This window comes from Actinoallomurus soli (assembly GCF_024055715.1).
Classification (GTDB): Bacteria; Actinomycetota; Actinomycetes; order Streptosporangiales; family Streptosporangiaceae; genus Actinoallomurus; species Actinoallomurus soli.
In genome coordinates this window covers 1,084,693-1,297,375 of sequence record NZ_JAMXMV010000001.1, presented here as the reverse complement: position 1 = coordinate 1,297,375, position 212,683 = coordinate 1,084,693, and the positions used below count along the sequence as shown (strand labels likewise).

183 protein-coding genes and 2 pseudogenes (1 of these 185 cut by a window edge) are annotated in these 212,683 nt (G+C 71.6%); 72 read left to right on the top strand and 113 right to left on the bottom strand.

From position 1 onward, the window contains the following. Window positions 1-356: 356 nt before the first annotated feature. A complete protein-coding gene (locus tag NDW01_RS05845; protein ID WP_252817300.1) occupies window positions 357-1,739 on the top strand; it encodes a non-reducing end alpha-L-arabinofuranosidase family hydrolase in 1,383 nt (460 codons plus the stop codon). 146 nt (window positions 1,740-1,885) lie between these two features. Here the strand turns inward: NDW01_RS05845 and NDW01_RS05840 are convergent, their stop codons facing one another. The 4 genes from NDW01_RS05840 to NDW01_RS05825 are packed head-to-tail and all read right to left on the bottom strand — an operon-like array spanning window position 1,886 to window position 4,740. Then, window positions 1,886-2,047 (bottom strand): RidA family protein, encoded by a 162-nt coding sequence (locus NDW01_RS05840; protein WP_252817398.1) that lies wholly within the window; start codon window positions 2,045-2,047, stop codon window positions 1,886-1,888. After that, window positions 2,047-2,271, bottom strand: coding sequence for a Rid family hydrolase (locus NDW01_RS05835; protein WP_252817298.1), 225 nt, complete (start codon window positions 2,269-2,271; stop codon window positions 2,047-2,049). Before NDW01_RS05835 ends, NDW01_RS05840 begins: the two co-directional genes overlap by 1 nt. Before the next feature lie 40 nt (window positions 2,272-2,311). Continuing rightward, window positions 2,312-3,805 (bottom strand): carboxylesterase/lipase family protein, encoded by a 1,494-nt coding sequence (locus tag NDW01_RS05830; RefSeq protein ID WP_252817296.1) that lies wholly within the window; start codon window positions 3,803-3,805, stop codon window positions 2,312-2,314. A 20-nt stretch (window positions 3,806-3,825) separates the two neighbouring features. Then, window positions 3,826-4,740, bottom strand: a complete 915-nt coding sequence (locus tag NDW01_RS05825; protein WP_252817294.1) for an MBL fold metallo-hydrolase — start codon at window positions 4,738-4,740, stop codon at window positions 3,826-3,828. Window positions 4,741-4,910: 170 nt separating this feature from the next. On the opposite strand from NDW01_RS05825, the gene NDW01_RS05820 reads away from it, so the two are divergent. Together NDW01_RS05820 and NDW01_RS44230 are read left to right on the top strand one after the other, a co-directional pair. After that, entirely contained in the window at window positions 4,911-7,706 is a 2,796-nt protein-coding gene (locus NDW01_RS05820; RefSeq protein ID WP_252817293.1) for a helix-turn-helix transcriptional regulator, read from the top strand. A gap of 271 nt (window positions 7,707-7,977) precedes the next feature. Beyond that, window positions 7,978-8,451: pseudogene (locus NDW01_RS44230) on the top strand (FUSC family protein); the annotation flags it as partial. Between the two features lie 327 nt (window positions 8,452-8,778). Here the strand turns inward: NDW01_RS44230 and NDW01_RS05815 are convergent. The 3 genes from NDW01_RS05815 to NDW01_RS05805 are packed head-to-tail and all read right to left on the bottom strand — an operon-like array spanning window position 8,779 to window position 11,594. Next, window positions 8,779-9,516 carry a cation diffusion facilitator family transporter gene (locus NDW01_RS05815; RefSeq protein ID WP_252817291.1) on the bottom strand — a complete coding sequence of 246 codons (738 nt, stop codon included), beginning with the start codon at window positions 9,514-9,516 and terminating at the stop codon, window positions 8,779-8,781. 52 nt (window positions 9,517-9,568) lie between these two features. Continuing rightward, the gene (locus NDW01_RS05810; protein WP_252817289.1) at window positions 9,569-10,975 is read right to left on the bottom strand and encodes a pyridoxal phosphate-dependent decarboxylase family protein; all 1,407 of its coding nucleotides are present in this window, start codon (window positions 10,973-10,975) and stop codon (window positions 9,569-9,571) included. After that, complete coding sequence (locus tag NDW01_RS05805) at window positions 10,968-11,594, bottom strand: helix-turn-helix domain-containing protein (protein WP_252817287.1); 627 nt, start codon at window positions 11,592-11,594, stop codon at window positions 10,968-10,970. Before NDW01_RS05805 ends, NDW01_RS05810 begins: the two co-directional genes overlap by 8 nt. A 604-nt stretch (window positions 11,595-12,198) precedes the next feature. Between NDW01_RS05805 and NDW01_RS05800 the strand changes: the two genes are divergently transcribed. The 4 genes from NDW01_RS05800 to NDW01_RS05785 all read left to right on the top strand — a co-directional run bounded on the left by NDW01_RS05800 (window position 12,199) and on the right by NDW01_RS05785 (window position 15,943). Continuing rightward, entirely contained in the window at window positions 12,199-13,647 is a 1,449-nt protein-coding gene (locus NDW01_RS05800) for a non-reducing end alpha-L-arabinofuranosidase family hydrolase (protein WP_252817285.1), read from the top strand. A 281-nt stretch (window positions 13,648-13,928) separates the two neighbouring features. Continuing rightward, window positions 13,929-14,435 carry an EF-hand domain-containing protein gene (locus NDW01_RS05795; RefSeq protein WP_252817284.1) on the top strand — a complete coding sequence of 169 codons (507 nt, stop codon included), beginning with the start codon at window positions 13,929-13,931 and terminating at the stop codon, window positions 14,433-14,435. 429 nt (window positions 14,436-14,864) lie between these two features. Beyond that, window positions 14,865-15,596, top strand: a complete 732-nt coding sequence (locus tag NDW01_RS05790) for an SDR family NAD(P)-dependent oxidoreductase (protein WP_252817283.1) — start codon at window positions 14,865-14,867, stop codon at window positions 15,594-15,596. Window positions 15,597-15,724: 128 nt separating this feature from the next. After that, window positions 15,725-15,943, top strand: a complete 219-nt coding sequence (locus NDW01_RS05785; RefSeq protein ID WP_252817281.1) for a hypothetical protein — start codon at window positions 15,725-15,727, stop codon at window positions 15,941-15,943. Between the two features lie 72 nt (window positions 15,944-16,015). Here the strand turns inward: NDW01_RS05785 and NDW01_RS05780 are convergent, their stop codons facing one another. Together NDW01_RS05780 and NDW01_RS44225 are read right to left on the bottom strand one after the other, a co-directional pair. Beyond that, a complete protein-coding gene (locus NDW01_RS05780; RefSeq protein ID WP_252817275.1) occupies window positions 16,016-16,384 on the bottom strand; it encodes an MBL fold metallo-hydrolase in 369 nt (122 codons plus the stop codon). A 424-nt stretch (window positions 16,385-16,808) separates the two neighbouring features. Next, a pseudogene (locus tag NDW01_RS44225) lies at window positions 16,809-16,940 on the bottom strand (MBL fold metallo-hydrolase); the annotation flags it as partial. Window positions 16,941-17,492: 552 nt separating this feature from the next. On the opposite strand from NDW01_RS44225, the gene NDW01_RS05775 reads away from it, so the two are divergent. The 4 genes from NDW01_RS05775 to NDW01_RS05760 all read left to right on the top strand — a co-directional run bounded on the left by NDW01_RS05775 (window position 17,493) and on the right by NDW01_RS05760 (window position 21,684). Beyond that, a complete protein-coding gene (locus NDW01_RS05775) occupies window positions 17,493-19,016 on the top strand; it encodes an MFS transporter (protein WP_252817273.1) in 1,524 nt (507 codons plus the stop codon). Between the two features lie 172 nt (window positions 19,017-19,188). Then, window positions 19,189-20,097, top strand: coding sequence for an RNA polymerase sigma-70 factor (locus tag NDW01_RS05770; RefSeq protein WP_252817271.1), 909 nt, complete (start codon window positions 19,189-19,191; stop codon window positions 20,095-20,097). 177 nt (window positions 20,098-20,274) lie between these two features. Then, window positions 20,275-21,012 carry a nuclear transport factor 2 family protein gene (locus tag NDW01_RS05765; RefSeq protein ID WP_252817269.1) on the top strand — a complete coding sequence of 246 codons (738 nt, stop codon included), beginning with the start codon at window positions 20,275-20,277 and terminating at the stop codon, window positions 21,010-21,012. 219 nt (window positions 21,013-21,231) lie between these two features. Continuing rightward, a complete protein-coding gene (locus NDW01_RS05760; RefSeq protein WP_252817267.1) occupies window positions 21,232-21,684 on the top strand; it encodes a VOC family protein in 453 nt (150 codons plus the stop codon). A gap of 94 nt (window positions 21,685-21,778) precedes the next feature. On the opposite strand, the gene NDW01_RS05755 is transcribed toward NDW01_RS05760, so the two are convergent. Then, on the bottom strand, window positions 21,779-22,381 hold the full coding sequence (locus NDW01_RS05755) for a TetR/AcrR family transcriptional regulator (protein WP_252817265.1): 603 nt from the start codon (window positions 22,379-22,381) through the stop codon (window positions 21,779-21,781). A 103-nt stretch (window positions 22,382-22,484) separates the two neighbouring features. Between NDW01_RS05755 and NDW01_RS05750 the strand changes: the two genes are divergently transcribed. Continuing rightward, window positions 22,485-23,921, top strand: coding sequence for a carboxypeptidase regulatory-like domain-containing protein (locus NDW01_RS05750; protein ID WP_252817263.1), 1,437 nt, complete (start codon window positions 22,485-22,487; stop codon window positions 23,919-23,921). Between the two features lie 126 nt (window positions 23,922-24,047). On the opposite strand, the gene NDW01_RS05745 is transcribed toward NDW01_RS05750, so the two are convergent. The 4 genes from NDW01_RS05745 to NDW01_RS05730 all read right to left on the bottom strand — a co-directional run bounded on the left by NDW01_RS05745 (window position 24,048) and on the right by NDW01_RS05730 (window position 27,757). Beyond that, window positions 24,048-25,877 (bottom strand): ferritin-like domain-containing protein, encoded by a 1,830-nt coding sequence (locus NDW01_RS05745; RefSeq protein WP_252817261.1) that lies wholly within the window; start codon window positions 25,875-25,877, stop codon window positions 24,048-24,050. 75 nt (window positions 25,878-25,952) lie between these two features. Then, window positions 25,953-26,195, bottom strand: coding sequence for a hypothetical protein (locus tag NDW01_RS05740; RefSeq protein ID WP_252817259.1), 243 nt, complete (start codon window positions 26,193-26,195; stop codon window positions 25,953-25,955). Between the two features lie 329 nt (window positions 26,196-26,524). After that, complete coding sequence (locus tag NDW01_RS05735) at window positions 26,525-26,959, bottom strand: cupin domain-containing protein (RefSeq protein WP_252817257.1); 435 nt, start codon at window positions 26,957-26,959, stop codon at window positions 26,525-26,527. Window positions 26,960-27,004: 45 nt separating this feature from the next. Continuing rightward, window positions 27,005-27,757, bottom strand: a complete 753-nt coding sequence (locus NDW01_RS05730; protein WP_252817255.1) for an SDR family oxidoreductase — start codon at window positions 27,755-27,757, stop codon at window positions 27,005-27,007. 193 nt (window positions 27,758-27,950) lie between these two features. Here NDW01_RS05730 and NDW01_RS05725 point away from each other — a divergent pair, with 193 nt between their 5' ends. Beyond that, window positions 27,951-29,156, top strand: a complete 1,206-nt coding sequence (locus NDW01_RS05725; RefSeq protein ID WP_252817253.1) for a low temperature requirement protein A — start codon at window positions 27,951-27,953, stop codon at window positions 29,154-29,156. A 104-nt stretch (window positions 29,157-29,260) separates the two neighbouring features. Next, window positions 29,261-30,205, top strand: a complete 945-nt coding sequence (locus NDW01_RS05720) for a DUF6924 domain-containing protein (protein ID WP_252817251.1) — start codon at window positions 29,261-29,263, stop codon at window positions 30,203-30,205. Window positions 30,206-30,226: 21 nt separating this feature from the next. On the opposite strand, the gene NDW01_RS05715 is transcribed toward NDW01_RS05720, so the two are convergent. From NDW01_RS05715 to NDW01_RS05680, 8 genes are all read right to left on the bottom strand, one after another. Beyond that, the gene (locus tag NDW01_RS05715) at window positions 30,227-31,003 is read right to left on the bottom strand and encodes an SDR family oxidoreductase (RefSeq protein ID WP_252817250.1); all 777 of its coding nucleotides are present in this window, start codon (window positions 31,001-31,003) and stop codon (window positions 30,227-30,229) included. Beyond that, entirely contained in the window at window positions 31,000-32,046 is a 1,047-nt protein-coding gene (locus tag NDW01_RS05710; protein ID WP_252817248.1) for a zinc-dependent alcohol dehydrogenase, read from the bottom strand. Before NDW01_RS05710 ends, NDW01_RS05715 begins: the two co-directional genes overlap by 4 nt. 91 nt (window positions 32,047-32,137) lie before the next feature. Beyond that, complete coding sequence (locus tag NDW01_RS05705) at window positions 32,138-33,037, bottom strand: amidohydrolase family protein (protein WP_252817246.1); 900 nt, start codon at window positions 33,035-33,037, stop codon at window positions 32,138-32,140. Then, on the bottom strand, window positions 33,034-33,198 hold the full coding sequence (locus NDW01_RS05700; protein ID WP_252817244.1) for a hypothetical protein: 165 nt from the start codon (window positions 33,196-33,198) through the stop codon (window positions 33,034-33,036). The genes NDW01_RS05705 and NDW01_RS05700 overlap by 4 nt, the downstream gene beginning before the upstream one ends. Continuing rightward, entirely contained in the window at window positions 33,195-35,120 is a 1,926-nt protein-coding gene (locus tag NDW01_RS05695) for a hypothetical protein (RefSeq protein ID WP_252817242.1), read from the bottom strand. Before NDW01_RS05695 ends, NDW01_RS05700 begins: the two co-directional genes overlap by 4 nt. 110 nt (window positions 35,121-35,230) lie before the next feature. Continuing rightward, a complete protein-coding gene (locus NDW01_RS05690; protein WP_252817240.1) occupies window positions 35,231-36,187 on the bottom strand; it encodes a carbohydrate ABC transporter permease in 957 nt (318 codons plus the stop codon). Continuing rightward, a complete protein-coding gene (locus NDW01_RS05685) occupies window positions 36,177-37,082 on the bottom strand; it encodes a carbohydrate ABC transporter permease (protein ID WP_252817238.1) in 906 nt (301 codons plus the stop codon). The genes NDW01_RS05690 and NDW01_RS05685 overlap by 11 nt, the downstream gene beginning before the upstream one ends. Continuing rightward, a complete protein-coding gene (locus NDW01_RS05680; RefSeq protein ID WP_252817236.1) occupies window positions 37,079-38,455 on the bottom strand; it encodes an ABC transporter substrate-binding protein in 1,377 nt (458 codons plus the stop codon). Before NDW01_RS05680 ends, NDW01_RS05685 begins: the two co-directional genes overlap by 4 nt. A gap of 394 nt (window positions 38,456-38,849) precedes the next feature. Between NDW01_RS05680 and NDW01_RS05675 the strand changes: the two genes are divergently transcribed. Beyond that, window positions 38,850-39,632 (top strand): FadR/GntR family transcriptional regulator, encoded by a 783-nt coding sequence (locus NDW01_RS05675; RefSeq protein WP_252817234.1) that lies wholly within the window; start codon window positions 38,850-38,852, stop codon window positions 39,630-39,632. A gap of 177 nt (window positions 39,633-39,809) precedes the next feature. On the opposite strand, the gene NDW01_RS05670 is transcribed toward NDW01_RS05675, so the two are convergent. From NDW01_RS05670 to NDW01_RS05650, 5 genes are all read right to left on the bottom strand, one after another. After that, window positions 39,810-41,324 carry an arabinofuranosidase catalytic domain-containing protein gene (locus NDW01_RS05670; RefSeq protein ID WP_252817233.1) on the bottom strand — a complete coding sequence of 505 codons (1,515 nt, stop codon included), beginning with the start codon at window positions 41,322-41,324 and terminating at the stop codon, window positions 39,810-39,812. A gap of 99 nt (window positions 41,325-41,423) precedes the next feature. Further along, a complete protein-coding gene (locus NDW01_RS05665; protein ID WP_252817231.1) occupies window positions 41,424-43,403 on the bottom strand; it encodes an alpha-L-fucosidase in 1,980 nt (659 codons plus the stop codon). A gap of 121 nt (window positions 43,404-43,524) precedes the next feature. Continuing rightward, complete coding sequence (locus tag NDW01_RS05660) at window positions 43,525-44,928, bottom strand: endo-1,4-beta-xylanase (RefSeq protein ID WP_252817229.1); 1,404 nt, start codon at window positions 44,926-44,928, stop codon at window positions 43,525-43,527. Window positions 44,929-45,308: 380 nt separating this feature from the next. Beyond that, the gene (locus tag NDW01_RS05655; protein ID WP_252817227.1) at window positions 45,309-46,868 is read right to left on the bottom strand and encodes an arabinofuranosidase catalytic domain-containing protein; all 1,560 of its coding nucleotides are present in this window, start codon (window positions 46,866-46,868) and stop codon (window positions 45,309-45,311) included. A 126-nt stretch (window positions 46,869-46,994) separates the two neighbouring features. Further along, complete coding sequence (locus NDW01_RS05650; RefSeq protein ID WP_252817225.1) at window positions 46,995-48,524, bottom strand: arabinofuranosidase catalytic domain-containing protein; 1,530 nt, start codon at window positions 48,522-48,524, stop codon at window positions 46,995-46,997. A gap of 601 nt (window positions 48,525-49,125) precedes the next feature. Between NDW01_RS05650 and NDW01_RS05645 the strand changes: the two genes are divergently transcribed. From NDW01_RS05645 to NDW01_RS05635, 3 genes are all read left to right on the top strand, one after another. Beyond that, the gene (locus NDW01_RS05645) at window positions 49,126-50,142 is read left to right on the top strand and encodes a LacI family DNA-binding transcriptional regulator (protein ID WP_252817223.1); all 1,017 of its coding nucleotides are present in this window, start codon (window positions 49,126-49,128) and stop codon (window positions 50,140-50,142) included. A gap of 230 nt (window positions 50,143-50,372) precedes the next feature. After that, a complete protein-coding gene (locus tag NDW01_RS05640; protein WP_252817221.1) occupies window positions 50,373-52,769 on the top strand; it encodes a ricin-type beta-trefoil lectin domain protein in 2,397 nt (798 codons plus the stop codon). A 44-nt stretch (window positions 52,770-52,813) separates the two neighbouring features. After that, on the top strand, window positions 52,814-55,234 hold the full coding sequence (locus NDW01_RS05635; protein WP_252817219.1) for a ricin-type beta-trefoil lectin domain protein: 2,421 nt from the start codon (window positions 52,814-52,816) through the stop codon (window positions 55,232-55,234). Between the two features lie 110 nt (window positions 55,235-55,344). Here the strand turns inward: NDW01_RS05635 and NDW01_RS05630 are convergent, their stop codons facing one another. Then, on the bottom strand, window positions 55,345-56,832 hold the full coding sequence (locus tag NDW01_RS05630; RefSeq protein WP_252817217.1) for an endo-1,4-beta-xylanase: 1,488 nt from the start codon (window positions 56,830-56,832) through the stop codon (window positions 55,345-55,347). Window positions 56,833-56,846: 14 nt separating this feature from the next. Next, on the bottom strand, window positions 56,847-58,673 hold the full coding sequence (locus NDW01_RS05625; RefSeq protein WP_252817214.1) for an RICIN domain-containing protein: 1,827 nt from the start codon (window positions 58,671-58,673) through the stop codon (window positions 56,847-56,849). Window positions 58,674-59,079: 406 nt separating this feature from the next. Here NDW01_RS05625 and NDW01_RS05620 point away from each other — a divergent pair, with 406 nt between their 5' ends. After that, window positions 59,080-60,480: an MFS transporter gene (locus tag NDW01_RS05620; protein ID WP_252817212.1), complete on the top strand. Its 1,401-nt coding sequence runs from the start codon at window positions 59,080-59,082 to the stop codon at window positions 60,478-60,480. Between the two features lie 17 nt (window positions 60,481-60,497). On the opposite strand, the gene rfbH is transcribed toward NDW01_RS05620, so the two are convergent. Further along, complete coding sequence (gene rfbH, locus NDW01_RS05615; protein ID WP_308211638.1) at window positions 60,498-61,841, bottom strand: lipopolysaccharide biosynthesis protein RfbH; 1,344 nt, start codon at window positions 61,839-61,841, stop codon at window positions 60,498-60,500. Between the two features lie 113 nt (window positions 61,842-61,954). Next, window positions 61,955-62,800, bottom strand: coding sequence for an NAD-dependent epimerase/dehydratase family protein (locus NDW01_RS05610; RefSeq protein WP_252817210.1), 846 nt, complete (start codon window positions 62,798-62,800; stop codon window positions 61,955-61,957). Window positions 62,801-63,209: 409 nt separating this feature from the next. Between NDW01_RS05610 and NDW01_RS05605 the strand changes: the two genes are divergently transcribed. The 5 genes from NDW01_RS05605 (at window position 63,210) to NDW01_RS05585 (ending at window position 67,701) form a co-directional block, all read left to right on the top strand. Continuing rightward, window positions 63,210-64,430, top strand: a complete 1,221-nt coding sequence (locus tag NDW01_RS05605) for a nucleotide disphospho-sugar-binding domain-containing protein (protein WP_252817208.1) — start codon at window positions 63,210-63,212, stop codon at window positions 64,428-64,430. A 61-nt stretch (window positions 64,431-64,491) separates the two neighbouring features. Continuing rightward, the gene (locus NDW01_RS05600) at window positions 64,492-65,280 is read left to right on the top strand and encodes a class I SAM-dependent methyltransferase (RefSeq protein ID WP_252817207.1); all 789 of its coding nucleotides are present in this window, start codon (window positions 64,492-64,494) and stop codon (window positions 65,278-65,280) included. A 16-nt stretch (window positions 65,281-65,296) separates the two neighbouring features. Then, on the top strand, window positions 65,297-65,920 hold the full coding sequence (locus NDW01_RS05595) for a dTDP-4-dehydrorhamnose 3,5-epimerase family protein (protein WP_252817205.1): 624 nt from the start codon (window positions 65,297-65,299) through the stop codon (window positions 65,918-65,920). A gap of 50 nt (window positions 65,921-65,970) precedes the next feature. Next, window positions 65,971-66,588, top strand: a complete 618-nt coding sequence (locus NDW01_RS05590) for a mycothiol-dependent nitroreductase Rv2466c family protein (RefSeq protein WP_252817203.1) — start codon at window positions 65,971-65,973, stop codon at window positions 66,586-66,588. 48 nt (window positions 66,589-66,636) lie between these two features. Beyond that, a complete protein-coding gene (locus NDW01_RS05585) occupies window positions 66,637-67,701 on the top strand; it encodes a glycosyltransferase (RefSeq protein ID WP_252817201.1) in 1,065 nt (354 codons plus the stop codon). Window positions 67,702-67,814: 113 nt separating this feature from the next. Here NDW01_RS05585 and NDW01_RS05580 read toward each other — a convergent pair whose 3' ends face one another. Continuing rightward, window positions 67,815-68,849, bottom strand: a complete 1,035-nt coding sequence (locus NDW01_RS05580) for a zinc-binding alcohol dehydrogenase family protein (protein WP_252817199.1) — start codon at window positions 68,847-68,849, stop codon at window positions 67,815-67,817. A 194-nt stretch (window positions 68,850-69,043) separates the two neighbouring features. Between NDW01_RS05580 and NDW01_RS05575 the strand changes: the two genes are divergently transcribed. Beyond that, on the top strand, window positions 69,044-69,442 hold the full coding sequence (locus tag NDW01_RS05575) for a winged helix-turn-helix transcriptional regulator (protein ID WP_252817197.1): 399 nt from the start codon (window positions 69,044-69,046) through the stop codon (window positions 69,440-69,442). A gap of 75 nt (window positions 69,443-69,517) precedes the next feature. Here NDW01_RS05575 and NDW01_RS05570 read toward each other — a convergent pair whose 3' ends face one another. Next, the gene (locus NDW01_RS05570) at window positions 69,518-70,339 is read right to left on the bottom strand and encodes an oxygenase MpaB family protein (protein ID WP_252817195.1); all 822 of its coding nucleotides are present in this window, start codon (window positions 70,337-70,339) and stop codon (window positions 69,518-69,520) included. Between the two features lie 89 nt (window positions 70,340-70,428). Between NDW01_RS05570 and NDW01_RS05565 the strand changes: the two genes are divergently transcribed. Continuing rightward, entirely contained in the window at window positions 70,429-71,061 is a 633-nt protein-coding gene (locus tag NDW01_RS05565) for a TetR/AcrR family transcriptional regulator (RefSeq protein WP_252817194.1), read from the top strand. 207 nt (window positions 71,062-71,268) lie between these two features. On the opposite strand, the gene NDW01_RS05560 is transcribed toward NDW01_RS05565, so the two are convergent. Continuing rightward, the gene (locus tag NDW01_RS05560; protein ID WP_252817192.1) at window positions 71,269-71,466 is read right to left on the bottom strand and encodes a hypothetical protein; all 198 of its coding nucleotides are present in this window, start codon (window positions 71,464-71,466) and stop codon (window positions 71,269-71,271) included. A 407-nt stretch (window positions 71,467-71,873) separates the two neighbouring features. Between NDW01_RS05560 and NDW01_RS05555 the strand changes: the two genes are divergently transcribed. The 3 genes from NDW01_RS05555 to NDW01_RS05545 all read left to right on the top strand — a co-directional run bounded on the left by NDW01_RS05555 (window position 71,874) and on the right by NDW01_RS05545 (window position 74,991). Next, on the top strand, window positions 71,874-73,466 hold the full coding sequence (locus NDW01_RS05555; protein WP_252817190.1) for a purple acid phosphatase family protein: 1,593 nt from the start codon (window positions 71,874-71,876) through the stop codon (window positions 73,464-73,466). Between the two features lie 177 nt (window positions 73,467-73,643). Next, the gene (locus NDW01_RS05550) at window positions 73,644-74,120 is read left to right on the top strand and encodes a cupin domain-containing protein (RefSeq protein ID WP_252817189.1); all 477 of its coding nucleotides are present in this window, start codon (window positions 73,644-73,646) and stop codon (window positions 74,118-74,120) included. A 154-nt stretch (window positions 74,121-74,274) separates the two neighbouring features. Then, complete coding sequence (locus NDW01_RS05545; RefSeq protein WP_252817187.1) at window positions 74,275-74,991, top strand: chitinase; 717 nt, start codon at window positions 74,275-74,277, stop codon at window positions 74,989-74,991. 100 nt (window positions 74,992-75,091) lie between these two features. On the opposite strand, the gene NDW01_RS05540 is transcribed toward NDW01_RS05545, so the two are convergent. After that, a complete protein-coding gene (locus tag NDW01_RS05540) occupies window positions 75,092-75,325 on the bottom strand; it encodes an EF-hand domain-containing protein (protein ID WP_252817185.1) in 234 nt (77 codons plus the stop codon). Window positions 75,326-75,646: 321 nt separating this feature from the next. On the opposite strand from NDW01_RS05540, the gene NDW01_RS05535 reads away from it, so the two are divergent. Then, window positions 75,647-76,897 (top strand): GDSL-type esterase/lipase family protein, encoded by a 1,251-nt coding sequence (locus tag NDW01_RS05535; RefSeq protein WP_252817182.1) that lies wholly within the window; start codon window positions 75,647-75,649, stop codon window positions 76,895-76,897. A 25-nt stretch (window positions 76,898-76,922) separates the two neighbouring features. On the opposite strand, the gene NDW01_RS05530 is transcribed toward NDW01_RS05535, so the two are convergent. Next, the gene (locus NDW01_RS05530; RefSeq protein ID WP_252817180.1) at window positions 76,923-77,396 is read right to left on the bottom strand and encodes a MarR family winged helix-turn-helix transcriptional regulator; all 474 of its coding nucleotides are present in this window, start codon (window positions 77,394-77,396) and stop codon (window positions 76,923-76,925) included. A 123-nt stretch (window positions 77,397-77,519) separates the two neighbouring features. Here NDW01_RS05530 and NDW01_RS05525 point away from each other — a divergent pair, with 123 nt between their 5' ends. The 4 genes from NDW01_RS05525 to NDW01_RS05510 all read left to right on the top strand — a co-directional run bounded on the left by NDW01_RS05525 (window position 77,520) and on the right by NDW01_RS05510 (window position 85,512). Then, complete coding sequence (locus NDW01_RS05525; protein ID WP_252817178.1) at window positions 77,520-78,287, top strand: pirin family protein; 768 nt, start codon at window positions 77,520-77,522, stop codon at window positions 78,285-78,287. A gap of 84 nt (window positions 78,288-78,371) precedes the next feature. Beyond that, entirely contained in the window at window positions 78,372-78,875 is a 504-nt protein-coding gene (locus NDW01_RS05520; protein WP_252817176.1) for a VOC family protein, read from the top strand. Window positions 78,876-78,993: 118 nt separating this feature from the next. Continuing rightward, a complete protein-coding gene (locus NDW01_RS05515; RefSeq protein ID WP_252817174.1) occupies window positions 78,994-82,674 on the top strand; it encodes a hydantoinase B/oxoprolinase family protein in 3,681 nt (1,226 codons plus the stop codon). A 60-nt stretch (window positions 82,675-82,734) separates the two neighbouring features. Beyond that, complete coding sequence (locus tag NDW01_RS05510) at window positions 82,735-85,512, top strand: cation-translocating P-type ATPase (RefSeq protein ID WP_252817172.1); 2,778 nt, start codon at window positions 82,735-82,737, stop codon at window positions 85,510-85,512. A gap of 11 nt (window positions 85,513-85,523) precedes the next feature. Here NDW01_RS05510 and NDW01_RS05505 read toward each other — a convergent pair whose 3' ends face one another. From NDW01_RS05505 to ftsH, 4 genes are all read right to left on the bottom strand, one after another. Continuing rightward, window positions 85,524-85,949, bottom strand: a complete 426-nt coding sequence (locus NDW01_RS05505; protein WP_252817170.1) for a CBS domain-containing protein — start codon at window positions 85,947-85,949, stop codon at window positions 85,524-85,526. Between the two features lie 70 nt (window positions 85,950-86,019). Continuing rightward, a complete protein-coding gene (locus tag NDW01_RS05500; RefSeq protein ID WP_252817168.1) occupies window positions 86,020-86,502 on the bottom strand; it encodes a universal stress protein in 483 nt (160 codons plus the stop codon). A 74-nt stretch (window positions 86,503-86,576) separates the two neighbouring features. Next, the gene (locus tag NDW01_RS05495; protein ID WP_252817166.1) at window positions 86,577-86,825 is read right to left on the bottom strand and encodes a hypothetical protein; all 249 of its coding nucleotides are present in this window, start codon (window positions 86,823-86,825) and stop codon (window positions 86,577-86,579) included. A 162-nt stretch (window positions 86,826-86,987) separates the two neighbouring features. Beyond that, window positions 86,988-88,934, bottom strand: a complete 1,947-nt coding sequence (gene ftsH / locus NDW01_RS05490; protein WP_252817164.1) for an ATP-dependent zinc metalloprotease FtsH — start codon at window positions 88,932-88,934, stop codon at window positions 86,988-86,990. A gap of 291 nt (window positions 88,935-89,225) precedes the next feature. Between ftsH and NDW01_RS05485 the strand changes: the two genes are divergently transcribed. Further along, window positions 89,226-90,110 carry a universal stress protein gene (locus NDW01_RS05485; RefSeq protein ID WP_252817163.1) on the top strand — a complete coding sequence of 295 codons (885 nt, stop codon included), beginning with the start codon at window positions 89,226-89,228 and terminating at the stop codon, window positions 90,108-90,110. A gap of 35 nt (window positions 90,111-90,145) precedes the next feature. Here the strand turns inward: NDW01_RS05485 and NDW01_RS05480 are convergent, their stop codons facing one another. The 6 genes from NDW01_RS05480 to NDW01_RS05455 are packed head-to-tail and all read right to left on the bottom strand — an operon-like array spanning window position 90,146 to window position 96,141. After that, the gene (locus NDW01_RS05480) at window positions 90,146-90,388 is read right to left on the bottom strand and encodes an acyl carrier protein (RefSeq protein WP_252817160.1); all 243 of its coding nucleotides are present in this window, start codon (window positions 90,386-90,388) and stop codon (window positions 90,146-90,148) included. After that, window positions 90,385-91,776: a dihydrolipoamide acetyltransferase family protein gene (locus NDW01_RS05475; protein ID WP_252817158.1), complete on the bottom strand. Its 1,392-nt coding sequence runs from the start codon at window positions 91,774-91,776 to the stop codon at window positions 90,385-90,387. Before NDW01_RS05475 ends, NDW01_RS05480 begins: the two co-directional genes overlap by 4 nt. After that, entirely contained in the window at window positions 91,769-92,761 is a 993-nt protein-coding gene (locus NDW01_RS05470) for an alpha-ketoacid dehydrogenase subunit beta (protein ID WP_252817156.1), read from the bottom strand. Before NDW01_RS05470 ends, NDW01_RS05475 begins: the two co-directional genes overlap by 8 nt. Beyond that, complete coding sequence (gene pdhA / locus NDW01_RS05465) at window positions 92,758-93,735, bottom strand: pyruvate dehydrogenase (acetyl-transferring) E1 component subunit alpha (protein WP_252817154.1); 978 nt, start codon at window positions 93,733-93,735, stop codon at window positions 92,758-92,760. The genes NDW01_RS05470 and pdhA overlap by 4 nt, the downstream gene beginning before the upstream one ends. Next, window positions 93,732-95,495 (bottom strand): acetate--CoA ligase, encoded by a 1,764-nt coding sequence (gene acsA / locus NDW01_RS05460; protein WP_252817152.1) that lies wholly within the window; start codon window positions 95,493-95,495, stop codon window positions 93,732-93,734. Before acsA ends, pdhA begins: the two co-directional genes overlap by 4 nt. 49 nt (window positions 95,496-95,544) lie before the next feature. Then, entirely contained in the window at window positions 95,545-96,141 is a 597-nt protein-coding gene (locus NDW01_RS05455) for a CBS domain-containing protein (RefSeq protein ID WP_252781908.1), read from the bottom strand. Window positions 96,142-96,387: 246 nt separating this feature from the next. On the opposite strand from NDW01_RS05455, the gene ppsA reads away from it, so the two are divergent. Next, complete coding sequence (gene ppsA, locus NDW01_RS05450; RefSeq protein ID WP_252817150.1) at window positions 96,388-98,778, top strand: phosphoenolpyruvate synthase; 2,391 nt, start codon at window positions 96,388-96,390, stop codon at window positions 98,776-98,778. 31 nt (window positions 98,779-98,809) lie between these two features. Here the strand turns inward: ppsA and NDW01_RS05445 are convergent, their stop codons facing one another. Genes NDW01_RS05445 through NDW01_RS05435 form a run of 3 tightly spaced genes read right to left on the bottom strand, consistent with a single transcriptional unit; the run spans window position 98,810 to window position 101,633 of the window. After that, window positions 98,810-99,931 (bottom strand): N-acetylglucosamine-6-phosphate deacetylase, encoded by a 1,122-nt coding sequence (locus NDW01_RS05445; RefSeq protein ID WP_252817148.1) that lies wholly within the window; start codon window positions 99,929-99,931, stop codon window positions 98,810-98,812. Then, window positions 99,928-100,680, bottom strand: a complete 753-nt coding sequence (locus NDW01_RS05440; protein ID WP_252817146.1) for a 6-phosphogluconolactonase — start codon at window positions 100,678-100,680, stop codon at window positions 99,928-99,930. Before NDW01_RS05440 ends, NDW01_RS05445 begins: the two co-directional genes overlap by 4 nt. 35 nt (window positions 100,681-100,715) lie before the next feature. Continuing rightward, window positions 100,716-101,633 carry a LysR family transcriptional regulator gene (locus NDW01_RS05435; RefSeq protein WP_252817144.1) on the bottom strand — a complete coding sequence of 306 codons (918 nt, stop codon included), beginning with the start codon at window positions 101,631-101,633 and terminating at the stop codon, window positions 100,716-100,718. 124 nt (window positions 101,634-101,757) lie between these two features. Between NDW01_RS05435 and NDW01_RS05430 the strand changes: the two genes are divergently transcribed. From NDW01_RS05430 to NDW01_RS05400, 7 genes are all read left to right on the top strand, one after another. Beyond that, window positions 101,758-102,750: a fumarylacetoacetate hydrolase family protein gene (locus NDW01_RS05430; protein WP_252817143.1), complete on the top strand. Its 993-nt coding sequence runs from the start codon at window positions 101,758-101,760 to the stop codon at window positions 102,748-102,750. Then, a complete protein-coding gene (locus tag NDW01_RS05425; RefSeq protein ID WP_252817141.1) occupies window positions 102,740-103,702 on the top strand; it encodes a cyclase family protein in 963 nt (320 codons plus the stop codon). The genes NDW01_RS05430 and NDW01_RS05425 overlap by 11 nt, the downstream gene beginning before the upstream one ends. Before the next feature lie 17 nt (window positions 103,703-103,719). Continuing rightward, on the top strand, window positions 103,720-104,844 hold the full coding sequence (locus NDW01_RS05420) for an FAD-dependent oxidoreductase (protein WP_252817139.1): 1,125 nt from the start codon (window positions 103,720-103,722) through the stop codon (window positions 104,842-104,844). After that, complete coding sequence (locus NDW01_RS05415; protein ID WP_252817138.1) at window positions 104,841-105,872, top strand: amidohydrolase family protein; 1,032 nt, start codon at window positions 104,841-104,843, stop codon at window positions 105,870-105,872. Before NDW01_RS05420 ends, NDW01_RS05415 begins: the two co-directional genes overlap by 4 nt. Before the next feature lie 65 nt (window positions 105,873-105,937). After that, entirely contained in the window at window positions 105,938-106,876 is a 939-nt protein-coding gene (locus NDW01_RS05410) for a VOC family protein (RefSeq protein ID WP_252817136.1), read from the top strand. Between the two features lie 24 nt (window positions 106,877-106,900). Beyond that, the gene (locus tag NDW01_RS05405) at window positions 106,901-107,845 is read left to right on the top strand and encodes a fumarylacetoacetate hydrolase family protein (protein WP_252817134.1); all 945 of its coding nucleotides are present in this window, start codon (window positions 106,901-106,903) and stop codon (window positions 107,843-107,845) included. Further along, window positions 107,842-108,594 carry an SDR family NAD(P)-dependent oxidoreductase gene (locus NDW01_RS05400; protein WP_252817132.1) on the top strand — a complete coding sequence of 251 codons (753 nt, stop codon included), beginning with the start codon at window positions 107,842-107,844 and terminating at the stop codon, window positions 108,592-108,594. The genes NDW01_RS05405 and NDW01_RS05400 overlap by 4 nt, the downstream gene beginning before the upstream one ends. On the opposite strand, the gene NDW01_RS05395 is transcribed toward NDW01_RS05400, so the two are convergent. Both NDW01_RS05395 and NDW01_RS05390 read right to left on the bottom strand, forming a co-directional pair. After that, entirely contained in the window at window positions 108,581-109,273 is a 693-nt protein-coding gene (locus NDW01_RS05395) for a hypothetical protein (RefSeq protein WP_252817130.1), read from the bottom strand. The two genes, NDW01_RS05400 and NDW01_RS05395, sit on opposite strands and share 14 nt — an antisense overlap. Further along, window positions 109,270-109,854, bottom strand: coding sequence for an RNA polymerase sigma factor (locus tag NDW01_RS05390; protein WP_252817129.1), 585 nt, complete (start codon window positions 109,852-109,854; stop codon window positions 109,270-109,272). Before NDW01_RS05390 ends, NDW01_RS05395 begins: the two co-directional genes overlap by 4 nt. A 328-nt stretch (window positions 109,855-110,182) precedes the next feature. Between NDW01_RS05390 and NDW01_RS05385 the strand changes: the two genes are divergently transcribed. After that, a complete protein-coding gene (locus NDW01_RS05385; RefSeq protein WP_252817126.1) occupies window positions 110,183-111,031 on the top strand; it encodes an FHA domain-containing protein in 849 nt (282 codons plus the stop codon). A 5-nt stretch (window positions 111,032-111,036) separates the two neighbouring features. Here the strand turns inward: NDW01_RS05385 and NDW01_RS05380 are convergent, their stop codons facing one another. Next, on the bottom strand, window positions 111,037-112,623 hold the full coding sequence (locus NDW01_RS05380) for a serine/threonine-protein kinase (RefSeq protein ID WP_252817124.1): 1,587 nt from the start codon (window positions 112,621-112,623) through the stop codon (window positions 111,037-111,039). A 159-nt stretch (window positions 112,624-112,782) separates the two neighbouring features. Next, window positions 112,783-113,514, bottom strand: a complete 732-nt coding sequence (locus tag NDW01_RS05375) for a TetR/AcrR family transcriptional regulator (RefSeq protein WP_252817122.1) — start codon at window positions 113,512-113,514, stop codon at window positions 112,783-112,785. Between the two features lie 114 nt (window positions 113,515-113,628). Here NDW01_RS05375 and NDW01_RS05370 point away from each other — a divergent pair, with 114 nt between their 5' ends. Further along, window positions 113,629-114,858, top strand: coding sequence for a saccharopine dehydrogenase family protein (locus tag NDW01_RS05370; protein ID WP_252817120.1), 1,230 nt, complete (start codon window positions 113,629-113,631; stop codon window positions 114,856-114,858). 8 nt (window positions 114,859-114,866) lie between these two features. Here the strand turns inward: NDW01_RS05370 and NDW01_RS05365 are convergent, their stop codons facing one another. From NDW01_RS05365 to NDW01_RS05345, 5 genes are all read right to left on the bottom strand, one after another. Beyond that, window positions 114,867-115,070, bottom strand: a complete 204-nt coding sequence (locus NDW01_RS05365) for a hypothetical protein (RefSeq protein ID WP_252781892.1) — start codon at window positions 115,068-115,070, stop codon at window positions 114,867-114,869. 137 nt (window positions 115,071-115,207) lie between these two features. Further along, window positions 115,208-115,558 (bottom strand): SLAC1 family transporter, encoded by a 351-nt coding sequence (locus NDW01_RS05360; protein ID WP_252817117.1) that lies wholly within the window; start codon window positions 115,556-115,558, stop codon window positions 115,208-115,210. Continuing rightward, on the bottom strand, window positions 115,555-116,223 hold the full coding sequence (locus NDW01_RS05355; RefSeq protein WP_252817115.1) for a tellurite resistance/C4-dicarboxylate transporter family protein: 669 nt from the start codon (window positions 116,221-116,223) through the stop codon (window positions 115,555-115,557). Before NDW01_RS05355 ends, NDW01_RS05360 begins: the two co-directional genes overlap by 4 nt. Before the next feature lie 117 nt (window positions 116,224-116,340). After that, window positions 116,341-117,819 carry an FGGY-family carbohydrate kinase gene (locus NDW01_RS05350; protein WP_252817113.1) on the bottom strand — a complete coding sequence of 493 codons (1,479 nt, stop codon included), beginning with the start codon at window positions 117,817-117,819 and terminating at the stop codon, window positions 116,341-116,343. A gap of 45 nt (window positions 117,820-117,864) precedes the next feature. Further along, window positions 117,865-118,482, bottom strand: a complete 618-nt coding sequence (locus NDW01_RS05345; RefSeq protein ID WP_252817111.1) for a TetR/AcrR family transcriptional regulator — start codon at window positions 118,480-118,482, stop codon at window positions 117,865-117,867. Window positions 118,483-118,598: 116 nt separating this feature from the next. On the opposite strand from NDW01_RS05345, the gene NDW01_RS05340 reads away from it, so the two are divergent. After that, on the top strand, window positions 118,599-119,564 hold the full coding sequence (locus tag NDW01_RS05340; protein ID WP_252817108.1) for an amidohydrolase family protein: 966 nt from the start codon (window positions 118,599-118,601) through the stop codon (window positions 119,562-119,564). A 76-nt stretch (window positions 119,565-119,640) separates the two neighbouring features. Continuing rightward, entirely contained in the window at window positions 119,641-119,937 is a 297-nt protein-coding gene (locus tag NDW01_RS05335) for a hypothetical protein (RefSeq protein ID WP_252817106.1), read from the top strand. Between the two features lie 16 nt (window positions 119,938-119,953). On the opposite strand, the gene NDW01_RS05330 is transcribed toward NDW01_RS05335, so the two are convergent. The 3 genes from NDW01_RS05330 to NDW01_RS05320 all read right to left on the bottom strand — a co-directional run bounded on the left by NDW01_RS05330 (window position 119,954) and on the right by NDW01_RS05320 (window position 124,763). After that, entirely contained in the window at window positions 119,954-121,831 is a 1,878-nt protein-coding gene (locus NDW01_RS05330; RefSeq protein ID WP_252817104.1) for a bifunctional metallophosphatase/5'-nucleotidase, read from the bottom strand. Between the two features lie 222 nt (window positions 121,832-122,053). After that, the gene (locus NDW01_RS05325; protein WP_252817103.1) at window positions 122,054-123,664 is read right to left on the bottom strand and encodes a glycoside hydrolase family 27 protein; all 1,611 of its coding nucleotides are present in this window, start codon (window positions 123,662-123,664) and stop codon (window positions 122,054-122,056) included. A gap of 13 nt (window positions 123,665-123,677) precedes the next feature. Further along, a complete protein-coding gene (locus NDW01_RS05320; RefSeq protein WP_252817101.1) occupies window positions 123,678-124,763 on the bottom strand; it encodes a cellulose binding domain-containing protein in 1,086 nt (361 codons plus the stop codon). Between the two features lie 182 nt (window positions 124,764-124,945). Between NDW01_RS05320 and NDW01_RS05315 the strand changes: the two genes are divergently transcribed. Next, window positions 124,946-126,691, top strand: coding sequence for a glycoside hydrolase family 15 protein (locus tag NDW01_RS05315; protein ID WP_252817099.1), 1,746 nt, complete (start codon window positions 124,946-124,948; stop codon window positions 126,689-126,691). Window positions 126,692-126,753: 62 nt separating this feature from the next. On the opposite strand, the gene NDW01_RS05310 is transcribed toward NDW01_RS05315, so the two are convergent. From NDW01_RS05310 to NDW01_RS05265, 10 genes are all read right to left on the bottom strand, one after another. After that, the gene (locus NDW01_RS05310) at window positions 126,754-127,257 is read right to left on the bottom strand and encodes a MarR family winged helix-turn-helix transcriptional regulator (RefSeq protein ID WP_252817097.1); all 504 of its coding nucleotides are present in this window, start codon (window positions 127,255-127,257) and stop codon (window positions 126,754-126,756) included. Beyond that, window positions 127,230-128,006: a polysaccharide deacetylase family protein gene (locus NDW01_RS05305; RefSeq protein ID WP_252817095.1), complete on the bottom strand. Its 777-nt coding sequence runs from the start codon at window positions 128,004-128,006 to the stop codon at window positions 127,230-127,232. The genes NDW01_RS05310 and NDW01_RS05305 overlap by 28 nt, the downstream gene beginning before the upstream one ends. A 126-nt stretch (window positions 128,007-128,132) precedes the next feature. Further along, window positions 128,133-129,164 (bottom strand): class I mannose-6-phosphate isomerase, encoded by a 1,032-nt coding sequence (locus tag NDW01_RS05300; RefSeq protein ID WP_252817092.1) that lies wholly within the window; start codon window positions 129,162-129,164, stop codon window positions 128,133-128,135. Window positions 129,165-129,365: 201 nt separating this feature from the next. Next, window positions 129,366-130,310 carry an alpha/beta hydrolase gene (locus tag NDW01_RS05295; protein WP_252817089.1) on the bottom strand — a complete coding sequence of 315 codons (945 nt, stop codon included), beginning with the start codon at window positions 130,308-130,310 and terminating at the stop codon, window positions 129,366-129,368. A gap of 162 nt (window positions 130,311-130,472) precedes the next feature. Beyond that, complete coding sequence (locus NDW01_RS05290) at window positions 130,473-131,669, bottom strand: M20 family metallopeptidase (RefSeq protein ID WP_252817087.1); 1,197 nt, start codon at window positions 131,667-131,669, stop codon at window positions 130,473-130,475. Further along, window positions 131,666-132,694, bottom strand: coding sequence for a ketopantoate reductase family protein (locus NDW01_RS05285; protein ID WP_252817085.1), 1,029 nt, complete (start codon window positions 132,692-132,694; stop codon window positions 131,666-131,668). The genes NDW01_RS05290 and NDW01_RS05285 overlap by 4 nt, the downstream gene beginning before the upstream one ends. Next, window positions 132,691-133,500, bottom strand: a complete 810-nt coding sequence (locus tag NDW01_RS05280; RefSeq protein ID WP_252817083.1) for an SDR family NAD(P)-dependent oxidoreductase — start codon at window positions 133,498-133,500, stop codon at window positions 132,691-132,693. Before NDW01_RS05280 ends, NDW01_RS05285 begins: the two co-directional genes overlap by 4 nt. Then, on the bottom strand, window positions 133,497-134,825 hold the full coding sequence (locus NDW01_RS05275) for an MFS transporter (protein WP_252817081.1): 1,329 nt from the start codon (window positions 134,823-134,825) through the stop codon (window positions 133,497-133,499). The genes NDW01_RS05280 and NDW01_RS05275 overlap by 4 nt, the downstream gene beginning before the upstream one ends. After that, window positions 134,822-135,745 carry a polysaccharide deacetylase family protein gene (locus NDW01_RS05270; protein ID WP_252817079.1) on the bottom strand — a complete coding sequence of 308 codons (924 nt, stop codon included), beginning with the start codon at window positions 135,743-135,745 and terminating at the stop codon, window positions 134,822-134,824. The genes NDW01_RS05275 and NDW01_RS05270 overlap by 4 nt, the downstream gene beginning before the upstream one ends. Then, window positions 135,742-136,770 carry an Lrp/AsnC family transcriptional regulator gene (locus NDW01_RS05265; protein ID WP_252817077.1) on the bottom strand — a complete coding sequence of 343 codons (1,029 nt, stop codon included), beginning with the start codon at window positions 136,768-136,770 and terminating at the stop codon, window positions 135,742-135,744. The genes NDW01_RS05270 and NDW01_RS05265 overlap by 4 nt, the downstream gene beginning before the upstream one ends. 495 nt (window positions 136,771-137,265) lie before the next feature. Between NDW01_RS05265 and NDW01_RS05260 the strand changes: the two genes are divergently transcribed. Further along, a complete protein-coding gene (locus NDW01_RS05260) occupies window positions 137,266-138,069 on the top strand; it encodes a rubrerythrin family protein (RefSeq protein WP_252817076.1) in 804 nt (267 codons plus the stop codon). Window positions 138,070-138,076: 7 nt separating this feature from the next. On the opposite strand, the gene NDW01_RS05255 is transcribed toward NDW01_RS05260, so the two are convergent. From NDW01_RS05255 to NDW01_RS05215, 9 genes are all read right to left on the bottom strand, one after another. Then, window positions 138,077-140,794 carry a cation-translocating P-type ATPase gene (locus NDW01_RS05255; RefSeq protein ID WP_252817074.1) on the bottom strand — a complete coding sequence of 906 codons (2,718 nt, stop codon included), beginning with the start codon at window positions 140,792-140,794 and terminating at the stop codon, window positions 138,077-138,079. Between the two features lie 669 nt (window positions 140,795-141,463). Beyond that, entirely contained in the window at window positions 141,464-142,075 is a 612-nt protein-coding gene (locus NDW01_RS05250) for a V-type ATP synthase subunit D (RefSeq protein WP_252817072.1), read from the bottom strand. After that, window positions 142,072-143,424, bottom strand: coding sequence for a V-type ATP synthase subunit B (locus NDW01_RS05245; protein WP_252817070.1), 1,353 nt, complete (start codon window positions 143,422-143,424; stop codon window positions 142,072-142,074). The genes NDW01_RS05250 and NDW01_RS05245 overlap by 4 nt, the downstream gene beginning before the upstream one ends. Next, window positions 143,414-145,096 carry a V-type ATP synthase subunit A gene (locus tag NDW01_RS05240; RefSeq protein ID WP_252817069.1) on the bottom strand — a complete coding sequence of 561 codons (1,683 nt, stop codon included), beginning with the start codon at window positions 145,094-145,096 and terminating at the stop codon, window positions 143,414-143,416. The genes NDW01_RS05245 and NDW01_RS05240 overlap by 11 nt, the downstream gene beginning before the upstream one ends. Continuing rightward, entirely contained in the window at window positions 145,084-145,662 is a 579-nt protein-coding gene (locus NDW01_RS05235) for a hypothetical protein (protein ID WP_252817068.1), read from the bottom strand. Before NDW01_RS05235 ends, NDW01_RS05240 begins: the two co-directional genes overlap by 13 nt. Before the next feature lies 1 nt (window position 145,663). Next, on the bottom strand, window positions 145,664-146,074 hold the full coding sequence (locus NDW01_RS05230) for an ATP synthase subunit C (RefSeq protein WP_252817067.1): 411 nt from the start codon (window positions 146,072-146,074) through the stop codon (window positions 145,664-145,666). Beyond that, window positions 146,044-147,390, bottom strand: a complete 1,347-nt coding sequence (locus NDW01_RS05225) for a V-type ATPase 116kDa subunit family protein (RefSeq protein WP_252817066.1) — start codon at window positions 147,388-147,390, stop codon at window positions 146,044-146,046. The genes NDW01_RS05230 and NDW01_RS05225 overlap by 31 nt, the downstream gene beginning before the upstream one ends. Next, window positions 147,374-148,339, bottom strand: coding sequence for a hypothetical protein (locus NDW01_RS05220; protein ID WP_252817065.1), 966 nt, complete (start codon window positions 148,337-148,339; stop codon window positions 147,374-147,376). The genes NDW01_RS05225 and NDW01_RS05220 overlap by 17 nt, the downstream gene beginning before the upstream one ends. After that, window positions 148,336-148,764, bottom strand: coding sequence for a hypothetical protein (locus tag NDW01_RS05215; protein ID WP_252817064.1), 429 nt, complete (start codon window positions 148,762-148,764; stop codon window positions 148,336-148,338). Before NDW01_RS05215 ends, NDW01_RS05220 begins: the two co-directional genes overlap by 4 nt. A 191-nt stretch (window positions 148,765-148,955) precedes the next feature. Between NDW01_RS05215 and NDW01_RS05210 the strand changes: the two genes are divergently transcribed. Next, on the top strand, window positions 148,956-149,708 hold the full coding sequence (locus NDW01_RS05210; protein WP_252817062.1) for an HAD family hydrolase: 753 nt from the start codon (window positions 148,956-148,958) through the stop codon (window positions 149,706-149,708). A gap of 19 nt (window positions 149,709-149,727) precedes the next feature. Here NDW01_RS05210 and NDW01_RS05205 read toward each other — a convergent pair whose 3' ends face one another. Next, a complete protein-coding gene (locus NDW01_RS05205) occupies window positions 149,728-150,594 on the bottom strand; it encodes a universal stress protein (protein WP_252817061.1) in 867 nt (288 codons plus the stop codon). 167 nt (window positions 150,595-150,761) lie between these two features. On the opposite strand from NDW01_RS05205, the gene NDW01_RS05200 reads away from it, so the two are divergent. Beyond that, window positions 150,762-153,194 carry a glycoside hydrolase family 65 protein gene (locus NDW01_RS05200; RefSeq protein WP_252817059.1) on the top strand — a complete coding sequence of 811 codons (2,433 nt, stop codon included), beginning with the start codon at window positions 150,762-150,764 and terminating at the stop codon, window positions 153,192-153,194. Window positions 153,195-153,271: 77 nt separating this feature from the next. Further along, the gene (locus NDW01_RS05195; RefSeq protein ID WP_252817057.1) at window positions 153,272-154,126 is read left to right on the top strand and encodes an NAD(P)-dependent oxidoreductase; all 855 of its coding nucleotides are present in this window, start codon (window positions 153,272-153,274) and stop codon (window positions 154,124-154,126) included. Window positions 154,127-154,224: 98 nt separating this feature from the next. On the opposite strand, the gene NDW01_RS05190 is transcribed toward NDW01_RS05195, so the two are convergent. From NDW01_RS05190 to NDW01_RS05160, 7 genes are all read right to left on the bottom strand, one after another. Next, complete coding sequence (locus NDW01_RS05190; RefSeq protein WP_252817055.1) at window positions 154,225-154,710, bottom strand: hydrogenase maturation protease; 486 nt, start codon at window positions 154,708-154,710, stop codon at window positions 154,225-154,227. Continuing rightward, complete coding sequence (locus NDW01_RS05185; RefSeq protein ID WP_252817053.1) at window positions 154,707-155,999, bottom strand: Ni/Fe hydrogenase subunit alpha; 1,293 nt, start codon at window positions 155,997-155,999, stop codon at window positions 154,707-154,709. The genes NDW01_RS05190 and NDW01_RS05185 overlap by 4 nt, the downstream gene beginning before the upstream one ends. Further along, entirely contained in the window at window positions 155,983-156,744 is a 762-nt protein-coding gene (locus NDW01_RS05180; RefSeq protein ID WP_252817051.1) for an NADH-quinone oxidoreductase subunit B family protein, read from the bottom strand. Before NDW01_RS05180 ends, NDW01_RS05185 begins: the two co-directional genes overlap by 17 nt. After that, on the bottom strand, window positions 156,745-157,548 hold the full coding sequence (locus tag NDW01_RS05175) for an FAD/NAD(P)-binding protein (RefSeq protein WP_252817049.1): 804 nt from the start codon (window positions 157,546-157,548) through the stop codon (window positions 156,745-156,747). Between the two features lie 9 nt (window positions 157,549-157,557). Beyond that, window positions 157,558-158,031: a Crp/Fnr family transcriptional regulator gene (locus NDW01_RS05170; RefSeq protein WP_252817047.1), complete on the bottom strand. Its 474-nt coding sequence runs from the start codon at window positions 158,029-158,031 to the stop codon at window positions 157,558-157,560. Continuing rightward, the gene (locus tag NDW01_RS05165) at window positions 158,024-159,130 is read right to left on the bottom strand and encodes a 4Fe-4S dicluster domain-containing protein (RefSeq protein WP_252817045.1); all 1,107 of its coding nucleotides are present in this window, start codon (window positions 159,128-159,130) and stop codon (window positions 158,024-158,026) included. Before NDW01_RS05165 ends, NDW01_RS05170 begins: the two co-directional genes overlap by 8 nt. A gap of 227 nt (window positions 159,131-159,357) precedes the next feature. Beyond that, complete coding sequence (locus NDW01_RS05160; RefSeq protein WP_252817044.1) at window positions 159,358-161,103, bottom strand: carbohydrate binding domain-containing protein; 1,746 nt, start codon at window positions 161,101-161,103, stop codon at window positions 159,358-159,360. Between the two features lie 374 nt (window positions 161,104-161,477). Between NDW01_RS05160 and NDW01_RS05155 the strand changes: the two genes are divergently transcribed. Beyond that, a complete protein-coding gene (locus NDW01_RS05155; RefSeq protein WP_252817042.1) occupies window positions 161,478-162,965 on the top strand; it encodes a bifunctional aminoglycoside phosphotransferase/ATP-binding protein in 1,488 nt (495 codons plus the stop codon). A 37-nt stretch (window positions 162,966-163,002) separates the two neighbouring features. Here NDW01_RS05155 and NDW01_RS05150 read toward each other — a convergent pair whose 3' ends face one another. The 3 genes from NDW01_RS05150 to NDW01_RS05140 form a co-directional block, all read right to left on the bottom strand. Further along, window positions 163,003-163,524 carry a PH domain-containing protein gene (locus tag NDW01_RS05150; protein ID WP_308211637.1) on the bottom strand — a complete coding sequence of 174 codons (522 nt, stop codon included), beginning with the start codon at window positions 163,522-163,524 and terminating at the stop codon, window positions 163,003-163,005. 77 nt (window positions 163,525-163,601) lie between these two features. Then, window positions 163,602-164,855 (bottom strand): DUF5685 family protein, encoded by a 1,254-nt coding sequence (locus NDW01_RS05145; protein WP_252817040.1) that lies wholly within the window; start codon window positions 164,853-164,855, stop codon window positions 163,602-163,604. A 113-nt stretch (window positions 164,856-164,968) separates the two neighbouring features. Then, window positions 164,969-166,414 carry a carotenoid oxygenase family protein gene (locus tag NDW01_RS05140; protein ID WP_252817038.1) on the bottom strand — a complete coding sequence of 482 codons (1,446 nt, stop codon included), beginning with the start codon at window positions 166,412-166,414 and terminating at the stop codon, window positions 164,969-164,971. Window positions 166,415-166,489: 75 nt separating this feature from the next. Between NDW01_RS05140 and NDW01_RS05135 the strand changes: the two genes are divergently transcribed. Then, entirely contained in the window at window positions 166,490-167,182 is a 693-nt protein-coding gene (locus NDW01_RS05135; RefSeq protein ID WP_252817036.1) for a TetR-like C-terminal domain-containing protein, read from the top strand. Between the two features lie 148 nt (window positions 167,183-167,330). After that, window positions 167,331-168,191 carry a formate/nitrite transporter family protein gene (locus NDW01_RS05130; protein WP_252817034.1) on the top strand — a complete coding sequence of 287 codons (861 nt, stop codon included), beginning with the start codon at window positions 167,331-167,333 and terminating at the stop codon, window positions 168,189-168,191. 33 nt (window positions 168,192-168,224) lie between these two features. On the opposite strand, the gene map is transcribed toward NDW01_RS05130, so the two are convergent. Then, a complete protein-coding gene (gene map, locus NDW01_RS05125) occupies window positions 168,225-169,016 on the bottom strand; it encodes a type I methionyl aminopeptidase (RefSeq protein ID WP_252817032.1) in 792 nt (263 codons plus the stop codon). A 90-nt stretch (window positions 169,017-169,106) separates the two neighbouring features. On the opposite strand from map, the gene NDW01_RS05120 reads away from it, so the two are divergent. Beyond that, the gene (locus tag NDW01_RS05120) at window positions 169,107-169,376 is read left to right on the top strand and encodes a helix-turn-helix domain-containing protein (protein ID WP_252817030.1); all 270 of its coding nucleotides are present in this window, start codon (window positions 169,107-169,109) and stop codon (window positions 169,374-169,376) included. Window positions 169,377-169,405: 29 nt separating this feature from the next. Here the strand turns inward: NDW01_RS05120 and NDW01_RS05115 are convergent, their stop codons facing one another. The 3 genes from NDW01_RS05115 to NDW01_RS05105 all read right to left on the bottom strand — a co-directional run bounded on the left by NDW01_RS05115 (window position 169,406) and on the right by NDW01_RS05105 (window position 171,860). Then, complete coding sequence (locus NDW01_RS05115) at window positions 169,406-169,654, bottom strand: Smr/MutS family protein (protein WP_252817028.1); 249 nt, start codon at window positions 169,652-169,654, stop codon at window positions 169,406-169,408. An 81-nt stretch (window positions 169,655-169,735) separates the two neighbouring features. After that, window positions 169,736-170,260 (bottom strand): hypothetical protein, encoded by a 525-nt coding sequence (locus NDW01_RS05110; protein ID WP_252817026.1) that lies wholly within the window; start codon window positions 170,258-170,260, stop codon window positions 169,736-169,738. Between the two features lie 85 nt (window positions 170,261-170,345). After that, on the bottom strand, window positions 170,346-171,860 hold the full coding sequence (locus NDW01_RS05105; protein ID WP_252817024.1) for a purine-cytosine permease family protein: 1,515 nt from the start codon (window positions 171,858-171,860) through the stop codon (window positions 170,346-170,348). A gap of 146 nt (window positions 171,861-172,006) precedes the next feature. Between NDW01_RS05105 and NDW01_RS05100 the strand changes: the two genes are divergently transcribed. The 7 genes from NDW01_RS05100 to NDW01_RS05070 all read left to right on the top strand — a co-directional run bounded on the left by NDW01_RS05100 (window position 172,007) and on the right by NDW01_RS05070 (window position 182,088). After that, window positions 172,007-173,170: an NAD(P)/FAD-dependent oxidoreductase gene (locus NDW01_RS05100; RefSeq protein ID WP_252817022.1), complete on the top strand. Its 1,164-nt coding sequence runs from the start codon at window positions 172,007-172,009 to the stop codon at window positions 173,168-173,170. Window positions 173,171-173,764: 594 nt separating this feature from the next. Further along, on the top strand, window positions 173,765-176,860 hold the full coding sequence (locus tag NDW01_RS05095; RefSeq protein WP_252817019.1) for a non-ribosomal peptide synthetase: 3,096 nt from the start codon (window positions 173,765-173,767) through the stop codon (window positions 176,858-176,860). A 22-nt stretch (window positions 176,861-176,882) separates the two neighbouring features. Continuing rightward, window positions 176,883-177,866, top strand: coding sequence for an aldo/keto reductase (locus tag NDW01_RS05090; RefSeq protein ID WP_252817014.1), 984 nt, complete (start codon window positions 176,883-176,885; stop codon window positions 177,864-177,866). Continuing rightward, window positions 177,863-178,579: a sulfotransferase-like domain-containing protein gene (locus NDW01_RS05085; protein ID WP_252817010.1), complete on the top strand. Its 717-nt coding sequence runs from the start codon at window positions 177,863-177,865 to the stop codon at window positions 178,577-178,579. Before NDW01_RS05090 ends, NDW01_RS05085 begins: the two co-directional genes overlap by 4 nt. Before the next feature lie 12 nt (window positions 178,580-178,591). Next, window positions 178,592-179,467, top strand: a complete 876-nt coding sequence (locus NDW01_RS05080; protein ID WP_252817009.1) for a family 3 encapsulin nanocompartment shell protein — start codon at window positions 178,592-178,594, stop codon at window positions 179,465-179,467. Then, entirely contained in the window at window positions 179,464-180,618 is a 1,155-nt protein-coding gene (locus NDW01_RS05075; RefSeq protein ID WP_252817007.1) for an MFS transporter, read from the top strand. Before NDW01_RS05080 ends, NDW01_RS05075 begins: the two co-directional genes overlap by 4 nt. A gap of 177 nt (window positions 180,619-180,795) precedes the next feature. Continuing rightward, a complete protein-coding gene (locus NDW01_RS05070; protein WP_252817005.1) occupies window positions 180,796-182,088 on the top strand; it encodes a patatin-like phospholipase family protein in 1,293 nt (430 codons plus the stop codon). 15 nt (window positions 182,089-182,103) lie between these two features. On the opposite strand, the gene NDW01_RS05065 is transcribed toward NDW01_RS05070, so the two are convergent. Continuing rightward, window positions 182,104-182,598, bottom strand: coding sequence for a MarR family winged helix-turn-helix transcriptional regulator (locus tag NDW01_RS05065; protein WP_252817003.1), 495 nt, complete (start codon window positions 182,596-182,598; stop codon window positions 182,104-182,106). A gap of 94 nt (window positions 182,599-182,692) precedes the next feature. On the opposite strand from NDW01_RS05065, the gene NDW01_RS05060 reads away from it, so the two are divergent. Continuing rightward, window positions 182,693-184,516 (top strand): ABC transporter ATP-binding protein, encoded by a 1,824-nt coding sequence (locus tag NDW01_RS05060; protein WP_305883747.1) that lies wholly within the window; start codon window positions 182,693-182,695, stop codon window positions 184,514-184,516. 34 nt (window positions 184,517-184,550) lie between these two features. Here the strand turns inward: NDW01_RS05060 and NDW01_RS05055 are convergent, their stop codons facing one another. Further along, window positions 184,551-185,765, bottom strand: coding sequence for an epoxide hydrolase family protein (locus NDW01_RS05055; protein WP_252817001.1), 1,215 nt, complete (start codon window positions 185,763-185,765; stop codon window positions 184,551-184,553). 143 nt (window positions 185,766-185,908) lie between these two features. Between NDW01_RS05055 and NDW01_RS05050 the strand changes: the two genes are divergently transcribed. Beyond that, window positions 185,909-186,478 (top strand): TetR/AcrR family transcriptional regulator, encoded by a 570-nt coding sequence (locus NDW01_RS05050; protein ID WP_252816999.1) that lies wholly within the window; start codon window positions 185,909-185,911, stop codon window positions 186,476-186,478. 170 nt (window positions 186,479-186,648) lie between these two features. On the opposite strand, the gene NDW01_RS05045 is transcribed toward NDW01_RS05050, so the two are convergent. The 6 genes from NDW01_RS05045 to NDW01_RS05020 all read right to left on the bottom strand — a co-directional run bounded on the left by NDW01_RS05045 (window position 186,649) and on the right by NDW01_RS05020 (window position 191,091). Further along, entirely contained in the window at window positions 186,649-187,146 is a 498-nt protein-coding gene (locus tag NDW01_RS05045; protein WP_252816997.1) for a PNPOx family protein, read from the bottom strand. A gap of 91 nt (window positions 187,147-187,237) precedes the next feature. Then, the gene (locus tag NDW01_RS05040) at window positions 187,238-187,486 is read right to left on the bottom strand and encodes a non-oxidative hydroxyarylic acid decarboxylases subunit D (protein ID WP_252816995.1); all 249 of its coding nucleotides are present in this window, start codon (window positions 187,484-187,486) and stop codon (window positions 187,238-187,240) included. Next, entirely contained in the window at window positions 187,483-188,904 is a 1,422-nt protein-coding gene (locus NDW01_RS05035) for a non-oxidative hydroxyarylic acid decarboxylases subunit C (RefSeq protein WP_252816994.1), read from the bottom strand. The genes NDW01_RS05040 and NDW01_RS05035 overlap by 4 nt, the downstream gene beginning before the upstream one ends. Before the next feature lie 89 nt (window positions 188,905-188,993). Then, window positions 188,994-189,632 carry a UbiX family flavin prenyltransferase gene (locus tag NDW01_RS05030; protein WP_252816993.1) on the bottom strand — a complete coding sequence of 213 codons (639 nt, stop codon included), beginning with the start codon at window positions 189,630-189,632 and terminating at the stop codon, window positions 188,994-188,996. Between the two features lie 116 nt (window positions 189,633-189,748). Next, window positions 189,749-190,384 (bottom strand): UbiX family flavin prenyltransferase, encoded by a 636-nt coding sequence (locus NDW01_RS05025; RefSeq protein ID WP_252816991.1) that lies wholly within the window; start codon window positions 190,382-190,384, stop codon window positions 189,749-189,751. Window positions 190,385-190,578: 194 nt separating this feature from the next. After that, window positions 190,579-191,091 carry a MarR family winged helix-turn-helix transcriptional regulator gene (locus NDW01_RS05020; protein WP_252816989.1) on the bottom strand — a complete coding sequence of 171 codons (513 nt, stop codon included), beginning with the start codon at window positions 191,089-191,091 and terminating at the stop codon, window positions 190,579-190,581. A gap of 180 nt (window positions 191,092-191,271) precedes the next feature. Here NDW01_RS05020 and NDW01_RS05015 point away from each other — a divergent pair, with 180 nt between their 5' ends. From NDW01_RS05015 to NDW01_RS05005, 3 genes are all read left to right on the top strand, one after another. After that, window positions 191,272-194,031 carry a lectin gene (locus NDW01_RS05015; protein ID WP_252816987.1) on the top strand — a complete coding sequence of 920 codons (2,760 nt, stop codon included), beginning with the start codon at window positions 191,272-191,274 and terminating at the stop codon, window positions 194,029-194,031. A gap of 68 nt (window positions 194,032-194,099) precedes the next feature. Beyond that, complete coding sequence (locus NDW01_RS05010) at window positions 194,100-195,209, top strand: zinc-dependent alcohol dehydrogenase (protein WP_252816984.1); 1,110 nt, start codon at window positions 194,100-194,102, stop codon at window positions 195,207-195,209. A gap of 49 nt (window positions 195,210-195,258) precedes the next feature. Continuing rightward, on the top strand, window positions 195,259-196,863 hold the full coding sequence (locus NDW01_RS05005; RefSeq protein WP_252816983.1) for an L-lactate permease: 1,605 nt from the start codon (window positions 195,259-195,261) through the stop codon (window positions 196,861-196,863). A gap of 36 nt (window positions 196,864-196,899) precedes the next feature. Here the strand turns inward: NDW01_RS05005 and NDW01_RS05000 are convergent, their stop codons facing one another. Continuing rightward, window positions 196,900-197,538 carry a TetR/AcrR family transcriptional regulator gene (locus NDW01_RS05000; RefSeq protein ID WP_252816981.1) on the bottom strand — a complete coding sequence of 213 codons (639 nt, stop codon included), beginning with the start codon at window positions 197,536-197,538 and terminating at the stop codon, window positions 196,900-196,902. Between the two features lie 137 nt (window positions 197,539-197,675). Between NDW01_RS05000 and NDW01_RS04995 the strand changes: the two genes are divergently transcribed. Continuing rightward, complete coding sequence (locus tag NDW01_RS04995; protein WP_252816980.1) at window positions 197,676-198,767, top strand: acyl-CoA synthetase family protein; 1,092 nt, start codon at window positions 197,676-197,678, stop codon at window positions 198,765-198,767. Beyond that, entirely contained in the window at window positions 198,767-200,140 is a 1,374-nt protein-coding gene (locus NDW01_RS04990) for an aldehyde dehydrogenase family protein (RefSeq protein WP_252816979.1), read from the top strand. Before NDW01_RS04995 ends, NDW01_RS04990 begins: the two co-directional genes overlap by 1 nt. 126 nt (window positions 200,141-200,266) lie before the next feature. Here the strand turns inward: NDW01_RS04990 and NDW01_RS04985 are convergent, their stop codons facing one another. Continuing rightward, window positions 200,267-200,719, bottom strand: a complete 453-nt coding sequence (locus tag NDW01_RS04985; RefSeq protein ID WP_252816977.1) for a hypothetical protein — start codon at window positions 200,717-200,719, stop codon at window positions 200,267-200,269. A gap of 502 nt (window positions 200,720-201,221) precedes the next feature. After that, window positions 201,222-201,569 carry a hypothetical protein gene (locus tag NDW01_RS04980; RefSeq protein ID WP_252816975.1) on the bottom strand — a complete coding sequence of 116 codons (348 nt, stop codon included), beginning with the start codon at window positions 201,567-201,569 and terminating at the stop codon, window positions 201,222-201,224. Window positions 201,570-201,719: 150 nt separating this feature from the next. On the opposite strand from NDW01_RS04980, the gene NDW01_RS04975 reads away from it, so the two are divergent. Then, window positions 201,720-202,934, top strand: coding sequence for an XRE family transcriptional regulator (locus NDW01_RS04975; protein ID WP_252816973.1), 1,215 nt, complete (start codon window positions 201,720-201,722; stop codon window positions 202,932-202,934). Window positions 202,935-202,985: 51 nt separating this feature from the next. Beyond that, on the top strand, window positions 202,986-203,549 hold the full coding sequence (locus NDW01_RS04970; RefSeq protein WP_252816972.1) for a flavoprotein: 564 nt from the start codon (window positions 202,986-202,988) through the stop codon (window positions 203,547-203,549). A gap of 152 nt (window positions 203,550-203,701) precedes the next feature. On the opposite strand, the gene NDW01_RS04965 is transcribed toward NDW01_RS04970, so the two are convergent. The 7 genes from NDW01_RS04965 to NDW01_RS04935 form a co-directional block, all read right to left on the bottom strand. Next, on the bottom strand, window positions 203,702-205,114 hold the full coding sequence (locus tag NDW01_RS04965) for a multicopper oxidase family protein (RefSeq protein WP_252816971.1): 1,413 nt from the start codon (window positions 205,112-205,114) through the stop codon (window positions 203,702-203,704). A gap of 353 nt (window positions 205,115-205,467) precedes the next feature. Continuing rightward, the gene (locus tag NDW01_RS04960; protein ID WP_252816970.1) at window positions 205,468-206,043 is read right to left on the bottom strand and encodes a YkgJ family cysteine cluster protein; all 576 of its coding nucleotides are present in this window, start codon (window positions 206,041-206,043) and stop codon (window positions 205,468-205,470) included. After that, window positions 206,040-206,642: a hypothetical protein gene (locus NDW01_RS04955; RefSeq protein WP_252816969.1), complete on the bottom strand. Its 603-nt coding sequence runs from the start codon at window positions 206,640-206,642 to the stop codon at window positions 206,040-206,042. Before NDW01_RS04955 ends, NDW01_RS04960 begins: the two co-directional genes overlap by 4 nt. 187 nt (window positions 206,643-206,829) lie before the next feature. After that, a complete protein-coding gene (gene nrfD, locus NDW01_RS04950; protein ID WP_252816968.1) occupies window positions 206,830-207,927 on the bottom strand; it encodes an NrfD/PsrC family molybdoenzyme membrane anchor subunit in 1,098 nt (365 codons plus the stop codon). Then, a complete protein-coding gene (locus NDW01_RS04945) occupies window positions 207,924-208,787 on the bottom strand; it encodes a 4Fe-4S dicluster domain-containing protein (protein ID WP_252816966.1) in 864 nt (287 codons plus the stop codon). Before NDW01_RS04945 ends, nrfD begins: the two co-directional genes overlap by 4 nt. A gap of 1 nt (window position 208,788) precedes the next feature. Continuing rightward, the gene (gene fdh / locus NDW01_RS04940; protein ID WP_252816964.1) at window positions 208,789-212,016 is read right to left on the bottom strand and encodes a formate dehydrogenase; all 3,228 of its coding nucleotides are present in this window, start codon (window positions 212,014-212,016) and stop codon (window positions 208,789-208,791) included. Between the two features lie 106 nt (window positions 212,017-212,122). Next, window positions 212,123-212,683, bottom strand: the 3' portion of a protein-coding gene (locus NDW01_RS04935; protein WP_252816961.1) for a TetR/AcrR family transcriptional regulator. 51 nt of this gene lie beyond the right edge of the window; only the last 561 of its 612 coding nucleotides appear in the window; the start codon falls outside the window, past its right edge; the stop codon is at window positions 212,123-212,125.

Below are 212,683 nucleotides of genomic sequence, written 5' to 3'. Positions count from 1 at the left end.
CGCCCCCCGGGGGGGGCCCCCGACGCCGTGTGGGCGGATCCTCGCTCGCCTGAGCACCCCGGGCGGACCCGCGCTCGGCCTCACGTCTCGACCCGGGCGAGACACGAGAACGGCCGGGCCCTCGCGATGACACGATGGCGATTCATTGCCGCCACGTTTCACTTGTTTTCATCGATATTCATCGAGTCGCCGGTCGTTGCGTTCCCCCGCCAGGACCGTTGTGCATGTTCCCGGCGCCGCGGCGTCGAGCGCCTTGACGTGACCGCTCCGCCGCTCATACTTCCCCCCTGAATCACCATTCCGTATTTCGCGTCGCGTTCGATATATCGAACGCGACCCCCTTCGCGAGGAGATCCATGAATCGTCTGCTGGGACTCCGCCGGTGGGGCCCCGTCGCTTCGGCCTCATCGGCCGCCGCGCTGGCCGCGGCGGTCATCGTCCTCCCCGGATCCGCGCACGCGGCCGCCGGCTGTCAGGTCAACTACACGATCAGTTCACAGTGGCAGGGAGGCTTCGGCGCGAACGTGTCCGTGACCAACCTGGGCGACCCGGTGTCGAACTGGACGCTGACATGGTCGTTCGGTGCCGGGCAGCAGGTCACCCAGGCCTGGAACGCCACCGTCACGCAGAGCGGGTCGAACGTGACCGCCAACAATGCGAGCTACAACGGCTCACTGGCCACCGGCGCGAACACCAGCTTCGGCTTCAACGGTTCCTGGAACGGCAGCAACCCGGTACCGACCGACTTCGCGCTGAACGGAGTCGCCTGCACGGGCGGCGTCTCGGGCGGCGGCACCCCGACACCCACTCCGACTCCGACTCCGACCGGTGGGAACTGCTCCCTCCCCTCCACGTACCACTGGACGTCGACAGGCGCACTGGCGACACCGAAGAACGGGTGGGTCTCACTCAAGGACTTCACCAACGTCGTCTACAACGGCAAACACCTGGTCTACGCCTCCAACGTCTCGGGATCCTCCTACGGCTCGATGGCCTTCACCCCATTCACCAACTGGTCCGACATGGCCTCAGCCGGCCAAACCGGAATGAGCCAAGCCGCCGTCGCACCCACCCTGTTCTACTTCGCCCCCAAGAACATCTGGATCCTGGCCTACCAATGGGGCGCCTGGCCCTTCATCTACCGCACCTCCACCGACCCCACCAACCCCAACGGCTGGTCCACCCCCCAACCCCTGTTCACCGGCAGCATCACCGGCTCCAGCACCGGCCCCATCGACCAAACCCTCATCGGCGACGGCACCAACATGTACCTGTTCTTCGCCGGCGACAACGGCCACATCTACCGCGCCACCATGCCCATCGGAAACTTCCCCGGAAACTTCGGCACCTCATACACCACCGTCATGAGCGACTCCACGGCCAACCTGTTCGAAGCCGTCCAGGTCTACAAAGTCCAAGGCCAAAACCAATACCTCATGATCGTCGAAGCCATGGGCGCCAACGGACGCTACTTCCGCTCCTTCACCGCCACCAGCCTGAACGGCACCTGGACCCCCCAAGCCACCAGCGAAACCAACCCCTTCGCCGGCAAAGCCAACAGCGGAGCCACCTGGACCAACGACATCAGCCACGGCGACCTCGTCCGCACCAACCCCGACCAGACCATGACCATCGACCCCTGCAACCTCCAACTCCTCTACCAAGGCAAATCCCCCACCGCCACCGGCCCCTACGACCAACTCCCCTGGCGCCCCGGCCTCCTCACACTCCAACACTGACCACCCACCAGGCATGATCGGGGGGCAGACCGCCTCGGCCACCCCCCGATCCCTGCTCGGCGGGTACTCCCTGGAGGCCGGCGAGAGGGGATGCCGCTCGCCCGGTTCCGGGTGCCGCCGGACGACTTCTCCTTCGGCGTGCCCTGTCAGTCGTCCAGCACTGCCAAGGCGTCGATCTCCACGAGCACCCCCGGCGGAAGGCTCATGCAGACGGTCGTGCGGGCGGGGAAGGGCTCCCCGACGACCGCCGCGTACGCCTCGTTCATCCCGGCCAGGTATGCGGGATCGGTGAGGTAGACGCGCAGCATCACGCGACGTCCTGCAGGCTCGCGCCGCCCGCCGTGAGCACGGCGACCACGTTGCGCAGGGCCTGTGCGGTCTGTTCGGTGACCGTGATGCCGACGACCTGGCCGGTGTCCGGATCAAGCGGGAGCTGCCCGGAGACCTGCAGGACGGGGCCCTTGCGGATGCCCTGGGACAGCGGGGCCGCCAAGGTGGGGGCGTTCTCGGTGGTGATGACGGTTCTGGTCATGGTGTGTCCTCGACGATGTGCGTACGGAGGCGGACGAGGGTCAGCCCCAGGCCTGCCGTTCCTGGCCGCGGGGATCGTCGACCTGGATCCACTCGGCGGCGATGCGCATGGTGGCCCTGCGCTCGGTGTCGTACGGGTCCCAGCCGGGGTCGCCGGTCCTGGCGAACCGAACCCAGGTCTCGTGCATGCGGGCGGCGAGATGCGCGGGGGGCCCGTCGGGGCCGAGCAGGGCGGCGGGGCCGCGCAGCCGGGGGAGGTGCGCGCGATCGAACACGAAGGGCAGTTCCACCGCGTGGGTGGCGCCGAGCTCTCCGTCCAGGGCGTGGGAGCGCCAGGCGAACTCATAGGCGTAGGTGGCGGACCGAGCATGAGCGGCGTGTGCGCCGGCCAGGGCCCAGCTGCCCGCTCCGAACAGCGCGTCGCCCATGATGGCGGAGCGCAGTTCACCGAAGGACGCCTCGGGCCGTGCCTTCCGGTACGTCGCGACGAGTCGCGCCGGATCCGGATGCGACCGGGTCGCCGCGTCCTCGACGTCGCCGGCGGTCGAGGTGGAGTACCTGTCCACGGGGACCAGGTAGAGGTTCCCCTCCTCGGTATTGGTCCCGATGAGCAGGTCGACGTCGGCGCCGAGGCCGGCGGCGACGGATTCGGCGGGCTGCGTGTCGAGGACCAGGCTGAAGGGGCTGAGTCCGATCAGGGGGTCGCGGTGCGTCTCGGATCGCAGGTCGATGCCCGCGAGCCGGGAGGCGGCCTCGACGAGTCGGTCGTCGGAGACGTCCGTGAAGGCGTCGGCATGGGGCTCGACGCCCAGGGCCTCGGCTGCCGCCCTGGTGACGCGGGCGGCCTGCTCGGTGGTGAACGCGCCCAGGCCGCTGCCGCTCTGGACGATCGCACGGCGGAAGAGTCCCGTGGCTTCGGGAGCCGCCAGGACGCCCCCGACGATGGTCGCCCCGGCCGACTGGCCGAAGAGGGTGACGTTTCGCGGATCACCGCCGAAGGCGGCGATGTTCTCCTGGACCCACCGCAGCGCGGCGACGACGTCGAGCAGACCGCGGTTGGCGGGAGCGCCGGGGAGGTCGAGGAATCCGGCGATGCCGAGCCGGTAGTTGAGGGTGACGAGGACGACGCCGTCGCGGGCGAAGGCGGAGCCGTCGTACAGGGCGGACCGCGTCGATCCGGCGACGAATCCGCCGCCGTGGACGAAGACCATGACGGGCAGGTCGCCGCCGCCGGCGGCGGCGGGCGCCCAGACGTTGACGGTGAGGTAGTCCTCACCACGACTCCAGCCGGGGCCGAAGTACGGGGCCATGTCCACGCTGCCGAGCCTGCGCTCGGACTGCGGCGCGTTCGGCCCCGGCGTGGTCGCGTCCCGTACACCGTCCCACGGCTCGTGCGGCCGGGGCGGCGCGAACCGGCCGGCGCCGCGGGGCGGGGCGGCGTAGGGGATGTTCAGGAAAGCGGCGGTGTCACCCTGGCTCAGGCCGCGGACGACCCCCTGCACCGTGGTCACGACGGGGTCGGGATGGTGGTTCACGTGGTTCCTCTCCGCGCGTCTCAGGCCTGCTCGGTGTACGGGGCGAAGGGTGCCCAGCCCTTGATGGCGAACCGGTCCCCCTCGCGTGCCACTTCCGCGGCGCCGTGGCCGCCCAGATGCGCGGGGATCACGAGAGCGTTGTTGTCGGCCGCCCAGCCCAGCACCTTGCGGCGGGTGGCGCGGGCGCCCGCGGGGTCCTCGCAGAAGCAGCTGTTGGAATCGGGTTCGAGGATCTGGACCGGGCTGTGCAGCATGTCGCCGACGAACACCGCGCGGTCCGTCCCGGAGGTGAGGGTCAGCACGGAGGATCCGGGGGTGTGCCCGGGAGCGACCTCCAGGCGGAGGTCGGCGTCGATCTGGTGGCCGTCCTCCCACAGCACCGTCTGGCCGGCCTCGTGCACCGGGGCCACGCTGTCTTCGAAGACGTTCTGGTTACCGCGGCCGAGCACCGACTCGTGGTCGTTCTCGGGATTCCAGAAGTCGAAGTCGACCTTCGGCATCAGGTAGACGGCGTTGGGGAAAGTGGGCACCCAGCGCCGACCGTCCAAATACGTGTTCCAGCCGACGTGATCGACGTGGAGATGTGTATTGATCACAATGTCCACGTCCTCGGGCTGGACACCGGCGCGTGCGAGATTGGCCAGGAAGCCCGTTTCGAGGTGGCTCCATACCGGTGAGTACGGGCGTTCCTTGTGGTTGCCCACTCCGGTGTCGACGAGGATGGCCTTGCCCTCGCTGCGCAGCAGCCAGGTCTGGATCGCGGAGTTCACGATATTGGTCTCGCGATCCAAGAAGTGCGGGGTCAGCCAGGAGGGTCCGTCGTCCCATACTTCCTTCGGGCTTTTCGGGAAGAAGGTGTCGGGCGTCATTTCGACGGAACCGTAGTATTCCCATACTCGGGTGATGGTGACGTTCCCGAGTGTGATCTGCTCCATGAGACATCCCTGGAATCGGCGAGCATTTTCTCGGACCCTACGAGCGATCTCTGTTCGCGCGGTATCCGTCACGTGACTGCACCTGCGCGTGGGCCGGGTCCGGGGCGGCTTGTAGCCTGAGACATCGGCAAGGCGGCTCCGATCGAGAAGCCATATTCATTGGAGTTTCCGTGGACGAGCACACAGGCGACCTCCGGACGGTCACGAGACCGGAGCCGGATCCGGAGGAGCCGATCGTCGGCCGGGACGCGGAGCTGGCACGCCTCCTCCGTGCGGTGGACTCGGCGTCGGCCGACCCGGTTCTGCTACTGCTCGGTGACGCGGGCGCCGGGAAGAGCGCGCTGCTGAGGCGTGCGGTGCGCCGAGCCGAGGCCGGCGGTGTCCGCGTCCTGCGGGCCGAGGGCAGCGAGTCGGAGTCGAGCCTGGCGTTCTCCGCCCTGCACCAGTTGCTGCGGCCGGTGCTGGCCGAGGCGGACGGACTGCCGGACGGGCAGCGCGCCGCGCTCCAGGACGCCTTCGGGTCTGCCACGCCGCGGCATCCGAGCGCACCCGGTCTCATGTCGCTCGGGGTCGCCGTCCTGAGTCTGCTGTCGGCCGTGGGCGACCGGCGTTCCCTGCTCGTGGTGCTGGACGACGCACAGTGGTTCGACCGTGCTTCCCTGGACGTGCTGTCGTTCGCCGTCAGACGGCTGGACGGTGAACCGGTCACGACGCTGATCGCAGCCCGGGGCGGCGACCAGATCCCGGGATTCGACCGTCACGTGCCGACGCTTACCCTCGGGCCGCTCGACGACGCCGCGGCCGATCGGCTGCTCGACCTGCAGCCGAAGAGCCCCACCGGCCACATCAGGACGCTGATCCTCGATCAAGCGGGCGGCAACCCACTGGCACTGGTGGAGCTGACGAGGGCGGCCACCGCACACGACACGGCCACGGGGCTGCCGTCCGCAGGTCCGCTCCCGCTCACCGATCATCTGGAGCGGATCTTCGCCGCCCGGTTGGAGGACCTCCCCGCCGCCACGAGGCGCGCCCTGCTGCTCTTGGCCGCCATGGACAGCGTCGACTCAACGATCGTCGCCTCGGCCGGGCTTCCGAGCCCCGAGGACGATGCCTGGTCGCCTGCCGAACGGGCCGTCCTGGTCCGGCGGACCGGCCGTGACGTCCGCTTCCGTCACCCACTGGTCCGGTCCGCCGTGTATCACGCGGCGTCCCTGGGCGCCCAGCGCGAGGCTCATCTCGCGCTCGCCGAGATGCTGCGGGACGAACCGGATCGGCGTGCCTGGCATCTGGCCGCCGCGTGCCCGCGCCCGGACGCGGCCGTATCGGCGGCGCTGGAGCGGACCGCCGACCGGGCCCGCCGGCGCGGGGGTCACGCGGCGGCGGCCAAGGCACTGCAGCGCGCCGCGGAGCTCACGCCGCAGCGAGAGGACAGCGCCCGGCTGCTGGTCGAAGCCGCGTCAGCGGCCGTGTTCACCGGAGACCTCGCCTGGGTCGAGGAACTGACCGCCGCGGCGCGGGTGCGCACGGACGATCGGGCGCTGCTGGCCTCCGCCGCGGTGCAGGCCGGACGGCTGGCGGTCCTGACCGGACGCCACACCACGGTCTTCTCCCGCCTGACCGACACCGCGGAGGACCTGGCGGTCGCCCAGCCCGCCGCAGCACTGGATCTCCTGGCCGACGCCGCCGTGGTCCGCTTCTACTCAGGAGAGGACACCCAGCGCCACCGCGTCCGGGACATCCTGGAGCGCCTCCCCGAGGACGCCGCACACGCAGGCCCGCGCACCTGGGTGCGGGCCGTGTCGGACCCCTTCGACGACCGGGCCGGGCTCGTCCGCCTGCTCCCGCGGGCGGCCGCCGACGCGGAGGCCCGGCCGGAGCACCTCACCACCGTCGGGATCATGGCGTGGCTCCTCGACGAGACCCCGCAGGCCGTCCGTGCCTTCGACGAGGCGTTCGACCGCTGGAAGCTGGAGGGAGCGCTGCCCAACGGGCTGGGCGGCGCGGTCGCCTGGGCGTATGTGGAACGAGGACGATGGGACCAGGCCCGTGAGGCCTGCGCCCGCACCACCGCGATCGGCCGGGGGGCCGGCCTCGACCACGCCGTGGCCTGTGCGGCCACCGTGGACGCCACCGTACTGGCCTACCAGGGTGACGCGGCGGAGGCCCGAGCCCGGGCCGAGGACGCGCTCACCCTGATCGATCCGCTGGAGAGCCGCTCGGTCTTCGTCTATGCCCGTCGTGCGCTCGGCGCCGCGGCGGCCGCGGAAGGCGCGTACGAGACCGCGTACGACCACCTCCGCATGGTCTTCACGGCGGACGGCGCGCCCGTGCACTATCACGCCTCCTACCCGGCGCTCGCGGATCTGGCCGCCGCCGCGGTGCGCTGCGGCCGCCGCGAGGAGGTCGGCCCGATCGTCGAGCGTTCCGCACGAGCGCTCGCACAGAACGCCTCTCCCCGCCTGCGCGCGCTGATCAGCCGAGCCCGCGGCCTGCTGGCGGACCCCGAGGACGCCGAGCCGCACTTCCGGGCGGCCCTGGCTGATCCGGTACTCGAGCACTGGCCCTTCGAGCGCGCGCAGAGCCTGCTCGACCTCGCCGAGTGGCTACGGCGCCGGCGGCGCATCGCGGAGGCGCGGGCGCCGCTCACCGAGGCCCTGGAGACGTTCCGCCGCCTGGGCGCACGCCCGTGGATCGAGCGCGCACGGGCCGAATCGCGGGCCGCCGGGCTCGCCGTCACGAACTCCGCCCCCGACGCGCTCGCCGAACTCTCCCCCCAGCAGCAGCAGATCATCAGGCTCGCCGCCCGCGGACTGACCAACCGCGAGATCGGCGAGAAGCTCTTCCTCTCCCCTCGCACGGTGAGCTCGCACCTCTACCGCAGCTTCCCCAAGCTGGGCATCACCGCCCGATCCCAGCTGCGCGACCTCATCGAGGGCACCCTCACGACGTCCGGCCGCCAGGACTGAGCAGGCGCCCGGCCGTGGAAGCAGTCACCTGACGCATACCGCGTGCCTTCCCCTCGGACCAGACTGACCACGGGGGCGAGGAGGCGGTGACGTGGCTTCACCGCGGTGGTCACCTCCCTGGCGATCGGCGACCCGCACCCCCGCGACCAGCTCCGTACTCTGCTCGCCGGGATGCCCGTGGTCCTTGCCGGCGTGACGCTCCGGGGCCTGTTGGCGGCTTTCCCTGTCGCGTCCCGTCTGGCCTTCCTGCTGCTGATCTTCGCCGCGGTCTATGCGCGCCGCTTCGGACAACGGGGTCTCGATCTCGGGACCTTCGCCTTCCTGGCCTACTTCCTCTCCCGCACGGCAGGCCCTTCAGGTGACCGCCGCGGCCACGCTCGCGACACTCGGCGGGCATCTGATCGACCCGCGTCTGTGGTACTGGGCCGTGGCCACGGCATGGGTCGTCTTCATCAACGCCGAGCACACCGGGGACATCCTGCTGCAGAGCGGTCGGCGGCTGGTCGGCACCGTGGCCGGGGTGCCGTTCGGATACGGCCTCGCCGCCCTGGCCGCCGGGCACACGAACGTGGCCCTGGCCTTTCTCCTCGTCTGCGTCTTCGGGATGTTCTCCACCCCTTCCGACAGCTACTGGGCGGTGACCTTCCTCATCACCGGCTCGCTCAGCATGGTGCTCGCAGTCCTGCAGACCCTGTCCTCGGAGCTGCTCCTCCTGCGCGTCCAGGAGACCGTTCTGGGAGCCGGGTGCGGGATTCTGGCAGCCGCGATGGTCGTCCCCACGAGCGTTCACGCGGTCGCCGAAACGCGTCTGAGGGAGCTGCTCTCCGTCCTCGACCGGATCGTGTGTCCCGCGCCGCGGGCCGATGTCCCGGAACGCGCGCCTGATCACCGTGACCTCGGCCGGGCGCTGGATGCCTTCCGCAAGGCCTGCCGCCCCTTGGTGCATCCGCTCAATCCCCGCCGCGCCGAACGCGTCCGGGTCCGACGTCTTCTCGAACGAGTGGAGGCCGCATCCTTCCACGCGCAGAGCCTCGCCCGGAAGGGGCCGCCTGCCGACGGCTCGCACCGGACATCATGCATCGGGTGCACCGGTCGGAGGATCGAAAACCCGCCGGTCCGGCGGTCTCGGCCGGCCGGCGGTGAGGTCGGCGCGGATGGCGAGGGTCTCCCGGACGGCGTAGTAGACCAGAACGTACCCGGCGGCGGGGTCGGCCTGCCACCAGCCGAGGGCGGCGTTGAGGACCAGTGCGACCAGTACGGCGGTGGCCAGCAACGCGTCGATGAGCGTGACCCTGCCTTCGGTGCGGAGAACCGGGTTGCCCAGTGCAATGCCGGTTCGGTGCTTGCCGTAGGCCAGCGAGAACATCACCGCAGCGGTGGTCGCGGTCCAGCAGATCCCCGCGATGCTGTGGCCCGGGCGGTGGCCGACCAGCAGCACCCAGGTCGACTGCACGCTCAAGTAGACGGCGAGCAGCACGAACGCGGCGGCGATCAACGCGAGCGCACGACGTCGGCGGTGCTCTCCCGATCCGGACAGTTCCCACACCACCACAGCCGAGGCACCGATCTCGATGAGGGAGTCCAGACCGAATCCCGCCAGCGCGACGGAGCGTGCCCGCCATGCCGCCAGAGCCAACAGCGCCACTCCGGCGACGTTCCAGCCGAGCGTGACGTATTCCAGCCGCAGTCCCCGGCGCACCAGCCGGGCCTCACTCTGCATGATCAATCGCTGCCTCACCGGAAAACGCTCGTCATCGTGGAGTCTGTCGGAAATCCCGGTGAACGACGATGCGGCCCGGCTGCTGATCACCGGGATGGCGAGTTCGCCGGCCGCCGGGTCGGTGCACATCCCAGTAGTAGTCCTATATGTCCCTTACCGCGGCCCGGATCTCCTGGAGGAGGAGAGCAAGGTCGGCTTCGGTGGTGCCGGGATGGAGAATGCAGGCGCGCAGGGCCGCCGCCCCGGACAGACGGGTGCCGGTGATGAAGGCCTGTCCGCGCCGCTGCACGGCGGCCGGGATCGCCTCGTTCAGCGCCTCCGCTGTTCCCGTGTCACGGCCTGCGGGCCGATACCGGAAGGCGACGATCGAGGTGATGGCCGGAGCGAGCAGCTCGAAGTCGTCAGCGGCCTCGACCATGGCGGCCAGCGAGCGGGCCAGCCCGGTGCCATGCCGCACCCGGTGGGCGATCCCGTCCCGTCCCAGATGGGCGATCGTGGCCCATACCCGCAGGGCGCGGAAGGGGCGGGTCTGCTCGGGGCCGTACTCGGAGAACCAGCCCAGCTCGTCCGCGCCGCTCTCGCGCAGGTAGGGGGGCACCAGGCTGAAGGCGTCCCGCGGACCGGCCGGGTCGCGGAACAGGACGCAGCCGGCGTCGACCGGGACGCCGAGCCACTTGTGCGGGTCGAGGGCGAGGGAATCGGCCAGCTCCATCCCGGCGAAAGCGCGGCGGGCGTCCGGGGAGTCGGCGAGGACGCCGAGCGCGCCGTAGGCACCGTCGACGTGGAACCACAGCCCATGCTCGCGCGCGACCTCGACGACGTCGCCCAAGGGGTCGATCGCCCCGGTGTTCACCGTGCCCGCGCTCGCCGCGACGGCCAGGGGCCGTATCCCCGCATCCTGATCCGCCCGGATGAGGCGGCGTAGTGCATCGATGTCCATGCGGAACGCTCGGTCCACCGGGACCGCGCGAACGTACCGGCCGCCGAGACCGAGGAGCTCGGCCGCCTTGTGCACGCAACTGTGTCCCTCGGCCGACACGTAGACCGCCAGCGGAGGGTGCCCGTACAGGCCGGTCTCGCGCACGTCACCGACCACCCGCTGCCGAGCCGTGGCGAGCGCGATGATCGTGGCCATGGACGCCCCGCTGGTGAGCAGTCCGGCCCCTGGCGGGTGTGGAAAGCCCACGAGCTCCGCCAGCCACCGCACGGCGGTGCGCTCCAGCAGGGCACCGCCGTGCTCTCCTCCCGCGCAGCTCGGATTCATCGCCGCGGCCAGCGGGGCGACCAGCACTCCGGCCGGTGACGGCGGAGAGTTGACCCAGCCGAAGAACCGGGGATGCCCGTTTCCCATGGGGTAGGCCAGCACGTGGTCGCGCACATCGGCCAGCAGGTCGGTCACGGGCCGGCCGGCGGCGGGCAGTGGCTGCCCGGTCAGCCAGCGGCGGTCCGCCTCCGCGACCGGCTGCCACACCGGCCCGCCGGGCACGGCGGCCAGGTGGTCCATCGCCGTGTCCGCAGCGAGCCGCGCCGCCCGGCGCAGGTCATCCATCGCGGCCTCCGCTACGGGCGCGGTGGTGCCCGTCACCCGGCCGGTCCAGCGTCATGGCCAGGTAGTACACACACGGGTCGTCCGAGTCATTGGCGAAGGCGTGCCGGCGGTCGCCGGGAAAGTAGGCGGCGTCCCCGGCCTCCAACCGGTACGGCACGCCGTCCACCGTCAGCCGCAACCGCCCGGTCTCCACCGCGGTGTACTCGTGCGACCCCGGGGCATGGGGGGAGAACTCACCCGCGTCCACCCCCGGCCCCAGCGTGGTCCGCATGAATTCGAACTCGACGCCCGGCAGGACGGGGGAAAGGATCCGGCGCTCCCAGCCGGACGGATCGCGAACGACCCATTGCCCCTCTCCGGACAGGATCACGGCATCGGGGCGGACCGGCTCGTCCAGGAGCCGGGCGATCGAGGTACCCAGCGCGGTCGCCAGCCGGTCCAGAACCAGCACGGTCGGTGTCTTGGCGCCCCGCTCCACCTCCGACACCATGCTCCGACTGACCCCGCTCAGCTCAGCGAGCCGTTCCAGGGTCATGCCCCGAGCCCGCCGCTCGGCCCGGAGCCGCGCCCCCAGCTCGGCCATGGACAGGCCGCTGGACAGAGCATCACGCTCACTCACCCTTCCACTATAGCGATCGAATTCCGCTGCAGAAGAGATGCTCTCTCCGAATCGCGGTCACCCCTGAGGCCCGGACGGCCGGAATGCCGAGACTGGTGAAACTTTCAACTCGGGACCGCACCCCGAGGTGCCATGACAGCCCCTGCGCACCCCGGTATCGGCAATCCCCGCCCGGGTCCCGACTTTTGATGACCAGAGGCGCTACCAGCAATCCCCGCCATTTCCACCTGACGCTCCGACATCCGGTCGACAGAAGGTGGATCCACCGCGCCGGGTGGCGCGCACCGCATTCCCGGTCAGCCGGTCAGCAGGCGATTGACAACAGTCGGCACAGACGTAGGGTGGCGGCCAGTGTTACCGGTAACACAGCTGAGGCGAGTCCCGGCACTTCACCCCACACCCGTATCCCAACGGCGTCCTCCGATTGGCGGTCCCGTCGCCCGCCTCATTCGTCCCCACCATCTCGCGCAAGGAATGGCATGAGACACCCACCCCGCACCGTCCGGCGAAAAGGTACGGCCAACGACACCGCCGTGGAGCTCTGGGCCTGCAATGGCGGCGGCAACCAGAAGTGGTCCCGCAGTTGACCCGGGAGGAGGTTCCCATGTACAGCGCACGCACCAAGAAGGAGCACCGCACCTTGACGGCGATGCTGGTCATGGTGGTCGCGGGCGCGGTCGCCCTCGCGGTCACCCTGGTCGCCAACCCGGCTCGGGCCGACGTCACCGGCGCCCTGCGCGGCGTCGGTTCCGGCCGGTGCCTGGATGTGCTGGGCCAAAGTCAGACCGACGGTACCAACCTGCAGATCTATGACTGCTGGGGCGGCGCGAACCAGCAGTGGACGTCGACCTCCAGCGGCCAGTTGACCGTGTACGGCAGCAAGTGCCTCGATGTGCCGAACCACGCGACCGCCGCCGGTACCCGGGTGCAGATCTGGACCTGCAACGGTGGCACCAATCAACAATGGCGGGTGAATTCCGACGGCACGGTGGTCGGCGTGGAGTCCGGACTGTGCCTGGACGTCACGGGCGCCGGTACGGCCAACGGCACCGCGGTGGATCTATGGACGTGCAACGGCGGTTCCAACCAGCAGTGGACCGGCCTTTCGGGCACGACTCCGACCCCGACTCCGACTCCGACCGGTGGGAACTGCTCCCTCCCCTCCACGTACCACTGGACGTCGACAGGCGCACTGGCGACACCGAAGAACGGGTGGGTCTCACTCAAGGACTTCACCAACGTCGTCTACAACGGCAAACACCTGGTCTACGCCTCCAACGTCTCGGGATCCTCCTACGGCTCGATGGCCTTCACCCCATTCACCAACTGGTCCGACATGGCCTCAGCCGGCCAAACCGGAATGAGCCAAGCCGCCGTCGCACCCACCCTGTTCTACTTCGCCCCCAAGAACATCTGGATCCTGGCCTACCAATGGGGCGCCTGGCCCTTCATCTACCGCACCTCCACCGACCCCACCAACCCCAACGGCTGGTCCACCCCCCAACCCCTGTTCACCGGCAGCATCACCGGCTCCAGCACCGGCCCCATCGACCAAACCCTCATCGGCGACGGCACCAACATGTACCTGTTCTTCGCCGGCGACAACGGCCACATCTACCGCGCCACCATGCCCATCGGAAACTTCCCCGGAAACTTCGGCACCTCATACACCACCGTCATGAGCGACTCCACGGCCAACCTGTTCGAAGCCGTCCAGGTCTACAAAGTCCAAGGCCAAAACCAATACCTCATGATCGTCGAAGCCATGGGCGCCAACGGACGCTACTTCCGCTCCTTCACCGCCACCAGCCTGAACGGCACCTGGACCCCCCAAGCCACCAGCGAAACCAACCCCTTCGCCGGCAAAGCCAACAGCGGAGCCACCTGGACCAACGACATCAGCCACGGCGACCTCGTCCGCACCAACCCCGACCAGACCATGACCATCGACCCCTGCAACCTCCAACTCCTCTACCAAGGCAAATCCCCCACCGCCACCGGCCCCTACGACCAACTCCCCTGGCGCCCCGGCCTCCTCACACTCCAACACTGACTCACAAGACCCACGACGCCCACGAACCGGCGACCGCCGACGCATAGGTGAGCCCGGCACCGTCCGGTGGACCGCGGAATCATCCCCGCGAGCGCTCGCGGGGATGATTCCGCGGTCAAGGGCGAGCCGTGGACGAACCGGTGTCTCCCGGGTCGCCACGCCAACCGGGGCTTCTCGCGGATGCTTACTTAATGTACGCTATTGATCACGATAAGCGATCCGGGGGTTCCATGAACCACGAGTCCGCACAGGTTGATTCCGGCGCCCACGAACGACTGCTATTGCGATTCCGCATACTCGACTCCGACGGTAACGGCTATCTGGACAAGACCGACTTCGACCGGCTCGCCACCAAGGTGCTCAGTGCCCTGGGCGAGCCGCGCCAGTCGGCGAAGGGCCAAGCGGTTCTCAACGGGCATCACCGCTTCTGGGCGGGCCTGTGCGCGTCCCTCGACGCCGATGGCGACGGCCGGGTCAGCCTGGCCGAGTACCTCGCCGGATTAGGCGACCCCGGCGATGCGGCACGGGCCGTGACCGAGTACGCGACCTCGGTGGCCGCACTGGTCGACCGGGACGACGACGGATACGTCGAACGGCACGACTTCCTCACCTGCATGACCGCGAGCGGGTTCGCGGAGGCCAACAGCGCCGCCGTGTTCGAGGAGCTGGACGAATCAGGCGACGGCCGGATCCCGGTCGACCATTGGGCCGCGGCGATCGTGGACTGGTACAGCTCCGAGCGCACCGACATCCCCGGCCATGTCCTCGTCACACCGCCTGATGCTTGATCAGGACAGGTATCACGCCGGCGGCTACATCCGGGATCACGCCGGGTACCGCAGCCCGCTGGTCAGATCTGGTCGGCCGCGCCCGCAGCGGCTACGTCGCCCGACGGCCCCACGGCGGTCGCGACAAGCTCGGACCTCTGTGTGAGATCGCCTGTACCGGGCTCGGGGTCACCTTCGACACCGGTCTGCGCGCCCGGGCCTTGACCAGCGCGCAGGTGCTCCCGCTGCTGACCGAGGTCCCCATCGGCCCCGAGTCCCGCCCGGGCGCGGGGGACGCCGTCACTCGGCGTCCTCCCCCGCTCTCCGGGACGGCTGCGGGCCTGGCACGACGACACGCGAACCGCTCCCAAGCCCGGCCGGGGCCGCTGGAGAGCCGCCGGCGGGCAGACTGAGCACCATGAGAGTGATGCAGTGGCGCAAGGACGCGCGATGAGTCGGGTGTTGATCACCGGCTCGGCCGACGGGCTGGGGCTGGCCGCCGCGCAGACCCTCATGCGGGACGGCCATGAGGTGGTCGTGCACGTGCGCAGCCAGGCCCGGCTCTCCGCTGTCCGCGACCTGCTGGAGTCGGGCGCCCGGGCCGTCGTCGGCGACCTCGCGGACCTTCGGCAGGTCCGGGAGGTCGCCGAGCAGGCCAACGACGTCGGACCGATGAACGCGGTGATCCACAATGCCGGTGTCTACTCCGGTTCCCAGGTCATGCCGGTCAACGTCGTGGCGCCCTACGCGCTCACGGCCTTGGTGGACCGACCCGCGCGGTTGGTGTACCTGAGCAGCGGCATGCACCGGTCGGGTCGCGCGGTGGTCGAGGGGATGGACTGGAGCGGTCGCCGTCAGACGGGGAGCTACTCCGACAGCAAGCTGTTCGTGACCGCACTGGCCCTCGCCGTCGCGAGGCTGTGGCCCGAGGTGCTCAGCAACGCCGTCGACCCGGGCTGGGTGCCGACCCGCATGGGTGGCCCCGGCGCCCCGGACGACCTGCGGCTCGGACACCTCACCCAGGAGTGGCTCGCCACCAGCGAGGATCCGCTGGCGCTGACCAGCGGCGGCTACTGGCACCATCAGGAGCGCATCAGGCCTCATCCCGCTGCGGGCGACGAGCGTTTCCAGGACGCCCTGCTCGGGCAGTTGACGCAGTTCACCGGGATCTCCCTGAAGTGATTCACGCATCGACGATGAGCGACTCGGTCGTGTCGCACCTTCTCGACGGGCTCCTGGCACCGGGGCCGTGTGCTCTTCATCGGTGACGCGGCTCACGCCTGTCCCCCACGCTCGCGCAGGGCGCCGCCATGGCTCTGGAAGACGCCCAGGTCCTCACCGAGATGCTGGTCGCGGCCGACCACCTGGACGACACGCTTCTCCAGTCCTTCACGGACCGCCGAGTGCCCAGGGCCGAAGCCGTCGTCGAGGCCTCACGGCAGATCGTCCAGTGGACGCTGGCGCGGAACCCGGGCGATGTGCCAGCCCTGCAGGCCCGGATCGCCGCGATGGTGACGAATCCCGCCTGACACGACGCGCAGCCGACCGCGCGGGCGTGGTCCGGCGGCTCCGGGCACTCGCGGTGGTGCCGCCGGACGGTGTTACCTCCCTGTCCTGGGCCTGGCGACCGGGAAACGATCGAGGTCGTTGCCCAGGGTGATGCGGCCGCGGTAGCGGGCCTTTTGCGCGCTGCGGTCGGCGGCCCTCTGCCAGGCGGCCTCGGAGAGGACCGACGGGTCGGCCGGTGAGATGTGGCTGATCACGATCTGCCGGGCTCCCGATTCGACGCCGATCGCGCCCAGATCGCCCACCTCGGTGTGGACGGTGCCGATGTGCTCGACGACCGCGGGGGGATAGCCGATCGCGGCGACGGCGTCGCAGTGGAAGGCCTCGTGGACGAGGATGTCGGCGCCGGCGGCCAGGCGCGGGATGTTGGGCGTGCGGGCGGTGTCGCCGGAGAAGACGATCACGCCGTCTCCGGTCTCGATCCGGTAGGCGAGCGCGGGGGAACACCGGTCCGTGCGGGACGAGGATCGCGGTGACTTTCAGGTCGTCGTTCTCCATCACCGGGAACGGGACCATCTCCGGCGCGGTGTTCGACGCGCTGGCCCCCGCCGATGCGGGCGGCTGGATCTCGTGGACCCGGAGGTAGTCGGCCATGTCGCTGCCCATGTGCTCGGCGATGAAGCCGTTGGTGGAGTACGCGAACGCCGCGTTCGACAGGCGCAGCAACTCGGCGACGCCGGGAACGGGATCGTCCGCCTCGACCCAGTGTGAGCCGGGCGGCGGACCGGCGGGCAGGCGGCCTGCCGAGCCGGGCCCGTACACCTCGATCGGCTTCTGGAAGCCCTGCGCGCCGACGACTCCGGCGCTGAGCAGCGGGAAGGAGAACAGATCCACGGTGTGGTCGGCGTGCAGGTGCGTCACGAAGATCGCCGTGAGGGACGGCATGGACAGCCCGGCCCGCATGAACTGGGTGACGGCCGCTCGTCCGGCGTCGATCACGTACGTGCGGCCGTTGACCACCAGCGCGGACGCGATACCGGTACGGGCCGCGAGGGGCGGCGGTCCAGCGGCCGTCCCCAGGAGGAACAGTTCGGTGCCGCGGCGGCCGGGGCGCCGGCCGCCCGGCGCGGCCTGTGCGGCCGGCGAGCGCGGCCGCGCCGCCTCCGAGAACGGCGGTCCTGAGCACCGCGCGACGGCCGGCCCAGGAGGCGGAGACCGGGGTCTCGGGCGCAGCGTGTCCGGTGGGGCGTTCAGCGAGATGGGATGCGCAGGTGCACACGGGATCAACTCTCGGCCGACTGATGGTGCCCGGCGTTCACTCGGGCCAGGGGTGCCACCAAAGGAAGCAGGGGCACCGTGGCAGCACCAGACCGCAGGTGATCGTGATTCCGGATCCAGACCATCCACGGAATGAATACTCACTCCCGCTACAGCCCTTCAGACCGGTCGTACCGCCGGCTCCGGGAAGCGCGGCATGGCGATCTGCGGAGCCGGCCGCCATCCAGGCCGTGGATGGTGACCATACGGCAGATCGATTCCACAAGTCGTGATGGCGGCCACATGATGGCGGCCATGGTCAAACCGCCCCGGTCGGCCGGAGGCACTCTCGCCGCCGCCTGCTTCGCGATCATGCTGGCGCAGATCGCCAACGTGATCCCCGCCCCCATCAACGGCGAGATTCAAACGTCACTGCACGCGACCGGTGTCGGCCTGGCGTGGGTGACGTCGGCGTTCCTGCTGCCGACCGCGATCCTGGAACTCAGCTTCGGGGTCCTGGGCGACCTGCTCGGCCGCCGCCGGGTCATGCTGGCCGGCACGGCACTGCTGGCCGCAGGCTCCCTGGTGGCAGGCTCGGCGCACACCGTGCAACTGCTGTGGGCCGGGCAGGCGATCTCCGGGATCGGCGCGGGTGCGCTCATCCCGACGTCGCTGGCCATCGCCGTCGCCAGCGCCCGCGACGACCACGAACGCTCCCGCGGCGTCGCACTGTGGACCCTGTCGATGTCGATCGGCACCGTGCTCGGCGTCATCATCAGCGGCGCGGTCAGCGAGAACGCCTCCTGGCACCTGTCCTTCTACGCGATCGCCCCGCTCGCGGTGCTCAGCCTTCTCGCGACCGCGCTGCTGGCCGCCGAGTCTCGCCAGCCGGAGGGCCGGTCACTGGACTGGGCGGGGCAGAGCACCATCGCCATCGGGATGTTCTGCCTGCTGTACGGAATCGTGCAGGGCGCGGGAAGCTCCTGGTCCACCTCGGTGATCATCCTGCTGGCCATCGGAGTGGCCGGGCTGGTGGCGTTCGTGGTGGTCGAGAGCCGGGCACCGGCGCCGATGCTGAACCTCGCCGTGTTCCGCATCCCCGCCTTCAGCGCCGCGGCGCTCGCCGCCGTCATCGGCATGTTCTCCTTTCTCGGCAGCGTCTACGTGCTGAGCATCCGGATCGGCGCGCTGCAGCACAAGACGGGGATCGCCGCCGCCGCGTTCTTCATCGTCCTGCAGGGCGTACCGTGTGTCCTCGGCCCCGCGCTGCCCAAGGCCATGCGTCGCTTCGGCGCCCGCCGGCTGGTCACCGGTGGCCTGGTGCTGCTGGCCATGGGCGAGTTCTGGCTGGCCGCCACCCCGGTCACCACCTCTTCGCTCGGCGCGCACGTCGGACCGCTCCTGCTGGAGGGCGTCGGCTTCCTGTTCGTGGTCTCGGCCATGACCTCGGCCGCGATCTCGGCGGTCCCCCTCTCGGCCACCGGCATGGCCAGCGCCGCGATCAGCACCGCCCGGGACTTCGGTATGTGCATCGGCCCCACGATCGTCAGCGCCGTGGCGCTCGGTGCCGCCGGCTCCGACCTCCCGCACCGCTTGGCGGGTCTCGCGCCGGACACGACGGCGGCCGCCGGCCACGCCGCGGCCGCCGGCGGGCCTTTCGCGGTCCTGTCCATCCCCGCAGCCGCCCCCGCCGCCCTGCGCGCGCTCTCGCACGGATACTCGCTGGGCCTGATCATCTGCGCCTGCGCCGCGTTGGCGGCCGCTCTCACCACCGCACTGTGGCTGCGTGAATCCACCGACCGGCAGGCGGCCCCCGCCCCCGTCACCGCCCCGGCCTGACAGGCCGGCCCCAGAGCCGCTCGAAGGCGAGACAGGACGTCGCCGTCGAGGTCGCGGGTGCTTCGCACGTGATCACCGTGGTGTCACAGATCGCCGGGCTGTCTTGTCTTAGCTGACCAGGGGGAAGAATGGGCCAGAGCCAGTCCGGCGACCCGAAAGGGAGGCGATCACTGTGGGCGGCACCGGGTCGGCGGACCATCCGGGTGGGCCGGCGGACCTCGACGAGGCCATGGCGGTCTTCGCCCGCGTACGGCCGCGCCTGTTCGGCATCGCGTACCGGATGCTCGGCAGCGCGACCGAGGCCGAGGACCTGGTGCAGGACGTATGGCTGCGCTGGCAGTCCTACGACCGCGGCACCGTGGCCGACCCGACCGCGTTCCTGGCGACGACGACCACCCGGTTGGCGATCAACGTCCTGCAGTCGGCACGGGTCCGGCGCGAGACCTACGTCGGTCCCTGGCTTCCCGAACCCGTCGACACCAGCGCAGACCCGTACCTCGGTGCCGAACGCGGCGAGGCCCTCAGCCTCGCCGTGCTGTTCCTCCTGGAGAGGCTCTCGCCCACCGAACGCGCGGCGTACGTCCTGCGCGAAGCGTTCGACTACCCCTATCCCCAGATCGCGGACATCGTCCAGGTCGGTGAGGCGGCGGCCCGGCAACTCGTCAGCAGGGCCCGTAAGCACCTGCGGTCCGAGCGCCGGGCACCGGTGACCGGCGCCGAACAGCGCAGGCTGCTGACCGCTTTCGTCGCCGCGGCCCGCACCGGCGACCTCGCCGCTCTGGAGAAGATCCTCGCCGCGGACGTGGTCAGCTACTCCGATGGCGGCGGCGCCGCCCGGGCGTCTCGTTTCCCCGTGGTGGGCGCGGTCCGCGTCGCCAAGTACGTCAGAGCGTTCGCGGACCGGTTCTGGACCGGTGTCGACGTGCGATGGGCCGGCGTGAACGGGCAGACGGCCGCCCTGCTCCACCGCGACGGCGAGCTGTTCACGGTCCTCACCGTCGACGCCTCCGACGATGGCATCGAGCAGGTCCTGTGGATGATGAACCCCGGCAAGATCACCGCAGCGTCCGGCGCCGCCTGACATCGTCCTTCCGGACGCGAGAGGGCGGTCACAACAGGAAGGACTGTCCTGTCTTAACTGGCGACCCGACCGGAGTGAGGACAGCGTGCGGACGATCCCGACCGTCGGTGGCCACGCCACGGCGAACAGCGCCACCCGCCCCCGGACGCCTTCGTCCCGCCGCGAGGACGGCCGGCCATGACCCGCGCGGACGCCGCCGCTTCGCTGGCGGAGATGCTCGACGAACGGCGGCACCTGCTGAGGATCGCCGAGTGGATGTTCGGCGCGGTCACCGCCGACCAGGTCGTCCACGAGACCTATCGCCGCTGGTACGAACTCGACGACGACGAACGCGCGAGCATCGCGGTGCCCCGGGCCTGGCTCACGCGAGTCGCGGGAGGCATCTGCCTGGACCTGCTCGCCGACTGCGAACACGGCGACCCGGCCATTCGCTGGGACACGGTTCGCCGGGCGGAGCCTCACCGCACGCCCGACCCCATCGCCGCCTGGCTGCAACGCCGTCCCCGGCAGGACCGCTCCGAGGAGGCTCTGCTCGCGAGACACGATCAGGTGGTGCGCCGGTTCGCGGCGGCATGCGACACCGCGGACACCACCGCGCTCGAAGAACTCCTCGCCGCCGACGCGATGGTGGTCAGCGATGGCGGCGGCAAGGTACGTGCCGCGGTCCATCCCACCCACGGCGCGGACGCGGTCGCTCGTTTCATCACGACCCTGCTGGCCGGGCGCCCCCGCACCGCCGTGACCGTCGAATCCGTCAACGGCCGCACCGGTCTGGTCCTGCACCGCACGGGCCAGGTCGTCGCGGTGGCCGGCGTGAGCACCGCCGGCGCGGAGGTCACCGCGGTATGGATCACGCTGAATCCCGACAAACTGCGGAGCTGGCGTGGGGGCCCCCCCCCCTCCCCGCGGGCCTGAGCGGCGTTGGCCGACGCGCGGGATGAAACGCCGTCTCAGATGAGTTCCAGCTCCCCGTCGATGGTGAGGACATGGCCGGTGGGTGCTGTCACACACGCGGTCGCCGTCTGGTCCTAGCAGATGCCGGTTCTTCCGGCGGCTCACGCGAACGGCCCGGCCCTCTCAGGCGAGGCGGCCGGACCAGGCGCAGCCTGCTCTTCCAAGAAGGGACGACGAACGATGACATCTCACGGTGACCTGCCCGTACCGGAGCACGGCCTCCTCCTCACGCACTTCCTGACCGTCCGCGACGTCGCGATCTCAAGGCGCTTCTACGCCGACGTCTTCGGCGGCGAGGTCGTGATGGAGGAGAACCCGGCGATCGTGAAGATCGCCAACAGCTGGATCATCATGAACCCCGGCGGCGGACCCACCCCCGACAAGCCGGACGTCACCTTGGACGTACCCCAGAGCGGCGAGCGAGTGTCCGGCTTCCTGAACGTGCGCGTGGCCGACATGGACGTCTTCTACGCGCATGCCGTCGCGAAGGGCGCCCGCTTCCTCACCGAGCCCCTCGACCGCGTCTCGGAACTGCGCTGCTACCTGCGCGACCCCGACGGCTACCTCATCGAGGTGGGCCAGTCCACCGGCCTGCTCAAGGGAATTCTGGCCGATGTGCCCGCGGAGTCCTGACCGGGGCGTTCCCGCACGTTGGAGGCGTGCCCCGGCGCCCCTCCGGCTCGGCGCTTCGCAGCGGCTCCGCGGCCGAGTCCGGGGAGCGCAGCGCTCAGGAGGCGGGGACGGGGAGGCCGGCGGCGAGGTGGTCGAATGCTTGGTCGATGAGCGCTTGCAGACCCTCGATCCCCGTCTCCGGTGTCCAGCCGGTGAAGGCCACGCGGAAGGCCGACCCCGTCGCCGCCGCGAGCAGCCGCGGATAGAGACTGTCCACCGGGCATCCGATGCGATCGGTGAGGGTGTCGACGAGCCTGGTCTCAAGGCGAAAGACCGCGTGCAGGATCTTCGTCCGCAGTTCGGGACACGCGCTGAACAGCATCTTGCGGGCATCCCAGCCGGTCTGTGCGGCGAAGCTGGGCAGGGTGTCGTCCATCGCTCGGCGCAGCGCCGTGAGCGGCGCTTCGTGCGATGGCCGCGCGGCGAGTCTGGCGGCGAACTCGTCGGTGAGGCGCTGGTCCCAGGCGAAGAGTGCCGCCTCCTTGCTCTCGAAGTAGTTGAAGAAGGTCCGGCGGGAGACGCCGGCGGCGTCGCAGATGTCGTTCACGGTGACGGCCGGGGGGCCGTGCTCCAGGAAGAGCCGGATCGCGGCAGCGCGCAGGGCCTCACGAGTCTCGGCCTTCTTACGCTCGCGATGTCCTGTGGCTGCGTCCTGCATGTCGACCAAGTCCCCTCCAACGGCCGAGGATCAGCGTACCCACGACGGGTCGAATGCACTGGTGCAAATTTGCACCAGTGCAGAATTCGCTAGGCTGAGCCCCATGGCATCTGCGGACGCAACGACGACACGTGCCGGCGACCTAGTGCGGACACTCGTGATGGGCCTCTGGCTCCCCGCGCTCTTCCTGGCCGGGTTGCTCTTCTCCTTCCTGCCGGCCTTCCATCACCCGGCACCGCATCACGTCAAGGTCGCGGTCGCCGCTTCACCGGCCACGACGGCGCAGTTGCAGCACCGGCTCGACACCGCGATCCCGGGCGGCTTCACCTTGCAGCCGGTCGACTCGGAGGCCGAGGCGCGCTCCGCCGTCCTCAACGGCGACGTGGTGGCGGCATTCGCGCCGGCTCCACACCATCCGCAGTTGTTCGGCGCCAAGGCGGACGGCGCCGCCATGGAGTCGGTCATTCGCCAGGTCTTCACCTCCGGCGCCCAGACGGCCGGCACCACCCTCGACTTCCAGGAACTGGTCCCGACCAGGCCGGGAGACACCCTGGGCACCAGCCCGTTCTACCTGCTGATGGCCTGCACTCTCCCCGCCTACTTCCTCGTGGTCTCCATGCAGCGGGCGGTGGGCTTCAGCCGTCGAGCACATGTGGCCACGATGGTCGGCGGCGGCGCCGTCGCCGCCGTCGCCTGTTACCTGACGGGCGCTTACGGGATGGACGCGATCCCGCAGCATCCGCTCGCCCTGCTGTATTTGTTCCTGCTGACGCAGACCGTGTCACTGACCTCCTACGGGCTCGTGTCCTTTCTCGGCCCGTTCTTCCCCGGCGCCGCCGTCACGCTGTTCATCATGCTCAGCGTGCCCTCCAGCGGCCTTACCGTCCCCGTCGACCTGCTCCGGGGCTTCTTCCGCCTCCTTCACCCCGTCCTGCCGATGGGCAATGCCGCGGACGCCCTGCGCAATGTCGACTACTTCGACGACCGGCACCTGGGCCGGCCCACCGCGGTGCTCTGCGCCTGGATCGCGGCGGGCACCGCTCTCATCGTGCTCGGATACGTCAGGCACCTCCGCCAACTCGTGCGCGAAGCGCAGGCCGGCATGACGGACCATGTCCCTGCGCCCCCCGCAGAGGACCCCACCGTGGAACTCCCCGAGCCGGTCGCACTCCCCCCACGCCAACACCATTTCGGCACGCAACCACCGATACTGACCGGGCAGGTCAGCGGTCCTGCCGGAGAACCGCTGCCGGACGCCACCGTCACGGTCACCGACCCGCGCGGACACCAGCTCCTCCATACCCGGACGGACAAGAACGGCGAGTACGCGGCCACCGGCTTCCACGACGGTTTCGCCATCGTCGTCGCCGGCGCCCCCGGCCGGCAGCCGGTCGCCACGCGGCTGCACCTCAGCAACGCCACACCGGTGAACCAGGACTTCACCCTGACGCCCGGCCGGCAGGCCGTTCCGGGATCCAGGAGCAGCCGCCGAGCGACCACGATCGCCCACGACCAGGGCAACGCCGGTCGCACACTCTGACGTCCGGCGTCCGAATCAGCGGCGCCTCCCGCCGCGCCCCGAGCCGGTCTTCACGCACGCCGACGCCGCGCCGTGGTACGTCCGGCGCGGCGAAGGTCGCGTCTGTGCGGGGCCGGTGGTACTCGCCTACCGGACCTGGCCGGTCGGGCGGATGCGGTTCTCCGTGGTGGCCCGGTCTTCGGCCGTGCCGGTTCCCGCGTCCGGCGACTCCTCGCGGAAGCCGATCTTCCGGTGGGTCCCGTCGCACAGCGGTTTGCCGGCGGAGTGGCCGCACCGGCACAGCGTCATCCGGTTCCGGATCTCCAGCGGCCGTCCGTCCGCGCGCTGAACGGGCACGCCGCCGGTGACCCACAGCGCGCCGGCCAGGCCGTTCTCCTCTTCGAGGACGGAGATGGCCTGCGGGAGGTCGGGCTCGATGGTCTCGCCGCCGCGTTCCAGGGCGTAGCTGTAGGAACCCGACGGGCAGTGGTCGATGCGGCCCATGATGTCGGACCGGACGTCGCTGTCCTCGGTGTCGGCGAGCATGTCGGCGATGGGCCGGGTGCGCCCGATGCAGAACGCGGCGTGGACGCACAGTTCGCCGACGCGCCGGGCCGAGATGCCCACACCGTCGTGCACGTGCTGCAGTTCCTCGTACGGCCGGACGTCGGCGGTCTCGGTGCCGTCGAATCCGATCCGGGCGTGCGTCCCGTCGCAGAACGGCTTGGCGGACGAGTGACCGCAGCGGCACAGCGCATAGGTGGCCTCGGTGGCCAGCGTCTCGCCGGTCCTCCAGGTCAGCGCCGCGTCGTTCCCGGGAGCGACGATCTTGCGTTTGCGCTTGAGCGGGACCCCGCCGTACACGAGGTAGGGGCCGTCGGGCAGCACGACGATCCGCTGGGAGCCGTCGGCGCTCCAGCGGCGGTGCTCGGGTGGGACGTACTCGAAGGTCGGGCCGGCCGTCGTGCCCTCCCCGTCGGGCATCCGCATCAGGACCTGGGCCTGGGCCTTGAGCCGGTACATGGTGGCGGTGGCGACCGCGAGCAACCTCGGGCTGCCGTTGAACGCCTGTTCCAGCAGGTGCAGCAGCAGACAGTACGTGTCGTTGAACTCCTCCTGGGCCGTACGGATCGCGCTGCCCGGGGCGTGGTCGGCGATTCGCGGGTTGGGCCTCATCGGGAGAACGCCGGCGAGGTCCACGGTGATCGGCTCGCCGGTGGGCCCGGAGCGCGGGGTGTCGCCGCGCCGGTAGCGCCGGCCGGCTCTGAGCTCCTGGAAGCGGTAGTAGTGGGCGACCTCGTCCCGGTCGGGGTGGTGGACGTCCGGGTCGCCGTCCCAGACGGCGCCGCGGGAGGTGCCCTCGCCCTCTTCGACGATCTCCTCCAGCGCGGCCAGCGCCGAGGCCAGGTCGGTGACGGCGATCATGCGTCCGGCGGTGTTCCGGAAGTGCCCGGCGTGCAGCTGGCGGGCCGGATCGCCGCTGAAGACCGCGCGCTCGCCGAGCCGGTCGCACAGGCGGCGCAGCCCGTCCTCGATCGCGTCGTAGAACTGCCCGATCGTCTCGTAGGCGTCGCCCTCCGGTGGGGCGCCGGGCGGCGCCGGCCGTTCGAGCCGGAGGAACATGTCGAGTGCCTCGGCGCCGAACGGAAGCAGGGACAGTTCCAGGGAGGGGTCCGCGTGCGGCAGCCGCCGGGGATGCGACGGCAGCGTTCGCGGCGTGTCCAGCCGCGGACGCCCGCCGACGGCGTTGAGCAGGTTCGCGGCCAGTGCCAGGTGGAGCATCTCCTCGATGAGGACTCCGGCCACCGCCTCGACGGCTTCGGGATTGCGTTGCGGGTCCAGGGAGTAGAGCGCGCACAGGTACGGCGGCAGGGTCGCGTGTTCCAGCTCGATCGCCCACTGCAGGTGCTCGCGGAGATCGTCGATCGTGGCGATCCGCCCGACCGTGGCGGAGGCGACGGCATGCTGTTCCCGCACTGGATGATTCACGGTGTCTCGCTTCGGCTGTCGGAAGGGGATCTCACCGGCGTCGTCTTCGCCGGTGTCCACGGATCAGGCGCCCTCATCGGCGCCGCGCCGGCGAGGCCTGCGGTCGGCTTCCAGCTCCTCGACCGCGCCGAGGAGGTTACGAAGTCCGATGTCTTCGCGCTCGGCGTCGGCCGGGTCGAACAGCCACTCCGAGAGCGGCCGGCCGGCCGCCTCCTCCGGGCGGCTGGACCTGGACATCCTGAGTTCCGCCTCGACCTCGACCTCGAGTTCGATCTCGAAGTCGTCGTCGCCGGTCGGCTCGTTCATCTCTCCTCCACAGGTGGCTCAGACGGTCGCCCGGCGGGCCGGACGCTCGACGGCATGGATCAGTTGCATCGCGACCTGTCCGGAGCGAACAGGCGGGTGAGGCTCTCGCTCTGGCAGGCCGCCGACGCGAAGCCGCGGTCGTTCCGGTGCTCGGTGGCGACGACCGCGGCGACCCGCTCGGCGCGCCGCGACCACGACAGCGGCGCGGCACGCGGCCGGCATCGGCTCCACAGGACCGGCCGGTCCCCGAAGCGCCGGGCCGCCCAGACCGCCGGACCGCCGGCACCGGCGGCGACGTCCAGCAGCCTGGTGTCGTGGTGCGGCGTGGGTCAGGAATCGCGGGCGACCCGGAGGTGCTGCCGACGGGCGAGTTCCGCCTCGTCCACCAGGGTGACCATGGGCTTGCCGGGTGCGCAGAGCATCGTGACCACGAACCGGAGCGGCACGTCGTCACGGTTGTTGCCGTCGTGGTAGTGGATGACGTCGCCGCCGGGCTCCCAGAACGCCTCCCCCGCGGGGACGGGTCGCGGCGCCTGCCCTTCGACCTCCAGCAGCATCTCGCCTTCCAGCACGTACCCGAACGCCGGACCCGGGTGCCGGTGCGGCGGCGCGCCGGGGTCGCCGGGCGGATACTCGACGACCACGGTCATCGCGTGCGCTCCCGCCGGGATGAAGGGCGGCTCGACCTCCTGGATCGTGGTGAAGGCCGTCTGCCACGCAGACGATCTGGCCTTCGGCTCGCTGACCGGATCAGTGCCGGGCATGGAACCAACCTTTCTGGCTCGTGGGGGGTGGGACGGGGCCGGGCGCTACCTGCCGGCGTCGCTCGCCAGCCAGTCGGCGTACTTGATCTCGCCGAGGATCGCGCCGTCGCCCGGTACGAGATCGCTCTCCCGCATCTCGGCGCCGAAGTAGTGCGCGTGCGGGTCGGTGACCACCTCACGCTCGTCGTCCCAGGCCGTCAGGGCGCTGCGGAAGAACTCGTCCATCCGGGACCGCTCGGGACCGGCGACGTCGATCCGCCCGTTCAGCGGCGACCCCACCGCGGTCCGGCCGACCGTCTGCGCGACCTCCTCACCCGCGATGGGCTGGAACAGCACCGACGGCATCCGGACCGTGTCGCCGGCCGTGGCCTCGTCGGCGATCCGCCGGGCGAACTCGAAGAACTGCGTCGCGTGCACGAGTGAGAACGGGATCCCCGAGTCCTTGATCAGCTGCTCCTGGGCGACCTTCGCCCGGAAGTAGCCGATGTCGGGCCGCCGTTCGGTGCCCACGACCGACAGCGCGACGTGGTGGCCGACCCCGGCCTTCTCCTCCGCCGCCAGCAGATTGCCGGTGGAGGTCCGGAAGAACTCCAGCACCGCCGTGTCCTCGAAGGACGGGGAGTTGGACACGTCGATCACCACGGACGCGCCGTCCAGGACCTCGGCCAGCCCTTCGCCGGTGAGGGTGTTGACGCCGGTGTTCGGCGAGGCGGGAACCGCCTCGTGACCGTGCTCGCCGAGCTTCGTCACGAGCTTCGACCCGATCAGGCCGGTGCCGCCGATTACCACGATCTTCATGGGGAGCCTTCCTGTCCGCCGGGGCGCTCTGATGGCCACCCGGTCGCCAGCTAAGACAGGCCACCCGTCCGGGCTGTGACAGCTCGGGCGATAATTTCCCGAAGTCGCGGTCATTCAGCGCGAACTGTCACAGGAGGTGCCGCTGCCCGGTCTTCGTCAGCGGAACGGACGTATGGAGCGACGGGAGTAGGGCGTGCCGCCGACAGAAACCAGGTACCGGATCCGGGTCCGCATGACCCCGCGCGCGATCGACGAGCCGCACCGCACCTCGAGCCCGCTCGAGCTGCTGTTCGACCTCACCTTCGTGGTGGCCGTCGCCGCCGTCACCGACCAGTTCGCACACGCCATCGTCGACGGGCACCCCCTGGCCGGGATCGCCCCTTTCCTGCAGGTCTTCTTCGCGGTGTGGTGGGCGTGGATGAACTTCACCTGGTTCGCGTCGTCGTACGACACCGACGACGTCGCCTACCGGCTGCTGACCATGGTGCAGATGGCCGGCGTGCTGGTGCTGGCCGCGGGAGTGCCCGCCGCGGCGCGCCGTTCCGACTACGCCGCCGTCACGCTCGGCTATCTCATCATGAGGTTCGCTCTCGTCGCCCAGTGGCTGCGGGCCGGGGCCGAGGACGCCGCGGGCCGCCGCACCGCGCTGCGCTACGCCGGCGGTATCTCCGTGCTCCAGGCGGGCTGGGTGCTGCGTCTCGTTCTCGCCGAGACGGGCGCCCTAGCGTCACCGGCCCAGCTGCCGTCCTTCATCGTCCTGGCCGTTCTGGAGCTGGCGGTGCCGCGGTGGGCGGAACGGACCGCACCCACGGCCTGGCACCCGCACCACATCGCCGAACGCTACGGCCTGTTCACGCTCATCCTTTTCGGCGAGAGCGTCCTGGCCGCGTCCAACGGGGTCGGCCGGGCGCTCGAAACGGCCGAGCTCAGCGGTCCCCTGATCGTCATCGCCGTGTCCGGCATCGTCCTGCTGTTCGCGCTCTGGTGGCTCTACTTCCTCGTCCCGGCCGGTGAAGGTCTCAACGACCGGCGTCACCGGTCCTACCAGTGGGGATACGGCCACTACGGCATCTTCGCCGCCCTCGCGGCCCTCGGCGCGGGCCTCGAGGTCGCGGTCGAACAGTCCGGGCGTGACCTCGAGGCCGGCCCCCTCGCCATCTGTTACGCCGTGGCGATCCCCGCCGCGGCATTCGTTCTCCTGTACTGGCTCGTCCATACGCCGCTCATCGCCGAACCCGTCATCCGCCCGGCCGTGGTGCTGTCCGCCGCCACCGCCGTCCTGCTCCTTCCGCTCGCGGAGCCGCGGGCCGGGGTCGCCGCCGTCATCGCGGCGATCGCGGGCGTCTGCGTCCTGATGACCGCCGTCACCATCCTCCAGAGAGCCGACCGCAGGGCATGAACGCACCGGTCCGGTCCGGACCAGGACGAGGATTACAGAAAGGACGTCCACCGGCCGGGATCGATCATTACGATGCGACCGCAGCAGCCAGTCGGAGGAGAGTCATGTCCTTTCCCGAGCTTCCCCAGCCGGAGCCCGGTGCGGTGTTGCTGGTCTGCACCTGTTACGAGGACGGCACAGCGCTGTGGGGCGGGCTGTTCGACGAGATCGGCGGCCGCCGAGAAGGCGACGTGCTCGTCCTCGGGGACGGCGGGGTGCGGATTCAGCCGGTCGAGGGCAGCGGATGGGATTTCCTGCACGGCGGGAACGTCCCGGCGCTCGTCCCGGACGGCGGCCCCGTCACGCCGGTCGCCGTCTTGGCGGACAGTTCGGTGGTGTACGGCGGGGACGGGCCGTTGCTCGTCGACCTGGCGGCGGTACCCGGGCGCGGCGTCCGGGTCCCGTCGGCCCGGCTCGGCGAGATCCTGGCCGCCCTGCTGGGCGGCGCACTCGCGTTCGAGGACCTGGTACGGGACATGGACGTGTACGGCATGTATCAGGGCGACGGCGGCCGGCCGGCGTTCCCCGCGCCGACGGCGCCACCGCCCCGGGCCTTCCCCGCACTGCCTCCCACCGCCGCGGCTCTGCTCGTCCGCACCTGTTTCGACGACGAGGAGGGCTGGCGCGCCCTGCTCGACGAGTTGGGCGGTGCGGACGAGGACGGCTGGGTCGGCGCGGACCTGGACTGGGACCAGGTCGACGTGGAGAACTATCCGCTGACGGCACTGGTCGTCGACGACCGGGCCTTCGAGGGACTCCCGCCGGGCCAGGTCCCCGCGCTGGTCCCGCCCGAGGAGCACGCCACGCTGGTCGCGCTCGCCGATGCCCGGACCTTCGCCGAACCCGACCGGCCGCTGACCGTCGTCGACCTGTACGACACGCCGGGGCAGACCGCCGTCCTCCCCTGCCGCATGGTCGGATCGATGGCGTGCAACCTGGAGATCGCCAACATGGACTTCCACGAGTTCGTCGCCGAGGACGGCATGGAGCCGTGGTGGGGGGATCTCTGAAGGCACAGCGTGCCGCGCCGCTCACCTGCCCAGCCAGCCACCGTCGACCGGGATCAGCGCGCCGTGCACATAGTCGGAGGCGGCCGAGGCGAGGAACACGGCGACGCCGCCGAAGTCCTCGGGCCGTCCCCAGCGCCCGGCCGGGATCCGGTCGAGGATCGCCGCGTGGCGGGCCGGGTCCTCACGCAGCGCGCGGGTGTTGTCGGTCTCGACGTAGCCGGGCACGATCGCGTTGACGTTGACGCCCTGTCCGGCCCATTCGTTGGCCAGCGCACGGGTCAGGCCCGCGATCCCCGACTTCGCCGCGGTGTAGCCGGGCACGTTGATCCCGCCCTGGAAGCTGAGCAGCGACGCGGTGAACACGATCTTCCCCCGGCCGCGTTCCAGCATCCGGCGTCCGACCTCGCGGGTGAGCGTGAACTGGCTGCTGAGGTCCACGGCGATGACGTGATCCCAGTCGGCGTCGGAGTGCCGCGCGGCCGGAGCGCGGGCGATGGTGCCGGCGTTGTTGACCAGGATGTCCACCGGGCGGTCGAGGTCGGCGAGCCGGGCGGCCAGGTCGGCGACGGCCGCGCGGTCGGCGAAGTCGGCGCTCAGCGCCAGGCACTCGCGGCCGAGCGCGGTGACCCGGGCCTCGACCTCGCTGCCGGAGCGCTCCAGGCGCGCGCTGACCGCGACGATGTCGGCCCCGGCGGCGGCCAGTGCCTCGGCGATGGCGAGGCCGATCCCCCGGCGCGCGCCGGTGACCACCGCGAGCCTCCCGCTCAGGTCGAAGGCCCGAAGATCCGGTCGGGTCATCGCGCCCCTGCCTTCCCGTTCGCGCCGCAGTCGACGAGGATCTTCATGACGCCCGCGCCCGATTCGAGGGCGGCGAAGGCCTGCGCGGCCCGATCGAGGGGTTCGACCCGCGAGATCAGCGTCCGGGCGGGGATCTCGCCCTCGGCGATGAGGCCCACGGCCGTCTCGAAGTCGGCCCGATCGTACAGGCGGGCACCGAGCAGGGTCAGCTCGCGCCAGAAGAAGCGGTGCAGGCTCACCTCGCGCGCGACGGGGTGGATGGCGACCTGGACCATGCGGCCGCGCGTGGCGAGCGAGTCGACGGCGGTGGCGACGCCGGCCGCCGCGCCGGAGACCTCGAATGCCACCGCGGCACCCGCCCCGCCGGTCCACCGCTCGACGATCGCGGCGATGCCGGCTCCGCTCGGGTCGGCGACGGTCAGCCCCAGCCCTTCGGCGACGGAGCGCCGGTACGGATCGGGTTCCACCAGCAGCACGTCGGCCCCGGACCGGCGGGCGACGATCCCGATGAGCAGGCCGATCGGGCCGCCGCCGACCACGATCGCCTTCTCCCCCGGCCGCAGTTCCGCGCGCCGTACGTCGTGCACGGCCACGGCGGTGGGCTCGACCAGGGCGGCGTGGTCCAGGGCCAGATCCCGGGGGAGCCGGACGAGCGCGGCCGCGGGGACCGTCCAGGTGTTCTGCATGGATCCGGCCGCGTCGATGCCGAGGAAGACCAGGCGGTGGCAGATGTGCGCGTGGCCCGCCCGGCAGGCCGGACAGGTCCGGCAGGAGACCAGCGGCATGACGGTGACGTGGTCGCCCGGCCGCCAATCGTGGACGTCCGGGCCGACCTGCGCGATCCGGCCGGACATCTCATGGCCGATGACACAGGGCGGGTCGACCCTGCCGTCCATGTCGCCGTGGAAGATGTGCAGGTCCGTTCCGCAGATCCCGGTGTAGGCGACGTCGACGCGGACGTGCCCCGGGGGCGGGGGTGCGGGCTCGGCGGTGTCGATCGTCAGCCGCCGGGCTCCGGCGTAAGTGACGCGTCGGGCGCTCATGCGCGGTCCCCTCGGCGTTGCGGGGCGGCGTGCGGAAAGGAGTGGTCCTCGCGGCGTAGGGGCTGTGGCCGGACGGACCGGGCTGGGCGTGTCACTGCGGGTCCTCTCGTGTCGTGGGGGGACGGCGGACCCGGTAGGTCCGGGCCGCGGTGTCGTACAGGACGGCGTCGGCCGCGGCGGGCGGGTGCGCGGCGAGAGCGGCACGGACCAGATCGAGCCAGGCCCCGTAGTCCGTGGCCAGGGTCATCACCGGCCAGTCGCTGCCGTACAGGCAGCGCTCGGGGCCGAAGACCTGCAGCGCCTCCTGGAGCACGGCGAGCAGGTCCGAGCGCCCGGTGCCCGGGCCGCTCTCGGTGGCCAGGCCGGACAGTTTGCAGACGACGTTGCCGCACCGCGCCAGCCGCCGGAGCGCCCGCCGCCATGAGGTGTCGCCCGGTGGCGACGGCTTGCCGAGGTGGTCGAGGACGATGGTGGTCCGCGGGCAGGCCGCGGCCAGGTCGGCCAGTTCCGGCAACTGGTGCGCGCGCACGCAGGCGTCGAAGGGCAGTCCCGCCTCGCCGAGGAGGCGCACCCCGGCGCGGAAGTCCGGGGTCGCGGTGAAACCGGCGGCCTCGTCCTGGACGTTTCGGCGCACGCCGACGACGAACGGGTCGCCGGCGTAGGCGCGGATCACCGCGCGGGCGCGGCCGGGGTCCTCCAGGTCGGCGTGCGCGACGACGCCGCGGATCCATGGCCGGTCCCGGGCCGCGCGGCGGACCCACTCGATCTCGGCGGCCGCCTCCCGCGCGAGCCGTCCCGCCTCCACGAAGATCACTTCGACGGTCTCGGAGCCGCCCTCCGGGAAGTCGCCGGCGGTGAAGGCACGGCCCAGCGGCGCCACGTCCTCCAGCCACGGGTACGTGAGGTTCCGCGGATCCCAGAAGTGGACGTGGGAGTCCAGGAACGCCCGGCCGCCGGGTCCGGCCCCCGGGTCGTCGGAGGTGACGTTCACGGCCGGCCTCCCGGCCGCTCGTTCTCCGGCCGGCCACCCTGAGCCTGGTTCCCCGGGTGGCGGCCCGCGCTCTGGTTCTCCGGGCGGCCGCCCAGCGGCGACGCGCCGAACCCGAGCCCGGAGACCTCCAGGCCGGTACGACCGAGCGGCCGGTGCCTCATGACGGGCCCCCGTCCGCGTCGAACGGCGTGTGGTAGGACGGAGGGCGCGTGCGCAGGTCGAGCTCCAGCGTCAGGCGTATCCGGGTCGACCGGGGCAGCTCCACGAGCAGCCAGGGCCCGTCGACGCGTGTCTCGGCCGACGTCATCACCGGCCGGCCGTGCCCGTAGTCGTACATGTCGCCGATCCAGGACGGGTCGTCGCAGACCGTGTGGCGCACCGTGCCGATGGTGTGCTCGGCGAACGCCCCGGCCTGCACGATGACGCGGCGCGCCGTCTCCGGGTCGAGGTTGACCAGGTCGACGACGGTCGCCTCCGGGTCGATGCGGGACACGAGGGCCGCGACCGAGGGAGGCAGGCCGGGGCGCCGCGCGTCGGCGTCGTGGTAGCGCACGCGCGCCTGCTGCAGCCCGCCGTTGTAGACGACCTGCGGACCGCCCCAGGTCAGCTGGACCAGGGCCTCGGTGACCACCGGGTTCGACTGCTGCCAGAGGTGGATGTCGGCTTCGGGGACGTCCAGGCCGCGGTAGCGCTCCATGCGGGTCAGCCGGTGCCGTACCTGGGCCTGCGCGGCGGCGAGGATCCGCTCCGGATATCCGGGGTCGTCGCCGGAGAGGAAGGCGAACCAGGGTTCCTCGTGCCCGGCCTCCTCCTTGCTGCGGAACGGCCGGACCGTGCGCCAGTCGTAGCCGGCGGCCGCGCGCAGGCGCTCGATGCGGTCCCGGTCGGCGCGCCCGGCGGAGTGGTGCCACAGCGCGGTGGGAACCGCCATCAGCATGGGGTTGTAGTCGAACCAGCCGCGGTCGCCGTACCGGAACGGCACGTGCAGCGTCGGCGTGTGGACGTCCTCCTCGAGCTGGACGGTCCACTTCGACTCCAGGCTGGAGTCGGCGTCGGTGAAGGCCATCACCCTGCCGTGCGCGATGATCTCGTCCAGCGCCGGGCGTACGAGGTCGAGGTGGGAGTCGTCGCCGGTCGCGGCGGCCGCGGCGAGGGCGCCGACCATCGCGGCGTGCCCGACGCTGTACCAGCCGTGCGGCCACGACCAGCCGTAGTGGCCGCCGTACCAGCGGCCCTCCAGGAGCCCGCCGACCGTGCCGTCCGGGGCGACGTTGTCGGGCAGGACGCCGCCGTTGGCGGCGGCCCGCTCGCGCCACGCGCCGACGTACTCGGCGATCCAGTCGCGGTAGCGCGGATCGCCGGACAGGATCAGGGCGTTGAGGACGAGCCCGGCGGCGGCCAGGTTGACGGCGGTGTCCCCGACGCCCATCCTGCGGCGCATCTCCGCGCCGAGCCGCGGGTCGCGGTCCGGATCCTCCGGCTCGGCGCCGGGCGGCAGGACCCAGTCCAGCGGGAAGCCGTACGTCCGCGCCTCTTTGGGCAGCCAGGGATAGGCGTCACCGTCGAACAGCCCGTCCCGCCGCGGGTCGCTGCCGTTGTGCGGCCGGCGGATGATGCGGTGCTCGGGGTCGTAGTTGCCGTGCGCGGGGTCGACGTACAGGTCCGCGAAGCGCAGGGCCCGTTCGGTCCAGCGCTCGGGGGCGGCCATGCACAGGAAGTAGAACAGCAGCAGGCTCTCGCCCTGATGGAACCAGTCGTAGCCCCGCTCGTACTCCTCGTGCAGCATGCCCAGTTCGGTCAGTTGCCGGGTGACTCCCTCCCAGTGCCGCTCGGACGCGGCGAGCAGGTCGTCGGCCCCGCCGAGGAGGTAGAGCTGGGGCCAGTTGAAGAAGGTCTCGTAGAAGTCGTCCACGCCGTCACGTGAGGTGAGCCGGCCGCGGTAGAGCAGGCGCCCGTCCGGGCCGGTGAAGTCGCGCGCGAACCGGCGCCAGGCGTGATCGAGCAGGTCGAACAGCCGGCGCTGCGCTATCGCCCAGCCCGGTGGTTCGAGCAGCGGTACCGAGGCCGTGATGACGGGATGCATCCGGGAGTTCTCCATTCCAGGGCGCGGTCGCGCCCGCGGTCGGCGGGCCCGTGCCCGCGCGCCGCCTGCGGCGGCGTGCACGGGTCGAGCCCACGGTCGGTCCGGGGCGGTCACTCCTTGGTGGCACCGGCGAGCATCCCGGCGACCAGGAAGCGCTGTGAGAAGAGGAAGACGAGGAGTACGGGAGTGATCGCCAGCAGCGTGGCCAGTGCCAGTTCGGGCCGCTGGACCTCGAGTGAGCCGACGGTCGGGTTGAACTGCGGAACGTTGTTCAGCAGCGTGCCCAGGCCCACCTGGACCGGGAACTGATCACTGTCCGGCAGCAGGACGTACGGGAGGAAGTAGTTGGTCCAGTTGGCCACGAAGCTGAAGAACCCGACCAGTGCGACGACCGGTGCGGCCAGCGGCAGGGCGATGCGGCGGAAGGCTCCGAACTCCGAGCAGCCGTCGAGCTTCGCGGCGGCCAGCAGCTCCCTGGGCATCGCGGTGCTGAAGTAGATGTAGGTGAGGTACACGCCGAACGGATAGAACGAGTACGGCAGGATGACCGACCACATCGAGCCGACCAGGTGGACGGCGTTGATCTCCAGGAACAACGGCACCACGAGCGTCGCGTTCGGCATGAGCATGACGACGAGGGTCGCCGCCAGGAGGGTGCGGCGACCGCGGAACTCGGTCATCGCGAGGGCGTACCCGGCGGGGATCGTCACGCACAGCGTGATCGCGAGCGCGAGGAACGAGTAGAGCGCGGAGTTGCGCAGCCACCGGAAGATGGCGTCGCCCTGGTAGGACGTCAGCGCGTCCCAGTTGTGCCGCAGCGCGGACCAGGACCCGAACGACAGCGGATCGCCGTGGACGAGCTGGTCGTCGGTCTTGGTGGCCGCCAGCAGGAGCCAGAGGACCGGGAGCACGAAGAACAGCAGGAACGCCGTGAGCACCAGGGCGCGCAGCGGGTTCGGCGGCCTGCGGCGATGGGGGCGGCCCGGCCGCCCGACCCTGCGGGCCGCCGATCCCGCGGCCGTGCCGGCGGTGACGGCCGCGGCGGGCCGCCGGGTCTCAGTCGGCATCGAAGAACCCCGATCTGGCGACGAACAGCCCCGCGACGACGAGCCCGACGACCAGCAGCTCGACCGAGATGGCCGCCGCGGAGCCGACATTGTTGTTCTGGAAGGCGAAGTCGTAGGAGAGCTGGTTGAGCGAGTAGTCCCGGCCGGCCACGCCGTTGCTCGCCTGCGACAGCAACTGAGGCTCGACGAACAGCTGAGTGCCCGCGGCGAAGGACAGGATCACCATGTAGACGATCCACTTGCGCAGGAGCGGCAGCTGGATGTGCCGGGCGATCTGCCAGGGCCCCGCCCCGTCGATCCGGGCCGCCTCCAGCAGGTCCGCGGAGATGTTGTTCAGCGCGCCGTACATGACGACGATCCAGCCGCCCGCGCCCGTCCAGAACGCGATGACGGCGAGCAGGATCGGCAGGTGCCCGGGCGCGATGACCTGGCCGAAAGTGCCGAGGCCGAAGGCGCGCAGCAGGAAGCCCACCGGGCTCACCGTCGGGTCGAGCATGAACAGCCAGACCATCGCGCTCGCCGCTCCGGCCAGCGCCCCGGGGATGTAGTAGAGGAAGCGCAGGGCCCGGTCGGCCGCGCGGGCGGCCAGGCCGTGCAGCAGGAGCGCGAGCCCGACGACCAGGACCACCAGCGCGACCAGCCAGACGAGCAGGTAGAGCGCCACGTGGCCGATGGCCGGCAGGAAGCGGAAGTCGGCCGCCGCGGTGGTGAAGTTCGACAGCCCGGCGAAGCGCTCGTTCGCGTCGGTGAAGGCGAAGTAGATCGCGTACACCGTCGGCACGAGGCCGAACGCGATCAGCAGCACGACGTACGGGGCGACGAAGCCGTGTCCGGCCCGGCCGGGCCACGACAGGCGTCGTGCCCGGCCGCCGCCGACGCTCGACGGTGCGCTCACCGGCCGACCTTGTATCCGTCGGACCGCGCGTAGTTGGCGATGGCGTTCTGCCAGGCGGGGAGCAGCGAGACGATCGTCTTGCCCGCGGTCACGCCCGTCGTGACGGTGGCCGCCCAGATCGCCTCCTGGCTGAACTGGCCGTATCCCCAGCCGGACCACACCTGCCCGGCCGCCGCCTGGAGCGGCCCGGTGATGTCGCCCGCGTAGTAGTGGGAGGACGCCTGGTTCGCCAGCCAGGCCTTGGCCGCGGCCGTGTTCGCCGGATAGCCGGGGGCGACCTTGCCCTGGTAGTCGTTCGCGGTGGTCACCCAGGTGAGGAAGTCCGTGCCGGCCTTCAGGTGGGCGCTGTGCGCCGACAGCAGCCAGGTGCCGCCGCCGACGTTGCCGACGGAGGGAGCCGGGTCACCGGACCACTGGGGCATCGGGGCGACCGCGACCTGGCCGGCCGGGGTCTTGAAGGTACCCTGGAACAGCGCGCCGCCGAACCAGGACGGGCCGGGCAGCATCAGGATCCTGCCGGCCTCGTTCTTGTCGAAGTCGGAGCTGAACACGCTGCTCAACGACATCGTGTGATTCTTGATCAGACTGTCCAGCAGCGAGGCCATCCGGGTGCAGTTGGCACTCGTCGTGTCGACCCTGACCGCCTTGGGACCGGTGATCTGGTTGGCGCCGCACTTGCTCGCCCACATGTAGATCTCGGGGGTGAAGGCGTCTCCCGCGGAGCCGACGATGTACCCGGGGTGCTCGGTGGCGACCTTCTCCCCCAGCGTCCGGTAGTCCTCCCAGGTCGCCGGGACCTTGTAGCCCCACTTCCGCATGAGGCCCGCGTTGTACCAGAGCACGGTCTGGGACAGGTCGTTGCGCAGGCAGTAGATCGTGCCGTTCACCGTGCAGGGGTCGTTGGCGCCGTGGGCCCAGCCGTCGAGGGTGGACTGCGGGATCAGGCCCTTGTTCAGCGGGGCGGTGAAGCCGGCCGGCACCGCCCAGGACGCCTCGTTGTTCTGCGAGCTGAAGACGACGTCCGGCCATCCCTTACGGGTCCGGTTGAACAGGCTCACCTTGGTCTGCAGGTAGTTCGAGCCGTTGGCGTCCCCGTCGTAGGTGACGATGTTCATCTTCACCGCGGGATGCTGCTTCTGGTACAGCTGGGCGGCGGCCAGACGCGTCGAATCCACCCACACCGTCAGCGGCCCGTCGGATTGGGGCGCCTGCCGGAAGCCTCCCTGTGCGCCGGCGCTCCCCCCGCCCCCGCCCCCGCCTCCGCCGCAGGCCGTGACGGCCGCCAGCGTGACCGCGCCGATGAGGGCCGGCAGCGATGCGCGGCGGCTCTTGCCTGGTCTCCTCGCGCCGTCGGCGCGGAGCTTGACTGTCATGGGCTGCTCCACTGACTTCGTGGGGCCCGCCGACCGGGTGGGGCGGGCAAGAGGGAATGTGTCTGACTCATCGGGCGGGCTTCGGGTGGTCGAGGCGGGCGGCGATGGTGCGGCCGTCACTCTTGCGGCCACGTCGGATCGGGTGCTTTCCGTGGTCCCTCATCAGAGCGCCGGAGCGCCACCGCGTCAAGAGGATGAGCGGGCTTATTTTTACGGCTGTGTTACAGCGTTCTGTGGGAGCGACCGACATTCGACCAGCTCATCCGGGCCGTCCCCCCAGGCGAAGGAAGATGAGTCGTACTTATCTTGGTGTTGCTCAGCGGAGATGTATGCTCTTCTCTGGACGAGGGCGAGTCATCCCCTCGCAGCGGACCGCGACGAAGGAGGCACGCCGGTGGACGGCACGCCCAAGCCGGCTGCGACCGACGCGCCGACCCCGGAGCAGGACGGCGACGCCCAGCGGACCGGCGCCTACCGGCCACGCTACGAACTGGTGGCCGAGCAGATCCTGCAGCTCATCGCCGACCTGCGTCTGCAGCCCGGTGACCGGATGCCCACCGAGAACGAACTGGCCGCACGCCTGGGCACCAGCCGGACCGTCGTACGGGAGGCCGTGAAGATCCTCTCCGCGATCGGCCGGGTCCGCGCCCAGAAGGGCCGCGGCCTCTACGTCGCCGATGACGAGGGGATGCTGGGCTCATCGCGCTGGGAGGGCTTCTTCCTGCCGACCGACCTCGATCACGTCTACATGCTGTTCGAGTTCCGCCGGATCCAGGAGACCGCGGCCAGCCGGCTCGCCGCGACTCGGGCGACTCCCGCCGAGCTCCGCGCCATCGAGGCCGCCGCCGAGACGTGCCGGGAGGGCCATGTGACCGGGCAGGCGGCCCTGTTCGATCAGGGTGACGACGCCTTCCATTTGGGCATCGCCGCCGCCTCGCACAACCCCTTCCTCGTCGCGGCCGTCCGCGAGGCCCGCCGACTCCAACACCAGTCCAGCACGATCGGCCTGCACGGCACGGTCGGCGGCCACGCGGAGGAGGCGATCGAGGAGCACGCCGCGATCTACCAGGCCATCCGCGACGGCGATCCCGATGCCGCCGCCCAGACCGCCGCCGTCCACCTCGACAAGACCCTTGAGGACTACCGGCGCGAGATCCAGCGCCGCGTCTTCGGCTGATCCGCCTGGGCGGCCGTCGCTCGACCCGAGGCGCCCGCCGCGCGGGCGGTGCCGTTGAGGGTGAATCCGGTCGTTCGTCGGCGGTCGCCCGGACCACCGCCTGGTCCGGCGGGCGGACGCGACCTGGCGTCGGCGCCCGCCCGCCGGCGTACGGAGGTTCCGGGTCAGGTCGGATCCTCAGCGTGGGGTGAAGTCCTGGTTGGAGCCGGCCGCGTTCTTGCACGGCCACTGGTCCAACTGCTGACCCTGATTACTGCCGGCACCGTAGACGTCCAGGCACAGCCCGCTGCCGCTGTTCTGGAACGACCACGAACCATCGGACTGCGCAACCGGCTTCCACATCGTGCTCGCCGCACCACTACGCGCCTGCTGCACGATGTCCGGAGTCCCCTGCGCCGTCGAACCACCCGAAACCCCGACCACCTGACCAGAACTCTGCGCCTGCAACTCCCCATAACCGTTCGACCCCGGCACGAACTGGAACAGCTGATTGCTCTGCCCATTGCAGGACCACTGATCGATCGCCGCACCCGACGCGGAACTGTTGCCGTACACGTCCAAGCACAACCCGTTGTTACCGACCACCAACGGGTGATAACCGCTCGGATACGAACCACCGCTGCTGCCGCCCGACCCGTACCCGGCGGCCGTGATACTCGCCTGCACCGCGTTCTCCGTCGCGTCGGACGGGTAACCGGAGGTCATCGCGCCTTCGTAGAAGGTCCCTGCTGAACCCTTGCTGTTGTCGCCGCCGATCCCGAGGATGATGGCGCCTTCCTTGTGCATCGGGTTGTAGCCGGAGACGTTGGGGCGGGCTCCGTTGTAGAAGGTGGACAGGCCACCGGACTGGGCGTTGCCGCCGCGGATCGCCCAGTGGTTCGGCTCGCCCTTGACGATCGCGGTGGTGTACCGGTAGTTGATCGTCGGATCGTTGGCGTTGTAGCCGGCGTTCACGCCGGAGAACAGGCCGTTCTCCAGGTCGGCCATGATCCAGGGCCCGTTGCCGGTGCCGTAACCCCAGACCCTGATGTTGCCGAAGTAGATGGCCTCCATGTGGCCGTTGCCGGTGTCGTTGTTACTGGTCTCGGCGTTGCCGTAGTCGAAGCAGCAGCCGCCGTTGTAGTGCGTCCCGTCGAAGATCGCGTACTCTCCCTCCGCCGCGTCTCCGGTCGCGATGCCGTTCGTACGGTCGTTGCGATAGCCGGTGCCCGCGGCCACGTACACGCCGTAGGCCTTGTGGCCGCCCACCGTGGTCGGCGCCGCCGTGGCGTTGGCGAGGTTGTCGGGGCCGCCGGCCGCGCCGCCCCCGGGTGCCTGGGTGAGGTTGTTGCCCCGGCCGGACTGGTCGTAGATGACGGTGATGACGCAGCTCGTGCCGGAACAGAACGAGTCCTGTGCGGCCGCGTCGGCGACTCCGCCGGCGCTCAGCACGCCGATGTCGCGCGTGGTGTTGTCCGAGGAACGGCGCACCTGGTAGAGCGGCCCGTTGTACGACGCGTACAGCGCACGGGTCGTGCTGTGCGCCGCGACGCAGGGCGTGCCGCCGCTCGCGTAGATGTCACAGGGCAGCGACGCCGCCGAGGCGGGACTGGTCACCGCGGACGGGCCGAGGGCGAGCACGGCCCCCGCCACCGCCATCAGTGCCGCGGCGACCGGTCGCGCCGGCCGCACGCGGATGGGAAGTAGGGACATCGAAGAGACCTCCGTCATCGCGGATGCGGGATGGAGCGGGCAGGAGTCGGGGGAATGTGTCCTGGGACCCGTTTCACGCGGGTCCGGTGGCCGGGGCGCTCAGACCCCGGTGATGGTCCACTCGTTGTTGGTGCTGGAGTTCGGCGTCCACAGCACGGTGGTCGCGCCGGCCGTGGTACTGCCCGCGCCGTCCAGGCCGGTTCCGGTGCCGCGGTTGATGATCTGATAGCGGCCGTTGCCGAGGCTGTTCAGCCGCCACTGCTGGTTGTTGCCGCCGTTCCAGGCCGCCTGCAGGCAGCTCGCGCCGTTGGCGGTGTTGCCCCAGCTGTCGGCCACCATGCCGTTGGTGCGGTTGACGATGCGGTAGTAGCCGTTGCCCAGGTCCACCAGCTGCCACTGCAGGTTGGTGGACCCGTCGTAGTTCCACTGCTTGAGCACCGACCCGGACGAGACGTTGCCGCCGCTGTCGAGGACCAGGCCGCTGGTCACGTTGGCGATCTTCACCCAGCCCGTGGTGGTGCCCCCGCCGCCCAGGGCGGGGATCTGCCCGCTGAAGGTCAGCTTGACGACATACGCCAGGGCACCGAAGGGGGCGCTGGACGAGGGCATCGAGATGTGCAGCCCGGCGCCGTCCTGGCTGCGGTTCGGCAGGTTGACGTACGAGCCGGCGGTCTGATCGAGGAGCTGTACCGAGGTGAGGGTGCTCAGGTTGATCTGACCGGAGTTCAAGGTCGTGATGGTCAGCGTGCTCCCCGGCCAGCCCAGCACGGTGGCGTACAGCACCGTGTTGTCCTTGCTGCGGGTGAACCGGATGTCCTGGGCAGTGCCCTCCCTCGGCGTGGTGAAGGAACCGCCGCCCATCTGCGTCGGTCCCTCGCCGAAGGACGCCCAGGCGCGGGTGGCGTAGATGGACTCGCCGAACCGCTTGAGGTAGTCACCCATCCCCTGCAGGATCGCCTGCTGCCCCGACGGGATGGTGCCGTCGGCCATCGGGGCGATGTTGAGCACCATGGTGCCGTTCTTGCTGACCCGGTCGATCAGCGCGTGCATCATGGCCTTGGTCGAGTAGTAGCCGATGCCGACGGTATAGCACCAGCTGGAGCTGGAGACGCTGTCGTCGGTCTGCCAGTAGGGCGTCTGGATGCCGCCCGGACCGCCGCGTTCGAAGTCGTAGACCTCGCCCTTGTTGTCGAAGCCGTCCTTGTAGGTGGCCACGACGTCCTTGTTCCAGGCGACCGCCTGGTTGTAGTAGTAGGCGAGGAACTGCAGGCGCAGCGACTCCTGCACGAGATTCAGGTCGAAGTCCTGGTAGATGATGTCGGGCTGGTATCCGTCGATGACCTCTTTCAGCTTGTCGTACCAGAGCTGGTTCTCGGCGGCCGACCCGAGCTGGCCGTACAGCTTCTTGAGGGTGGTCGTGGACTGCGCCGGGACGTGATCGTAATAGCCGTTGAAGTGGTACGCGTGGTGCAGCGACACGTACAGCTTCAGGCCCTTGGACCGGATGGCGTCGGCGTGCTGCCGCAGCAGGTCGAGCCTGGGCCCCGTGGCGACGGAGTTCCACTCGTTGGCGGTGCTGTTCCACATCGAGTAGCCGTCGTGGTGCTCGGCGACCGGACCGGCGAACTTCGCGCCCGCGTCGGCGAACAGCTGCGCCCACGCGTTCGGGTCCCAGTTGCCGCCCGCCGACGTCAGCTTCGGGGCGAACTGCACCCAGTTGCCGGCCTTGTCGCGGGCCCCGTTGATGAAGTTGTGGTAGGGCCACACCGACGGGTCGCCGTACACGCTCTTGTGGTGGTTGTTCTCGTTCGACCCGCTGATGTACATGTTCCGCGGGTACCACTCGTTGCCGAACGCCGGGACGCTGAAGACACCCCAGTGGTAGTAGATGCCGAACTTGGCGTCCTGGTACCACTCGGGCGCCGGCGGATGCTGGTCGACCGACGACCAGCTCGCCGTGTAACTACTCGGGCCGGTGGTGGCTCCGGCGGTACGGATCCCCAGCAGGCCGGCGGCGACGGTGGCGCCTGCCGTGGTGAGCAGGCGCCGGCGGCTCAGCTGGAACTGGTACGAAGACATGACGGGGGAACCTTTCGGCGGGGGCGCACTTCGAAGTGATGCGGCCGGCGGAGCGAGTGGCCGGGCCGGACACGTCGTGCACACGTCCGGCCCGGCGTGGGCGGCGCCTGCGGTCGGGTGATCAGGCGGTGGTGCAGGCGGTGCCGTTGAGCGCGAAGTTCGAGGGCGCCGGGTTACTGCCGTTCCAGGACCCGTTGAACCCGAAGCTCGTGCTGCCGTTGGCGGGGATCGAACCGTTGTAGTCGACGTTGCGGGCGGTCACGTTCGACCCGCTCTGGGTCACGGTGGCGTTCCACGCCTGTGTGACCTGCTGCCCCGCCCCGAACGACCAGGTGAGGGTCCAGCTCGAGACCGGGTCGCCCAGGTTGGTCACGGTGATGTTCGCGCCGAACCCGCCGGTCCACTGCGAGGCGATCGTGTACTTCACCGAGCACCCGCCGCTCCCCGGCGGTGTGGGCGTCGGAGTGGGGGTGGGAGTGGGAGTGGACGTGCCTCCGCCGCCGTACGGGACGCCGCCGGCGAGCGCGGACAGGACCGCGCTGTAGGCGGCCTTCTTGTTGCCGTTCGCGTCGAACAGGAGCGGGTTCTCGCCGGTGCGCCAGGAGTCGCTGTCGCGGATCCCCCACACGGTGATCCCCGCGCAGCGGGCGACGTTCACGCACGCCTTGACGGTGTTGGAGTAGGCGGTCGACGGGGCCTGGGCGATGTCGAGCTCGGTCAGCTGTACGTCGACGCCGAGGGCGGCGAAGTTGGACAGCGTGGTCTGGAAGCTCGCCGGAGGACCGCCGGAGCCGAAGTGACTCTGGAAGCCGACGCAGTCGATCGGGACGCCGCGGGACTTGAAGTCCTTGACCATGGCGTAGACGCCCTGGGTCTTGGCGTCGCTCCAGTTCTCGATGTTGTAGTCGTTGTAGCAGAGCTTGGCGTTCGGGTCGGCGGCGCGCGCGGTGCGGAACGCCTCTTCGATGAAGCCGTTGCCCAGCACGTTCTGGAAGACGGAGCTGCGATGCTGCGTGCTGCCGTCGGCGAACGCCTCGTTCACCACGTCCCACGCGTAGATCTTGCCCTTGAAGTGGGTCATCTCGGTCGTGATGTGGTTGTCCATCACGCTGCGCAGCGTATTGGCGTCGGAGATGCCGCTCACCCAGCCCGGGAGCTGGTTGTGCCAGACCAGGGTGTGCCCTCTCATCCGCTGCCCGTGCGCCAGGGCGTGGTTGACGATCTGGTCGGCCGGGCCGAAGTTGAACGAACCGCGGGACGGTTCGGTGGTGTCCCACTTCATCTCGTTCTCCGGGGTGATCATGTTGAATTCCCGGTCGAGGATCGTGGAGTACGTCGAGTCCCCGAGCTTGCCGGCGGCCACGGCGGTACCGAAGTAACGTCCGGACTGGGCCGCCTGCGCGCCGAGCGTGCTCGCGGCCTGCGCGGAGCCGGGCACCAGCAGGGCGGTCCCGGCGACCGCGGCGGCGGCCGCCAGCACCGAGACCAGCGCTCGTACCCGGCGGGGGCGGATCGAAGGTTTCATGGCTCTCCCTGACGTTCGGTATCTCGAACAAGGTGCGAGATATTGAACTACGGATTAAGCCGGGAGTATCCGGGCCACAGCCGGGGAGTCAAGGCGCCTGATATCGGCGCGCGCCGGCGAATCGTCGCGACGCTGGCAGCGGCGGATCCATCCCGGTGTCCGCGTGAAAACAGATGAAAGTGACGCGGCAATGGACGCGCCGCGCGTCGCACCGATCCGGGTATGACGGTGACGGCGGGTGATGTCCTTCGCCATCGCCGGAAGGCGGTATTCGAGAGTCCTCGACGTTCGGTGAACCTCGAGGACTCTCGTCCTGGTCAGCCGCCCCGCGTCCGCCGCCTTCGGCCGGCCGCCGTCATCGGCGTACCCGAATGATTCCCTCAGCGTGGGGTGAAGTCCTGGTTGCTTCCGGCCGCGTTCTTGCACGGCCACTGGTCCAACTGCTGACCCTGATTACTGCCGGCGCCATAGACGTCCAGGCACAGCCCGCTGCCGCTGTTCTGGAACGACCACGAACCATCGGACTGCGCAACCGGCTTCCACATCGTGCTCGCCGCACCACTACGCGCCTGCTGCACGATGTCCGGAGTCCCCTGCGCCGTCGAACCACCCGAAACCCCGACCACCTGACCAGAACTCTGCGCCTGCAACTCCCCATAACCGTTCGACCCCGGCACGAACTGGAACAGCTGATTGCTCTGCCCGTTACACGACCACTGATCGATCGCCGCACCCGCAGCACTCGTGTTGCCGTACACGTCCAGACACAAGCCATCGCTGCCGACCACCAACGGGTGATAACCGCTCGGATACGAACCACCGCTCCCGCCGCCCGACCCATAACCGGCGGCGACGAGGTTGGCCTGCACCGCGTTCTCCGTCGCGTCGGACGGATAACCGGAGACCATGGCGCCCTCGTAGAACGTGCCGGCGCTGAGATTGGCTCCACCACCGGGCTTGCAGCAGTCACCGCCGCTGCCCAGAACGATGGCGCCTTGTTTCTTCATGGGGTTGTATCCGCTTGGCAGGCCACCGTCCCACAGTGTGGTGAGGCCGCCGGACTGGGCACTGGCACCCTTGATCGCGAACCGTGTGGTGCCGTTGTTCTTCAGCATCGCCGTGACGTACCGGTCGGTGAAGGCCCGCTGATTCGAGTTCCAGGACTGGCTTCCTCCGGGGTAGAGCCCCCACTCCAGATCCGCCTGAACCCAGGGCCCTGAACCGGAACAGCCGCCGAACCAGCACGAGGTGCTGAAGTTGATGGCGTCCATCGCACCGGCGGCGTCGGCCTTTCTGTCGGTCTCGCTGTTCCCGTAGTCGAAGCAGCAGCCCCCGTTGACGTGCGTGCCGCTGGTCACCATGTACATGCCCTCGGGTGCGGTGCCGGTCGGGACGCCTGTCAGGTGGCCGTCCCTCCAGTAGCTGTTCCCGGGGTTGATATAGAGCGAATAGGCCTTGTCACCGCCGACCGTCAGCGACTCCGTCGTCGCCTTCGCGGGGCTGCTCTGGCTCGATCCGGGCACGACGCTCGACCCCTGGTACCACAGATCGTTGCCGTGCCCGGACTGGTCGTAGACGACGGTGATGACGCAGGTGGTGCCGGCGCAGAAGGAGTCCTGGGCCGCGGCGTCCGCGTGGCCGCCCGTGCTCAGCACGCCGATGTTCCTGGTCGTGTTGTCGGACGAGCGTCGCACCTGGTACAGGTTGCCATCGTAGGAGCCGTACAAGGCGCGCACCGTGCTGTGCGCCGCGATACACGGCGTACCGCCCGAGGCGTAGATGTCACAGGGACCGGTGCCGGCCGCCGACGCCGGCCCCGACCACGCCGACGCGACGCCGATCAGCAGGGCCAGCACCGCCACCACACGCGCGGCCACAGACGCCGGCGATCGCCGGCGGTGCGCCCATCGGCCTGTGAAGAGAACGAATGAAATATGCACTGTTCTGCTCCTTGGGTGGCCGGCGACGGGCATGCGCGCTCGATCTGTTCATCTCCCGCCGATGACATCCAGACAGAGGCCGATGCCCGCCGCCGGCGATCAGAGGTTCCGGGTCAGGCCGGATCCTCAGCGTGGGGTGAAGTCCTGGTTGGAGCCCGCGGCGTTCTTGCACGGCCACTGGTCCAACTGCTGACCCTGATTACTGCCGGCACCGTAGACGTCCAGGCACAGCCCGCTGCCGCTGTTCTGGAACGACCACGAACCATCGGACTGCGCAACCGGCTTCCACATCGTGCTCGCCGCACCACTACGCGCCTGCTGCACGATGTCCGGAGTCCCCTGCGCCGTCGAACCACCCGAAACCCCGACCACCTGACCGGAACTCTGCGCCTGCAACTCCCCATAACCGTTCGACCCCGGCACGAACTGGAACAGCTGATTGCCCTGCCCATTGCAGGACCACTGATCGATCGCCGCACCCGCAGCACTCGTGTTGCCGTACACGTCCAAGCACAAGCCGTTGTTACCGACCACCAACGGGTGATAACCGCTCGGATACGAACCACCGCTCCCGCCACCGGACCCGTACCCGGCGGCCGTGATACTCGCCTGCACCGCGTTCTCCGTCGCGTCGGACGGGTAACCGGACGTCACGGCGCCCTCGAAGAACTCACCTTGACCGCTGACGCTGTTGTCACCACCGGTGCCCAGCAGGATCGAGCTGTCGGTGCGCATCGGCGAGTACCCGTTGGGCAGCGGGCCCGAGTACGGGGTTGTCAGACCACCACTGGTCGCGTTGCCGTATTTCAGCGTGAAGTTACTCGTGCCGTTGTTCTTCTCCCATGCGCTGACGAAGGGGAAGTGCACCCCGCTGTTGTTCGGGTCGTGGTTGGAGCCGGTTCCGGTGTGGTACATGCCGTTCTCCAGGTCGGCCTCCACCCACGGGCCGCTCCCGGTGCATCCGCCGAACCAGCACGCGGTCCCCCAGTAGATCGCGTTCATGGTGGCGTTGCCGGTGTCGGTGTGGGAGTTCTCGCCGCTGCCGTAGTCGAAGCAGCACCACTGGTTCACGTAGTTCGACGAGGTCACCATGTAGATGCCCTCCGGCTGCGAACCGGTGGGCGCACCCTTGGCGTGGTCGATGCGGTAGCCGGTCCCGGGCGTGGACTTGATCCCGTACGCCGGGTGGCCGGCCACCGTGATCGGGAGCGCCATGGCGTCCGCTCCGATGTCCGCGCCATTGGGGCCGGGGCCCTTCCAGTAGCCGCCCGAGGAGATCGGCAGGTCGTTGTGGTTGGCGGTCTGGTCGTAGATCTTCGTGATCGTGCAGGACGTGCCCGCGCAGAACGACACCTGCGGGGCCGCGTCCACGGACCCGCCCGCGGACAGCAGGCCGATGTCGAGGTACTTCTGGTCGGACTTGCGCTGCACCTGGTACAGCGGGCCGCTGTAGGAGGCGAACAGCGCGCGCGTCGTGCTGTGCGCGGCGATGCAGGGCGTCCCCCCGGCCGCGTAGATGTCGCACGGAAGCGACGCCGCGGAGGCCGTGTTCACGGCGGCCTGAGTGCCGAGGGCGAGCACGGCCGCCGCCACGGCCAGCAGGCAGGCGGCGAGGAGCCGCCACACCCGGGGTCGGCCCTTGGGAGCTGGAAACATGACGAACCTCCGTCATCCTGCGGCTGCGACGATCCCGTCCGCCGCCGATGGTGGTCGAACCGATTCGATCGGCGCTGGGATGGTATGACCGGGTTTCGGGGGAGGTCAACGCCCGACCGCAGGTCGCCGGCGACCGCGGCACGCGGGCCGAGTTCGGCCTGGTCGGGAAGCCGTTCACGGCGCTCGGCGCCGGTCGGCCTTTCACGGGTTTTCACCGGCCCGGCCCGTAGACGGGATCGCTCCGGCGGCGCGTGGGCGGGCGAGAGCCGACCGGCGTGACGCACGGCCGTTCGAGGCGCATGGCCGTTCGAGGCGCACGGCCGACCGCCACGCACCGCCGACCGCCACGCACCGCCGACCGTGACGCACGGCCGACCGCGACGCACCGCCGGCCAAGACGCACGGTCACCTGCGACGCGCGGCCGGCCGAGACACATGGCCAACTGCGACGCAGCGCCGCCGACGTTGCTCGCCGACAAGCGGGATGCCTACAATTCGTCGAATGTAAGCGGAACGATTCGACCGGTCATCCGCACACCGTCGAACCATCCGGCCGGTTGGCACGACCCGCGCCGGCCGTGTCGGCGCGCGAAGGAGCTCGATGAACATCGGGGAGATCGCCCGCCGCTCCGGAGTGTCGCGCAGCACCGTGTCGTACGCGCTCAGCGGCAAGCGTGCCGTGTCCGAGGCGACCCGGCAGCGCATCCAGGCGGTCATCGACGAGTTGGGCTATCAGCCGAACGCCGCCGCGCGGGCGCTGAAGGAGGGGCGTACCCGGACGCTCGGGCTGGTCGTTCCGCCGACACGGCGGCGGCTGACGTTGATGCAGCTGGACTTCGTCGCCGGGGTCATGGAGGCCGCCGACCGCGCCGACCTCGACCTGCTGCTCTCCCCCTCCGGCGACGACCACGACCGTTCGTTCGAACGGATCGTCGGCGGGCGCCGGGTGGACGGCGTGATCCTCATGGAGATCCGCCTGGACGATCCCCGAGTCAGACGGCTGCAGGATGTACGGCTGCCGTTCGTGACCATCGGCCGCACCGCCCGGCCGGAGGGAATGTCCTGGATCGACCTGGACTACGCGACGCTCATCGACCGGTGCGTGAACCATCTGGCCGACCTCGGGCACCGTCACATCGCGCTGATCAACCGCTCGGCCGAGCTCGTCGCATCCGGCTACGGCCCTGCGCACCGGGCCCGCGAGGGCTTCGCCGGTGCCGTCGCGCGCCGCGGCGTCGAAGGGGCGGAGTCCTGCTGCGCCGACGACGCGCCGGCCGGCGAGGCATGCGTCCAGGAGATCCTTCGCGCCCGTCCCGAGGTCACCGCGATCACGACGATCAACGAGGCGGCCCTGCCCGGCGTCCAGCGGGCGCTCGAGAACGCCGGGCGGGACATCCCGGCCGGGTTCTCCGTCGCCGGCGTCGCCGCGCGGTACTGGGCCGAGCAGTTCCATCCTCAGCTCACCGCCGCCGACGTGCCCGCGGCGGACATGGGTGCGGCCGCCGTCGACTTCCTCGTCGAGCGCATCGCCGAGCCGGACGCACCGCCCAGGCAGCACCTGTTCGTTCCGCCGATCTCACTGCGGAACAGCACCGGACCGGCGCCCGCGCCACGCTGAGCGCCCGGTGCTCCCCGCCCCGATCCCGCGGCGTACGGGGAGAGCGGCCGTCGCGGCACGGGCGATCTGCGTCGTGAACGAACCGGTTCGAAAGGCGCTGTGAAAGGCGTTGACCGGCTTGATCACCGGTCGTACCATCCGCTCGAACCGGGCGGTAAGCGAATCGATTCGCCAGGCCGACGTCCGACGGCCACCGGCGATGCCGTCCCCGTTGCGAGAGGCATCGCGTCATGTCTTCCTCACTCCCGTCCGGCCGCCGCCGCCCCGCGGCCGCGGCCAGAGCCGCCGCCGTCGGACTGACCGCGGCATTCGCCCTGATCTCTCCGGTGGCCCCCGCATCGGCGGCCACCTCGACGATCTACGCCTCGCCGTCGGGCGGCGGAAGCGCCTGTACCGCCGCGCAGCCGTGTTCCCTGGCAGGCGCGCAGGCGGCGGTGCGTTCGCTGACCGGATCGATGTCCGGTGACGTCATCGTCCAGCTGGCCGACGGCGTCTACCGGCAGACCGCTCCGCTGAGGTTCACCTCCGCCGACTCCGGCACGAACGGTCACAACGTCATCTGGCAGGCGGCCCCCGGGGCGCACCCGGTGATCACCGGGGCCAAGGCGGTCACCGGATGGAGCGTCGCCGACTCGTCCAAGAACATCTGGAAGGCCTCCGTCGGCACCGGGATCGACACCCGGCAGCTCTACGTCGACGGGGTCGAGGCCACACGGGCCCGCACCCAGGTGAACCGCTCCGACTTCACCGCCACCGGCAGCGGCCTGCGGTTCAGCAACAGCGCCCTCGGCTACCTGAACAACCTGGCGAACCAGAACCGCGTCGAGGTGGAGGTCGTCAACTCCTTCACCGACCGGTACGCACCGGTGCAGAGCATCAGCGGGAACTTCCTCACGATGCAGCAGCCCGCCTGGAACAACAACTCCTTCGGCTACGACACCTTCGCCAGCCCGTTCCGCGCGGGGCCGATGTACCTGGAGAACGCCTACGAGTTCCTCGACTCCCCCGGCGAGTGGTACCTCGACACCGGCACCGGCACGCTCTACTACATCCCCCGGTCCGGGCAGAGCATGAGCAGCGCCGACGTCGAACTGCCCGTGGTCCAGTCCCTGGTGGACGTCGGCGGCACCTACGACGCCCCGGCCCACAACATCTCCTTCTCCGGCATCTCCTTCACCGGGACGAGCTGGCTCGGCCCCAGCAGCAACCAGGGGTACGCGGACCAGCAGACGGGCGCGTACATCTCCGGTAACCAGTCCTGGCCGTCGTTCGGGTCCTGCAACTCCGGCTGCACCCAGTTCGAGGCCGTCCGGCCGCACTGGAGCCAGATGCCCGCCGCCGTCCAGGTCTCGGCCGCCAACAACATCACGTTCACCGGCGACCAGTTCGTCAATCTCGGCCAGACCGCGGTGGGCATCGGCAACGACGCGAACGCCCACGCCAGCGGCGTCGGCCTGGGCGCCGCCTCCATCACCGTCACCAAGTCGACGTTCACCGGTGACGCGGCCGGCGCCATCGTGGCCGGCGGCGTGCAGGCCGACGCGCACCACCCCAGCGACTCACGGATGACGAACCGCGACATCACGATCAGCTACAACACGGTGCACGACATCGGCCTGGACTACCGCGGCATCAGCTCGTTCCTGCCGACCTATGTCACCAACGCCACGATCTCCCACAACGAGGTCTACAACATGCCCTACTCCGGCATCACGGTCGGGTACGGCTGGGGCGCGAACGACGCCGGGGGCAGCAACGACTACGCGAACCGCGGCCTGTACAACTACCAGCCGCGCTACAGCACGGCCACGACCGCGTCGAACTACCAGATCACCGACAACTACGTGCACGACGTCATGCAGCAGATGAACGACGGCGGATGCATCTACACATTGTCGGCGAACCCGAACGGGCGAATCAGCGGCAACTACTGCCTGCGGACCAACGGCTACTTCGGCCTGTACTTCGACGAGGGCTCGCGCTACTTCACCGCGACGAACAATGTGTTCTCCGGCATCGGCGGCACCTGGGCCACGATGAACGCCAACGCCAACAACAACACCGGCACGCTCACCCTGACCAACAACTGGTACAGCAACGGCGGCACCAACATCGTGAACGGCGACCGCGGCAACACGGTCAGCGGGAACGTCCAGGTGAGCAACGGCAGCTGGCCCTCCGGCGCGCAAACCGTGATCGCGAACGCGGGCACCCAGTCCGGCGGGGGGACCTCCGGCTCCACGGGGGTGCTGCGCGGGGCGGCCTCCAACCGCTGCCTGGACGTGCCGAACGGCACCCAGACCGACGGCACGTACCTGCAGATCTGGGACTGCAACGGCGGCGCCGGCCAGCAGTGGACCCTGACCTCGGGCGGTCAGCTGACCGTGTACGGCGGCGCCAAGTGCCTGGACGTGCCGAATCACGCCACGGCCGCCGGCACCCGCGTGGAGATCTGGACCTGCAACGGCGGGACCAACCAGCAGTGGCGGCTGAACTCCGACGGCACCGTGGTCGGCACCGAGTCGGGGCTGTGCCTCGACGTCACCGGCAACGGCACCGCCAACGGTACGGCCGTGGAGATCTGGACCTGCAACGGCGGCAGCAACCAGAAATGGACGCGCAGCTGACCGGCAGAATCCCCCACCCATCTCCCTGAAAGGGGCGAACCCTCATGTCAGGAACCAGCCGGTTGCTCCGGCGGCTGAGGTTCTCGGTGATCGTGGTGGTCGGCCTCGTCCTGGCGGCGAGCGGCATCGTGAACGCCGCAACGACGCCGGCCCGGGCGGCCACCTCGATCACGATCAACGGCACGTCGGGCGGCCGGACGTTCGACGGGGTCGGCGCGGTCAGCGGCGGAGGCGGCAACAGCCGCCTGCTGATCGACTATCCCGAGCCGCAGCGCGGCCAGATCCTCGACTACCTGTTCAAGCCCGGCTACGGCGCCTCCCTGCAGATCCTCAAGGCCGAGATCGGCGGTGACACCAACTCGACCAGCGGCGCCGAACCCAGCCACTCCCACTTCCGCGGCGACCTGAACTGCGACCGCGGCTACGAGTGGTGGATCATGGAGCAGGCCAAGGCGCGCAATCCCAACATCAAGCTGGTCGGCCTGGCCTGGGGCGCGCCGGGATGGATCGGCAACGGCACGTTCCTGTCCACCGACATGATCAACTACCTGGTGTCGTGGCTGGGCTGCGCCAAGCAGCACAACCTGTCGATCGACTACCTCACGGCCGCCCAGAACGAGAAGCTCTGGGACGTCAACTGGACGATCAACCTGCGCAACGCGCTGAACTCGGCCGGCTACTCGGGCGTCAAGCTCATCGTCGGCGACCAGTACCCGGGGGCCTGGGTCGGAGCCGACCAGGTCGCGAGCAACTCCACCTTCCGCAACGACGTCGACGTGCTGAGCGGACACTATCCGTGCGGGTACCTGAGCGCGCAGACCTCGTGTTCGGTGCCGTCGAACTTCATCAACTCCGGCAAGACGCTGTGGTCGAGCGAGAACGGCTCGCAGGACTACAACGGAGGCGCCGCGCCGCTGGCCCGCGGTGTCAACCGGTCCTACATCGACGGGAAGATGACCGCCTACCTGAACTGGGACCTGATCGCCTCGGTCACGCCGAACATCCCGTGGCCGACCGTGGGCCTGATCCTGGCGAACCAGCCATGGTCGGGCTGGTACTCGGTCGGCAAGGACACGTGGGCGCTGGCGCACACCACCCAGTTCACCGCTCCCGGGTGGAAGTACCTCGACTCCTCCAGCGGCTACATCGGCGGCAACCGGAACAACGGCAGTTACGTGTCGCTGAAGTCGACGAACAACAGCGACTACAGCACGATCATCGAGACGATGGACGCCACCGCCGCCCAGACGCTCAACCTCAGCGTCACCGGCGGGCTGTCCACCGGCCAGGTGCACGTGTGGGCGACCAACCTCAACTCCGGCAACCCGGCCGACTACTTCGTGCACACCACCGACATCACCCCGTCCGGTGGGAACTTCTCCCTGACCGTCCAGCCCGGCTACCTCTACACCGTCACGACCACGACGGGCCAGGGCAAGGGCACCGCCGCCGGCCCGTCCCAAGGCTCGCTGAACCTGCCGTACGGTGACGACTTCGACTCCTACGCCGCCGGCCACGAGGCGAAGTACCTCATGGACATGCAGGGCGCTTTCGAGACCAGCGCCTGCGGCGGCGGCCGTTCCGGCATGTGCGTCCGCCAGGCGAGCACGCAGGCCGCGATCGGGTGGAAGCCCATCTCCGACCCGTACGCGCTGCTGGGCAACACCAACTGGAACAACTACACCGTCTCCTCCGACGTGCTGCTGGAGAAGTCCGGGTACGCCGAGGTCATCGGCCGCGCCGGCGCGCAGAGCACCGGCGATCCGAACGGGTTGAACGCCTACTACCTCCGCGTCAGCGACACCGGCGCCTGGTCGATCCTGCGCTCCAACACCAGCGCGCAGTGGACGACGCTGCGCAGCGGCACGACCGCCGGGCTCGGTACGAACCGGTGGCACACCCTCGCCCTCGGGTTCTCCGGCGGCACCATCACCGCCACCGTCGACGGCACCGCCGTCGGCTCGGTGAGCGACTCCACCTACGGAACCGGCCAGATCGGCCTGGGAACGAGCCAGGGCGAGACCGCCCAGTTCGACAACCTCAAGGTGACCCCGGGCTCGGGCGGTGGTACCAGCGGGTCGACCTCCGCGCTGGCCAATGCGGCGTCCGGCCGTTGCCTGGACGTACCGAACGTCTCGCAGACCAACGGCACCCAGGTCGAGCTGTGGGACTGCAACGGCGGGACCAACCAGCAGTGGACGTCGACGTCGTCCGGGCAGCTCCAGGTGTACGGCACCAAGTGCCTGGACGCGGAGGGCGCCGCCACGTCCGCGGGCACCCGCGCGATCATCTGGGACTGCAACGGCGGCGCGAACCAGCAGTGGAACCTGAACACCGACGGCACGATCACCGGTGTGCAGTCCGGCCTGTGCCTGAGCCCGAACGGCTCCGGAACCGCCAACGGCACCCTGATGGTCCTCGGGACCTGTAACGGCGGAAGCGGCCAGAAGTGGACCCGGAACTGAACCCGTGACGTTCACCCGGTGACCGCACCAGAGTGGGCCGGGTCCGGGGTCGCCCCCGGGCCCGGCCCACTCGGCGGCCTGCGGCCGCCCGGTGCCCCGCGTTCAGCTCGTCATCCGAGGGTCCATTGCTGGTTGGCGCCGCCGTTGCAGTTCCACAGCTCGACCAGGGCGCCGTCGGCGCTCGACGCTCCGGTCACGTCCAGGCACAGGCCGGACTGCACACCGGTGATGGTGCCGTTCGCGTTGACCTGCCACTGCTGGTTGGTGCCGCCGTTGCACGGCCAGATCTCGACCTTCGTGCCCGCCGACGTCTGCTTGTCGTAAGCGTCCAGGCACATGGTCGTGCCGCCGCTGGAGACGGTCAGCTCGTTCGAGGCGGTACGCGTCCAGATCTGGTTGCTCCCGCCGCTGCAGCTCCAGATCTGAAGCTGAGTGCCCGCCGTCGTACTGGAGTTGGGAACGTCGAGACACTTGCCCGCGCCCACCGCGTGCAGCTCGCCGCTGCCGGTGCCTCCTCCGCCGCCGGTCGAGGAGCCGCCGAGGGCGGCGACGGTCGAGTTGTAGGCGGGTTTGGGCTGGTAGTTGGAGTCGTACATGGTGGCCGCGCCGTAGCCGGGGAAGGTGCCGGGGATCCAGGAGTGCCCGTCGTCGACCCCCCACTGGGAGACACCGACGCAGCGGGAGACGGCCAGGCAGTCCTTGACCACGGTGCCGTAGTCGGTCGCCTGCTGCGCCAGCGAACTGCTGGACGCGGGCAGCTGGATGCGGTCGTCGAGTTCGGTGACCGCCACGTCCAGGCCGAGAGCGGCGAACCGCTGCATGTTGGCGAGCATCGAGGAGGGGACCTGCCCGACGATGAAGTGGCTTTCGAGCCCGATGCCGTTCAGCGGCACCCCCTGGGACAGCAGCGACTGCGCCAGGTTGTACATGCCGTTGCTCTTGGCGTTCTCGCCCTCGATGTTGTAGTCGTTCAGGTACAGCTTGGCGTTCGGGTCGGCGGCGTGCGCGGTGCGCAGCGCCTCGGCGATGTAGCCGCTGCCCATCGCGTTGGAGAACACGTCCGCGCGGAGGCTGCCGTCCTCGTTGAACGGCTCGTTGACCACGTCCCAGGCGTACACCTTGCCCTTGTAGTGCGTGGCCTCGGTGGTGATGTGCGCGTCCATCGCCGACTTGACCTGGCTGGAGGGCAGGCTGGACACCCAGCCGGGCAGCTGCGCGTGCCAGACCAGGTTGTGCCCGCGCACTCGCATGCCGTGCGACTGGGCGAAGTTGAGGATCTGGTCCCCGGGCCCGAAGTTGTAGGAGCCGTTCGACGGCTCCGTGGTGTCCCACTTCATCTCGTTGCCCGGGGTCACCATGTCGAACTGCGCCGTCGCGACGCTCATCTCGCCGCTGATGCCCAGATCCCCGGCCGTCAGGGCGGTACCGAAGTATCGTCCGTCCGCCTCGGCCAGGCCCTTCAGTGCCGTCGCCGCCCGCGCCGGCACGGCGGCGCCCAGCGCCAGGGCGAGCGCCGCCACCGCGACGGCCGCCACGGTGGCGGCCCGGCCGCCGAGCCGGGCACCCCCTGCTCTGAACGTGCTTTCACTCGTGGTCACATCCGGCCTCCCTTTCATCGTGGGGTGAAATCCTGGTTGGAGCCGGCCGCGTTCTTGCACGGCCACTGGTCCAGCTGCTGACCCTGATTACTGCCGGCGCCATAGACGTCCAGGCACAGCCCGCTGCCGCTGTTCTGGAACGACCACGAACCATCGGACTGCGCAACCGGCTTCCACATCGTGCTCGCCGCACCACTCCGCGCCTGCTGCACGATGTCGGGACTGCCCTGCGCCGTCGAACCACCCGAAACCCCGACCACCTGACCAGAACTCTGCGCCTGCAACTCCCCATAACCGTTCGACCCCGGCACGAACTGGAACAGCTGATTACCCTGCCCATTGCAGGACCACTGATCGATCGCCGCACCCGACGCGGAACTGTTGCCGTACACGTCCAGACACAACCCGTCGCTGCCGACCACGAGCTGGTGATAACCGGTCGGGAGGCTCCCGCCGCTCCCGCCGCCGGACGCCGGCGTCAGGTAGATGCCGAACGCGTCGTGGGAGGCCTGGAACGTGACGGGCACCGTGACAGAGCCACCGCCGGTGCTCAGGTCCTGGTCGAGGACCACCTGCCGCGCGGTCAGCGGGGACTGGTCCGGGATGCGGTACACGGTGACGTGGACGCTGCCGTTGTTCGCCAGCCAGGGCACCGATGACAGTCCGTTGAAGGTCACCGAGGCGCTGCCGGTGTATCCGTTCGAGTCCCCGAGGATGGCGACGGCCCGCTTGCGCGCGCTGTCCTCGGCGGCGGAGATCGCCGTGCTGCCGACCTGCCCGGAGGTGGAGACCAGACTGCCGGTGAGGTCGGCGTAGGTACGGAACGTCCACCAGTTTCCGGTGGCGGCGAAGCTGCTGCCGTTCACGGCGACGATCCCGGTCAGGTTGGGGATCAGGCAGCAGACCCAGTTGCCCCGCATCGCGTTGGTGTAGCCGGACTGGGCGAAGCGGGCGAGGTACCAGGCCGTCACTCCGGCGGTCTGCCGGTCCGCCGGCTGATACTCGTTCGCCGACAGCGGGCGGCGTGCGATGCCGGCGGAGTCCAGGGCACTGCCCAGGGCCTGCGACACGGCCACCGGGTCGTCGACGTCGCCCTCGTCATGGTTGGTGATCTCGTCGGGCACCGTCCCCGCGGTCTTCACATGCGCCAGCCACGTCTGCCACTCCCCCCGGTTCGCCAGCGGGGTGAACGCGAACGACGGCCCCACGATCTTCGCGTCCGGGGCGATGCGCCGGATCTCCCGGTAGGCGGTGTCCCACATCTGGAAGTACTGGGCACTGTTCACGCCCCGGGTCCAGAAGACGGAGATGTCCGGCTCGTTGTCGATGTCGTAGGCGAACTTCAGCCCGGACGCCTGCAGCGCGCCGATCGTGGCGTCGATGAAGCTCACCCAGTTGGAGCAGTCCCCGTTGTCGCACGGGTAGACCGTGTTGGACGGCTGCCCTCCGTCGAGGCCGTACAGGTCGGTGACGAGTACCTGGAACTCCGGGTTGTACGGGGCGAGGCGCTTGGCCTGCGCGATCACCGTGCTGACGTCCGTCTGCGTACCCGAGCCGTACTTGTAGCCGTCGCCGATCCAGCCTCGCGTCACGTGCCCGCCGGCACGGTAGGCGTTGGGTTGGAGCGGCTGCAGGTACTGGTCCGGCGGCTGTGTGCCGTCCTGGTTGATGCCGTACAGGAAGCCCTGGCCGACGCCGGTCGACGGCCCGGTCGCGGCGGCCAGGTTCACGGTCATCGACTCGGTGGCGGCCCGCGCGGGCGGCGACAGAACCGTCGCCAGCGCCAGCACCGCACCGGCGGCCGCCGTGACCAGGCGGCCGAATCTCGCTTTCGTACTCATCTGACTTCCTCCGGTCTGGGGCGACCCGGATCTGGCCTGATCGGGGGGATGGCGGCCGCCCTTCTCGTACGGTGCGGTCGACGAGCGGCAGTGGCGGACAGCGCGCGACGACAGCAGAACCGGCGCCGTCGAGGGTGTCGAATCGATTCGCTGGGATGGTAGGACCGAGGTGAGGGAGGGTCAACGCCGGGAACGCCCACACCGGACCGGGTTGATCCGATCGTCGGGACGGCCGCTGATCGGCGGTGTCCGCGTGCCTCAGAACGCCGGCGACGGGGCGTACGGCTCCGTGAAAGTTTCACGCCGCGGCCGCGCGGTCGTTCCATGACCTCTCACGTAATCGCCACGATGCGGGCATCGGCGGCAGTCTCGCCCTCGTAGCCGCCGACAGAGCAGGAGATCACGAATGACCGCCATCAAGGCGCCCGCGGCCGCCCCCGTACGGGTGGCCGCCCCCGGCTGGGGGACTCTGCTGGTCCTCCTCACCGGGATCTTCATCACCACCCTCGACTTCTTCATCGTCAACGTGGCGATCCCCGCCACTCAGCAGGACCTGAACGCCACCCCGTCGCAGGTCCAGTTCCTCGTCGCGGGCTTCGGCGTCGCGCTGGCGGCCGGGCTGATCACCGCGGGCCGGCTCGGCGACCTGTACGGCCGGCGGCGGATGTTCGCCATCGGACTGACCGTGTTCACGCTGGCCTCGGCCGCCTGCGGACAGGCTCCGACCGCCGGGTTCCTCGTCGGCGCGCGGGTCGCCCAGGGTCTCGGCGCGGCCCTGCTGATGCCCCAGGTCCTGGCGATCATCAACACCGTCTACACCGGCGAGCATCGGGCCAAGGCGTTCAACGCCTACGGCGTCGCGATGGGCTTCGGCGGCGTGTTCGGGCAGCTCGTCGGCGGCGTCCTGATCAGGGCGGACATCGCCGGGCTCGGCTGGCGCACCATCTTCCTGATCAACGTGCCGGTGGGCGCGGTCGCGCTCGCGCTGGTCCCGCGGCTGGTGCCCGAGTCCCGCGCCGCGGCCGGCGCGCGACTGGACCCGGTCGGCACGGTCCTGGTCTCCCTCGGCCTGGTCGCGATCGTCTTCCCCCTCGTGCAGGGCCGCGAGCAGGGCTGGCCGGCGTGGACGTGGGCCTGCCTGGGAGCCGCAGCCCTCCTGTTGACGGCGTTCGCGCTGTACCAGCGGCGGGCCGTCGCGCCCCTCGTGGCCCCGGCGCTGTTCCGGCACCGCTCGTTCACCGCGGGCGCGGCGGTGAGCCTGCTGCACTCGATGACGATGGGCTCGTTCTTCCTGGTCCTGGCCCTCTACCTGCAGCAGGGTCGCGGGCTGTCCGCGCTGCAGTCCGGGCTGATCTTCCTCCCGCTGGGGCTCGGCTACTTCCTGTCCTCCGCACGCGCCACCGCGGTCGCCGCGAGGCTCGGACGTCAGGTCGTCGCGGTCGGCGCGCTGGGCATGGCGCTCGGGTACACCGTGCTCGCGCTGACCGCCTCCGAACTCGGCGCGCACGGCGCCGTCGGCTGGATCGTCCCCGGCCTGGTGGTCGCGGGCGCCGGGATGGGCCTGGTCATGGCGCCACTGCCCGCGCTGGTGCTGAACGGAGTCGAGCCCGGGCACGCGGCCGCCGCCTCCGGCGTGCTCAGCACCGCCCAGCAGGCCGGCGGCGCGGTCGGCGTGGCCCTCATCGGGGTCGTCTTCTACGGCGCGCTCGGCACTTTCCCGCACGCCTTCGCCGCCGGGCTGGTCCTGCTGATCGTTCTGGACGCGCTGGTCGTGGCCCTGGTCCAGGCCCTCCCCCGCGCACGGTGAGGAAGAGCGCCGGAGGCTCACCGCGGGACGGTCTGCGGCGCGGAGCGGGCCGGGAGATCACCCCACCGGCCCGTGAACTCCCGTATCGAGGCGGCCATGAAGTCGATCATTTCGTCGGACAGCCCGGGATGGACGCCGATCCAGAACGTGCGTTCGGTGATGATGTCGCTGTTGGTGAGCTCTCCGACGACCCGGTAGTCGCGTCCCTGGTAGGCGGGGTGGCGGGTCAGGTTCCCGGCGAAGAGCAGGCGTGTCCCGATCCTGCGCGACTCCAGGAACTCGACCAGCTCACGACGCCCGAACGCCGCGTACGCCGCGACGGTGATCGCGAAACCGAACCAGCTCGGATCGCCGCCCGGCGTCGCCCGCGGCAGCAGCAGGCCGGGCACGCCGTCCAGGCCGTCGCGCAGCCGCCGCCAGTTGCGCCGCCGCGCCTCCCCGAAGGCGGGCAGCTTCCGCAGCTGGCTGATGCCGAGCCCCGCCTGCAGGTCCGTCGCCTTCAGGTTGTAGCCGACGTGCGAGAACGAGTACTTGTGGTCGTACCCGTACGGGAGGTCGGCGAGCTGGTAGCCGAACCGCTTGTGGCACCGGTCGTCCTCGCCCGGCTCGCACCAGCAGTCACGCCCCCAGTCGCGCAGCGACTCGACGATCCGCGCCAGCGTGAGGTCGTCGGTGAGGACGCAGCCGCCCTCCCCCATGGTGATGTGGTGCGCCGGATAGAAACTGACGGTCGCGAGGTCGCCGCGGGTGCCGGTGAGCCGCCCGTTGTAGCGCGAACCGACGGCGTCGCAGTTGTCCTCGATCAGGAACAGCCCGTGCGCGGCGGCCAGCTCGGCGATCTCGTCGACCGCGAACGGGTTGCCGAGGGAATGGGCGATCGCGATCGCCCGCGTACGAGGGCCGATCGCCGCCTCGACCCGGTCGGGCGTCGTGTTGTACGTGCGCAGGTCCACGTCCACGAAGACCGGGATCAGCCCGTTCTGGACGATCGGGTTGACGGTCGTCGGGAAGCCCGCGGCGGCCGTGATCACTTCGTCGCCCGGCCGCAGCCTGCGATCTCCGAGTACGGGTGAGGTCAGCGCCGAGACGGCGAGGAGGTTGGCCGATGACCCCGAATTCGCCAGGTGGGCCTTGCGCCGTCCGAGCGTGCGCGCGAACTCCCGCTCGAATTTCAGTGCCCGGGCGCCCGCGGCGATGCGCAGATCCAGCGCCGCCTCGACGAGCGCGACACGGTCGTCCTCGTCCAGTACCGCTCCGGCGGGAGGCAGTCGTGTCACCCCGGGAATGAATTCCGCCGCCGTCGACGCATCGGCGTGATAAGCACGGACCTGGTCCAACAACATCGACTTAGCCTCGGTCACCGCATGCCTCCATGAGCGCTCACCTCGGGAGTTTCACAGGGCACTCTCCAGGCGCCATCGAGCCTCCCTCGAAAATGCGAGATTTCGCGATGATCGAGCCATTTCCGTGCCGGTCACCACGCACCTGCGTCCCAGGCGGTGTAGATGGTGGGGAACACCGGCCGGAAGCCGAGTTCCGCGCGTATTCGAGTGGTGTCGACGATGCCCGCCCACGGGTCGTCCAGCGGCCGGTCCGCCGCCTCCGTGTCGAGAGGCCGCCCGTGCAGCCGGTGCAGTTCGGCGGCCGTGATCGGCGCGTCGTCGGCGACGTTGAACGCGCGGCCGTCCACGCCCTCCGTGTGCAGAGCCCTGAGCACGGCCTGCCCCGCGTCGGCGTGGTGCACCAGGTGCAGGCGCCGGTGCGCCGGCCACGTCCGGATCCGCGCCATGGAGGTCGTCAGGTGCGGGTCCCCGTAGCCGTACACGAGAGCGAACCGCATGATCCGCAGTTCGAGTCCGTCTCGCCGATACAGCTCGCGCAGCGCGTCCTCGGCCGCCGCCTTGCTGTTCGGGTAGTCCCCCTGCGGTTTCAGGTCGTCGTCCTCGGCCGCGGGACGCCCGCGGCCCGGACCGTAGACGAAGTACGTGCTGGCGAAGACGTAACGAGCCGCTCCCGCGCGCAGCGCGGCACGGGCGAGCGCCACGGCGGCGTCCCGGTTCACCGAGGTCATCTGCTCCGGTCCGGCGTCGCGCCCGGTCGCCGCGGCGAGATGCACCACGGCGTCCATGCCGTCGACCGCTCCGCGCAGCGCGGCGGGATCGCGCAGGTCACCGCTCATCACCTCGGCGCCACGGGCCGCGAGCGGACCGCCTCGTGCCTCGTCGCGTACGAGGGCGCGCACCCGGTCACCGCGGTTCAGCAGCAGGGGCACCACCCGGCTGCCGACCCGGCCGGTGCCGCCGGTCAGCAGGACCCGCATGTCCGCCGACTCGCCGACGACGGAGGACCGGGTACGGTCATCTCTTCGATCTGAGAACGCATGCAGGACTCGATCCGACTCCGACGCTGAACCGGGCATTCATCGTGTGCGCCGGAAATCGCGCGATGGTCGAGTAAAGGTCGAACGGCCGGGGAACCGCCGGTCGAGTTCCGTCCCGTGGCTCGGCAGCCCGCGTCTTCGCCGTGTTCGTCCGACTGTGCACAGGACGCAGTTGAACGCCGCCATCGATACCGCGTCATCGCGACCGATCCGGGTTGAACGCTCGCGGCCTCGGTCGGGTGCGGGGTAGAAATCTCCGGAAGCCTGCCGGCAGCGGTCTTCACCGCGCTTGAGAGACGATTTTTCGTTCCACGTGCCTGCCCGCCCCCTGGAAGGCGTCCGGTGTGCCATGAGGATTTTGTTCGTCGTCACGGGATCCCAACCGACCTATTTCTCAGTCGCCCCGCTGGCGACGGCCGCACGGAACGCGGGGCATCAGGTCATGCTGGCCGCCCACGAGCCGTGGGTGAAGACCGCGGAGTCCATCGGCCTGCCCACCTTCTGTTACGCCACCGAGCCGATCCGGAAGTTCATGGGATTGCCCGACACCCGCGATGACGCCCTGCGGCTTCCCCCGACGCCGCCGGACGAGCAGATGCTCGGTCAGGGCCGGGGATTCGCCCGGATGGGCCGGGCCGGGCTGGAACCGCTCCTGGAGCTGGCCGGGGACTGGGCTCCGGACGTGGTCGTCGGCAGTGCGTTGTGCTTCGGGGCGATGCTGCTCACCGCCCGCCTCAAGCTCCCGTACGTGCGCCACATCGAGAACCAGATCCCGGTGGCCCGCACCGACGTGGGAGCCGCCGAGGAGCTCCGGGCCGACCTGGAGCGTCTCGGGCTGGACGGACTGCCGCAGCCCGATCTGATCCTCGACGCCACGCCGCCGTCGCTCCGGCCCTCGGACGCCCCCGGTCCCGCGCAGCCACTGCGCTGGATCCCGAGCAACCCGCAGCGCCGTCTCGAACGATGGGTGTACAACCGCCCCGAGGGACGCCGCCGCGTTCTGATCACCTCGGGTAGCCGCAGCCTCATGTTCCATGACCAGGGATGGGGCATGCGGCAGCTGGTGGGTGAGCTGACCGGGATGGGGGTCGACGTGCTGATCGCCGCCTCTCCGGGGAACCGGGAGCTGACCGCGCACCAGATCCCGGACCGCATCTCCGTCGCCGAACGTTTCGGCCAGGACATGGGCGACGTCCGCGTCGGCTGGATCCCGATGGACGCGGTCGCCCCCACCTGCGACCTGGCCGTCAATCACGGCGGCGCGACCACCGTTCTGACGCTGCTGGCCGGCGGCGTACCCCAGCTGATCATCCCCGAGGGCAAGCCGGACTATCACCGGGACGCCGTCGCGCAGTCCCTCAGCGACTTCGGCGCGGGCAGGTCGCTGTGGCCGCAGGCGGAGGGGGAGGCGGCCGGCCGGGAACCGGGTGAGGTGATCGCCGCGGCCTGCCGGGACATGCTCGCGGAGCCCGGTTACACCGAACGGGCGCACCTCCTCGCCAAGGAGATCGCGGCCCAGCCGACGCCGGCCGAGGTCGTCCCGATGCTGGAAGCGCTGATCTCCCGGTAGCCGGAGGCCTGTCCGGCCGCGGGGATCCACGACGACCTCATGGAAGCTGGAGCGAAGTTCAATGACGAGTTCCCGGTACACCGATTCCCGGTACACCGATCCGCGGATCGTGCCGCATGAGTCGGCGACCGAGCGTGAATCGCGTGAGCGGCTGACGGAGTTGTTGGCCAAGACCCCGATCCCGGTGGAGTACCTGATCGACCACTTGGCCGTGTACCTGCGCCGGTGTCAGGTGAGCGACCTGCTGAGCATGGACGCGTTGTACCGGCAGGCGCTCCAGGTGCCCGGGGTGATCATGGAGTTCGGGGTGCTGCACGGCCGCCACCTGACGGCGCTCACGGCGCTGCGCGGGTTCTACGAGCCGCAGAACTCCCTGCGCCGGATCATCGGTTTCGACACCTTCACCGGGTTCCCCGACGTCCACGAGGTGGACCAGGTCAGCCCGAGCGCGGTCGCCGGCCGGTTCGGCACGGCGGAGGACTTCCCGGAGCATCTGCGCCAGGTGCTGCGCGCCCACGAACTCGGCGAACCCCTCGGGCACGTCCAGCGCAGCTTCATCGTCGAGGGCGACGTGCGGGAGACGGTTCCCCGGTATCTGGAGGACAACCCGCAGACCGTCATCGCGATGGCCTATTTCGATCTGGACCTGTACGAGCCGACCCGCGACGTGCTGCAGGCCATCGCCCCGTACCTGGCCAAAGGCGCCGTGGTCGCCTTCGACGAGCTGGCCCACCCGAAATGGCCGGGAGAGACCACGGCGCTGCGGGAGGTGCTGGACCTGGGGCAGGCCACCCTGCACCAGATCCCCGGCCGTGAGCCCCCGGTCATCTACCTGCGCTGGAACGACTGATGCGACGGAGCAGACGGTGCTGATCACGGCGATGACGGTCCCGGGCGCGTACCGGATCGAACCCGAACCCATCACGGACACGCGGGGCCGCTTCTTCGAGTCGGTACGCGCCGGCGCCCTGCTGGCCGCCACCGGCCGGCACTTCGAGGTCCGGCAGGTCAACTACTCGGTGTCCAGGCGGAACACCCTGCGGGGCATACACGGCACCACCGTTCCGCCGGGCCAGGCGAAGTTCATCACGTGCGTGCGGGGACGCGCCCTGGACATCGTCGTGGACATCCGCGCGGGCTCACCCACCTTCGGCCACTACGACGTCACCTACCAGAGCCCCGAGACCGGGACGGCGGTGTACCTGCCCGACGGGTTCGGCCACGCCTTCCTGGCCCTCACCGACGACACCTGCATGTGCTACCTGTGCTCCACCGAGTACGTGCCGGGCACCATGATCGAGCTCGACGCGCTCGACCCGGACCTGGCCCTGCCCTGGGACCTGGCCGAACCCCCGATCCGCTCGGTCAAGGACGCCGCCGCTCCCACCCTCGCCCAGGCCGCGGAAGCCGGCCTCCTGCCCACCTACCAGCAGTGCCCGACGCGCCCGCTCTCCCTGCCGGACACGCACGTCGTCGGGGAGTCGTCGTAGGCGGGCGCTGAGCACGCCACGAGTTCGAAGTTCCGGCGAGGAGGCCGACATTGTCGCAAGACGCCCGTATCCCGGTGGACTTCTGGTTCGACCCGGCCTGCCCCTGGGCGTGGCTCACCTCTCGATGGATCCTCGAGGTGGCGAAGCTGCGGCCCGTGGAGCCGCGCTGGCACGTGATGAGCCTGACGATGCTCAATGAGGGCCGCGCCGACCTGTCCGAGCGGCAGCGGAAGGGGCAGGCGATGAGGCTGGAGGCGGTGCGGATCTGCATCGCCGCCGAGCAGAAGTACGGCTCCCAGGTGCTGGGAGGGCTGTACACCGAATTCGGCGTCCGGTTCCATCACGAAGAGGCGCCCAGAGAACGGTCCACCTACGAGGCGGCGCTGGTCGCCGCGGGCCTCGACCCCGCCCTGGCCGGAGCGGCCTGGTCCGACGAGTTCGACGACGCGCTGCGGGCCTCGCACAAGGACGGCGTCGACCGGGTCGGCACCGAGGTGGGCACCCCCATCATCGCGGTGGGGAACGCGGCCTTCTTCGGCCCGGTGGTGTCGCCGACCCCGCACGGCGAGGACGCGGTGAGGCTCTGGGACGGCGTCCTGGCCGTGGCCGGGATCGACGGCTTCTTCGAGCTCAAGCGAAGCCGTACCCGCCCTCCGATCCCCACCTGAGTCTGCCGCGGCGTTCCACCGTCGTCTCACGGGAAGAAGCAAACCTCCATGAAGATCCTGTTCACCGTCGGCGGCAGCCAGGCGATCGTCTTCGCCGTCACCCCCCTCGGCTCGGCGGCGCGGAACGCCGGGCACGAGGTCCTCCTCGCCGCCGACGAGCCGCTCATGGAGGCCGCCGAGTCCGTCGGCCTTCCCGCCGTCTGCATCACTCCCGACCGCATGCGGTACGGGCAGGACGGCATGACCGCCACCGACCGGCTCGACGCCCTCCTGGATCTGGCGGAGGTCTGGACCCCCGATCTGGTCGTCGGCGGCCTGTCCCACGTCCCCAGGGTGTTCGCCGCCCGGATCAAGGTGCCGTACGCGCGTCAGGTCTGGCACGTCGCCTCGATGGCGGACCGCGACCGTACGGCGGAGGAGATGCTTCAGCCGGAGCTGGAGCGCCTGGGGCTGGGCGAGCTGCCGGGACCCGGCATGTTCATCAACCTCTGCCCGCCGTCCCTCCGGCCGCCGGGCTCGCCCGCCGCGCGGTCGATGCGCTGGGTCCCCCGGGTACGTCAGCGTCGTCTCGAGCCCTGGGTGTACACCCGTCCCGACGGCCGCCCCCGCGTGCTGATCACCGCCGGAACCCGCAACCTCGTGCTCGACACCCTCGGCACTCCCCTGCGGAGGCTGGTGGACGAGCTGACCGGGGCGGGGGCCGAGGTGCTGGTCGCGGCGCTCCCCGAGGCCGCCGAGCGGCTCGGCGCGGAGCTCGGTGACGTCCGCGTCGGCTGGATCCCCCTGGACGTGGTCGCTCCCACCTGCGACCTGGCCGTCCACCACGGCGGCGCGACGACCGTCGCGACGATGATGAACGCGGGCGTGCCTCAGATGATCATTCCCGACAAGCGCATGAGCGCGAACGTCGCCGAGTCCCTGTGCGGCTTCGGCTCCGCCCTCATGGTGGACGGGCAACGGCCGGACCCGGGCGAGCTCATCGGCGCGGCCTGCCGGGAGATCCTGTCGGACCCGCGGTACGCCGAGCGGGCGCGGCTCCTCGCCGAGGAGAGCGCCTCACTGCCGACCCCGGCCGAGGTGCTGCGCGAGCTGGAGGTCCTTCCCGCGCCCTGACCGCCTCCCCGTACGGGCCGCGCGGGGTGGAACCGTAGAGGGACGCGGGCCCCGGCCGCACGCCTCCGGTGGGGCGTGACGCCCGCGACGGCCGGGCCGCGTCGCCGGCCGGATCAGAAGCCGGTGAGGGTGATCTTGCCGATGGCCGTGCCGGATTCCAGGATGCGGTGTGCCTCGCGCAGGTTCGCGGCGTTGACCGGGCCGAGGTCGCGCGTGGCGGTGGTGCGGAGGATGCCGGCGTCCACGAGCCGGGCGACCTGGGTGAGGATGTGGTGCTGCACCGCGATGTCGGGGGTCTGGTACAGCGAGCGGGTGAACATGAGCTCCCAGTGGAACGAGATGCTCTTGGACTTCAGCACCCCGATCTCCACGGGCCCGAAGTCGTCGATGGCGAGGAGCCGGCCGAACGGCTTGAGCATGTCGGCGTAGGCGGCGAGGTTCCGGTCGGTGCCGGCGGTGCTGAAGATGTGGTCCACCCCGCCGGGTGCCACCTCGGCCACCTGCTGCGGCAGCGGGCGGTGGTGGTCGACCACGTGCGTCACGCCCATCCGGCGGGCGAACTCCACGGTCTCCGGCCGCGAGGCCGTGCCGACGACCGTCAGGCTGGTGAGGGCGCGCGCGAGCTGCGCGACCATCGCGCCGACGCCGCCGGCCGCCGCCGTCACCAGGAGCGTCCCGGTCCTCTCCAGCGGGCCCTCGCGCAGGCCCAGCCCCTCGAACAGTCCCTCCCACGCGGTGAGCGAGGTCAACGGCAGCGCCGCCGCCTCGGTGAAGGACAGCGTGGCCGGCTTGCGGGCGACGATGCGCTCGTCCACCGTGTGGAAGCGGGAGTTCGTGCCCGGCCGGTCGATCGCGCCGGCGTAGTAGACCTCGTCGCCGACGGCGAACAGCCGCACCTCGTCACCCACCGCGACGACCGTGCCCGCGGCGTCCCAGCCGAGCACCTTGGGCTCGCCGCCCGGGTCGGTGTTCCGGCGGACCTTGTAGTCCACGGGGTTGACCGCGACGGCCTCCACGCGGACCAGCAGGTCGCGCGGGCCGGGCCGGGGCACCGGGAGTTCGACGTCGAGCAGGCTCGCGTCGTCCTCGATCGGCAGGTTCTTGCGGTAGGCGACCGCGGGCATGCTGGTGTCTTGCGTCTCGCTCATCGGTGTTCCCGGCTCTCCTGACGCGGCCGGTGTGCGACACCGGCCGGGCGCTGATCCGTACGAGGTCTCGGCCTCCGGCCGGCCGGCCGCGCGCGTGACCGGTGTCGGCCGGAGGCAGAGCCACAACGTACTCAACGGCGGGTAGTAACCTGCAAGAGCTTCTACTTCCCTTTGGGAAGTACGGGCACTGAGGGATGTCCGAACAGACGGGGACGATCGCGATGACCACGACCTGTACGACGGGCCGGCACGACCGGCACGACGTGTACGCGGCACAGTGCCCCTGCCGCGACGTGCTCGACCTGCTGGCGAGCAAGTGGTCCGCGCTCGCCATCGGGGCGATGGAAGAGGGCCCGCAGCGGTTCGGCGCGCTGCAGCGCCGCCTGGAGGGTGTCAGCCCGAAGGTCCTGACCAACACGCTGCGCCGGCTGGAGGAGATGGGGTTCGTCGACCGGACCATCTACCCCGCGGTCCCGCTGCACGTCGAGTACTCGCTCACACGGCTCGGCCGGAGCGTCGCGGCGCCGCTGGCCGGGCTCCGCGACTGGGTGGAGGGGCACATCGACGAGATCCAGACCGCGCGCCCCGCGTGATCCGGGGCCGTCGGGCCGGCGACCGCGCGACCGTATCCGGCCGGTGACCGTGCCGGGACCGGTCCGGGCGCCCGGTCACACCAGGGGGCGGCCGGTGCGGACGCGGCGGCGCACGTCCCACAGCAGGACGTTGAAGGGGAACCGGCGGAGCGCGACGGGCTGGAGGCGGGTCAGCACCCGGAGGACGGCGATGAGCCGGTCGAACCGGCGCTGGTCCCGTGCGTTCCACGGCAGGCCCATGGGCGCACGGAACTCCGGCGGCAGGAACCCCGTCGTGACGAACCGGTTGAACCCTCCCAGGAGCGCGCTGACCGGCCGGGGCAGAAACCGGAGGTCGGCCAGCGCCAGCAGATGACGGCGTACCGGGTCGTCGATCGAGACGTGCCGCAACTCCTCACGCCAGTACTTCTCGAACGCCTCACGGTCGGCGGGCCAGTCCCGGGGCCGCACCTGCAGGGTGGTGCCCAGAGTCGCCGATGAACGGTAGAGCCGGTCCCGTACGGCGGGCGTCAGCGGGCCGATGAACGCCTCGTAGGTGTCCTCGAGCCCCCGATAGAGACAGGCCGCGACCCAGAGCTGCAGGGCGGGGTCGAAGGCGTTGTAGGACACCGGGCTGGAAGGGCCGGAGCGCACCTGCGCGTGGGCCTTGTTCACGGCCTTGCGGTAGGCGGTCTTGTCGTCCGGGTCGCCGAGGAGTGCGACGGCGAGGTAGCTGAAGGTCGTCCGTGCGCGTTTGATCGGATGGCGGTGCAGTTGCCCGCTCTCCACACGGCTCTCGATCACGCCGTACCCGACGCCGGGCCGGGCCAGCTGCATGATCACATTGGCCCCGCCCGCCAGGAGCGCCGCCCCGACGATCGCCTCGCCATCGAACGGAACGGGTTCGGTGGTGGCCATGGACACTCCTCCGGCGATCCGGCTACGCGATCTGGCAACAGTTGTTTTCAGATCAGACTCCGACTCGGGCGACCTGTCAAGATGGCCGCATGACCGGTTCGGAGATGCGGGTCTACGGCGGGATGACCGGCGCCGATCGCCGGGCCGAGCGCCGGGCGCAGCTGATCGAGGCGGCGCTCGACCTGCTGGGCGGTGCCGAGGAGGACCAGCTCACCGTGCGCCGGGTGTGCCGGCGGGCGGGGCTGACCCCGCGCTACTTCTACGAGAGCTTCGCCGACCGCGACGAACTGGTGGCGGCCGTCCACGAGCACGTCGCGCAGAGCATCGCCGCCACCACCCTGGCCGCGGTCGAGGCCGCCGGGGCGCGACCCGAGGCCAAGATCCGAGCCGGGATCGAGCAGCTCGTCCGCGCGGTGGCCGGAGATCCGCGGCACGGACGGGTGCTGTTCTCCGTGACCCTGACGGATCCCCTGCTCGCGAGGCGGCGCCTCGAGTCCTCCAGGTTCTTCGCGCGGCTCCTCGGCGGACAGGCCCGCCGGTCCTACGGCATCCCCGACGGTCCCCGGCTCGAGCTCATCGCGCAGTTCCTCGTCGGCGGACTCGCGCAGACGCTGACCGCCTGGCTGGCCGGCGCCCTCCCGATGAGCGAGGAGGAGGTCGTCACCGAGTGCGTCGGCATCTTCACCGCCCTCGCCGACCGGGACCCGCGTACGTCCGGCTGATCCTCACGCGACGCCGCCCACGGGGCTCCGGAATCGCGCGCGACAGGCCCCTGGTCCTCGCCTCGGCCGCCGACGGGCTCGCCGGCCCGGGGCGGGCGCCGCGCCCGGCCCGGCTCCGGATGCTCGGCCACCGCCTCCGCGCCCGGCGTATCGGGCCGGTACCGCCTCGTCAGGGCCGCCCGACGAGGCGGCTCCCCGCGACGTCCGTCACTTGCTGGGCTCGGGCGTCTTGCAGGAGATCTTCGGGTTCACTCCCATGTAGTTGAGGGGGCCGGCGACGATCGTGACCAGGACCGTGCCCGCCTGGGAGCAGTTCTTCGGACCGTGGTTGTAGTAGTGGCGTTGCCCGGCGGCGATGGCACCGATGATGAGCCACAAGATGACGACGACCGAGGTGATTCTCATCGTTACTCCAACGACTGCGTCGGCCGGCGACCGGCACCGGTGGAACGACGGGGGCTGACCACGTGCCGACGGATGGGGGGCATGGACGCCGGGCTTGTACCCGAATCTCGGTCGAATAGCCCAGTCGGTCACCGGGGCTGGGTGAAGCGGACTTCATGATCGAGAGGGCGGGGTGGTCGCGACCGGCGGCCGGCGCACTCGCGCCGGCGAAGGAGTCGAAGCGGCGGCGATCGCGGGCGGACCGCATGCCAGGCGGATTCGCCCGCGCCTGGCGTGCGAATGACCTGTTCACCGCCCTCTTTCACCGCGCGATCGGCACACTGTTCACGTACTCGAGAGGGTCGGTTCACTCGTCGATCACCGGCGACGGCGATCGTGCTCCCGGTATCGAATGACAAGGAGTGCTGATGGCCGAGTCCCCGAACGAGTCGTCCAACGAGGTCGCCCGGCGGCAGGTTCTACGCGGGCTGGGCGGACTGGCCGTCGCCGCGCCCGTCCTGGGCCGGGCCGGCAGCGCCGCCGCGCTGGTGACCACGGCGGATGAGGCCGGAGCACCCGCGCCGGAACAACTGCACCTGCAGTTCGGCGCGGACGCCGCCCATGAGATGGCGGTGTCCTGGGCCGCGCCCCAGCGGGTCCGCCGCCCGGTGGTCCGGCTCGGCAGGCCGGCCCACGGGCTCGGGTTGGAGATCCCGGCCGAGGAGCGGGTCTACACGGAGGCCCTCACCGGAGAGACCGTCTTCACCTACCACGCCGTCCTGCCCCGGCTCGCCGCCGACACCCGGTACGAGTACGAGGTGGCGCACCGCGGCGCGGCGCCGCTGAGCGGGTCGTTCCGCACGGCGCCGCACGGCCGGTCCAAGGGCTTCCGGTTCACGAGCTTCGGTGATCAGGCGATCCCTGCCAAGGTCGGCAAGGGGCTCGGCCCGGCGACGGCGAACGCCGGTTACATCGTCGACGCCGTGGAGCGCCTCGACCCGCTCTTCCACCTGCTCAACGGCGACCTGTGCTACGCGAACCTCAGCGACGCGCCCGTGCAGACGTGGCAGTCCTTCTTCAACAACAACCAGCGCTCGGCGCGCAACCGTCCGTGGATGCCCTGCCAGGGCAACCACGAGAACGAGGTCGGCAACGGCCCGGAGGGCTACCTGTCGTACCAGACCCGGTTCACCCTGCCGGGCAACGGGTCGCGGGAGTTCGCCGGCAACTGGTACGCCTTCACGGTCGGCCCGATCCGGGTGATCTCCATCAACAACGACGACGTGTGCCTGCAGGACGGCGCGTTCAGCGCGTACCGGCGCGACAACGTTCCCGGCTACAAGGCGAAGGGGTACGACCCCTACATCCGCGGCTACAGCCACGGCGCGCAGAAGGCCTGGCTGGAGCGGACGCTCCGCGCGGCGAGGGAGGACCCCGGCATCGACTGGATCATCGTCTGCATGCACCAGGTGGCGATGTCCTCCGCGCACTTCAACGGCGCCGACCTGGGCATCCGCCAGGAGTTCCTGCCCCTCTTCGACAAGTACGGCGTGGACCTCGTCGTGGCGGGGCACGAGCACCACTTCGAGCGCACGTTCCCGGTCAAGGGGGTGCTGCCGGGCAGTTCGCTGCTCACGCCGGCGCCGCAGGAGACCAACGCCTCGGTCATCGACACCACCAAGGGCGCCGTCCACATGATCATCGGTGGCGGCGGGCACTCCTCCGCGACGCCGTGGTCGGCGTTCGACTCGCCGCACGACGGCGTCGTGATCTACGACGTCGGCCCCGGCGACCCGACCACCCAGCGCGCGTCCAAGACGACGACGGAGCCGGCTCCCTGGTCCGCGTACCGGGACCTGCAGCGGCCGTACGGCTTCGCCGCGTTCGACTTTGAACCGCACGCCCCGGGTGGCAAGACCGAGATCACCGTCACGCACTACGGCGCCGACCTCGGCTCCGCCGACTACCAGGAGCTGGACCGGTTCGTGCTCCGCAAGCCCCGCAGCGGGCACCGGGCGTGAGCGAGTGGGCCCACGGCGGTCGTGACCGCCGTGGGCCCACTCGTCACCGGCGAACCCCGCCGGGCCGCGCCGGCCGAGCCCGCACGATGACCCGGTCCAGCGCCACCCGGCCGGCCGGAGGCGGCTTCTCCCGGCTCGGCCGGCGGGAGAAGCCGGCCGAGTGGGAGGATGGCCGTTATGGACGATCAGGAGGGTGACACGACCGCGGCGGGCACCGCCGCGTGGCACGGGCGGCTAGAACACATCCGCGGGAACGGCCTGTCCCCGGACACCGCGCAGACATCGGGCATGCGGCGGTTCGAGGCGGTCTCCGGCCGGACCGTCGGGTCCCGGCGACTCTGGATGGGCCGCACGCACGTCGCCCCGGCGAGCAACTCCGGCGACCACCATCACGGCGAGGCCGAGACCGCGATCTACGTCGTGTCCGGGCATCCGGTGTTCGTCTTCGCCGAAGGCGAGGACGAGGTGCGCCTGGAGACCGCGCCCGGCGACTACGTCTTCGTCCCGCCGTACGTGCCGCACCGCGAGGAGAACCCCTCACCCGACGAGGAGGCGGTCGTGGTCATCGCGCGCAGCACCCAGGAGGGCATCGTCGTGAACCTGCCCGGCCTCTGGGCCCCGGTCGACCGGCCCGAGGACGCCGAGACGCCGTGACACGCTCATCGGAGCGTCACGATCGGGAACATCTCTGCTACAGATGGTAGTCGCGTACGGATCATTCGTCGTCCGGCCGCACCACCGGAAGAGCCGCACCACCGGAAGACCGGTCTCTCACCGGTGGGTCCACGCTGTGCGAGGAGCAGGAGAGATGACCGTACATCCCGTGATCTCAGTCGCCGTGACGGGCGTTCTGGCCCTGGTCACCCCGGCGGCCGCCGCGACGAGCGCGACCCGGACGGACGCCGCCGCCTTCGTGGTCGGCCAGGCGCAGTTCGAGGCGATGTTCCCAAGTCGCAACGCCTTCTACGGTTACCAGGGCCTCACCGACGCGTTGCGCGCCTACCCGGGTTTCGCGAGGACGGGCGGCGACGCCACGCGAAGGCGCGAGGCCGCGGCCTTCCTCGCCAACGTCGGCCACGAGACCGGCGGCCTGCGATACGTCGTCGAGCAGAACACCGCGAACTACGGCCACTACTGCGACCGAACGCGGCCCTACGGCTGCCCGGCGGGCGCGAGCGCCTACTACGGGCGCGGTCCGCTGCAGTTGAGCTGGAACTTCAATTACAAGGCCGCCGGCGACGCCCTGCACCTCGACCTGCTGCACGACCCCTACCGCGTCGAGAGGGACGCCGCCGTCGCGTGGCGGACCGGCCTGTGGTTCTGGAACACCCAGAGGGGTGCCGGCACCATGACCCCGCATGAGGCCATGGTGAACGACAGGGGCTTCGGGGCGACGATCCGCGCCGTCAACGGCGACCTGGAGTGCGACGGGAAGAATCCGGACCAGCGGCAGAACCGCATCGACCTCTACAAGAGGTTCGCCGGCATCCTCGGCGTCAGCGCCGGCCGGAACCTGTCCTGCTGACCTCCGCCGCGGTCCGGTCCGCGCCTCGGCGCCCCCGGCGACGGAACCCGCCCGCCGCCAGGGAACGCCGCGCACGCGTCGTCGGCGGGCGCGGCCGGTCCTACGAACCGAGCTCGGGGAGGTTCTGGGCCAGCGGCACGAACTCGGCGGCCGACAGCAACCCGTCGCGGTTGGTGTCGTACTGGGCGAACAACGCCCTGATGATCCCCGACAGGTCGTCCACCTCGGCCGCCGGGAACATCCCCGCGATCGCCGCGGTCACCTCGTCCACGGTGAGCCGCCCATCCCCATCGGTGTCGTAGCGAGCGAACACCGCCTCGTACTGATCGGACATGATTCCCTTCCACCAGAGCGACCGTGATCCCTGATCGTAACGATCCCCGGGAGTGCGACCGTCCTCAGGCGGAAAAGCCGTCTTTCACGTTCGCCGGTCGTCGGCCGTGGCCGGAATCAGCCAGGCCGGCCACCGGACTCCCCTGAACCCCCAGGTCGCCCGGCGGATGGCGGCCGACCCGCATCACGGAAGGCAGCGGCTGGGGAGAATGCGCCGCCCCAAGGTCTTCTGCCGCGCGAAGCGCGGAGTTATGTTGCAGGGCGCAACATATTCGCCGGTACGCCGCTGACCCCCTGCGGGCCCCTGTCGACGGAGAACCTGATGATGACGCTTCGACTGCCCGCGATCCTCGCCGTGGCGGGTGCCGTGCTCCTGGCCTCCGGCACCACGGCGGGCGCCTCCCCGCCCCGCCCGGCGTCCCCGTCGATCACCGTGACCGAGTCCGCGCTGGAGGGCGTCCACGGCACCTCCTCCGACGCGACCGTGCGCAACGTCCTCACCGTCACGGCCTCCGGCACCCGGCTGCGCGTGCGGTTGAGCAACCCCTTCGGCGACGGCCCGGTGAACGTCCGTTCGGTGTGGGTCGGCCTGCAGCCGTCCCCCGACTCCCCGGCGCTCAGGCCGGGCTCGGACCGTCACGCCACGTTCCACGGGGCGCGGACCGTCAGCATCGCGCCGGGCGCCGGCGCCTGGACCGACCCTCTCCCCATCCGCGTACGGCCGGGCGACCACGTCTCGGTGAGCGTCTACGCCCCCGGCGCCCCCGTCGACGACCACACCTTCCCGCCGCCGCAGGCCGACACTCCCGGCTCGTTCCTGTCGACGACCGCGGGGGACGCGGGATCGGACGTGACCGGGACGGCCTTCGGCGAGTTCCGGCCCGGAACGCTGTGGTGGGCCGACGCGGTCAGCGCCGTGTCGCCGGCGCACGGCACGATCGTCACCCTGGGCGACTCCATCACCGACGGCTACAACGCGGAAGGCGGCGGCCCGCGCTGGACCGACGTGCTCGCCGAGCGGATCAACGCGTTGCCGCCCGGACGGCGGCTCGCCGTCGCCAACGCCGGAATCAGCGGCAACACGGTCAGCGTCCAGCCGAACCCCTACGACCCGACGGGCCAGTGCTGCGGACCGCCCGCACCGGAGCGCCTGGAGCGCGACGTCCTGTCGCTGCCCGGCGTCCGCTACGTCCTGCTGCTCGAGGGCACCAACGACATCGGCGGCGGAACGTACGCGCCGTCCGCCCCGGCCCGGCAGGTCATCGACGCGATGCGGGGCATCGCCGCCCGCGTGCACCGCGCCGGTCACCGCATCGTCGGCGCCACCGTCCTGCCGATGTGCAACACCGCCGGCAGTGCCCAGGAGCAGACCCGGCTCGCCGTGAACGCCTGGATCCGCACGTCCGGGACGTTCGACGCCGTCCTCGACTTCGACGCCGTCCTCCGCGATCCGGACGACCCCACCGTGATCTACGAACCCTGGCGTCACGACTGCTACCACCCGAACGCCGCCGGTGACCTGCGGCTCGGCCGGTCGATCGACCTGTCCGCGTTCGGCCTGCCCGGCCACTGACGCCGTCGGCGGCCGCCCCGTGGTGTCAGCCGCCGAGGTCGGCGCCCGTGTCGAGCCGGGCGAGCACCTCGTCGGACACCTGCCGGAGCGTGGCGAGCTGGTCGCGGGTGAGCCCCTCGAAGAACAGGCGCCGTACGGTCTCGACGTGCCCCGGGGCGGCGGCGACGATGGCGCGACGGCCCTCGTCGGTCAGCGCGATGAGGGCGCCGCGGCCGTCCTCGTCGCACTCCTCGCGCGCGACCAGGCCGCGGCGCTGCATCCGGGTGAGGTGATGGGACAGGCGGCTCTGCTCCCACTGCAGGTCCCGCTGCAGCTCGAACGGCCGCAGCCGCCCGTCCGGGGCGTCGGTGAGTTGAACGAGCACCTCGTAGTCGGCCAGTGAGAGACCGGAGTCGGCCTGCAGCTGCCGGTTGAGCCGGGCGGTCAGTCGCCCGTGCATGCGGATGAACGCACGCCAGGCGCGCTGCTCTTGGTCGTCGAGCCACCGGGTGCCGCTCATGAGCCCCACTTCAGATCGTGGATGACACGTCTCGTACCGATGGAAATATATGACGTGTCATGTGGGTTGGGCGGCCTAGATGATGCATCATCTACCTCGACGACCGGAATGAGAGGCCACCTCATGCGCACCCCGATGAGCCCGCAGATCGACGTCCGCCGCGCGGACGACCGCTTCAAGACCGAGATCGGCTGGCTCGATTCAAAGCACTCGTTCTCCTTCGGGCATCACCACGACCCCCGCAACACCCACCACGGGCTGCTGCTCGTCAACAACGACGACGTGGTCACTCCCGGCATGGGCTTCGAGACCCACCCGCACCGTGACATGGAGATCGTGACCTGGGTCCTCCGCGGTTCGCTGGTCCACCAGGACTCCACCGGCCACAACGGGGTGATCTACCCCGGTCTCGCCCAGCGGATGAGCGCCGGCACCGGCATTCTGCACTCCGAGAAGAACGACTCCTGGCATCTGCAGGGCGAGCGGCACGATGAGCCGGTGCATTTCGTCCAGATGTGGGTGGTGCCCGATGAGGCCGGCATCACCCCCGGCTACGAGCAGCTCGAGATCGACGAGAAACTGCTGTCCTCGGGCACGCTCGTCCCCGTCGCCTCCGGGATGGAGCGGCACGACGGGGAGGCCGCGATCCGGATCAAGAACCGGTACGCCGCGTTGTACGCCGCCCGTCTAGCGCCCGGTCAGACCGCCGAGCTCCCCGACGCGCCGTTCCTGCACCTGTTCGTCGCACGCGGCGCCGTGAACCTGGAGGACGCCGGCCCGCTCGGCACCGGTGACGCCGTGCGCTTCACCGCCGTCGGCGGGCAGCGGGTCACCGCGACGGAGCCGGCGGAGATCCTGGTGTGGGAGATGCACGCCACGATCGCCGCCTGACCGGCCGCGCAGGATCCACGGGCGGGGCGTCCATCACCCCGCCCGCGGGCAGGGAACCACCACCACCCCGATTCGGAGGAGACCATGACCGACACCCCGACCGATCTCGGCGCGATCGAGGCCGAGCGGCAGCGCATCCGTGACGCCCACCTCCGCCCGGCCGCCGAGCGTCCTTCGTCCACGGCGCGCGGCCTGCATCACACCGCCCTGATCAGCAGCGACGTCGAGCGCACCATCCGCTTCTACCAGGATGTGCTGGGCTTCCCGCTCACCGAGCTGATCGAGAACCGGGACTACCCCGGCTCCTCGCACTTCTTCTTCGACATCGGCAACGGCAACCTGCTCGCCTTCTTCGACTTCCCCGGCCTCGACCTCGGCCCGTACGCCGAGGTCCTCGGTGGCCTCCACCACTGTGCGATCTCCGTGGAGCCCGCGCGCTGGGAGGAGATCGTGCGCCGCCTGGACGAGGCCGGCGTCGAGCACGTCGTCCACAGCGAGGTCTCGGTCTACTTCCGCGACCCCGACGGCGCCCGTATCGAGCTGATCGCGGACCCCTTGGGCGAGATGTACGGCAACCAGGTGCTGTGACGAGCGGACGGCCCGCCGCCGACGGGCGGGCCCAGCCGGAGGAACGCGGGGCCGGGCGTGACCTTCGGCCCTTCCCCGCCTCGCCCTCCGTAATCGAACGTGGTGTTCATGGCGCGGGATGCTCACCGAGGTCACGGACGCTGAGGTGGCCGAGGGCTGGGAGTTCTGGATCGACCGTGGCGGCACGTTCACCGATGTTGTCGGCAGGCGGCCCGACGGCGTGCTGGTCATGCACAAGCTGCTCTCGGAGAGCCCGGGACGTTACACGGACGCCGCCGTCGCCGGGATCAGGCATCTCCTGGGGGTCCCCGCCCACCTCCCGATCGAGCCCGGGCTGATCGAGTCCGTCCGTCTCGGCACGACGGTGGCCACCAACGCCCTCCTCGAACGCAGAGGCGAGCCGACGGTGCTGGTGATCAGTGCGGGTTTCCGCGACGCGCTGCGGATCGCGTACCAGGACCGGCCGCGTCTGTTCGACCGGCGGATCGTGCTCCCCGAACCGCTCTACTCACGGGTCATCGAGGCGCGCGAGCGCGTCGGCGCGAACGGCGACGTGATCCTTCCTCTCGACGAGGAGGCGGTCACCGGGGATCTGCGGGAGGCGTACGAGGCGGGGTTCCGGTCGGTCGCCGTGGTCTGCCTGCACGGCTACCGGTATCCCCGGCACGAGACGCGCATCGGGGACATCGCGCGCCGGATCGGTTACACCCAGGTCTCGGAGTCCCACCGGACCAGCCCGCTCATGAAGCTGGTGCCACGCGGCGACACGACGGTCGTGGACGCCTACCTGTCCCCCATCCTCGACCGGTACGTCGAGCAGGTGTCCCGCGAGCTCCGCGGCGTACGGCTGATGTTCATGCAGTCCAACGGAGGGCTCACCGACGCTCGTACCTTCCGCGGGAAGGACTCCATCCTGTCCGGCCCGGCGGGAGGCGTCGTCGGGATGGCCCGCACGTCCGCCGCCGTGGGCCACCGCCGTGTCATCGGCTTCGACATGGGCGGGACCTCCACCGACGTCTCCCACTACGCGGGCGAGTTCGAGCGGCGGTACGAGACCGAGGTGGCCGGGATCCGGATGCGGGCTCCGATGCTGACGATCCACACCGTCGCGGCGGGCGGTGGTTCGATACTTCACTTCGACGGCGGCCGGTACCAGGTCGGCCCCGACTCCGCCGGCGCCGACCCCGGGCCCGCGTCCTACCGGCGAGGCGGTCCGCTGACCCTCACCGACGCCAACGTCATGCTGGGCCGGATCCAGCCCGGGCACTTCCCACGCGTCTTCGGGCCCGCGGGCGATCTGCCGCTCGACTCCGAGGTCGTCCGCCGGCGCTTCACCGCCTTGACCGCGCGGATCGGTGACGGTCGCACCCCCGAGCAGGTCGCCGCGGGTTTCGTGGAGATCGCGGTCGCGAACATGGCGAACGCGATCAAGAAGATCTCCGTTCAGCGCGGTTACGACGTGACACGGTACGTGCTCGCGACGTTCGGCGGGGCGGGCGGCCAGCACGCCTGCGCGGTCGCCGACGCCCTCGGTATGACGAAGGTGCTCATTCATCCGCTCGCGGGCGTGCTGTCGGCCTACGGGATGGGCCTGGCCGACCTGACGGCGATGCGCGAGGCGGCGATCGAGCGGTCACTGGACGTGGACGTTCCGCCGGAACTCACCGCGGCTCTCCAGAGGCTCGAGGCGGAGGGCCGGGCCGAGATCCGGGAGCAGGGCGTGACGGCCGACCGGATCCGCGTGGTGCGACGGGCGCATCTGCGGTACGCGGGCACCGACACCGCGCTGCAGATACCGGTCGGCACGGCACCGGCGATGGTCCGGGAGTTCGAAGAACGGTACCGGCGGCATTTCTCCTTCCTCATGCCGGGCCGGCCGATCGTCGTGGAGGCGGCGTCGGTCGAGGTCGTCGGCGAGTCCGGTGGGGCGCCGCCCGCGCCGGGCCGGCGTCGGCGGCACGGCTCTTCGGCGTCCGTGCGGGTGCCGGCGTACGTGGGCGGGTCCTGGTCCCGGATCGCCCTGCACCACCGGGACCGCCTCCGCCCGGGGGATTCCGTCAGGGGACCGGCGATCATCGCCGAGGCCAATGCGACGACCGTCGTGGACCCGGGCTGGGTGGCCGTGGTCGACGACCGGGAGAACCTGCTCCTCACGCGTGTCGAGGCGCGCGTCACCCGGCGGGCGATCGGAACGGAGGTCGATCCCGTCCGATTGGAGATCTTCAACAATCTCTTCATGTCCATCGCCGAGCAGATGGGCGTGCGGCTGCGGAGCACCGCGCACTCGGTCAACATCAAGGAGCGGCTGGACTTCTCCTGCGCGCTCTTCGACCCGGCGGGCAACCTCATCGCCAACGCTCCGCACATCCCCGTGCACCTCGGCTCGATGGGCGAGAGCATCAAGGAGGTGATCGAGCGCCGGACGGGCCGGATGAGGCGCGGCGACGTCTACGTTCTGAACGATCCCTACCACGGCGGCACCCACCTGCCGGACATCACCGTCGTGACCCCGGTCTTCGGCGAGGGAACGAAGGACGGGACCGGATCGTCCACGGGCCCGCGCCACGGACCGGAGCGGCTGCTCTTCTTCGTGGCGTCCCGCGGTCACCACGCGGAGATCGGCGGCATCACCCCCGGCTCGATGCCGGCCTTCAGCACCCGGATCGAGGAGGAGGGCGTCCTCATCGACGTCCGGCTCCTCGTCGACGGCGCGGCGGACGACGCCGACGGCGGCCGGTTCCGGGAGCCCGAGACGATCGACCTGCTCCGCTCCGCGGCGCACCCTTCCCGCGGCCCGCTCGACAACATCGCCGACCTGCGCGCCCAGGTCGCCGCCAACGCGAAGGGCGTCGAGGAACTCCACGCCATGGTCCGCCACTTCGGGCTCGACGTCGTCCACGCCTACATGCGCCATGTCCGGCAGAACGCCGCGGAGGCCGTACGCCGCGTGATCCCGCTGCTGCGGGACGGCTCCTGCTCGTACGAACTCGACAACGGCGCGGTCATCCAGGTCGCGGTCCGCGTCGACCGCGCCGCCCGGACCGCCGAGATCGACTTCACCGGCACCTCGCCCCAGCTGACGGACAACTTCAACGCCCCATCGTCCGTCGCCATGGCCGCGGTGCTCTACGTCTTCCGGACCCTGGTCGCGGAGGACATCCCGCTGAACGCCGGATGCCTCGAACCGATCCGGGTGCGGATTCCGCCTCATACGATGCTCTCTCCCGAGTACCCCGCCGCCGTGGCCGCGGGCAACGTCGAGACCTCACAGGCGGTCACGGGGGCGCTGTACGCCGCGCTCGGCGTCATGGCCGAAAGCTCCGGCACGATGAACAACGTCACCTTCGGCGACGAGGAGTATCAGTACTACGAGACGGTGGCGGGCGGCTCCGGTGCCGGCGAGGGCTTCGACGGGACCTCCGTCGTGCAGACCCACATGACCAATTCCCGGCTCACCGACCCCGAGATCCTGGAGTGGCGTTACCCGGTGCGCCTGGAGGCGTTCGAGATCCGCCGGGGCAGCGGTGGCGCCGGACGCCGCCGAGGAGGCGACGGCGGCAGGCGCCGGATCCGTTTCCTGCGGCCCGTGACCGTGACCACGCTGGCCGGTCACCGGCGCGTCCCCCCGTACGGCATGGCCGGCGGCGGACCCGGCGAGGTCGGCCGGCAGTGGGTGGAGCACGCGGACGGCTCCGTGACGAAGATGCGGGGGTGCGACTCGCTGCCGGTGGACGCCGAAGACGTCTTCGTCATCGAGACCCCGGGCGGCGGCGGTTACGGCCGTCCGGACCCGCCGTGACACCGTCGCGTCCCGCCCGGGGGTGGCGACGGACGCCACGGGGTACTGATCCGGGTGCCGATGAGACATGAGGCCTGGCTCCAGCCGCCCGGCGTCAACCCGGAGGAGGCCGCCGAGCTGTTGCTGCGCGATCTGCGCAGTTCTCAGCGGGGGCTGTCCGGCGCGGACGCGCGGCGGCGGCTGCTGCAGTACGGCCGCAATGAGCTGCGGCGTCGCGGCGGACGGCGCTGGCCGAGGGAACTGGCCCGTCAGCTGACCCATCCCCTGGCCCTGTTGCTGTGGCTGGCCGCGAGCCTGCTGCTGATCGTCGGGTCGGTCGTCGTCGCGGTCGCCGTCGTCTCGATCATCGTGCTGAACGCCGCCTTCGCGTTCGCGCAGGAACTACAGGCGGAGCGGGCCGTCGAGGCGCTGGCGGAGTATCTTCCGCTCCGCGCCAAGGTACTCCGCGACGGCGGTTCGGCGGAGATCGACGCCGCCGAACTGGTGCCGGGCGACATCGCGATCATCGAGGAGGGCGATCGGATCGCCGCGGACGTGCGGCTCCTGGCCGGTGCGATCGAGGTGGACATGTCGGCGCTGACCGGCGAGGCCGTCCCGGCGGTGCGGTCGGCGTCCATCCTGGACGTCGACGTGCCCGTGCTCAGAGCGCACGACCTGGTGTTCAGTGGGACGAGCTGCACGGGAGGCCAGGCTCGCGGCGTGGTGTTCGCCACCGGCATGGCGACCGAGCTCGGTCGCATCGCGGCGCTGTCCGAACGCGTCCGGCAGGACCCCAGCCCCCTGGAGCGGCAGGTCCGCCGGGTCGCCTGGCTGATCGCGGTGGTCTCGGTCGTGCTCGCGATCGCGTTCATCCCGGTGGCCACCTTCGGCGCTCACCTGTCGGTGCTGAACGCGCTGGTCTTCGCGGCCGGGCTGCTGGCCGGGATGGTGCCGGAGGGCCTGCTGCCCGTCATCACGCTGGCGCTCGCGGTGGCGGTACGGGTGCTCGCGACGCGGGGCGCGCTGGTCAAACGGTTGAGCGCGGTGGAGACCCTCGGCTCCACGGACGTCATCTGCACCGACAAGACCGGAACGCTCACCGAGAACCGGATGCGTCCCGTGGCGGTCTGGACCGCGGCGGGCGTCGTCGACGGGCTCAACGCGGGGCCGGGGCCGGGGCCGGCCGCCGGCCGGCCCGGCGCGACGGTGACCGCGGCGGGCAGAATCGCCGCCGCGTGCAACAACGCGCGTCTCCGGCCGGGCGAGGAGCCGATCGGCGATCCGACGGAGATCGCCGTCCTGCTCGCGGCGCAGGCGCTGGGCGCCGACGTCGAAGCGGACCGCAGGGAGGCCGGGCGCCGCTGGCAGTTCCACTTCGACCCGGAGCTCAAGCTGATGTCGACCATCGACCTGCACCGCGACGGGCTCTTCGTCCATACGAAGGGAGCGCCCGAGGCTCTGCTGCCCCGCTGTTCGGAGTTCCTGCGCGACGACGGCCGATGCGTCCCGCTCGGCGCGGCCGACCGGCGCCGCATCACCGCCCAGGTGGACTCCTTCGCCCTCGACGGACTTCGCGTCCTCGCGCTGGCCGAGCGCGCTCTGCCGCCGCGCGAGCGTCCACCGCATCGGCGCGCGGACGCCGAACGCGACCTGTGTTTCGTCGGGCTGATCGCCATGCTCGATCCGCCGCGCCCGGGAGTCACCGAGGCGGTCGCGCGTTGCCGGACCGCCGGCATCCGCGTCATCGTGATCACCGGCGACCATCCGCTGACCGCCGTCGCGATCGCCCGCCGGGTCGGCATCACCGACCGCCATCCCCGTGTGGTCACCGAGGAGGAGCTGGACCGGCTGCACGACCATCAGCTCGATGAGCTCCTGCGGGACGAACGCGACGTGATCTTCGCCCGCGCGTCACCGGAGGCCAAGCTGCGCATCGCCGACGCGCTGCGCGGCCAGGGGCACGTGGTCGCCATGACCGGCGACGGGGTCAACGACGCCCCGGCGCTGCACCGCGCCGACATCGGTGTGGCGATGGGCCGCTCGGGCACCGACGTGGCCCGTGAGGCGGCCACCATGATCCTCACGGACGACGACTTCACCTCGATCGTCGAAGCCGTACGGTCCGGACGGCGCGTCTACGACAACGTCCGCAAGTTCATCATCTACATCTTCGCCCACGCCACCCCGGAGGTGGCCCCGTTCCTGGTCTTCGCGCTCGCCGGCGGCGCGGTGCCGCTACCCCTGACGATCCTGCAGCTGCTGGCCTTCGACGTCGGCAGCGAGACGCTCCCGGCCCTCGCGCTCAGCCGTGAGCCCGCCGAGCCGGGCGTCATGGAGCGCCCGCCCCGGCCGCGTTCCGAAGGAGTGATACGCGCGCCCATGCTGCTGCGCGCCTGGCTCTTCCTCGGCGTGCTGGTCGGCGTCCTGCAGCTGGCCGGTTTCTTCCTCGTGCTCACCCGGGCGGGCTGGCGTCCCGGTGCGCCGACCGGCGTCGGCGATCCTCTGCATCACGCCTACCGGCAGGCGACGACCATGACATTCCTCGGAATGGTCGCGGGGCAGATCGGGACGGCCTTCGCCGTGCGCACCCAGCACACGTCGCTGCGCTCCGTGGGCGTCCTGTCCAACCGTTACCTGCTGGCGGGAATCGCCGGAGAGCTGCTCCTCGTGGCAGTGTTCGTGTACGCCCCGGTGTTCCAGCACCTGCTGGGCACCGCCCCGCTGCCCCCCGGCGATCTGCTCCTGTTGCTCCCGTATCCGTTCATCGTCTGGGGAGCCGACGAGCTGCGCCGCCACCTGGTGCGGCGCCATGCCGCCCGTACGGCCGTCCGCGCAGACTCGCCGGCGCCACGGCGATGAGGCCGTCGTCGTCAGTGCGATGTGGTGGAGATGGCCGACACGAGCTCACCGACCTTGTCCTCGGGCAGCTTCGCCGCCAGGTCGGCCTGGCTGATGATCCCGATCAGGTGGTCGTTCTCCATCACGGGCAGGCGCCGGACACGGTGCTCCATCATCTCGTGCAGGACGTTGTCGATGTCGGCGGCGGCGTCGACGTAGAAGACCTCGCCCTCGCCGATGAGGTCTCCGGCGCGAACGTCGGCGGGGTTCCTGCCCTGCGCGATGGCCTTCACGACGATGTCGCGGTCGGTGATGATCCCCTTCAGCCGGCCGTCCTCTCCGCAGACCGGCAGCGCACCCACGTCCGACTCGGCCATGCGGCGGGCGGCCGTGGTGAGATCCTCGTCGAGCGACAGGCACTCACAGCCGTGGTGCATGATCTCGCGTGCGGTTGTCATGATCGAATCCCCCTCTTTTACGCCCCTTATTCGGGATCTGCTCTTTCGTGCTGAGCCCGAAACGGCCTGCTCAGCATCCGGTCTGCGGATCGGCGTCCTCCGGCTTACCGGGGACCATCACCACCGGACACGACGCGTACGACAGGCAGTAGTGGCCGACCGACTGAGCGGTGAGGCGTCGTCTGCCGGGACGGTCGTGGGTGGCCAGGACGAGCAGCGACGCGTTCCGGGCGAGTTCGACGAGGATCGGGCCGGCGGGTCCTTCGAGGATCTCGATGTCGGCGGCGACGTCCGGTGCCGCTCGGCCGAGCACCCGTTCGATCGAGGCCCGGCAGTCGGCGACCACGGACTTCCGTCTCTGCTCACGCTCATCGTGGCTGAGCACCGCCGCCTCTCCCGGCCCCAGTTCCCACGCGTGGACGATGCGCAGCCGGCACCCCTGTCGGCGTGCCTGGCCGACCGCCCAGCGCAACGCCGCCGTCCGGGCCGGGGACTCGTCGATGCCGACGAGGATCGGCGCCGGCTCGGCGCTGGAAGAAGTGCTACCGGTCATCGTGCTCACCTCTGGGCGGCCGCCCGGAACGCGTCGCCGACACGCACCGGGACCACCCGCCTCGCGCGAACGGCTCATCGCCGGGCTTCGCGGTCTTCCTCATCGCGGTGAGGATCGGTGATGAGCAGGAGTTCGTGCGCGCGGCGGGCGGCCTCGGCGACCGTCCGCTCCCCGGGTTCGGCCAGCGGGCCCTCCTCGAGCCCGTGCGCCAGTGACCGGATCGCCTCGGCGACCGCCTCCGTGCGGGTCTCCAGCCGAGCGACGCGTTTCTCCAGGTCGGTCATAATCGACCGCTCATCCGTGTGGTCACCGTCTCGGATCATCGACACCCTCCTTCACCGGTTCCTTCCTGCGTTCCCCGCCGAGTCCCAGAATCCGTGCGACGGTCCTGTCTTCAGCTTTTCCCGCCACGTGGAGACGTCCCAGGGTCTTTCGTCACCAGGCGCCCGTCCGTCGTTCCCTGCGGCCGTAGCCCGGTCCGGTCCTCACCCCGCGGTGGAGGAATCGAGAGCCGAGGTCAGGGTGCGATCGGCCCCTTCGTCGCTCAGGACGCCCAGCACGGCGGTGCCGTCGACGGTCTCGTGCTCGACGAGCAGCGCCGCGAGGCGGTCCAGCGCGGGGCGATGCGCCCGGATCACGGCGATGGCGCGCTTCTCCGCGTGGCGGAGCAGCCGTGCGATCTCTTCGTCGATGATCCGCTGGGTCTGCTCGGAGTACGGCCGCCGTAGCCCGTCCTCGGGGGCGTTCGAGAGGTAACGCGGCTCCCCGGAGGCATAGCCGACCGGGCCGAGAGCCGGCGACAGACCGAACTCGCGGACCATCCGGGCGGCGATCTGCGTCGCGCCGGCCAGGTCGTCGGCGGCGCCGGTGGTCCCTTCGCCGAAGACCACGAGCTCCGCCGCCCGCCCGCCGAGCCGTACGGTGAGCAGGTCGTCGAGATAGCCCTGGGTGTACAGACGGCGTTCCGCCTCGGGGAGCTGCTCGGTGACACCGAGCGTCATACCGGCGGGCAGGATCGTCACCTTGGCGACCGGGTCGGCGTGCTCGCACAGCGCCGCCAGCAACGCGTGCCCGGACTCATGGACGGCCACCGAGTGGCGTTCCTCGGGTAGGAGCGCGTTCGAGGTCTCCCGGCGGCCCAGCAGGAGGCGGTCGCGGGCGGTGTCCAGGTCACGGGCCTCGATGACCGTCCGTCCCGCGCGGACCGCGTTGATCGCGGCCTCATTGACGAGATTGGCCAGATCGGCGCCGGAGAACCCCGGAGTGCCGCGGGCGACCGCGTCGAGGTCGACATCGTCGGCCAGATGCCTGCTGCGGACGTGGACGGCCAGGATGGCGGCGCGTTCGACCTGGTTGGGGAGCGGGACGACGACCTGGCGGTCGAATCGGCCGGGACGCAGCAACGCCGGGTCGAGCGTGTCGGGCCGGTTCGTGGCGGCCAGCACGACGATCCCGCTCGACTGGTCGAAGCCGTCCATCTCCCCGAGGAGTTGGTTCAGCGTCTGCTCGCGCTCATCGTGACCGCCGGTGACCGCACCCACGCCCCGGCGCCCGCCGATCGCGTCGATCTCGTCGATGAAGACGATGGAGGGCGCCCGCTTGCGCGCCTCCTCGAACAGGTCGCGCACCCGCGAGGCGCCGACGCCGACGAACATCTCGACGAAGGCCGACCCGGTGACGGACAGGAACGGCACCTCGGCCTCACCGGCGACCGCACGGGCGATCAGAGTCTTGCCGGTGCCGGGCGGGCCCACCATGATCACTCCACGCGGCGGCTTGGCGCCCGCCGCTGCGTACCGGTCCGGGTCGCGCAGGAAGTCCACGATCTCGCTGATCTCCTGCTTGACTCCCTCATAGCCGGCCACGTCACCGAAACGCGTCACGGGCCGTTCGGCCTCGATGATCTTCGCCCTCGACCGGCCGAACCCGCCGATGCCGCCCGACAGCGAACGCTGCGCCGCCCGGCCGCTCCACAGGAACAGGCTCATGATGATCAACAGGGGCAGGAAGCTGAGAAGGAGGGCCGTGAGGGATCCGCTGCCGCGGGTCGCCGTGATCTTCACGTCTTTCGCCCGTAGCTCGCTCGTGAGCTGCGAGGTGTTCAACGCGGTCGGGATCCGGCTGGTGAACCTCTTACCGCCCTTCAGCGTCCCGCTCACCGCTCCGGTGTCGTCAACCCGGATGTCCGAGACCCGGCCGGCGTTCACGTCGGTCACGAACTCGCTGTAGGACCGCGTGGCCGGCCGAGGTCCGGTCGCGAGACCACGCCCGATGAGCAGAAGAAGGGTGATGGCGACGCCGATCGGCAGGAGCCGGCCCCGCCAGGAAGGAGCCTCCCGCGGTGCCGGCTTCGGCGGCTCGTTCGGCGGGCCGGGCTTCGCGGACCTCGTCCGATGACACGAGGAGTCCCGCAGCGCCTTCCACGCGATCACGGCCGCCCTCCGCCCGCCCTCGTCCTCACCGATGTCCTCCTCACCTCGCGCCGTGGAACGGACTCCCCCACCCGGCCTCACGATCTCCCGATCGGCGAAGCACCGGTAGGGGCGTACGGTCGCCGGTCGGGGACGAAGGTCCCTGGGGGCCGCATCAGTCGTTGGTCACCGTCTCCCGGGACCTTCGCCGCTCTGTCCGGCCGGTGCGGGGAAGGAAGATGGTGCTGTCCAGAGGCGGGAGCCGGAGCACCCGGCAGAGCCCTCGGACGCTCGAAGCGGAGAGGGGGCATCATGCGCGAACCCGTCGTCGTCGGCGTCGATGGATCGACCCAGGCCCTGCGGGCCGTGGACTGGGCCGCGGCGGAGGCCGGGTGCAGGCGGCTGCCGCTGCGGATCGTGCACGTCTCGACCGGCTGGGAGCGCGGTGACATTCCGGCGTATCTCGGCCGTGGGTCGCCGTCGGCCGAGCCGGAGAGCCCGGGGCTGCGAGTCCTGGACGCGGCCGAGGAACGCGCCCGGACCTTCACCTCGGTCCCGATCGAACGCCGGCTCGGTGTCGGCCCCGTTCCCCGCACTCTTCTCGAGGAATCGGCCGGAGGCGTGCTCCTGGTGCTGGGGCAGCGGAGTACCGGCGCCCTCACCCGGTTGCTGCTCGGCTCGGTGAGCCGGCAGGCGGCTGAACACGCCGACTGCCCGGTCGTCGTGGTCCCCATGGACCCCGACCGCAGAGCCCGGCGGCCGGAGATCGCCGTCGGGGTCGACGGCTCCGACGCGTCCGTCGAGGCCGTGGGCTTCGCCCTGGAGGAGGCGGCCATGCGCGGGGTGGGGCTGCGCGCGATCCACGTGTGGAACCGCCCGGACAGCCCGCCGGACATGCGACCGGTCTGCTACAACGCGCTGACGGCCGAGGAGGAGGGCGCCAGGGTCCTGTCGGAGTCCCTCGCCGGCTGGAGGGCCAAGTACCCCGACGTGCCGGTGACCGAACAGGTGATCGAGGACCGGCCGGTCACCGTCCTGGCCGAGGCCTCACGTACGGCCGAGCTCCTCGTGGTCGGCGCCAGGGGACGCGGCGGATTCCCCGGCCTGCGCCTCGGGTCGGTCGGCCACGCGGTCCTGCACCACGCCAAGGGACCGGTGGCCGTCGTACGGCGAACCGGCCACGGCGCCGGCGGGTGATGAGTGTGTGGCCCCGGTCCGCCGTCCTCGGGGGCTCAGTCCTCCTCGGTGAGGAACGCCACGCCGGCGCTCATCGTGGCCAGGCGCGGGTAGTCGTCCTCGTCGATGCGGCGGCCGGATCCGTCGCTGAGGGCCGTGACGAAGGTGAGGAAGTCCATCGAGTCGAGTTCCAGTGACTCGCGCAGGTCGGCGTCGGCGTCCAGCGCCGTGAAGTCGGTGCCGGGCACGATGTCGGCGAGGACCTCTTCGATCATCTTCCGCGCCTCGTCGGGTGTCATGACAGCTCCTCGGGTCGCTGCAGGAGACGGTCGACGGCCTGGAGGTAGCACCCGCCCGTACGGCCGTCGGTGGCCCGGTGGTCGGCGGAGAGGGTCGCGGACACGACGGGCCGTACGCCGAGGAGGCCGTCGACCGCCCAGGGGCGGTCGAGGATCGCGCCGAAGCCGACGAGTGCGACCTGCGGCGGATAGATCACGCCGTGGACCGACTCGACGCCCTGGTCGCCCAGGTTGGTGACCGTGATGGTGGGGTCCGTCAGCTCCGATCCGCGCAGCCGCCCGGTACGGGCTCTGGCGACGAGGTCGCGCAGGCCCGCCATGAGGTCGGCGAGGGGGAGATCGTCGGCGTCGTGCAGGGCCGGCGCGATCAGGCCGCCGTCGCGCAGTGAGATCGCGACGCCCAGGTGGACCCGGTCGGCCGGGACGAATCCGTCGTCGGCCCAGAAGCCGTTGAGCCGCGGGACCTCCCGCAGTGCCACCGCGGCGGCCTTGAGCAAGAGCGCGGATGGGATGATCCGGTCTTCGACCGGGAGTCTCCGGTTCCGCCGCCGCAGCCAGTCCATGGCGCGTGCCAGGTCGATGGCGCTCGTCAGGTAGTAGTGCGGAATCTCCCGCTTCGATCTGGCCATGGCCCGCGCGATCGCCTGGCGCATGGACTCCAGGCGATCGGCCGCGGGCCCCTCGGCGGGACGCGGCTCGCCGCGGTCGAGCCGGGCGGCCGGCCGCGCGGCCTTCGCCCCGGCGCGAACGTCGTCGGCGCGGATGGCTCCTCCGTATCCGCTGCCGGTGACGGTGGCCAGGTCGACGTTCAGTTCGGCGGCGAGCCTGCGGGCCAGCGGAGAAGCCTTGACGCGTGCGGGCGCGGCGTGTTCGACGTCCGCACGCGTGATCTCGCCGGACGGCCCGGTCCCCTCGATCTCTCCCAGGTCGACGCCGCGCTGATGGGCCAGGTGCCGGACCAGGGGCGAGGAGACCTTCGGCGCCGGCGGCGGCCGTCTTCCGCCCCCCGGTCCGGGCGCCTCGCGCGGCGCGCGGCGCGTACGCGGTCTCGCGGACGGCACCCGGGCGCCGGGCGCGGGCTCCGGCTCCGGCTCCGGCTCCGGCGGTTTCGGGCGGTGCGGCTCCGCGGCCGGTACCGGGGCGGACACGGGAGCGGCCATGGTGATCGTGGCGAGGGCGGTACCGACGGGGACCCGTGTTCCCGGCTCCACGAGGAGTTCTCCGATGGTGCCGCTGTCGAAGCACTCGGCCTCGACCGTGGACTTGTCGGTCTCGATGATGGCGACGATGTCGCCCTTCTCGACCTGGTCGCCGGGATGGACGAGCCACTCGGTCAGCGTCCCGGCGTCCATGTCGGCGCCGAGGGCGGGCATCCGGAACTCAGCCACCGGCGCCCACCACCCGGTGAACCGCGTCGACGATGTCCGCGACCTGGGGGATCGCGGCCTCCTCCAGATGCCTGGCGTACGGGATGGGGACCTCGGCGGTGCACACCCGCTCGATCGGCGCGTCCAGGTCGTAGAAGGCCTGCTCGACGATGCGGGTGGTGATCTCGGCGGAGAGGCTGCCCGAACGCCAGCCCTCATCGACCACGACGGCGCGATGCGTGCGCCGCACCGAGTCGATGACGGTGGCGTCGTCGAGCGGCCGGAGACTGCGCAGGTCGATCACCTCCGCCTCGATGCCGTCACCGGACAGCTCACCCGCGGCGTCCAGGGCCTTGGCGAGAGTGCCGCCGTAGGTGATGAGGCTCACGTCGCCACCGGCCCTGCGCACGGCCGCGCGGTCGATGCCGACGGCACCGGTATCGGCGGGCAGTTCCCCTGCCACGTTGTAGAGCGACCCGTGCTCGAAGATCAGCACGGGATCGGGGTCCTGAAGCGCGGTCCACAGCATGCCGCGGGCGTCCTCCAGCGTCGCCGGGGCGAGGATGCGCAGACCCGGGATGTGGGCGTACCAGCCCTCCAGGCTGTGGGAGTGCTGCGCCGCGAGCTGCCGCCCCGCGCCGGTGGTCATGCGGACCACCAAGGGGACGGGCACCTGCCCACCGGACATGTGCAGGAGCGTCGCCGCGTTGTTGAGGATCTGGTCGAGGGCCAGCAGGCTGAAGTTGACCGTCATGATCTCGACGATCGGCCGCATGCCGTTCATGGCGGCTCCGATCCCCGCGCCGACGAACGCCGACTCCGACAGGGGCGTGTCCCGGATCCGTTCCGGCCCGAACTCCTCCAGCAGGCCGAGGCTCACCGCGAAGCAGCCGCCGTACCGGCCGACGTCCTCGCCCATGAGGAAGACGCGCTCGTCGCGCAGCAGCGCCTCCCGGAGCGCGGCGCGCACGGCCTCGCGGTAGGTGGTCTTCAGCACGGCGTTCATCCCGCGCCGGTCCGCTCGCTGTGAACGAAGCGGGTGAGGTCCGCGACCGGTTCGAGCGGGGCGGCCTCGGCGAACTCGATCGCCTCGGAGATCTCGGCGGCCACCTCTTTCTCGATCAGCTCGAGTTCGTCGCGGGTGACGTTCTCGCGCCGTGCCAGGCCGTCGATCGGGTCGTGCCGCTTCCACGCCTCGATCTCGGCCTTGTCCCGATAGCGGTCGGGGTCGTACATGGAGTGCGCCCGGAACCGGTAGGTGCGCAGTTCAAGGAAGTGCGGGCCGCCTCCTTCGCGTACGGCCTCGGCGGCGTGGCGGGCCGCCTCCTCGACGGCCACCACGTCCATGCCGTCGACGGGCCAGGAGGGGATCTCATACGTCGCGGCGCGTACCGCCAGGTCGGTCTCCTTGTGCTCGACCGCGAGCGCGGTGCCCATGGCGTACAGGTTGTTCTCGCAGGAGAAGAGGACGGGCAGTCTCCAGAGCGCGGCGAGGTTCAGGCACTCATGGAACTCCCCCTCGGCGGCGGCGCCGTCGCCGAAGAAGCAGGCGGTGACCCGCCGGTCTCCGCGCAGCCTGTCCGCCAGGGCCAGGCCGAGCGCGATCGGCAGGCCGCCGGCGACGATGGCGTTGCCGCCGTAGAAACGCCGGCCCACGTCGAACAGGTGCATGGACCCGCCTCTGCCGCGGCTGCAGCCGGTGGCGCGGCCGTACATCTCCGCCATGATCGAGCTCGCGGGCACGCCGCGGGCCAGCGCGTGGCCATGCTCACGATAGGTGGAGACGACGTTGTCCTCTTCGGTGAGCGCCTGCAACGCGCCGACCGCCACGGCCTCCTCGCCGATGTACAGGTGGAGGAAGCCACGGATCTCGGCCGCGCTGTACAACTCGGCGCACTTCTCCTCGAACCGCCGGATGCGCAGCATCTGCCGCAGCAGTTCCCTGCGGTGCTCCCCGACCGGATCCCTGGTGTGCGTCATGAGGCACTCTCCAACGTCGAGACGTCGCCGTCCGGCAGGCCGAGCTCGCGGGACTTGAGGAGACGGCGCATCACCTTGCCGCTGCGCGTGTGCGGCAGGTCCTGGTCGAAGACGATCTCCTTGGGGGCCATCGCCCCGAGCCGCCGGCGCGCGAAGGCGATCAGCTCGCGGCGCAGCACGTCGTTCGCCTCGTGCCCCTCCCGGAGGGTGACGAAGGCCTTGACGACCTCGCCCGCCACGGGGTCCGGCCTGCCGATGACGCCCGATTCGGCCACCGCCGGATGTTCCATCAGCACGCTCTCGACCTCGAACGGGCCGATGAGGTGCCCGGCGGACTTGATGACGTCGTCGGCGCGCGCGACGAACCAGAAGTAGCCGTCCGCGTCACGGCGGGCGATGTCGCCGCTGAGGTACCAGCCGCCGGCGAACGCCTTGGCGTACCGGTCCTCCTCATGCAGGTAGCCGCGGAACATCGACGGCCATCCGGGGCGCAGCGCCAGTTCGCCGACGCCGTCCGTGATGACGCGGACGCGACCGTTCTCCACCCTGGCGCGCCCGTCGGGTCCGCGTTCGAGCAGAGCCGCCTCGATCCCCGGCACGGGACGCCCCATCGAGCCTGGCCGGATCTCCGTCGCCGCGAAGTTGGCGATCATGATCGCGCCCGTCTCGGTCTGCCACCAGTTGTCGTGGATCGGCAGGCCGAGGGCCTCCTGCCCCCAGACGACCGCCTCCGGGTTCAGCGGCTCGCCGACGCTGGCGATGAACCGCAGCGCCGACAGGTCGTACTCCCCGGCGACGGCGGCGCCGTGCCGCATGAGCATCCGGATCGCGGTGGGCGCGGTGTACCAGACGGTCACCCGCTGCTCCGCCAGCACCCGGTACCAGCGGCGTGCGTCGAAGTCACCGGCGTCGGTGACCATCGTCAGCCCGCAGGTCAGCGGCGCGATCACTCCGTACGACATGCCGGTCACCCAGCCCGGGTCTGCGGTGCACCAGAAGACGTCCTCCGGGTGCAGGTCGAGCGCGAACCGCGCGGTGGCGTGGTGGGCGACGACCGCGTCGTGCACGTGGATCGCTCCTTTGGGCCGCCCGGTGGTACCGCTGGTGAAGTGCAGCAGCGCCATGTCCTCCGGGTCGGTGTCCGGGATGTCGAAGACGTCGCTCGCCGCGGCCAGCGCCCGGTCGAAGGAGATGGTCCCTTCGGGCGCTTCGCCGCCGACGACGAGGACGTGCTTGAGACCGGGCAGCCGGTCCCGGATCCCGGCGATCTTCCGCTGGTAGAGATCCACGCTGGTCACGAGGACGCGGGCGTCCCCCAGGCGGAGCCGCTCATAGATCGGCTCCGGGCCGAACGCCGAGAACAGCGGCGCGAGCACGCCGACGTTCTTCAGCGTGCCCAGCACCGTCACGTACAGCTCGGGCCGGCGGCCGAGAAGGGTGAAGACCCGATCGCCCCGCCCGGCGCCCAGGGCGCACAGCACATTCGCGAACCGGCTGGTGTCCCGCCGGAGGTCCGCGTACGTCACCTCCGTCAGCTCGTCGTGCCGCCCGACGCACCGGAGCGCGACGGCGTCCCCGGACGCCCCGGACGCATGGCGGTCGACCGCCTCGTACGCGATGTTGAGACCGCGGCCACCCGGCAGGCCGGACAGGCGCGCCCGCGCGTCGTCCCACGAGAACTCCCGTCCGGCCCGGTGGTAGTCGACCAGGTTGGGCCGCACCCGCGGCGTCCCTCGCTTGCTGATCGGCGGCAGGCTCATCCGCACGCCACCCGTACGAGCGTCATGACGGTCTCCCCGCCTCCCCGGGTCACGGACGGTGAACGACACGGACGACACCCGGCACCGTCTGGGCGATCACGTCGGCGATCCGCGCCGTCCTCTCGTCGCCGTCCCCTCGCAGTTCGACGACGCCCTCATGCACCGTCACCCGTGTCGCCGCGGTCTCCGCGGACAGTTCCCGGAGCGCCGCCCGTACGTCGTCGCGGATTCGCTCATCTCCGTGGGCGAGGATCCCCATCAGGTCACGACGGCTCACGATGCCCACCAGCGCCGCGTCGCGGACGACGGGAACGCTCTTGACCCCGGTGGTGATCATCACCTCGACGAGGCCCAGGACGTCGTCGGTCTCCCGCGCGGTCCGCACGTTCGGTGTCATGACCTCTTCGACCCCGGTCGGCGGCGATGATTCGGGCGGCGCGGCGAGACGCAGGTAGGCCCGTGGGTCCGCCTCGAACTGCCCGCGCAGCAGATCCATCTCGCTGACGATCCCGACCATCCGGTCCTCTTCGTCGACGACCGGCGCGGCCGTGATGTCCGCCTCGTACAGCAGGCGGATCGCCTGCCGGACCGTCCAGTCCCGCGGCACGGTGACCACAGGGGCCGTCATCACCTCGTGCACCAGCATGCCGGTCACCTCCAGGGCTCCATCGCACCGCCCGGTCCCGGCGGGCGCCAGAGGGCGAAGGTCCCGCGGGGACGTCCGTACGGCCTCGGTCGTGTCCCGGGCGGCGGGTCCGGAGCGGCGGGCGGAGGACCATCGGCCCTGGTCACCCGGCTTTCCGCGGGCAGAGCCTGGAAGCGGAGGACCGAACCGGTATCGCGTCGGCGCCTGCGTGCCTCCCCGCCGATGAAACGAGAAAGGTGGCCCGTCGTGCGGACGGATGACCGTGTCGTCTGGTTTCCCGAGCTCGGCCGCGCTGATGTCGGCGTCGTCGGCGGCAAGAACGCCTCGCTCGGCGAACTGATCCGGAACCTCGCGGCGGCGGGCGTCCGCGTCCCCGAAGGGTTCGCGACGACGGCCGAGGCGTACCGGGAGTACCTCGCGGTGGACGGCCTTCGCGAACGGGTCGCCGAGCAGATCGACCGGTTGCACCGGGGAGCCGGGCTGGCCTCCGTCGGCCGGGCCGTCCGGCGGGCGTTCGCGGAGGTCGACCTCCCGCCGGACGTCGCTCGCGCCGTCGTCGACGCCTACCGGCGTCTCGGGAACGACCTCGGGCGGGCCGACCCCGACGTGGCCGTACGGAGCAGCGCGACGGCGGAGGACCTGCCGGAGGCCAGTTTCGCCGGTCAGCAGGAGAGCTTCCTCAACGTCACCGGGGAACAGGCGCTGCTCGCCGCGTGCCGGCGGTGCTATGCGTCCCTGTTCACCGACCGGGCCATCGACTACCGGGAGAGACTCGGCTACGACCATCTCAAGGTCGCCCTGTCGATCGGCGTCCAGCGGATGGTGCGGTCCGACCTGGCCGGCGCGGGAGTGATGTTCTCGATCGACACCGAGAGCGGCTTCCCGCACTCGGTCCTGATCAACGCGGCGTGGGGCCTGGGCGACACGGTCGTCGGCGGGCTGGTCGACCCGGACGAGTACCTCGTGTTCAAACCGCTCCTCGACCGGCCCGGCGTGCGGCCGGTCCTGTCCAGGACCCGTGGCCGCAAGCAGCGGAAGACGGTGTACGCCGACGGCTCCGGCGGAGCGGCCACGCGCACGGTGGAGACCGATGAGGAGGACCGCCGCGGCCTCGTCCTCGACGAGGACGAGATCCTCACGCTCGCCCGATGGGCGACCGACATCGAGCGCCACTACGGCGTCGCCATGGACATCGAGTGGGCCAAGGACGGCGCAGACGGCGGGCTCTTCGTCGTCCAGGCCCGGCCCGAGACCGTCCAGGCCCGTCGCGAGGCCGCGCTGCTGCACTCCTACCGGCTGCGCACCGGTGGGGAACGGCTGGTCACCGGACTGGCGATCGGGGACGCCATCGCGACCGGTCAGGTCCGCCTGCTGCACAGCGCCGCGGAGATCGACCGCTTTCCCCCCGGCGCCGTCCTCGTCACCGAGATCACCGACCCCGACTGGGAACCCATCATGAAGCGGGCCGCCGCCATCGTCACCGACCACGGCGGCCGGACCTCACACGCCGCCATCGTCAGCCGGGAACTCGGCGTCCCGGCCATCGTGGGCACGGGACGTGCCACGACCGCCCTCGCGGACGGCCGGCCGATCACCGTGTCCTGTGCCGAAGGCGACCAGGGTTTCGTCTACGCGGGAACGCTCGATTTCGAGGAGCGCGATCTCGACCTGACCGACGTCCCGCGGACGGACACGAAGGTGATGCTCAACCTGGCCAACCCGGCGGCGGCGTTCCGCTGGTGGCGCCTGCCCGCCGACGGCGTCGGCCTGGCCCGCATCGAGTTCATCGTCAACAACCACGTCAAGATCCACCCGATGGCGCTGCTCCGCCTCGACGCCGTCGACGACGAGGATCGGCGGCGGATCCTGGACCTGACTCTGGGCTACGACGACAAGCCCGAGTACTTCGTCGAACGGCTCGCCCACGGCGTGGCCCGCATCGCCGCGTCCCGCTGGCCCGACCCCGTCATCGTCCGGATGAGCGATTTCAAGACCAATGAGTACGCCCGGCTCATCGGCGGGCGGGGCTTCGAGCCCCGCGAGGAGAACCCGATGCTCGGCTGGCGCGGCGCCAGCCGCTACTACAGCGACGCCTACCGGGACGGGTTCGCCCTGGAGTGCCGCGCGATCCGGCGGGTCCGCGACGAGATCGGCCTCACCAACGTGGTCGTCATGATCCCGTTCTGCCGGACCGTCGAGGAGGCCGGCCAGGTGCTGAAGGTGATGAGCGAGAACGGCCTGACGCGAGGGCGGAACGGGCTGCGGGTCTTCGTGATGGCCGAGATCCCCTCGAACGTCATCCTGGCCGATTCCTTCGCCGAGCGGTTCGACGGCTTCTCCATCGGCAGCAACGACCTGACGCAGCTCACCCTGGGCGTCGACCGCGACTCGGCGGCGCTGGCGCACCTGTTCGACGAGCGCAACCCCGCGGTCATCCGCAGCGTCCAGCAGCTGATCGCCACCGCCCACGCCGGGCACTGCACGGTCGGGTTGTGCGGGCAGCGCCCGAGTGACGATCCCGACTTCGCCCGGATCCTGGTGCGCGCGGGCATCGACTCGATCTCCGTGACGCCCGACAGCTTCCTCACTGTCAAGCAGAACGTGGCCGCGGCCGAACGCGATCTCCCCCGGCCGTGAGGCGGGGAGAGATCATGCGCAGAGGGGCCGGTCAGGTCACCGGGCGTCCGGCGACGAGGACCTCGCGGACGTCCAGCGTGGTGTCCCCCGGCCGCCAGGCGAAGGTGATCAGGTCGGCGGGCCGGCCGGGCCGCAGCAGGCCGCGGCCGCCGGCGAAGCGTCCGGGGTTGGCCGTGGCGAGGCGCAGCCCGGTGGCGAGGGTCAGACCGGCCATCGTGATCGCCGTGGCCACGCCGTCGGCGAGAGAACGGGAGGCGCCGGCCAGCAGTGGCGTGCCGACGTAGGACAGGCGGCCGTCCGCCGACAGTTCCACGTCCCCGCCGACCGGGGTCCGGTAGCGTCCCGGCGGCATGCCCGCCAGCGCGGTCGCGTCGGACACCAGGTGGGAGCGCTCGACGCCCTTGGCGCGCAGCATGACGCGGAAGGTGTCGGCGGGCAGGTGGTGGCCGTCCGCGATGAACCCGGCGTGCAGGCGGTCGTCGGCGAGCTGGGTCCACAGGTGGTTCGGATGCCGGGGCAGCACGGTGTATGTGGCGTTGCCCAGGTGCGTGGCGAGTTCGGCGCCGGCGTCGATGGCCCGGGTGATCTGCTCGGGTGTGGCGTGGGTGTGCCCGATCGCGCAGCGCACGCCCCTGCGGGTGGCGCGGGCGATGAAGTCGATCGCCGCCTCGTCGTGCGGCGAGACGGTGACCATGCGGACGAGATCGCCCCAGCGGCGCAGCTCCTCGATGTCGGCGGGCCGCAGGTAGCGCGCGTCGTGCACGCCGCGCGGGCCGTCCTCCGCCGACAGGAACGGTCCCTCGACGTGGACGTACGGGATGGCGCGGGCGACGAGCGGATCGGCCCCGCGCGCCCGCGCGATCGCGGACAGCGCCGCATGGATGCGTTCCTCGGGCGCGGTCACGATCGTCGGGACCACCGTGGTCGTCCCCACCCGGCGCAAGGCGTCCACCAGCGCGGTCACCGTGGCCTCGTCGACGTCGGCGGCGTTCACGTCGTGCCCGGCGAACCCGTTGACCTGCAGGTCGACCAGGCCGGGCGCGAGCCACAGGTCCGTAGGCGCGTCCGTCTCGGTGATCGCGCCGATCAGCCCGTCCTCGACGCTCACGCGCAGCGTCCGCCCGGTCGCCGGATCCCGGCCGCTGATCCTCATCGGGGCGCGGACTCCTCGTCCACGTACACGACGCAGCGCGGGTGGGTGCGCAGCGCGCTCGCGGGCAGGTGCCCACCGATCGGGCCGCGCAGCGCGGCGGTCACCGCCTCCCGCTTGCGGGCGCCGGGGACCATACAGAAGATCTCCTCGGCCGACAGCAGCGCCGGCACGGTGAGGGTGACCGCCCGGCGGGGCACCTGGTCCAGGGCCGCGAAGCAGCCGTCGTCGACCTGCTGCCGGCGGCAGACCTCGTCCAGTTCGACGATCTTTACGGGCACGGAGTCGTCGAGGTCGGCGGGCGGGTCGTTGAACGCCAGGTGCCCGTTGACCCCGATCCCCAGGCAGGTGATGTCGATCGGCGCGGCCGTCAGCAGCCGGGCGTACGCCTCGGGTGGCGCGTCCGGATCGATCAGGTGGACCGCGCCGAGCGGCACCCGGTCGAAGAACGCCCGCCGCAGCCACATGCCGAAGCGCTGCGGGGCGCCGGCGCCCAGGCCGAGGTACTCGTCCATGTGGAAGGCGGTCACCCGCGTCCAGTCGACGCCCGGATGCTCCGCCAGCGCGCGCAGCGTCGCCTCCTGACTCGGCGCCGCGGCGAAGGTCATCCGGACTCCGGGCCGGGTCTCCAGCCGCCTGGTGATCGCCGCGGCGATGTCCCGCGCGGCGGCGCTCCCCAGCGCGTCGGCATCGGGGAACCGGCGGAGGACGGGTTCGTACGTCGCGGCGCTCGGCCGCTGTCCCTCTGTCATCGCCGGCAACGGTACTCCCCGTCCGTGAGATCTCCTCACCGTGCCGGTGGGGGGGTCACGCCGGCGCCGACCCGGGCCACGGTCTCGCGGAGCCACAGGTGCGCCGCGTCATGGGTGTGGACCGGGTGCCACCACAGGGCCTCGCGGAGCGGAACGGCCTCGTACGGGGGCGCCAGCACACGGATCGGGGCGGTCGCGCGCAGCCGGTCGGCGAGGAGCCCCTGCATGAGGGCGATCCTGCGGGTTCCGGCGATGAGGAACGGCAGCGCCATGAACGAGTCCGCGGACACCTCGACCCGCGGCTCGACGCCGAGCATGCTGAGCTGGCGGACGGCGGGGGCGTCGTAGGTCCGCTGGTACGTCACCCAGGGCAGCCGCGACAGATCCTCGACGCTCAGCCGTTCGCCGGCCTCCGGGTTGTCCTCGGCGACGACGAACACCCAGCGGTCGGTGAACAGTTCGACGGCGGGGAAGCCGCCGATGACGCCGTGCGGCATGAGGAGACCGTCGGAGGTGCTCAGCACCGCTCCGGTGTGCTCGACGATGTCGGCCGTCGGTTTGCGGAAGTGCAGCCGGACGCCCGGCGCCTCGGCGTGGACGACGCGGGTGAGCTCGGCCCCGAAGACGGCGATCGCGTAGTCGCTGGCGATCAGCGTGAACTCGTGCTCCTCCCGGGCGGGGTCGAACCCCGCGCGGCTGCTGAACACCCGTTCGAGCAGGTCGCAGGCCGTGCCGGTCCGGTCCCTCAGCGCCATGCCGAGGGCCGTCAGCTCGTAGCGGCCGCCGACCCGCGCGAGCAGGTCGTCGTCGAAGTGGCGGCGCAGCCGGGCCAGCGCCGCGCTCATCGCGGGCTGGCTGAGGCCGACGCGCTGCCCGGCCCGCGTGACGTTGCGCTCCTCCAGCAGGGCGCGCAGGGCGATGACGAGATTGAGGTCCAGGCTGGCGAGGTTCACGGCTGCCCCGTAGAGATCGATCGTCGGTATCCATCGCGTGGATGACCGGGATCAGAACAATCGATTTCCCTTATCCACGTCGGTGGCCTCAGATTAGTCGCACCGTAATCAGGAGGACATCCACGTGAAATCCACAGCCGCGGCGACGGGGTTCTCCGGTCCGTTCGCCCTCGGAACCCTCTCCGCGCGGGAACGCCCGCCGTTCCCCGGCCTGGTCGTGCCGGACGGCCGGGTGCTCGATCTCACCGCCGCCCTCGGCCTGCCCGACCTGCGGGCGCTGCTGGAGCGCTGGGACGAGGTCCTCCCGCGCCTGGCCGGGCTGGCCGGTGACGCGGACCTGGACTGGCTGCCGCTGGAGAGTCTGCGCGTCCACGCGCCGGTCGAGCCGCGGCAGGTCTTCCAATCGGGTGCCAACTACCGCACCCACGTGATCGACCTGGCCGTCGCCCACGAGCCGGAGGGCGGGCGGCCGGCCGAGCAGGTACGGGCGGAGACCGCGGCGATGATGGACCGCCGGGCGGCCGAGGACCAGCCGTACCTGTTCATCGGTCTCCCATCGGCGATCACCGGGCCGTACGACGACGTGGTCCTGCCGTCCTGGTGCCGTAAGCCCGACTGGGAGCTGGAGCTGGCCGCCGTCATCGGCCGCCCGGCCTCCCGCGTCCGGCCCGACCAGGCGCTCGCGCACGTCGCCGCGTACACGATCGCCAACGACCTGACCGCCCGCGAGCTGGTCTTCCGCCGGGACATGCCCGAGATCGGCGCCGACTGGCTGCGCAGCAAGAACGCGCCGGGCTTCACGCCCCTCGGGCCGTGGCTGGTCCCGGCCGGGTTCGCCGGCGATCCGGGGAATCTGCGGGTCACGCTGCGGCTCAACGGCCAGGTCATGCAGGACGAGTCGACCCAGGACATGATCTTCGACGTCGCCCGGCTGGTCTCGTACGCGTCGCAGACGACGACCCTCCTGCCCGGCGACCTCGTGCTGACCGGCAGCCCCGCCGGCAACGGCATGCGCTGGGGGCGGCTGCTGCGCGACGGCGACGTCATGGACGGCACGATCACCGGGCTGGGCGCCCAGCGCACCCGCTGCGTCGCGGAGACCGGCGATGACGCCTGACCGCACCGACCCGGAGACCGCGATCGCCGAGGCGGCCCGGGCGTACTCGAACTGGGGACGCTGGGGCGCGGACGACCGCCTGGGCACCCTCAACTTCCTCACCGAGGACCGGCGCCGGGCGGGCGCCGCGCTGGTGCGCCGGGGCGTGAGCTTCTCGCTGTCCCAGAGCTTCGACATGGACGGGCCGCAGAAGGGCTGGCGCCGCCGCACGAACCCGGTCCACACGATGCTGGACACGGGTACGGACGCGGCGCTGGGCAACCAGGGCTTCCCGCACGGGATCGGTGGCGCCGACGACGTCATCGCCATGCCGCTGCAGTGCTCCACGCAGTGGGACGGCCTCGGGCACATCTTCGACCACGGAAAGGCGTGGAACGGCCGCCCGGCCGAGAAGGTCGTCACCTCCGACGGCGACCTCGTCACCGGGATCGAGCACATGGCCCCGCACGTGGCCGGGCGCGGCGTCCTGCTGGACGTCGGGCGGGTCGTCGGCACCGGCGGCGAGCTGCCGGACGGCTTCGCCATCACCGAGCAGCACCTCACCGCGACGGCCGAGGACCATGGGGTCGTCGTCGGCCGCGGCGACATCGTCTGCGTGCGGACCGGGCGGCTGGCGCGGGCACGCCGCGAGGGCTGGGGCGAGTACGCGGGCGGGCCGTCGCCGGGGCTGTCCTTCACCACCGCGGGCTGGCTGCACCGCACCGAGATCGCCGCGATCGCCACCGACACGTGGGGGTTCGAGGTGCGGCCGAACGAGTTCGACCGCGCCTTCCAGCCGCTGCACCAGGTCGCCATCCCCAACATCGGGCTGCTGATCGGCGAGATGTGGGACCTGGACGCGCTCGCCGCCGACTGTGCCGCCGACGGGACGTACGAGTTCTGGCTCACCGCCGCGCCGCTGCCCATCACCGGAGCCGTCGGCTCTCCGGTCAACCCCATCGCCGTCAAGTGACCCGGAAGGAACCGGCCATGCCCAGTGTCCGCACGGTGCTCGTCGTGGGAGGAGGGACGTCCGGCAACGCGGTCACCGTGCTGCTGCGCCGGGCCGGCGTCGAGGTCGACCTCGTGGAGATCGAGCCCGGCTGGAACGTCCGCGGGTCCGGCATCACCCTGCAGGGCAACGCGCTGCGCGTCCTCCGCGAGCTCGGCGTCTGGGAGGAGGTCCGCGCGCACGGCTTCGCCTTCGACACCGTCGGGCTGACCGCGCCCGACGGGACGGTGCTGCACGTCGCCGAGGACCTCCGCACCGGCGGCCCCGACCTGCCCGCCACCGTCGGCATGCAACGCCCCGTGCTGCAGCGGATCCTCACCGGCGCGGTCCGCGCGTCCGGCGCGCGGGTCCGCCTCGGCACCACGGTCGAGAGCCTGGACCAGGACGCCGAGGGCGCCGACGTCGTCTTCACCGACGGCACGACCGGCCGGTACGACCTGGTCGTGGCCGCCGACGGCCGCGCGTCGGCGACGCGCGCGCTGGCCGGCGTCCCGGACCGGCCCGAGCCCATCGGCATGGCGATCTGGCGCGTCCCCGCCCCGCGCCCGGCGGACGTCGAGCGCACCGACCTGACCTACGGCGGTCCCTGCTACATCGCCGGCTACTGCCCCACCGGGCCGGACACCGTCTACGCCTACCTGGTCGAGCCCAACCGCGACCGGGGCGCCGTCGCCCCCGCCGCGTACGCCGACGAGATGCGCCGGCTCGCCGAGGGGTACGGCGGTGCCTGGGCGCGGATCCGCGAGTCCATCACCGACCCGGAGCAGGTCAACTACACCTGGTTCGACCAGATGCTGGTCGAGGACGCCTGGCACCGCGGCCGCGTGGTGCTCGTCGGCGACGCCGCGCACTGCTGCCCGCCGACGCTGGCCCAGGGCGCCGCCATGGCCCTGGAGGACGCCCTGGTCCTCGCCGAACTGCTCACCGGAGGCGACGCGCTGAGCGACGCGCTCACGGAGTACCACCGGCGCCGTCTCCCCCGCGTCCGGATGGTCGTGGAGGGCTCCGTGCAGCTGTGCCGGTGGCTGATGGACGGCGTACGGGACGCCGACGTGCCCGGCCTCATGGGCCGCACCCTCACCGCACTGGAGAAGCGCCCGTGACCGAGAACCCGACGATCGACGTGCACGCGCACGTCCTGCTCCCCCAGGTCGAGGAGGCCGTCGCCGGGCGGCCGGGCCTGGCCGCCGCCCGCGAGCGGGACGCACGCCGGAGCGGCCCCGAGGCCCTCGCCGTCAGCGCGGTGATGATCCGCGAGCGGATCCCGAGGCTCACGGACGTCACGGCGCGGCTGGCCGCGATGGACGCCGCCGGCGTGGACGTCCAGCTCGTCTCGCCCTCCCCCTCGCACTACCACTACTGGGCGGAGCCGGACCTGGCCCGTACGGTGTGGCGGCTGGCGAACGCCGGCACCGCCGCGCACTGCGCCCAGGCCCCCGGCCGGCTGTACGGGCTGGGCCTCGTACCACTGCAGCACCCGGACCTGGCCGCCGAGGCGCTGGACGACGCCCTCGATCACGGGCTGCGGGGCGTGGAGATCTCGAGCCACGCCCCGTCCTCCGGCCACGTCCCGGGCCGGGAGCTGTCCGACCCCGCCTACGAGCCGTTCTGGGCCCGCGCGGAGGAGACCGGGGCGATCGTGTTCCTGCACCCGTTCGGGTGCACCCTCGACGAGCGCCTGGACCGGTGGTACCTGTCGAACACCGTCGGCCAGCCGGCCGAGAACGCCGTCGCCCTGTCCCACCTGATCTTCTCCGGCGTCCTCGACCGGCACCCCGGACTGAAGATCATCGCCGCGCACGGCGGCGGCTACCTGCCCACCCACATCGGCCGCTCCGACCACGCCTGGCGGGCCCGCGCCGACGCCCGCGGCTGCGCGCACCCGCCCAGCGCGTACCTGCGGCGCCTGTACTTCGACTCCCTCGTCCACGACCCGTACGTGCTGCGGGAGCTCGTCCGCGTCGCGGGAGCCGACCGGGTGCTGCTCGGCTCGGACTTCCCGTTCGACATGGGCACCGACGACCCGCTGGGCGCACTGCGCGCCGCGGGCCTGCCCGGCACCGACCACGACGCCGTACGCGGCGCCAACGCCGCCGCGTTGCTGCGCCTCCCTTCAGGAGAGAGACCATGACCGAGCGAAGCGAGGGAATCAGTGAGCACAGCACCTCTGGTCATGAGGCCGACGAAGGAGGCCTCATGACCGACCGTCCCCTCACCCATCTGCGGCACGTCGACCTCGTCGTGCCCGACTACGACCGTCAACTCGACTTCTACGCCGGCGTGTGGGGCCTGACCAAGGTCGCCGAGGACTCCGGCATCGCGTTCCTCGCCGCCGAGGGCAGCCCCGAGCAGTACGTGGTCCGGCTCCGCAAGGCCGAGGAGAAGCGCCTGGACCTGGTCTCGTACGGGGCGGCGTCCCCGGCCGACGTGGACGCCCTCGCCGAGCGGCTGATCGCGGACGGCGTCCGGCCGATCTGCGAGCCGGGGAGGCTGGACACCCCGGGCGGCGGATACGGCTTCCGGTTCTTCGACCTCGACGGCCGTACGATCGAGATCTCCGCCGACGTCGCCGCCCGGCGGCACCGGCGCATCGAGGAACGCGAGTCGATCCCCGTCCGGCTCTCCCACGTGGTCCTCAACTCCCCGGACCTGAACCGCACCCGCGCCTGGTACGAACGCCACCTGGGCTTCCGTCTCTCCGACACGCTCGGCCACCCGCGCATGGGCGAGGTCATGCACTTCATGCGGATCAGCTCCCAGCACCACAGCATGGCCATCGCCCAGGGCCCGCACACCTCCCTGCACCACGTCTCCTTCGAGATGCGGGGCCTCGACGAGTACATGCGCGGCTCCGGCCGGGTCATCCGCGCCGGGTTCCGTAAGATCTGGGGGCCCGGCCGGCACCTCGCGGGCGACAACACCTTCACCTACTTCCTGGACCCGCACGGCAACACGGTCGAGTACACGACCGAGCTGGAGGAGCTGGACGAGGACACCTGGCACCCGCACGTCTACGACTTCTCCCGGCCGGAGGTCACGGACCAGTGGGGCACCGCGAACGCGATGAACGAGTTCGTCGCCAAGGAGTCCTTCAACGACCCCGACCAGGGCTGCTTCGTCGCCCCGCCGGTCTGACCGCCCGCCGCTTCGAGGAGACCCATGCGCATCGCCACGTACGAACATCGGGGTGCACAACGCTGCGGCGTCGTCGAGGACGCCGCGGTGCGCCCCTTCCCCGACGGCACCGACCTGCTCGACCTGATCCGTTCCGGCGGCCTCGCCGACCCGCCTCCGGCCGGGGCGGCCGTGCCGCTGACCGAGGTACGCCTGCTGGCGCCGCTGCGACCGCCCACCGTCCGGGACTTCGTCGCCTTCGAGGAGCACGTCGAGGGGGTGCGCCGCAGCGTCGACGGGGCGGCGGGCGTACCCGACGCCTGGTACGACGCCCCGACCTTCTACTTCACCAACCCCTACGCGGTGATCGGCCCCGGCGACGACGTGCCGGTGCCGCCCGGCAGCAAGGCACTGGACTTCGAGCTCGAGGTCGCCGTCGTCATCGGCCGGGAGGGCCGTGACCTGACCCCCGAGCAGGCCCGCGACCACATCGCCGGGTACACGCTGTTCAACGACTGGTCCGCGCGCGACCTCCAGTCCCGCGAGATGCAGGTCGGCCTCGGCCCCTGCAAGGGCAAGGACACCGCGACCACCCTCGGCCCGTACCTGGTGACCCCGGACGAACTGGAGCCCTACCGAGACGCGGACGGCCTCCTCCGCCTCGCGCTCACCGCCGAGATCAACGGCGAGGTCGTCGGAACCGACCTGCTGTCCAACATGAGCTGGACGTTCGAGGAGATGATCGCCTACGCCTCCCGGGGCACCTGGGTGCGGCCCGGCGACGTGCTGGGCTCCGGGACGTGCGGCAACGGCGGTTGCCTCGCGGAGCTGTGGGGCCTGCGGGGTGAGCGCACTCCCCCGCCGCTGCGGCCCGGCGACACGGTGACGCTCACCGCCGAGGGCATCGGTGCGATCTCCAACACGGTCGTCCCCGGCCCCGGCCCCGTCGCCGTACCGCGCGGCCGCAGGCGGGACCGGAGCCGTCCGTGACCAGGCTGGCCGAGAAGATCATCGTGGTGACCGGGGCCGCGCGCGGCCAGGGCGCGGCCGCGGCCGCCGCCTGCGCCCGGAAGGGCGCCACGGTCGTCGCCGTCGACGTGGACGAACAGGCGGCCGGCGCCACACCGGGCGTCGTCCGCCACCCGATGGACGTGGCCGACGCCGGCGCGTGGGCGGCGCTCGCGGAGCGGCTGCGCGAGGGGTACGGGCACGTCGACGGCCTGGTCAACAACGCGGGCGTCACCTGGCGGGCGCGGGTGGGCGACCTGGCCGTCGCGGACCTGGAGCGCGTCCAGTCGGTGAACGTCACCGGGCCGCTCCTGGGCATGCGGCACCTCGCGCCGCTGATGCCACCCGGGTCCTCCATCGTGAACGTCGGGTCCGCCGCGGCGCTCACGGGCCACTACCCGGCCGCCTACACCGCGAGCAAGTGGGCGCTGCGGGGCCTGTCCAAGGCGGCCTGCGTGGAGTTCGGCCCGCGCGGCATCCGGGTCAACTGCGTCCACCCCGGCTTCATCGACACCCCGATGACGGCCTCGGCCGCACCTGCCTTCCGCGACGCGAACATCCGCGAGACGCCGCTCGGCCGGACCGGCGCACCGGAGGAGGTCGCGGCCCTGATCGCCTTCCTGCTGTCCGACGAGTCGTCCTTCATCACCGGGGCGGACATCCCCGTCGACGGCGGCCTCACCGCCCACGGCGGCGCCAAGTCCATCTCCGACGCGGTCAGGGAACGATGATCGACGGCTCGTCGTAGACGATCTTGTGCGGTGCCCGTTCGCCGGGCCCGACGAGCGGGCTGATGACGGGGTTCGGCGGCGTGACCGGGGCCAGGTGGCAGGGGATGACTCTACCCGTCACGAGGTACTGCGTGACGCTGGTGTTCACGCCGCCGTCGGCGTTGTGGAAGATCTTCAGGCCGAACAGGAAGAACTGGCCCGGTTCGAAGAGGCGGGTGTCGATCCGCAACCGCATCCCGGTGCCGTTCTCCTGGCCCGGGATGTTCGTCGGCGCGCTGTAGAGCCCCGGCGGGACGTCCCTGACGAGCGTGGCGAAGGGCTGGTGGCACACCTTGCCGGCCGGAACGTAGTAGACGGCGGCCGGCACCCCGAGGCGCCGCAACTGCCGCGACAGCCCTTCGGCGTCGCGGTACCGCGTGATCCGGACGTCGACGACGCCGTTGGCGTCCCTGGCCACCGCGTACGCCGGGGCGCTGCGGAGAGAGGTCACGGTGACCGCCGTCGCCGCGACGGCGGACACGCCGACGGCGGTCGCCGCGAGGGCGATGGTGCGGCGGGCCGGGCGGCGGGTCCTCGTCTCACGGGCGGGCAGCGCCCGCGCCCGCGCGGCGACGACCTCCTTGAGCGCGGTGAGGCGTCGTTCCTCGAAGTCCTCCAGCCGGTGGTCGCTCGACGTCATGATGCTCCCTCCACAGTCATCGAGCCGGGGCCGACGCCCGGGTGATCCCGCAGGATCCGGCGGGCCCGGTGCAGGCGGACCCTGGCGGTGCCGGGTCTGATCCGGAGCGCCGCGGCGGCCTCCGTCACCGTCAGGCCGTCCATGTCGACCAGTTCGATGACCGCCCGCAGGCCGGCGGGCAACCGGTCGAGCTCCGTCAGAAGGCGGCGACCGGCCCGTTCGGCGTCGATCCGCTCTTCCAGCCGGGTGATGTCGTCGCCGTCCAGGACCCGTCTCCCCGCGGCGCGCAGCGTCTTGTCGAGCTGCCGGGCGGCCCGGCGGCGCTCGGCGGCCAGGACGTTGTGGGCGATGCCCACCAGCCAGGCCGACTCGCTGCCCAGCCTGCGCCGGTAGCCGTCCGACCCCTCGATCGCCGCGAGGAACACCTCGGTGGTCAGGTCGTCCACCAGGCACGGATCGGCGACCCGGCGGGCGACGAAGCCGGTCACCATGCGGACCTGCCGTCGGTAGAAGGCCTCGAACGCCACCGGGTCACGACCGATGGCGCGGACCTCCTTCTCCGCCGGATCGCTAGCACTCATGCACGCCCGCCCTCCCTCGCGCTCGTCCTCCCCTCTTTGGTCGGCGCGCGGGATCGCGTTACAGACCCGGCTCGTGGCCCTTCGCGAGGGCCGCCAGGGTGGACCCGGAGCACCCCTCCAGAATGCTCCGGGTCACCCCGGACGGTGCCGCCCCTACCGAACCGCCCCCGCGCGCCCGGTATGAGCCGGCGATGATGGAACAGGTGGCCCCCGCACGTGACGCCCGCACTTCCGGGGCTCTCCCAGCAAAACCTCAGGCGGGCGCCCACGGCTACCCCCGGATTCGGGGATGGCCGGGCCGGACACGCCGGTCCTACACTCGGCGGCCATGAGCCAGGGTGCCCCGATGACACCGCGCGCCACGCCGCCCGCCGTCACGCGCGTCACGGCGCCGTCCGGGTCGGTCCGGGAGCTCTCCGACCACGAACGCCTCGTGTTCGGCCGGGGACCGGACGCGGACCTGCTGATCTCCGCCGACCGGGGGCTCTCCCGCCGGGCGGGCGTGATCAGCGCCCTGTGCGGAGGCGCGTGGGTGGCCAATCTCAGCCGGACCCACGCGCTGTACGCCGAGAGCGAGGGCTACCAGATCCGGCTGCCGCCGATGGAGGCGGGCGGCGAGCCGTCCGCCGGCTGGTTCATCAGGACGGGGGCGACGCTGGTCGGTTCGCGGGCCATGCTCGACGAGGGCCAGGCCGTACGCGTCACGGTGCTCGCCGCCGTGACCGATGCCCTGAGGACTCCTCCCGCGGGACGGGCGGACGACGACTCGACGCTCCTGCCGCTGTACCTCGATCCGCACACCAAGCTCTTCCTGGTGGCGCTCCTCCTGTGCCGGCCGTGGCTGCTGGACCCGACCCGTACGACTCCGCTGCCCCGGACGCCGGAGATCGCCCGTGCGGCGTTGGAAGTGACGGACGCGTTCTACGAGATCGAGCAGTTCGATCACGACCCGGTCTTCCGCGACCGGCTCGCGGCCCGCGTCGGCGAGCATCTCAAGGTGCTCCGCCGCAAGATCAATTCACGCGGGCTCGCGCGGGCCGGGACCCGGCTGTCCGACGAGGTGGTCGTCGGCGTGCTGATCGAGCACGCCATCGTCACCCCGGCCGATCTGGAGCGCCTCGCCGATCCGTCCTGGTGCTCCCGGCAGGAGGACCTGTGGTGGGACCGTACGCGATAGCGGGGCTACAGGTCGTTGACGGTGAACGCCAGCTCCAGGGGGCGGTCCGCGCCGGGCACCGTCACGGTGACGCGATGACGCCCGGGCGGGATCTTGCCGGGGAAGAACTCGTGGCCCTGGTTGATCACGTAGTTGAACGTGCCCGCGAAGTCGACGACCGGCGTCACCGCCGCCACCCGTTTCCGGTCCAGGCGGATGCCGACCTGCCGGCCGGGTGTCAGGCCCGCTCCGTGGACGACGAATCCGGTGTGCCCGTCGCCGTAATCCTGGTTCAACGTGATCCGTGGGCGTCCCGACGGCCGTGCCGTACGCGCCACGCCGGGCGCCCCGGGCGGCGCGGCACCGGGCGGGGGCGGGCCCGAGGGCCGTCGTGGCCGGTCGTCGTCCATCCGGCCGAGTACGACCCCGATCAGCAGTGCCACGCCCGCTCCCAGCAGGGCCGCGAGGACGCGCCCGCCCCTGCCGGCCCGCCGGGACGCCACCGTGCGCCGCGAGTCCAGGACGCCGGAACGATCCTGCCGCGGATCCGGGGCTCCGGAAGGATCCGGGGCTCCGGAACGGCCCGGCCGACGCGGATCCGGGGCGCCGGGGCGGTCCGGGCGCCGGGCGGGAGGCGGTCCTCCGGGCGCCCGGACGGAGGTGGGCGAGTCCAGGGTTTCCTCGGCGGCGGGGTCGTCCGCCGGCGACTCCACCGGCGGAGGCTCCCGCCGGTACTCCTCGAGCAGGGCGAGCGCCTCGAAGGGCAGCGGCGCCGCTCCGCTGCCGTCGAGGTCGACCGCCAGCCGGGCCAGCAGGGCGCCCGCCGCGGGACGGTCCGCCGGGTCGCGGCGGAGACAGTCCAGCAGCAGGTCGGCCGCCTCGTCCGGCATTCCGGTGAGGTCCGGCGGATCACTGGCCAGGCGGAGCAGCACGTCGGTCACCGACTTCCCCGTGTACGGCGGGTGCCCGGTGGCGGCGAAGAGTAAGGTCGAGCCGAGCGCGAAGACGTCACTCGCCGGCGTCGTCTGCCGGCTGTCCCGCGCCTGCTCGGGCGCCATGTACGCCGGGGTGCCGACGGCCTGGTGCGTGGCGGTCGCGGTGACGCGCTCGGTCGCCCGCGCCACGCCGAAGTCGATGACCCGTGGCCCCTCGATCGACACCAGCACGTTGGACGGTTTCAGGTCCCGGTGCACCAGTCCCGCCTGGTGGATCGACTCCAGCGCCTCGGCGCACCCGGCCGCCAGCCAGCGCAGCGCGGGAACCGGCAACGGCCCGCAGGTCCGTACGAGCTGCTCCAGGGAGGGCGCCGGGATGTACGCGGTGGCCAGCCACGGGATCTCGGCGTCCGGGTCGGCGGCGACCACCGCCGCCGTGAACACCCCGCTGACCCGGCCCGCGGCCGCGACCTCGCGGGCGAAGCGGGAGCGGAAATCCGCGTCGCCGGCGAACTCACTCCTGATCGTCTTGACCGCCACCAGCCGCCCCGACGCCGAACGGCCGAGGTAGACCCGGCCCATCGCGCCGCTCCCCAGCCGTCCCAGCAGCGCGTATCCGCCGATCCGCCGAGGGTCGTGCCGGGACAGGGGCTCCAGCCTCGTGCGACCTGACGCCATCCCGTCTCCTCCGCTCCGCAGGGCACACCGGGGCACCATCCTCCCTGTTCCGGACAGGAAGTCAGGCGGACTGTACGACTTCGTTACCGCCCTCCAGCGCCGTTACCGCCCTCCGCCGCCGTCACCGCCCTGCATCACCGTCACCGCCCTCCGCCGCCGTTATCCCCCTCCGCCGGCGCGGCCGCCGGGCGCGGCGGAGGCGAGGTCGGCGGCGGCGCTGGCGAGCAGCAGGTCGAGGGCAACCGGGAAGGCGCTGGAGTTCATCTGCCCGGCCAGCAGGTCCGCGACCGCGGTGATGTTGGGATGCGTTCGCTCCGGGAGCCGCGCGTACGTCGCGCGCCAGATCGTCCGGTCGGCGCGGAGGGCGGGCTCCGGGAGGGTCAGCGTCGCGGCGTCCAGCGCGGCGAAGGCGAGGGCCTGGTCGATGAAGGCGTGGTAGATCCGCACCGCCGACGGGTCGGGGAACCCCGCGCCGCGCAGGAGGCCCAGGATCGCCTCGTCGGCGGCGATCTCCTGCGACCGTCCGCTGACGCGGGCGGCCGTGAGCACGGCCGCCTGGGGGTGGGCGAGGTAGGTGGCGTGAATGCGCAGACCCAGTTCACGCAGGTCGCGCCGCCAGTCGCCCGTCGTGCTCCAGCCGGAGACGGCCCGCCCCATCAGTTCGTCCGCCAGGGCGAGGATCAGGTCGTCCATGCCGTCGAAGTACCGGTAGACGGTGCTGGGGTCCGCGCCCAGGGCCAGGCCGAGGCGGCGCGCGGTGAGGCCCTGCGCGCCGTGTTCGCGCAGCAGGCGCAGCGCCGTCTCGATGATCAGGTCGTGGCTGAGCACCAGGCCCTGCTTGGTCCGCCGGCGCCGCCGGCGCTCTCCCTCCTGCACCACCTTCTTCGCCATGGGGCGAGCTTATGCCAACAGGGTTGACGTTATGTGGGGATCGGCCGTTGGATCGGTCTCAAGCGAGCGAACCGCTCAGATATCCATAAAACGCATGAAAGGTGATGTATCTCCGTGCGAATTCTGCTGGTGGGCGCGGGAGGCGTCGGCTCCGCGATCACTCGGATCGCCGCCCGGCGCGACTACTTCGAGCACATGGTCGTCGCCGACCACGACCTCCGCCGCGCGGAGGCCGCGGTGGCCGCCGTGACGACCCCGGGCACGGCCGGGTCGCGCTTCGGCTCCGCCCGAGTCGACGCCGGCGACCGGGCCGCGGTCGCCGCCCTGCTGCGCGAGCACCGCTGCGACGTGCTGCTCAACGCGACCGACCCGCGCTTCGTCCTGCCGCTGTTCGAGGCGGCGCACGACGCCGGCGCGCACTACCTCGACATGGCGATGTCCCTGTCCCATCCGCACCCGGAACGCCCGTACGAGCTGTGCGGGGTCAAGCTCGGCGACGACCAGTTCGCGCGCGCCGGGGACTACCGCGAGTCCGGGCTCCTGGCCCTGGTCGGCATGGGCGTCGAGCCCGGCCTGTCGGACGTCTTCGCCCGGTACGCGGCGGACGAGCTCTTCGACGAGATCGAGGAGATCGGCATCCGCGACGGCGCGAACCTGACCGTGGACGGCTATGACTTCGCGCCCTCCTTCAGCATCTGGACCACCATCGAGGAGTGCCTGAACCCGCCCGTGATCTACGAGAAGGAGCGCGGCTGGTTCACGACGGCGCCCTTCAGCGAGCCCGAGGTCTTCGACTTTCCCGAGGGCATCGGCCCGGTCGAGTGCGTCAACGTCGAGCACGAGGAGGTGCTCCTGGTCCCCCGGTGGGTCGACGCCGGGCGCGTCACCTTCAAGTACGGACTCGGCGAGGACTTCATCGACAAGCTCAGGACCCTGCACGACCTCGGCCTGGACCGCACCGCCCCGCTCACCGTCGCCACCGACCGCGGTCCCGCCGCGGTCTCCCCGCGCGACGTGGTCGCCGCCGCGCTGCCCGACCCGGCCGGCCTCGGCGACCGCATGCACGGCAGGACCTGCGCCGGCACCTGGGTGAAGGGCGCCAAGGACGGCCGGCCGCGCGAGGTGTACCTCTACCACGTCGTCGACAACCAGTGGTCGATGCGCGAGTACGGCTCCCAGGCCGTGGTCTGGCAGACCGCCGTCAACCCGGTGGTCGCCCTCGAACTCGTCGCGACCGGCGCCTGGACCGGCACCGGCGTGCTCGGCCCCGAGGCGTTCCCGGCCCGGCCCTTCCTCGACCTGCTGAGCGAGTACGGCTCACCCTGGGGAATGCGCGAGCAGTGACGAGGCGGTCATCGGCGTGACCGGCCCAGGAAGCTCCCCAGCAGCAACCCGACGGCCAGCCCGAGGACGAGGCCGAGGAGCAGGCCCGCGATCAGCCCGGCCACGAGCCCGGCCGTCAGGAACACGACGAGCCCGACGACGAGACCCACCAGCACGCCGGCGACCAGGCCCGCCACCAGGCCGAGCAGAAGTCCGGCGATCAGCGTTGGCATCGCCGCTCCGGGGATCCTGAGTCATGTGCGGGCATCATCCGCGTGAAGCCGGTCGGTGAACGAGGCGGACGCCTCACCTCCGACGTTACGCCCCCGGCGGTCGACGCCGAGAGGGCACCGCCCCGCCGGAGACCACGTCAGACTCCGGCGGACGGCGTGCCACGCGGTCCGCGCGCGAGGTGGACGAGCATGGCGGCGAAGGTCAGCCCCCAGACCGCCGGCGTCACCCACATCGCGCCGTCACCGATGAGGCGCATGAGGGGGAAGCGCTCGGCCCGCCCGAGATCGTGGCTCGCGACGCCGTACATGCCGAGCGGGAAGACGATCGACCACAGGTCGGTGTCGTAGCGCAGGGGGATCCGATGGGTCACGTGCCGCCACCATTCGGCCGCCACCAGTGCGGGGATCAGCCAGGTCCCGAAGGCCCAGAACACCACCGAGGCGGCCGCCGCGCCCCGGACGGTCTCGATCGCCGGCGCGTCGGTCATCCGGACGAGGCGCGCCCGGCCAGGGCCGTGATCGCGGTGGCGCCCATGGCGACCCAGTACGGCGGGGTGAGGTCCTCCGGGCGCGGCGGACGGAACAGGAGCCGCACCGCGACCAGGACACCGGTGACGGCGTAGAGGAAGACGCCCACCGCCCAGGACACGATGGCGACCGGCGCCAGCGCGGACCGGAGCCCGGGACTCACCGGTTCGAGGGTCGCGGCGAGGACGGCCACGGACTGAACGGCCACCGTCCACAGGAACCACGTGCCGTCGGCGCCGACCGGCCCCGGCCGGTCCGCCCGGTTCCGGAGAACGGCCGCGGGGACGAGATACCCCAGGACGAGCCAGCCCAGGCAGCCGACGGCCAGCAGCGCGAGCGCGATCCGATCCTGTCCCGCCGCGGCGAGGCGGGTCCCGAGCACGTCGGTGCCGGCGACGAACGTGAAGGACCCGAAGGCGCGCCGCGGGTCGGTCAGTTCGGCCCACAGGCCGGACCGGAGGGCGATGACACGCCATCCGGTCACGGCCACGAGCACGGCGTACGCCGCGACGGCGATCCACAGCAGAGCGCCGGACAGCACGCCCAGGCCCTGGTCACCGACGCCGACCGAGACGACACCGGTGGCCATGACCACGGCGAAGCAGGCGAGGTCGAGGACACCCACGGTTACCAGTGAACCGCCGGCGAGACCGGAGTTCACCCACCCGTGCCCCGGCCGCGCCGCTCAGCCGCCGACCGCGTCGGCCTTCGTCGAGGGCCGGACGGCCGGGACGGCCCCGGCTCAGGCCGGGTCACGGGAGAGGGCTGCCAGGGCGTGGGCCGCCTCGCGGGTGGCCGGGTAAAGGCCGCGGTACAGCTCGTACAACCCGTCGTAGATCCGTCCGGCGGCCGGGTCGGGCTCGACGACGCCCGCGGGAGGGTTCCACCCCGCGCCGTCCGACAGGCCCGTGGCGCGCGCGGCCAGCAGCGCGTCGCCGTAACAGGCGCCGATCGTGACCGAGGGCAGCTCCTGGGAGCGGCCGAGCACGTCCGACACGATCCGCGTCCACAGCCCGCCCTTGGTGCCGCCGCCCACGGCGACCAGCCGCCGGGCCTCGCCGCCCGCCGCCCGCATCGCCTCCAGGTTGTGCCGGACGCCGAACGCCGTGCCCTCCAGGGCCGCCCGGTAGAGGTGCCCGCGGCCATGGTCGAGGGTCAGGCCGAGGACGAGTCCCCGCGCGTCCGGGTCGAACAGCGGAGTGCGCTCGCCGGCGAAGTACGGCAGCATGATCAGCCCGCCCGCCCCGTGCCCGGCCGCGCGCGCCTCCTCGGTGAGCTCGTCGTACTCCGCGCCGGTCAGATGCCGCAGCCAGTCGGTGACCGCGCCCGAGGTCGCCATGCCCGCCGCCAGGTCGTACGTGCCGGGCGTCACGCCGACCGTGCCCCACAGGCCCGGCCAGGTGCGGCGTGCCGCGAGGACCTCGATGAGGAACATCGTCGTGCCGTACATCACCATGACGTCGCCGGGCTCGGTGACCCCGACGCTCACCGCCTCGGCCCACGCGTCGATGGTGCCGGCGATGACCGGGGTCCCCGCGGGAAGGCCCGTTCGATCGGCCGCCGTCCCGGTGACCGCGCCGACGACCTCGCCGGGCCAGGCGAGCGGCGGCAGGTCCAGGCCCGGGGCGATCTCCGCCGCCCAGTCGGGGATCCAGGCGTGCTCGCGGCTGTCGTACAGCGGCGAGCTCTGGCTGGCCGAGTGGTGGTCGAGGACGTACTCCCCCGTCAGCTCGTGCACGAGGTAGGAGCTCGCCATGAACAGCCGCCGCGTGCGCTCCCACGCTTCCGGCTCGTGGCGGCGCAGCCAGGCGAGCTTGGGCCCGACCGCCTGGGTGGTCAGCGGCGAGCCGCCGCGTTCGATGACGGTCTCGGCGCCGTAGCGCGCGGTCAGCTCCTCGATCTCGGCGACCGCGCGCGCGTCGACGCCGTAGAGGATCGCCGGTCTCAGCGGTTCGCCGGCGGCGGTCGCGGGCAGCGCGCACGGTCCGATGCCGCTGACGCCGACGCCCGCGACCGGGGCGTCGGCCCGCGCGAGCAGCTTGCGGGTGACGGCGGCGAACCCGTCCCACCAGACCGTACGGGCGTCGTGCTCGGCCCAGCCGGGGCGCGGCCGCGACACCGCGTGCTCGCGCACCGCCGTCGCGACCACCTCGCCGTCGGGAGTGGTCAGCACTCCTTTGGAACTGGACGTGCCGATGTCGACTCCGAGCAGCAGGCTCATCCGGCGATCCCTCCTCCCGGTGGTCGGTGCGGTCGATGACCGCGGTCAGCCCTGGTCGTCGGTCGCGTTCTCACGCACGAGGAGCAGCACGGCGTCCAGGGCTTGTGACAGCCTCTCGATGGATCGTGACGCCTGCATGAGGACGAATCCCCCCTGCACGAGGGCGAGGATGGCGCGGGCGAGGGCGGGCACGTCAGTGGCCGGTTCCAGGTCACCGTTCGCGCGCATGGCCTCGAGTCCGCGTTCGAAGTGAGCGGCCCAGACGTCGAACCCGGCGTCGATCAGTCGTGCGGCCTCCGGGTCGCTCTCCGCCATCTGTGCGGCGAGCGAGCCCAGGGGGCAGCCGCCGGCGGCGCCACGGGCCGAGTGCACCGCGAGCAGTCGGCTGCGCCATGCCTGCCATGACTCCCGGGAATCGAGCGCGTCGAGCTCGGGGCGCTGGTCGTCCAGCGCCTGCCGTGCCTGACGCTCCACCACAGCCCGCAGGATCTCGGCGCGGCCGCCGGGGAAGTAGTGGAAGACCTGCCCGTGGCTGGTGGAGGTGGCCTCCCGGACATCGTTGATCCCGACCGAGGCGAGTCCACGCTCGTAGATCAGCGCCGCCGCCGCATCGATGATGCGGGACCGCGTCGCGGCCCCTTTCGCCGTCCACCTCTCGGCCACGACCGGCCTCACCCCTTTCTCAGCTTCGACCCTACCGGATTCTGGTGTTGCTTCTCCAAAATATCCGCCCTATGGTTCTGGAGAGATCTATCCAAACTTTTGGAGGAGCGGTTCCGATGCCCAAGATCGATGTCCACACCCACTTCCTGCCCGAGCCCTACGTGCAAGCCCTCGTCCGCCACGGCATCAACTGGACCGGCGGGGTCGACCTGACTCCCTGGACCCCGGAGGCCCATCTCCAGTTCATGGACGAATGGGGCATCGACACCGGCGTCCTCTCCTGCCTGGCCGAGACCGGGGTCTACTTCGGCGATCAACACGAGGCGAGCGAACTGGCCAGGGACGTCAACGACATCGGCGCCGACGTCGTCCGCCGGCATCCGCGGCGGTTCGGCGTCTTCGGCGCCGTCCCACTGCCGGGCGTGGACGCCGCCCTCGCCGAGATCGACCACATCTACGACGACCTCGACCTGGACGGGGTCTACCTGGTCTCGCAGGTGGACGGGACCTACGTGGGAGACCCGCGATGGGAACCGGTGTACGAAGCACTCGATGAGCGGGCCGCCACGGTCCTGCTGCACCCGGTGGAGCCCAAGGAGACCCCGGACCTCCCCTGGCAGCACTGGATCGGCGAGTACGTGTTCGACACCACGCGGGTCTTCATGACCCTCGTGTTCAACGGGGTCCTGGACCGCTACCCGAACGTCAACTGGATCCTGTCGCACGGCGGTGGCGCCGTCCCCTACCTCGGGCACCGCATCGCCGCAGCGCCCCGGGTCGTCGCCGCGTATCGGGAGCTGGTGCGGCGCCCGATACGGGAATACCTGCGGTCGGTCTACTACGACGTCGCGGTGGCCGACTCCGCCGTGCAGGTGAACACCATGGTCGACGCGGTCGGCACGGACAGGATGCTGTTCGGGACCGACTGGCTCTACTCCGACGGGCTGTTCGACCGCGACCAGGCCGGCGAACACGATCTGACGCGCCTGCTCGGAGCGAACCTCGGAGCCCGCGTCGCCGGCGCCAACGCGCTTCGCATCCTTCCCCGCCTCGCCGAGCGCCTGGCGGACGACGCGGGTTGAGTCGCGGCACTCGCGGTGGCGACCACGCCGACCGGCGGTGCCGTTACGCGAGGTCGTAGCGGGGCAGGGCAGGCGTGTGGCCGGAAAGAGGCAGGCGGCGGTGGCCGCGTCCGGGAGCTGGACCGATCCCGACGGGGTGCGGGCGCCGGCGGGTGAGGTCCACGCCTGGCTCGCCGGGACGAATCAGACGCTGTGCGGGCTGGCGCTCAGCCGTACGCGACTGCTCCGGTTCCCGCACGTCCCCTGGGAAGAGATCATTCCGGAGTCGGGCGGCTGGGCGGACCGGGTCCAGCGGGTCTGCCCGCGATGCGACGCCGCCGTGAGGAGGCGTCCGCGGGCTCACCGCTGGACCCGTACGTCACCTCGTCCGTGAGACTCCCGGCAACCGCTCAGAAGACCGGCGCGCCGTCGCGGACCAGCCTCCAGTTCTCCTCGTGGAAGGTCGCGGGGTCGATGGTCTTGGCGGCGGAGGCGTAGGCGACGATCGCCTCCCGGATCGCCACCTGGGCGTTGTAGACGACCGGGGCGGTGGCGATGTGCGGGAAGCCGCCGCCGCCGGACTGGCGGTAGTTGTTCACCGCGACCACGAACTGCTGGTCCCCCGTGACCGCCGCGCCGTTGTAGGCGAGGTCACGGATCCGGGAGCCCTCCGGCCGGGCGAGGTCGATGTCGTAGGTGACGCCGGAGAACTGGTCGTAGTTGTAGTCGGGACGGCCGTGGGCGTTGGTCCACGACGCCGGGTCGACCGGGGCGTTCGCGGCGACCTGGGCGAAGTACTGCGCCGAGTACTCCAGGTAGTCCTTGATCTGGGAGCCGGTCAGGACGCTGGCCAGCAGGGTGTTGTCGTAGATGTAGAGACCGGCGATGTCCCTGATCGTGACCTTGCCGGCGGGGAAGGTGGCGAGGCGGCTGAACGGCGCGGCGATCGACACGACCGGGAGCGACGCGTACGCGGTGCCGGCGAGGGCCTCCTTGACCTTCGCGATCTGCACGACGTGCACATAGTCGAGGATCGCGGTGTCCTTCCAGCAGGACTCCGCGGCGGACATCGCCTCGGTGGAGGTGGCGACCTCCTGGTTGACGTAGGCGACCACCGCGTCGTGCTGCTTCTTCACCACGGCGACGAGCGCCGGGTCCTCCTGGACGGTGTTCGTGTTCACCGTCGTGGCGGACCTGCCGGTGACCTTCCAGCGGCCACGGTCCCGGGTCAGCGTGATGTCGAAGACCGACAGCCGCTGGCCCCAGCACTTGGGCTCGCTCATCACGACGCTCTGGCCGGTGGTCTTGTTGGTCACGAACCGTACGGGGACGTCGTTGTGCGCATGGCCGAAGAGGATGGCGTCGATGCCGGGCACCTGCTCGGCCACCATGGCGGAGGCGTTCTCCACCGGGATGTCGCCGGTGTAGGAGGACAGGCCGCTGTCCCCGGCGTGGGCGCTGACGACCATGACGTCGACGCCCTGCGCGCGGATGATCGGCACCCACTTCTTGGCGGTCTCGATCAGGTCCAGGAAGTCCAGCTTGCCGGAGACGTTCGCCTTGTCCCAGATGGCGACGCCCGGGTTGGTCAGGCCGAGCAGACCGACCCGGATGGGCGGATGGCCCGGCACGCGCATCGTCTTGATGATGTACGGGCGGAACGCCGGCCGGTCGGTGCCCGCGTGCACGGCGTTGGCGGCCAGCACCGGAGCGCGCATCTGGCCGATCCACTTGCGCAGCAGCGGCAGCCCGTAGTTGAACTCATGGTTCCCGAGCGCCACGGCGTCGAAGCCGAGGGCGTTCATCTGGAGCGCCATCGGGTGGACCTGGCCGGTCTCGGTGATCGGCTCGACGGTGGCGTAGTAGAAACCGAGCGGGGTGCCCTGGATGGTGTCCCCCGCGTCGAACAGCAGGGTCCGCTCACGCCCCCGGTCGGCACGGATCTGCTTGACCAGGCTCGACACCCGCGCCAGGCCGACCACGTTGCCGGCGCTGTCCCTGTAGGCCGCGTCGTTGTAGTAGTCCCAGTCGACGGCGTGGCTGTGGAGGTCGGAGGTGCCCATGATCGTGATGGTCACCGGCCCGTTCCCGCCCTTGCCGGCCGTCGCCGCCTCGGCCGACCCCGGCCAGCCCGCCAGGGCGAGCGCGCCCGCGGCGGTCAGGCCGCCGAGCACCTTCCGCCGATCGACGCCACCGCCCTCGACGCCGCCGCCCTCGGCGGCGTCGTCCGGAACCCGGCACGAGCACCATCGTGGCACCGGGCTGAAGCGTCCCCCTGATCTCTGCATGACGTACGGCGTTCCTTACTTCCCGCGGGTTGAGACGAAGGCCAAACTTAGCGGTCGGACACCGTGGTACATATCGGCGAAAATCTCCTATAGGAGCCTCCGAACCTTGGCAGAAGTTGCGGCCGTCACCCGGCCCTCCGCGTCCGGGTGACGGCCGCCGTGGCCGGCGCACCGGCCCTCAGAGTCGGCTCTTGGTCCTCCTTCGGAACGTGCGTCGTCCGCTCAGCCGACGGTCCACTGCTGGTTCGCGCCGCCGTTGCAGGTCCAGAGTTCGACCGCGGTGCCGTTGGCGGTGCCGTTGTCGTAGACGTCCAGGCACAGCCCGGACTGGACCCCGGTGATGGTGCCGTTGGAGTTGACCTGCCACTGCTGGTTCGCGCCGCCGTTGCAGTCCCAGATCTCGACCTTCGTCCCCGGAGCGGTCTGGTTGTCGTAGGCGTCCAGGCACTTGGTGCCGCCGTAGACGGTGAACCGGCCGGAGGTGTAGGTCCACGCCTGATTGGTCTGGCCGTTGCAGTCATAGATCTGCAGCTGGGCGCCGTTGGTCTGCGTGGAGTTCGGCACGTCCAGGCACTTGCCCGCCCCGACCGCGTGGATCGGGCCCGAGGGGTTCGTGCCGGTGCTCCCGCCCGCGACCCGGTACATGACGGCACCGTGCGCCGGCACGGAGGCGCTGATGGTCCCGGTGGTCGTCGACGTTCCCCCGCTCCACAGGTCGGTCAGCGTGTAGCTCGACGCGCCCGACTTGCCGACCGCGGCCGCCGTGGTGGAGATGGTCGCGGTGGATCCGGTCTCGTTGAACAGGACGACGGACACGTCCCCGCCTGCGAGCGGCCGGGCCAGGACGTCGTGGCCGCCGGAGGAGGAGACCTGGGTCCCCGGCCTGCCGAGGGAGTCCTGGTCCACCGCGATCACGGCCCGGTTGGTCAGGATCGACAGCGTGGTGGAGCTCGCGTTGACCAGGTTGCCGCCCTCGATCAGCGGAGCCGCCATCTCCGCCCACAGGCTGAAGTGCGCCCGGTCCTCGGTCGCGCTCATCCCATTGCCGATCTCCAGCATGTCCGGGTCGTTCCACGCGCCCGGACCGGCGTACGACGCCAGGCCGACGGTGTTGTGGAAGTTCGACAGCATGCTGTTGAAGTTGGGCTGGATGTCGGACGTCGTGCGCCACAGGTTGGCCACCGGGCCCGCCCACGTCGCCGGCTGGACGCTGCCGTCCCAGCCGTTGCACATGCTGAAGACGATCGGCCGGCCGGTGGCCGACAGCGCGTCGCGCATCCGCGTGTACAGGGTCTTGGCGACCTGCTGGTGCGACTGGCCGGAGAAGTCGCCGAACGGGATGTTGCACCAGTCGTACTTGACGTAGTCGACCCCCCAGGAGGCGAACAGGGTCGCGTCCTGCCGTTCGTGCCCGTAACTGCCGGGGTACCCGGCGCAGGTGGCCGTCCCGGCGTCCTCGTAGATCCCGAACTTCAGGCCGAGAGAGTGCACGTAGCTCGCCACCGCGGCGATGCCGTGCGGGAACTTCGAGGAGTTCGCGACCAGGTTGCCGCTCCCGTCCCGGCTCGAGGCCATCCAGCAGTCGTCCATGTTGACGTACTGGTAGCCGGCCGCCTGCAGGCCGTCGTTGTGCATGGCGAGCGCGGTCTGCTCGACGAGTTGCTCGCTCACGTTGCAGCCGTAGGCGTTCCAGTCGTTCCAGCCCATCGGCGGCGTCAGCGCGAGCCCGTTGCCCAGCGCCGACGCCGACGGGGCCGACACCAGCGCCAGAATCGGGATGATCAGCACGGCCATGACGGCGGCGAGCCGGCGTCGACGGTGCGAGAGTTTCATCGGGGTCCTCCGGTCAGTTCGCCGTGCAGGTGAGCGTGGGCACCTCGTTGACGCCGGTCGAGGTGCCGAGGAAGCCGAACTCGGCGCCCGCCCCCGCGGCGAGCGCGCCGTTGTAGCCGACGTTGCGGGCGGTGACGGCGGAGCCGGAGCTCGTGACCGTCGCGTTCCATGCCTGGGTGACGGCCTGGCCGTTGGCGTACCGCCAGGTGACGGTCCACCCGGTGATGGCGGTGCTCCCGGCGGTCACCGTGACCGAGGCCTGGAACCCACCGGACCACTGCCCGGTCACGGTGTACGCGGCGGTGCAGGTCCGGTCGCCGGGCGGCGGGGTGGGAGTCGGGGTCGGGGTCGGGCTCCCGCCGCCGGTGTCGCCGATGCTTCCGGGCACCGATCGCAGGGCGCCGAACCAGGTCGCGGCCATCTTGTCGAATCCGGTCGCGTTGGGATGGATGCCGTCGGACAGCAGGTCGGCGGTGGTGAGCGCCGCGTGCATGTCGACCAGGTGCACGTGCTCGCCCGCGTTCACCTTGCTCTGCACGATCCCGGGAATGGCGCTGTTGTACGCGCGGGCGTTCGCCTCCTGACCGGAGTTCGCGAGCGGGATGATCGTGGCGACGAACACCTCGGCGGTGGGCACCGTGGCGGTGATGTGGTCGATGAGCGCCGACAGTCGCGCGGGCGCCCCGGACAGGTTGTAGTTCTGGAGGACGTCGTTGGTGCCGATGTGCAGCAGGACGGTGTGCGGTGAGTAGGCGTGCAGCCAGTTGACGATGTTGGCGTCGATCTGGTCGATCCGCCAGCCCGAGTGGCCTTCGTGGTCGTGGTCGCCGAGCGAGGCGGGCCCGTTGGACAGCGACCCGACGAAGTCCACCCGGTACCCGCCGCCGGTGAAGCGCTGCCACAGACCGGTCCGGTACGCACCGGGGATCGTCACCCCGTCGGTGATCGAGTCACCGAGCGGCATGACCCGTACCCCGCCGTTGGACTCGGCGCGAGCGGTGCCGACGCCGATGAGGGCGCCGGCCGCCAGGATCACGGCGGCCAGGACGATGGCCCACCGATGGCGGACGTCCGGGAGAGGAGAAAGACGCGACGGCATTCCGGGGAGCCTTTCGTTCGATATGTCGAACGAGGTTCGACATCTGCTGCACCGCGACGCTAAGAGCGGCCTTGAATTCGGTCAATGCGGCTTTCACGGTCTTTCACGCCATGGCCCGGGACCGGCGTGAACCCACCGCCGGCCGATGCATAGGAGGCCGAGTTCGGGAAAGGCAGCGGGGTATGACCGGTCCGGACGTCGTCAAGCCTCACGTACTCCGTGAGTACTCCCTCATCGCCGACGGAGAGCGCGGCGCGGTGCTGGGCCCGCAGGGGAACATCGCGTGGATGTGCTTCCCTGCCTGGGAGTCGCCGGCGGTCTTCAGTGGTCTGGTCGGCGGCCGCGGCCTCTACAGCGTCCACCCGGTCGACGAGTGGCGGGTGTGGGGAGGCTACTACGAGGACCGCAGCCTCATCTGGCGCAACCGCTGGGTCACGGGTGACGGCGTGGTGGAGTGCCGGGAGGCCCTCGCCATCCCGGCCCGCCGGGACCGCGCGGTCCTCCTCCGCCGGATCGAGGCCGTCCGCGGTCCGGCCCGCATCCGAGCGCGCCTGGATCCGCGCGCCGGGTTCGGGGCGGACGGGATGACCGGTCTTCGCGCCGAGGACGGCGTCTGGACCGCGCGCAGCGGCCCGGTGCACCTGCGCTGGTGCGGCGCCGCGCGGGCCGCCGAGGACGACGGCCTGGTCCTGGAGCTCGAACTCGCCGAAGGGCAGACCCACGACCTGGTGCTCGAGCTGAGCACCGGCGGGTCCGACGAGCCTCTCGACGCGGGGGACCTGTGGGCGGCGACCGAGGCCGCCTGGCTGAAGAACGTGCCGCGGTGCGATGACACGCTCGCCTCCCGTGACGCCCAGCTCGCCTACGCGGTGCTGACCGGGCTCACGAGCGAGGGTGGCGGGATGGTCGCCGCCGCGACCACCTCCCTGCCCGAGCGGATGGGGGACGACCGCAACTACGACTACCGCTACGCCTGGATCCGCGACCAGTGCTACGCCGGGCTGGCGGTGGCCGCCCACGGGGCACGGCCGGCCCTCCTGGACACGGCGGTGCGGTTCGTGGCCGAGCGGCTCCTGGCGGACGGCGACCGCCTCCGTCCCGCGTACACCGTCGCCGGAGACCCGGTCCCGGCGGAGGAACACCACGACCTGCCGGGCTATCCCGGATCCCGGCTCGTCACCGGCAACCGCGTCCAGGGGCAGTTCCAGCTCGACGCGTTCGGCGAGGCGCTGAACCTGTTCGCGGCCGCGGCCCGCGCGGACCGCCTCACCGTGGACGCGGCCCGCGCCGCCCGCGTCGCGGTCGACGCCATCGCCCGGCACTGGCGACGGCCCGACGCCGGGATCTGGGAGACGTGCGATCGATGCTGGACGCACTCACGGCTGGCCTGCGTCGGCGGGCTGCGCGCCGCCGCGGCTGCCATCGCCGGGCGCCCGGAGATCTCCGAGTGGCTCTCGCTGGCCGAGTCGATCCTCGCGGACACCACCCGGACGAGCCTCAGCCCCGCCGGCCACTGGCGCCGCGCGCCCGACGACGACCGGATCGACGCGTCGCTGCTCATCCCCCCGGTCAGAGGCGCCCTGCCCGCCGACGACCCGCGCACGATCGCCACCCTCGAGACCGTCCGCGACCGCCTGGTCGACGACGGGTTCGTCTACCGCTACCAGATCGACGAACGCCCGCTCGGCGCCGCCGAGGGCGCCTTCATGCTCTGCGGGTTCTTCCTCGCGCTGGCCGAGCACCAGCAGGGGCACACGGCCCAGGCCGTACGGCGCTTCGAGCGCCTCCGATCCGGTTGCAGCACCACCGGCCTGTTCACCGAGGAGTACGACATCCGGCAGCGCCAGCTTCGCGCCAACCTGCCGCAGGCGTTCGTGCACGCCCTGTTCCTGGAGACCGCCACCCGCCTCGCCGCCGGTCCGCGGTGAGCCGACGCGCCCGGCGGGGCGTCCGGCCTGCGGGGCGACCCGCCTGCGGGGCGATCGGCCGGTCAGTCCCAGGCGCGGGTCTCGGTCACGAGCGGCTCGCCGCCGGCGTCGGTGAACGCCTTGAGTGCTCCGACCAGCCCCGCCCGCTGCTCGGCGGGCATCGCGGCGACGATGGCCGCGATCTCGTCCCGGCGCCGGGCGGTGACCTCGTCGACGACGCGACTGCCGTCCTCGGTCAACCGCAGCAGGACCTCACGGCGACTCGCCGGATTGACGCGCCGGTCGATCAGCCCCGCGGCCACCAGGCGCTCCACCATCCGCATCGCGGTCGAGGGATTGACCCCGAGATGATCGGCCAGGGTCACCAGCTTGGTCTCCTCATGGGTGGCCAGCACCACGAGCAGGCGGAACTGCGGCAGCGTCACCTGGTCCCGCACGGCCGTGAGCGATCGCAGCGAGATGCCCACCAGCAGACGCGACGCGGTGAGGACCGCGGAGGTCACCGCATCGATGTCGTCCTCCGGCACCTGTCCCAGGCTCACGGATCCGATCGCGCGTTCCACCATGTCTCTGTTCTACCCGGCGTGCCGACCGGACGGCACCGGTTGCCTGAACCGTGATCGCGTAGCGGACCGATCCGCAGACCGGCCGAACGGCACCGGGCCACCAGTTCGGGCAGCGCGCCCAGGGCCGAGCGCCACGCGCCCGGCGCCGAGGTGTGGTCGCAGTCGTGCAGCAGGATCGTCGCCCCGCCGCGGAGGTCCGGGGAGAGCGTCGCCAGGACCGAGGCCGGGCTCGCCGAGCGGGTCCAGTCCCTCCCCCACGCCGTCCACAGCACGGGCCGCAGCCCGCGCCGGCGGGCCGCCGCCAGCGCCTCCGCGCTGAGCACGCCGTACGGCGGCCGGTACCAGACCGGTTCGACTCCGGTGACGTCGGTGACGAGGTCGGCGGCCCGGCGGATCTCCCCGGTGACCCGGCCCGGGCGGGCCAGCAGCGTGTACCGGTGCCGCCAGCCGTGCACGGCGATCTCGTGGCCGTCCGCGACGATGCGCCGGCCCACGTCCGGATGCCGCGCGAGGGTCTCCCCGACGACGAAGAAGGTGGCGTGGCAGTCCAGCCTCCGCAACTCGTCGAGGAAGCGCGGCGTCGAGTCCGGATCGGGGCCGTCGTCGAACGTCAGCGCGACGTGATCACGGTGGCCCTCTCCGGCCAGGCCCGGCAGGCGGCGGCGCACGACGGTCAGACGGCTCGTGGCCGGCGCGGCGTGTACGAGGGCCAGCCCGGCCATGCCCAGCGTCAGCGCGGTCCGTGACATCGGTCCGAGCGTACGCGGCGAGGTCGGCCAGGAGTACGGACGCGGCCGCGCCGAGACGAACGGCAGACCGGTCCTAAGGCGTGTCGTGGACGTGGTGTGGCCACCCGCCGGGTCGGGGAGCGCGTGTCAGGGCGTGTCGTACGGAGGACGGCAGCGGATCGCCCGCAGGTCGCCCCGGAGAGTGCAGTGGCCGGCGGCGTACGGGACGAGCAGTGTCTGGCCGGAGCGGACCGCGAGCGGGCCGCCGTGCTCGGCCTCCAGCGCCCCGGAGCCGTCCGTGATCACGACCACCGAGAAGGCCGGGTCGAGCACGCCGACCGGATCCGGGTGGACGCGCTCGGCGGCGAAGAACGGGTCGGCCGCCGCGGAGAACAGCCGGTCGACCCCGGGACGGATGCCGCGGCCCGCGCGGCCGGCGCCGCGCAGCGCGTCGATCCGCCGGTCGTCCCACGCGGAACGGTCCACGCACGCCAGCGCCGCGTCGTAGCCGAGACCCAGATGACCGGCCTCGGCGTCGACGTCATAGCCCTCCCACTCGAGCAGGACCGAGAAGTCGGTCGGCTCCTGGACCTCCACCAGCAGGATGTCCGCGCCGATGGCGTGCGGAAGGCCCGCCGGGCAGACGATGGCGTCGCCCGGGCGGACGGGGATCCGGTTGGTGGCGGCCAGCAGGTCGCCGGTCCGCTGCTCGACCACCCACCGGCGCAGTTCCCCGGCGTCGACGTCCCGCCGGAACCCCAGGTGCACGGCCGCGTCCGGAGCCGCGTCGACGATCACCCATGCCTCGGTCTTGCCGTACGGCGAGGCCAGGTGGGCGGTGGCGTACCCGCGATCCGGATGCACGTGGACCGGGAGGCGCTCGCCCGCGTCGAGGAGCTTGACGAGGATGGCCGGGTCCGCGCCGTGCCGGGCGAGGTGCGCCGGACCGAGCCAGGTCTCCGGGTCCTCCGCGACGGCCGTGGCCAGCAGGCGCCCGTCCGGCAGGGTCGTGAGGCCGGCCGGCGCGGCCCCGTGCCGTGCGGTGACCGACCCCACCCAGTCCTCCGGGAAGTACGGGTCCCCGGCGGCGGGCGTCGGCGCGTCGCGGAACCGGCCGATGCGTCCGGCGCCCCGGTAGAACGAACGCGGCATGTTGGGCGGCAGCACGACGGGGCGCACGGGTCTCTCCTACGGTCGGTCCGCGGCCGCCGGAGCCGGCTCCGGCGGCCGCGGTGGAACACTCGTTCGCCAGCGTGCCACGTGGGCGTCCGGCGCGGTACGGCGGGCCTCCCGGGAGCCGGAGCACCCGACGGCGCCGGCCGAGGATCATGCCCGTGGGCGGGTGGCCTCGGCGAATCCGCCCGAGTGGCCCCGTCCGCGTCAGGAGCCGACGGCGTGCGCGATGTACTCGCGCTGGCGGGCCAGCTCGCGCTCGGCGACCTTCAGCGGGAAACCGACGAAGCCGTGGGGCGCCTCCGCGACGACCTCCAGTTCGGTCGCGTTCCCGGCGGCCCGCCAGCGCGCCGCCATGAAGAGGGTGTCGTCCAGCAGCGGATCCTGGGTTCCGACGACGAACCGGGCCGGCGGCAGCCCGGAGAGGTCGGCGTACAGCGGGGACACGTCCGGGGCGCGGCGATCCTCAAGGCTCATCCCGGGCAGGAAGTTCGCGGTGAACCACTGGATGACCGGTGTCGACAGCGCCAGATTCCGCTCGCCCCAGCGGCGCTGGCTCGGCGTCATGGACAGGTCGTAAGCGCCGAAGGTCAGCTGGGCCGCGCGGAAGGCGCTCGCCGCCTCGCCCAGCCGGAGCAGGGTGACGGCGGCGAGGTGGGCGCCGGCCGACTCGCCGCCGATGACGAGCCGCTCGGCGCCGAACTCCGGGCCGGCGGCGCCGATGAGCCAGCGCGCGGCGTCCTCACAGTCGTCCGGGCCGTTCGGATAGGGATGCTCGGGGGCGAGCCGGTAGTCGACGCTGACGACGGCGACGCCGGCCTCGGTGGCGAGCCGCCACAGCATGGGGTCCTGGGAGTCGGCCGTGCCGAGGGTCCAGCCGCCTCCGTGGAAGTGCAGGTAGACGCCTCGCACCTCGGCGGGCGTGAACACCCGGACCGGGATCGGACCGGCGCGCCCGGGGATCGTACGGTCGCGGCCCTCGGCGAGCCTCCCGGGCGGGGCAAGGGGTCCTTCTCCGCGAGCGCGGGCCGCCCGGGACGCCGGCGGATCGTCGACCTCGTGCAGTTGCGGGGCGGCGGCGTACAGCGCGGCGAGCTCGTCGTTGAACGCGCGGGTCTCCTCCGCGACGTCCGTTCCTGTGGTGACCGGCATGCGGACATCGTCCCGCACAGCGGGCCCGGCGGCGGACCGCCGCCCCGGTGTGATGGCTCCGCCGCCCGGTGAACCCGCCGTCGTCCGCGTACGTCCAGGACCGGCCGCCGGGGGCGCGGCCGGAGGACCCGTGCCTCCGGCCGCGCCCCGGCGGAGTCCGGGTCAGCCGGCCGCGGAGAGACCGGCGGCCGTGTCGGCGAGCGAGGCGAGGACGGCGGCGGCCAGGGCGGTGCGCTCGACCATGCCGGGCACGGTGGCGTGTTCGTGACGGGCGTGGGCGCCCCCGCCGACGGCGCCGAGGCCGTCGAGCACCGGAACTCCGAGGGCGGCCGCGAAGTTGCCGTCGCTCGCGCCGCCCACCGCCGTCTCCGGCAGGTCGAACCCGAGCGTCGCGGCCACGGCCCGTGCCCGCTGGTACAGGTCCGCGACGGCCGGGGTCCGGGTCATGACCGGACGGTTCCAGCCTCCGGCCAGGTGTGCCGTCACCCGGGGGTCGGACGGCCGCCACGCGGTCAGCGCCCGCTCCACCCGCGCGGCCTCGGCCTCGTCGGCGACGCGTACGTCGAGGTGGGCGCGGGCCGATCCCGCCGTGACGTTCGGGCGGGTCCCGCCGGCGACCACGCCGACGTTGACGGTCGTGCCCGCCGCGACGTCCGTGAGCGCGGACGCCGCGGCGATGAACTCTCCGAGCGCCGTGACCGCGCTGGCGCCGGCCGTGGGGTCGAGGCCCGCGTGCGCCTCCACTCCGGTCAGCGTGACGTCGAACAGGCCCACGCCCTTGCGGGCGGTCTTGACCGCGCCGTCGGCGCTCGCCTCGAATACCAGGACGGCGGCGGCGCCGCGGCAGCTCTCCTCGATCACCGGGCGGGAGGCCGGACTGCCGATCTCCTCGTCGCCGTTCAGCACGAAGCGCACGGGCGTGCAGGGAAGGCCGGCCGCGCGCACTGCGCGAAGCGCCCACACGGCCTGGACGAGACCCGCCTTCATGTCGAACACACCCGGTCCGCGGATCACCTCGGCCTCTACGCTGAACGGCAGCTCGGCGAGTGTCCCGACCGGCCATACCGTGTCGTAGTGCGCGAGGATCACCACCGTGCCCGCCTCGGCGCCGATGCCGGTCCCCCCGTACTCAAGGACGACCGTGTCACCGTGAGGCGCGCCGGGCTCGGTGCGCGCGGACGCCGGCGCCCCCAGGCGACGCTCGATCCAGGAGACCACCCAGTCCCGGCCGGCCGCGAGGGCGGCCGTGTCGTCGCTCGGAGTCTCCAGCCGGACGTACTCCTCCAGGTCCCGCAGCATGTCGTCGACGCCGGCGCGGACCTGCTCCGCCAGGGCCGTCGAGGTCGTCGGAGCGCTCACCGGGCCTCCTCGCGGGCGACCGTGTCCAGGAGGTCGATGCGTTCCTCGGACATGGTCGCGGCGTCGGCCTCGACCTCCGCGAGCTGGCGGAGGAGGACGCGGAGGACGGGAACGTCGATCCCGTGCCGGTCGGCGGCGGCGAGCACGGGCGCGTACTGGGTCGGTATCTCGGTGGGGCGGCGGCGCACCACGATGTCGCGCCAGATCCCGCTCCTGGTCTTGGTCTGCGTGCGCAGCCACGCCACCAAGCGGTCGGTGGCGGCGGCCGCCTTCTCCGGGTCGGCGCCATCGACATAGGCCGAGGGCTCGAAGGCGTCGAACGGCTCGAGGATGATCCCTTCGGCGGCCGCGACGCTGAGGACCTCGTGGGCCAGTCGGTGCCCGGCCGGCCGGTGCCGGTCCAGCAGGTCGCCCATCGTGTCGTCGGCCAGCGCGGTGGCGGTCAGCATGGCGCCGAAGCCCAGCTTGGCCCAAAGGTACCCGGCGACGTTGCCGGTCACCGTGACCGGGCCCCACGCGCCCAGGTCGGCCGCCAGGTCGCGCACCCGCGTCGAGGCCGTTCCGTCCATCTCCCCGATCGCGATGGCACCCGCGCCGCCGTCGTTGATCACACCGGGGGCGACGACGTCCGCGAACAGGTCGACGAACGCGCCGACGGTGCGTTCCGCGCCGACGTACTCGGCGATGAGCTCCTCGTTCAGGCCGTTCTGCAGACTGGCGACGTAGCCGTCCTCCGCGAGTCGGCCGACGAGCCATTCGGCGGCCGTCCGGGTGGCCTGGGCCTTGACCGCGAGCAGCACCCGGCCGAGCGGCGCGCTCACCTGTTCGAGGGTGTACGCCGCCGCGACCGGCTGCGGGGTCCGCACGCCGCCGCGTTCGAGGACGATCCCGTCGCGGGCGATCGCCGCCACGTGGTCCGGGTCGGCGTCCACGACGGTCACCGGATGCCCGGCCCTGGCCAGGTGCCAGGCGAGGGTGCCGCCGATCGCGCCCGCGCCGACGACGGTGTACTCCCGAGAACTCACGCGTTCGCTCCTTCATTGTCGTCGATTCCGGTGCCCGGCGCCTGGACGTCGGTGAGGCCGGGCCAGTGCGCGGGCAGTGTGGTCGTCCCCGCGGACGCGCCGCCGTCGACCCGCAGGATCGAGCCGGTGACCCATTCGGCGGCCGGCGAGACGAGCCAGCGGACCGCCGCGGCGATGTCATCCGGCCGACCACGCCGGCCGAGCGGGTTGACCGAGACCGCCGCGGCGTACTCCTCGGTTACCGGGTTGGCCGCGCTGCCGACGGTGACGAACCCCGGGCTGACCGCGTTGACCCGGATTCCGGCTCCGCCGAGCTCTACGGCCGCGGCCTTCGTCAACATCTCCAGCGCCGCCTTCGACGTGCTGTAGTGGGCCGCGCCGGGCCGGGCGCGCAGCGCCGCCCCGGACGTGATGTTGACGACACTGCCGGGCCTGCCCGCGGCGATGGCCAGTTCGGCGTACGCGCGGACGGCCAGCATCGGCGCCCGCACGTTGACCGCCTGAACGCGGTCCCACAGCGCCGCGTCCAGGTCGAGGAAGGGGCGGGCCGGGTAGATGCCCGCGGCGTTGACGAGCGCGTCGAGTGGACCGCCGGACTCCCACGCCCGCCGGACGACGCGCTCGGGCGCCTCCGGTTCGGCCAGGTCCGCGACGACGGGCGTCGCGGCGAGTCCCTCCAGGGACGCGCGGAGCGGCGCCTCCCGCAGGTCCACCCCGGTGACCGTCCAGCCGTCCGCCGCGAACGCGGCCGCGACGGCGGCGCCGATGCCGCTCGCCGCGCCGGTGACGAGGACGTGCGGGCTCATTCGAGCTCCTTTCCCTTGGTCTCGGGCATCGTGGCGTAGACCACGACGCCGATCGCCGCGGCGATCGCGGTGTAGATCCACACCCGGTCGCGGTGCCCGTGCGTGGCCAGCCACGTCGTGATGTACGGGGCCGTGCCGCCGAAGATGGCGACGGCCAGGGCGTAGGGCAGGCCGATGCCGGTGGTGCGCACCTCGGCGGGGAACTGCTCGGCCATCACGACCGCGCAGTTGGCCGAGTAGCCGACCAGGAAGAACATCCCGACCAGCTCGACCGCCAGCAGGGCCATGAATCCGCCCCCCACCAGCTGGAACGCCGGCCAGGACAACACGAGGAATCCGGCGGCGAAAGCGGTCATCGTCGGCCTGCGGCCGAACCGGTCCGACAGCATCCCGCCGAACGGCAGCATCACGAGGAAGACGACGATCGCCAGGGTGTTGGCCAGGAACGCGCGGCTGAGCGCCACTCCCTCGGCGGCGTGCGCGTACCCGGGCATGTAGCTGACCCAGATGTAGTAGAGCAAAGTCCCCGCGATCGTGATGCCCACGACGCGCAGCGCGGCGCGCGGATGCTTCACCAGCATGTCCCGGAGCGGGGTCGGCCGGGCCTCGTTGTCGCGGCTCCGGGCGACCTCGGCGAAGGCCTCGGTCTCCTCGACCGCGGTCCGCAGCCACAGGCCGATGAGGCCGAGCAGCCCGCCGACCGCGAAGGCGGCGCGCCAGCCCCACGTCGTCAGCGCCCCGTCGCTCAGTGTGCTGGTGAGGAGGGTCCCGAGCAGCGATGCGATCAGGGTGCCCGCGCCGACCGACACCTGCTGCCAGGAGCCGACGAACGCCCGCCGGCCCGGCGCAGCCGACTCGATGAGGAAGGCGGAGGAGGTGCCGAACTCCCCTCCGGCGGAGAAGCCCTGCACCAGGCGGGCGATGACGAGCACCGCCGGCGCGACGATGCCGATGGCGCTGTACGGCGGGCAGACGGCGACCACGAGCGCCGCGATGGCCATCATGGTGATGGTCAGCGTCATGCCCGCCTTGCGGCCCCGCCGGTCGGCGTAGGCGCCCAGCACCGCGGCTCCGATAGGCCGCATGCCGAACCCGACGGCGAAGACCGCCAGGGTCGCCAGCAGGTCCGCCGTCTTGTCGCCCTTGGGGAAGAACTGTGACGCGAAGATCGGCGCGAATGCCGAGTAGACCGCCCAGTCGACCCACTCGACGGTGTTGCCGACCGCCCCGGCGACGACCGCCCGGCGCTGCCGGTCGGTCATCCGCGCGGACCGCGTGCCGGTCGGCGCGGCGGTCGTTCCTTCTCGGGAGTGGGCGATGCTCATGCGCCGGTTCCGTTCTCGGTGTCCAGCGGACCCGCGAGGGCGGTCCGGACGTGTTCGACGATCTGGGCATGGGTGGCGAACCAGACGTCGTCGAAAGTGCCGATGTAGGACAGCAGCTCGGTCAGCACGACCATCCGCGATCGGTGCCCGATGATGTGCGGATGCATCGTGAGCTGGAACAGGCCGCCTTGGGCGCGGGCGGCGTCGAACTCGTCGCACCACAGCCGCAGCACATCGCGCGGCGGCGTGTACGGGCGCAGTGAGGCGTACCGCTCCATCATGAAGTACGGGGCGTCGTCGCGGATCCACTCGACCGGCAGCTCGACGATCCCGGTGGGCTCGCCGTCGGCGACGAGCTCGTAGCATTCGTCGTCGGCCATCAGGGACGAGTCGTAGATCAACCCCGTCTCCCGGATGATCTCCAGGGTGCTGTCGGAGAAGTCCCAGGAGGGGGTGCGCACCCCGACCGGGCGGACCCCGGTGACGTCTTCGAGGGTGTCGAGGGCGCGGATGGCGAGGGTGCGCTCGTCGTCCGGCGTCAGCAGCATGTTCCGCTCGTGGATCCAGCCGTGCGCGGCGATCTCGTGGCCGGCCGCCACGTAGGCGCGGGCCTCGCCCGGATGCAGCAGCGCGGACACCGCCGGCATGAAGAAGGTCGCCGGCACGCCGTGCCGTTCGAGCGCGGCGAGGATCCGGGGGGCGCCGACCCGTGATCCGTACTGGCCCTGAGACAGCTTGCCGGGCCGAGTCTCCCCCTCTCGCAGCGGGATCGTCTCGTGGTCGGAGTCGAACGACAGCGCCACCGCGACCTTCGCACCGCCGGGCCACGGCGGCGCCAGCCGCCGGCCGGCCCGGACGCGGTCCACATGGCCGCGCCAGGTCGCCTCATCCCACTGCCAGGGTTCGATCGTTGTGCTCAACGGCCACTCCTCTCCTTCCGGGCCTCGGCCGGCCGCTCGGGCGCGGTGGGCACCCAGGCGCGCTTCAGCGTTTCCAACTGCAGGGTCGTATCGGCGCGCCGGACGCCCGGCAGTCCGCCGACGACATCGGTCATGAACCCGTACAGGTCGGCGAAGTGCCGCAGGGACACCTGCCCGCAGAGGTTGAACCGGCCGGCGGTCGCCGACAGGTACTTGACGCCGGGCCGGGAGGCCAGCCGCCGTCCGGCGTCGGCCAGGCAGGCCGGCTCAATGTCGAGCCAGAGCATGAACTCGACGGCGAAGCCGAGCAGCACCGGCTCGACCAGGGTTCGGAAGCGCAGGCAGCCGCGCTCGACCATGGAGTCGATGCGGCGCGCGACGGTCGACTCGCTGACGCCGACCCGGCCGGCCAGCTCCTTGACGGGCATCCGGCCGTCCGCGCCGAGCTCGGCGGCGATGGCCAGCTCCAGATCGTCGAGCCGGTCCGGCGGCCGCTCCCAGACCTGGTCCTCGAAGGGACGTACCGGATCCGGACGGAGCAGCGCGGCGGCGTCCGGATCGAGCAGCCCCGTGTCCCAGTCGTGCGCGGAGGTGAACGTCCGCATCACGGTGAACGTCTCGGTCTCGGTGAGCTGGTCACGCGCCGGCATGTCACGCCCGAGGAGCCGCGCGAGGTGCCGGTGGGTCGGCACCACGAACTCCGCGACCGCGTCGGCGGCTCCGGTCACGACCGCGACGAAACGTGCCTCCGGGCGTGCCGCGAGACCCGCGGCGACGCTTTCGGCGGAACCCGGCCGGCACGACACCCGGGTGAGCACCGGAACGCCGAGCCCGCAGCGAAGCACGTCGACAACGCCGATCACCCGGGCCGCGCCGCGCTCTCGTAGCGCGGTGAAGCGTCGCTGTGCCGTCGACTCGCTCACTCCGGCCGCGCGCGCCACGAGATGCCAGGGGGCGCGCCCGTCCAGTTGCAGTGCGGCCATCACGAGGCGATCCACCTCGCCGAGCGGCTCTTCATCGACCATCGCCTCATCATGGCCGACGTATTCCATCACTACAAGACCTCTTATGCGGTAATCATGCAACATGGCTCACAACTTGAGGTTTTTCGTCACAGGCTCGGATGCCGCCGCCGGCGCCTCCGTGCGACCAGGGGACGCCTATAACCCCGGCAAAACAGGCGACGAGGCATACCCCGGCGCGAGACATGAGGCGCCAAAGCGTCCCCGCGAACGACAAAGCGTGTCCCACGCGGTGTGACCGGTTTCACCCAGATGTCCAGTTGGGGGCGCCGTGCCGGGTAGCCCCTACGAATAACGGCGATGGACGCTTGTCGTCCGGCGAGGAGGTCCACTCATGAACCCTTTTCGACGCGCGCACTGATCGTCGCCGCGTGCACGATCGCACTCGGAAGCCCGGCGAGCGGAGCGTTCGCCGCCTCGGCGATCTCTTCCGGAATCCCATCGGCGCCCCGGGCGTCCGACCCCGCGCCGCAGACGCGGGCCGACCTGGCACAGGCGATGCGCGGTGAGGCCTTCGCCAACGCCTCGTACCGGCTGTACGCCGAGCAGGCCCGGCGGGAAGGGCTGCCGTCCGTGGCGCGTCTCTTCGAGCGCACGGCCGACACCGAGCTGAACGAGCACTTCCCGACCACGGCCAGGCTGAGCGGCCAGGTGAAGGGCGACGCGGCCAACCTGCGCGACGCGATCGCCGGCGAGCGCTACGAGTCCCGGCAGATGTACCCCGGCTTCGCCCGCGAGGCCGAGAGCGCCGGCGAGACCACCGCGGCCGACCGCTTCCGGGAGATCGCCGGCGATGAGGCGAAACACGCTCGTGCCTTCAACACGGCCCTCCGCGTCGTCGAGTCCCGGTCCCGGATCGGGAGGGTTCCCGCGGCGCCGAGCGTGCGACCGGTCGAGGTCCCGGCCGGTCCGCCCATGGTCCGTGCGCAACGGACCAGGGAGAACCTGGACACCGCGCTGCACGGGGAGGCGCTGGCGTACGCCAAGTACCGGCTGTACGGGCAGCACGCCGCCCGCCCCGACGTCGCGCGGCTGTTCAAGGGCACCGGCGAGGTCGAGTTGCACGAGCATCTGCCCGAGTCGGCGCGACTGGCCGGGCTCGTCGGCACGACGCATGAGAACCTGACCAAGGCGATCGCCGGTGAACGGTACGAGTCGCAGACGATGTACCCGACCTTCGCCGAGCGCGCCAGGGCCGCAGGCGACACCGAGGCGGCCCGGGCCTTCGAGCACAACGCCAAGGACGAGGCCCGGCACGCCCGTTCCTTCGAGAAGGCCCGCGACCGGCTGTCGGAATCCTGACAAAAGGTCACGACCGTACGGTGTCCTGTTCCGGGCCGGGTTCCGCCCGCCGTCTCCGCACGGCGGGCGGAACCCGGCCCGCGGCGTCGCCGGCGGTCCGGCCCGGATGGAGCCTCCGGTCGAGGCGTACGGCGGCGTAGCCGAGGCTCGACAGGGCGATGACGACCGCCAGCTCCGGGCCGGTCAGCGGCCGGGTGCCGAGCAGGTCACGGAGAGCGGGGAGATAGAGCCCCGCCACCTGCAGGGCCAGCGCCGCCGCGATGGCCGCGGGCAGCATCGGGTTCGCCCGGCTGCGGAGCCGGGAGCGGGAGCCGAGGGCCACGCCGAGCTGGGTGGCGCCGAGCGTGAAGAACGCCATGCTCTGCCACGGGCGCCCCGCGTGGTGCGCCCAGACGGCGACGCCCAGGGTGACGGCGCCGACGACCACGGCGATCCGGATGACGCGCAGCCAGAGTCCCGCGCCGAGGATGCTCTGGCCCGGTGGCCGGGGCGGGCGGGTCATGTCACCGGGACGCGCGGGCTCGCCGCCGAGGGCGACCCCGGGCAGTCCGTGGGTGAGCAGGTTGATCCACAGAATCTGGGCCGGCAGGAGCGGTAGCGCCAGTCCGAGGAACGGGCCGACGAGCATGACCGCGATCTCGGCCGCGCCGCCGGACAGCGCGTAGATCAGGAACCGCCGGATGTTGGCGTACACGCGCCGGCCCTCTTCGACGGCGGCGACCACGGTGCCGAGCGCGTCGTCGGCCAGTACGAGGTCGGCGGCCTGGCGGGCGACCTCGGTGCCGCGCCGGCCCATGGCCACGCCGATGTCGGCGTGGCGCAGCGCCGGACCGTCATTGACGCCGTCACCGGTCATCGCCACGATCTGCCCGTGCTCGCGCAGCGCCTGGACGATCCGGAGCTTGTGCTGCGGGGTGGCCCGCGCGAACACTCCGACGCGGCCCACCTCGTCGCCGTCCAGGTCGGCCCCGTCCAGGGACCGGCACTCGGCCTGGCCTGCCGCGACGTCCAGGATGCCCAGTTCGGCGGCGACGGCGACCGCGGTGCCGGGATGGTCGCCGGTGATGACGATCGGCCTGATTCCGGCGCGGCGACAGGCGGCGATGGTGTCGGCGGCGGCCGTACGCGGTGGATCGAGAATGGCGACGAGACCGAGCAGGTGGAGGCCCTGTTCGAGTTCGTCCCCCGGTCGCTCGCGATCGGCGCGCGCCACGGCGAGCACCCGGAAGCCCTCCCCTGCGAGTTCGTCGGCCCGGCCGGCGGCCGCGGCGAGCAGCCCCGGGTCGTCGGCCAGCACCGACGGGCGCAGCAGCGACTCGGGCGCTCCCTTGCAGATCACGCGGAGCCGGCCGTCGGGCAGGCGGTGGGCGGTGCTCATGCGCTTGCGCTCACTGTCGAAGGGCTGCTCGGCGACTCGGGGCAGCCGGGCGTTCAGCTCCTCCCGGTCCAGTCCCAGTTTGGCCGCGGCGGCCAGCAGCGCGGCCTCCGTCGGATCGCCGAGGGCCTCCCACTCCCCGTCGGAGGCCTGAGGCGGGGCGAGCCTGGCGTCATTGCACAGCGCCGCCGCCGACAGCAGGGCGGTCACCGCCTCACCCCCCGCCGGACCCGGCCTTTCCGTGCCGGGAATCCCGGTGGCACGGGCAACGACGATCCTCGGCGCCGACGGCGGTTGAAGACCCCCGGACGGCAGGATCTCCCCCAGGGGTGCGTATCCGGAGCCGGTGATCGTCGCTTCGCCGGCAGGGGTCCAGAGTCTCCGGGCGACCATCCGGCCCTCGGTCAGCGTGCCGGTCTTGTCCGTGGCGAGCACGGTCACCGATCCCAGCGTCTCCACGGCAGGCAGTCGGCGTACGAGGGCGTGACGCGCGGCCATCCGGCGGGCGCCCAGGGCCAGGCTCAGGGTCACCACCGCGGGAAGCGATTCGGGAACCGCCGCGACCACCAGGCTGATCGCGGTCACGACCATGAGCTCCACGGGTTGCCCCCGGACGAGGCCGAGCGCCAGGACCGCGGCGCACAGCACGACCGTGGCCCCGGCGAGCAGCCGGCCGATGCCGACCAGGCGCCGCTGCAGCGGGGTGAGGCCACCGCCTCGGCCCATCATCCCGGCGATCCGCCCGGTCGCGCTGGCCGCGCCGACCGCGGTGACCCTGGCCCGGCCCCGGCCCTTGACCACGACGGTGCCCGCCCACAGCGATTCGTCGCCGCCGACCTCCTTGGCCACCGGCACGGACTCACCGGTGAGCGAGGACTCGTCGAGGAGCAGCGCCGCCGCTTCGACCAGCCGCGCGTCCGCCGGGACGATGTCGCCCTCCGCCGGCACCAGGAGGTCGCCGACGACGACGTCGGCGGCGGGAATCGCTTGCTGGACCCCGTCCCGGACGACGCGTGCCGTCGGTGCGGTGAGCTCGGAAAGGGCGGTGATCGCCCGGTCCGCGCGGACCTCCTGCCCGACCCCCACGGAGGTGTTCACGACGATGACGAGGAGGATGGCCGCGGTGTCGGTCCAGTCGCCGGTGGCGATCGTCAGCGCGGCGGCCGCCAGCAGCACGATGATCAGCGGATCGCGCAGTTGAGCGAGGATCCGCCGCCAGAGAGGCGTCGGCGGCCGGCCCGGCAGGACGTTCGGGCCGTCGCGGCCGAGTCTCGTGGCCGCCTCGTCCGACGACAGCCCTCGCTGGTCGGCCTCGATCATCTCTCCTCCGGCACCGGTCTCGATGGTCACCGCACTCGCCTCCCGGGATACGAGCCGCGCCCGGGCCACCGGCGTGGCGGAGCGGCGGCGCGACTCGGGCTGTGACCTCAACCCTCCATCGGAGACCGACCGCGTCTCAGGGGCGTTCTCCCCGTGCGGGAGGGACCTTCGGCTCCCCTCCGCCGCGGGAGGCCGATCAGGCCGGCGGACGATCAGGCCGGCGGACGATCACCTCATACAGCTGCAAAGCCCGGCCAATCATCTGCTCTCGGACCGCGCCGGGCGCGAGCCACGCCCGGTCGCCGGGTATGAGAGCCGATGCACCGGATGTCGTAGCTCAGAGGCGTACGGCGCGCCGTGCCCGAGCATGTCGGCGATGGTCCGTCACGCGGCAGGAGGTCTCATGAGGGGAACCGTCTTCGGTCGTCTCGGCGCACTTGCGAGTCTCACGGTCCTCGCGGCCCTGGCAGGGGCGCTTCACATCGGCGCGGAGGCGGCACCGATGCCCCGAGCGGCCCCGAGGACCGCTCCGGCCGGTGATGACAACAGGATCGGGAACGGCCGTCACAACGTCGTCTCCGCCACCATCCGGAGCCCGTCCAGGGTGCGCGGTGTTCAGACGGTGGCCGACGCCAACGCGAGATCCATCATCAGCCGGAACAACGCGGTCTGCCGGAGGCACCGTCACTGCCGGATCCATCAGTACGCCTCCGTGCGCTGAGCGGACGCCCGCAGGAGACGCGCCCGGTCGATGCGTTCCCCTTCGTCCAGTGCCAGTTCCACGGCGCTCAACCCGGTGGTCAGCCGTGGTATCCAGCGCCGTTCCAGGGCGCGGACCCGCCGGCGCGTGGCGGTGATCTCACCGGCCACGACGCGCTCGGCCGCCCGGGCGGCCGCGTAGCGGGCGGCGGCCGCCACCGCGGCACGGCACGCGTCGCGGGCTTCGACGAGCGCGGCCGAGCAGGGCGGCGTGTCCGGGAACGCGGGAAGGGCGCAAACCGCCTGCTCCGGGTAGCGGGTGCCCATCGCCTGTCTCCAGGTGATGGTGACGTCCGCGAGGCCCGGCGCCGGGCACAGCGATCGACGGCCGCCGGCCAGGGCCGCGCGCAGCAGCCAGGTGTCGGCCCGCCGGCATGCCGTCGTCCACTCCGCCTCCGTCCGGTCGGCCCGCAGCGCGAGCCGTTCGTGCTCCCGGTGAAGGATGCGGAGCTTCCGTTCCAGCAGGTCGTGACCGCGTTCGGCGATGTCGATGCGCCGGCGCAGCCAGAGCCGTCCGGCCCGGCCGGGAGGGATCCGGTACGAGGACGTCACACGGCCTCCCGATGACGCGCGTCGAGGACGTCCCCCGCGATCATCGTCAGTTCGCGGCGCGGCAGCACGGCGAGCGCCCGCCAGACGCGGTCGACGGTCTCGGCCAGGGTGCGGCACTCGTCCGCGCGCTGCGCCACGACGTGGTCGAGGAACGCCCGTTCGAAGTCGAGATGACGCCGGTCGGTGTCGCCGAGAGCGGTCTCTCCGACCAGTTCGGCGAGCTCACGTGCCTGCCGGGCGCGGGCGAGCGCGGCGAGGCACTGCGCGGCGAGGTCGAGGTGCGCCGGGGTGACGCCCGCGCGCATCATCCGGGACAGGGACGACAGCGCGTCGACCGGCGGCCGGACCGGGACGTCCGGGCTGAGGACGATCTGCCCTTCGGTGATGTACCCGGTGAGGTCGGGGACCGGATGGGTCATGTCGCGCGCGGGCATGGTCAGCACCGGCACGACGGTCACCGACCCCGGCATGCCGCGGACGCGGCCGCAGCGCTCGTACAGCGAGGCGAGATCGCTGTAGAGGTATCCGGGGTACGCCCGCCGGGCCGGGATCTCACCGCGTGCCACCGAGACCTCGCGCAGCGCCTCGCAGTAGCCGAGCATGTCCGCCATGACGACCAGGACGTGCCGCCCGCCGGTGAAGGCCAGGTGCTCGGCGATGGTCAGCGCCAGGCGCGGCGTGAGCACCCGTTCGATGACGGGGTCGTCGGCCAGGTTGAGCAGCAGGGCGAGTTCTCCGGCGGCCGAGCGCTCCTCCAGCGCGTCACGTACGGTCGCGGCGTCGGCGTGGGTGAGGCCCATCGCGGCGAACACGACGCTGAACGGCTCGCCGCCCGCGTTCGCCTGCGCGCCGATCTGGGCGGCCAGTTCGAGGTGCGGCAGCCCGGCGGAGGAGAAGATCGCGATCTTCTGTCCCCGGACCAGGGTGGTCAGCGCGTCGATCGCCGACACCCCTGTGAGCACGGGGTCGGCCGGAGGCAGCCGGCGGGTCGGGTTCAGCGGAGACCCGGAGACGGCCGCGGTCGTGGTCCCGAACACGGGCGGGCCGCCGTCCCGGGGCTCCCCGCGCCCGTCGCAGACCCGGCCGAGCCAGCCGTCGCCGACCGGGATCCGCAGCGGGCCGCCGGTGAACGTCACGCGGGTGCCGCCGGTCGTCATCGCGGCGGTGCCCTCCAGCACCTGGACCAGCGCGATGTCCTCGTGGACCTCCAGGACCAGGCCGTGGCGCTCCTCGCCGGTGGCCGACCGGATCCGGGCGAACTCGTCCCAGCCGACGCCGGACGTCCGCCGTACGACGATGAGCGGCCCGTGCAGCGCCGCGATGTCGGTGTACTCCAGGTCAGGGCGCACCGGGCACCCCCTCCGCCCGGGCACGTACGGTCTCCGGGTCGGGCGCGTCGTCCTTGGCGCGCAGGACCGGGGAGAAGTCGCTCTGCTCGATCCGGCCGGCCGGGACGCCGCGGGCGGCGAGTTCCTCGCAGCGGCCGATGACGCCCAGGACCGCGTCGGTGAGCGCGATCGTCCGCTCCGCGTCGCAGAACGCATCCGCGGGGCTGAGCGCGCTCTGCTGCAGGACGCCCTCGCGCAGGAGGCGTCCGGCCAGCAGCGCGACCCGCTCGCGGGCCGGCAGGGCGGCCGCGCCGACGAGTTCGGCGAGGAGCGCCAGCCGATCGGCCTCGGCCAGCAGCGAGGCCACCCTCGCGCGGCGCTCGCCCCAGCCCGGCCGTCCCTCACGGGCGTGCCACCCGGCGATCGCCTCGGCGTCACGGGCGAACGACGCGCTCCAGGAGACCGCCGGGTAGTGCCGGGCGTACGCCAGGTCGCGGTCCAGCGTCCAGAGGCATCGCACGAACCGCTGCGTGTGGGCGGTGACCGGCTCGGTCATGTCCCCGCCGGGTGGGGACACCGCGCCGATGACCGTCACCGAGCCGGTGCGCCCGCCGAGGGTCGTGACCCGGCCGGCCCTCTCGTAGAAGGCGGCCAGCGCGGAGGCCAGGTCGGCGGGGTACCCCTCCTCGGCGGGCATCGCCCCGCTGCGGGAGGCGAACTCGCGCCGCGCCTCGGCCCAGCGGGAGGTGGAGTCGGCGATGACGACGGCGTCGTGTCCCATGGAACGGAAGTGCTCGGCCACGGTCACGCCCGTGTAGATGCTCGCCTCCCGCGCCATCATCGGCATGTTCGAGGTGTTGGCGATCACCACGGTGCGGTCGGCGAGCCGTCCGCCGGTCCGGGGATCGGCCAGTTCCGCGAGAGCCGCGACCACCTCGGCCATCTCGTTCCCGCGCTCCCCGCAGCCGACGTACACGACGACGTCGGCGTCGCACCACTTGGCGATCTGCTGCAGGAGCACGGTCTTGCCCGTGCCGAATCCTCCGGGCACCGCGACGGTGCCGCCCCGGGAGACCGGCAGCAGCAGGTCGACGACCCGCTGCCCCGTCGTCAGGGGAACGACCTCCTCCAGCCGCTCGCGGTAGGGCATGGGGCGCCGGACGGGCCACCGGCGCAGCAGCGTGACGTCGCGCCCGCCGACGCGGCCCACGGGCTCGCCGGGGCCGACCGGCCCGGCCGGCCGGATCGCGCCGACCCTGCCCGCGGCCGGTGCGAGCACCAGGTAGGACGGCGCGCCGGCCGTCTCCACCTCGCCCAGCGGCGTCTCCAGGTCCACGGGGTCCCCGGCCGTGACCAGCGGGGTGAACCGCCACTCCCGGCCACCGGACGGCGTACGCGCGCCGGTCAGCCAGACGTCGGCGCCGGACAGCGGGCGCAGCAGCCCGTCGAAGACCCCGCCCAGGAGGTGCGGGCCCAGGCCGGCCGACAGCGGCCGGCCGTACGCCGTGGCCGGATCCCCGGCGCGCAGACCCCCGGTGTACTCGTACGCCTGGACGGTCGCCCGGTCTCCCCGGATCTCGACCACCTCCCCCGGCAGGCGGACGGGCCCGAGCCCCACGAGCTCGAACATCGCGAGTCCGGGCAGGCCGGCCACCTCCACGAGAGGGCCGTTGACCCGTGTCAGGGTGCCCACAGCCGTTCCACCTCCGCGCCGAGGGCCTCGAACGCGCGGTCGGCGAGGGCGGACGGCGAACAGTCGACGAGCGTGCCGTCCCCGCGCGCGATGAAGCCCCCGCCGGCCCCAGGGACGATCTCCGCGCCGGCGCCGGCCAGGTCACGGGCGAGCGCGCGCAGCCGGTCGGCGAGCGCCGGATCGTCCCGCACCAGGGCGGAGACGGCCGCTCGTACCTGCGCGCGCAGCCGTTCGCAGGCGTCGCGACGGGCGCGGAGCACGATCGCCCGCGCCTCGCGCCGGGCCCGGATGAGATTCTCGGCGGCGAGCGCCGCGCCCTCCGCGGCTCCGGCGGCCCGCGCGTCGGCCAGCAGCGCGTCCGCCTCCGCACGTGCCCGCCCGACCGTGGCGGCGGCATGGGCTGCGGCCTCCGCGCGGATCCGATCGGCGTCCCGCCGCGCCGTCCGGATGAGGTACCGGACGACCGGGCCGGTGCCGGGCAGGGGCTCCCGCCGGCCCGGGCGCGTCGCGTCGGCCTCTTCCACCGTCGTCCCGGTCACGGCGGGATCACCCCCGCCCGGCGCCATGTCACACCTTCCCCAGCAGGAGGATCGCGACGACCAGACCGTAGATGGCGATTCCCTCCGCCAGGCCCACGATCACGATCGCCCGCCCGAACAGCTCCGGCCGTTCGCTCATGGCGGCGAGCGCGGCCGACCCGGTGTAGGCCACCGCGATCCCCGCCCCCACGCACGATCCGGCGACCGCGACCGCCGCGCCGAGCAGCGCCGCCCAGTTCCCGGCCGGAGCCGGCGGCCGGGCCGCCGCCGACGCGGGCCCGGCCGCCAGCGCCGCCGCCGTGACGGCGAGGGCGGCCGCGGCCATGACGACGTTCACCGCGACCAGCAGACGGAGCGCGCACCGTCCCCGGCGGCGGAGCAGCCGGGTCACGACGGCGCCACCGGCGATCACCGGGAGGGCGATGATCCAGGCGGACATGGGGTGACCTCCTCGGTGACGATCGGGATGTGCCAGGGCCGGAACGGCCGTCCCTGGACCTGGAACACCTTGGAGAACAGCTCGTAGTACTCCAGCCGCAGGGCCTGGACGGCCACAACGACGCCCTCGAGCGTGAAGGCGAGCAGGTTTCCCGCGGCGAACACGACGACGGCGGCGACCGTGCCGGCGCCGGGCGCGTGCCACAGGGCGCGGGTCGTGTTCCAGACGATCAGGCCGACCGCCGCGTGCGCGAGGCCGAAGGCCGCCAGCCGGGTGAAGGACGCGACGTTCGAGCCGAGCCCCAGGACGGTGTGGAAGACCTCCATCACCGCCTCGACGACGCCGCTCTCCCCGGCGAATCCCGCGAAGATCAGCGCCAGCCCGGCCGACGCGACGGCGGCTCCGAGCAGGACCGGCCAGGTCGTCCCGGCGTACCAGCCCCCGGCGACCAGTCCGAGGCCGGCCGGCAGACCCGCGCCGGCGATCCCGGTGGGCGCGTACAGACCGGCCCGCCAGCCGCCCTCCCGGACGCGGTTGACGGCGCCCAGGAGCGCCGCGCCCATGAGCAGGACCGCTCCGACGCCCACCGCCGCGACGAGCAGCGGAACCGGCCGGTCGAGCGGCCGCAGCCAGATCGCCGGGACCAGGCCGGTCGGGCCGAAGAACTCGCCGTACAGCAGACCGAAGCCGATCCCGGCCAGGCCCGCGCCCGCCGCCAGGGGCCAGGCCGCGCGGAACCGGGCGAGAGGGCGCAGGCGGCGCAGCGCGAACGCCACGGCCAGCAGCATCAGGCCGTGGCCGACGTCGCCGAACATCATCCCGAACATCAGCAGGTACGCGCCCACCGCGGCCGGAGTCGGGTCGACGTCCCGGTACGGAACGGTGCCGTACGTCTCGACGAGCGGGGTCAGCGACCCGCGGAGCCCCTCGGCGCGCAGGAGCGAGGGAACGTCCGCGCCGGGCGGCCGGGACAGCACGACCACTCCCCCGCCGACGGGCGCGAGCCGGTCGGTCATGCCCGGCACCGCGGTCGCCGGCGCCCATCCGGTCAGCGCGGACAGGCCGCTGTGGACGGCTGCGGCACGGGCGCGTTCGCCGAGGCGTGCCTCACCGAGGAGGACGGCGGGACGCGCGGCGCCGGGCGGTGGCCGCGGCGACAGCACCGCGTCCGGATCGGGAGGCGCGGACCTTCCGTCGAACTCGACGACGCCCGCGTCCGCGACGCGGACGAGCACGTCCCGCAGCGCCTCGGTCGGCGCGACGATCGCGATCCGCTCCATCCGGACCGGGCGCAGAGCCTCACCCAGCGAAGGCATCGAACGCCTCCACGGAGCCGCCGCGCGCGGCCAGTTCCAGCGCGGCGCGCACCCGCCGGGCGTCCGCCGCCAGGAGGGCGACCGCGCCGAGCACCGGCTCTGGGCCGTGACCAGCGCCCGCCAGCAGGTCCGCGGCGTCCCGCTCGACCCGGGTCCACCATCGCGCCTCCGCCGCCCAGAGGTCGTGCTCACCGGCGACGCCCTGCAGTGCCCAGGCCGCGTCGCCGGGCAGCCGGCGCGACAGTTCGGCCAGGCCGCCGGCCCGCCCGGCGTCCCTCACGAGCAGACCCGCCGGCGACACCGGCAGTGCCCCGTCGGACGGCGATACCGGCGCGGCCCTGTCCGCCGGCGACACCGGCAGTGCCCCGTCGGACGGCGGCACCGGCACGGTCTCGCCGGTCAGGAACCGTTCGCGGGCCACGAGCAGCGCGAGGGCACCGGCCGCCCATGGCCGCGCGTCCACCGACACGGCCGCGACCCGCCGGGCCCAGGAGATCCGCATGCCCAGCCGGACCGCCCGGTCATCGCTCCCGCCCGGATCGCCCCACGGCGAGGCGGCGAGCGCGGCGCGCAGGTCGGCCGCGCTCCGGAGGCCGGGCCGGACGGTCGCCAGCGCACCCATGTCGAAGGCGGGCCCGCCGAGGAGACGCGCCTCGACGTCGGCGATCTCGAACCAGCCGGCCAGCACCCGCAGGAGCGCCGCGCCCCGGGGCGGCAGCCACCCCGCCAGAACCCGCAGATGCCACAGCAGGGTGGCCGCCACCGCGTGCTGCGCCGCGAGGACGTCCTGCCCCTCGCGCACGTCGTGGCCGTACGGCGTCGCGGCCAGCAGCCGGAGGGCGTCGCCCAGGTTCGGCCGGCCGGCGATGCGGCGCGCGATGCCCGGCATCCGCCGCCGGGCCACCAGCGCCCGGGCCCGGACGCTCCCCGCGACCCAGGCTGCGCTCATTCCCCGGTCATCGCCTTGACCATCTCGACGGCCCGGGTCACCAGCGCGGGCAGCCGCTCGTCGGCGCGCTCCCGGATCGTCGCCGCGCGCCGCTCGGCGTCGGCGACGATCACTCTGCGCTCGGCGGCGGCGGATCGTCCCGCCGCCACGGACGCGGCCGCCCGCTCGGTCTGTGCTCGCGCCCTCGCGGCGCCGAGCAGGGCCGTGGCCTCCTCGTCGGCGCGGCGCCGAACGTCGTGTGCCGCGCGCTCGGCGGCCTCGCGGATCTCCCGGCACTCCGCCTGCACCGGTTCCATGGCCGCGAACACACCGGCCAGCTCGGCCCGGTCTTCGGCGGCCCGGTCGGCGGGCACGCCCGCACGCGCGGCGGCGCCGGGAACCCCGGTCGGCCTGAATCGTTCCAGGAACCCGCGCAGCCTTCCCATGCTCACATCCTCACGGTGGCCGGGTCGCGCGCGGCAGGGTCACATGGGACCGGCTTTCGGGACTTTCGCCCTGGTAAGGGACCGAAGTCCCCGGACACGCGGGAAGTTCGTCCCTACGGCCCGGCCGGGGATTCGCCTGGAGTGAAGAGGCGGGCCGAAGTCAGGCACAGGACCGAAGAGGGGTGAGACGGGTGCGGACCGATCGATGCGTGCTCGGCGGCGACGTCGCGGCGATCATCTTCGGGGTCGACGGTGTCGTCCTCGACACGGCTCGGCCGGCGGCTGCCGCCTGGAAGTCGGTGCTGGACCCGTTCCTGCGCTCTCACACCACGGGACGGGAGGCGGGCTTCCGGCCGTTCGAGGTCCGTGCGGACTACCTGCGGTACTTCCACGGCCGACCACGATCCGGCGGGGTGCGCGAGTTCCTCGCCTCCCGGGGGCCGGCGCCGCCGGCCGAGATCGTCCTCGACCTGGTCGAGCGCCAGGAGAGGCTGTTCCTCACCGAGGTCCGCCGGCACGGGATCGCGCCCTTCGCCTCGACCGTCGATCTCGTTCGCGCGGCGCGCCGCCACCGGCTGCGCACGGCCGCGATCTCCGTCGACCGGTACGCCGCCGAACTGCTCACCCGCGCCGGCGTCGCGGACATGTTCGACGTACGGCTGGACGGCCTGGACGCGCCGGGCACCGGCCTGCCCGGCCACCTCGAACCCTGCCTGCTCATCGAGGCGGCGCTGCGGATGAGGACGCCTCCGACGCGGACCGCCGTCATCGAGCAGTCGCCGGACGGCGTGGCGGCCGGACGGCACGGCGGCTTCGGGCTCGTGGTGGGGGTCGACCGCGTCGGCCGGGGCGCCGAACTCCGCGCGTACGGCGCGGACGTGGTGATCGAGGATCTCGCGCAGGTGACGCTGCTCAGGGCCCCCGCCCTGATCGGGCGCCATTAGCGCGGGCGGGCGGGGTGGTTCAGCGGGCGGCCGGTACGACGGCCAGCGGGCAGTGGGCGTGATGCAGCAGCCCGTGGCTCACCGATCCCAGGAGCAGACCGGTGAAGCCGCCCCTGCCCCGGGTGCCGACCACGAGGAGGTCGGCCCGCGCCGACGCGCCGCCGAGGATCCGCACCGGCCGGCCGTGCTCGACGTCGAAGACGACCTCGACCTCGGGGAACTTGTCCCGCCAGGCGGCCAGCGACGCCTCCACCAGGCGCAGCTCCTCCTCCGCGACGAGCCTCGGGTCGTACACCAGCGGGCGCATGTCGCCCGGGCCGCTCGAGGCGGGGTAGGTCCAGACGTGGACGGCGCGCAGCCGGGCCTCGCGCAGCGCGGCCTCCTCGAACGCGAACCCGACGGCCGGCTCGCTGACCGCCGGTCCCTCCACTCCGACCACGATCTCCCGCCGCTCCGCGGGTTCCAGGTCGCGCACGACCACGGTGGGGACCTTCGCGTGCGTGACGACCTGCAGCGTGCTCGAACCCAGCAGCAGGCCGGTCGCGGCCCCCATGCCGTGGCCGCCCAGCACGACCATCGCCGAGTCACCCGCCCTCTCCAGGAGGACGCGCGCGACCTGACCGGGTGCGGTCTCCGCGCTGACGGCGACGCCGGGGGCACGCTCGCGCGCGACGGCCTCCGCCCTGGCCAGCAGCTCCTTGCCACCGGTCAGCAGCAGTTCCCGTACGCCACCGAGCCTCGGGTCGACCGGGGTGTCGTACATCCACTCCGCCTCGGCGTGCACGATCCGCAGGGGCAGAGCCCTGCGTTCCGCCTCCTCGGCCGCCCACTCGACCGCCCGGAGACTCTGGTCCGACCCATCGGCGCCGACGACGATCTCACGCATGACCATCCTTCCCTCAGCAACGGATCCCGGCCGTGTCCGCTCCCATCGCATCCGCCGGCGACGACGGCCGCCAGAGGCCGAAGGTCCCGCAACGACGGGCGGTCCGCCTCTCGTACGCGGGATTCCGGGCGGCTGGGATGAATCAGATGAAGGGCAGGAGGCGGGCCGTGGGGGCGTGGCTGCTCCGCTACGACGGCGTCGACCCGGACGGGGAACGGCTGCGGGAGTCGCTGTGCACGCTCGGCAACGGCTATTTCGCGACGCGGGGCGCGGCTCCCGAGGCGATCGCCGATGCCGTGCATCACCCGGGGACCTACGTCGCCGGCTGCTACGACCGGCTGACATCGACGGTCGCCGGCCGTACGACGACCAACGAAGATCTGGTCAACGCGCCGAACTGGCTGCCGTTGACGTTCCGCGCCGGGGACGGCGAGTGGTTCGGTTCCGGCCCCGCCGGGCTGCTCGACCACCGGCAGGAGCTCGACCTGCGCCGCGGAGTGCTCACCCGGCGCCTGCGTCATCGGGACGCGGCGGGGCGGGACACCGCGGTCGAGCAGCAGCGCCTGGTCTCCATGGACGATCCGCACCTGGCGGCGTTGCGCACCGTGATCCGGGCGGAGAACTGGAGCGGCACGCTGGAGATCCGCTCGGGCCTGGACGGCCGGGTGCGCAACGACGGCGTGGCCCGCTACCGCGGGCTGGCCGACGCCCACCTGGTGATCCGGTCGACCGGCGCGGACCGTGACGTGATCTGGCTGGAGGCCGAGACCGTGACCTCGGCGGTGCGGATCGCCGAGGCCGCCCGCACGACCGTGACCGGCGCGGCCGTGATCCGTCAGGAGATTCACGACGAGCCCGGCCGGATCGCGCATCACCTCACCGTGACGGTGCGCCAGGGGGACGCGGTGACCGTGGAGAAGGTCGTCGCGCTGCACACCTCCCGGGACCGCGCCACCGACGGGCCCCTGGCGGCGGCCCGGTCGCGCGCCGAGCGGGCGCCCGCCTTCGGGGAGCTGTGCGACCGGCACGTCCTGGCCTGGGACCACCTGTGGCGCCGGGCGCGCCTCGAGGTGGGGCGGAGTGCGGCGCAGCGGACCGTCAACCTGCACATGTTCCACCTGCTGCAGACGGTCTCCCCGCACACGGTGGGCCTCGACGTCGGCGTGCCCGCCCGCGGGCTGCACGGCGAGGCCTACCGCGGGCACGTCTTCTGGGACGAGCTGTTCGTGCTGCCCTTCCTCGGCCTCCGCTTCCCGGACATCGTGCGTGCCCTGCTCCTCTACCGGTGGCACCGGCTGCCGGCGGCGCGCGAAGCGGCTCGCGAGGCGGGCCACGCCGGGGCGATGTACCCCTGGCAGAGCGGCGGCGACGGCCGGGACGAGACGCCGCGCACGCACTTCAACCCCCGCTCCGGCCGGTGGCTGCCGGACAACTCCCGGCTGCAGCGGCACGTCGGCCTGGCCGTCGCCTTCAACATCTGGCAGTACTACGAGGCGACGGGCGACCTGGAGTTCCTGTCCTCCCATGGCGCGGAGATGCTGCTGGAGATCGCCCGCTTCTGGGCGGACCTGGCGACCTTCGACGCGTCCTCGGGCCGGTACGACATCACGGGTGTCATGGGGCCGGACGAGTATCACGACGCCCTTCCCGGCGCGGCCGCCCCCGGGCTGGCCAACAACGCCTACACCAACGTCATGGCCGCCTGGACGCTGTGCCGTGCGCTCGACGTGCTGGCCCTGCTGCCGTCCGAGCGCCGGGCCGAGCTCCTCGAACGTCTCGGTCTCGGCCCCGCGGAGATCGCCCGTCTGGATGATGTGAGCCGGCGGCTGCGCGTGCCCTTTCACGCCGACGGCGTCATCAGCCAGTTCGAGGGTTACGAGGAGCTCGCGGAGTTCGACTGGGCCGGGTATCGGGCTAAATATGGCGACATCCGGCGGCTCGACCGCATCCTCGAGGCGGAGGGCGACACTCCCAACCGGTACAAGGCTTCCAAGCAGGCCGACGTGCTGATGCTGTTCTACCTGCTGTCCGCCGACGAGCTGACCGCCCTGCTGGCCCGGCTCGGATACCGCCTCGACCGCGCGGCCATCCCGAGGACGGTCCGGTACTACCTCGCGCGCACCTCGCACGGCTCGACGCTGAGCGCGGTCGTGCACGCCTGGGTCCTCGCCCGGTCCGACCGGGCCGCGTCCTGGCGGTTCTTCCTCGAGGCCCTGGACGGCGACCTGCACGACGTCCAGGGCGGCACGACGGGCGAGGGCGTCCACCTGGGCGCCATGGCCGGCACGCTGGACCTGGCGCAGCGCTGCTACACCGGCCTGGAGCCGCGCGGCGACGTGCTCCGCCTGAACCCGCGTCTGCCTCCGGGCCTGCCCGGCCTCGGCATGGAACTGCGCTACCGCGGCCACTGGGGCATCCGGCTCGACGCGGATCACCGGGGAGTCCGGGTCGGCCTGCGCCGATCGGCGCAACCGCCGATCCGGATGGTGGTGGACGGCGGCCCGGTCACCACGATCCCGGCGGGACGGACCGTCTGGTTCGCCACCCCCGCCCCGGCCGGTGAGCACCCGACCGGCGAGCGGACCGCGGGAACCGGGTGACGCCCGGACGGCACGCCGACACGCCGGCACACGCCAGAATGGGGTCTTCGTCGTTCGGACTATGGCGGGGCGTTGATATGACGGACGGTAAGACCGTTTCTCAGCCGCGGGTGGGTTTCGTCGGGCTCGGTGACATCGGTGAGCCGATGGCCTGCCGGATCATCGAGGCAGGTTTCCCGGTGACACTGTGGGCCAGGCGCGAGGCGAGCCTGCGCCCGTTCGAGGGGACCTCTTTCCGGCGGGCCGAGACTTTGGCCGAGCTCGGCCGCGACAGCGAGGTGGTCGGGGTCTGCGTCTTCGGCGAGGACGATGTCAGCGAGGTGGTCCTGGGCGAGGGTGGCATCCTGAGCGGGATGGCCGCCGGCGGTGTCATCATGGTCCACTCGACCGTGTCGGTGGAGTTCGTCGTCGACCTGGCGCACCGGTGCGCCTCTCATGGCGTCACCGTCATGGACATACCGATCAGCGGTTTCCGGGCGCGCGCCGTGTCGGGGGAGCTCACCGTCATGGCGGGTGGCCCGGCGGCGACGTTCGAAGCCGTACGCCCAGTGCTCGACACGTTCGGCACGCACGTCGTGCGCCTGGGGCCGATCGGCAGCGGTCTGAAGATGAAGGCACTCAACCAGGCTCTCCTCGGCGCGAACTTCACCTCCGCCGCACTGGCTCTGCACACCGGCCGCCGGTTGGGCCTCGATCGAGCCGCGACGGAAACCGTGTTGAGCTCGGCGAGCGGGGGCAGTTTCGGCCTGGACCTGCTGGTCGGCCGGATCTTGCCGGACCCGCAGTTCGCCGAGCTGGCGTACAAGATCCTTCTCAAGGATCTCGGTGTTTTCGAGGCGATCTGTCGCGCCGCCGATGTGGACGCCGCGGAGCTGAGGCTCTTCGCCGCTCAGGCCGTGGCGTTGATCACCGGGCTTCAAGAGGGCCGATGAGCGAAGCGTCGGCACACCGCGGCGTTCCAGGGTCCGAGGAAAGCCGACTTCGCGGTGACGCCCGGACCGTACGCCGTCACGGCCGGTCCCGGGTCCGTTCAGCCGGCGGGGCCGTCCTGGTCCGGCCCGCCCGCCGCGCGCCGGGGCCGCCTCTCGTCGGCGAGCGCGGCGATCCGGTGGGCCACCTCCGTGACGGCGCGGCGCACCGGCGGGGTCAGGCCGGAGCCGAAGCCGAACTCCACGCCCTCGATGCCGTAGACGCGCAGGTCGCCGGGCACCCGGTCGAGGATCCGCCCGAGCTCCGCGGCCAGGTCGATGCCGAGACCGTGGCAGCTGGTGTCGGCGTGCGATCCGGCGGGGAGGTCGGTGGCCTCGTGTACGTACCCCGGCCCGCGCGCGGGCGAGACCGCGTCCACCACCACGGCGAGGTCCGCGCCGGTCCACAGCTCCATGAGCCAGATGGGCTCGCCGTCGCACGTCACGAGCCGTACGTCCGGCGGGCAGCGGCCGTGCAGCTCGCGGATCACCGCCGGGCCGGCCCCGTCGTCCCGGCGCAGTTCGTTGCCCACCCCGATGACGATCATGATCTGACGACCTTCAGGTCGAGGAAGTGCGCCGCGCAGGAGATGCACGGGTCGTAGCTGCGGATCGTCCGTTCGCACGCCGAGGTGAGCGCCTCGTCGTCCAGATCGAGGCGCTCCTGCACCAGGTGGCGCAGGTCCTCCTCGATCGCCGCCTGGTTCTGCGAGGTCGGTGGCACGATCCGGGCCGAGGTCAGCAGGCCGTCGGCGCCGATGTCGTAGCGGTGGAACAGCAGGCCGCGCGGCGCCTCGGTCGCGCCGTGCCCGCGGCCCGCCCGTGGCGGCACCGGGACGGACGGCGGCGGGGGCTCGTAGGACGCGATGATGCGCAGGGCCTCCTCGATCGCGTGGACGATCTCGACGGCGCGTACGACGATGCTCTGGAACGGGTTCCGGCACTCGCGGCCGAGCCCGGCGTCGGCGGCGGCCTCGTGGGCCAGCGGGGAGAGGCGGTCGCGGTTCAGCGCGAACCGCGCCAGCGGCCCGGTGAGGTACCGGCCGCCGTGCACCAGCCGGGAGTGCAGGGCGGTCGAGTGCGGGACCTGATACTCGACGACCTCGTCCTCGAAGTCCGCGACCTCGAACGACGCGCCCGTCGTGGTCCGGGGCGTGCCGCGCTCGAGCGGGTACTCCTCACCGGTCAGGGCCAGGAACTCATGGTCGAACGTCAGGTCGGGGAAGTCGAAGCCCGCCACCCAGCGCACCGTGGCCAGCGCGTCCTCCAGGGCCCGGCGGAGCCCCGGCACGAGCCCGCGCAGCTCCCGGGGCGTGGGCACCCGGTGGAAGCCGCCGATCCGTACGTTGACGGGGTGGATCGGGCGGCCGCCGAGCCGGTCGATGATCATGTTGCCGGTCTTCTTCAGCTCGAGGCCGCGCTCGATCAACGGCCGGTAGGCGCGGGCCATCTCGACCGCGCTCGGATAGCCGAGGAAGTCCGGGGCGTGGAGCAGATAGATGTGCAGGGCATGACTCTGGATCCACTCCCCGCAGTACAGCAGCCGCCGCAGGTCGCCCAGCGGCCCGTCGACCGCGACGCCGCACGCCGACTCAACGGCCCGGCAGGCGCTCATCTGGTAGGCGACGGGACAGATGCCGCAGATCCGCGAGGTGATGTCCGGCGGTTCGGTGTACGCGCGGCCGCGGAGGAACGCCTCGAAGAAACGCGGCGGTTCGTAGATGTTCAACCCGATCTGCTCGACGCGGTCCCCCGTGACCCGGACGCGCATCGCGCCCTCACCCTCCACCCGTGCCAGGGCGCCGATGTTCAGGATCCGCTCATGCCGGTGGGTCATCGGACACCTCCGTGAACGCCGTGACGTTGAACGTGGAGAACGCGCGGTCGATCTCGGGGCGCGACATGCCGATGTCGCCGAGCCAGGTCTTCAGCGAGCCGGTGTTGGGCCGGGCCGAGGGGCCGAAGCAGCCGTAACAGCCGCGCCCGTAGGCGGGGCAGATGGCCCCGCAGCCGGTGTGCGTGACCGGCCCCAGGCAAGGGGTGCCGTGCGCGACCATGACACAGACGTTCCCGCGCATCTTGCACTCGAAGCAGACCGGATGGTTCGGGATGCCGGGGCTGCGCCCGGCCAGGAAGGCGGACAGCACCTCGAGGAGCTGCCCCCGGTCGATCGGGCAGCCGCGCAGCTCGAAGTCGACCGGCACGTGGGCCGAGATCGGCGTGGACTCGGCGAGCGTGGCGACGTACTCGGGGCGGGCGTACACCACCGACCGGAACTCCTCGATGTCGGCGAAGTTCCGGAGCGCCTGGATGCCGCCGGCGGTGGCGCAGGCGCCGATCGTGACGAGCCGCCGGGACATCCGCCTGACCTCCTTGATCTTCTCGGCGTCGGCCGGGGTCGAGATCGATCCCTCGACCAGCGACACGTCGTACGGGCCCTCCGTCACGGCGCTCGACGCCTCGAGGAAGTGCGCGATCTCGATCTCGCCCGCCAGCGTCAGCAGCTCGTCCTCGCAGTCCAGGAGGGTGAGCTGGCAGCCGTCGCAGGAGGCGAACTTCCACACGGCGAGCTTCGGGGCCATCTACCGCTCCTTGACGAGAAGCTCCGGGGCGACGTCCCGGTAGGCCACGACCGGGCCGTCCCGGCAGACGAGCCGGGGGCCGAGCTGGCAGTGGCCGCACCATCCGACGCCGCAGCGCATATTGCGTTCGAGGGAGATCCGCACGTCGGTCAGGCCCCTGGCCTCCAGCGCCTCCGCGGTGAACCGCATCATGACCTCCGGACCGCAGATGAAGGCCGTGGCGTTCGGCGGGTCGGCACAGGCCAGGCTCACGAGCGAGGTGATCAGCCCGACGTTCCCGCGCCAGCCGTCGCCGGCGCGGTCGACCGTCACCTCGACCCGCGCGCCACGCTCGCGCCACCCGTCGAATTCGGCGCGGTAGATCAGGTCCGCCGGGGTACGGGCGCCGATGAGGACGGTGATCGCGCCGTAGGACGCGCGCCGCCGCAGCGCGTACAGGATGGCGGGACGCAGCGGCGCGAGCCCGATCCCGCCCCCGGCGAAGACCAGGTCCCGGCCGACCGCGTCCTCGACGCCCCACCCGACGCCGTACGGCCCGCGGACGCCGATCATCCGGCCGGGCCCGCTCCCGGCCAGCGCGCGGCTGACCGCGCCGACGTCGCGGACCGTCTGCTCCATGACCGCGCCGGTACGGCTGACGGAGATGGGCGCCTCCCCGACGCCGTACGCGTACATCATCGTGAACTGGCCGGGCCGTACCGGCGGGATCGGCTCGCCGCACGGCCGCAGGACGAGCGTCGCCGTGTCACGGGTCTCCTCCCGGCGTTCGGTCACCCGGTACGGGACCGGGGTCATGGCCGTCATCCGTCGTCCTCACGGCGCGCCGTACAGGTCGAGCAGCCGCATGCGGGTGTTCTGCAGCCGGTCGAGCATGACGGCGGCGAACCGGCGCGTCAGCTCGTATCCCAGGGCCGGGTCCTCGGCGCACATCGTGCGCACGGCCCTGGCGTCCAGGGCGATCGCCCGGACCGGCGCGGCCGCGAGCGCCCCGAACCGCCAGGCGTACGGCGGGAAGAGCCATGACCAGCCGAGCACCGCGCCCCGGCCGAGCGTCTCGACGATCACGGTGCCGCGGCCCGGGATGTGCAGGTCGAGGGTGACCCGGCCGGCCTGGATCAGCCAGAACCGGTCCGCGCTCCGGCCCTCCTCGAACAGGCGGTGCCCGGCGGGGACCTCGACGTACCGCGCCACCGCCGCCAGCCTGTCGACCTGGTCCTGCGGCATTCCCCGGACGAAGGCGTGGCCGGCCAGCGCCGAACGCGGCAGTGCGGTCGTCTGTTCACTCATCGCTGTCCTCCCTCTCCTGCCGGAGCGCGGCGACCTCCTCGGTCAGGTCGATGCCGACCGGGCACCAGACGATGCACCGCCCGCAGCCGACGCATCCCGAAGAGCCGAACTGGTCGTGCCAGGTGCCGAGCTTGTGGGTGAGCCACTGGCGGTAGCGACTCTTGGTCGACGTCCGCACGCTGCCGCCCGGGAGGTGAGAGAAGTCGAGGTCGAAGCAGGAGTCCCAGCGCTGCCACCGCTCGGCGTGGTCCCCGGTCAGGTCGGTGACGTCCTCGACGGTCGTGCAGTAACAGGTGGGGCAGACCATCGTGCAGTTGCCGCAGGTCAGGCAGCGACGGGCCACGTCGTCCCAGCGGGCGGCCTCCAGGCTGCCGGCCATCAGCTCCCGCAGGCCGTCGGCGGGCATCTCCCGGCCCATCCGGCCGGCCGCCGCGTCCACCTCCGCCCGCGCCCGCGTCTCGGTCACCGGGTCCGCCGCGCGGTGCTCGATCCGCGCCAGCATGTCGGCGCCCGCGTCGCTGCCGACGTCGACGAGGAACCGCCCCTCCCCCGCGAACTCCGTCAGCGCCAGGTCGTACCCGGAGTCGGCGCCCGGCCCGGTGCCCATGGAGACGCAGAAGCACGTCTCTCCCGGCTCGGTGCAGTTGACGACGATGATGAAGATCCCGTCACGGCGCGCGGCATAGGAGTCGTCGCGGTACCGGTCTCCGGTGAGCACCCGGTCGAGGATCCCGATCGCCCGCAGGTCGCACGGGCGCACCCCGAGGAAGGCGTAGCGCGGCGGCTCCTCCCGTTCCTCGCGGATCTCGAAACCGTCGTCGGTGCGCCGCGCGTCCCAGAGCTTGACGCGCGGCGGGTGCAGGAACGGCTTCCACGACTGCGGCCCCGCCGAATGCGCGAACGCGGCCGAGTCCGCCCGGCGCCGGATCCGGTAACCGCCGGGTTCCAGCGTGACGCCCCAGCCGTACGGGAGGTCGTCTGCCGAGCCCAGTTCGGCGAGGACGATCGCCCGGTCGCGGACCGTCGGGCCGATCACCGTGTAACCGGACTCGACCAGCGCGGCGTGCAGTCCGGCCACGCCGTCGAGGATCCAGGCCATGCGAACGCCTCCTCGCCGAGAGTGCCCCGTTCTCTCCTCAGCCTCGCCCCGTGGGCTCGGCGGCGAGTAGGGCCCGAAGTCCCCTCCGGAAGGGTCCCTCGGTCCGGCGGCCGACCGGGCCGTGTCTCACGGCTCGACCGGCCGCCGGGCCGGGGCGTCAGGCCGGGATCGTCACGACGGGCCCGTCACGACAGGCCGGTCACGGCAGGCCCGTCATGACAGGCCCGTCATGACAGGGTGAAGTCGTCCGCATAGACGTCGCCCTGGCCGTACCAGCCGTGGACGTAGACCGTCACGTTCCCGGTCGAGCCGGTGGTGAACGGGACGGTCAGCTTCGTCCAGGCGCTGGACGGCGTCCAGGTGCTCGCGGTGGCGTCACCGGAGACCCCGACGTAGGCGTACGGGCCCTGCACCCAGGCCGTCAGGGTGTAGGAGTGGTTCGGCTGGAGCGTCACCCCCTGCTCGCACTGGCCGGTCTGGTCGGAGGTGGGCGTGACCTGGAGGGCGTGCCCGCCGGAGTGGACCGGCGAGGTGACCACCGCGCCGCCGGACCGGCAGCTCCACGGGGTGAGGGAGCCGGATTCGAAGCCGGGGTTGACCAGGCTCGTTCCGCTGCCCGTACCGCCCACGGTGAGGCTGAGGGAGGCGCTGTGGCTCGCCGACGCCGCCGACCCGGCCACGGTGAGGGTGTACGTGCCGGCCGCGGCGGCCGAGCCGGCGCTGACCGTCAGGGTGGCGGAGCCGCCGGCGGTCACCGAGGACGGGCTGACGGAGGCGGTGACCCCCGAGGGCGCGCCGGTGACGCTCAGCGCGACCGTCTCGGCGGAGCCGGAGGTCATGGCCGTCTTCACGGTCGCCGACGCCGAGCCGCCGGGGTTGACGGTGGCCGACGCGGGGGACAGCGACAGGGAGAAGTCGTTGGCGGGCGTACCGCCGCCGCCACCGCTGAACGGCTCGAAGGCGTGGCTGAAGAACCAGGTGCTCTGGGAGACGCCGGAGCAACTGTCCGAGCCCTTGGTGCCCGGGCAGCCGCCGTTGTCCCGCTGGAGCGCCCAGAAGGACAGCGTGTTGATGCCCGTGCTCTGCGCCCAGGCCTCCACGGTCGCGGCGTCACCGGTGGTGAACGTCTCGGCGGGCCCATAGTCGTCGATGCCGATCATCTCGGTGACGCCGATCATGTTCCACAGCTCGGCCGAGCTCTTGCCCGGGTACAGGCCGGCGAGCTGCCCGTGCAGGCCGGTGGCGGCGCTCTTGGTGTCGTTCGCCATCTCGTGGGTGGCGCCGTCGTAGTAGTCGAACGTCATGAGGTTGACCACGTCGACGCGGGTGCCGTTGGAGACCGCGTTGCGCAGCACGGCCAGACCGCTGTCGGCCAGGCCGCCCGTGGTCGTGGGCAGCGTGTAGGAGAACTGCACGGTGCGCCCGGTGCTCGCGGCCCAGCTCTCCACCTGCTTGACGGCCTTGTTGCGCCGGTCGATCCCGGCGCTGTTGGTCAGCGAGTTGTCCTCGGTGTCCAGGTCGATCCGGGTGATGCCGTAGGTGGTGATCACCTTCTCGTACACGGCCGCGATCTGGCCGACGTCCGTGCAGCTGTCGGCGATCTCGGTCCCGGTGTCGTCGGCGGTGTAGCCGCCGAACGAGGGGATGACGTCGCCGCCGCCGGACCGGATCGAGGAGATCGCGGAGCCGAACGTCGAGGAGGAGATCGGCATGCTCGTGTCGCCGTTCCAGTACGCCGTGCACGAGCCCTTGGTGGCGGCCTGGAGGAAGGCCATGGTGAGGTACTTGTTCCCGGACTGCTGGGCCAGGGCCGCCGGGTCGTCACCGGTCCAGGCCTCGAAATAGGGCGCGAACACGTGAGTGGGGAGGGTGGCGGCGCGGGCCTTGGCCGGTCCGGCCGCGATGAGGCCGAACGCGGCGAGGATCATGGCGAGGCCGGTGAGGACCGCGCGCGGGGACGTGCATGGTCGCATGAGGGCTCCAGATGGCGGGGGGATCCGCCGCCCCGCCCTCGTGCGGGCGGAGCGGGCGGACATGGAGACGCGTCGGGTGACGGGGGTACTGCACGGATCCGCGTGCGCTCCATGGTCGGACCGGCCAACTTATCTGTCAATGTTCTTAACAATTAAGTCCGCGGCCGGCTCTCCGCCCTCTCCCGGCACGGAGCCGGGTGCACGCGCGGGCCGCCCGGATCACCCCAGTAACCGGCCTAGACCACCGACGGCGCGCGTCGTCCGAAGTCGATTTTCGGACGCACGTCCTTCCGATCCGGGCCAGGGCTTAAGGCCATCTCCCCGGGGGACCGACGCCCCTGGCAGGGACGTCTCCCGCACGACACGCTGCGAACATGAGGACCTGGGCCACGGACGTCGCCGAGACGCATTCGGGGGTCGTCTTCTTCTTCGCAGACCGCGCCTACAAGCTGAAGAAGCCGGTGGACCTCGGCTTCCTCGACTTCTCGACCCGCGAGCTGCGCGAACGCGCGTGCCATCGCGAGGTCGACCTCAACCGCCGGTTCGCCCCCGACGTGTATCTGGGCGTCGCCGACGTGAGCATGCCCCCGGGGACGCCCCGGGACCACCTCGTCGTCATGCGCAGGATGCCCGCCGAACGCCGGCTCTCCGACCTGGTCCGGGCGAACGCCCCGCTCGACGACGCGCTACGGACGGTCGCGCGCCTGCTCGCCCGTGCCCACGCCGCCTCGCCGCGTACCGCCGAGATCTCCGCCGAGGGGAGCCGGGACGCCCTGCGCGCACGGTGGACCGCGAGCTTCGAGCAGGTGCGCCCGTTCCACGGACGCGCCATCGACGCCGCCGACGCGGAGGAGGTGGAACGCCTGACGCTGCGCTTCCTGGAGGCTCGCGAGCCGCTGTTCACCGCCCGGATCCGCGAGGGACGCGTGGTCGACGGGCACGGCGACCTGATGGCCGACGACATCTTCTGCCTCGACGACGGTCCCCGTGTGCTGGACTGCCTCGACTTCGACGACCGCCTGCGGTGGCTCGACGGGCTCGACGACGCCGCGTTCCTCGCCATGGACCTGGAACGTCTCGGCGCGCCGCACCTCGCCGGACGCTTCCTGTCCTGGTACGCCGAGTACGCCGACGACCCGGCCCCGCCGTCGCTGCGGCACCACTACGTGGCCTACCGCGCGTTCGTCCGCGCCAAGGTCGCGTGCGTGCGCTGGAGTCAGGGTGACGCCCGCGCGGCCGAGGACGCCGGCCGGCACGCCGAGATCGCGTTGCGGCACCTGAACGCCGGCGCGGTCGGCCTGATCCTGGTCGGCGGCCTGCCGGGCACCGGCAAGAGCGCCCTCAGCGAGGCCCTCGGCGACCGCCTCGGCCACACCGTCCTGAACAGCGACCGCGTTCGCAAGGAACTCGCCGAGCTGTCCCCCGACACGCCCGCCCGGGCCCCGTACGGCACGGGCCTGTACGACGCCTCCTGGACCCGCCGTACCTACGCCGAACTCCTCGACCGCGCCGCCCGCCTGCTCTCCTACGGCGAATCCGTCATCATCGACGCCTCCTGGACGTCCGCGGAGCACCGGGCCGACGCCGCCCGCGTCGCCGCCCGGGCGCACGCGGACCTGTTCCCGTTGCGCTGCGACAGTCCCCTGGCCGGCGAGCGCCTGCTCACCCGGCCACGCGGCGTGTCCGACGCCGACCCCGAGATCGCCGCGCACATGGCCCAGTCGGCGGCCCCGTGGCCGGAGGCCGCCACCATCGACACGTCCGGCCCGGTCGGCGACGCCGCCGAGCGCGCGCTGGCCGCGATCCGGCTCCACGGACCCGGACCCGCCCCGCACCGGCGCCCGCGCCTGTCTCCCGGCTGACCTCGGCCGGCCGGCGTACGTCCCGTCGCGGGCCCGCTCAGTCGTCCCCGGATCCGAAGGCCACGGCGGAGATCTGCAGGTAGACGCCCTCGGGTTCCGGGACGTACTCGACCTTGGACAGGGCCTGGTCCTGGCCCGCGGACTCCAGGACGACCGTGCCGTACCCCAGCATCCGGCCGATGATCGACCGGTCGACCGTGAGGTCGGTGATCTTCGACAGCGGCATCATGTCGACCTTGCGGGTGAGGATTCCGTGCACGAGCATGACCCGGACCCCGGTCACCGCGAAGAACTCGTCCGACCACTCGTACACCTTGAAGACCAGACGGCCGAGGAGCGCGAACCACAGGGCCCAGATCACCGCCAGCACGGCGCCCTGTGAGACGAGGCCGCTCAGCACGCCCGCCACGATCAGCCCGGCGATCAACTCGGCGATGTACCGCAGCAGCAGGGCGGGGTGACGCCGGATGACGACCGCGTCCTCCTCGTGGGGCAGCAGGTACCGGTGCAGGTGGTGCGGATCGACGTTGCGCACCGTCATGAACCTGGGGAGTCGCACGAGCGGGACTCTACGCGGCCGAGGCCCGGGATGTCGCCCATGTCACACTCACACCTCCGCACTTCCCGCGTCGCACGTCAACCGCAGTCGCAGTCACAGCAATCACCGTCGCAGTCGCAGCAGTCGCAGTCACAGCACTCGCAGCAGCTGCAGCAGTCACAGCAGTCGCAATCGTCGCAGGCCCGGCTGCACCAGCACCGGTCGCCGCAGCCGGCGCCGCGGTAGTCGCTCCACGGAGGCCGGTACAGGCCGCAGGTGCAGCCCACCAGCGAACCGGCGAGACACGCCAGGCCGAAGCCGGGGCGGGTGGGCGGTCGCCCGGGGCCGTGCGGTCCGTGCCCCGGCCATGAGGGCGGCGGAGACTGCGGGCCCGGGCCGTACGGATGCCGGGGGCCGTGCGGATCGTGCGGACCCGGGCCGTACGGATGCCGGGGGCCGTACGGATCCGGCGGACCACTGGGCCCGTACGCGGCCGGGTCGTACGCGGCGAACGCCCGGTCGACCGAACGGCGGACCTCCCGGCCCAGCAGAGCCCTGACCAGCCGGGGGCGCTCCAGCTCCAGATCCCCCAGGGCCAGGTGCAGGCCCCGAACGGCGTCGTCGCAGTGACGGCGCGCCTCGGCCAGGGACGTGCCGGTCGCCCGGAGCGGGTTGAACGCGCCCGAGGCCCGGTCGGCCTCGTAGTCCTCGACGGCGTCGAGGAGGTGCGCGAGGCGGCCGAAGAAGCGCCCCGCCTCGGCGAGGGTCTCCGCGTTCCGCGGCGTGCCCGCGACCACGGCGGTGTGGGCGAAGGCGACCGCGACCGCGGTCTCCGTCGGCTCGGTCAGCTCCAGCAGGCCGAGCCCGGTGGTCGTCTCCAGGGCCGTCTGGCGGGCCACCGTGTCCCGCAAGACGCCCGGGTCCAGTCCCACGGCGGCACCGGTCCGGGCGCCCGCGGCGTCCCAGCGGCCGGCCATCCATCCCGCCGTCGCGGCGACGAGCCGCCGGGCGTGGGCGCCGTCCCGGTCGGCGACGTGATCCCGGGTCTTGCCGGCGGCGAGCAGCAACGACGTCGCGGCGGCCAGCCTTGCGCCCTCCGCGTGCGACGCGACGACATCGGCGGTGCGCATGCCGCGCAGCGCGCACGGCCCGGCCGTACGGTGCGGGGAGCGCTCCGGGTTCTGCGCCTCCACCAGCACGGAGATCAGCAGCCCGTCGTAGTTGGTGACCAGCCGGGCCGCCTGCCCATGCTCGTCGCGCAGCGCCAGGCAGAGCCCGCACAGGTGCGCCATCCAGTCCTTGAACAGCGGCGCGCACATGACATGACGGCACGGGCGCACGATCCCGAACATTCCCCGACTCTCCCCTGGGCCGAACTCATGGTGCTTCGCACCGGAACATCTCCCAGACGCCGCGGGGGACATACCGGTTCCAGCCGGTCCGTCGCCGGGAGTGAGCGCCCGGGCTACGGGGAGGGCACCCAGTTCCCGTGGAAGCCGGCGGGCACGCGCACCGGGAGGTGGACGGCGGCGACGGTCTCCAGGGTGCCCGCGTCGAGCAGCATCAGGTCGGTACGGCCGGCGGCCGGGTCGCCGACGAACCCCATCAGCACGCCGTCGTCCTCCGCCGCGCCGGGCGAGGACGGTTCGAAGACGAACTCACCGGCCTGCCGGCCCGCCCCGAAGGAACGCCGTACGGTCGTTCCGCGCGTCACGTCGTGCTTGAGGATCGTGTCGGACGCCGTGACCCCGTGGCTCAGCGCCAGCGCGTAGCCGTAGCGGTGCCGACGGCCGATGAGGCGTTCGTCGATCCGGGGGAACTCCTGCGCCTGATCGTCCACCTGCTCCTCACGGACCTTCCCGGCGGTCAGGTCGACGGTCCAGCGGGCCAGGACGGGCGTCCCCTCCGTCGGCCCCCGCAGGTCCCGGTCGAAGATCCTGGCGTGCCGGACCACCTCGAGGACGATCGTGTCGCCGTCGTCGTAGGCGTTCAGCGGATGGAAGACGTAGCACGGCTCCACCTCGAACCACCGGACGTCGCCGGCGTTCCGGGAGCGCGGCATGACGCCGACCCGGGCCGGGTACGCGGGGTTCCACCGGTAGGGCATCCGGTGGCCCGCACCGCTCCGCCCTCCCGCCGCCGCGACGATCGGATCGGGGACCCGCACGCGTCCGACCAGCGCGGACATCACCAGCCGGGCGGGGGCGCGCAGGAACCGCGGCACCGAGACCTCGGCGGCCTGCCGCGCGTCGAAGGTCACGGGCAGGTCGTAGAACACGACGTGGGACTCGGTGAGCGAGAAGTCGTGCATCATCGGGCTGCCGGTGACGCGGACGTCCACGGTACGGCGCGCGTGCCCGGCGCGGTCGATCACCGAGTACCGCACCTCGTTGCCGCGGCCGAAGAAGTACGACACCGCGTGCAGTTCTCCGGTCTCGGGATCCCGTTTGGGGTGCGCGGTGTAGCCGCCGGGCAGCGTCCCGTCGAAGTCGCAGAACCCGACCGTGTCGAGTTCGTCGGTGAGCTCCTGGATGGCGAGCCCCGCCTCGACCAGCGCGAGCGTGCGGCCCGCGTGACCGATCACGTTGGTGTTGGCTCCCGTCCCGTGCAGCGGCGCGCTACTCCGGCCCGACCGGAAGGCCTCGCCGAGCGCGGCGGCGACCCGGGGCGTACGGATCCAGCGGTTGCGATACCACTCGGCCCGCCCGTCGCGGATCCGGACGCCGTGCACCATCCCGTCGCCGGTGAACCAGTTGTACGTCTCCGGGTCGACCTCGGCCACGGGATTCGGCCCGTTGCGCAGGTACCTGCCGTCCAGCTGCGCGGGGATCGTCCCGGTCACGGGCAGATCGGTGACCGTGTGCTCCTGCCGGACGGGTGCGAACCCGCCTTCGAGGAAGGGGTTGCTCATGATCCACGCTCTCGTCGATCGTCGGGCATAACACCGTTATTTCTAGGCATAACACCGTTATGGCATGATGGCAAGGTGAGTGCGCAAGATCCCGCGGCCGAGGCGCACCCGCGCGACCGCCTGCTGTCGGCCGCGCTCCGCCTCCTGGCCGCCGACGGCCCCGAGGCCCTGCAGGCCCGCCGTCTGACGGCCGAGGTCGGCCTGTCGACGATGGCGGTCTACACGCATTTCGGGGGCATGGGCGGGCTGATCACGGAGGTCGTACGGGAGGGCTTCGCCCGGTTCGACCGGCGCCTGGAGGCGGCTCCGCGCAGTGACGACCCGGTCGTGGACCTGCTCGCGCTCGGGCTCGCCTACCGCGACCACGCGCTGGCGAACCCCCAGCTGTACCGGCTGATGTTCGGCGTAATCCCGCCCGTCGGCCGGCAGAACGGCAAGGATCTCGTCGCGTCGAGCGTCGGGAACGACCTGCCGGAGGGGCAGACCGCGTTCGGCCGGCTCGTCACCGCCGTGACCCGCGTCATGGAGGCGAGCGGCGCCTGCGAGGAGAAGCCGGACGCGGCGGCGGCCCAGATCTGGAGCGCCATCCACGGCTACGTCCTGCTGGAGATAGCCGGCTTCTTCGACGGCGACGACGATCCGGTCGAGTGCCACCTGCTGCCGCTGGGAACGAAACTGGCCGTCGGCATCGGCGCCGCCCCGGACCACGCGGCCCGCTGCGCCCACCGGATCGCCGCGAGCCGGCGGGAGCCGGTCCCCGAGGCCTGAGCCCGGGCCGTGGCCGGCCTTGTCCGGCCCGCGTTCGCCGGCGTACGGCCCCTCCGCCCCGAACCCGCGCCCCGCGATGCGTGAGGATGGAGCGAAAGGGCAGGTCATCGCACCCCGGCAGCGCTCGATCCGGCGCGGGAGGCAGGTCATGGGAACGCGCCCCGGTGAGGATGACCGGCCGAAGGAGTCATCCCGGCCGGTCGCCCTCGAAGAGACGTTCACCCGGGTCGTCGACGAGGGGCGCCGCCGGCTGTCACGGCCGTGGCTGCCGCTGGTGGCGACCGGGCTGGTCGGCGGCGTCGACATCGTGACCGGCGTCCTCGCGCTGCTGCTGGTCGAGGACGCCATGGCCGGATCCCCCGGAAAGGAGCTGGTCGCCGGGCTGGCCTTCGCCGTGGGATTCGTCGCCCTGACGATGGCCGGCAGCGAGCTGTTCACCGAGGACTTCCTGATCCCCGTCATGACGGTCGTCGCCCGTCAGGCCACCTACCGCGAGCTGATCAGGCTCTGGTCGGTCACGCTGGCGGCCAACCTCGCCGCCGGATGGATCCTGACCTACATCGTCGACATCGGGTTCCCCCGGCTGCCCCCCACCGCGGTGGAGGCGGGCGCGCGCTACATCGACCTCGGCGCCACCTGGCGCGCCCTGGCGCTCGCGATCCTCGCCGGGGTGGTCATGACGCTGATGACCTGGATGCAGCACTCCAGCACGTCGCCCGGGGTGAAGCTCGTGCCCGCCGTGACGACGGGCTTCCTGCTCGGCGGAGGCGGCCTCAACCACGCCGTGGTGAGCTCGCTGCTGATCTTCGCCGGCCTGCAGACGGGGCACGCCCCGTACGGCTACGCCGACTGGGCCGGCGCCGCCGCCCTGGCGGCGGCCGGCAACATGGTCGGCGGAATCCTGCTGGTCACGACCCTGCGGTTGGCCCAGGTCCCCCGCAAGCTGGCCGACCGCCGCGCCGAATCCGCCGCCGATCACACCGTCCGGCCCGAGGAACCCGACGCCTGACGCAGCCCACGGGCCTCACGGGCGGTCCGGCCGTCACCGACCCGGCGAACTCATCTCCTCCTCACGCCGGGTGAGCACCAGGGGGGCGTCCTCGGTGATGGCGATCGTGTGCTCGGAGTGGGCGGTGCGTGAGCCGTCGGCCGACCGGATGGTCCAGCCGTCGTCGTCGTAGATGATCCGGTCGGTCGTACGGGCGAACCAGGGTTCGAGTGCGAGGGTCAGCCCCGGCCGGAGCTTCAGGCCGCGTCCTGCGCGGCCCTTGTTGGGAACGTGCAGCTCCTCGTGCATGGTACGGCCGATGCCGTGGCCGCCGAACTCGGTGTTGACCGGATAGCCGTGGTCGCGGGCCACCGCCCAGATGGCCGCCGAGATGTCACCCAGGCGGTTGCCCGGACGCGCCACCTCGATCGCCGCCTCCAGCGCCTCCTCGGTGGCGCGGATGAGCCGCAGATCCTCCTCGGCGGCAGTGCCGACCACGATCGTGTACGCCGAATCGGCCGCCCAGCCGTCGATGCTGACCGCGAGGTCCGCACTGAGGACGTCCCCGTCGCGCAGTGTGTAGTCATGAGGCAGGCCGTGCAGGACGGCGTCGTTGACGGACAGGCAGATGACGTTGCGGAACGGTCCATGCCCAAACGACGGCGCGTAGTCCCAGTAGCACGACTCCGCCCCGCGCCGCTTGATCATTCCGCGCGCGTGGTGCTCCAGGTCCAGCAGGTTGACGCCCACGTCAGCGAGCCGGCCGACCTCGGAGAGCACCTCGGCGACGAAACGCCCGGTCACATGCATGCGCTGGATCTCCGCAGGCGTCTTCAGGTCGATCACGAAATACCTCACGTCACAGAGTTGTCGGTATAGTTATACCGGCAACTCTAACGCTTGCGGGTATACAAATACCACCTCTATCCTGAGGGCATGGTCCGCCAACCGCTCACCCCGGAGCAGATCGAAGCCGGAAGGCGTCTCGGCGTGCTGCTACGCCACGCGCGAGCGGGACGCGACCTGGCGGAGGTCGCGCACGCGGCCGGCATCTCGCCGGAGACCCTCCGCAAGATCGAGACCGGACGACTGCCGTCCCCCGGATTCGGCACCATCGTCTGCCTCGGCGAGGCGCTCAACGTGCCGGTCGAGGAGTTGGCGGCCACCTGGCGCGGCAACGACCTACCGCTGGAAGTCGTCTCGTAGCCGCCGTCCGCCCGGCAGGTCCCAGGCGACTACCGGAAGCGTACGATCACCCGCCCGAGGTTCTCCGGATCGGGCTCGACGGCCTTGTACAGCTTCTTCAGGTGCGGCTGCCGCAAGAGGGCGAGCACGCGGTTCTTCAGCTTCTGAGAGCCCTTGCCGGGGATGATGATCACACGCTCGACATCCGACTTCGCCGCCCTGAACATCATCGAACGGACGGCCTGATCGACGTCGCGCTGGCTCTGGAAGATCGGATGGAGGTCGAGCGTGAGCGTCATGAGCTCTCCTTGGACAGCGTGATCCGACTTTAGCCGTAGTCGTCGTCCCTGCCTACGGCCGAAGATCCCATCCGGTTCACGTCAGTCCGGGCCCGCCGACCGCAGGGCCTCCGCCACCGCCTCCAGGGCATGGGAACCTCGCACCCACGACCCCATCGCGTCCGCGACGTTCGCCGCCGCCAGGAGCGCGTCGGTGTCCGCGGTCCGCAACGCCGCCTCCGCCGCCGGTAAACCGATTGCCTGAGATCCGGGCGTGCGGTCGTATTCCTCGGCATGAGCAGATTCGCAGAGGTGATCGTGCTGGCGCTCGACGCGGCGGAGGTCATGGAGCCCCTCACCCGGAACGACGAAGAGCGCAGTTGGCGAGGTCGGTTCGTACCGATCGCGAGTCAGTGGGGCGAATCCTTCGGCATCGGATGGGCCGCGGAGTTCGAACGGATGCGCTCGCGCTCCGGGCTGCTGAGGCACCTGGAGTCGTTGCCGTGGCCCCGGCCGGAGAGTGTGCAGGTCCTGATCCATGACGAGGAGGACGACTGCTTCGGCTTGTGGATGATCCATGACGGCAGGCTGGTCGAGATCCCCCTCCCGCGCGTAGAGCGGTTCCATGGACCGGCTCCTGCGAACGAGGGGTTCCCCCCGGACCCTGGGCGGCTCGTGCGGGTCGCCGTGGCCCGCCCGCCGCGCGGGCCGGTCAGGCCTGCGTGGCTTCGGTCTCGAGGGTGCCCATCGGCGTGGACGGGCGGGTCTCCTGGGCGCGCACGGTCGCGCGGTTCAGGGCCCACGTCGCGGCGAAGCCGATGACGAGGGCGGCGAGGACGCCCAGGTTGGCGAAGGCCCAGGAGCCGGAACGGCCGCCGAGGCCGAGCGGCTGCAGGAGGTAGCCCTGCCATTTCAGCCAGCTCGCGGCCGTGTTGGTCACCAGGCCCCAGCCGACGGCGGTGGCGGCGAGCAGGATGACCGGGGGCAGCGGCGGAACGTCGCCGTACCGCCCCGCCGGCCGGTAGAGGTCGGCCTCGTCGTAGTCGCGGCGGCGGCGCGCGATGTCGGCGAGCATGATGCCGCACCAGGCGGCGACGGGGACGCCGAGGGTGGTGAGGAAGCCGGTGAACTGGCCGAGGAAGTCGCCGGAGACGAAGACGACGTAGACGGTGCCCAGCATCATGAGCACGCCGTCCACGAGGGCGGCGGCGTAGCGCGGCACGCGCAGGCCGGCCGCCAGCAGCGCCAGGCCGGACGAGTAGATGTCGAGGACGGCGCCGCCGACGAGGCCGAGCACCGCGACGGCGGCGAACGGAATGAGGAACCAGGTCGGCAGGATCGTCGTCAGCGCGCCGATCGGGTCGGCGGCGATCGCCTTGCCGAGACCGGCCGAGGACCCGGCGAGGAGCAGGCCGAAGACGAGCAGCACGGCCGGCGCCAGGGAGGCGCCGAAGGTGGTCCAGCCGACGACGCCGCCGCCGGAGGTGTTCCGGGGCAGGTAGCGGGAGTAGTCGGCGGCGGCGTTCACCCAGCCGAGGCCGAAACCGGTCATCATGAAGACCAGGGCGCCGATGACCTCCTGGGTGGAGCCCGCGTGGATGGCGCTGACGGTGTGCCACTCGATCCGGTGCGCGACCAGGAGGATGTACACGACCGTCAGCACGCCGGTGAGGACGGTGATGACCGCCTGCATGCGCATGATCAGGTCGAACCCGATGACGCCGCCGCCGACGATCAGCACGGCGACGACGATCAGCGCGACGACCTTGGTGGTGGTGCCGCCGCCCCAGCCGAGACGGCCGAAGACGGTGGCGGTCGCCATCGTCGCCAGGGCGGTCAGGACCGTCTCCCAGCCGACGGTGAGCAGCCAGGAGATGGCCGACGGCAGCCGGTTACCTCGTACGCCGAAGGCCGCGCGGCTCAGGACCATCGTCGGCACCGACCCGCGCTTGCCCGCGACCGCGATGAGGCCGCACAGCAGGAACGAGAAGACGATGCCGACCAGCCCGGCGAGCAGGGCCTGCCAGAACGAGATGCCGAAGCCGAGGGCGAACGACCCGTAGCTCAGGCCGAGGATCGACACGTTCGCGCCGAACCAGGGGAAGAACAGCTGCCGGGGCCGTCCCTTGCGGTCGGCGTCTCCGATCACGTCGATGCCGTGCGTCTCGATCCGGAGGGTCCGCCCGCCCTCGCCGTCCGCCGAGGCGTCGCCCTGGACACCGCTCATGGGTACCTGCCTGTCCCGACCTGTCTCTTCTGCCCTCGCACCGTAGAGGTCGCCCGTTATAGCGGTCAATGACCGGTTTTATTCCTTAGCCCGCGCGGAGCCGGGCGGCCATTGCACCGCCCGGCACGGTGTGATCCTTTGCGAAGATGGGCGATTTCCTCGTTGTGGGCGCCGGCGTCGCCGGCGCCGCCGCCGGCTACTTCCTGTCCGAGTACGGCCACGTCACGCTCCTGGAGATGGAGGCCGTCCCGGGGTACCACTCGACCGGCCGGTCCGCCGCACTGTTCTCCGAGTACTACGGCAACCCCACCGTACGGGCGCTCACCGCCGCGAGCCGGACGTTCCTCTTGACGCCGCCGCCCGGCTTCGCCGACGGGCCGCTGCTGGCTCCGCGCGGCGTGCTGACGCTGTGCCCGGCGGGCGGCGAGGAGGAGTTCGCCGCCATGCTCGCCGACGGGCTGTCCGCTCCCGTCCCCGTCCGGGAGGTCGACGTCGCCGAGGTCACGCGGCACTGCCCCGTCGTACGGCCCGGGCGGTACGTCCGCGCGATGGTCAAGCCGGGCGCGATGGACATCGACGTCGACCTGCTCCACCAGGGGTTCCTGCGTGGCGTCCGCGCGCGGGGCGGCGCGGTCGTCATGAGGGCGCGGGTACGGGCCCTGTCGCGTTCCGGCGGGCTCTGGCGGGCGGCGACCGACGCCGGCGAGTTCACCGCTCCCGTCGTGGTGGACGCGGCCGGGGCGTGGGCGGACGAGGTCGCCGCGCTCGCCGGCGTCCGTCCGCTGGGCCTCACCCCGCTGCGCCGTACGGCGTTCATGGCGGACCCGCCCGCCGGGGTCGACGCCGCCCGGTGGCCGATGGTGACCGACGTGGCCGACAGCTTCTACTTCAAGCCGGAGTCGGGGCGGCTGCTCGTCTCCCCGTCCGACGCGACGCCCGTGCCGCCGTGCGACGCGCGCCCGGACGACCTCGATGTCGCGCGCGCGGTCGAGCGCGTGGAGGAGGCCACGACGCTGCGGATCCGCGGCGTCCGGCGCGCGTGGGCGGGGCTGCGGACCGCGGCGCCGGACGACACTCCGGTGGTCGGCGAGGCGCCGGACGCGCCGGGTTTCGTCTGGCTCGCCGGCCTCGGCGGGTACGGGGTGCAGACGTCGCCCGCCGCCGGCCGGATCGCCGCGGCCGCCGCGACCCGTACACCGCCGCCCGCCGACGGCGTGGACCCGGCCGCGCTGTCCCCCGGCCGATTCGCGGCGGCGAGTCATATTACGGAGTCAGAAACATTCGCGAGCCGCCGTACGACCGTGGAATAAGCGGCCGATAATTGCGCGCCGGCCATTACGATATCCATTCCGGATGAACGGCGGATCGATCCCGCCGTCGAACGGCTACAAGATCATCTGACCGAAACCGGGCCTAGCGAACCGCCCGTCGGTCCGGAACCCGGGAAGGGCAGGTCGCGATCCCTTCGGGGCGTCGATATGTGCGGTCCGGTCGCGTCCGGGCCGCCGTCGCGCACCCGGTCCGCCACCCGGTGCGCGCGCCCGTGCCCGCGCCGCCGATATGCTCCGATCGCCCCTCCCGCGACTCCGCGCGGCCCCTTGGGAGGCGGCGAATCCAGAGGTGACGGCTTCGCGTCGGCGTCGTCCGGCTTTCAGTCAACTCCGCCAGTCGGCGACGAGTCTGGACTCCGACCCGCCGGTGACACGCCTCCTGGGAGAACTCCGTACGGCGATGAGATGGTCACCATCCGCTCCGCGGCGAGCGGCCGGAGAAGGCGCCCGAAAGTGGGCCTTGCGGAATTCGCGACGGGCAGCTTAATTTACCGCCAGCTTCGCACCAATATCTCCGGCGGGCCCCGGAAAAGGACCCGCCCACCTTTTGTGACCCCTCACGGGGAGGTGTGGATGCCCGGACCGTCGGCCGACGATATCAACGACCATCACGACCAGTCCCAGCGGCGCTTCACCGGACGAGCGGTCGACCACGGCGGGTTCCGCCCGGTGTCGGCGTTGATCGACGAGCAGGCCGGCCGGCATCCCGAACGCCCGGCCGTCTCGTGCGGGGGGCGCACGCTCACCTACCGCCGGCTCGACGAGCTGGTGAACGGCCTCACGGCCACGCTGGCCGAGCGCGGAGTGCGCAAGGGCGACGTCGTCCCGGTCCTGCTGGTGAACAGCCTCGAACTGCCGGTCACGTACCTGGCCCTGATGAGGCTCGGAGCGGCGTTCGTGCCGCTGGACCCGGCGTGGCCGCGCGAGCGGATCCGCGACACGTTCGGCGTGCTGCCCCGGACGCCGGTGCCGTGCGCGGCGGCGGACGCGGTCCCGGCGGAGCACCGGGACCGGGCGGTCGTCGTCGACGTCGACCGGATCGCGCCGGCGGGGCGGCCCGACACCGAGGCGCCGGACCCCGGCGACCTGGCCTACGGCTTCTTCACCTCGGGGACGACGGGCACGCCCAAGTGCGCCATGAACCGGCACGAAGGGCTGACCAACCGGCTGCGCGCGATGGCGCGGTACTTCGGCGTGACCGGCGCGGACGTGGTGCTGCAGAACAGCAAGCACACCTTTGACTCCTCGCTGTGGCAGCTGTTCCTGCCGCTGATCACGGGCGGGCACACGGTGCTGCAGGTTCAGGGCGAGTTCCTCGACCTGCGGCGGACGATCGACACGATCGCGGAGTACCGCGTGACCGCCACCGACTTCGTCTCCAGCATCTTCAACGCGCTGGTGGCGGAGGTGGACCGGGACGAGGAGTCGCTGCGCGGCCTCTCGTCGCTGCGCTGGCTGATCGTGGGGAGCGAGCCGCTCAACCCCGGCGCCGTCCACCGGATGATGGCGCAGCTGCCGGGCCTGACGGTGACCAACGGCTACGGGCCGACCGAGGCGAGCATCGGGATGGTGTTCCACACCGTCTCTCCCGCGGACGGCGATCTGGTGCCGCTGGGCCGGCCGATCGACAACTGCTACGCCGTCGTCGTGGACGACGCCCTCCGCCCGGTGCCGCCCGGCACGGTCGGCGAGATCGTCATCGGCGGCGCCTGCCTGGGCGCCGGCTACCTGGGCGCGCCGGAGGCCACCGCGCGGGCGTTCGTCCCGAACCCGTTCCCGCAGATCCCCGGCGACCGGCTCTACCGCACCGGCGACCTCGGCCACCTCGACGACCAGGGGCTGCTGTACTTCTCCGGGCGCAAGGACCTCCAGGTCAAGATCGGCGGGGTCCGGGTCGAACTCGGCGAGATCGCGGTGGCGGCCGAGAGGTGCCCCGGGGTACGGCAGGCGGAGGTGCTGGTCGCCGAGCAGGCGGGCACGAGGTCGCTGGCCCTGTTCGTCTCCGGCACGGGCCTGACGGTCGACGCGCTGCGGGACGGGCTGCGCCGCACGCTGCCCCGGATCAGCGTGCCCCGGTACTACTTCCTGCTGCCGGACATCCCCCTGAACGACAACGGCAAGGCCGACCGTGGACGGCTCCAGGCCGTCCTCGACGCCCGGCTCGCCAAGGACGCGGCACGGCTGGCCGGGGGCCCGCCCGCGGCGACGCCGGCCGAGCAGGTGCTGCGGGCGCTCCGCTCGGTGCTCGGCCGACCGGACCTGACCGCGGACGCGCACTTCATGGAGGCGGGCGGGGACTCCCTCCAGGCACTGTCGCTGGTGCGCACGCTCACCGCCGAGTGCGGGATCCCGGTGGAGGTCCAGGACCTGTACGAGCATCCGACGGCCGAGGGGCTGACCGGGCTGATCGAGGACCGGCGGCGAGGCGGGGCGGTGATCGAGGCGGAGCCGGTCCTCATGGTGCGCGACGCGGCCGTGCCGGAGGGCGAGCCGATCCGGGCCGCCGACCGCGCCGGGGAGCTGCGGACCGTGCTGGTGACCGGGGCGACCGGGTTCGTCGGCAGCCGTCTCGTCCACGAGCTGCTGGCCCGCACGGATCTGCGGGTGCGCTGCCTGACCCGTGCCGGCGGCGACTTCGGCGCGACGGCGCGGGTGGTCGGCGCGCTCGCCGAACGCGGCCTGTGGGAGTCGCGGTTCGCCGACCGGATCGAGGGTTACGCGGGCGACCTGGCCCGGCCCGGCCTCGGCCTGGCCCCACGGACGTGGGAGCACCTGGCGCGCACCTGCGACCTGGTGCTGCACAACGGCGCGATGGTCAACTTCCTGTTCGACTACCGCGCGCACCGCAACGCGAACGTACGCGGCACGGTCGAGCTGCTGCGGCTGGCGATGGCGCACCGGCCGGTGCCGCTGCACCACGTCTCGACGCTGGCGACGCTGCAGGCCGAGGCGCCGCACCACGACGCGCCGCTCCCCGAGGACTTCGACCCGTCCCTCGCCCGGATGCCCGAGGGCGGGTACGCACGCTCCAAGCTGGTCGCCGAACGGCACCTGGCCGCGGCGCGGGAGCGCGGCGCGCTGGTCACCGTGCTGCGGCTGGGCGAGGTGATGCCGAGCGAGGACAACGCGTACCCGAACACCTCGGCGCTCACCCACCTGCTGCTCGCCGCGTTCCCCCGCCTCGGAGTGCGGCCCGACGCCGTGATCCGGTCGGACTACACGCCGGTGGACCACGTGGCGGCGCGGGTGCTGGCCGCGGTGTGCGACCGCGACGCCTGGGGCCGTACGTTCAACGTCTTCCACGCCGAAAGCGTCGACTTCGGCGCGGTGATGGAGCCGCTTCCGGTGGTCCCCTGCGGCGACTTCCTCGCCCGCGTGCGTGAGGCCGCGCTCGCCACCGGCGACCGGGAGCTGACCGCCCTCGCCTCGCTCCTGCCCGGACGGCCCGACGCGGACGAGCGGACGCTGAAGGACGCCTTCGCGGCCATGCTCACCGACAACCCCCGGCTGTTCCGCAAGGACGAGTGCCGCCGGCTCGAGGAGCGCCGTGAGCTCACCGACGGACCGCTCGACGGCGCGATCGCCGCGTACCGGACCCGCCTCATCCGGGGCGAGACGCCGGAGCCCCGGAACGCCCTGGGGCCGCGACGCCAGGTTTCCACCAGCTGACGACGAGACGGGAAGGCGAGCGATGCGCTATCGCACGATGGGAGGCCTCGGCTGGAAGGTCAGCGAGGTCGGATACGGGATGTGGGGCATCGGCGGAGGCCCCGGCAACTTCACCGGCTGGGACTACGACCTCGCGCCGCGCTGCCTGGACGAGGCCGTCGAGCTGGGCTGCAACTTCTTCGACACGGCCTGGGTGTACGGGCGCGGCATCAGCGAGCGGATGCTCGGCGCGCTGCTGAAGCGCCACCCCGACCGGCGGCTGTACGTCGCGACGAAGATCCCGCCGAAGAACCGCGAGTGGCCGCCCGGCCCCGGCGACACCCTCGACGACGCCTATCCGGCCGGCCACATGCGGGAGTACACCTACCGCAGCCTGGAGAACCTCGGCGTCTCCCGCATCGACCTCCTGCAGTTCCACACGTGGGAGGACCGCTGGGCCGGCGACGAGCGCTGGCAGGAGGTCGTCGGCGACCTCAAGCGGGAGGGCGTCATCGACGCGGTCGGCATCAGCGTCAACCGCTGGGAGCCGGCCAACTGCCTCGCCGCGCTCGACACCGGCCTCATCGACGTGATCCAGGTGATCTACAACATCTTCGACCAGGCCCCCGAGGACGTGTTGTTCGAGCGCGCGCGGCGGGACGGCATCGGGATCATCGCCCGCGTGCCGTTCGACGAGGGAACGCTCACCGGCACGCTGACCGCCGACAGCACATGGCCGGAGGAGGACTGGCGCGCGACCTACTTCTGCGACGAGAACCTCAAGCCGAGCGTCGAACGCGCCGAACGCCTGAAGGAGATCCTCCCCGACGGCATGTCACTGCCCGAGCTGGCGCTGCGGTTCATCCTGCACCACCCGGCGGTGAGCACGGTGATCCCCGGGATGCGCAAGCCGGCCCACGTCCGCGCCAACCTCGCGGTGGGCGACGGCCGGCCGCTCGACGACGCGCTGCTGCGCGAGCTGCGGAAGCACCGCTGGGACCGGGTCCCGGCGTGGTGGTCGATGTGAGCGCCGGTGTGATCGTGATGTGGGCGCACTCGCGCTCGGCCTCGACGGCGTTCCTGCGCATGATGCTCGAACGCGGCGACGTCGCGGTCCTGCACGAGCCGTTCCTCGCGCTGACCGAGGAGGGCGAGGTCGCGGTGCCGGCCCCGGACGGCGGCCGGGCGACCGCGCGGTCGGAGGAGGAGCTCCTCGCCCGGCTCACCGAGCTCGGCCGGACCCGGCCCGTGTTCGTCAAGGAGGTCGTCGACTACGAGTACGCCTTCCCCCGCGAGCGCCTCGCCGCGCTGACCCACACCTTCATCGTCCGCGATCCGAAGCAGACGATCAGCTCGCACTACGCGGTGAAGCCCGCGGTGACCTGCGCGGAGATCGGCTACGAGCGCCTGTGCGCGCTGTTCGAGGTCGTACGGTCCGCCACCGGCCGCGTGCCGCTCGTCATCCGCGCGGAGCGCCTCCTGGACGACCCGGAGACGGTCGTGAAGACATTCTGCGCCTACACCGGGCTGCCGTTCCTCCCCGAGTCGCTCGCCTGGGAGGCCGGTGAGCGGCCCGAATGGCGGCGGACCCGCGAGTGGCACGTCGACGCGAGCCACAGCACCGGCTTCACGAGCCACCGGAACACCTATCCCGTCACGGTCGACAACGACACCACCCTCAAGTCCTTCTACGACCACCACCTGCCGTTCTACGAGCGACTCGTCCAGCACGCGTTCTGAGCAGGAGCAGGCATGACGACAGAGACAGTGCCGGCGCAGACCACCACCGATCCGCTGCGGCGGTCCCCCGGACAGTTGTTCGCGCGGGCCTTCGCGGCCGACCCCGAGCACGCCGAGGTCAGATTCGACTACACGATCACCGAGGCGCACGAGCCCACGAAGGACCGGCCGCGGCTGACCGTACGGAACCTGCTCAAGGTGCGCCCGGTCGGCGAGGACGTCGTGCGGTTCTGGACCGAGACCCGGCCGGACACCGGGGACGCCGGCGCGGTGCTCGACGCCGGCGTCCGCCGCGAGGCCGCGTTCCGGTTCGGCACGGCCGAGGCGGGCGTCCACCCGATCCGGGCGTGGGTGCAGATCCCCGAGGGGCTCGCCGGCGACCCGGACGCGCTCGCCGAGTTCCTCGACTACCGGCTGCTCGTACGCCTGGCGACCGCGGAGAACCAGGCGCTGACGAACGGGCCGTACGGCCTGGTCAACCACCCGGACATCGCCCGGATCGCCTACCGCGACTACGTCACCGGCATCCTGACGGCCTGCGACGAGATCGAGCAGACGGGCGCCACCCCGCACGCGATGATCGTCAACCCGAACGACTTCTACCACCGCCTGCTCGGCCGGAACGGGCTGCTGGCGGAGCTGGCCGCGAGCAACGGCATGAAGATCAGCCGGAACCGGTGGGTGCCCCCGGGCACGGCCCTCGTCGGCGACATCTCGGTCGCGGCCCGGCTCCTGGACGCGCGCCGCTCCGTGATCCGCGTGGCGGAGCCCCCGCCGGGGACCTTCGCGCGGCCGGGCGTCGCCGTCTGCGCCGAGGTCCACGAGGGGCTCGCCGTGCTCCTCCCCGCGCTGTTCTACCTCGTCGTCCCCGAGGACGCCGCCGCATGAGGCTCTCGTTCTACCGCCCGTACGCCGCGATGTTCGGCGGGATCTTCCTCTGCCTGCTCGGCGTCGGGGCGTCGCTCGCCACCCTGCCCTTCTACGTGCTGCGGGAACTGCACGGCGACAAGGTCGAGGTGGGCGTCGTGACCGCGGCGATCGCCGTCGCCGCGGTCGTCACGCGGCCGATCGCGGGGCGGCTCGGCGACCGTCACGGCTACAAACTCGTCATGCTGGCCGGCACGGCGATCTGCGTCCTCGCCGGCGCGGGCTACTACGCCGCCCGCGACGTGCCGGTCCTGGTCGCCGTCCGGATCCTGCACGGCATGGGCGAGGGCACCGTCTACACCTCGGGCGCGGCCTGGCTGGTGCGGCTGTGCCCGACCGAGCGACGCGGCCGCGTCGTCGGGCTGTACGGCATCTCGATGTGGCTGGGCATCACGCTCGGCGCGCTGTTCGGCACGGTGGCGATGCGGGAGAGCGGCTTCTCCGCCGTCTGGGGCCTGTGCGTCGCCGTCGGCGCGCTCGGCCTCCTCGTCGTGTCGCTGCGGGAACGCCCGGAGCGGGCCGAGACCGCGGCGAGGACCCGTGCGGCCATCCTGCCTGCCGGCACGGTGGTGCCGGGCATCGCGCTGTCGCTCGCCGCCCTCGGCTACGCGGCGCTGTCGTCGTTCGTGGCGCTGCACATGGCGGCGCGCGGCGTCTCCGACGGGATCGCCGGGCTGAACGCCTACGGCGTGACGTACGTCGGCGTCCGGCTGGTCATCGGCAACCTGCCGGACCGGCTCGGCGCGCGGCAGGTGGCGTTCTGGTCGGCGGTCGTCGAGGCCGTCGGGCTGCTGATCGTCGCCGTCGCCACGAACCTGGTCACGGTGATCATCGGCGGGCTCGTGATGGGAGCGGGCCTGTCCCTGCTGTTCCCGGCGCTCGCCCTGCTCGTCATCAACCGCACGGAGCCGTCCCAGCAGGGCGCCGCGCTGGGCGGATTCACCTCGTTCTGGGACGTCGGGCTGGCGGTGGGCGGGCCGTTCGCGGGACTCATCGCGAACGCGTCCGGCTACCCGGCCGTGTACTGGGTGATGATGGCCTGCGCGGTCGTGTCGGCGCTGCTGTCCTGGACGACGAACCCGCAGCGGAGACCGGCGATGCAGGAGCCCTGACCTCGTTCCCCGGCGGCCGGGCCGGCCGACGCGGTCGTGCGTGGTCGTGCGTGGTCGTGCGTGCAATCCGCGAACTACCTGTGCGTTCTCTTGGGGTTCCCCGCCGTGAGACCGGGCATTGCGTGGTTGACCCCCTCGCATGTCCCGAAAACGGCACGGAACTCGAGGAGGGCACCGATGACAGAGACGGCTCAGCGTGCGCGGCAGCAGGATCGCGAGGAGCAGCGAGAACGGACCCAGCGCGGCAGGCGCGAGGAACCACCGGCGGAGGGCACCGTCGGCATCGTGCTGGCGGGGGCCGGGGCGCGCGGCGCGTACGAGGCCGGGGTGATGTCGGTCCTGTTGCCGGAACTCGACAACCGGGGCTACCGGCCGTCCGTCTTCGTGGGCACCAGCGCCGGCGCGATCAACGCCGCGCTCTTCGCCTCCCTCGCGCACCTCGACGCCGCCGAGGCGGCGGAACGCGCGCTGACGATGTGGCGATCGGTGCGCCGGCACATGGTCTTCAAGCCGGTCCTGCCGACGCTGCCGTTCGCGGCGATGCGCTACCTGCTCCGGCTGGGCAACATGCCCGTCCCGATGACCGGCGGCCTGCTCGACACGCGGCCGCTGGGCACCGCCCTGGCCGGCATGCTGAGCTGGCGGGACCTGCACAAGAACCTGCGCACCGGCGCCGTCCAGGCGGTGGCCGTCGCCGCCACGGCGAGCCACACGGGGCGGACCGAGATCTTCATCGAGAGCCCGAACATCCGCACCCCGGAGCCCGACCTGATCCGCGCGGTCGACTACGTCGACGCCCACCTGACGCCCGAGCACATCATGGCCTCGGCCGCGATCCCGGTGCTGTTCCCGCCGGTGCGCATCAAGACCGAGGAGACCGACGGCTGGTACATCGACGGCGGCGTCCGGCTGAACGCGCCGATCGAGCCGGCGCTCGAACTCGGCGTCGAACGCGTCGTCGTCATCGCCACCGACCCCGGCAGGCGGCTTGAGAAACCGCTCGGCGACCACGCGGGAATGCCGCCGACCGTCCAGGACACCTTCGCGCAGCTCCTCAACGGTGCGTTGTCCGACTCCATGATGGAGGACCTGAACACCCTCCGGGACGTCAACCAGCTCGTACGGGCCGGTGGGACGGGCGTCATGAGCCGGGGCTCCTCCGGCCGTAAGTACCGCGTCGTCGACTGCCTCTTCGCCGGGCCGGCCCCGGGGGACGTCGACGAGCTGGGGCAGCTCGCCAACACGGTGCTGTCGACGGGCATGGCCGGGCTGCGCGCCCTCCAGCACCCCGAGCTCCGCCTGCTCAGCATGCTCATCGGGCCGACGGCGAGCCGTGGTGAGCTGATGAGCTACCTGATGTTCGAGCCGGAGTTCATCGACGAGGCGATCGAGCTGGGCCGCCGGGACGCGATGCGCGTCCTCGATCCCGCCAAGGACAAGGACGGAGACATCTGGAGCATCTCCGACTAGTCCCTCGCCGGTAGATCACGTTCCGGAGGCAGCCCACCCGTCCGACGGGGTGGGCTGCCTCCGCGCTTCCGCCCGCCGGTCCCCCTTCGCGTCGTCCAGCACGGACAGCAGGTCGACGAGACTGCGCCGCTGGCCGGGCGTCAGCGGCGCGAACAGGTCCTCGCTCGCCTGCCGGCGGGCCTGGCGCATCTCCTCCCATACGGCCAGACCCGCGTCGGTGAGGTGCAGCCGGATCGCGCGCCGGTTGACCGGATCCACCGCGCGCCGGACGAGGCCGGCCTCCTCCAAAGAGTCGATCACGGTCGTGACCGACCGGGGCACGACGCCGAGCCGGTCGGCCAGCTCGGTCATCCGCAGCGGCTCGTCGCTGCGGGTGATCACCCGCAGCGCCCGCTCCTGGGCGGGCGTGAGACCCAGCGGGGCGAGCCGGGCCAGCTGGGCCCGCCGCAGGCGCTTGGTCAGCCGCTGGAACAGGTCCGCGAGCTGCGCCGACGACTCCTCTTGATCCATACCGCCGAGTATACCGAATGAGACTCATACTGAGTTTTGTACATTGTGAGTGTTACTCTGTTTCGGACAGAAGCCACCGATTCGTGAGGCGCCCTTGAACCACCACTCCCCCGAACGCGACCGCCCTTCCACGCCGCGCGTGCCGCTGCGGCGGGTCCTCCGCCTGTTCACGCCGTACCGCTGGAGCCTGGCCTTCGTCGGCCTGCTCGTCGCGGCGTCGTCGCTGGTCTCCCTGCTGAACCCGTTCCTGATCCGCGAGGTGATCGACGTCGCGCTGCCCAAGGGACGCGTGGGCCTGCTCACCGTCCTGGCCGCCGGGATGATCGTCGTCTCGGTCGCGAACAGCTGCTTCAGCGTGTCGCAGACCTACGTGTCCACCAAGGTCGGCCAGCGGGTGATGCACGACCTGCGCACCGCCGTCTACGCGCACCTGCAGCGCATGTCGCTGGCCTTCTTCACGCGCACCCGCACCGGCGAGGTCCAGTCCCGCATCGCCAACGACATCGGCGGCATGCAGGCGACGGTGACCACCACCGCCACCACGCTGGTGTCCAACCTGACGACCGTCGTCGCCACGGTCATCGCGATGGCCGCGCTCGACTGGCGGCTGACGCTCGTCTCGCTGATCATGATGCCGGTCTTCGTGTGGGTCAGCCGCCGCGTCGGCCGGGAGCGCCGCCGCGTCACCCGGGCGCGTCAGGCGCAGCTCGCCACGCTGGCCTCGATCGTCCACGAGTCCCTGTCGGTCAGCGGCATCCTGCTCGGGCACACGATGGGCCGCTCCCGTACGCTCACCGACGCGTTCGCCGCCGAGTCGGCCACGCTGTCCGACCTGGAGGTCCGCGCGAACATGGCGGGCCGCTGGCGGCAGTCCATCATCCAGATCGTCATGTCCTCGATGCCCGCGGCGATCTACTGGGCGACGGGTCTCACCGGCCGGAACGGCCACATGCTGATCTCCATCGGCACGCTCGTGGCCTTCACGACCCTGCAGCAGAGCCTGTTCCGGCCCACCGTGCAGCTCCTCCAGGTGGGCGTGGACCTGCAGTCCTCGCTCGAGCTGTTCGGCCGCATCTTCGAGTACCTCGACCTGCCCGTCGACGTCGCCGAGCCGGAGCACCCCGCGCGCGTCGGCGAGATCCGCGGCGACGTACGGCTCCACGCGGTGGGATTCCGCTACGCCGGCGCGGCCGACGACACCCTGAGCGACGTCGACCTCACCGTGCCCGCCGGGAGCAGCCTGGCGGTCGTCGGCGAGACCGGGTCGGGGAAGACGACCCTCAGCTACCTGATCCCCCGGCTGTACGACGTGAGCTCGGGCAGCGTGACCATCGACGGCGTCGACGTGCGCGACCTGTCCTTCGACGACCTCACCCGCGCGGTGGGCGTCGTCTCGCAGGAGACGTACCTCTTCCACGCCTCGGTCGCGGACAACCTGCGGTTCGCGAAGCCGGACGCCACCGACGCCGAACTCGTCGAGGCGGCACGCGTCGCGCAGATCCACGAGCACATCGCCGCGCTGCCGGACGGCTACGACACCGTCGTGGGCGAGCGCGGATACCGGTTCTCCGGCGGGGAGAAGCAGCGCCTGGCGATCGCGCGGGCCGTGCTGCGCGACCCGCCGATCCTCGTCCTCGACGAGGCGACGAGCGCGCTCGACACGCGCACCGAACGGGCCGTGCAGGAGGCGATCGACGCGCTGTCCGCCGGGCGCACCACGATCACCATCGCGCACCGGCTGTCCACCATCCGCGGCGCCGACCAGATCGTGGTGCTCGACCGCGGGCGCGTCGCCGAACGCGGCACGCACGAGAGCCTGCTCGCCCGCGACGGCCGCTACGCCGCCCTCGTGCGCCGCGACGCCCGCCTGACGGTCGACGCCGCGCTCGGCGAGGAGGCCGAGGCCCGCTCGGCCTGAGCGTCACCGGCCCCTGTCCGGGACGGCGCCCCGGTCAGCGGTCGTCCCCGGGCGCGGCCGGGCCGCCGCTCGCGCCCGAGCCGGTCGAGTCGTCATGGTGCGCACGGAGCGGGCGGAAGAACGCGCGAATCTCCTCGGCCAAGGCTTCCGGTGCCTCCATGGCGCCGAAGTGTCCACCCCAGGGCATCGTCGTCCAGCGCGTCACGTTGAAGACGCGCTCGACCCAGGGGCGGGGCGGCATCGTGTCCTGCGGGAATACGGCTACTCCCAACGGCGGGTGGACCCGTTCGCCAGGTTCGAAACGATTGGGGCGGAGACGGTTCTCGCGGTAGAACCGCATGGAAGAACCGATGGTGCCGGTGAACCAGTAGATCGAGATGTTGGTGAGGATGGCGTCCAACGTGAAGGCGCGCTCCACGTCGCCGCCGCAGTCGCTCCAGCCACGCATCTTCTCGACGATCCACGCCGCCAGGCCGGCCGGTGAGTCGGTCAACGCATACGCAGGCGTCTGCGGCTTCGTCGACTGGAGACGGTGGTACGCGCCCTCCGCGTCGAACCATGCCGCGGCGGCGTCAAGGAACGTCTTCTCCTCTGCCGACAACGGCGGCTGTCCATCGCCCAGGGGCGGCCGGTAGAAGCCGGGAATGAAATTCAGGTGCAGTCCGGAGACCCGGTCGGGGAAGCGGGACGCGAGCCACATCGAGACAGCCGCACCCCAGTCAGCCGCCTGGGCACCGAAGCGGTCATAACCGAGGCCCGTCATCAACTTCATCCACAGCTCGGCCACATGTTCGGGGCCGAAGCCCGGCCGGGTCGGCCGTTGCGAGAATCCGTAACCCGGCAGCGAGGGGACCACGACATCGAACGCGTCGGCCGGATCCGCGCCATGACCGCCGGGGTCGGCGAGGAGGGGGATGAGCCGCTCCATGTCGAAACCGGAACCCGGCCAGCCGTGAGTCACCACCAGCGGAAAAGGGGCGGGGCCGGTCCCGCGTTCGTGAATGAAGTGAATCCCGAGCCCGTCCAACTCCGCGACGTACTGCGGAAACGCATTGAGCCTCGCCTCTTGCGCCCGCCAGTCGAAGTCTGTCCGCCAGTACTCCGTCAGGCGCCGAAGGAATGCGAGGTCGGTGCCGTCCTCCCAGTCCGTGCCCGGCATCGCATCGGGCCAGCGAGTGTGCCGCAACCGACGATCCAGGTCTTCTAGCCGGTCGTCACTGATGGCGATTTCGAAAGGCTTCATCTTCATGTACGCCTACTCCGATCGCGGAGCAGCACCATCGATGGCACTGCGGTGCATCGCTAGACTTTCGGACTATGAGTCCATCGGAGCCTAACACGGTTTCGGACCGACAGTCCAAAAATCCCGGCCGACGTCAGGGCCGACCGCCGGTGTCTCGCGACAGCATGCTCGCCGCCGCGGACGCGCTCTTCGCGGACGCCGATACGCCCCAGACGGTGTCGATGGACGCCATCGCCGCGGCGGCCGGCGTCGGCAAGGGAACGTTGTTCCGGGCGTTCGGCGACCGCGACGGGCTTCTCGACTCACTGGCCGCCGCGAAGTTCCTGCCGCTTCGAACAGCCGTGGAGTCCGGCCCGCGGCCCCTCGGACCGGACACTCCGGCGCCCGATCGGATCGTCGCGTTCCTGGACGCAGTGCTCACCTTCAAGCTGGAGAACCGCGACCTCATGCGCGCCCGCGAGGTGGCCTCCACCGGGAACCTGCGGTCGGAGCGCTACCGGTGGATGCACGGACTCCTGCAACGTCTGATCCAGGACGCCGCGACCGGATGCGCCGCGAATGACGCCGGCTACGCCGCGCACGCGCTGCTTGCGACGTTGCACATCGACCTCATCGACGAGTTGCTCACCACCGGGCATTCCGTCGAGGACATCCGCCGCGCGCAAGCGGCACAAGCGCGTGCCGTTCTCGGCGGAGTGGTACGGGCGTCCGGACGGTGATTCCCGTGCCGGCGAGCCGGTGGAGGGGCCGTCGGCCGATCAGCCCGTCGGCGTAGCCGGTCCGGATGCCGGCGGCGGCTCACCACCAGATGGGTCTCCACGCCGAGTTCACGCAGGGCGGCCAGGAGGCCGAGGCCCGCTCCGCCCGAGACCGGCCGTCCGGGCGCACGTCACCGATCGTCGTCGGGCACGGCGGCCGCCCGCGCCAGCAGGTCCCGCTGCCGGCGCCAGGCGGCGAGGGTCGTGGCCTGGCCGGGCTCCTCGGGCCGGAACGTGATGCCGCTGGTCACCGGCATGCCGGCGTGAATGTCGGACTCCACGCTCGCCACGGTGAGCTCGAAGGACTCCGTTCCGGCCGGCTCCGGAGTCCTCAGGCGGATCGGCCTCGCCCGTATGTAGACCACCGACCCGGGAGAGACGGCTCCGAACAGCACCGTGCCGCCGCGACCGAGGTTGCGCGCGGTCCGGGTGCCGTGCCACAACGCCACCCGCAGCGTCCGCTCGTCCCGTGCGAGCAGCTCACCGGCACTGAGCATGCAGATCCGCGGCGCTCCGTCCTCGTCGGTGGTGACGAGCAGGAAGGCGGGCTGCTCCGTGGCGGCGAGCGCTTCGTCGCCCAGCGCCTGGACGAGTTCGTCCGGGAGGCGGTCTCCGAGCAGGTCTGCCATGTCGATCGGCCTTTCATGCTCATCGTACGAGCCGGGACGCCGACCGTGACGGCCCGCACCGGGGCATGGCGGGGCCGGTCACGGGTCGTGCTCAGCGGCGTCGGGGAGGGACGGTGGGGATCGCCGGGATGGAGGGGATCTCCGCAGGGTCGATCTTGAACTCCGCGGGGTAGGTGAGCGGGTCCGTGGCCGAGCGCGGCTCGGTGGAGCGCCAGCTGTAGATGCAGGTGTCGCAGACGTACATCGTCCACCGGCCGGGCACGGGCGAGGTGGTCAGCACCCGGACGTTCTCGGCGCCACAGCGCGGGCAGATCGTGGAGTTCACGGTGGTATCGGTCATTTGAGCAGTCCCTTGATGATGTTCTCCCAGTCGGCGGTGCCTTCGGGGTCGCCCACCACCTGGGAGTAGTGACCGCGCTCTTCGGGCGCGACGGGCGTCGTGGCGTCGAGGATCACCTTGTGCGTGATCCCGGCCGGGTCGGAGCTGGGGTCCAGCGCGAGGATCGACAGGTTCGGGATCGTCACGGTGTCGTGCAGCGGGTGGTAGTGGACCGACAGGGCCCACATGACCTGCGCGAGGTTGAACGGGTCGACGTCCTCGTCGACCATGATGATCACCTTGCAGTACGCCAGGCCGTGCGGAACGGTCATGGCCCGCATGCCGACCGCCTTGGCGAACCCGCCGAAGCGCTGCTTGACGGAGATGATTCCCAGCAGGCCCTGGGTGTACATGGCGTTGACCGCGGCGACCTCGGGGAACTCTGCCTTCAGCTGCCGGTACAGCGGCACGCTCGTGTTGAGGGCGAGGGTGTAGTCCATCTCGGTCCACGGCATGCCGAGGTACAGATGCTCGAAGATCGGATTCCGGCGGTGCGTCACGCGGTGGACCCTGACGACCGGCTGACGGCGGGCGCCGGAGTAGTGCCCGGTGAACTCGCCGAACGGCCCCTCGATCTCCCGTTCGCCGGCGATGATCTCACCTTCGATGACGACCTCGGACCCCCACGGCACGTCCAGGCCCGTCAGCGGCGCCTTCGTGATCCGGTACGGAGCGCCCTGGATCGCGGCCGCCATCTCGTACTCGGACTGGTCATAGGCCAGCGGCATGCCGGCCACCGTGGTGATCGCCGGTTCGTTGCCGAGGGCGATCGCGATGGGCAGGTTCTCCCCGCGCTCCTCCGCCCGCTGCAGATGCAGGCCGAGGTCGTGCGCCGCGAGCGGCTGGATGCCGAGCCGGTCCTTGTCCTTGACCTGGATCCGGTAGATGCCGACGTTCTGCTTGCCGAAGTCGTCCGGGTCGTCGGGATCCCGGCTGATGACGGCGGCCTTGTCGATGTAGCAACCCACGTCGTACCTGTTCAGCCGGAACAGCGGAAGCAGGTGGAACAGGTCGATGCCCTCGGTGATGGTCACCTCCTGCCACGGCGCGTCGTCCCGCCGCTCGACCGGGCCGGGAAAGGCGTCCCAGCGGCCGGCGAACTCGAAGAACTGGTCCTTGACGGAGGTGTCCTTGTCCAGGCCGAGCATGAGCGCGTGGTTGGGCCAGGAGCCGACGACGTTGAGAGCGACGCGCCCCTTGCCGGGCTCGTAGCCGTTGATGTTGTCGAACAGCAGTGCCGGACCGCGGTCGGTGAGGTTGGCGGTCGCGCGGGCGGCCGCTCCGAGGTCGGGTTCGGGGTTCACGGGTTCGGAGTAGGTCAGCAGTTGACCGTTGCGATCGAGTGTCTCGAGGAACTCGCGCAAGTCGGCATAGGCCATGTTCGGATCTTCTTTCGCGTGGAGTGGCCCGGAAGAGCCAGGGGTTCTCTCGACGTCCGCGCCGGGGAGCGGGGCGGAGCCGGGGCCGGTCAGGCGGTGGCGGCCACGGAGTCGTCGCCCATCGAGTGCCGGTCGCGGGGTGAAGTGACGGCCCGCGGGTGCGCGCCCTGCCGCATCCCGCCCCACCGGCGTACCGTCGGCAGGTCCAGTCCGAACTGGTCCAGCGTGCGTCCGACGATGTGCTCGACGATGTCGGCGATGCTCGATGGGTGGTTGTAGAACGCGGGAGCGGGCGGCAGCACGGTCGCGCCCATCTGGGACAGCGCGAGCAGGTTCTCCAGATGGATCGTCGACAGCGGCAGTTCCCGTGCCAGCAGCACCAGACGGCGGCGTTCCTTGAGCGTGACGTCCGCCGCGCGGCCGATCAGGCCGTCGGCATATCCGGTGCGGATGCCGGCGACCGTCTTCATGCTGCACGGCGCGACGATCATCCCGTCCGTGCGGAACGAGCCGCTCGAGATCGCCGCACCCTGGTCGTCCGGCGAATAACCGACGCTCGCGAGGTCGGTCACTTCGCGCACGGTGTACGGAGTCTCCTCCGCGATGGTGGCGCGCGCCCAGCGGCTCACCACCAGATGGGTCTCCACCTCGAGCTCACGCAGGGCTTCCAACAGGCGTACCCCGATGATCGCGCCGGTGGCCCCTGTCATGGCAACGACGAGTCGCACGGCAATCTCCCCGGTACAGATGCGTGACGCACAGTTAGTACGTGGGCGTCCTAACTCGACCCACGATACTCCGTGTACGTCCTATTGCCGAATCAGGGGTCGGGAGGCGGGCCCGCTCAGGGGGTGCCGGTGTGCTCCCGCCGGGCCGGCGTGCTCTCGCCGTCCCATCGGTAGCGGTCGGTGCGCTGCAGCCCCAGCAGCTGCAGCACGCGTTCGGCGAACTCGTCCTGCAACTCCGCCAGCGTCTCCGGGGCGTTGTAGTAGGTCGGGATCATCGGGAAGACGATCGCACCCGCCTCGGTGACCGAGACCATGTTGCGCAGGTGGGCGAGGTTCAGCGGGGTTTCACGCAGGCAGAGCACCAGCCTGCGACGTTCCTTCAGCGCGACGTCGGCGGCGCGTTCGATCAGGTCGAGGGCCAGACCGTGGGCGATGCGGCCGAGCACTCCGGCCGCGCAGGGCAGGATCACCATCGCGTCGTACGGGTAGCTCCCGCTCGTCACCGGACCGGCCAGATCGGCCGGATCCAGCAGCCGGACCTTCGGCGACGTGGCGCCCAGCGCCTGGGCGACCGAGTCCCGGTCCTCCTGCGTGCCGAACTCCAGGGCCACCAGCTTGCGGCCGTTGGCCGACACCAGCAGGTCGACGTGAGTGACCCGGTCATCGTCCTGCAGCGCGGCCAGCAGCCGCTTGGACACACCGACGCCGCCGGCACCGGTCACCGCAACCGTGATTCTTCGGTTCTCGGGCATGAGGTCGCTCCCCCGTGAGCGCAGAAGGTCCAGGCCTCATGGAGGCCGACCTCGCAACAGTTCCCGCCCACGAGATCGCGAAAACCCTGCCTACCGGGCCGGAAGCGACCTGACCAGGTTGTACGCGCGTGTCCGCGGCGCATCTCTCCGCTCACCGCGCGGGGCCGGGACCTTCGGCTCCGGAGCAGTCCGGGTCACTCCGATTCCTCCGTGTCCGCGGCCAGAACGCGGTGTACGAGCCGGAAGAACTCCTCGCGCTGGTCCGCGTTGAGTGTCTCGAGCAGCCGCTCGTCGACCTGGGCGGCGAATGAGGCGGCCTTGATCACCATCTGCCGGCCCTCCGGGGTGAGGTCCAGCAGTTTGCGCCGGGCGTCGGCAGTGTCCCGCCTGGTCATGAGGAGGCCGCGACCGCGCAGCCGTTCGACGATGGGGGCGGCCGTGGACTTGTCGAGCCCCGCGTGCTGCCCGAGCGTGCCCTGGTCCATGCTGCCGTGCTCGTACAACGTCCCGAGCACGGTGAACTGCGGGCCGGTGAGGTCGCAGGGCATGATGTCCTGCCATATCCGAGTGCGGAGCTGGAACAACCGCCGGATCAGGTGCCCGGCGCCGCTGGTCCCCCGGCGGACCAGTGCCCGGATCTCCGCGTCGTCACCTCCGGCCGTGGCACTGGGACCGGAGCCTGCGGGCGCCTCGTCGGCACCGCTCATGCGGCCACTCCTTCGTTCATCGGACGTGCACGGAGTATAGGGGGATCGGCGGCAGAGGTTCCGCCGCGGGAACGGGTGGCCGACTCATGACAAAAATCTTGACTGCCGCTAAAGCGGGGCGTACAACCAGGCGACAACGTTGTCATCGCCCTATCCCCCTCCGCGAAAGGGCAATCAAGGATGGCACTCCCCCGCCCCCTGCGTGCTCTCACGCCCGCGCTCCTCCTACTGGGCGCGCTCTTCCTCCCCGCCCCCGCCCCGGCGAGCGCCGCCGGGCTCGTCTCCGACCCCGCCTCCCTGGTCAACCCGCTCCTCGGCACGACCAACGGAGGCAACGACTTCCCCGGCGCCGACGTCCCGTTCGGGATGCTGCAGTGGAGTCCCGACACGTCCAGCCGCGCGCTGGGCGGCGGCTACTCCTACAACAGCTCCACGATCACCGGGTTCAGCCTGACCCACATGGCCGGACCGGGCTGCGGCGCGTACGGCGACGTGCCGATCATGCCGACGACCGGCGCGGTGAGCAGCCCCGGATCGGCCAGTGCGTCGTACTCGCACGCGAACGAGTCGGCGTCCCCCGGGTACTACGGCGTGACGCTCGGCAACGGCGTCAAGACCGAGCTGACCACCACGACGCGCGGCGGCATCGGCCGCTTCACCTTCCCGTCCACCACGCAGGCGAACCTGCTGTTCAAGCTGACCGGCAGCCAGAACCCCGTCTCCGCGACGACCTGGCAGACCGTCGGGAACACCGAGGTCGTCGGCTCGGTGACCAGCGGCCGCTTCTGCAACGCCGCCAACACCTACACGCTGCACTTCTCCGTGGCGTTCGACCACCCGTTCAGCACGGGGACCTGGCTCGCGTCCGGCGTGCGGGCCGGGGCCCGGCGGCTGGCGCAGAAGTCGACCGCGCGGACGACCGGCACCACCGTCTCGCCGCACGCGGCGGACCGGCCCGACCATCCTCGCCTGCACGGCACGGCGGCGAGCACGGCGGCGCCGCTGGCCGCCCCGAACGGCGGATACCTCACCTTCGACACGACCGCGAACCAGGTGGTGACCGCGCGGATCGGCATCTCGTTCACCTCCGACGCGAACGCGACGGCGAACCGGGACGCCGAGGTGCCGAACTTCGACTTCGACGCCACCCGCACGGCGGCCCATAACGCCTGGAACACCATGCTCGGCAGGATCCAGACGGCCGGCGGCACCACCGCGCAGCAGCACGTCTTCTACACGTCGCTGTACCACGCGCTGCTGCACCCCAACGTGTTCAGCGACGCGAACGGCCAGTACATGGGCTTCGACAACGCCGTGCACACCGCCGCGTCCGGGCACGCGCAGTACGCCAACTACTCGGGCTGGGACATCTACCGCAGCCAGGCCCAGCTCATCGGCATGATCGCCCCCACACAGGCGAGCGACGTGGCGCAGTCCGCGGTCAACGACTACGCCCAGGGCGGCCGGCTGCCGAAGTGGGCGCAGGCCAACGGCGAGTCCTACGTCATGGTCGGCGACCCGGCGGCCCCGATCATCGCCGACATCTACGCCTTCGGCGGCCGGGACTTCGACACGACCGCCGCGAAGAACGCGATGATCCACCAGGCGACGGTCGCGAACAACGACCGGCCCGGGCTGAACTACCTGTCCAGCATCGGCTACCTGCCCAGCGACGGGACCTACGGCTGCTGCAACTACTACGGGTCCGTCTCGACGACCCTGGAGTACGACACGGCCGACTTCGCGGTCGGAACGTTCGCCGGCGCGCTCGGTGACACGGCGAACCAGAAGAAGTTCGTCGACCGCGCGCAGAACTGGAAGAACCTGCTGAACACCTCCAGCGGCTTCATGCAGCCGCGTACGTCCAGCGGGTCCTGGGCGGGCGGCTTCTCGCCGACGAGCGGCACCGAGATGGTCGAGGGCACGTCCTGGCAGTACACCGGGATGGTGCCGTTCAACGTCCGCGGCCTGGCGGACGCGAAGGGCGGCAACACCGGGATGGTGAGCTACCTCGACCACGTGCTCGCGGCGTACGACGGCAGCGGCGGCGACCACGCCGACCTCGGCAACGAGCCGAGCATCGAGCTGCCCTGGGAGTACGACTACGTGGGCCGGCCCTGGCGCACCCAGGAGGTCATCCGGAACGTGCAGAACAAGCTGTGGCCGGACTCCCCCACCGGCTGGGGCGTCGGCAACGACGACCTCGGCACGATGAGCGCCTGGTACGTCTGGTCGGCGATGGGGATGTTCCCCGAGACGCCGGGCACCTCCGACCTGGCCCTGGGCAGCCCGCTGTTCACCCAGGTCGTGATCACCCTCAGCACCGGGAACAAGCTGACCGTCAACGCGCCGCAGGCCGCGACCGACGCGCCGTACGTGCAGAGCGCGACCTGGAACGGCGGCGACTGGAACAACGCCTACCTGCCCGCCTCGGCGGTGACGTCCGGCGGCACACTCGCCCTCACCCTCGGGACGACGGCGAACACCTCCTGGGCGACCGCGGCCTCGTCCGCTCCCCCGTCGTACGCGGGCAGCGGCGGCACGACGACCCGGACCGGCCCGATCACCTCCGGGATCGCCGGTAAGTGCGTCGACGTGGCGAACAGCTCGGGCGCGAACGGCGCGCACGTCCAGCTCTACACCTGCAACAACACCAACGCGCAGCAGTGGACCGTGCAGGGCGACGGCACCCTGACCGCCTTCGGCAAGTGCATGGACGTCAGCAACAGCGGCACGGCCGACGGCACGAAGGTCCAGCTCTACGACTGCAACTCCACCGGCGCGCAGCAGTGGACCTACGACACCGCGAACAAGGCACTGGTCAACCCGGAGTCCGGGAAGTGCCTCGACGACCCGAACAGCACCACCACGGACGGCACCCAGTTGCAGATCTACACCTGCAACAAGACCGCCGCCCAGCAGTGGACGCTGCCGAGCTGACGCACCGAGCGGCGTGCGGGGCCCCGGCCCCCCACGCCCGCGCCGAGTTCACCGCCTAGTGTGTACACGTGGTCACGATCCGTTCGCCCGGACCACCCGGACCGCCCGGTCCGTGTGTTCCGGACGTGATGCGGGCGGCGGTCCTGTTCGGGCCGGGCGACCTGCGGGTCGTCGACCGGCCGGTGCCGGAGCCGCGGGCGGAGGAGGTGCTCGTCCGGGTGGCCATGTGCGGCACCTGCGGCACCGACCTGAAGATCCTCGACGGCCACTTCCCGCAGACGCCGCCGTACGGTGAGCACATCCCGGGCCACGAGTGGACCGGCACCGTGGTGGCCACCGGCGCGACCGTCGACGAGGTCGCGCCCGGCGATCGGGTGTGCATCGAGGCGCACCACGGATGCGGGCGGTGCGGTAACTGCCTGACCGGCCGGTACACCGCGTGCCTCAACTACGGCGACCCCGCCAGAGGGCACCGTGCGACCGGGATGACGTCGAACGGCGGCTTCGCGCAGTACGCGATCCACCACGTGAGCGCGCTGTACCGGTTGCCGGCCCGGATCACGGACGAGGACGCGGTCCTCATCACCACGGCCGGCACCGGTCTGTACGGGCTGGACACCGCGGGCGCCTACATCGCCGGGCAGGACGTCGCGGTCTTCGGGCCCGGCCCGGTCGGCCTGATGACCGCCCAGGTGTGCAAGCGCATGGGCGCGGCGCGGGTCGTCCTCGTCGGTACACGGGAGTCCCGGCTGCGGCTCGGCCGCGCGCTGGGGGCGGACCACACCCTGAACGCCCGTGAGGTGGATCCGGTCCGGGCGGTGCTCGACCTGACGGGCGGCCTGGGCGTCGACCTCGCGATCGAGGCCTCCGGGGGCCCCGACGTGCCCGAGCAGTGCGGCCGGATCACCCGGCGCGGCGGCAAGATCCTGTTTTTGGCGTACTACCCGGAGCCGGTACGGCTGGACCTCGGCGCGATCGTCCGCAAGGACATCACCATGTACACCGCGCGCGGCGAGGGAGGCGACAACGTACGCCGCGCCGTCGCGCTGGCGGCCGCGGGGATGCTCCGGGCCGGGGAGCTGGTCACCCACCGTTTCCCGCTGGAGGACATCGCCGAGGCGTTCCGGGTCCTGCGGGAGCGCGACGGCGATCCCTTGAAGATCGTCATCGTTCCGTGAGCTCGGCGTCGGCCCGATCGGGGAATCAGCACCGGCGTGGGGGCGGCCGATGTACCGACAGATCCTTGATCCGATCGGCGGCTCCCTGGCTTTGTCCGCCGCGGTGGCGGCGATCCCCCTGGGCCTGCTGCTCACCCTGCTGGGCGTCTTCCGCACACGGTCCGACGTGGCGGCGGCCTGCGGCCTGCTCGCGGCGTCGGCGATCGCCGTGCTCGCCTACCGGATGCCGGTGACGCCCGCGCTGAGCGGCGCGGCCCAGGGCGCGGCGTTCGGCCTCTTCCCGATCGTGTGGATCATGTTGAACGCGGTGTGGCTGAACCGGCTGATCGACGCGTCGGGTCTCCTGTCGGTCATCCGGCAGACCTTCGCCGCCGTGTCGCCGGACCGCCGGATCCAGGCGCTGGTCCTCGCGTTCTGCTTCGGCGCGCTGCTGGAGGCCCTGGCGGGTTTCGGCGCGCCGGTGGCGGTGGTCACCGCGATCCTCATCGGGCTGGGGCACGCCCCCGTCCGCGCGGCGACGGTGGCCATGTTCGCCGACGCCGGCGGGACCGCCTTCGGGTCGATGGGGAACCCGATCACGGCCCTGGCCAAGGCGACGAACCTGCCGGCGGTGGAACTGGGCCGGATGGTCGGACGCCAGTCCGCGATCGTGGCGGCCTTCCTGCCCGTGATCATCGTGGTCGTGCTGGACGGACGGCGCGGGCTGCGCGAGCTGTGGCCGATCGCCGTGGTGACCGGGTTCGGCTTCGCGGCCGGGCAGTTCGTGACCTCCAACCACCTGGCCTACCCGCTGTCGGACCTGGTGGGCGCCCTGGCGGCCACGGGAGCGGCCGTGGTCCTGCTGCGGCTGTGGTCGCCCGCCACCACCCCGGCCCTCGCGCCGGGAGACCCGGAGTCTCCGGGCCGCTCACCGGCCGCCGGGCTGCGCGCGTTCACGCCCTATCTCCTGCTCGTCGCGCTCCTCGCGCTCGTCTCGCTCGACACGCCGGTGTCCCGCGCGACCGCCCGCCTCGGTGTGCGGTTCCCCTGGCCCGGCGTACGGGTGGCCGACGCTCACGGCAGGCCGCTGAGCCTGGGAACCTTCGCGTTCGACTGGCCGGCCGCGACCGGGACGATCCTGCTGCTGACCGGACTGATCTCGACGGTGCTCCTGCGGCTGCCGGTTCGTACCGCGCTCCGCGAGTACGGCCGGGCGGCCGTGCGGATCCGGCGTGCCGCGACCACCGTCGTCCTGGTGATGGCGCTGACCTACCTGATGAACTACTCGGGGCAGGCCGCGACCATCGGCACCTGGCTGGCCGGCGCCGGCGGCGTGTTCGTCCTGCTGTCCCCCGTGCTCGGCTGGCTCGGCGTCGCGGCGACCGGCTCCGACACCTCCGCGAACGCGCTCTTCGGCGCGGTCCAGGTGGCGGCGGCCGGCCGGATCGGGATCAGCCCGGTCCTGCTCGCGGCGACCAACAGCGAGGCGGGCGTCCTGGGCAAGCTGGTCAGTCCACAGAACCTGGCCATGGCCGCGGCCGTCGCGGGGATGGCCGGCCGGGAGGGCGTGTTGTTCCGGCGCACCTTCCCGTGGAGCGTCGCCTGCCTCGCCGGGTTCGCCGTCCTGGTCGCCCTGATGGCGGCGGGCCCGCTGTCCTGGATGGTCCTGGGGTGAGCGGTCGGGCTCAGGAGGCGGCGCGGTCGGTCGGGCTCAGGAGGCGGCGCGGTCCTGGTGGGCGGACTCGCCGGGCTCCGCCGAGATCGCGGGCCAGAGGGTGGCGACCACCCGCGTGGGGAGCTCTCCGTCCTCTCCACCGCGGATGAACGCGGCGTAGTAGCTGCCGATGCACATGTCGGCGACCGCCTCCAGGTCGACGTCCGCGCGAAGGTCGCCGCGCTCCTGGAGGGCCCGGAAGGTGTCGAGCAGCAGGCGCCGCCGGGGCAGCACGGCGTGGGTCCGCACCATCTCCAGGAGCTCGGGGTTGTGCTCGGCCTCGGCCATGACGTGGCCGACGAGCATGATCCCTGTCCGGTCGGGCTCACGGACGTCGAGCCGCCGTACGGCCTCGGTGACCGCCTCGCGCGCCGTGAGCCGCTCCAGATCGACGGGCGGGGCGGCGTCCTGCAGCGCGCGGAAGGCGTGGTCGAGGGCGTCGACGACCAGGTCGTGCTTGCTCTCCCAGCGCCGGTAGACCGTGGGCCGGGTGACGCCGGCGTCGGCGGCGACGGCGCCGACGGTCATCCGGGAGTAGCCGTCGATGGCGAGCCGGCGGCGGGCCGCGCGCAGGATCGCCTCCTCGATCAGCGGGTCACGGGGGCGCCCCCGCTGCTTCTTCGGAGCCTCCGTCACGATCAAACGCCTCCTGACCTGCGGAAATGATCATATCTTTACTTGACAGTACCGTAATGAAAAATACTCTGGAAGAGGAAGCGAGACAACCCACGAACCGCTTGGCCGCCCGTCGCGGCCAAGGAGGGTGTGCCAAAGTGAGCGAAAAAATCCTTGATCTTCCACTCGACGCTCGGCCGGACCCCGACGAGTTCGTCCGCGCCGCGATGGAGTGGCACTTCAGCCCCGAGACGGGCTCGGCGTATTGGCTCGAGCGGGCGAAGACCCTGGGCTTCGACCCGCGCAAGGACGTCAAGAGCGTCGAGGACCTGTCCCTGTTCCCGAACATCGTCAACGAGCTGCGCGACGTCCGCGTGGAGGACCTCATCCCCAGGGGATACGGCGCGGACGCGGACGTCGTCGGCGTGTACGAGAGCGGCGGCACCACCGGCGCCCCGAAACGCGTGATCATCCTGCGGGACTGGTGGCAGCGGATCATGGCGTGGATGAACGCCGGGATGGACGCCGCCGGGTTCCCCGAGAACGTCAACTGGCTCGTCGTCATGCCGAGCGGGCCGCACATGGCCGGCAAGATGTCCGAACAGCACGCCACCGACCGCGGTGGCATCCGGTTCACGGTGGACATGGACCCGCGCTGGGTGAAGAAGCTCGTCGCCGCCGGCAAGGCCGAGGAGGCCGAGGCGTACGCCGAGCACCTCGTCGAGCAGGCCGGGTTCGTGCTGCGGACCCAGGACGTCGGCGTCATCATCACCACGCCGCCGCTGCTGGAGCGGATCTCCCGGCACGACGACCTGGTCGAGCTGATCGACGAAAAGGTCAAGGGCATCGTCTGGGGCGGCGCGCACATGGACGCCGACACCCGCTACCTGTACCGCACCGAGGTCTTCCCGGGCGTGAAGCTCCGTGGCACGTACGGGAGCACGATGATCCTCGGCGGCTCGAACGAACGCCTCGACCTCACGGACGACGACGCGTGCATCTTCGACCCGCCCGCTCCGTGGATCACCTTCCGCGTCATCGACCCCGACACCGGCCGTACCGTCGACCACGGCGAGCGCGGCCAGGTCGTGATGAACCACGTCACCAAGAACATGCTGCTGCCCAACAACCTGGAACGAGACCTCGCCACCCGGGTCGAACCGCCGGCCGGCCTGGCCGGGGACTCGGTGGCCGACGTGACTCCCGTCGCCCGCTTCGACGACGAGACCGTCATCGAAGGGGTGTACTGATGACCGATCCGATCTTCATCGACGCGCTGGGACCGAACGGCTCCTACCGGGCGCACAACCGGCTGACCGTCCCCGACGTGGCCGGGAACCCACTGGTCGAGCTCAGCTTCGTCCCGAGGCTGTTCGTCACCCGCGCCATGTCCGCGCTGCGCAAGGCCGAGACCCTTCCCACGGAGCAGCGCCTGGCCGCCATGCGCGCGGCGGGTGAACTGTTCGCCACCGGCGTCGTCGACGGCATGTCCGCGGCCGACTACCAGTACACGGTGAGCCGGATGTCCGGCACCCCGCTGCCGATCGTCCAGCGGGCGGTGCGGGCCATCGCCCGCAGCGCCGCAGGCTCGTACGACAGCGCGCAGAAGGCACGGCCCGTCGGCGCGGTGAACGACTGGCGCGACCCGAAGGCCCGGGAGGGCACGGCGGTGTGGATCCGCCGCGGGGACGTCTTCGCGGTGCACGCGGCCGGCAACCACCCCGGCGTGCACAGCCTGTGGCTGGAGGCCCTCGCGCTCGGCTTCCGGGTGGCCGTACGGCCCTCGCGCCGCGAACCGCTCACGCCGTACCGCCTGATCTCGGCGCTCCGCGCGTCCGGGTTCGGCGACGACCAGATCGTCCTGCTGCCCACCGACTACGCCGAGGCCGACGAGATCCTGCGCCAGGCCGACCTGAGCATGGTGTACGGCGGCCAGGACGTGATCGACAAGTACGCCGCGGACACGACCGTCCTGCCGAACGGCCCCGGCCGGTCGAAGATCCTGGTCACCGCCGACTCCGACTGGCGCGACCACATCGACATGATCGTCGATTCGATCAGCCACGAGGGCGGGACCGCCTGTGTGAACACCACCGCCGTGTTCGTCGAGGGCGACCCGGCCCCGCTCGCCGAGGCGATCGCCGCCCGGCTCTCGGCCATCCCGAGCCTGCCGCCGGAGGACGAGAAGGCCGTGCTCACCGCCTACTCGATGCCGGCCGCCAGGAAGATCGAGAGCTACCTGCAGGCCAAGGCCGCGGGCACGAGGGCCCACCTCGGCGGCGACGGCGTGGTCGACGAGCTCCCCGACGGCAGCGCCGTGCTCCGGCCGGCCGTCCACGAGCTCGACGACCCGTTCGCCGAGCAGGCCAACGTCGAGCTCGCGTTCCCGTGCGTGTGGGTGGCCCCCTGGACCCGGGAGGCCGGTCCCGCGGTGTTCCACGACACGCTCGTGCTGACCGCGGTCACCAGGGACGAGAAGCTCCTCGACGACCTGCTCGCCGACCCCACGATCAAGAACCTCTACATCGGCGACCACCCGACCTACTGGATGACGCCGGGCGTCCCGCACGACGCGTACCTGGGAGAGTTCCTGATGCGCACCAAGGCCGTAATCCGCGACTGACCACGTACGCACGGTCGGCGCGGAGCCGCCCGGCGGCGTTGTGCCGAGGGTTTCCGTCGCCATGACGACGAGGATCCTCGGCGCTGAGCCTCCGGAGCCCGCGTCCCGCCGACTCAAGCTCTGACCTCAGCGATGTGAGCCCGTTCGAACGCTCGCCGGTCTTCCGTCCTCGCGTCCGAGTGGACACCGTGGGTCCCCGTCCCGGTTCGGGCAACAGACCACGGTGAGGTCGGCCAAGTTCCCGCCTCTGAGCCACCAGGCCCAGACGACGTCGTTGCCACGGCGCAGGGTGTCGAGGGCGTTCGCGGTCATCGTCTCCAGGGAGGGCGCCTGGTGTTGCCGGTCCAGGTGCATGCGCTGGTCGGCGATGTCGGTGTACTGCTGTGCCAGCCAGGTCACCGCGTCGGCGGGATCGTCCCAGGTGCCCTTCACCATCCGGGCAGGCCGGGCCAGCCAGGCGCTGGTGGCCTCGGGCGGGACGACGGCGGTCTGGAACTCGGGCGTCCCGACGCGCCGGGCGTCGTCGAACGGTTTGATCGCCTCGCCGGGACCTCGGTAGAGGTACGCATGGAAGTGCACGGATCAGTCCTTAGGATCGAGGGAGGCGTCCCCCCGACTTCGCCTCGGGGGGACGCCCTGTCACTCACCGCATGCCGATGACGGCGATCTCGACGCAGGCCTCACCGTCCTCGCCGGTATAGCCCCGCACCGACGCGATGCCTTGCGCCACACCGCTTCATTCACGAACTCCACCTCCTCTCTGTCTTGACCCTGCAAAGGGCTCGGCGAAGCCTTGCTTACCGGGCAATTCCTCCCGATAAGAGACCGATCTCTGGCGGCTTCACCGAACATTTCGGCCGCCCCGCCTATCGGCGCGTCCAGCAGGCCCCGCGCCAGGGGGCGGGCCACGGCCATGTCCGGGATTCGAGAACCGCGCGCGTGAGTTGATCGGGATCGGCGGCTTCGATGAGCCGCCAGCCGCTCGGCGGAGGGATCAGCGCCCACCAGGTCCCCGTACTCGCTCCGAGCCAGAACACCAACCCCGGGAACCGCCGCCGCAGTACGAGGTCGGGATCTGGTGTCATCCCGGGTCGCCCGACTCGGCGTTACGAATCCTCAGGTACTCGACCAGCCGCGCAGCGGCCCCCGCCGGGTCGTCCATCGTGTGTCGCTCGTGATGCTCCCGACACCACACGAACGCGCACCGGGAGCCGTCCACCTCGACCCAGATCTTGCGATCCGCCAGGCCGCCCCGCATCGAGACGGCAGGGCGAGCGTCGCTCATCCCGACGCTCGTGACGCCGAGTCGAATCAGTTCCCGGCACAGCTCCACCAGCGCTTCGAGCTCTCGCTGATGACTCGGTCCGGCCATGTCCCTGCCGCCCATCGGAGATATGAACGACAGCTCGCTCGTCTTCTCGCGTTGCATGCGATCAAAGATCCGCCGATGGCACACTCGGACCCATAACCGCCTGATATCCCTCGGTGGGATATACGCTCAGCCGCAGCCGGCACGATTCTGCACCGCAATATGGACAGAACGGAGGGAAGCGCGATGCCGGGACGTGGAATGGGTCCGATGACCATCCCGCCGTCTTTGTGGAGCCACCCCGACGCCCTCGCCGCGTTACGAGCACGCGATATCGGCCGTTTGTTCCGCCTTATCCGACAATATGCCGGAGCCAGTCAGACTCAGATCGCCATCGCGTGCCTGAATACCGACGAGGAGGGGAGTCCCGTGCAGAGGCGAACGTTCCATCGACTCACCACAGCCGGACTCTTCAGGGCCGTTCTCTCCGATCTCCCTGACAGCCGCACACCCCTTGCAGGCGTCGAGGCCTTCGCCGCCGCCCTGGCCGGTCATCCGGATGTCTCCGAAGGGCTGCCCGACTCCGTCCGCCCGGATCTCAGCGCTCTGCGTGCGTCGGTCGCCGCGTCGAAGCGCGACTACCAGGCGTGCCGCTACTCAACGGCGATCAAGGCGCTACCGGGCCTGCTCGCCGACCTGGCGTCCGCATGCGATCTCCTTAAGGGAGACGACAGGCTCCAGGCCCACACATTGTCCGCTGAGGCGTACCACGTCGCTGCGAGCATCCTGCTGAAACTCGACGACGAGGGGCTCGCCTGGCCGGCCGCCGATCGCAGTATGCGAGCCGCTCGCATCAGCGAAGACCCTGTCACCATTGGCTCCAGTGCCCGTATCGTCACCCACGCCCTGATGGACGACGGCCACTACGACGCGGCTAGCGCGACCGCCGCCGCTTGTGCCGTCAGGCTGGAACGCGACATCGACGAGCACACCCCCGACTCGCTGTCGATCTACGGGTCGCTCCTTCTACGCGGAGCGACCTCGGCCGGGCGGCGGAACGACCGTGCCACCGTCGCGACCATGCTGGACGAAGCCGAAGACGCCGCCGACCGCCTCGGCGGAGACCACAACTACCGACGGACCGCCTTCGGCCCCACCAATGTCCGGCTCCATCGTGTCAACATCTCCGCCTCCCTCGGCGACGCAGGACACGCCATCGCCGAAGCCCGCCGCATCGAGTTCGACCGCATCCCCATCACCGAGCGCAAAGCCGCCCTCCTGATCGATACATCCCGCGCCCTCACTCAATGGGGCAAGCATGAGAAGGCATACGAGATCCTGCGTGCCGCCCATCAACTCGCCCCCCAAGAAGTCTCAACCCGACCAGCCGTCCACCGCCTTGTGCGCGATCTCCTGGCTGCCGCTCCCCGGAGCCTCAAGAGGCAGATCAGGGAGTTCGGCACTCAGATCGCAGTCCGTTTCTGATGCAGGAACATTCGAGCAGTGGCCACCGACTCACCAGATGGGGATCTGTCTGTGACACAGGAGCATCAGGGGCGTGTCCTGTACGCCATCGTGTGCGGAGCCGGACCGGCTGCCGAGGTCGGCCGGCTCGTCGACCTGGCTCAGCGACGTGGTTGGGACGTGCAAGTCGTCGCCACGCCCTCAGCCCTGAACTTCCTCGACGTGCCGAGCCTGGAAACCCAGACCGGACGTCCGGTCCGAAGTCAGTACCGCAGGCCGGAAGAACCACGCTCGCCCAAAGCCGATGCGATCATCGTCGCTCCGGCGACCTACAACACGATGAACAAATGCGCCGCCGGCATCAGCGACAATTACGCACTCGGCATCCTCGCCGAAGCCCCCGGTCTCGGTATTCCCACGGTATTCCTGCCGTTCGTGAACACCGCCATGGCGGGACGGCGGGCCTTCCGCCGGAGCGTCGACGAACTGGCGGCCGAGAACATGAACGTTCTCCTGGGCCCTGGAGGCTTCGAGCCACACCCGCCGGGTACGGGGACCGAGCGCATCGCAGCCTTCCCCTGGCAGGCGGCCCTAAGACAAGTCGAGGACTGCTTCGCCGGCCACGAAGCCCGATAGGGCACCGAACAAGCAGAAGCACAAGGCCGTCCCGCGACTGACGACGTACCGCATGGTCTGGGCGGCGCCGACCGGCGGCGTTGCGCCGAGGGTTTTCGTTGCCGTGACGACGAGGATCCTCTGCGTTGAGCCTCGGCTGGCGTCCCGCCGGCTCAGGCGGTGACCTCGGACTGGGCCATCATGCCCATCGACGAGTGATCGAGCAGGTGGCAGTGGTAGAGGTACAGGCCGGTATAGCGCTCGTAGCGCACCCTGATCCGCACGTCGCCGCCGTTCGGGATCGCCACCGTGTCCTTCCAGCCGGCCTCGTGGCCGGACACCGGTACGCCGTTGCGATCGATGACCTGGAAGTGCGTTCCGTGCACGTGGAGGTTGTGCCGGATCGGCGGGTTGACGTCGCTGTTGACGATGCGCCACTCCTCGGTCTGGCCGAGCTGGATCCGCTGATCGATCCGGTCCATGTCGAAGGACCTGCCGTTGATCTCGGACATGCCGGTGATGGGGTTCACCCCCATGACGATGTCGCGGTGGACCGCCGCCGGGCCGAGGTCGGGCGGGGAGCCGCCGAGCCTCGACGGGATGCGGCTGGGGTCGTACGCCCGGCGGACGACGTCGAAGCGCAGGAGGTCCGACGGCTGGCCGGTGTTCGCGTCGGTGTTCCGCAGGGTGAGCTGCGAGCCCGGCGCGAGGTCGGCGAAGTCGACGACGGCGTCGACCCGCTCGCCCGGTGAGAGGGTGACGCCGGTGGCGCGCACGGGTGCCGGCAGCAGGCCGCCGTCGGAGGCGATCAGCCACATCGGACGGCCGTCGCTGAGGCCGAGCGTGAAGTAGCGCGTGTTCGCGCCGTTGATCAGCCGCAGCCGGTACTTGCGGGCGGCGACCGGATGATAGGGCTGCCGGCACCCGTTGACCAGGAGCACGGTGCGCTTCCGGGCGTCTCCCATCGTGAACACCAGGCCGCCCTGGTCGTCGAACTGCGCGTCGCGCAGCATGAGCGGCAGGTCGTAGCGGCCCGCGGGCAGGCCGGTCCTCCGTGGTTCGTCCAGCAGGTAGCAGCCGGCCAGCCCGCGGAAGACCATCTCGGCCTCCATGTGGTGCGTGTGGTCGTGATACCAGAGCGTCGCGGCGGGCTGCAGGTTCGGGTAGACGTAGTCGCGGAAGGCGCCCGGCGCGATCGGGTCCTTCGGGTGCCCGTCGCTGTCGGCCGGCACGTGCGCCCCGTGCAGGTGCACCACGGCCTCCATCCCCAGGGCGTTCCGCTGCCGCACCACGACGCGCCGGCCGGGTCGGGCGCGGATCGTCGGGCCGGGGAAGCACCCGTCGTACGTCATCACCGGGGTCTGCACGCCGGGCAGGATCTGGGCGGTCGCCTCCCGCATGGTCATCTCGTAGTAGTCCGTCGTGGCCGTCCGGCGCACCGGGCGCTTGACCGGCGGGACGACGAGCGGCAGTGAGAACGGCGACGTGTCCGCCGCGCGCGCGACCGCACCGCGCGCGCCGCCCGGGAGGAGCAGTGCCGCGCCCCCCAGCGCACCGATCCTCAGGGTCTGTCTCCGATCGAGCATTCCGGCACCTTCTCCCCGTCGCTGCGAACGGAGAGCACTGTGCCGCCGGCGCCTCAAGAGCCGCTGGAGGGCCGCTGACCACGGTCGTCGGACGTCCGGCCGGCGGGGAGGCGGTCGCCCGCCAGGACGGCGGCACTCGCCATCTGGGGCATGGGCGGCCGATATCCGCCGGAGGAGGGCTGATCACCGGCCGCCCCTGTCGAGCGGTTTTCCGCACCTCGCTCCCCCACCGGTTCTCGGCGCCCAGGGCGGTCCCGCGACGGTCGGCGAAAGCCCTTCCGCTCACAGGAACGCCTCTGACGGCGTCGAGACCGATGTCGTCATCGAAAGGGGGCCACGCGCGGCCGTGGCGTTCAGTCTTTGTGACCTTGCGCCGCCGCTTCGAGCGGGCAGTTCAGCAGGTATTCATAAAGGTCTTGGGAAGTCGCCTTCCAGCCGCGGGCATCGACGACCGTGTTCCAGGACCGCATGACCTGTCGATGTTCGGCCCAGGCTGATCGGTCGCGGGTGATGTCGCGCCGGTAGGCGGGAAGGTCCATCGTGGCGAGGTTCCAGGAGTCGGGACCGCAGACCGTGTCCTCGCGGGTCGTCACCACGCCACGGTGAAGGCTCAGGGGAAAGGTGCTGCACACCAGCGGGCGGTGGGCGTAGACACCGCACCGGGCAATGCCGGAGGCGATCTCCATGAGGAACACGCAGGCACCGGTCTCCGATCTGCGTTGCAGACAGATCTCCTTCGCGGGCCCGCCCGGTTGAAGGCGGAAGCCCTCTCCCTTGGTGTCCCGAAGCCTGATGAAGTCGCTGGGATGCATGGCGGTTCCTTCGGCGAGCGCCCGGACATCCCTGACGGTGACTCCGACGGCGTACGAGCGGCAGCATCTGCCGGCGCAACCGGCACAGCCGGCGACATTGGCACCGCTGCCGTTCATGCCGTCACCTCCTCGGGCCACCCGGCGCCGGCCTCACGGGCGTACTGCGCCTCGAGCAGGTAGCGCTGGAAATCCTCGATGCCCAAGTCTTCATTGGACTCGGCGGCCAGCGCGTTCCACCGCGCCACGACCTCGAACCAATGGTCGCGATCGGCCGACCAGGTGCGCAGGGCCTCGGTCAGCGCCTCCTGGTCCAGATCCTCCAGCTCCCACTCCCGGCAGTCGCATCCGGGCTCGGGACGTACCTCCGGAGCGCCGTCCTTCGTGGCGGCCGGGAAGATCCGGCATGAGATCGGAGCGACATCTCCCAGGCCACAGCAGGTCGCGCCGCTGGGAGCACGGACCGAGAAGACGCACCCGTGCATGGCGTTGGCGAGCTTGAGGAAGACCCGGCGCCGGCCTTTGTCAAGGACGATCCCGGTGGGGTCGCCGGCCACGGCGGGCGCGGTCTGCGTGAAATGCCACGGTTCCACGGCAAGCGTACGGGAGATCCGGACGATGTCCGCCCCGGTGACGTGCCGGGCACCACGCGCGCAGCGGGTCTTCGCCCGGCACGACTGCCATTGGGCTCGCACGCCCGGCGATTCATCCGACAGCACTGCTTCATCCCCTTCGCTACGGCACCACAGACCAGTCCTTCTCCGGCATACGGAGCGGAACGCTCGACGGTTCAATCCAGCACGCTCGCCCGGGCGGACGTCGTTGCCGCCATGACCCGGCGATGGCATGCCTTCGCGCGTGAGCGTGCCGATGGCCGCTGTCGCGGGCAGGGTGGGGAGCTGAGGGTCAGTGCTGCTGGACGGTGCCGTCCGGCCGTACGGCGTTCCCGTCGTCGCGGGCGTCGAGGCGGGCGCGCTGGGGGACGACCGTGTACTTCGGGTCCTTCGAGGAGATCATTCCGGCCTCGAAGACGCCGAAACGGGTGAGGGCCGAGCCCGCGAGGAGTGCCCCGCCCGCGGCGGCCGAGAGCCATCGGCTGCGCCGTCCGAGGACGGCGGCGAGGGCGCCCGCGCCCGTCAGGGCCTCCGCCGTACGGATGAGCACGCCGGCGCGGCCGGTCTCGTACGCCTCGGCGACGACGCCCATCCGCCTTCGCATGAAGTGGGCCACCAGGAGTTCGGCGGTGCCGCCCGCCACGCCCATGCGGCGGGCGGGCGCCGCCTCCGCCAGTGGCGCGACCAGCAGGCCAAGGCCGCCGCCCGCCCCGGCGGCCGAGGACACGAACAGATACGGCAGCTCGCGGTGGCCCTCATGCCATCCGGGGACCGCGGTGTCCGCGAGGAGGACACCGGTGTAGGCGGCGACGGCCGGTCCGGCGACCGCGCCGGCCATCGCGCCGGCCGTGCCGATCCGCGGGAGGCGGCCGGTCACGGCGGAGAGGGCGGCGGCTCCGGCGGCCGGGGCGTACGCACTGAGGATCCAGGAGCCGACGCTCATCGGCGAGGTCCACTTCAGCACCCGCAGCATGTTGACGAAGCGCGCGGGGCGGCCGAGGTCGTGGACCAGGGCGGCCAGGCTCACCGCGATCGCGCCGGCGGCGCCGATCCGGGTGCCGCGGGCCAGGCGGGGCCGTCCGGTCAGCTCGGCGCCGGCGGAAAGGACCGAGGACGCGCCCGCCAGTCCGCCGAGGAACAGGTATCCGGCGATGTCGAGCGCCTTCCAGACGGGCGGCTTGACCACCGGCCTGCCGTAGTAGGAGGTGAACTCCGGCTCGGGCACCACCGGCCGTTCGCGGCGGCGACGGCGCCGGCGGGGGCCGGCGGTACCGGTGAGCGCGTCGCGCGCGTGGTCCCCGGGGCTCAGCGCCTGCCGTCCGTGCACCTCCTCGCTGATCGCGTCCCGTCCGGCCTGTCCGTCGTCCCGCCCCCGCGCCTCCTCGCTCATCGCCGCCGCCCGGCGAACGCGAGCAGGCCGGCGCCGAGCAGGCCCGCGGCGGCGAGCGCGGCGTGCCGCCACATGGCCGGCAGGTCGCGGGTCGTGGCGATCGGGTCGGGGGGCAGGCCGTACACCTCGGGGTCGTCGAGGAGGAGGAAGAACGCGCCCGCTCCCCCGATCCCGTCGTCGGTGTCGGCGAGGTAGAGGCGCGCGTCGTCGACGCCCGCGTCGTTCAGGGTGGTGACCCGGGCCGCGGCGCGTTCGCGCAGCTCGTCCAGGGGCCCGTACTGGATCGAGTCGGTCGGGCATGCCTTGGCGCACGCGGGTTCCAGGCCGTCGCCGATCCGGTCGTAGCACAGCGTGCACTTCCAGGCCCGACCGTCGTCCTTGCGCTGGCCGAGCACGCCGAACGGGCAGGCCGGGATGCAGTAGCCGCAGCCGTTGCAGACGTCGGACTGGACGACGACCGTGCCGAACTCCGTACGGAAGAGCGCGCCGGTGGGGCAGACGTCCAGGCAGGCCGCGACCGTGCAGTGCTTGCAGACGTCACTGGACATCAGCCAGCGCAGGTCGCCGCCCTCTCCCGGCGTCATGGGGTTCATCGGGGCCAGGTCCGGCGGCGTGCCGAGGGGCGGGACCGGGCCTTCGTGGTCCACGCCGGGCTCCTGCCGGGCCAGCGGCTTGCGCTGCTCGATGAAGGCCACGTGCCGCCAGCTGTCGGCGCCGAGCCTCTCGGTGTTGTCGTACGACATCCCGGTGAAGTTCAGGCCGTCCTCCGGGATGGCGTTCCACTCCTTGCAGGCCACCTCGCAGGCCTTGCAGCCGATGCACACGGAGGTGTCGGTGAAGAAGCCCATGCGCTCTGCCATGTCAGATCTCCATGCCGGTCCGCTCGGTGATGCCCGCCCGCCGCCGGTAGTCCTCGACGAGCTCCAGCGCGGCCGGTCCGCGCGGCCGCCGTCCGGGACGGATGTCGCAGGCCATCGCCTTGACCTCCTGGATGTGGGTGTTCGGGTCGAGGGAGAGGTGGGCCAGCTCGTTGGCCGAGTCGCCGCGGCTGTAGCCGTTCCGTCCCCAGTGGTACGGCAGGCCGATCTGGTGCAGCGGCCTGCCCTCCACGATCAGCGGGGTCATCCGCTCGGTGACCAGCACCCGCGCCTCGATGACGGCGCGCGCCGAGACGATGGTGGCCCAGCCGAGGTGGGTCAGGCCGCGCTCGGCCGCGAGCTCCGGGGAGACCTCGCAGAAGAACTCCGGCTGCAGCTCCGACAGGTACGGCACCCAGCGGGACATCCCGCCGACGGTGTGGTGCTCGGTGAGGCGGTAGGTGGTCGTGACGTAGGGGAAGAGCTCCGATCCCGGCTTGCCGTCGCTGGGCTGGTACCGGTTGACCGGATGCTGGATGAGCTCACGGGCCGGGTTGCGCCCGTAGTGGTAGAGCGGGTTCTCCGACGGCGACTCCTGGGGCTCGTAGTGCGCGGGCAGCGGGCCGTCGACGATGCCGGCGGGCGCGTACAGCCACGCCCTGCCGTCCGCCTGCATGATGAAGGCGTCGGTGCCCGACAGCGCGTCCGGGCCCGTGGCGTCCGGCGGCGGCCGGTGGTCCGGGGACAGGGTCGGCGGGAAGTCCGGGGTGTCCGGTCCCGTCCATCGCCCGCGCTCGGCGTCCCACCGCAGGTACGCCTTGCGGTCGCTCCAGGGGCGTCCACCGGGGTCGGCGGACGCGCGGTTGTAGAGGATCCGCCGGTTCGCGGGCCAGGCCCAGCCCCATTCCAGCGCCACGTGGTCCTGTTCCCAGCCGGGCTTGCGGCGCGCGGCCTGGTTGACGCCGTCGGCGTAGACGCCGCAGTAGATCCAGCAGCCGCAGGAGGTCGAGCCGTCGTCCGCGAGTTCGTCGTAGGAGCTCAAGTGCCGTCCGCCGGGGCCGAAGCCGTTGATCTCGGCCAGCACCGCCTCGGCGGACGGCTCGGCCTGGGTGCCCTCGGTCGGGTAGTCCCAGGTCAGGTGTTTGATCGGCAGGTCCATCGGGTCGTCGGAGCTCGCCAGCCTCTCCCGGATCAGCCGGCCGAGGTGGTAGACGAACCACAGGTCGCTGCGGGCCTCGCCGGCGGGTTCGACGGCCTGGTCCCGCCACTGCAGCAGGCGATCGGTGTTGGTGAAGCTGCCCGACTTCTCGGTGTGCGCCGCGGCCGGCAGGAAGAAGACCTCGGTGCGGAGGTCCTCGGTGCGCATCTCGCCCGTCTCGATCTCCGGGCCGTCCTTCCACCAGGTCGCGCTCTCGATCAGCGAGAAGTCGCGGACCACCAGCCAGTCGAGGTTCGCCATGCCCATGCGCTCGTACCGGGAGTTGGACGAGCCGGCCGCCGGGTTCTCGCCCATCAGCAGGTAGCCCTTGCAGACGCCCTCCATCTGCCGCAGGACGGTGTGGTAGGTGCTGTGGTTGCCGGTCAGCCGGGGCAGGTAGTCGAAGCAGAAGTCGTTGTCGGCGGTCGCGTGCTCGCCCCACCAGGCCTTCAGCAGGCTGACCATGTAGGCGGACATCTTGCCCCAGTAGCCCTTGCTCGCCGCCTCGTCCTCGAGGTAGGCCGCAAGGCCTTCGTTCTGCCCCAGGTGCGGCATCGGGATGTAGGCGGGCAGCAGGTCGAACAGCGCGGGGATGTCGGTGGAGCCCTGGATGTTGGCGTGCCCGCGCAGGGCGAGGATGCCGCCTCCGGGGCGTCCGATGTTGCCGAGGAGCGACTGCAGGATCGAGGCGGCGCGGATGTTCTGCACGCCGGTCGTGTGCTGTGTCCAGCCGACCGCGTACCCGATCGCGGTCGTACGGTCGGGGCCGGAGTTGCCGGTGAGGTACTCGCAGACCCGGTCGAAGAGGTCCCGGGGGACGCCGCAGATCTGCTCGACCATCTCCGGCGTGTACCGCGCGAAGTGCCGTTTGAGGATCTGGAACACGCACCGGGGGTGCTGCAGCGTCTCGTCGGTGTAGATCTTCCCGGAGACCTCCGGGCCGCCGGAGCCGTGAGCCTCGACACGCGCCGTCTCGGTCATCAGGAGCATCTCCTCGTCGACCTCGCCGGACGGCGCGGGCATCTCGCTCCCCGCGTACTGCCAGCTCCGGGGGTCGTACACCCGGTGCTCCTCGTCGTAGCCCGAGAACAGGCCGTCGAGGTCCTCGGTGTCCCGGAACTCCTCCCGGACGATCGTCGCCGCGTTCGTGTAGGCGAGGACGTACTCGCGGAAGTACTTCTCGTTCTCCAGGACGTGGTGGATCAGGCCGCCGAGGAAGGCGATGTCCGTGCCGGCGCGGATCGGCACGTGCAGGTCGGACAGCGCGCTGGTCCGGGTGAACCTCGGGTCGACGTGGATCACGACCGCGCCGCGCGCCTTGGCCTCCATCACCCACTGGAACCCGACCGGATGGCACTCGGCCATGTTCGAGCCCTGGATGAGGATGCAGTCGGCGTTCCGGAAGTCCCGCTGGAACGTCGTCGCGCCGCCGCGCCCGAAGCTGGTCCCCAGACCGGGGACGGTCGCGGAGTGTCAAATACGGGCCTGGTTCTCGATCTGGACGGCGCCGAGGGCGGTCCAGAGCTTCTTGAGGAGGTAGTTCTCCTCGTTGTCCAGCGTCGCTCCGCCCAGGCTCGCGATGCCGAGCGTGTGCCGGACGTTCCGGCCCTCGTACTCCCACACCCAGCCGTCCCGGCGAGCGGCGATCATCCGATCGGCGATCATGTCCATGGCCCGGTCGAGCGGGAGCCGCTCCCAGTCGGTCCCGTACGGCCTCCGGTACAGGACCTCGTGCATCCGTGAGGAGCCGGTGGTGAGCTGCAGGCTGGCCGACCCCTTGGGGCAGAGCCGGCCGCGGGAGATCGGCGACTTCGGGTCGCCCTCGATCTGGATGACCCGCTCGTCCTTGACATAGACCTTCTGCGCGCAGCCCACCGCGCAGTACGGGCAGACGGAGTCGACCACCTTGTCCGCGTCCCGGATCCGGGGCCGCAGCCGGGCGGTACGCCGGCTCTTCGCCGCGTCGCCCCGCGGGTCGCCGCCCTTCAGCTGGCGGAGGACCGGCCATGACGCGACCAGCTCGCGCAAGGTCATGTGAGCCGCCTGCCCGCGATCTGTCCCGTTGATACATCGCTTTACCGCACGAAAGCCTCCCCCAGAACGGATGATTACCGCATAGAGGAGACACCCACGAACAGCCTCACCGACCCTTGTCTCGTCCGTCGGTGTTCGGCAGAGCATGATCGAGGAGGACCTGCGCAGCCGCCCGTGCGTGCCGGCCGTAGTCCGCCTCGTCCAGCACCATGGCGCGGCTGGCCGCGCCGTCCGCGAGAGTGGCCAGTTGCTCGGCGAGTGCATCGGGTTCGCGGCAGCCCAGTTTCCTCACCAGGGCGGCGATCAGCCGCACCATTCGCAGTTTCTGGTCGCGGGCGTAGGAGTGGACCGCGCTCTCCGGATCCGGAAACTCCGCGGCGGCATCGATGAACGGGCAACCACGAACCGGCCCCGCGTCCGTTGCGATCTGGTCGAAGAGCATGAGAACCCGCTCCCGAGGGGGGAGGTCCTCGCGGTCCAGAACGCTCTCCAGAGTGGCACCCGTCAGCACGAGACCCTGCAAGTGGGCGATGACCAGGTCGTTCTTGGTCTTGAAGTGCGCGTAGAGCGTCCGCTTCGACACCGGCGCCTTCTCGGCGACCTGTTCCATGCCGGTGGCGTTGATCCCCTGGGCCGCGAACAGCTGGGCGGCAGCGGCCAGAATACG

Coding starts and splice junctions, on each gene's coding strand:
- NDW01_RS05520 (WP_252817176.1), top strand. CDS start 78,372: ATGACCGACACCCCGACCGATCTCGGCGCGATCGAGGCCGAGCGGCAG.
- NDW01_RS05100 (WP_252817022.1), top strand. CDS start 172,007: ATGGGCGATTTCCTCGTTGTGGGCGCCGGCGTCGCCGGCGCCGCCGCC.
- NDW01_RS05545 (WP_252817187.1), top strand. CDS start 74,275: ATGACCGTACATCCCGTGATCTCAGTCGCCGTGACGGGCGTTCTGGCC.
- NDW01_RS05090 (WP_252817014.1), top strand. CDS start 176,883: ATGCGCTATCGCACGATGGGAGGCCTCGGCTGGAAGGTCAGCGAGGTC.
- NDW01_RS05670 (WP_252817233.1), bottom strand. CDS start 41,324: ATGTCCCTACTTCCCATCCGCGTGCGGCCGGCGCGACCGGTCGCCGCG.
- NDW01_RS05555 (WP_252817190.1), top strand. CDS start 71,874: ATGGCCGAGTCCCCGAACGAGTCGTCCAACGAGGTCGCCCGGCGGCAG.
- NDW01_RS05625 (WP_252817214.1), bottom strand. CDS start 58,673: ATGAGTACGAAAGCGAGATTCGGCCGCCTGGTCACGGCGGCCGCCGGT.
- NDW01_RS05550 (WP_252817189.1), top strand. CDS start 73,644: ATGGACGATCAGGAGGGTGACACGACCGCGGCGGGCACCGCCGCGTGG.
- NDW01_RS05480 (WP_252817160.1), bottom strand. CDS start 90,388: ATGACACCCGACGAGGCGCGGAAGATGATCGAAGAGGTCCTCGCCGAC.
- NDW01_RS05720 (WP_252817251.1), top strand. CDS start 29,261: ATGTCCTTTCCCGAGCTTCCCCAGCCGGAGCCCGGTGCGGTGTTGCTG.
- NDW01_RS05790 (WP_252817283.1), top strand. CDS start 14,865: ATGAGTCGGGTGTTGATCACCGGCTCGGCCGACGGGCTGGGGCTGGCC.
- NDW01_RS04960 (WP_252816970.1), bottom strand. CDS start 206,043: ATGAACGGCAGCGGTGCCAATGTCGCCGGCTGTGCCGGTTGCGCCGGC.
- NDW01_RS05420 (WP_252817139.1), top strand. CDS start 103,720: ATGCCCAGTGTCCGCACGGTGCTCGTCGTGGGAGGAGGGACGTCCGGC.
- NDW01_RS05525 (WP_252817178.1), top strand. CDS start 77,520: ATGCGCACCCCGATGAGCCCGCAGATCGACGTCCGCCGCGCGGACGAC.
- NDW01_RS05310 (WP_252817097.1), bottom strand. CDS start 127,257: ATGGTGGAACGCGCGATCGGATCCGTGAGCCTGGGACAGGTGCCGGAG.
- NDW01_RS05205 (WP_252817061.1), bottom strand. CDS start 150,594: ATGCGTGAGATCGTCGTCGGCGCCGATGGGTCGGACCAGAGTCTCCGG.
- NDW01_RS05230 (WP_252817067.1), bottom strand. CDS start 146,074: ATGTCCGCCTGGATCATCGCCCTCCCGGTGATCGCCGGTGGCGCCGTC.
- NDW01_RS05845 (WP_252817300.1), top strand. CDS start 357: ATGAATCGTCTGCTGGGACTCCGCCGGTGGGGCCCCGTCGCTTCGGCC.
- NDW01_RS05810 (WP_252817289.1), bottom strand. CDS start 10,975: ATGGATGACCTGCGCCGGGCGGCGCGGCTCGCTGCGGACACGGCGATG.
- NDW01_RS05835 (WP_252817298.1), bottom strand. CDS start 2,271: ATGACCAGAACCGTCATCACCACCGAGAACGCCCCCACCTTGGCGGCC.
- NDW01_RS05610 (WP_252817210.1), bottom strand. CDS start 62,800: ATGCGGGTCCTGCTGACCGGCGGCACCGGCCGGGTCGGCAGCCGGGTG.
- NDW01_RS05445 (WP_252817148.1), bottom strand. CDS start 99,931: ATGAGGATCAGCGGCCGGGATCCGGCGACCGGGCGGACGCTGCGCGTG.
- NDW01_RS05600 (WP_252817207.1), top strand. CDS start 64,492: ATGACGAGTTCCCGGTACACCGATTCCCGGTACACCGATCCGCGGATC.
- NDW01_RS05380 (WP_252817124.1), bottom strand. CDS start 112,623: ATGGCGTCAGGTCGCACGAGGCTGGAGCCCCTGTCCCGGCACGACCCT.
- NDW01_RS05305 (WP_252817095.1), bottom strand. CDS start 128,006: ATGTCACGGACCGCGCTGACGCTGGGCATGGCCGGGCTGGCCCTCGTA.
- NDW01_RS05575 (WP_252817197.1), top strand. CDS start 69,044: ATGTCCGAACAGACGGGGACGATCGCGATGACCACGACCTGTACGACG.
- NDW01_RS05180 (WP_252817051.1), bottom strand. CDS start 156,744: ATGGCCCCGAAGCTCGCCGTGTGGAAGTTCGCCTCCTGCGACGGCTGC.
- NDW01_RS05395 (WP_252817130.1), bottom strand. CDS start 109,273: ATGACGTCGAGCGACCACCGGCTGGAGGACTTCGAGGAACGACGCCTC.
- NDW01_RS05570 (WP_252817195.1), bottom strand. CDS start 70,339: ATGGCCACCACCGAACCCGTTCCGTTCGATGGCGAGGCGATCGTCGGG.
- NDW01_RS05645 (WP_252817223.1), top strand. CDS start 49,126: ATGAACATCGGGGAGATCGCCCGCCGCTCCGGAGTGTCGCGCAGCACC.
- NDW01_RS05340 (WP_252817108.1), top strand. CDS start 118,599: ATGCCCAAGATCGATGTCCACACCCACTTCCTGCCCGAGCCCTACGTG.
- NDW01_RS05660 (WP_252817229.1), bottom strand. CDS start 44,928: ATGAAACCTTCGATCCGCCCCCGCCGGGTACGAGCGCTGGTCTCGGTG.
- NDW01_RS05025 (WP_252816991.1), bottom strand. CDS start 190,384: ATGCCCGAGAACCGAAGAATCACGGTTGCGGTGACCGGTGCCGGCGGC.
- NDW01_RS05360 (WP_252817117.1), bottom strand. CDS start 115,558: ATGACCGACGCGCCGGCGATCGAGACCGTCCGGGGCGCGGCGGCCGCC.
- NDW01_RS05440 (WP_252817146.1), bottom strand. CDS start 100,680: ATGACAGAGGGACAGCGGCCGAGCGCCGCGACGTACGAACCCGTCCTC.
- NDW01_RS05510 (WP_252817172.1), top strand. CDS start 82,735: ATGAGACATGAGGCCTGGCTCCAGCCGCCCGGCGTCAACCCGGAGGAG.
- NDW01_RS05330 (WP_252817104.1), bottom strand. CDS start 121,831: ATGCAGAGATCAGGGGGACGCTTCAGCCCGGTGCCACGATGGTGCTCG.
- nrfD (WP_252816968.1), bottom strand. CDS start 207,927: ATGAGCGAGGAGGCGCGGGGGCGGGACGACGGACAGGCCGGACGGGAC.
- NDW01_RS05130 (WP_252817034.1), top strand. CDS start 167,331: ATGGGAACGCGCCCCGGTGAGGATGACCGGCCGAAGGAGTCATCCCGG.
- NDW01_RS05160 (WP_252817044.1), bottom strand. CDS start 161,103: ATGCGACCATGCACGTCCCCGCGCGCGGTCCTCACCGGCCTCGCCATG.
- NDW01_RS05215 (WP_252817064.1), bottom strand. CDS start 148,764: ATGGGAAGGCTGCGCGGGTTCCTGGAACGATTCAGGCCGACCGGGGTT.
- NDW01_RS05755 (WP_252817265.1), bottom strand. CDS start 22,381: ATGCAGGACGCAGCCACAGGACATCGCGAGCGTAAGAAGGCCGAGACT.
- NDW01_RS05165 (WP_252817045.1), bottom strand. CDS start 159,130: ATGGCCTGGATCCTCGACGGCGTGGCCGGACTGCACGCCGCGCTGGTC.
- NDW01_RS05065 (WP_252817003.1), bottom strand. CDS start 182,598: ATGGATCAAGAGGAGTCGTCGGCGCAGCTCGCGGACCTGTTCCAGCGG.
- NDW01_RS05775 (WP_252817273.1), top strand. CDS start 17,493: ATGGTCAAACCGCCCCGGTCGGCCGGAGGCACTCTCGCCGCCGCCTGC.
- NDW01_RS05640 (WP_252817221.1), top strand. CDS start 50,373: ATGTCTTCCTCACTCCCGTCCGGCCGCCGCCGCCCCGCGGCCGCGGCC.
- NDW01_RS05530 (WP_252817180.1), bottom strand. CDS start 77,396: ATGAGCGGCACCCGGTGGCTCGACGACCAAGAGCAGCGCGCCTGGCGT.
- NDW01_RS05260 (WP_252817076.1), top strand. CDS start 137,266: ATGCGCGGTGAGGCCTTCGCCAACGCCTCGTACCGGCTGTACGCCGAG.
- NDW01_RS05390 (WP_252817129.1), bottom strand. CDS start 109,854: ATGAGTGCTAGCGATCCGGCGGAGAAGGAGGTCCGCGCCATCGGTCGT.
- NDW01_RS05690 (WP_252817240.1), bottom strand. CDS start 36,187: ATGCCGACTGAGACCCGGCGGCCCGCCGCGGCCGTCACCGCCGGCACG.
- NDW01_RS05115 (WP_252817028.1), bottom strand. CDS start 169,654: ATGACGCTCACGCTCGACCTCCATCCGATCTTCCAGAGCCAGCGCGAC.
- NDW01_RS05195 (WP_252817057.1), top strand. CDS start 153,272: ATGACGGACGGTAAGACCGTTTCTCAGCCGCGGGTGGGTTTCGTCGGG.
- NDW01_RS05020 (WP_252816989.1), bottom strand. CDS start 191,091: ATGAGCGGTGCCGACGAGGCGCCCGCAGGCTCCGGTCCCAGTGCCACG.
- NDW01_RS05315 (WP_252817099.1), top strand. CDS start 124,946: ATGACCGGTCCGGACGTCGTCAAGCCTCACGTACTCCGTGAGTACTCC.
- NDW01_RS05385 (WP_252817126.1), top strand. CDS start 110,183: ATGAGCCAGGGTGCCCCGATGACACCGCGCGCCACGCCGCCCGCCGTC.
- NDW01_RS05405 (WP_252817134.1), top strand. CDS start 106,901: ATGCGCATCGCCACGTACGAACATCGGGGTGCACAACGCTGCGGCGTC.
- NDW01_RS05760 (WP_252817267.1), top strand. CDS start 21,232: ATGACATCTCACGGTGACCTGCCCGTACCGGAGCACGGCCTCCTCCTC.
- NDW01_RS05350 (WP_252817113.1), bottom strand. CDS start 117,819: ATGAGCCTGCTGCTCGGAGTCGACATCGGCACGTCCAGTTCCAAAGGA.
- NDW01_RS05800 (WP_252817285.1), top strand. CDS start 12,199: ATGTACAGCGCACGCACCAAGAAGGAGCACCGCACCTTGACGGCGATG.
- NDW01_RS05280 (WP_252817083.1), bottom strand. CDS start 133,500: ATGAGCCCGCACGTCCTCGTCACCGGCGCGGCGAGCGGCATCGGCGCC.
- NDW01_RS05700 (WP_252817244.1), bottom strand. CDS start 33,198: ATGAGGCACCGGCCGCTCGGTCGTACCGGCCTGGAGGTCTCCGGGCTC.
- NDW01_RS05275 (WP_252817081.1), bottom strand. CDS start 134,825: ATGAGCATCGCCCACTCCCGAGAAGGAACGACCGCCGCGCCGACCGGC.
- NDW01_RS05710 (WP_252817248.1), bottom strand. CDS start 32,046: ATGAGCGCCCGACGCGTCACTTACGCCGGAGCCCGGCGGCTGACGATC.
- NDW01_RS05035 (WP_252816994.1), bottom strand. CDS start 188,904: ATGGCCTATGCCGACTTGCGCGAGTTCCTCGAGACACTCGATCGCAAC.
- acsA (WP_252817152.1), bottom strand. CDS start 95,495: ATGAGCCTGCCGCCGATCAGCAAGCGAGGGACGCCGCGGGTGCGGCCC.
- NDW01_RS05015 (WP_252816987.1), top strand. CDS start 191,272: ATGGCACTCCCCCGCCCCCTGCGTGCTCTCACGCCCGCGCTCCTCCTA.
- NDW01_RS05560 (WP_252817192.1), bottom strand. CDS start 71,466: ATGAGAATCACCTCGGTCGTCGTCATCTTGTGGCTCATCATCGGTGCC.
- NDW01_RS05605 (WP_252817208.1), top strand. CDS start 63,210: ATGAGGATTTTGTTCGTCGTCACGGGATCCCAACCGACCTATTTCTCA.
- NDW01_RS05235 (WP_252817068.1), bottom strand. CDS start 145,662: ATGGCGCCGGGCGGGGGTGATCCCGCCGTGACCGGGACGACGGTGGAA.
- NDW01_RS05075 (WP_252817007.1), top strand. CDS start 179,464: ATGAGGCTCTCGTTCTACCGCCCGTACGCCGCGATGTTCGGCGGGATC.
- NDW01_RS05840 (WP_252817398.1), bottom strand. CDS start 2,047: ATGCTGCGCGTCTACCTCACCGATCCCGCATACCTGGCCGGGATGAAC.
- NDW01_RS05535 (WP_252817182.1), top strand. CDS start 75,647: ATGATGACGCTTCGACTGCCCGCGATCCTCGCCGTGGCGGGTGCCGTG.
- NDW01_RS05695 (WP_252817242.1), bottom strand. CDS start 35,120: ATGCATCCCGTCATCACGGCCTCGGTACCGCTGCTCGAACCACCGGGC.
- NDW01_RS05740 (WP_252817259.1), bottom strand. CDS start 26,195: ATGAACGAGCCGACCGGCGACGACGACTTCGAGATCGAACTCGAGGTC.
- NDW01_RS05110 (WP_252817026.1), bottom strand. CDS start 170,260: ATGGAACCGCTCTACGCGCGGGAGGGGGATCTCGACCAGCCTGCCGTC.
- NDW01_RS05225 (WP_252817066.1), bottom strand. CDS start 147,390: ATGCCTTCGCTGGGTGAGGCTCTGCGCCCGGTCCGGATGGAGCGGATC.
- NDW01_RS05190 (WP_252817055.1), bottom strand. CDS start 154,710: ATGATCGTCATCGGGGTGGGCAACGAACTGCGCCGGGACGACGGGGCC.
- NDW01_RS05145 (WP_252817040.1), bottom strand. CDS start 164,855: ATGTTCGGGATCGTGCGCCCGTGCCGTCATGTCATGTGCGCGCCGCTG.
- NDW01_RS05170 (WP_252817047.1), bottom strand. CDS start 158,031: ATGAGTGAACAGACGACCGCACTGCCGCGTTCGGCGCTGGCCGGCCAC.
- NDW01_RS05095 (WP_252817019.1), top strand. CDS start 173,765: ATGCCCGGACCGTCGGCCGACGATATCAACGACCATCACGACCAGTCC.
- NDW01_RS05055 (WP_252817001.1), bottom strand. CDS start 185,765: ATGAAGATGAAGCCTTTCGAAATCGCCATCAGTGACGACCGGCTAGAA.
- NDW01_RS05585 (WP_252817201.1), top strand. CDS start 66,637: ATGAAGATCCTGTTCACCGTCGGCGGCAGCCAGGCGATCGTCTTCGCC.
- NDW01_RS05140 (WP_252817038.1), bottom strand. CDS start 166,414: ATGAGCAACCCCTTCCTCGAAGGCGGGTTCGCACCCGTCCGGCAGGAG.
- NDW01_RS05500 (WP_252817168.1), bottom strand. CDS start 86,502: ATGACCGGTAGCACTTCTTCCAGCGCCGAGCCGGCGCCGATCCTCGTC.
- NDW01_RS05005 (WP_252816983.1), top strand. CDS start 195,259: ATGTACCGACAGATCCTTGATCCGATCGGCGGCTCCCTGGCTTTGTCC.
- NDW01_RS05175 (WP_252817049.1), bottom strand. CDS start 157,548: ATGACGGCCATGACCCCGGTCCCGTACCGGGTGACCGAACGCCGGGAG.
- NDW01_RS05080 (WP_252817009.1), top strand. CDS start 178,592: ATGACGACAGAGACAGTGCCGGCGCAGACCACCACCGATCCGCTGCGG.
- NDW01_RS05565 (WP_252817194.1), top strand. CDS start 70,429: ATGACCGGTTCGGAGATGCGGGTCTACGGCGGGATGACCGGCGCCGAT.
- NDW01_RS05765 (WP_252817269.1), top strand. CDS start 20,275: ATGACCCGCGCGGACGCCGCCGCTTCGCTGGCGGAGATGCTCGACGAA.
- NDW01_RS05155 (WP_252817042.1), top strand. CDS start 161,478: ATGAGGACCTGGGCCACGGACGTCGCCGAGACGCATTCGGGGGTCGTC.
- NDW01_RS05620 (WP_252817212.1), top strand. CDS start 59,080: ATGACCGCCATCAAGGCGCCCGCGGCCGCCCCCGTACGGGTGGCCGCC.
- NDW01_RS05730 (WP_252817255.1), bottom strand. CDS start 27,757: ATGAAGATCGTGGTAATCGGCGGCACCGGCCTGATCGGGTCGAAGCTC.
- NDW01_RS04980 (WP_252816975.1), bottom strand. CDS start 201,569: ATGCAACGCGAGAAGACGAGCGAGCTGTCGTTCATATCTCCGATGGGC.
- NDW01_RS05505 (WP_252817170.1), bottom strand. CDS start 85,949: ATGACAACCGCACGCGAGATCATGCACCACGGCTGTGAGTGCCTGTCG.
- NDW01_RS04965 (WP_252816971.1), bottom strand. CDS start 205,114: ATGCTCGATCGGAGACAGACCCTGAGGATCGGTGCGCTGGGGGGCGCG.
- NDW01_RS05265 (WP_252817077.1), bottom strand. CDS start 136,770: ATGGTCGATGAAGAGCCGCTCGGCGAGGTGGATCGCCTCGTGATGGCC.
- NDW01_RS05540 (WP_252817185.1), bottom strand. CDS start 75,325: ATGTCCGATCAGTACGAGGCGGTGTTCGCTCGCTACGACACCGATGGG.
- NDW01_RS05825 (WP_252817294.1), bottom strand. CDS start 4,740: ATGGAGCAGATCACACTCGGGAACGTCACCATCACCCGAGTATGGGAA.
- NDW01_RS05295 (WP_252817089.1), bottom strand. CDS start 130,310: ATGCCGGTCACCACAGGAACGGACGTCGCGGAGGAGACCCGCGCGTTC.
- NDW01_RS05320 (WP_252817101.1), bottom strand. CDS start 124,763: ATGCCGTCGCGTCTTTCTCCTCTCCCGGACGTCCGCCATCGGTGGGCC.
- NDW01_RS04945 (WP_252816966.1), bottom strand. CDS start 208,787: ATGGCAGAGCGCATGGGCTTCTTCACCGACACCTCCGTGTGCATCGGC.
- NDW01_RS05365 (WP_252781892.1), bottom strand. CDS start 115,070: ATGCCAACGCTGATCGCCGGACTTCTGCTCGGCCTGGTGGCGGGCCTG.
- NDW01_RS05325 (WP_252817103.1), bottom strand. CDS start 123,664: ATGAAACTCTCGCACCGTCGACGCCGGCTCGCCGCCGTCATGGCCGTG.
- NDW01_RS05045 (WP_252816997.1), bottom strand. CDS start 187,146: ATGGCAGACCTGCTCGGAGACCGCCTCCCGGACGAACTCGTCCAGGCG.
- NDW01_RS05650 (WP_252817225.1), bottom strand. CDS start 48,524: ATGTTTCCAGCTCCCAAGGGCCGACCCCGGGTGTGGCGGCTCCTCGCC.
- NDW01_RS04975 (WP_252816973.1), top strand. CDS start 201,720: ATGACCATCCCGCCGTCTTTGTGGAGCCACCCCGACGCCCTCGCCGCG.
- NDW01_RS05515 (WP_252817174.1), top strand. CDS start 78,994: ATGCTCACCGAGGTCACGGACGCTGAGGTGGCCGAGGGCTGGGAGTTC.
- NDW01_RS05470 (WP_252817156.1), bottom strand. CDS start 92,761: ATGAACGCCGTGCTGAAGACCACCTACCGCGAGGCCGTGCGCGCCGCG.
- pdhA (WP_252817154.1), bottom strand. CDS start 93,735: ATGACGCACACCAGGGATCCGGTCGGGGAGCACCGCAGGGAACTGCTG.
- NDW01_RS05785 (WP_252817281.1), top strand. CDS start 15,725: ATGGCTCTGGAAGACGCCCAGGTCCTCACCGAGATGCTGGTCGCGGCC.
- NDW01_RS05485 (WP_252817163.1), top strand. CDS start 89,226: ATGCGCGAACCCGTCGTCGTCGGCGTCGATGGATCGACCCAGGCCCTG.
- NDW01_RS05185 (WP_252817053.1), bottom strand. CDS start 155,999: ATGACCCACCGGCATGAGCGGATCCTGAACATCGGCGCCCTGGCACGG.
- NDW01_RS05580 (WP_252817199.1), bottom strand. CDS start 68,849: ATGAGCGAGACGCAAGACACCAGCATGCCCGCGGTCGCCTACCGCAAG.
- NDW01_RS05410 (WP_252817136.1), top strand. CDS start 105,938: ATGACCGACCGTCCCCTCACCCATCTGCGGCACGTCGACCTCGTCGTG.
- NDW01_RS05455 (WP_252781908.1), bottom strand. CDS start 96,141: ATGCTGGTGCACGAGGTGATGACGGCCCCTGTGGTCACCGTGCCGCGG.
- NDW01_RS05665 (WP_252817231.1), bottom strand. CDS start 43,403: ATGTCTTCGTACCAGTTCCAGCTGAGCCGCCGGCGCCTGCTCACCACG.
- NDW01_RS05120 (WP_252817030.1), top strand. CDS start 169,107: ATGGTCCGCCAACCGCTCACCCCGGAGCAGATCGAAGCCGGAAGGCGT.
- NDW01_RS05040 (WP_252816995.1), bottom strand. CDS start 187,486: ATGACCGATACCACCGTGAACTCCACGATCTGCCCGCGCTGTGGCGCC.
- NDW01_RS05680 (WP_252817236.1), bottom strand. CDS start 38,455: ATGACAGTCAAGCTCCGCGCCGACGGCGCGAGGAGACCAGGCAAGAGC.
- NDW01_RS05495 (WP_252817166.1), bottom strand. CDS start 86,825: ATGATCCGAGACGGTGACCACACGGATGAGCGGTCGATTATGACCGAC.
- NDW01_RS05220 (WP_252817065.1), bottom strand. CDS start 148,339: ATGAGCGCAGCCTGGGTCGCGGGGAGCGTCCGGGCCCGGGCGCTGGTG.
- NDW01_RS05715 (WP_252817250.1), bottom strand. CDS start 31,003: ATGACCCGACCGGATCTTCGGGCCTTCGACCTGAGCGGGAGGCTCGCG.
- NDW01_RS05070 (WP_252817005.1), top strand. CDS start 180,796: ATGACAGAGACGGCTCAGCGTGCGCGGCAGCAGGATCGCGAGGAGCAG.
- NDW01_RS04990 (WP_252816979.1), top strand. CDS start 198,767: ATGACCGATCCGATCTTCATCGACGCGCTGGGACCGAACGGCTCCTAC.
- NDW01_RS05750 (WP_252817263.1), top strand. CDS start 22,485: ATGGCATCTGCGGACGCAACGACGACACGTGCCGGCGACCTAGTGCGG.
- NDW01_RS05105 (WP_252817024.1), bottom strand. CDS start 171,860: ATGAGCGGTGTCCAGGGCGACGCCTCGGCGGACGGCGAGGGCGGGCGG.
- NDW01_RS05735 (WP_252817257.1), bottom strand. CDS start 26,959: ATGCCCGGCACTGATCCGGTCAGCGAGCCGAAGGCCAGATCGTCTGCG.
- NDW01_RS05375 (WP_252817122.1), bottom strand. CDS start 113,514: ATGGCGAAGAAGGTGGTGCAGGAGGGAGAGCGCCGGCGGCGCCGGCGG.
- NDW01_RS05425 (WP_252817141.1), top strand. CDS start 102,740: ATGACGCCTGACCGCACCGACCCGGAGACCGCGATCGCCGAGGCGGCC.
- NDW01_RS05635 (WP_252817219.1), top strand. CDS start 52,814: ATGTCAGGAACCAGCCGGTTGCTCCGGCGGCTGAGGTTCTCGGTGATC.